Annotated in this window: 199 protein-coding genes, 2 tRNA genes and 3 pseudogenes (2 of these 204 running past the window's edge); 90 read left to right on the top strand and 114 right to left on the bottom strand. The window is 49.6% G+C overall.

All coding sequences use genetic code 11. From position 1 onward, the window contains the following. The 3 genes from prfH to pheA all read right to left on the bottom strand — a co-directional run. Nucleotides 1-124 carry the start of a peptide chain release factor H gene (gene prfH / locus ACTHRE_RS02750; RefSeq protein ID WP_377072275.1) on the bottom strand. It extends 515 nt beyond the left edge of the window, so only the first 124 of its 639 coding nucleotides appear in the window; it begins with the start codon at nucleotides 122-124; its stop codon lies beyond the left edge, outside the window. Nucleotides 125-126: 2 nt separating this feature from the next. Further along, on the bottom strand, nucleotides 127-1,260 hold the full coding sequence (locus ACTHRE_RS02755; protein ID WP_377072273.1) for an RNA ligase RtcB family protein: 1,134 nt from the start codon (nucleotides 1,258-1,260) through the stop codon (nucleotides 127-129). 396 nt (nucleotides 1,261-1,656) lie between these two features. After that, nucleotides 1,657-2,745 (bottom strand): prephenate dehydratase, encoded by a 1,089-nt coding sequence (pheA, locus tag ACTHRE_RS02760; protein WP_070843123.1) that lies wholly within the window; start codon nucleotides 2,743-2,745, stop codon nucleotides 1,657-1,659. Between the two features lie 171 nt (nucleotides 2,746-2,916). Here pheA and tsaE point away from each other — a divergent pair, with 171 nt between their 5' ends. Then, entirely contained in the window at nucleotides 2,917-3,387 is a 471-nt protein-coding gene (tsaE, locus tag ACTHRE_RS02765) for a tRNA (adenosine(37)-N6)-threonylcarbamoyltransferase complex ATPase subunit type 1 TsaE (protein WP_063076419.1), read from the top strand. Further along, nucleotides 3,375-4,622: an N-acetylmuramoyl-L-alanine amidase gene (locus tag ACTHRE_RS02770; RefSeq protein WP_377072271.1), complete on the top strand. Its 1,248-nt coding sequence runs from the start codon at nucleotides 3,375-3,377 to the stop codon at nucleotides 4,620-4,622. The genes tsaE and ACTHRE_RS02770 overlap by 13 nt, the downstream gene beginning before the upstream one ends. Nucleotides 4,623-4,687: 65 nt before the next feature. Here ACTHRE_RS02770 and ACTHRE_RS02775 read toward each other — a convergent pair whose 3' ends face one another. After that, entirely contained in the window at nucleotides 4,688-5,299 is a 612-nt protein-coding gene (locus ACTHRE_RS02775; protein ID WP_377072269.1) for a DUF4230 domain-containing protein, read from the bottom strand. Nucleotides 5,300-5,488: 189 nt separating this feature from the next. On the opposite strand from ACTHRE_RS02775, the gene ribBA reads away from it, so the two are divergent. From ribBA to ACTHRE_RS02795, 4 genes are all read left to right on the top strand, one after another. Beyond that, nucleotides 5,489-6,829 (top strand): bifunctional 3,4-dihydroxy-2-butanone-4-phosphate synthase/GTP cyclohydrolase II, encoded by a 1,341-nt coding sequence (gene ribBA, locus ACTHRE_RS02780; RefSeq protein ID WP_377072267.1) that lies wholly within the window; start codon nucleotides 5,489-5,491, stop codon nucleotides 6,827-6,829. Between the two features lie 254 nt (nucleotides 6,830-7,083). Beyond that, nucleotides 7,084-10,527, top strand: coding sequence for a TonB-dependent receptor domain-containing protein (locus tag ACTHRE_RS02785; RefSeq protein ID WP_440344812.1), 3,444 nt, complete (start codon nucleotides 7,084-7,086; stop codon nucleotides 10,525-10,527). Between the two features lie 159 nt (nucleotides 10,528-10,686). Further along, a complete protein-coding gene (locus ACTHRE_RS02790; protein ID WP_063068230.1) occupies nucleotides 10,687-11,652 on the top strand; it encodes a Slam-dependent surface lipoprotein in 966 nt (321 codons plus the stop codon). 115 nt (nucleotides 11,653-11,767) lie between these two features. Then, complete coding sequence (locus ACTHRE_RS02795) at nucleotides 11,768-13,261, top strand: surface lipoprotein assembly modifier (protein ID WP_377072263.1); 1,494 nt, start codon at nucleotides 11,768-11,770, stop codon at nucleotides 13,259-13,261. Between the two features lie 129 nt (nucleotides 13,262-13,390). Here ACTHRE_RS02795 and ACTHRE_RS02800 read toward each other — a convergent pair whose 3' ends face one another. The 4 genes from ACTHRE_RS02800 to ACTHRE_RS02815 all read right to left on the bottom strand — a co-directional run bounded on the left by ACTHRE_RS02800 (nucleotide 13,391) and on the right by ACTHRE_RS02815 (nucleotide 23,303). Beyond that, on the bottom strand, nucleotides 13,391-15,871 hold the full coding sequence (locus ACTHRE_RS02800) for a glycogen/starch/alpha-glucan phosphorylase (protein ID WP_377072261.1): 2,481 nt from the start codon (nucleotides 15,869-15,871) through the stop codon (nucleotides 13,391-13,393). Nucleotides 15,872-16,185: 314 nt separating this feature from the next. Continuing rightward, complete coding sequence (glgX, locus tag ACTHRE_RS02805; protein WP_440344813.1) at nucleotides 16,186-18,171, bottom strand: glycogen debranching protein GlgX; 1,986 nt, start codon at nucleotides 18,169-18,171, stop codon at nucleotides 16,186-16,188. Nucleotides 18,172-18,316: 145 nt separating this feature from the next. Further along, nucleotides 18,317-22,603: a 1,4-alpha-glucan branching protein GlgB gene (gene glgB / locus ACTHRE_RS02810; RefSeq protein WP_440344814.1), complete on the bottom strand. Its 4,287-nt coding sequence runs from the start codon at nucleotides 22,601-22,603 to the stop codon at nucleotides 18,317-18,319. Between the two features lie 217 nt (nucleotides 22,604-22,820). After that, complete coding sequence (locus tag ACTHRE_RS02815) at nucleotides 22,821-23,303, bottom strand: FKBP-type peptidyl-prolyl cis-trans isomerase (RefSeq protein WP_003683125.1); 483 nt, start codon at nucleotides 23,301-23,303, stop codon at nucleotides 22,821-22,823. A 508-nt stretch (nucleotides 23,304-23,811) separates the two neighbouring features. Between ACTHRE_RS02815 and ACTHRE_RS02820 the strand changes: the two genes are divergently transcribed. Then, nucleotides 23,812-24,078, top strand: a complete 267-nt coding sequence (locus ACTHRE_RS02820) for a hypothetical protein (RefSeq protein WP_285070423.1) — start codon at nucleotides 23,812-23,814, stop codon at nucleotides 24,076-24,078. 95 nt (nucleotides 24,079-24,173) lie between these two features. Further along, on the top strand, nucleotides 24,174-25,547 hold the full coding sequence (locus tag ACTHRE_RS02825) for an FAD-binding oxidoreductase (RefSeq protein WP_440344815.1): 1,374 nt from the start codon (nucleotides 24,174-24,176) through the stop codon (nucleotides 25,545-25,547). A 55-nt stretch (nucleotides 25,548-25,602) separates the two neighbouring features. On the opposite strand, the gene ACTHRE_RS02830 is transcribed toward ACTHRE_RS02825, so the two are convergent. Beyond that, on the bottom strand, nucleotides 25,603-26,433 hold the full coding sequence (locus ACTHRE_RS02830; protein ID WP_063068237.1) for a symmetrical bis(5'-nucleosyl)-tetraphosphatase: 831 nt from the start codon (nucleotides 26,431-26,433) through the stop codon (nucleotides 25,603-25,605). 70 nt (nucleotides 26,434-26,503) lie between these two features. Next, nucleotides 26,504-26,893 (bottom strand): RidA family protein, encoded by a 390-nt coding sequence (locus ACTHRE_RS02835; protein ID WP_440344816.1) that lies wholly within the window; start codon nucleotides 26,891-26,893, stop codon nucleotides 26,504-26,506. Between the two features lie 170 nt (nucleotides 26,894-27,063). Here ACTHRE_RS02835 and yaaA point away from each other — a divergent pair, with 170 nt between their 5' ends. Beyond that, nucleotides 27,064-27,843, top strand: coding sequence for a peroxide stress protein YaaA (gene yaaA / locus ACTHRE_RS02840; RefSeq protein WP_377072251.1), 780 nt, complete (start codon nucleotides 27,064-27,066; stop codon nucleotides 27,841-27,843). A 79-nt stretch (nucleotides 27,844-27,922) separates the two neighbouring features. Next, a tRNA-Ser gene (locus tag ACTHRE_RS02845) sits at nucleotides 27,923-28,013 on the top strand. A gap of 246 nt (nucleotides 28,014-28,259) precedes the next feature. Here ACTHRE_RS02845 and ACTHRE_RS02850 read toward each other — a convergent pair. Beyond that, nucleotides 28,260-28,470: pseudogene (locus ACTHRE_RS02850) on the bottom strand (IS30 family transposase); the annotation flags it as partial. A gap of 199 nt (nucleotides 28,471-28,669) precedes the next feature. Here ACTHRE_RS02850 and ACTHRE_RS02855 point away from each other — a divergent pair. Further along, nucleotides 28,670-29,947 carry an O-acetylhomoserine aminocarboxypropyltransferase/cysteine synthase family protein gene (locus tag ACTHRE_RS02855; RefSeq protein WP_440344817.1) on the top strand — a complete coding sequence of 426 codons (1,278 nt, stop codon included), beginning with the start codon at nucleotides 28,670-28,672 and terminating at the stop codon, nucleotides 29,945-29,947. Between the two features lie 78 nt (nucleotides 29,948-30,025). Here the strand turns inward: ACTHRE_RS02855 and ACTHRE_RS02860 are convergent, their stop codons facing one another. From ACTHRE_RS02860 to ACTHRE_RS02880, 5 genes are all read right to left on the bottom strand, one after another. Continuing rightward, nucleotides 30,026-31,630, bottom strand: coding sequence for an ABC transporter ATP-binding protein (locus ACTHRE_RS02860; RefSeq protein ID WP_070645000.1), 1,605 nt, complete (start codon nucleotides 31,628-31,630; stop codon nucleotides 30,026-30,028). Between the two features lie 24 nt (nucleotides 31,631-31,654). Continuing rightward, the gene (gene oppC, locus ACTHRE_RS02865; protein WP_003683112.1) at nucleotides 31,655-32,563 is read right to left on the bottom strand and encodes an oligopeptide ABC transporter permease OppC; all 909 of its coding nucleotides are present in this window, start codon (nucleotides 32,561-32,563) and stop codon (nucleotides 31,655-31,657) included. Nucleotides 32,564-32,635: 72 nt separating this feature from the next. Then, entirely contained in the window at nucleotides 32,636-33,556 is a 921-nt protein-coding gene (oppB, locus tag ACTHRE_RS02870) for an oligopeptide ABC transporter permease OppB (RefSeq protein WP_036472303.1), read from the bottom strand. A gap of 228 nt (nucleotides 33,557-33,784) precedes the next feature. Then, entirely contained in the window at nucleotides 33,785-35,581 is a 1,797-nt protein-coding gene (locus tag ACTHRE_RS02875; RefSeq protein WP_377072249.1) for an aminopeptidase P family protein, read from the bottom strand. A gap of 75 nt (nucleotides 35,582-35,656) precedes the next feature. Next, nucleotides 35,657-37,276, bottom strand: coding sequence for an ABC transporter substrate-binding protein (locus tag ACTHRE_RS02880; protein ID WP_107792427.1), 1,620 nt, complete (start codon nucleotides 37,274-37,276; stop codon nucleotides 35,657-35,659). Between the two features lie 327 nt (nucleotides 37,277-37,603). On the opposite strand from ACTHRE_RS02880, the gene ACTHRE_RS02885 reads away from it, so the two are divergent. The 6 genes from ACTHRE_RS02885 to ACTHRE_RS02910 all read left to right on the top strand — a co-directional run bounded on the left by ACTHRE_RS02885 (nucleotide 37,604) and on the right by ACTHRE_RS02910 (nucleotide 44,017). Then, entirely contained in the window at nucleotides 37,604-38,674 is a 1,071-nt protein-coding gene (locus ACTHRE_RS02885; RefSeq protein WP_440344818.1) for a porin, read from the top strand. 125 nt (nucleotides 38,675-38,799) lie between these two features. Continuing rightward, complete coding sequence (locus ACTHRE_RS02890) at nucleotides 38,800-40,317, top strand: polyamine aminopropyltransferase (protein ID WP_440344849.1); 1,518 nt, start codon at nucleotides 38,800-38,802, stop codon at nucleotides 40,315-40,317. Between the two features lie 167 nt (nucleotides 40,318-40,484). Continuing rightward, nucleotides 40,485-40,952: an FxsA family protein gene (locus ACTHRE_RS02895; RefSeq protein ID WP_199900395.1), complete on the top strand. Its 468-nt coding sequence runs from the start codon at nucleotides 40,485-40,487 to the stop codon at nucleotides 40,950-40,952. Between the two features lie 178 nt (nucleotides 40,953-41,130). Further along, nucleotides 41,131-42,978 (top strand): lytic transglycosylase domain-containing protein, encoded by a 1,848-nt coding sequence (locus ACTHRE_RS02900; RefSeq protein WP_377072247.1) that lies wholly within the window; start codon nucleotides 41,131-41,133, stop codon nucleotides 42,976-42,978. Between the two features lie 277 nt (nucleotides 42,979-43,255). After that, nucleotides 43,256-43,468: a 30S ribosomal protein S21 gene (gene rpsU, locus ACTHRE_RS02905; RefSeq protein WP_003680926.1), complete on the top strand. Its 213-nt coding sequence runs from the start codon at nucleotides 43,256-43,258 to the stop codon at nucleotides 43,466-43,468. Between the two features lie 102 nt (nucleotides 43,469-43,570). Next, entirely contained in the window at nucleotides 43,571-44,017 is a 447-nt protein-coding gene (locus tag ACTHRE_RS02910; RefSeq protein WP_377072245.1) for a GatB/YqeY domain-containing protein, read from the top strand. Nucleotides 44,018-44,080: 63 nt separating this feature from the next. Here ACTHRE_RS02910 and accD read toward each other — a convergent pair whose 3' ends face one another. The 11 genes from accD to ACTHRE_RS02965 all read right to left on the bottom strand — a co-directional run bounded on the left by accD (nucleotide 44,081) and on the right by ACTHRE_RS02965 (nucleotide 53,862). Continuing rightward, the gene (gene accD, locus ACTHRE_RS02915; protein WP_070585790.1) at nucleotides 44,081-44,947 is read right to left on the bottom strand and encodes an acetyl-CoA carboxylase, carboxyltransferase subunit beta; all 867 of its coding nucleotides are present in this window, start codon (nucleotides 44,945-44,947) and stop codon (nucleotides 44,081-44,083) included. Nucleotides 44,948-45,022: 75 nt separating this feature from the next. After that, nucleotides 45,023-45,808 carry a tryptophan synthase subunit alpha gene (gene trpA / locus ACTHRE_RS02920; RefSeq protein ID WP_377072243.1) on the bottom strand — a complete coding sequence of 262 codons (786 nt, stop codon included), beginning with the start codon at nucleotides 45,806-45,808 and terminating at the stop codon, nucleotides 45,023-45,025. A 306-nt stretch (nucleotides 45,809-46,114) separates the two neighbouring features. Beyond that, nucleotides 46,115-46,462 (bottom strand): hypothetical protein, encoded by a 348-nt coding sequence (locus tag ACTHRE_RS02925; protein ID WP_070823468.1) that lies wholly within the window; start codon nucleotides 46,460-46,462, stop codon nucleotides 46,115-46,117. Beyond that, nucleotides 46,446-46,748 (bottom strand): integration host factor subunit alpha, encoded by a 303-nt coding sequence (locus ACTHRE_RS02930; protein ID WP_003680933.1) that lies wholly within the window; start codon nucleotides 46,746-46,748, stop codon nucleotides 46,446-46,448. Before ACTHRE_RS02930 ends, ACTHRE_RS02925 begins: the two co-directional genes overlap by 17 nt. Nucleotides 46,749-46,862: 114 nt before the next feature. After that, nucleotides 46,863-49,226 (bottom strand): phenylalanine--tRNA ligase subunit beta, encoded by a 2,364-nt coding sequence (gene pheT / locus ACTHRE_RS02935; RefSeq protein WP_377072240.1) that lies wholly within the window; start codon nucleotides 49,224-49,226, stop codon nucleotides 46,863-46,865. A gap of 104 nt (nucleotides 49,227-49,330) precedes the next feature. Then, complete coding sequence (gene pheS, locus ACTHRE_RS02940; protein ID WP_003683075.1) at nucleotides 49,331-50,320, bottom strand: phenylalanine--tRNA ligase subunit alpha; 990 nt, start codon at nucleotides 50,318-50,320, stop codon at nucleotides 49,331-49,333. Nucleotides 50,321-50,568: 248 nt separating this feature from the next. Then, nucleotides 50,569-50,928 (bottom strand): 50S ribosomal protein L20, encoded by a 360-nt coding sequence (gene rplT, locus ACTHRE_RS02945; protein ID WP_003675502.1) that lies wholly within the window; start codon nucleotides 50,926-50,928, stop codon nucleotides 50,569-50,571. Nucleotides 50,929-50,940: 12 nt separating this feature from the next. Then, a complete protein-coding gene (gene rpmI / locus ACTHRE_RS02950; protein ID WP_003675505.1) occupies nucleotides 50,941-51,138 on the bottom strand; it encodes a 50S ribosomal protein L35 in 198 nt (65 codons plus the stop codon). 142 nt (nucleotides 51,139-51,280) lie between these two features. Next, nucleotides 51,281-51,802, bottom strand: coding sequence for a translation initiation factor IF-3 (infC, locus tag ACTHRE_RS02955; protein ID WP_079453677.1), 522 nt, complete (start codon nucleotides 51,800-51,802; stop codon nucleotides 51,281-51,283). A gap of 17 nt (nucleotides 51,803-51,819) precedes the next feature. Continuing rightward, a complete protein-coding gene (thrS, locus tag ACTHRE_RS02960; protein WP_285070452.1) occupies nucleotides 51,820-53,733 on the bottom strand; it encodes a threonine--tRNA ligase in 1,914 nt (637 codons plus the stop codon). Nucleotides 53,734-53,785: 52 nt separating this feature from the next. After that, nucleotides 53,786-53,862, bottom strand: a tRNA-Val gene (locus ACTHRE_RS02965). Nucleotides 53,863-54,099: 237 nt separating this feature from the next. Here ACTHRE_RS02965 and tgt point away from each other — a divergent pair. The 4 genes from tgt (at nucleotide 54,100) to ACTHRE_RS02985 (ending at nucleotide 57,526) form a co-directional block, all read left to right on the top strand. Beyond that, nucleotides 54,100-55,215: a tRNA guanosine(34) transglycosylase Tgt gene (gene tgt / locus ACTHRE_RS02970; RefSeq protein WP_003745960.1), complete on the top strand. Its 1,116-nt coding sequence runs from the start codon at nucleotides 54,100-54,102 to the stop codon at nucleotides 55,213-55,215. An 85-nt stretch (nucleotides 55,216-55,300) separates the two neighbouring features. Next, nucleotides 55,301-56,311 carry a ferrochelatase gene (hemH, locus tag ACTHRE_RS02975; RefSeq protein WP_377072237.1) on the top strand — a complete coding sequence of 337 codons (1,011 nt, stop codon included), beginning with the start codon at nucleotides 55,301-55,303 and terminating at the stop codon, nucleotides 56,309-56,311. A 120-nt stretch (nucleotides 56,312-56,431) separates the two neighbouring features. Then, the gene (locus ACTHRE_RS02980; RefSeq protein ID WP_070814419.1) at nucleotides 56,432-56,830 is read left to right on the top strand and encodes a c-type cytochrome; all 399 of its coding nucleotides are present in this window, start codon (nucleotides 56,432-56,434) and stop codon (nucleotides 56,828-56,830) included. Between the two features lie 204 nt (nucleotides 56,831-57,034). Next, nucleotides 57,035-57,526: a disulfide bond formation protein B gene (locus tag ACTHRE_RS02985; protein ID WP_039864291.1), complete on the top strand. Its 492-nt coding sequence runs from the start codon at nucleotides 57,035-57,037 to the stop codon at nucleotides 57,524-57,526. A gap of 60 nt (nucleotides 57,527-57,586) precedes the next feature. On the opposite strand, the gene ACTHRE_RS02990 is transcribed toward ACTHRE_RS02985, so the two are convergent. Continuing rightward, entirely contained in the window at nucleotides 57,587-58,315 is a 729-nt protein-coding gene (locus ACTHRE_RS02990; protein ID WP_300481257.1) for a YebC/PmpR family DNA-binding transcriptional regulator, read from the bottom strand. A 365-nt stretch (nucleotides 58,316-58,680) separates the two neighbouring features. On the opposite strand from ACTHRE_RS02990, the gene ACTHRE_RS02995 reads away from it, so the two are divergent. Next, nucleotides 58,681-60,111, top strand: a complete 1,431-nt coding sequence (locus ACTHRE_RS02995) for an alanine/glycine:cation symporter family protein (protein WP_377072235.1) — start codon at nucleotides 58,681-58,683, stop codon at nucleotides 60,109-60,111. Between the two features lie 59 nt (nucleotides 60,112-60,170). On the opposite strand, the gene trhA is transcribed toward ACTHRE_RS02995, so the two are convergent. Next, nucleotides 60,171-60,797, bottom strand: coding sequence for a PAQR family membrane homeostasis protein TrhA (gene trhA / locus ACTHRE_RS03000; RefSeq protein ID WP_003745948.1), 627 nt, complete (start codon nucleotides 60,795-60,797; stop codon nucleotides 60,171-60,173). A 132-nt stretch (nucleotides 60,798-60,929) separates the two neighbouring features. On the opposite strand from trhA, the gene cysD reads away from it, so the two are divergent. Together cysD and ACTHRE_RS03010 are read left to right on the top strand one after the other, a co-directional pair. Further along, nucleotides 60,930-61,928: a sulfate adenylyltransferase subunit CysD gene (gene cysD / locus ACTHRE_RS03005; RefSeq protein ID WP_315038700.1), complete on the top strand. Its 999-nt coding sequence runs from the start codon at nucleotides 60,930-60,932 to the stop codon at nucleotides 61,926-61,928. 232 nt (nucleotides 61,929-62,160) lie between these two features. Next, nucleotides 62,161-62,724, top strand: coding sequence for an RBBP9/YdeN family alpha/beta hydrolase (locus ACTHRE_RS03010; RefSeq protein ID WP_296185374.1), 564 nt, complete (start codon nucleotides 62,161-62,163; stop codon nucleotides 62,722-62,724). Between the two features lie 133 nt (nucleotides 62,725-62,857). On the opposite strand, the gene pyrC is transcribed toward ACTHRE_RS03010, so the two are convergent. From pyrC to ACTHRE_RS03025, 3 genes are all read right to left on the bottom strand, one after another. After that, nucleotides 62,858-63,892, bottom strand: a complete 1,035-nt coding sequence (gene pyrC / locus ACTHRE_RS03015; protein ID WP_377072232.1) for a dihydroorotase — start codon at nucleotides 63,890-63,892, stop codon at nucleotides 62,858-62,860. Between the two features lie 97 nt (nucleotides 63,893-63,989). Then, nucleotides 63,990-64,583, bottom strand: a complete 594-nt coding sequence (locus tag ACTHRE_RS03020; RefSeq protein WP_377072230.1) for an NMCC_0638 family (lipo)protein — start codon at nucleotides 64,581-64,583, stop codon at nucleotides 63,990-63,992. 12 nt (nucleotides 64,584-64,595) lie between these two features. Next, a complete protein-coding gene (locus tag ACTHRE_RS03025; protein WP_003681929.1) occupies nucleotides 64,596-64,820 on the bottom strand; it encodes a sulfurtransferase TusA family protein in 225 nt (74 codons plus the stop codon). A gap of 109 nt (nucleotides 64,821-64,929) precedes the next feature. Between ACTHRE_RS03025 and ACTHRE_RS03030 the strand changes: the two genes are divergently transcribed. Further along, nucleotides 64,930-65,541: a CNP1-like family protein gene (locus ACTHRE_RS03030; RefSeq protein ID WP_070461427.1), complete on the top strand. Its 612-nt coding sequence runs from the start codon at nucleotides 64,930-64,932 to the stop codon at nucleotides 65,539-65,541. Nucleotides 65,542-65,604: 63 nt separating this feature from the next. Here the strand turns inward: ACTHRE_RS03030 and ACTHRE_RS03035 are convergent, their stop codons facing one another. Continuing rightward, complete coding sequence (locus ACTHRE_RS03035; RefSeq protein ID WP_440344819.1) at nucleotides 65,605-66,720, bottom strand: porin; 1,116 nt, start codon at nucleotides 66,718-66,720, stop codon at nucleotides 65,605-65,607. A gap of 195 nt (nucleotides 66,721-66,915) precedes the next feature. Here ACTHRE_RS03035 and ACTHRE_RS03040 point away from each other — a divergent pair, with 195 nt between their 5' ends. Further along, nucleotides 66,916-67,050: a hypothetical protein gene (locus ACTHRE_RS03040; protein WP_440344850.1), complete on the top strand. Its 135-nt coding sequence runs from the start codon at nucleotides 66,916-66,918 to the stop codon at nucleotides 67,048-67,050. 62 nt (nucleotides 67,051-67,112) lie between these two features. On the opposite strand, the gene ACTHRE_RS03045 is transcribed toward ACTHRE_RS03040, so the two are convergent. From ACTHRE_RS03045 to hisS, 20 genes are all read right to left on the bottom strand, one after another. Beyond that, nucleotides 67,113-68,747 (bottom strand): CTP synthase, encoded by a 1,635-nt coding sequence (locus ACTHRE_RS03045; RefSeq protein WP_004519451.1) that lies wholly within the window; start codon nucleotides 68,745-68,747, stop codon nucleotides 67,113-67,115. Between the two features lie 125 nt (nucleotides 68,748-68,872). After that, complete coding sequence (locus ACTHRE_RS03050; protein WP_293203683.1) at nucleotides 68,873-70,528, bottom strand: AMP-binding protein; 1,656 nt, start codon at nucleotides 70,526-70,528, stop codon at nucleotides 68,873-68,875. A gap of 93 nt (nucleotides 70,529-70,621) precedes the next feature. Continuing rightward, nucleotides 70,622-71,725, bottom strand: coding sequence for a tRNA 2-thiouridine(34) synthase MnmA (gene mnmA / locus ACTHRE_RS03055; RefSeq protein WP_107867707.1), 1,104 nt, complete (start codon nucleotides 71,723-71,725; stop codon nucleotides 70,622-70,624). Between the two features lie 126 nt (nucleotides 71,726-71,851). Then, nucleotides 71,852-72,331, bottom strand: coding sequence for a copper chaperone PCu(A)C (locus tag ACTHRE_RS03060; RefSeq protein WP_070461423.1), 480 nt, complete (start codon nucleotides 72,329-72,331; stop codon nucleotides 71,852-71,854). A gap of 131 nt (nucleotides 72,332-72,462) precedes the next feature. Continuing rightward, nucleotides 72,463-72,846 carry a diacylglycerol kinase gene (locus ACTHRE_RS03065; protein ID WP_377072353.1) on the bottom strand — a complete coding sequence of 128 codons (384 nt, stop codon included), beginning with the start codon at nucleotides 72,844-72,846 and terminating at the stop codon, nucleotides 72,463-72,465. A gap of 68 nt (nucleotides 72,847-72,914) precedes the next feature. Further along, nucleotides 72,915-73,871 (bottom strand): glutathione synthase, encoded by a 957-nt coding sequence (gene gshB / locus ACTHRE_RS03070; protein WP_070645063.1) that lies wholly within the window; start codon nucleotides 73,869-73,871, stop codon nucleotides 72,915-72,917. Nucleotides 73,872-73,985: 114 nt separating this feature from the next. Next, nucleotides 73,986-75,647: a DNA repair protein RecN gene (gene recN / locus ACTHRE_RS03075; RefSeq protein WP_070645066.1), complete on the bottom strand. Its 1,662-nt coding sequence runs from the start codon at nucleotides 75,645-75,647 to the stop codon at nucleotides 73,986-73,988. 288 nt (nucleotides 75,648-75,935) lie between these two features. Next, the gene (gene scpB / locus ACTHRE_RS03080) at nucleotides 75,936-76,544 is read right to left on the bottom strand and encodes an SMC-Scp complex subunit ScpB (protein ID WP_070645069.1); all 609 of its coding nucleotides are present in this window, start codon (nucleotides 76,542-76,544) and stop codon (nucleotides 75,936-75,938) included. Between the two features lie 69 nt (nucleotides 76,545-76,613). Then, a complete protein-coding gene (locus tag ACTHRE_RS03085; protein ID WP_070645072.1) occupies nucleotides 76,614-76,847 on the bottom strand; it encodes a glutaredoxin family protein in 234 nt (77 codons plus the stop codon). A 130-nt stretch (nucleotides 76,848-76,977) separates the two neighbouring features. Further along, nucleotides 76,978-77,178: a (2Fe-2S)-binding protein gene (locus tag ACTHRE_RS03090; RefSeq protein ID WP_003681978.1), complete on the bottom strand. Its 201-nt coding sequence runs from the start codon at nucleotides 77,176-77,178 to the stop codon at nucleotides 76,978-76,980. A 227-nt stretch (nucleotides 77,179-77,405) separates the two neighbouring features. After that, nucleotides 77,406-78,284: a site-specific tyrosine recombinase XerD gene (gene xerD, locus ACTHRE_RS03095; RefSeq protein ID WP_053091030.1), complete on the bottom strand. Its 879-nt coding sequence runs from the start codon at nucleotides 78,282-78,284 to the stop codon at nucleotides 77,406-77,408. A 75-nt stretch (nucleotides 78,285-78,359) separates the two neighbouring features. Next, nucleotides 78,360-78,803: a peroxiredoxin gene (locus tag ACTHRE_RS03100; RefSeq protein WP_003683206.1), complete on the bottom strand. Its 444-nt coding sequence runs from the start codon at nucleotides 78,801-78,803 to the stop codon at nucleotides 78,360-78,362. 36 nt (nucleotides 78,804-78,839) lie between these two features. Beyond that, nucleotides 78,840-79,475 carry a deoxynucleoside kinase gene (locus ACTHRE_RS03105; protein WP_070823936.1) on the bottom strand — a complete coding sequence of 212 codons (636 nt, stop codon included), beginning with the start codon at nucleotides 79,473-79,475 and terminating at the stop codon, nucleotides 78,840-78,842. A gap of 97 nt (nucleotides 79,476-79,572) precedes the next feature. Continuing rightward, nucleotides 79,573-80,061, bottom strand: coding sequence for a 2-amino-4-hydroxy-6-hydroxymethyldihydropteridine diphosphokinase (gene folK / locus ACTHRE_RS03110; protein ID WP_440344820.1), 489 nt, complete (start codon nucleotides 80,059-80,061; stop codon nucleotides 79,573-79,575). Nucleotides 80,062-80,076: 15 nt separating this feature from the next. After that, nucleotides 80,077-80,451: a SirB2 family protein gene (locus ACTHRE_RS03115; RefSeq protein WP_049350659.1), complete on the bottom strand. Its 375-nt coding sequence runs from the start codon at nucleotides 80,449-80,451 to the stop codon at nucleotides 80,077-80,079. A 55-nt stretch (nucleotides 80,452-80,506) separates the two neighbouring features. Next, nucleotides 80,507-81,076 carry a class I SAM-dependent methyltransferase gene (locus tag ACTHRE_RS03120; protein ID WP_440344821.1) on the bottom strand — a complete coding sequence of 190 codons (570 nt, stop codon included), beginning with the start codon at nucleotides 81,074-81,076 and terminating at the stop codon, nucleotides 80,507-80,509. A 78-nt stretch (nucleotides 81,077-81,154) separates the two neighbouring features. Continuing rightward, nucleotides 81,155-81,451, bottom strand: coding sequence for an RNA chaperone Hfq (gene hfq, locus ACTHRE_RS03125; protein WP_036493792.1), 297 nt, complete (start codon nucleotides 81,449-81,451; stop codon nucleotides 81,155-81,157). Between the two features lie 297 nt (nucleotides 81,452-81,748). Then, nucleotides 81,749-83,206 (bottom strand): ribosome biogenesis GTPase Der, encoded by a 1,458-nt coding sequence (gene der / locus ACTHRE_RS03130; protein WP_440344822.1) that lies wholly within the window; start codon nucleotides 83,204-83,206, stop codon nucleotides 81,749-81,751. A gap of 141 nt (nucleotides 83,207-83,347) precedes the next feature. Then, the gene (locus tag ACTHRE_RS03135; protein ID WP_070461416.1) at nucleotides 83,348-83,977 is read right to left on the bottom strand and encodes a YfgM family protein; all 630 of its coding nucleotides are present in this window, start codon (nucleotides 83,975-83,977) and stop codon (nucleotides 83,348-83,350) included. Beyond that, entirely contained in the window at nucleotides 83,978-85,273 is a 1,296-nt protein-coding gene (gene hisS / locus ACTHRE_RS03140) for a histidine--tRNA ligase (RefSeq protein WP_440344823.1), read from the bottom strand. 258 nt (nucleotides 85,274-85,531) lie between these two features. Between hisS and ACTHRE_RS03145 the strand changes: the two genes are divergently transcribed. After that, nucleotides 85,532-85,930, top strand: coding sequence for a hypothetical protein (locus ACTHRE_RS03145; protein ID WP_440344824.1), 399 nt, complete (start codon nucleotides 85,532-85,534; stop codon nucleotides 85,928-85,930). Between the two features lie 162 nt (nucleotides 85,931-86,092). On the opposite strand, the gene ACTHRE_RS03150 is transcribed toward ACTHRE_RS03145, so the two are convergent. Beyond that, nucleotides 86,093-86,395 (bottom strand): hypothetical protein, encoded by a 303-nt coding sequence (locus ACTHRE_RS03150; RefSeq protein ID WP_440344825.1) that lies wholly within the window; start codon nucleotides 86,393-86,395, stop codon nucleotides 86,093-86,095. Between the two features lie 211 nt (nucleotides 86,396-86,606). Here ACTHRE_RS03150 and ACTHRE_RS03155 point away from each other — a divergent pair, with 211 nt between their 5' ends. Continuing rightward, entirely contained in the window at nucleotides 86,607-87,530 is a 924-nt protein-coding gene (locus ACTHRE_RS03155) for an RluA family pseudouridine synthase (RefSeq protein WP_440344826.1), read from the top strand. Nucleotides 87,531-87,599: 69 nt separating this feature from the next. Here ACTHRE_RS03155 and adhP read toward each other — a convergent pair whose 3' ends face one another. Next, nucleotides 87,600-88,643 (bottom strand): alcohol dehydrogenase AdhP, encoded by a 1,044-nt coding sequence (gene adhP, locus ACTHRE_RS03160; RefSeq protein WP_263341176.1) that lies wholly within the window; start codon nucleotides 88,641-88,643, stop codon nucleotides 87,600-87,602. A gap of 340 nt (nucleotides 88,644-88,983) precedes the next feature. On the opposite strand from adhP, the gene ACTHRE_RS03165 reads away from it, so the two are divergent. Next, complete coding sequence (locus tag ACTHRE_RS03165; RefSeq protein WP_049344070.1) at nucleotides 88,984-90,465, top strand: aldehyde dehydrogenase family protein; 1,482 nt, start codon at nucleotides 88,984-88,986, stop codon at nucleotides 90,463-90,465. Nucleotides 90,466-90,560: 95 nt separating this feature from the next. Here ACTHRE_RS03165 and ACTHRE_RS03170 read toward each other — a convergent pair whose 3' ends face one another. The 4 genes from ACTHRE_RS03170 to yjgA form a co-directional block, all read right to left on the bottom strand. Continuing rightward, complete coding sequence (locus tag ACTHRE_RS03170; RefSeq protein WP_377072206.1) at nucleotides 90,561-91,496, bottom strand: DMT family transporter; 936 nt, start codon at nucleotides 91,494-91,496, stop codon at nucleotides 90,561-90,563. An 18-nt stretch (nucleotides 91,497-91,514) separates the two neighbouring features. Further along, nucleotides 91,515-93,215, bottom strand: a complete 1,701-nt coding sequence (gene recJ, locus ACTHRE_RS03175; protein WP_377072205.1) for a single-stranded-DNA-specific exonuclease RecJ — start codon at nucleotides 93,213-93,215, stop codon at nucleotides 91,515-91,517. A gap of 103 nt (nucleotides 93,216-93,318) precedes the next feature. After that, entirely contained in the window at nucleotides 93,319-94,029 is a 711-nt protein-coding gene (locus ACTHRE_RS03180) for a hypothetical protein (RefSeq protein ID WP_377072203.1), read from the bottom strand. A gap of 71 nt (nucleotides 94,030-94,100) precedes the next feature. Then, nucleotides 94,101-94,634, bottom strand: coding sequence for a ribosome biogenesis factor YjgA (gene yjgA / locus ACTHRE_RS03185; RefSeq protein WP_377072201.1), 534 nt, complete (start codon nucleotides 94,632-94,634; stop codon nucleotides 94,101-94,103). A gap of 124 nt (nucleotides 94,635-94,758) precedes the next feature. Between yjgA and pmbA the strand changes: the two genes are divergently transcribed. From pmbA to ACTHRE_RS03200, 3 genes are all read left to right on the top strand, one after another. Then, complete coding sequence (gene pmbA, locus ACTHRE_RS03190; protein WP_107810258.1) at nucleotides 94,759-96,090, top strand: metalloprotease PmbA; 1,332 nt, start codon at nucleotides 94,759-94,761, stop codon at nucleotides 96,088-96,090. 87 nt (nucleotides 96,091-96,177) lie between these two features. After that, complete coding sequence (locus ACTHRE_RS03195) at nucleotides 96,178-97,347, top strand: glycosyltransferase (protein ID WP_440344827.1); 1,170 nt, start codon at nucleotides 96,178-96,180, stop codon at nucleotides 97,345-97,347. Between the two features lie 153 nt (nucleotides 97,348-97,500). Beyond that, the gene (locus ACTHRE_RS03200) at nucleotides 97,501-98,010 is read left to right on the top strand and encodes a cold-shock protein (protein WP_440344828.1); all 510 of its coding nucleotides are present in this window, start codon (nucleotides 97,501-97,503) and stop codon (nucleotides 98,008-98,010) included. 93 nt (nucleotides 98,011-98,103) lie between these two features. On the opposite strand, the gene smc is transcribed toward ACTHRE_RS03200, so the two are convergent. Continuing rightward, complete coding sequence (gene smc, locus ACTHRE_RS03205) at nucleotides 98,104-101,589, bottom strand: chromosome segregation protein SMC (protein ID WP_440344829.1); 3,486 nt, start codon at nucleotides 101,587-101,589, stop codon at nucleotides 98,104-98,106. Nucleotides 101,590-101,951: 362 nt separating this feature from the next. Here smc and ACTHRE_RS03210 point away from each other — a divergent pair, with 362 nt between their 5' ends. After that, a complete protein-coding gene (locus ACTHRE_RS03210; protein WP_440344830.1) occupies nucleotides 101,952-102,353 on the top strand; it encodes a hypothetical protein in 402 nt (133 codons plus the stop codon). A gap of 60 nt (nucleotides 102,354-102,413) precedes the next feature. Continuing rightward, on the top strand, nucleotides 102,414-103,391 hold the full coding sequence (locus ACTHRE_RS03215) for a transferrin-binding protein-like solute binding protein (RefSeq protein ID WP_440344831.1): 978 nt from the start codon (nucleotides 102,414-102,416) through the stop codon (nucleotides 103,389-103,391). A 59-nt stretch (nucleotides 103,392-103,450) separates the two neighbouring features. On the opposite strand, the gene ACTHRE_RS03220 is transcribed toward ACTHRE_RS03215, so the two are convergent. Continuing rightward, nucleotides 103,451-104,245 (bottom strand): thymidylate synthase, encoded by a 795-nt coding sequence (locus ACTHRE_RS03220; protein ID WP_070625884.1) that lies wholly within the window; start codon nucleotides 104,243-104,245, stop codon nucleotides 103,451-103,453. 415 nt (nucleotides 104,246-104,660) lie between these two features. Here ACTHRE_RS03220 and gdhA point away from each other — a divergent pair, with 415 nt between their 5' ends. Next, nucleotides 104,661-105,995, top strand: coding sequence for an NADP-specific glutamate dehydrogenase (gene gdhA, locus ACTHRE_RS03225; RefSeq protein ID WP_070645118.1), 1,335 nt, complete (start codon nucleotides 104,661-104,663; stop codon nucleotides 105,993-105,995). A gap of 68 nt (nucleotides 105,996-106,063) precedes the next feature. Here gdhA and recG read toward each other — a convergent pair whose 3' ends face one another. The 4 genes from recG to grxC form a co-directional block, all read right to left on the bottom strand. Continuing rightward, entirely contained in the window at nucleotides 106,064-108,103 is a 2,040-nt protein-coding gene (gene recG / locus ACTHRE_RS03230) for an ATP-dependent DNA helicase RecG (RefSeq protein WP_440344851.1), read from the bottom strand. Nucleotides 108,104-108,352: 249 nt separating this feature from the next. Continuing rightward, the gene (locus tag ACTHRE_RS03235; protein WP_440344852.1) at nucleotides 108,353-111,397 is read right to left on the bottom strand and encodes a TonB-dependent siderophore receptor; all 3,045 of its coding nucleotides are present in this window, start codon (nucleotides 111,395-111,397) and stop codon (nucleotides 108,353-108,355) included. Between the two features lie 260 nt (nucleotides 111,398-111,657). Next, on the bottom strand, nucleotides 111,658-112,092 hold the full coding sequence (gene secB, locus ACTHRE_RS03240) for a protein-export chaperone SecB (protein WP_003682271.1): 435 nt from the start codon (nucleotides 112,090-112,092) through the stop codon (nucleotides 111,658-111,660). Nucleotides 112,093-112,113: 21 nt separating this feature from the next. Continuing rightward, a complete protein-coding gene (gene grxC, locus ACTHRE_RS03245; protein WP_003684090.1) occupies nucleotides 112,114-112,371 on the bottom strand; it encodes a glutaredoxin 3 in 258 nt (85 codons plus the stop codon). Between the two features lie 237 nt (nucleotides 112,372-112,608). On the opposite strand from grxC, the gene ACTHRE_RS03250 reads away from it, so the two are divergent. Continuing rightward, nucleotides 112,609-114,102 (top strand): Rne/Rng family ribonuclease, encoded by a 1,494-nt coding sequence (locus tag ACTHRE_RS03250; RefSeq protein ID WP_070607916.1) that lies wholly within the window; start codon nucleotides 112,609-112,611, stop codon nucleotides 114,100-114,102. 57 nt (nucleotides 114,103-114,159) lie between these two features. On the opposite strand, the gene ACTHRE_RS03255 is transcribed toward ACTHRE_RS03250, so the two are convergent. From ACTHRE_RS03255 to ACTHRE_RS03270, 4 genes are all read right to left on the bottom strand, one after another. Then, nucleotides 114,160-114,828: a DUF3108 domain-containing protein gene (locus ACTHRE_RS03255; RefSeq protein WP_377072191.1), complete on the bottom strand. Its 669-nt coding sequence runs from the start codon at nucleotides 114,826-114,828 to the stop codon at nucleotides 114,160-114,162. A gap of 29 nt (nucleotides 114,829-114,857) precedes the next feature. Continuing rightward, on the bottom strand, nucleotides 114,858-115,484 hold the full coding sequence (purN, locus tag ACTHRE_RS03260; RefSeq protein WP_377072349.1) for a phosphoribosylglycinamide formyltransferase: 627 nt from the start codon (nucleotides 115,482-115,484) through the stop codon (nucleotides 114,858-114,860). 97 nt (nucleotides 115,485-115,581) lie between these two features. Continuing rightward, nucleotides 115,582-116,397, bottom strand: coding sequence for an FKBP-type peptidyl-prolyl cis-trans isomerase (locus tag ACTHRE_RS03265; protein WP_070607922.1), 816 nt, complete (start codon nucleotides 116,395-116,397; stop codon nucleotides 115,582-115,584). Nucleotides 116,398-116,557: 160 nt separating this feature from the next. Then, nucleotides 116,558-117,823, bottom strand: a complete 1,266-nt coding sequence (locus tag ACTHRE_RS03270; protein ID WP_377072189.1) for a Glu/Leu/Phe/Val family dehydrogenase — start codon at nucleotides 117,821-117,823, stop codon at nucleotides 116,558-116,560. A 421-nt stretch (nucleotides 117,824-118,244) separates the two neighbouring features. On the opposite strand from ACTHRE_RS03270, the gene ACTHRE_RS03275 reads away from it, so the two are divergent. From ACTHRE_RS03275 to ACTHRE_RS03285, 3 genes are all read left to right on the top strand, one after another. Beyond that, nucleotides 118,245-118,958, top strand: coding sequence for a phosphoglycolate phosphatase (locus tag ACTHRE_RS03275; RefSeq protein WP_296184732.1), 714 nt, complete (start codon nucleotides 118,245-118,247; stop codon nucleotides 118,956-118,958). A gap of 100 nt (nucleotides 118,959-119,058) precedes the next feature. Then, nucleotides 119,059-119,520 (top strand): recombination regulator RecX, encoded by a 462-nt coding sequence (recX, locus tag ACTHRE_RS03280; protein ID WP_296184729.1) that lies wholly within the window; start codon nucleotides 119,059-119,061, stop codon nucleotides 119,518-119,520. A 75-nt stretch (nucleotides 119,521-119,595) separates the two neighbouring features. Next, nucleotides 119,596-119,757 carry a hypothetical protein gene (locus ACTHRE_RS03285; protein ID WP_049344044.1) on the top strand — a complete coding sequence of 54 codons (162 nt, stop codon included), beginning with the start codon at nucleotides 119,596-119,598 and terminating at the stop codon, nucleotides 119,755-119,757. Between the two features lie 119 nt (nucleotides 119,758-119,876). Here ACTHRE_RS03285 and ACTHRE_RS03290 read toward each other — a convergent pair whose 3' ends face one another. From ACTHRE_RS03290 to gmk, 3 genes are all read right to left on the bottom strand, one after another. Beyond that, nucleotides 119,877-122,033, bottom strand: coding sequence for a RelA/SpoT family protein (locus ACTHRE_RS03290; protein WP_300481995.1), 2,157 nt, complete (start codon nucleotides 122,031-122,033; stop codon nucleotides 119,877-119,879). 106 nt (nucleotides 122,034-122,139) lie between these two features. Then, nucleotides 122,140-122,346: a DNA-directed RNA polymerase subunit omega gene (gene rpoZ / locus ACTHRE_RS03295; protein ID WP_003682294.1), complete on the bottom strand. Its 207-nt coding sequence runs from the start codon at nucleotides 122,344-122,346 to the stop codon at nucleotides 122,140-122,142. Nucleotides 122,347-122,398: 52 nt separating this feature from the next. Further along, nucleotides 122,399-123,016, bottom strand: a complete 618-nt coding sequence (gene gmk / locus ACTHRE_RS03300; RefSeq protein ID WP_004519394.1) for a guanylate kinase — start codon at nucleotides 123,014-123,016, stop codon at nucleotides 122,399-122,401. 168 nt (nucleotides 123,017-123,184) lie between these two features. Here gmk and ACTHRE_RS03305 point away from each other — a divergent pair, with 168 nt between their 5' ends. Further along, a complete protein-coding gene (locus tag ACTHRE_RS03305) occupies nucleotides 123,185-123,745 on the top strand; it encodes an adenine phosphoribosyltransferase (RefSeq protein ID WP_003682296.1) in 561 nt (186 codons plus the stop codon). Between the two features lie 49 nt (nucleotides 123,746-123,794). On the opposite strand, the gene ACTHRE_RS03310 is transcribed toward ACTHRE_RS03305, so the two are convergent. From ACTHRE_RS03310 to ACTHRE_RS03320, 3 genes are all read right to left on the bottom strand, one after another. Then, on the bottom strand, nucleotides 123,795-124,484 hold the full coding sequence (locus ACTHRE_RS03310) for a toxin-antitoxin system YwqK family antitoxin (protein WP_232502742.1): 690 nt from the start codon (nucleotides 124,482-124,484) through the stop codon (nucleotides 123,795-123,797). Nucleotides 124,485-124,758: 274 nt separating this feature from the next. Beyond that, nucleotides 124,759-125,658: a 50S ribosomal protein L3 N(5)-glutamine methyltransferase gene (gene prmB, locus ACTHRE_RS03315; protein WP_004519392.1), complete on the bottom strand. Its 900-nt coding sequence runs from the start codon at nucleotides 125,656-125,658 to the stop codon at nucleotides 124,759-124,761. Between the two features lie 95 nt (nucleotides 125,659-125,753). Next, nucleotides 125,754-128,009 carry a nitric-oxide reductase large subunit gene (locus ACTHRE_RS03320; RefSeq protein WP_070645136.1) on the bottom strand — a complete coding sequence of 752 codons (2,256 nt, stop codon included), beginning with the start codon at nucleotides 128,007-128,009 and terminating at the stop codon, nucleotides 125,754-125,756. A 399-nt stretch (nucleotides 128,010-128,408) separates the two neighbouring features. Here ACTHRE_RS03320 and nirK point away from each other — a divergent pair, with 399 nt between their 5' ends. The 4 genes from nirK to ACTHRE_RS03340 all read left to right on the top strand — a co-directional run bounded on the left by nirK (nucleotide 128,409) and on the right by ACTHRE_RS03340 (nucleotide 133,274). Then, nucleotides 128,409-129,593: a copper-containing nitrite reductase gene (gene nirK, locus ACTHRE_RS03325; RefSeq protein WP_377072184.1), complete on the top strand. Its 1,185-nt coding sequence runs from the start codon at nucleotides 128,409-128,411 to the stop codon at nucleotides 129,591-129,593. A gap of 173 nt (nucleotides 129,594-129,766) precedes the next feature. After that, nucleotides 129,767-130,522 carry a formylglycine-generating enzyme family protein gene (locus tag ACTHRE_RS03330; protein ID WP_070461388.1) on the top strand — a complete coding sequence of 252 codons (756 nt, stop codon included), beginning with the start codon at nucleotides 129,767-129,769 and terminating at the stop codon, nucleotides 130,520-130,522. A 210-nt stretch (nucleotides 130,523-130,732) separates the two neighbouring features. Beyond that, nucleotides 130,733-131,002, top strand: a complete 270-nt coding sequence (gene rpsO / locus ACTHRE_RS03335) for a 30S ribosomal protein S15 (RefSeq protein ID WP_003679932.1) — start codon at nucleotides 130,733-130,735, stop codon at nucleotides 131,000-131,002. Nucleotides 131,003-131,165: 163 nt separating this feature from the next. Then, entirely contained in the window at nucleotides 131,166-133,274 is a 2,109-nt protein-coding gene (locus tag ACTHRE_RS03340; protein ID WP_440345264.1) for an AsmA family protein, read from the top strand. Nucleotides 133,275-133,541: 267 nt separating this feature from the next. Here the strand turns inward: ACTHRE_RS03340 and ubiD are convergent, their stop codons facing one another. Beyond that, on the bottom strand, nucleotides 133,542-135,020 hold the full coding sequence (ubiD, locus tag ACTHRE_RS03345; protein ID WP_377072180.1) for a 4-hydroxy-3-polyprenylbenzoate decarboxylase: 1,479 nt from the start codon (nucleotides 135,018-135,020) through the stop codon (nucleotides 133,542-133,544). Between the two features lie 249 nt (nucleotides 135,021-135,269). Between ubiD and ACTHRE_RS03350 the strand changes: the two genes are divergently transcribed. From ACTHRE_RS03350 to trmA, 7 genes are all read left to right on the top strand, one after another. Next, complete coding sequence (locus ACTHRE_RS03350) at nucleotides 135,270-135,932, top strand: DedA family protein (RefSeq protein ID WP_036491712.1); 663 nt, start codon at nucleotides 135,270-135,272, stop codon at nucleotides 135,930-135,932. A 66-nt stretch (nucleotides 135,933-135,998) separates the two neighbouring features. Then, nucleotides 135,999-136,982, top strand: coding sequence for an asparaginase (locus tag ACTHRE_RS03355; RefSeq protein ID WP_377072178.1), 984 nt, complete (start codon nucleotides 135,999-136,001; stop codon nucleotides 136,980-136,982). Nucleotides 136,983-136,996: 14 nt separating this feature from the next. After that, the gene (locus tag ACTHRE_RS03360) at nucleotides 136,997-137,764 is read left to right on the top strand and encodes a TatD family hydrolase (protein ID WP_377072176.1); all 768 of its coding nucleotides are present in this window, start codon (nucleotides 136,997-136,999) and stop codon (nucleotides 137,762-137,764) included. A gap of 287 nt (nucleotides 137,765-138,051) precedes the next feature. Then, nucleotides 138,052-139,320: an Nramp family divalent metal transporter gene (locus ACTHRE_RS03365; protein ID WP_070584252.1), complete on the top strand. Its 1,269-nt coding sequence runs from the start codon at nucleotides 138,052-138,054 to the stop codon at nucleotides 139,318-139,320. A 155-nt stretch (nucleotides 139,321-139,475) separates the two neighbouring features. Further along, a complete protein-coding gene (gene prfA, locus ACTHRE_RS03370; RefSeq protein WP_049329850.1) occupies nucleotides 139,476-140,552 on the top strand; it encodes a peptide chain release factor 1 in 1,077 nt (358 codons plus the stop codon). A 149-nt stretch (nucleotides 140,553-140,701) separates the two neighbouring features. Next, complete coding sequence (pta, locus tag ACTHRE_RS03375) at nucleotides 140,702-142,204, top strand: phosphate acetyltransferase (RefSeq protein WP_315040335.1); 1,503 nt, start codon at nucleotides 140,702-140,704, stop codon at nucleotides 142,202-142,204. Nucleotides 142,205-142,321: 117 nt separating this feature from the next. Further along, entirely contained in the window at nucleotides 142,322-143,404 is a 1,083-nt protein-coding gene (trmA, locus tag ACTHRE_RS03380) for a tRNA (uridine(54)-C5)-methyltransferase TrmA (RefSeq protein ID WP_377072175.1), read from the top strand. A 69-nt stretch (nucleotides 143,405-143,473) separates the two neighbouring features. Here trmA and ACTHRE_RS03385 read toward each other — a convergent pair whose 3' ends face one another. Continuing rightward, the gene (locus ACTHRE_RS03385) at nucleotides 143,474-144,514 is read right to left on the bottom strand and encodes a zinc-dependent alcohol dehydrogenase family protein (RefSeq protein WP_377072173.1); all 1,041 of its coding nucleotides are present in this window, start codon (nucleotides 144,512-144,514) and stop codon (nucleotides 143,474-143,476) included. Between the two features lie 162 nt (nucleotides 144,515-144,676). On the opposite strand from ACTHRE_RS03385, the gene mutY reads away from it, so the two are divergent. Then, complete coding sequence (gene mutY, locus ACTHRE_RS03390) at nucleotides 144,677-145,711, top strand: A/G-specific adenine glycosylase (RefSeq protein ID WP_293204916.1); 1,035 nt, start codon at nucleotides 144,677-144,679, stop codon at nucleotides 145,709-145,711. Nucleotides 145,712-145,717: 6 nt separating this feature from the next. Here the strand turns inward: mutY and ACTHRE_RS03395 are convergent, their stop codons facing one another. Both ACTHRE_RS03395 and ACTHRE_RS03400 read right to left on the bottom strand, forming a co-directional pair. Then, complete coding sequence (locus ACTHRE_RS03395) at nucleotides 145,718-146,074, bottom strand: hypothetical protein (RefSeq protein WP_293204913.1); 357 nt, start codon at nucleotides 146,072-146,074, stop codon at nucleotides 145,718-145,720. A 3-nt stretch (nucleotides 146,075-146,077) separates the two neighbouring features. Further along, nucleotides 146,078-146,275 carry a zinc-finger domain-containing protein gene (locus tag ACTHRE_RS03400; protein WP_003745781.1) on the bottom strand — a complete coding sequence of 66 codons (198 nt, stop codon included), beginning with the start codon at nucleotides 146,273-146,275 and terminating at the stop codon, nucleotides 146,078-146,080. Between the two features lie 113 nt (nucleotides 146,276-146,388). On the opposite strand from ACTHRE_RS03400, the gene ACTHRE_RS03405 reads away from it, so the two are divergent. Beyond that, a complete protein-coding gene (locus tag ACTHRE_RS03405) occupies nucleotides 146,389-146,883 on the top strand; it encodes a DMP19 family protein (RefSeq protein WP_377072347.1) in 495 nt (164 codons plus the stop codon). A gap of 63 nt (nucleotides 146,884-146,946) precedes the next feature. On the opposite strand, the gene ACTHRE_RS03410 is transcribed toward ACTHRE_RS03405, so the two are convergent. Both ACTHRE_RS03410 and ACTHRE_RS03415 read right to left on the bottom strand, forming a co-directional pair. Next, nucleotides 146,947-147,720: a M48 family metallopeptidase gene (locus ACTHRE_RS03410; protein WP_308887702.1), complete on the bottom strand. Its 774-nt coding sequence runs from the start codon at nucleotides 147,718-147,720 to the stop codon at nucleotides 146,947-146,949. Nucleotides 147,721-147,828: 108 nt separating this feature from the next. Continuing rightward, nucleotides 147,829-148,737 (bottom strand): serine hydrolase, encoded by a 909-nt coding sequence (locus tag ACTHRE_RS03415; protein WP_371459479.1) that lies wholly within the window; start codon nucleotides 148,735-148,737, stop codon nucleotides 147,829-147,831. Nucleotides 148,738-149,051: 314 nt separating this feature from the next. Between ACTHRE_RS03415 and clpX the strand changes: the two genes are divergently transcribed. Next, nucleotides 149,052-150,317, top strand: coding sequence for an ATP-dependent Clp protease ATP-binding subunit ClpX (gene clpX / locus ACTHRE_RS03420; protein WP_377072170.1), 1,266 nt, complete (start codon nucleotides 149,052-149,054; stop codon nucleotides 150,315-150,317). Between the two features lie 197 nt (nucleotides 150,318-150,514). Continuing rightward, nucleotides 150,515-151,522, top strand: coding sequence for an IS5 family transposase (locus ACTHRE_RS03425; protein ID WP_377072169.1), 1,008 nt, complete (start codon nucleotides 150,515-150,517; stop codon nucleotides 151,520-151,522). A gap of 284 nt (nucleotides 151,523-151,806) precedes the next feature. Here ACTHRE_RS03425 and ACTHRE_RS03430 read toward each other — a convergent pair whose 3' ends face one another. Then, nucleotides 151,807-152,040 (bottom strand): hypothetical protein, encoded by a 234-nt coding sequence (locus tag ACTHRE_RS03430; RefSeq protein ID WP_070814360.1) that lies wholly within the window; start codon nucleotides 152,038-152,040, stop codon nucleotides 151,807-151,809. A gap of 428 nt (nucleotides 152,041-152,468) precedes the next feature. On the opposite strand from ACTHRE_RS03430, the gene ACTHRE_RS03435 reads away from it, so the two are divergent. After that, a complete protein-coding gene (locus ACTHRE_RS03435; protein ID WP_440344853.1) occupies nucleotides 152,469-153,863 on the top strand; it encodes a DEAD/DEAH box helicase in 1,395 nt (464 codons plus the stop codon). Between the two features lie 183 nt (nucleotides 153,864-154,046). On the opposite strand, the gene acnB is transcribed toward ACTHRE_RS03435, so the two are convergent. Together acnB and ACTHRE_RS03445 are read right to left on the bottom strand one after the other, a co-directional pair. Beyond that, a complete protein-coding gene (acnB, locus tag ACTHRE_RS03440; RefSeq protein WP_377072167.1) occupies nucleotides 154,047-156,632 on the bottom strand; it encodes a bifunctional aconitate hydratase 2/2-methylisocitrate dehydratase in 2,586 nt (861 codons plus the stop codon). A 200-nt stretch (nucleotides 156,633-156,832) separates the two neighbouring features. Beyond that, nucleotides 156,833-157,870 (bottom strand): sensor histidine kinase, encoded by a 1,038-nt coding sequence (locus ACTHRE_RS03445; RefSeq protein ID WP_049331614.1) that lies wholly within the window; start codon nucleotides 157,868-157,870, stop codon nucleotides 156,833-156,835. 92 nt (nucleotides 157,871-157,962) lie between these two features. Here ACTHRE_RS03445 and argH point away from each other — a divergent pair, with 92 nt between their 5' ends. Together argH and ACTHRE_RS03455 are read left to right on the top strand one after the other, a co-directional pair. Next, on the top strand, nucleotides 157,963-159,342 hold the full coding sequence (gene argH / locus ACTHRE_RS03450) for an argininosuccinate lyase (protein ID WP_377072165.1): 1,380 nt from the start codon (nucleotides 157,963-157,965) through the stop codon (nucleotides 159,340-159,342). 167 nt (nucleotides 159,343-159,509) lie between these two features. Then, on the top strand, nucleotides 159,510-160,034 hold the full coding sequence (locus ACTHRE_RS03455; RefSeq protein WP_377072163.1) for a hypothetical protein: 525 nt from the start codon (nucleotides 159,510-159,512) through the stop codon (nucleotides 160,032-160,034). Nucleotides 160,035-160,084: 50 nt separating this feature from the next. Here the strand turns inward: ACTHRE_RS03455 and fumC are convergent, their stop codons facing one another. Beyond that, complete coding sequence (gene fumC / locus ACTHRE_RS03460; protein WP_377072161.1) at nucleotides 160,085-161,473, bottom strand: class II fumarate hydratase; 1,389 nt, start codon at nucleotides 161,471-161,473, stop codon at nucleotides 160,085-160,087. Nucleotides 161,474-161,796: 323 nt separating this feature from the next. On the opposite strand from fumC, the gene ACTHRE_RS03465 reads away from it, so the two are divergent. The 7 genes from ACTHRE_RS03465 (at nucleotide 161,797) to ACTHRE_RS03495 (ending at nucleotide 170,187) form a co-directional block, all read left to right on the top strand. Next, complete coding sequence (locus ACTHRE_RS03465) at nucleotides 161,797-163,716, top strand: TonB-dependent receptor (RefSeq protein WP_377072159.1); 1,920 nt, start codon at nucleotides 161,797-161,799, stop codon at nucleotides 163,714-163,716. 57 nt (nucleotides 163,717-163,773) lie between these two features. Further along, nucleotides 163,774-164,751, top strand: coding sequence for an ABC transporter substrate-binding protein (locus ACTHRE_RS03470; protein ID WP_377072158.1), 978 nt, complete (start codon nucleotides 163,774-163,776; stop codon nucleotides 164,749-164,751). A 433-nt stretch (nucleotides 164,752-165,184) separates the two neighbouring features. Beyond that, a complete protein-coding gene (locus ACTHRE_RS03475; RefSeq protein WP_440344832.1) occupies nucleotides 165,185-166,192 on the top strand; it encodes a hypothetical protein in 1,008 nt (335 codons plus the stop codon). A 188-nt stretch (nucleotides 166,193-166,380) separates the two neighbouring features. Next, a complete protein-coding gene (locus ACTHRE_RS03480; RefSeq protein WP_003686099.1) occupies nucleotides 166,381-167,178 on the top strand; it encodes an ABC transporter permease in 798 nt (265 codons plus the stop codon). Further along, the gene (locus tag ACTHRE_RS03485; protein ID WP_009310824.1) at nucleotides 167,178-167,870 is read left to right on the top strand and encodes an ATP-binding cassette domain-containing protein; all 693 of its coding nucleotides are present in this window, start codon (nucleotides 167,178-167,180) and stop codon (nucleotides 167,868-167,870) included. The genes ACTHRE_RS03480 and ACTHRE_RS03485 overlap by 1 nt, the downstream gene beginning before the upstream one ends. A 309-nt stretch (nucleotides 167,871-168,179) precedes the next feature. After that, a complete protein-coding gene (locus ACTHRE_RS03490) occupies nucleotides 168,180-168,794 on the top strand; it encodes a CadD family cadmium resistance transporter (protein ID WP_036491903.1) in 615 nt (204 codons plus the stop codon). Between the two features lie 295 nt (nucleotides 168,795-169,089). Then, nucleotides 169,090-170,187, top strand: coding sequence for an NnrS family protein (locus ACTHRE_RS03495; RefSeq protein WP_101755314.1), 1,098 nt, complete (start codon nucleotides 169,090-169,092; stop codon nucleotides 170,185-170,187). Between the two features lie 51 nt (nucleotides 170,188-170,238). On the opposite strand, the gene pgi is transcribed toward ACTHRE_RS03495, so the two are convergent. The 5 genes from pgi to zwf form a co-directional block, all read right to left on the bottom strand. Continuing rightward, nucleotides 170,239-171,882, bottom strand: a complete 1,644-nt coding sequence (gene pgi / locus ACTHRE_RS03500) for a glucose-6-phosphate isomerase (protein WP_440344833.1) — start codon at nucleotides 171,880-171,882, stop codon at nucleotides 170,239-170,241. Between the two features lie 143 nt (nucleotides 171,883-172,025). Continuing rightward, nucleotides 172,026-172,874: a DNA-binding transcriptional regulator HexR gene (gene hexR / locus ACTHRE_RS03505; protein ID WP_003745745.1), complete on the bottom strand. Its 849-nt coding sequence runs from the start codon at nucleotides 172,872-172,874 to the stop codon at nucleotides 172,026-172,028. Between the two features lie 77 nt (nucleotides 172,875-172,951). Then, nucleotides 172,952-173,932 carry a glucokinase gene (locus tag ACTHRE_RS03510; protein WP_315038482.1) on the bottom strand — a complete coding sequence of 327 codons (981 nt, stop codon included), beginning with the start codon at nucleotides 173,930-173,932 and terminating at the stop codon, nucleotides 172,952-172,954. After that, on the bottom strand, nucleotides 173,913-174,608 hold the full coding sequence (gene pgl / locus ACTHRE_RS03515; protein ID WP_315038483.1) for a 6-phosphogluconolactonase: 696 nt from the start codon (nucleotides 174,606-174,608) through the stop codon (nucleotides 173,913-173,915). The genes ACTHRE_RS03510 and pgl overlap by 20 nt, the downstream gene beginning before the upstream one ends. A gap of 63 nt (nucleotides 174,609-174,671) precedes the next feature. Next, on the bottom strand, nucleotides 174,672-176,117 hold the full coding sequence (zwf, locus tag ACTHRE_RS03520) for a glucose-6-phosphate dehydrogenase (RefSeq protein ID WP_377072154.1): 1,446 nt from the start codon (nucleotides 176,115-176,117) through the stop codon (nucleotides 174,672-174,674). A gap of 483 nt (nucleotides 176,118-176,600) precedes the next feature. On the opposite strand from zwf, the gene edd reads away from it, so the two are divergent. Continuing rightward, complete coding sequence (gene edd / locus ACTHRE_RS03525; protein ID WP_377072152.1) at nucleotides 176,601-178,436, top strand: phosphogluconate dehydratase; 1,836 nt, start codon at nucleotides 176,601-176,603, stop codon at nucleotides 178,434-178,436. Between the two features lie 90 nt (nucleotides 178,437-178,526). Then, nucleotides 178,527-179,165: a bifunctional 4-hydroxy-2-oxoglutarate aldolase/2-dehydro-3-deoxy-phosphogluconate aldolase gene (locus ACTHRE_RS03530; protein WP_003745733.1), complete on the top strand. Its 639-nt coding sequence runs from the start codon at nucleotides 178,527-178,529 to the stop codon at nucleotides 179,163-179,165. Between the two features lie 59 nt (nucleotides 179,166-179,224). Here the strand turns inward: ACTHRE_RS03530 and ACTHRE_RS03535 are convergent, their stop codons facing one another. The 4 genes from ACTHRE_RS03535 to ACTHRE_RS03550 form a co-directional block, all read right to left on the bottom strand. Continuing rightward, nucleotides 179,225-180,829 (bottom strand): NAD(P)-binding protein, encoded by a 1,605-nt coding sequence (locus ACTHRE_RS03535; RefSeq protein ID WP_440344834.1) that lies wholly within the window; start codon nucleotides 180,827-180,829, stop codon nucleotides 179,225-179,227. A 197-nt stretch (nucleotides 180,830-181,026) separates the two neighbouring features. After that, nucleotides 181,027-181,389: an adenosylmethionine decarboxylase gene (gene speD, locus ACTHRE_RS03540; protein ID WP_440344835.1), complete on the bottom strand. Its 363-nt coding sequence runs from the start codon at nucleotides 181,387-181,389 to the stop codon at nucleotides 181,027-181,029. Next, nucleotides 181,386-183,080 carry a DUF4178 domain-containing protein gene (locus tag ACTHRE_RS03545; RefSeq protein ID WP_440344836.1) on the bottom strand — a complete coding sequence of 565 codons (1,695 nt, stop codon included), beginning with the start codon at nucleotides 183,078-183,080 and terminating at the stop codon, nucleotides 181,386-181,388. The genes speD and ACTHRE_RS03545 overlap by 4 nt, the downstream gene beginning before the upstream one ends. 202 nt (nucleotides 183,081-183,282) lie before the next feature. After that, nucleotides 183,283-184,296 (bottom strand): SPFH domain-containing protein, encoded by a 1,014-nt coding sequence (locus tag ACTHRE_RS03550; protein WP_308538378.1) that lies wholly within the window; start codon nucleotides 184,294-184,296, stop codon nucleotides 183,283-183,285. 406 nt (nucleotides 184,297-184,702) lie between these two features. Between ACTHRE_RS03550 and ACTHRE_RS03555 the strand changes: the two genes are divergently transcribed. After that, nucleotides 184,703-185,545, top strand: a complete 843-nt coding sequence (locus tag ACTHRE_RS03555; protein WP_440344837.1) for an outer membrane beta-barrel protein — start codon at nucleotides 184,703-184,705, stop codon at nucleotides 185,543-185,545. A gap of 199 nt (nucleotides 185,546-185,744) precedes the next feature. Here the strand turns inward: ACTHRE_RS03555 and ACTHRE_RS03560 are convergent, their stop codons facing one another. Beyond that, complete coding sequence (locus tag ACTHRE_RS03560; protein ID WP_440344838.1) at nucleotides 185,745-186,143, bottom strand: DUF350 domain-containing protein; 399 nt, start codon at nucleotides 186,141-186,143, stop codon at nucleotides 185,745-185,747. Between the two features lie 205 nt (nucleotides 186,144-186,348). On the opposite strand from ACTHRE_RS03560, the gene ACTHRE_RS03565 reads away from it, so the two are divergent. After that, nucleotides 186,349-187,101, top strand: a complete 753-nt coding sequence (locus ACTHRE_RS03565; protein ID WP_440344839.1) for a CPBP family glutamic-type intramembrane protease — start codon at nucleotides 186,349-186,351, stop codon at nucleotides 187,099-187,101. A 73-nt stretch (nucleotides 187,102-187,174) separates the two neighbouring features. Here ACTHRE_RS03565 and ACTHRE_RS03570 read toward each other — a convergent pair whose 3' ends face one another. Further along, complete coding sequence (locus ACTHRE_RS03570; RefSeq protein WP_377072145.1) at nucleotides 187,175-187,522, bottom strand: hypothetical protein; 348 nt, start codon at nucleotides 187,520-187,522, stop codon at nucleotides 187,175-187,177. 174 nt (nucleotides 187,523-187,696) lie between these two features. On the opposite strand from ACTHRE_RS03570, the gene ACTHRE_RS03575 reads away from it, so the two are divergent. Both ACTHRE_RS03575 and ACTHRE_RS03580 read left to right on the top strand, forming a co-directional pair. Next, nucleotides 187,697-188,587, top strand: coding sequence for a DMT family transporter (locus tag ACTHRE_RS03575; RefSeq protein ID WP_377072143.1), 891 nt, complete (start codon nucleotides 187,697-187,699; stop codon nucleotides 188,585-188,587). An 18-nt stretch (nucleotides 188,588-188,605) separates the two neighbouring features. Then, entirely contained in the window at nucleotides 188,606-188,962 is a 357-nt protein-coding gene (locus ACTHRE_RS03580) for an STAS/SEC14 domain-containing protein (protein WP_063067994.1), read from the top strand. 155 nt (nucleotides 188,963-189,117) lie between these two features. Here ACTHRE_RS03580 and argS read toward each other — a convergent pair whose 3' ends face one another. Next, nucleotides 189,118-190,836 carry an arginine--tRNA ligase gene (argS, locus tag ACTHRE_RS03585; protein ID WP_377072141.1) on the bottom strand — a complete coding sequence of 573 codons (1,719 nt, stop codon included), beginning with the start codon at nucleotides 190,834-190,836 and terminating at the stop codon, nucleotides 189,118-189,120. A 153-nt stretch (nucleotides 190,837-190,989) separates the two neighbouring features. Here argS and ACTHRE_RS03590 point away from each other — a divergent pair, with 153 nt between their 5' ends. Both ACTHRE_RS03590 and ACTHRE_RS03595 read left to right on the top strand, forming a co-directional pair. Continuing rightward, nucleotides 190,990-191,526 (top strand): isochorismatase family protein, encoded by a 537-nt coding sequence (locus ACTHRE_RS03590; protein WP_107792464.1) that lies wholly within the window; start codon nucleotides 190,990-190,992, stop codon nucleotides 191,524-191,526. 13 nt (nucleotides 191,527-191,539) lie between these two features. Next, nucleotides 191,540-192,040: a GNAT family N-acetyltransferase gene (locus ACTHRE_RS03595; protein ID WP_377072138.1), complete on the top strand. Its 501-nt coding sequence runs from the start codon at nucleotides 191,540-191,542 to the stop codon at nucleotides 192,038-192,040. 56 nt (nucleotides 192,041-192,096) lie between these two features. Here the strand turns inward: ACTHRE_RS03595 and tehB are convergent, their stop codons facing one another. Together tehB and ACTHRE_RS03605 are read right to left on the bottom strand one after the other, a co-directional pair. After that, nucleotides 192,097-192,966 (bottom strand): SAM-dependent methyltransferase TehB, encoded by an 870-nt coding sequence (tehB, locus tag ACTHRE_RS03600; protein WP_377072137.1) that lies wholly within the window; start codon nucleotides 192,964-192,966, stop codon nucleotides 192,097-192,099. A gap of 12 nt (nucleotides 192,967-192,978) precedes the next feature. Next, on the bottom strand, nucleotides 192,979-193,368 hold the full coding sequence (locus tag ACTHRE_RS03605; RefSeq protein ID WP_003678731.1) for a PH domain-containing protein: 390 nt from the start codon (nucleotides 193,366-193,368) through the stop codon (nucleotides 192,979-192,981). 141 nt (nucleotides 193,369-193,509) lie between these two features. Between ACTHRE_RS03605 and rnhA the strand changes: the two genes are divergently transcribed. The 3 genes from rnhA (at nucleotide 193,510) to ACTHRE_RS03620 (ending at nucleotide 195,935) form a co-directional block, all read left to right on the top strand. Continuing rightward, nucleotides 193,510-193,947 (top strand): ribonuclease HI, encoded by a 438-nt coding sequence (rnhA, locus tag ACTHRE_RS03610; RefSeq protein ID WP_377072135.1) that lies wholly within the window; start codon nucleotides 193,510-193,512, stop codon nucleotides 193,945-193,947. Between the two features lie 322 nt (nucleotides 193,948-194,269). Next, nucleotides 194,270-194,668 (top strand): HIT family protein, encoded by a 399-nt coding sequence (locus ACTHRE_RS03615; RefSeq protein WP_377072133.1) that lies wholly within the window; start codon nucleotides 194,270-194,272, stop codon nucleotides 194,666-194,668. Between the two features lie 73 nt (nucleotides 194,669-194,741). Further along, the gene (locus tag ACTHRE_RS03620) at nucleotides 194,742-195,935 is read left to right on the top strand and encodes an LD-carboxypeptidase (protein WP_377072131.1); all 1,194 of its coding nucleotides are present in this window, start codon (nucleotides 194,742-194,744) and stop codon (nucleotides 195,933-195,935) included. Between the two features lie 63 nt (nucleotides 195,936-195,998). Here the strand turns inward: ACTHRE_RS03620 and serC are convergent, their stop codons facing one another. Continuing rightward, complete coding sequence (serC, locus tag ACTHRE_RS03625; protein ID WP_377072129.1) at nucleotides 195,999-197,105, bottom strand: phosphoserine transaminase; 1,107 nt, start codon at nucleotides 197,103-197,105, stop codon at nucleotides 195,999-196,001. Between the two features lie 342 nt (nucleotides 197,106-197,447). Between serC and rimP the strand changes: the two genes are divergently transcribed. From rimP to ACTHRE_RS03650, 5 genes are all read left to right on the top strand, one after another. Beyond that, nucleotides 197,448-197,879, top strand: a complete 432-nt coding sequence (rimP, locus tag ACTHRE_RS03630) for a ribosome maturation factor RimP (RefSeq protein WP_003685973.1) — start codon at nucleotides 197,448-197,450, stop codon at nucleotides 197,877-197,879. 27 nt (nucleotides 197,880-197,906) lie between these two features. After that, nucleotides 197,907-199,412 (top strand): transcription termination factor NusA, encoded by a 1,506-nt coding sequence (nusA, locus tag ACTHRE_RS03635; protein WP_003678742.1) that lies wholly within the window; start codon nucleotides 197,907-197,909, stop codon nucleotides 199,410-199,412. 11 nt (nucleotides 199,413-199,423) lie between these two features. Beyond that, complete coding sequence (infB, locus tag ACTHRE_RS03640; RefSeq protein WP_377072127.1) at nucleotides 199,424-202,315, top strand: translation initiation factor IF-2; 2,892 nt, start codon at nucleotides 199,424-199,426, stop codon at nucleotides 202,313-202,315. 350 nt (nucleotides 202,316-202,665) lie between these two features. After that, nucleotides 202,666-205,395, top strand: a complete 2,730-nt coding sequence (locus tag ACTHRE_RS03645; RefSeq protein WP_440344840.1) for a calcium-binding protein — start codon at nucleotides 202,666-202,668, stop codon at nucleotides 205,393-205,395. Between the two features lie 110 nt (nucleotides 205,396-205,505). Further along, a complete protein-coding gene (locus ACTHRE_RS03650) occupies nucleotides 205,506-206,063 on the top strand; it encodes a nitroreductase family protein (RefSeq protein WP_107868077.1) in 558 nt (185 codons plus the stop codon). Nucleotides 206,064-206,142: 79 nt separating this feature from the next. On the opposite strand, the gene ACTHRE_RS03655 is transcribed toward ACTHRE_RS03650, so the two are convergent. From ACTHRE_RS03655 to yajC, 4 genes are all read right to left on the bottom strand, one after another. Beyond that, nucleotides 206,143-207,024, bottom strand: a complete 882-nt coding sequence (locus tag ACTHRE_RS03655; protein WP_107868076.1) for a carbohydrate kinase family protein — start codon at nucleotides 207,022-207,024, stop codon at nucleotides 206,143-206,145. A 324-nt stretch (nucleotides 207,025-207,348) separates the two neighbouring features. Next, nucleotides 207,349-208,284, bottom strand: a complete 936-nt coding sequence (gene secF, locus ACTHRE_RS03660; protein ID WP_003686183.1) for a protein translocase subunit SecF — start codon at nucleotides 208,282-208,284, stop codon at nucleotides 207,349-207,351. Nucleotides 208,285-208,287: 3 nt separating this feature from the next. Then, a complete protein-coding gene (secD, locus tag ACTHRE_RS03665) occupies nucleotides 208,288-210,141 on the bottom strand; it encodes a protein translocase subunit SecD (protein WP_070461343.1) in 1,854 nt (617 codons plus the stop codon). 75 nt (nucleotides 210,142-210,216) lie between these two features. Further along, nucleotides 210,217-210,483 (bottom strand): preprotein translocase subunit YajC, encoded by a 267-nt coding sequence (gene yajC, locus ACTHRE_RS03670; RefSeq protein WP_003678762.1) that lies wholly within the window; start codon nucleotides 210,481-210,483, stop codon nucleotides 210,217-210,219. 177 nt (nucleotides 210,484-210,660) lie between these two features. Between yajC and ACTHRE_RS03675 the strand changes: the two genes are divergently transcribed. From ACTHRE_RS03675 to copM, 5 genes are all read left to right on the top strand, one after another. Next, nucleotides 210,661-211,719 (top strand): histone deacetylase family protein, encoded by a 1,059-nt coding sequence (locus ACTHRE_RS03675; RefSeq protein WP_440344841.1) that lies wholly within the window; start codon nucleotides 210,661-210,663, stop codon nucleotides 211,717-211,719. A 233-nt stretch (nucleotides 211,720-211,952) separates the two neighbouring features. Next, nucleotides 211,953-213,017 (top strand): 2,3-butanediol dehydrogenase, encoded by a 1,065-nt coding sequence (locus tag ACTHRE_RS03680; protein ID WP_003745670.1) that lies wholly within the window; start codon nucleotides 211,953-211,955, stop codon nucleotides 213,015-213,017. 118 nt (nucleotides 213,018-213,135) lie between these two features. After that, nucleotides 213,136-214,278 (top strand): NADH-dependent flavin oxidoreductase, encoded by a 1,143-nt coding sequence (locus ACTHRE_RS03685; RefSeq protein WP_070645474.1) that lies wholly within the window; start codon nucleotides 213,136-213,138, stop codon nucleotides 214,276-214,278. 213 nt (nucleotides 214,279-214,491) lie between these two features. Beyond that, nucleotides 214,492-216,087: a peptide chain release factor 3 gene (locus ACTHRE_RS03690; RefSeq protein ID WP_070645472.1), complete on the top strand. Its 1,596-nt coding sequence runs from the start codon at nucleotides 214,492-214,494 to the stop codon at nucleotides 216,085-216,087. Nucleotides 216,088-216,328: 241 nt separating this feature from the next. Beyond that, nucleotides 216,329-216,712 carry a CopM family metallochaperone gene (gene copM, locus ACTHRE_RS03695; RefSeq protein WP_070504502.1) on the top strand — a complete coding sequence of 128 codons (384 nt, stop codon included), beginning with the start codon at nucleotides 216,329-216,331 and terminating at the stop codon, nucleotides 216,710-216,712. Between the two features lie 24 nt (nucleotides 216,713-216,736). On the opposite strand, the pseudogene ACTHRE_RS03700 reads toward copM, so the two are convergent. Both ACTHRE_RS03700 and ACTHRE_RS03705 read right to left on the bottom strand, forming a co-directional pair. Continuing rightward, a pseudogene (locus ACTHRE_RS03700) lies at nucleotides 216,737-216,907 on the bottom strand (IS3 family transposase); the annotation flags it as partial. After that, a pseudogene (locus ACTHRE_RS03705) lies at nucleotides 216,894-217,460 on the bottom strand (sulfite exporter TauE/SafE family protein); the annotation flags it as partial. The pseudogenes ACTHRE_RS03705 and ACTHRE_RS03700, both read right to left, overlap by 14 nt. Nucleotides 217,461-217,656: 196 nt before the next feature. On the opposite strand from ACTHRE_RS03705, the gene ACTHRE_RS03710 reads away from it, so the two are divergent. Further along, complete coding sequence (locus tag ACTHRE_RS03710) at nucleotides 217,657-218,202, top strand: TIGR00645 family protein (RefSeq protein ID WP_070504505.1); 546 nt, start codon at nucleotides 217,657-217,659, stop codon at nucleotides 218,200-218,202. A 68-nt stretch (nucleotides 218,203-218,270) separates the two neighbouring features. Here the strand turns inward: ACTHRE_RS03710 and ACTHRE_RS03715 are convergent, their stop codons facing one another. Then, a complete protein-coding gene (locus tag ACTHRE_RS03715) occupies nucleotides 218,271-219,221 on the bottom strand; it encodes a bile acid:sodium symporter family protein (protein ID WP_440344842.1) in 951 nt (316 codons plus the stop codon). Between the two features lie 205 nt (nucleotides 219,222-219,426). Then, on the bottom strand, nucleotides 219,427-220,314 hold the full coding sequence (locus ACTHRE_RS03720; RefSeq protein ID WP_377072117.1) for a YicC/YloC family endoribonuclease: 888 nt from the start codon (nucleotides 220,312-220,314) through the stop codon (nucleotides 219,427-219,429). Between the two features lie 139 nt (nucleotides 220,315-220,453). Between ACTHRE_RS03720 and rph the strand changes: the two genes are divergently transcribed. Next, nucleotides 220,454-221,182: a ribonuclease PH gene (gene rph, locus ACTHRE_RS03725; RefSeq protein WP_070504511.1), complete on the top strand. Its 729-nt coding sequence runs from the start codon at nucleotides 220,454-220,456 to the stop codon at nucleotides 221,180-221,182. Nucleotides 221,183-221,353: 171 nt separating this feature from the next. Then, complete coding sequence (locus ACTHRE_RS03730; protein ID WP_070645470.1) at nucleotides 221,354-222,574, top strand: aspartate kinase; 1,221 nt, start codon at nucleotides 221,354-221,356, stop codon at nucleotides 222,572-222,574. 78 nt (nucleotides 222,575-222,652) lie between these two features. Here the strand turns inward: ACTHRE_RS03730 and ACTHRE_RS03735 are convergent, their stop codons facing one another. Continuing rightward, nucleotides 222,653-223,093: a DNA polymerase III subunit chi gene (locus tag ACTHRE_RS03735; RefSeq protein ID WP_377072114.1), complete on the bottom strand. Its 441-nt coding sequence runs from the start codon at nucleotides 223,091-223,093 to the stop codon at nucleotides 222,653-222,655. A gap of 37 nt (nucleotides 223,094-223,130) precedes the next feature. Next, on the bottom strand, nucleotides 223,131-225,617 hold the full coding sequence (locus ACTHRE_RS03740) for a heavy metal translocating P-type ATPase (RefSeq protein WP_377072112.1): 2,487 nt from the start codon (nucleotides 225,615-225,617) through the stop codon (nucleotides 223,131-223,133). A 361-nt stretch (nucleotides 225,618-225,978) separates the two neighbouring features. On the opposite strand from ACTHRE_RS03740, the gene ACTHRE_RS03745 reads away from it, so the two are divergent. Beyond that, complete coding sequence (locus ACTHRE_RS03745) at nucleotides 225,979-226,104, top strand: hypothetical protein (RefSeq protein ID WP_003678791.1); 126 nt, start codon at nucleotides 225,979-225,981, stop codon at nucleotides 226,102-226,104. A gap of 68 nt (nucleotides 226,105-226,172) precedes the next feature. On the opposite strand, the gene hflX is transcribed toward ACTHRE_RS03745, so the two are convergent. The 4 genes from hflX to lptF form a co-directional block, all read right to left on the bottom strand. Then, nucleotides 226,173-227,333, bottom strand: a complete 1,161-nt coding sequence (gene hflX / locus ACTHRE_RS03750) for a GTPase HflX (protein WP_440344843.1) — start codon at nucleotides 227,331-227,333, stop codon at nucleotides 226,173-226,175. A 44-nt stretch (nucleotides 227,334-227,377) separates the two neighbouring features. Continuing rightward, a complete protein-coding gene (locus tag ACTHRE_RS03755; RefSeq protein WP_234395501.1) occupies nucleotides 227,378-228,598 on the bottom strand; it encodes a glycosyltransferase in 1,221 nt (406 codons plus the stop codon). 118 nt (nucleotides 228,599-228,716) lie between these two features. Further along, nucleotides 228,717-229,787, bottom strand: a complete 1,071-nt coding sequence (gene lptG / locus ACTHRE_RS03760; RefSeq protein ID WP_070583631.1) for an LPS export ABC transporter permease LptG — start codon at nucleotides 229,785-229,787, stop codon at nucleotides 228,717-228,719. Further along, nucleotides 229,784-230,686 carry the 3' portion of an LPS export ABC transporter permease LptF gene (gene lptF, locus ACTHRE_RS03765; protein WP_004519285.1) on the bottom strand. Its footprint extends 213 nt past the window's final position, so the window shows 903 of its 1,116 coding nt (coding positions 214-1,116); its start codon lies off the right edge, out of view; it ends in the stop codon at nucleotides 229,784-229,786. The genes lptG and lptF overlap by 4 nt, the downstream gene beginning before the upstream one ends.

The raw sequence follows: 230,686 nt of genomic DNA on the forward strand, positions 1-230,686 counted from the left end.
CAATGCCTTTGGCTTGAGCTTCGGCAAGCAGCTTGCCCAAGACGAAACGGGCAAATATTCGGCACTCTGCCGGCCCTTGCGCGGTGGAAATTTGCAGATAAATCAATGGTGTATTCTGTTTCATCTTTACGCTCCACACTCGCCGCCGGTTTTATAGGTCAAAACAGGTTTAAACCGCGCAACCAATTCAATCAAACCTGCATTTTTCATGGCGGCAATAACGCTGTCGATGCTTTTATAAGCCTGCGGTGCTTCTTCAAAAATCAAGGCCTTATCCTGACAAACGACCACACTGCCGAATTCGGTCTGGCGCAGGCTGTCGGCAGTATATTTGTGCGACAGCCTGCCTTTGCATTCGCCGCGCTGCCACTTCCGACCTGCGCCGTGAGCCAAGGTATTCAAAGAAATTTGGCAGTCTTCGGCAGGTCGAACCAGATAGCTGTAATCGCCGCGCGAGCCGGGTATCATGACCAAGCCTTTATCAGTGGGCGTTGCGCCTTTTCGGTGCAGCCAACCGGTTATGCCGTCAATCTCGGTTTGCTCCAAAAAATTATGGTGGACATCGAGCAGGCATGTTCCTTCTGCACGCCAACGGTCAAGCATTCTGGCCGCAATCAAACGGCGGTTAAGGCTGGCAAATTCAAGGGCTGCTTGGTGTTCGGCAAGATAGGCTGCCGCCGCTTCGCCCTCTTCCGCCAAACCTTGATGCCCAAAGGCGGCAATATGGCGTTGCAAAATCTGCTGGCCCAATCCGCGCGAACCGCTATGCACCAACAGTTGCAGATGGTTTTCATCGAAATCTGTCGGAAGCAAATCGGCGCAATAAACGTTATCAACGGTTTGCAACTCGGCAAAATGGTTGCCGCCGCCAATCGTACCTACGGCAAGGCCGTCTGAAAATTGGCGTATATCGACAGCGTCGTCTAATAAATCGACCTGTTCGTCTTTATCCAACGGCGTATCGATATTGCCCAGCTGTTTGGCGAGTTTGGCCGGTTTGAGTTTGGCTGCGCGTAAATCGGTCTGCCAAAACGCCATGCCGCAACCGATGTCGTTCCCAATCAGGGCAGGATAAAAATGACGGTCGCTGAAAAATGCCGCACCAACCGGATAACCGCGCCCTGCGTGTAAATCCGGCATTCCGGCAACGCGTAGCATATGCGGTAATCGGGCGGTGGTTTCGAGCTGTGCGACAGCGTTGCCTTCAATCCATGTATTTGAATCGGCAATAATTTGAATATGATGGGGATAATTGCCCATGTGTTTATGCTTTCTTTAAAACGGATAGAAACCGGCAACTGATGACAATAAATATCCACCGTCTGCGAAATGTTCAGACGGCCTGGTTTCTAGCCGATAATCGTAGGGAAAGCAGCCCGAAGCGGGCGACATGGAATGCGAAAGCGTTATCCGAAAGTCAGACCGACGCTTGGGCTGCAAAGAATGTGATTGAGCGGATTGAAGTATTGCATGTCATGGCTTGCTCCTTTCTTTGCATGAAAATATTAAAAACGTTCGGATTATAGAGTGTTCATTTCCAATCATGCAAACTTACTGACATCAATCTGCCAATAATGTTGCATAAATGGCAACTATTGAGAACATAATTTAGGCCGTCTGAAAACTTTTCAGACGGCCTTTGATGCCTAATAATCCTTACAAAACAACGGTCGGATAAGAGCCGACAACTTTCACGAAGGAAGCGCGTTCGCCCAAAAGCTGCAAGGCTTTTTGGACATTTTCATCGCTTTGGTGGCCTTCGATATCGATGAAGAACAGGTATTCCCACAAAACCGATTTGCTTGGGCGGCTTTCAAATTTGGTCATGGAAATGCCTAATTCGGTAAAAGGTTGCAACAACGAAGTAACGGCACCGGCACGGTTGGGTGCGGAGACGACCAAAGAGGTTTTATCGTTGCCGCTGCGGCCGGTTTCTTGATGGCCCATCACCAAGAAGCGCGTGGTGTTGTTCGCTTCGTCTTCGATACACTCGGCGGCAAAGCTCAACTGATAAATTTCCGCGGCAATACGTCCGGCAATGGCGGCCACATTCGGGCTGTCAGATTCGGCAACCAGACGCGCTGCTTCTGCATTGCTGGCTACTGCGATACGTTCCGCATTGGGCAGGTTGCGGCCGAGCCAGTCGTTACATTGCGCCAAGGCTTGGGCATGAGCGAAAACTTTGGTAATGCCGCCAATTTCGTGGCTGTCTTTACGCAGCAGATTGTGATGAATGCGGACAACCACTTCACCGCAGGCTTTCAATGCGGTTACGGCCAGCAAATCCAAAGTGCGCCCTACCGAGCCTTCGGTCGAATTTTCTACCGGCGCCACCAAATAATCGGCTTGGCGCGTTTCAACTTGTTTGAAACAGTTGTCGATGGTGGTACACGCCATGGTGTGTGCGGCGTGGCCGAAATGTTTGATGGCGGCTTGCTGGGTAAATGTCCCCTTCGGGCCCAAATAAGCAATCGTTAAAGGACGCTCTACCGCCAAACATTCGCTCATAATCTCGCGAAACAGCCGGGTGACCGATTCATCAGGCAAAGGGCCTCGGTTCAAATCCTGAATCCGGCGCAAAACGGCCACTTCCCGTTCAGGACGGTACACCGCGCCTGTCCCTTTCAATTCGCCGATAGCATGCGCATGACCGGCGCGCTCGTTGAGCAAACGGAGGATTTCCGCATCGATGCTGTCGATGGCATTGCGGTGCGGCAATAATTGTTCGTCTATGGATAAAGGCATAAGCTGTCTCGCAATTTTGTGAGGGATATTTTCATTTTAACATTAAAGGCCGTCTGAATTCCGTTTTCAGACGGCCTCAACACTATCTTTATCTAACTTTATCGTCTATCAGGTTTGCAAACGCCGCCAATTCCATCATAATTAAGCCTTTTGAACGACAAGGCCTATTCCATGCACTCAAACGGACTTTACACCCGTTTTCTGCCCGATGAAGAAGCAACCCTGAAACTGGGTGAAGAATGGAGCAAGCAGCTTTCCGCTCCGCTGACCATCTATCTTGAAGGCGGGCTGGGTGCAGGCAAAACCACGCTGACACGCGGGATTTTGCGCGGACTGGGGCATACGGGCGCAGTTAAAAGCCCGACTTACACCATTGTCGAATCTTATCCGCTGGATACATTCACCCTCCACCATTTCGACCTCTACCGCTTTACCATGCCCGAGGAATGGGAAGATGCCGGTTTGGACGAATTGTTTGCGCCCGACAGCATCTGCCTCATCGAATGGCCGCAGCAAGGCGGGGAATTCACACCTCCGGCAGACATTACCATTACATTGACGTACACCGATAAGGGCAGAACCTGCACCTTTTCCGCCCACACAAACCAAGGCCGAAAAAGTTTAGAATCATGGTCAAATTAACTAGAAGACACATTCTCCGTCAAGGCACAGGACTATTTCTCACCCTCACACCCGTTGGTGCCGCATTGGCCAAACCGGCCTCTCCTGCGCAATTCCTTGCCGTCCGCATTTGGCCGGCGAATGCCTACACACGCATTACCCTTGAGAGCAACCACTCAATGAAATACCAACATTTTATGTTGGACAACCCCAGCCGGTTGGTCGTAGATATTCAAGGAGCGGAAATCAACAGCGTCCTGCAAGGCATTTCCAGCAAAGTGCTGTCTAACGACCCTTTTATCCGCAGCATTCGTGCCGGTCAAAATACGCCCAATACCGTGCGTATCGTCATCGACCTCAAACAAAGCACCCATCCGCAAGTCTTTGCGCTCGCCCCCGTCGGCAACTTCAGAAACCGCTTGGTTATCGACCTCTATCCGCACGGCGCAGATGCCAACGACCCGATGATGGCCTTGCTCAACGGCAATATTCCCAAACAACGTACGAATACCAATATCGCATACGACACCCCTGCCCCTAAAAACAATCGCGGCAGCGGTGGCAACCGCCGTCCCGTGATTATGATCGATCCCGGTCACGGTGGCGAAGACCCTGGAGCAATAGGCCCAAGCGGACTTAAAGAAAAAAACGTCGTACTCTCCATCGCCCGCGAAACCAAAAAACGCCTTGAAGCCTTGGGTTACAACGTATTCATGACGCGCAACGAAGACATCTTTATCCCATTGGGCGTACGCGTTGCCAAAGGCCGTGCGCGCAATGCCGACGTATTCGTATCCATCCACGCCGATGCCTTTACCAGCCCGTCTGCACGCGGTACCGGCGTATATATGCTCAATACCAAAGGCGCGACCAGCTCGGCGGCAAAATTCCTTGCCCAAACCCAAAACAACGCCGACGCCATCGGCGGCGTACAAACCAGTGGCAACTCCAATGTCGACAACGCCATTTTGGACATGACCCAAACCGCGACCCTGCGCGACAGCCGCAAGCTCGGCCATTCCGTCTTGACCGAATTGGGCAAACTCAACCAACTGCACAAAGGCCGCGTTGACGAGGCTAACTTTGCTGTCCTCCGCGCGCCTGATGTTCCGTCCATTTTGGTGGAAACTGCCTTCCTCTCCAACCCTACCGAAGAGCGGCTGCTCGGCAGCGAATCCTTCCGCCAACAATGCGCCCAAGCCATTGCAACAGGCATTCAAAAATACATCAATACCGCCGTTTTACGACGCGGATAATGGTTTAATGAAACAAAGGCCGTCTGAAAATTTTTCAGACGGCCTTATCTTTTCAAGCAATCTATTTAACCGCACTTCCCTACTGCAGCCGGATAGACAGATACCTTCGTCTGCGTCAATGCAAATAAGTTTTCCAATTGCGTTTGCGCCTGACGGTTGGCATGTTCCAAAATCTCAGCCTTGCACGCGCTTTGCAATACCTGCCGTTTCGCCTCTTCCTGCACCGTCTTAAATACAGACTTATCCATAGGCAGCAAATTAAACGAGCCGGTCTGAATATCGTACACTTCGATATTTTCCAAATCCACGCTCAAGATTTCCACCGCCGGCAGGCTGATCAATACCTTGTCATCCACAATATTGACATTGTCCGAGCCTAACTTGTCCAAATCCAAACCGGCCAACACCTTACCGCGCACAATAAAAATACCGCTTTGAGAATCCTGCCAAAGCCTGCGCCAATCCCCTTTTTTCTCCGTACGGATAATCGTATCGATATAAAATGCCGTACTTTCCAAGCGGTTCATCTGCTTAATCTGCATCAAAACCCCTTCGCGGGACAAAACCTGATGTTCTTCGTTCTGACCATGCAGGGCATAAAACCAGCCGCCTGCAGCCGTCAGCACACACAACACCAGCACGACCAATCCGCGCCCAAGCATTTTCATTTCAAACATCCCCCGTTAAAATAATCATCAAAACATTCCCCATATTCTCCCAAAACCGTCAATTTCAAGCCATACCCAGGCCGTCTGAAACAATAAATTTCATTACCAAAAAGTAATAAAAAATCTCAACAAACAAAGTTTGCCTTTTGGTAAAGACAAGACTACAATCCATTACACACAATTCAATTTCATCTCATCATGAATACCACCGACCTGCGCCGCCACAATCTGCGGCAATGGATAACACAACACTACAACGGCCAGCAGACCAAGTTTGCACAAGCCATCGCCATCAACCAAGGCGAGCTGTCCGCCCTGCTGAAAAACAAATCTTTCGGCGAGAAAAAAGCCCGAAAAATCGAGCAGGCAGCCAATATGCCTGACATGTGGCTGGATCAAGACCACCAAGACCGCCACGCCCCCACCATCAGCCAAGAAAGAAATACCATGTCCCACATCTCCACCATCCCCGAAATCCTAGCAGACATCAAAGCCGGCAAAATGGTCATCATCACCGATGCCGAAGACCGCGAAAACGAAGGCGACTTGCTGATGGCCGCCCAATTCGTTACCCCAGAAGCCATCAACTTCATGATCAAAAACGCACGCGGCTTGGTCTGCCTGCCGATGGACGGCGAAATGGTCGAAAAACTCGGCCTGCCCATGATGACCCAGAAAAACGGCGCACAATACGGCACCAACTTTACCGTCTCCATCGAAGCCGCCCACGGCATTACCACCGGCATTTCCGCCGCCGACCGCGCCCTGACCATTCAAACCGCCGTTTCCCCATCCGCCAAACCAGAAGACATCGTCCAACCCGGCCACATCTTCCCACTCCGCGCCCAAAAAGGCGGCGTACTCGTCCGCGCAGGACATACCGAAGCCGGCGTCGATCTGGCACAAATGAACGGCCTGATTCCGGCCGCCGTCATCTGCGAAATCATCAACGACGACGGCACCATGGCGCGTATGCCCGAACTGATGAAATTCGCCGAAGAACACAATCTCAAAATCGGCACCATTACCGACCTCATCGAATACCGCAGCCGTACCGAAAGCCTGCTCGAAGACATGGGCAACGCACCCGTACAAACCCCGTGGGGCGAGTTCCAACAACACGTTTACGTCGACAAACTCTCCGGCGAAACCCACCTCGCCCTCGTCAAAGGCACACCAACCGCCGACGAAGAAACCCTCGTCCGCGTCCACGAACCCTTCAGCGTCATGGACTTCATCCAAGCCAATCCGCGCCATTCATGGTCGCTGCCCAAAGCCCTTGAGCGCATCCAACAAGCCGAAAGCGGCGTAGTCATCCTCCTGCACCGCACCGAAGACGGCGCCACCCTGCTCGACCGCACCCTGCCCAAAGGCGCAAACCAAGCCTACAAATGGGACAGCAAAAGTTACGGCATAGGCGCACAAATCCTCGCCGGCCTCAACGTCAAAAAACTGCGCGTCCTCGGCCAGCCATCATCCTTCACCGGCCTCACCGGCTTCGGCTTAGAAGTCGTCGGTTTTGAAGAAGCTGAAAAATAATCTTGCTTGATTGATTCTCAAAGTAAATGAAACAAAAGGCCGTCTGAACATTTTCAGACGGCCTTTTCATATTTCTATTTATCTGAATATTATCCAAATAAAATTATGATAAAAACGACTATTTATTAGATTATTTCAATAATGATAAGAATAATCAATTATGATATAAATATTAATAATATTTAAAAATTTTATATTTTTTATATAAAAGAGTATTTTAACCTCTTATATTAAGTTCTTAACAAAGAGAAACTATGTCTACTTTTACTCCCAAACCCAAAATAATTATTCTCAGCCTTGCCAGCGCATTCAGTACATTAACCGTTGCTAATGCCATCGAAACCTCAGCTCAACCCAAACAATACCAAGAATTGGATACCGTTGTTGTCAGTGGCAAACGTACCAACGACCAAAAAGGCGCGGACGACGTGTATTACAAAAACGTCTCCAACGCCTATGTTGGCAAAGAATACCTCGAACGCTACCGCGTCCAATCCGCCGGCGACGTACTCAAAGGCTTAAACGGCGTGTACAACATGAACACCCGCACCGCCGGCGGCGCGATTACGCCCAACATACGCGGCATCACCGGCAAGGGCCGCATCCCCGTTACTGTGGATGGTACAGAGCAAACCATAGACGTATGGATGAACAACTACGGAGTGGGCGACCGCAACTACCTCGACCCCGCCCTATTCCGCAGCATCGCGGTGGAAAAAAGCCCCGCCCTCACGCGCGGCGTGAAATCGGGCGTCGGCGGCGCGGTAACCATCCGCACCATCGAACCCGCCGACATCATCCCCGAAGGGAAAAAATTCGGCTTCCAACTGAAAACGGAGTTCTCCAACAACAGCAACAAACAGGCCAACAACCTCAACCAATGGCTGGGCTGGGAAGACTACCGAACCCTGCCTTTCGGCGCGACGGCCGACGGCGCGGGCGGCGGCGTCGACCCGCATACCGGCAAACAAAGCCCGCAGGCCTTGGTGGCTGACGGCCTGACCCCGCCCAAACATAAAAGCGGCCGCGACAATTGGCGTTTCGGCAATGACCGCAGCTATATGGCCGCCGCCGCCTTCAAAACCGAACTTTCAGACGGCCTGGCCGCCTACAGCTACCGCGACAAGGGCAACTACTTTGCCGGACGCAAGGATGCGGAAGGCTACCTGCACAATCCGGTATACGACCTGCAAAAATGCGGCGATGAAGGCGGCAGCGAATTCGACTGCAAAAACTCCGCCACCTTCGTGCCCAATATGGCCAAGGTCTACCACCCCGGTGTGGAAGTGTTCAACAGCAACATCAGGACCAAAACCCTGCTGCTGAAAAACAACTGGCATCTGCCTAGCAACCATAAACTTGGCTGGCAGTATATGCGCACCGACGTGCGCTTCGGCGAAATCAACCCCTTCCACGCCACCTATGTGATGAATATGGAAGAGCACAACCCCAGCAGCCGCCCCAGATCATTGTCGCCGCAGATGCAAAGTATCGATTCCAATATCCGCACCGACACCTACAAACTCGGCTGGGACTGGAAGCCCGAAAACAGCCGCTGGATAGACCTGCAGGCCAACTTGTGGCGCATCAAAACCAACTCCACCCGCCACCAGAGCGGCGGCATGGATTTGTCTGCCGCCCGCCCCGACCCCTATTACGATGCCTGGTACTGGTGTACCAAACGCGGACAACTTCCGCCAGATTATGCTGACAACTACAGCAGCTGCGGCAGCCTGCTGAACGATTACGGCATCAACGGTTTGAGCAAAGAAGAAGTGATGAAAATCCTGCCCAACGAAAACGGACAATACCGTGTGCTTTCCGGAGCAGAACAGAAAACCCGCGTCAGCCGTACGGGCTTCGACCTCAACAACCGCTTCCGCCTACACCCGCGCCTGAACATAACCCTGTCCGCCGACTATCAGAACGAGAAGCTTGAGGAAGAAGTGGATGTGGTTAACTCTCAGGATTTGTTCAATCTTGCCGGCATGGCCACCGGCATGACGAAAATCGCCGGCCCGCGCGGTGGCAAACGGCGCGAATGGGGAACAAACTTGGTATTCGACTGGCAGGCCACCGACCGTTTGAAAATCTCCGCCGGCATCCGCTACCACAACTTCAGGGGCTTCGATACCGCCCTGGCCGAAGGCCGCGCCCGCCGCGACCCACGCTATCAGGCCGGAGGTGGCGACAGCGGCACTTATTCGGACGGTGTGTACATCCCATATTTCGAGCTGGTTGGCGATCGGGAGCGGCGCGATTGGGACGCGGTATCCGAACAGAGCCGACGTGCCCACCAGTCAGGCGATGATACCGCCATCGCCGCCGCCAACCGGGCTATGCAGGCGCACGGCGCACGCTATAAACTGCCGAAAGAGTATAATAGTTCGGAATATAAGGTATACGACCAGTATCAATATATCGGCAGTGACGGGCTTGCTTATGGTGACGGTACAGGTTATTATGGTAATAATTCTCAAAATCATCCGTTGTACCGGGTGCGCCCCGTATATGTGCCATTTGTGAACGGCAAGCTGGACAGCGGTTCGCTGCCCGAACATTTCCATGATTTTGTGAAAAATTATCAGGAAAAGGTTGCCAATCCACAGGGATTGAATCAGTCACATTACCGATATTGGGCAGGGTTGGGGAATTCTGAGAACTGTATAAGAAATAGCGTAATAACCTGTCTTGATCATTACAAAGCAGGAAAACTATCCAATATGGGTGTCGGTTATCCGGAAACCGGCGGTGATACCGGATCAGAACATAAGATTATCAATAAACACTACACTGAAGAGCAATACTGGGCGCAGCCCAAACCGATACGCGCCCATGCCTGGGCGCCGACCGTCGCCGTCAGCTACGACCTGACCGACAACAACCGCTTATTCGTGCGCTACGCGCAGATGACCCGCTTCCCCAGCGTGTACGAAGTCGGCAGCTTTTACAACGACCTGGACTATGTCGGATCGCCCAAAGCGCCGAATTTCCGCTTCAAGCCGGAACGCAGCCGCAGCCTGGAAATCGGCTACAACTTTAACTTCGCACCGCACTTTGCCCGGCTGCGCCAAGGCGATATGCGCCTGACCTACTACCGCAACCGCATCCGGAACGTAATCGAGACCACCGACCATTTCCGCACCGTGCAATACGACAGCAAGGATACCGCCGGGCTGGAATGGCAGGGCCGCATCGACAGCGGCCGCTTCTTCGCCGCGCTGGGCGCGACCTACCGCCTGAAACAGCAGATGTGCGACCGCGACACGGCCTTCGATTTCGACCCCTACGGCTACAAAGGCATACCGGTCTGCATCGAAGGGGGCTACGGCAGCACGCGCGGCTACCAGGCACTGCAGCCGAAGTATTCGGTCAACCTTGATGCGGGCATGCGCGCCTTGGGCGAGAAACTCGAATTCGGCCTGCGCGGCATCTACCACAGCCGCGTCAATACCAAGCAATACGACCAACTGTTGAAGCGGGGTTTGGGGCATATCTTCAACAGCACCGGCAAGCCCTACCATTGGAACCCCTCGCTGACATGGGACGTGTACGGCCGCTATCAGGTGCACAAAAACCTCAACGTCAACTTAGGCATTACCAATCTGACCAACCGCTACTACCTTGACCCGATGTCCAACGTGCCCGCCCCCGGGCCGGGCAGGACGGTTACCTTCGGGCTGACGGCGAAATTTTAGCCGGACGGATAACGACAGGTGCGGCAAACGCGCCGGACATAGGGATACACAAACCAAACCGCCCCGCAGGGGAAGGCTTTTTGCCGTTTTTTCCGCCAGCCGGCGGCAATAAAGCGGATGTTTGTTGTTATTCACTTAATGTTTAAAAGGAGACTTATCATGTCTATCTTCAAACAAACCCTGTTGGCCGCGACGCTGTGCGGTGTTTTTGGCGCAGCCGTCGCCGCTCCGGAAGGTGGTTCAAGTCAAAAAAGAAAGGATGGCTATTGGATAACGGTCAAACCAGGTACCTCCAGTTGGCAGCCCTTCGGTGCTGGCAAGGCAGGCTTAGCATTCAGTACCGACAACGGCCATAGTTGGTCAAACTCCATCAATCTGGAAGACGGCCCGGTTAAACATATCGGTATCAAATATAAACAGGGCACACAGAAAGTTCCGATTAACGGCAACGACCCCTATGCCAATGTGGACGGCACGCGCAATCCGCATTATCTGACCTTAAAGGATGTGAAACCGGTAATCGGCTGGTTCTATAATCCGCCGTTGGGACAGGTGTGGTATGAAAACCGCCACAACAACACCGAAGTATACAGCGTGCGCCAGATGGCCAACCCGGCCATTCCCGCCGCACCCAAGTTCGGCGGCCTAGTCATCGCCAAGGTGCCGGGTATGAACGGCAGCGACGGCAACGTGTTCTTCGGCGAATGGGCACCGCGCAAAGGCAATCCGCCGCAAAACAGTACGGATTTGAATATGGCGGACGGCAAACGCACCGTTTGGTATGTAGGCGACAATCCGACCCGAAATATGCCGAAGCTCGTTAATGCTAAATACAATGTATTGGGCGTGAACAAACACACTCCCGGCCGCAACGATTTCTACACCGGTACACTTACCGCTAATTACGGGACAGGGTCAGGTTCACTGACAGGCAGTATCTCCCGTCCAGGTGACAGTGTAAACTTCGCCGGTACCAATATTCGGAGCAACGGCACATTTGACAACGGCAAGGTGAACGAACATATTACCGGCCGTTTCTACGGCAACAGTGCGGAAGCCTTGGCCGGTATCGTGGATCGCGCGGGAGCAGATAAAGATGTAGCCTTCGGCGGTCGCAAACAATAAGCCCAAATTGTCAAGAATACAACGGGATGCAGCTTGACCATAGTCTGCATCCCGCTTTGGTTTTATCGAATCTGACTTCTTTCAGACGGCCTCCCCGCCCAAAGGACCCTATCCCATGAAACACCACTTCTGCCTGCTTTTTCTACCGCTCTGTACGGTCTGCCTTGCCGCCCCGTCCGACGATGCCGCAGACGAACGCCGCCGCCTGCTGGACGAGGGCAGCCGCCAAACGCAGCAATACCGCGAAAGCGGCTGGCTGGACACGGAGCAGGCACACGGGGAAGTGGGAGAAAACGACGACTACATCATGATAGACGGTACAGTCTACCAAGTCGGCGACACGGCGGAAGAGTTGGAAAGCGCGATTTACCACACCCTCAACGCGCGGCAGTGGCACAAGGTGCGCCAGTTCGCTGCCCGCTACGCCAAACTGCCCCAGCATAAACCCGCGCTGATTCATTTGGCTGATGCGCTGCAAAAACGGGACGAAGGGGATTTCCACGCGGCGGGGAACAGTTTTCAGACGGCCTTGGAAGCCGAACCCGACAACCCCCGCCTGCTGCTCGAAGCGGGGCGGTTTTATGCCGAAGACAACCAAAACAAAGAGTCCGCCGCCGCGTTTGAGAAAGTTCTGAAAACGGATATTCCTGCTGAAACCCGCCCCATCGTGGAAAACTATCTGTCCGAACTGGGCAAACGCCGCCGCTGGCACGGCCAAATCAGCCTCGGCTACGGCTACAATAGCAATGTAAACCAAGGCAACGGCATCAACCAATGCGTGTGGGAAATCTCAGGCATGTGCCTGATGGAGCGCACCCTGCCCGCGCCAACGGATTCGACCTTCTCATCCTATAGCGCGACCGCCGAAAAAACCATCCCGCTCAAAGGGCATCACGGTGTACTGGTGCGCGGTGTACTGTACGGCAACCGCTACACGGAAAAAGACAAAGATTCGACAGCCATGCCGGATTACAGCTATCACAACAGTTCGCTGTACGCGGGATATGCCTATGCCGACACACGCTCCTCCTTTTCCCTGCTGCCCTATTTCGAATACGACTTCCGCAACCGCCACACCCACTACCGCGCATGGGGTGTGGATGCCGACTGGTCGCGCACACTCTCCCCGCGCTGGCGTGTCAATGCCCGTGCCGGAGCGAAAAAGACCGGATACAGCGGACAAAGCAAAGATTATTTTGCCGACTACAAACAATACGAACTGGGCGCGGGGACAGAATTTTCTCTCACATCGAAAAGCGGCCTGTTCGCCAACTTTGATGCAACACGCAAAGCCTATCCCGAAAAATCTTCTTCCAGCAAGGAATATACAACACGGCTGGGAGCGTATAGTTTTTTTTCAAGCGGTACTTACCTCAACGCCATCCTGCTTCACCGCCGCAGTCTTTATGATGCGGCAAGTTTTGTCAGCGACAACAAACGGCGGCGCGACAATCAATACATAATGATAGCCGCTGTGGGCTTTCCGCAGTGGAACCTTAAAGGCGTGTATCCTGAATTTCGTTTCAGACGCTCAATCTCCCATAGCAATACAGCACATTACCGCTACCGTCAGAATGAATGGTTACTAAATTTTAAATATCGATTTTAAAATTGAGTCATTTCGAAATACCCTAAAGCAACAATATAACCATACTGTTTTACTCGTTTCTATTTCATGCCGTCTGAAAAAAGCCGATACACCTTTCCGATGTATCGGCTTTCGCTATCTGCTCAACGCTTAATTTCTGCTGGGCAATTCTTTTTCGCTCAATGGTTTGATGTACCAAATATCGCGGCAGTAGTCGGCGATGGAGCGGTCGGATGAGAAGAAGCCCATGTTGGCGATGTTGATCAAGGCTGATTTGCGCCATGCGGATACGTTGCGGTAGTGCTCGTCCGCTTTGTATTGCGTGTCGATGTAGCTGCGGAAATCGGCCATCAGTTGATAGAAGTCGCCGTATGGTTGCAACACGTCGTTGTAGCGGTTTGGCTCTTCCGGAGAGAAAGTGCCTTGGCTGATTTGGTTGACGACGCGGCGCAGGTCGCTGTCTCGCTCGATATAGCTCAACGGGTCGTAACCGTTGCGGCGGATTTCTTCGACTTGTTCTACGGTGTTACCGAAGATATAGCAGTTGTCCGCGCCGACTTTTTCCAAAATCTCAACGTTCGCGCCGTCCAGTGTGCCCATACAGATTGCGCCGTTGAGGGCAAATTTCATGTTACTGGTACCGGATGCCTCTGTACCTGCCAGTGAGATTTGTTCGTGCAAATCGGCGGCCGGGATGATGATTTGGGCAAGGCTGACGCTGTAATTCGGGATGTAAACGACTTTAATCAGGTCACGGATACGGGGGTCGTTGTTGATGACTTTGGCAACGTCGTTAATCAGTCGGATGATTTTCTTCGCCATGTAATAGGCGGAAGCGGCTTTACCGGCAAAGATGAACACGCGCGGCTGCCAATCGAAATCTGGGTTTTCCAAGATTTTGTTGTAACGGTCGACGATGTGCATCACGTTCAATGCTTGACGTTTGTACTCGTGGATACGTTTGATTTGGATGTCGAAAAGTGCATCGGTGTTAACTTTGATGCCCAGCTCGGTTTCGATGTATTTGGCAAGGCGCTCTTTGGCGGCTTTTTTCACTTTGCCGAATTCTGCCTGTACGGAAGCATCGTCCACTTTGTCGTTGAGCTTGGTCAGGTTGTCCAAATGCAGACGCCAGTCTTCATCGCCCAGATGTTTGTCCAAGAATTTGGTCAAGCCCGGATTGGCGATGTTGATCCAGCGGCGCGGGGTGACGCCGTTGGTTACGTTGGTAAAGCGTTCCGGGAACACTTTGGCAAAGTCGGCAAAGATGGATGTGGTCATCAAATCGGAGTGGATTTTTGCCACGCCGTTGACTTTGTGCGAACCGATCACGGCAAGCCATGCCATACGGACACGACGGCCGTGGGTTTCGTCAATGATGGATACGCGGCGGACAAAGTCGTCGTCGAAGTTACCGATGGCACGCAAGGCATTGAGGAAGTAGGCGTTGATTTCAAAGATGATGTCCAAGTGGCGCGGCAGCAGACGGCCCATCAGGTCAACCTGCCAAGTTTCCAAGGCTTCACTCATCAATGTGTGGTTGGTATAAGAGAAAATCTTACAGCACATATTCCATGCTTCAGTCCATGCGATGCCCTCTTCGTCAATCAGGATACGCATCAATTCTGGAATAGCGAGCACCGGATGGGTGTCATTCAAGTGGATGGCGACTTCGTTCGCCAAAGTGCGGATGCTTGGGAAACGGCATTTGTGGCGGGCGACGATGTCTTGAACGGAAGCGGAAACCAAGAAGTATTCTTGCTTCAGACGCAATTCGCGGCCGGAATCGGTAGAGTCGTTCGGATACAGAACGCGTGAGATGTTTTCGTCGCTGTTTTGTGCGCGAACGGCAGAGGCATAGTCGCCTCGGTTGAAGTCGGCAAGGTCGAACAGGTTGCCTGCATGTGCAGTCCACAAGCGCAATGGGTTGGCACATTCGCCGCCATAGCCCGGAATGATTTCATCGTATGCCCAAGCGGAAATTTCTTCGCTCGGCTGCCATTCTTTTTTGTCGCCCAAGTTCAATACTTGACCGCCGAAACGGACGGAATATTGTTTGTTCGGACGGGCAAACTGCCATGCCAAATCTTGGTCGAGCCACAAATCGGGTTTTTCAACTTGTTGGCCATCCACGATTTCTTGTTTGAACATACCGTATTGGTAACGGATGCCGTAGCCCATGGCCGGAATGCGCAGGGTTGCCAAAGAGTCGAGGAAGCAGGCGGCCAGACGGCCCAAACCGCCATTACCCAAACCCGGATCTTCTTCTTGTTCGCAGACATCGGCAAATTCTTTGCCCAGTTGCTTGAAAGCTTCTTCGAATTCGGCGTAAACGCCTTCGTTAATCAGCGCGTTGACAAATGAACGGCCGAGCAGGAATTCCATAGACAGGTAATAAACCATGCGTTTGCTGTTGTCGATGTGGGCGCGGCGTGTTTTGAGGAAATCTTCCGCAATCAGGTCACGCGCGGCAAGCATGGCGGCGTTGAGCCATTGGTGTGAAGTTGCCTCCTTCGGATCTACGCCCAAGATGAAAATCAGCTTGTAAACGATGGACTTGCGGATGGTTTCGGCGTCCGGTTTAGGCATTACATAATCGTAACCGGAGATGGGGAGTTTTTTCTTAGCCATGGAAGCCTTTCTCTAGCGTGAGGCACTGGACAACGCGCCTGATGGTTTTATTAAAAACAACGAAACTCGGTTTTCAGACGGCCTGACAACAGCAACAGGCCGTCTGAAAGGAATGGTGCGTAGATTTGTTACAAACTAAGGAGATTATAGCGGAAAGATTTAAAAAAAAGATATATTTTTCTTTATAAAACATTTAATTAACAATTAAACTATTCATCATCTTATCGGCATTTTCAATTTATACCACCAAGCCAAAAATAAACAAATACCAACAAAATATCAAAGAGTTAATAATATAACGGCTTGGTTTTCATTTAATTCGTTTTATGTAAAACCCAAATCCCCATGTGTTCGACAACACATTTCCCAGCCTCTTCGTAATTAAATTTCTCAGATGGTACGCAAGAAATTTCCCAATTGCCTTGAGGCAGGTTAAATAACTGACGACTACGTTTGGCATTGACCAACAGCAGCCATTCATCGTCCAAAACAACCTGAATCGCCTTGCTGCCCCTGTTGTGCCAACAATATTCCGTCATTGGGCTGCCGTCGGCATTGAGCCATTGCACACGCTCTTTTTCCCACCAGCAATCATCTGTCAGCAGCTTGATTCGGCTGCGTACGCGTATCAGCGCTTGAGTGTAATCTTGCAACTCATGAGGCTCATTTTGCCAATCCAACCATGTAATCGGATTATCTTGGCAGTAGCTGTTGTTGTTGCCTTGCTGACTGTTGCCAAACTCATCGCCGGCCAAAAGCATGGGCGTACCGTTGGATAAAAATAAGGAGGCAAGCAGCGCTTTAGAAGTGTATTCACGGTTGAGCAAAACCTCTTCATCATCGGTTTTGCCTTCTACGCCGTGGTTGTAGCTGATGTTTTCATTATGCCCGTCGCGGTTGTTTTCACCGTTGGCTTCGTTGTGTTTTTCGTTGTAGCTGACCAAATCGTGCAGAGTGAAGCCGTCATGCGCGGTGATAAAGTTAATGCTGGCAGACGGACGGCGGCCGCTGTGGTTGAAAATATCGGACGACCCCGCCAAGCGTTCGGCAAATGCACCCAAATTGCCGCTTTCCCATGACCAAAACGCGCGCATATCATCGCGGAAACGGCCGTTCCATTCGGCAAAAGGTTGCGGGAAATTGCCCAAGTGATAGCCACCCTCGCCGATGTCCCATGCTTCAACAATCAGCTTCAAACCAGCCAAAACCGGGTCTTGATACAGGACTTGGAAAAAACGGCCGTACGATTGGAAATCAGGCTCGCGTCCCAATACGGTTCCCAAATCGAAACGGAAGCCGTCGATATGAAACTCTTCCGCCCAATAGCGCAGGCTGTCTGCCGCCCAACGGGTAACGTCGCGCCGGACAATATTGAGCGTATTGCCGCAACCCGACCAGTTTTCATAGCTGCCGTAAGAGGTGTGCCAATACCATAAGGTGTTGTCGATACCGCGCTGACACAGCATCGGGCCTTTATCATCCTGCTCTGCCGTGTGGTTGTACACGACATCCAAAATCACTTCCAAACCAGCCTGATGCAAGGCTTTGACCGCTTGTTTAAACTCCGCCGCCGCACACTCGGGATTGTCGGCATAAGACGGCTCGACGGCAAAATGAGAATAAGTGTTGTAGCCCCAATAATTGCTCAAGCCCATCTGCTGAAGATGGTATTCGTCCAGATGATAATGAATCGGCAGCAGCTCGACCGTCGTTACCCCCAACTCTTGAAGATAGGCCAAAACCCGTTTATCACTCAAGGCTTTATAAGTGCCTGCATATTTCAAATCGGGGAACTGCTTGGTCAACCCTTTGACATGGGCTTCATAAATAACGGTTTTGCCCCACGGTATTTCCGGACGGCAATCTTTGGCCCAATTAAATCGGCTGCGTCCGACCACGACGCTTTTCGGCGCAACGGCGGCATTGTCGCGTTCATCTTCCGGCCTGAACCATGCCATTTCTTCAGCGGTACGGTAGCTTGGTTTGCCGTCAATTTTTTTGGAATACGGGTCAATCAGCAATTTGTTGGGATTAAAACATGAGCCGTATTCTGCGTTTTCACGTCCATACACGCGAAAACCGTATCGCTGCCCTGCCTTAACGTCTGGCACAAATCCGTAAAATACCGAACCGCGCCGCGAAGGCATCTCCAAACGGGTTTCTTTATCCTTATCAAACAGACACAATTCGACCTTTTCGGCATTGATGGAAAACAAGGTGAAATTCGCGCCCTTGCTCGTCAGGGTCGCGCCCATGGGATAAGGCTTGCCTTCCTCGATATGCCATGATTTGGCAGTCATAGAATGATTCCTTGGTATGTATTTGGTTTCGTGTCCAATATAAGGCCGTCTGAAAATCTTTCAGACGGCCTTGAATCATATTGATATCACTATCTTTTAATTTTCAGCTGATTAGGCAGACATGATGCCCACCCTCAAAGTTGATTTACGCTTCGTCTTTGACTGCCGCCTGATACAGGTACACGGTTGCCAACGGCGGTACGGTAACAGACAGGGAGTTTGGTTTGCCATGCGACCAAACTTCTTCTGTCTCCACCATTGCGCCGGCAGAAACGCCGCTGCCTTTGTAATGCAGGTCGTCTGAATTGAGGATTTCGCGGTATTCGCCGGCAGAATTCACACCAAAACGGTAGCCTTCGCGCACTACAGGCGTGAAGTTGCTGATGACGATAACGCGGTTGCCTTCACGGTCGCGGCGCTCGAAAACGAATACGGAATTGTCGCCGTCATCGGCAACCAGCCACTCAAAGCCTTCAGGCCATTGGTCTAATTGGTAAAGCGGCGCGTTGTCTTTATAGACATGGTTCAATTCGCGCACGAAGTCTTGTACGCCTTTGTGCCAGCCGCCCTCTTGCTCCAGCAAGAACCAATCCAGTCCTTCGTTGTAGTTCCACTCGCGGCCTTGCGCAAACTCGCTGCCCATAAACAAGAGTTTTTTGCCGGGGAAGCCGTACATAAAGCCGTAGTAGGCGCGCAGGTTGGCAAATTGTTGCCAGCAGTCGCCGGGCATACGTCCGAGTAGCGAGCGTTTGCCATGTACGACTTCGTCATGAGAAAGCGGCAGGACGAAGTTCTCGCTGTACTGGTACATCATGCCGAAAGTCATTTTGTTGTGGTGATATTTGCGGTTGATGGGGTCTTCCATCATGTAACGCAAGGTATCGTTCATCCAGCCCATATTCCATTTGAAGCTGAAATTCAAACCTTCTTGACGGGTGACGTTGGCGAACGAAGTAGATTCTTCGGCGATTTCAGTCGCAGCCGGAACTTCCTCTTTCAACATGGTGTTGGTATCACGCAGGAAAGCGATGGCTTCGAGGTTTTCATGGCCGCCGTATTGGTTCGGAATCCACTCGCCGTCTTTACGCGAGTAGTTGCGGTAAATCATGGAAGCAACCGCGTCAACGCGGATACCGTCAAAGCCGAAACGTTCTATCCAATACAGGGCGTTGCCTTGCAGGAAGTTTTTCACTTCGTTTCTGCCAAAGTTGTAAATTAGGGTGTTCCAGTCTTGGTGGTAGCCTTCGCGCGGGTCGGCGTGTTCGTACAGCGCAGTGCCGTCAAACTTGGCCAGGCCGTGGTCGTCGGTTGGGAAATGGCCGACTACCCAGTCGAGGATAACGCTGATACCCTCGTCGTGTGCGGCTTTAATCAATGCGCGCAATTCTTCCGGCGAACCGAAACGGCTGGTCGGCGCATACAAACCGGTTGCCTGATAGCCCCATGAGCCGTCAAACGGATATTCGGAAACAGGCAAAAACTCGATATGGGTAAAGCCCATGTCTTTGACGTATGCCACCAGTTCTTTGGCCAGCTCTTCATAAGTCAGCCAGAAATTGTTTTCCGGATTGCGTTTCCACGAACCCAAATGCACTTCATAAATGCTGATGGGCGCATCAATGGCATTGGCGCGAGCGCGGAAAGCCGGTTCTTCCACTTCGTCAGGCAAACCGCGCACGATAGATGCCGTGGTCGGGCGCAGTTCCGCACCGAAGGCATACGGGTCGGCTTTTTCGCGCACATCGCCGTTGGCATCGCGGATTTCAAATTTGTAGAGGGCATTGAGTTTGACGGCAGGAATAAAGATGGCCCAAATGCCGTTGTCGCGGTGGAAACGCATCACATGGCGGCGGCCATCCCAGTTATTAAATTCGCCGATAACGGAAACGCGTTGCGCATTTGGCGCCCATACGGCAAAACGTACGCCCTTCACGCCGTCCAACTCGGCAAAATGCGCGCCTAAAGCCTCATAAGGACGCAGGTGCTTGCCTTCGGCCAACAGCCAAGAATCCATGTCTTGCAACGCAGAGCTGAAATGATAAGGGTCTTCTTCAATCACTGGCTCGGAATCTTCGGTATAACGGATACGCAAAGCGTAATCGGGCGCATCATCGGGCAAAACGGCCACAAAGAAACCGCGTTCATCAATTTTTTCAGACGGCACGATGAGTTCGCCGCTGCGGCGGTTCACGATATCCACGCTTACTGCGCCGGGAATCAAAACGCGTACCACTTCATCGCCCTCTGCAAGGCGGTGTCGTCCCAAATAAGCGAACACATCGCTATGGGTGGCAAGAAACAGGCTTTCGACCGTATCGCGCTCGATTTGGTCAAGTTCATGATAAGTCTTGATTTGGCTGTTTGTTTTCATGCGTACCTCGTCAATAATGGCAAGTTGGCCGCCCATAAGGCGGTGTTGTAGGAAATCTTCCAAAGAAACCGGCATTTTTTGCGCCCAGTTCGGATAGCCTTCGGTTACACCCGGGACATTCAGATTGTCAATGACGCCCAGCAGGTTTTCCAGTTGTACGGCGTAAAGCTTGCTGCGGCTCAATGCGCCGTATTTGTGCAAAGCCGCCAGCAAGGTTTCATCGGCCTTTGCCGGCATTTGTACGTCTGCACCCAGACAGCCGGTATATTTCAATTTATCCAGCAAATCGGCTTTATCGTGTTCGCGCTCATCCAAGGCCGTCTGAAAAGCGGCTGCATCTGGCAAAGTACCGAGTTTGAACATCGTATCCAAATCTTTGCCTGTCCAATAACCTGCCAAGGGCGCGACATCGTGGGTACTGATGACCGTAATCGCCTGCTCGGGGTATTCTTCAGGTAATTGAAAACCGTTCCAGCCCTTGCTGAAATACATCACTTTGTAGGAGAACACATGATAGCGGTTGAGCAGATAACGCGCTTGATCGGGTACCGTACCCAAATCTTCGCCGATGATGACGCAACGGTTGCGCTGGCTTTCCAATGCCAAAATGGCAAAAGTCACTTCGGCATCGTAATGCACATACGCGCCGAAATCTGCTGTTTTATCGTTTAAAACCCACCACAAACGACACAATGCCATCACATGGTCAATCCGCAACACGCCATACAGGCGCATGTTTTCGCGCAACAGATGGGCAAACTTTTCATAGCCCGTATGCTTCAACATCGACGGATTAAGCGGCGGCAAATTCCAATTCTGCCCGGTCGGCCCCAAAGGATCGGGCGGCGCACCGACCGATACGTCCATGCAATAATCTTGGCGGTTTAACCAAGTATCCACACTGCCGCGCGCCACGCCGACCGCCAAATCGCCGTAAATACCAAGTTTGACACCGTATTCGGCAGCGGCTTGGTTGACTTCGCGCAACTGCTCCGCGCAAAGCCATTGCAGCCACATATAAAAACGGATTTCACGTTCATGGCTGCACGCGAATTTTTCTACTGCTTCACCATCAGGCTGATGAAATTCAGACGGCCATGACTGCCAACCCACTTGTCCGGGACGGCTGTAATACTGGTCCAAAGCCTCAAACAAACCGAAGCCCTGCAAAGACTTGCCTTTTTCCGTAACAAATGCTTCAAATGCAACGCGTTCATTTGCCGCAGCTTCACAAGCATCTTGTTCAAACGCGTTAAACGCCATATGCAGCGCATCACGCTTGCATGCCCAAACCGCCGTATAAGTCACCGTTTCCGTAACACGCAAAGCGGCGATGCGCTGACGGATTTTCGGTTGTGCCAGCCAGTTTTTCAGTTGCTCGTTATAAGTAAACGCACCGACTTTTTCGATATCCAAGTAAATCGGATTGAGCCATTCGCGCGAAGAAGGGCTATACGGGCTGGCAAAGGCAGGCTTGCTGGTAAACAAGGCGTGCAAAGGGTTGATACCGACAAAATCCAGCTTTTTCTCCGCCGCATATTTCATCAGGTTCAGCAAATCGGTAAAGTCGCCTATGCCCCAGTTACGCTCGGAACGCAGGCTGTACAAATGCATGGTCAAACCATTCATCCGACCGCCATTGGCAAGCAGTTTGGGTTGGTAAACCGATTCAGGCGCAACAATCAGGCGTACAAGGCAACATTTGCCGCCGGTCTCGGCCGACAAAGTGTAATAACCGCAAGCCAATCGGGGCAGCTTAATCCAAAGCGTATCGTTGTCGCCCGGATATAAAGTCAAGGTCTGGCACTCATCCGCTTCATCAATCAATACGACCGTTTCCACACCATAAAATTCAGACGGCATCTGTAAAGATTCTTCGCCGTTTTCATGCACGATCATCGTATTCAGATAAAGGCCGTCTGAATCCGGTTTGCTTTTGTCCAAAACAGCAACGATCGATTCCAAAACTTCAGGTTTGGTCGCATGATATATACCGTTGATGTCGTGGTAGCCTAAATCAATACCGGCCTCTACGGCCTGCTGCTCCAATGTCTCACTCATTGCACTCTGCCTGTTTTACCAATATCTGAATCTTAATACAGATCTTGTTGCACCGTTACATGTAGTTTATTGTAGTCTCTAACAAAATCCATATTTCCCTGTTTGATTTGACCTGCGCCAAAATTTCCTATTTATCTGTCTTGTAAAAACTTAAAGGCCGTCTGAAAAGGAAGGTTTCATTCCTTTTCAGACGGCCTTTATCATGCTTCAAGCCTGATTAGTGGTGGTGATGACCGTGCGGGCCATGTACGTGACCATGGGCAATTTCTTCCTCGGTCGCATCGCGCACACCTTCAACGGTCGCCTTGAACAATACTTTCATACCGGCCAAAGGATGGTTGCCATCCACTACGGCTTTACCGTCGGCAACATCGGTTACACGATAAATCAATACATCGCCGGTTTCCGGATCATCGGCTTCAAACATCATGCCGACTTCAACTTCAACAGGAAATACGCTTACATCTTCAATGCGTACCAGTTCAGGATCTTGCTCGCCGAAGGCATCATCAGGCGACAAAGCCACTTCAACGGTATCGCCTACATTTTTGCCGTGCAACGCTTCTTCCACTAAAGGGAAAATACCGTCATAACCGCCATGCAGGTAAGCAATCGGCTCTTCGGTTTTGTCCAACAACTGGTTGTTTGCATCGTACATTTCATAATGCAGGGAAACTACGGAATTTTTAACAATAGACATCATGTCATCCTTAATCAATATTTAAAAGTCAAGTTCAGGCTATTTTATCACAGCTGTAACTAAACAATCGGTTTACCTTAAACAAATACTTTTGGTGAACACAACAAAACCGAAAAAGTCCATATAAAAAACAAAATTGAATGATTCCAATCCATAAAAGTTGCTTTTTCACAACACAAAGTTGCTAAATTACAAAAAAATCCCCAAACGCAAAAACATTCCAAACCCTTAAATCCAACAACAGTTAAAAATAATCAAGCTATTGAATACAAATGATTTTTAAAATTTTCATTAATTATGAATATTTTTAGATTATTTTTTACCTACTCCCCTGATTTACATTATTTTCGCTAATTTTGTATTGATTTTAGTATGCAAACGGTTAAGCAACGTTGCATTGACCAATCCCGTGGGGCATAATAACGAAAAATTCAGCAATGAATTTCTACTGTACAAGCCGTTTGACGGCTATTTTTAGTTTAAATCGATTTAAAAAAGGTCCTCAAAAATGAAAAAATCTCTGTTCGCTGCTGCTTTGTTGTCTTTAGCTTTGGCCGCTTGTGGCGGTGCTGATAAAGCTGCTGAAACTGCTGCTTCTGCTGCTTCTGAAGCCGCTGCTTCTGCTACTGAAGCTGCTGCATCTGCTGCTGAAGCTACCGAAGCTGCTGCTACTGAAGCTGCTGCATCTGCTTCTGAAGCCGCTGCTTCTGCTACTGAAGCTGCTGCTTCTGCTGCTGAAGCCGCTGCGTCTGCCGCTTCTGAAGCTGCTAAATAATATTCTTTTGAATATAAGAAAGGCAGGATACCATTGCGTATCCTGCTTTTTTACATTCTTCACACTCCACTTCCCAACTTTTCCGCCTGACTGCCATGCACCTTCACGACCGTTTTGCTGAGTTTCTTTCCGCCTCTGAAATCATCGAAGCCACTCCGGCCTTGTTAAACGACCAACGCCGTCGTTTTGTTTCTTCGCCGGATATTGTCTTACAGCCGAACTCTGTCGAAAGTGTGCAGAAAATCATGCGTTTCTGTTTTGAAAACCGCATCCGCGTAACCCCGCAAGGCGGCAATACCGGATTATGCGGCGCAACGGTAACCAGCGAAGGCGTACTGCTCAATCTCTCCAAGCTCAACCGTATCCGCGATATCAACCTTGCCGACAACAGCATGACGGTTGAAGCAGGCGTGATTTTGCAAAATGCTCAAAAGGCGGCAGCCGAAGTCGGACGACTGTTTCCGCTCAGCCTGGCCAGCGAAGGCTCTTGCCAAATCGGCGGCAATATCGCCTGTAATGCCGGCGGTTTGAATGTCTTGCGTTATGGCAGCATGCGTGATTTGGTATTGGGTTTGGAAGTCGTTTTACCAAACGGCGAACTGGTTTCCCACCTTCAGCCCCTGCACAAAAACACGACCGGCTACGACTTGCGCCATCTTTTTATCGGCAGCGAAGGAACATTGGGCATCATTACCGCCGCCACACTCAAACTCTTTGCCCTGCCCAAAACCAAAGCGACCGCATGGGTAGGTTTAGACGATATTGAATCCGCCGTCTCACTTTTGACTGCGGTGCAAGGCCATTTTGCCGAGCACTTGACCAGCTTCGAGCTGATCAGCCGCTTTGCTCTCGATTTATCTTCGGAATTCAGCCAACTCAAAAAGCCTGCTGATGCGGAATGGCATATTTTGATTGAACTTGCAGACTCTGTTCCCGATGCCGGACTGGATGAAAAGCTTGCCGAATTTCTCTATCAAAACGGATGGGAAAACAGCATTTTGGCGCAATCCGAGCAAGAGCGCTCCGACTTATGGACCTTGCGTGAAAATATTTCCGCTTCCCAACGCAAACTCGGCACCAGTATTAAACACGATATCGCCGTCCCTATCGCCCAAGTGGCCACCTTTGTCCGCCAATGCGCCCCTGCCTTGGAAACCCGCTTTCCCGGCATACAGATTGTCTGCTTCGGACATTTAGGCGACGGCAGCCTGCATTACAATACATTCCTGCCCAACGTATTGAGCAACGAAGCCTACCAATACGAAGACGCCGTCAATACCATTGTTTATGAAAACATTCTTGCCTGCCATGGTACGATTGCCGCAGAACACGGCGTAGGCATCATCAAAAAACATTGGCTGCCCCGTGTGCGTACGCAGGCCGAACTTGTTCTGATGCATTCCATCAAAAATCAGCTTGACCCTTATGGCATTATGAATCCGGACAAACTTCTGCCTTCTGTGGATTAACAAAATACAAAAAGGCCGTCTGAAACATTTCAGACGGCCTTTTATCTTATCCAAACTATTTCAATGCCGTTTTCCAATCCAATCCGCCCAAGGAAGGTACCTGTATCACTTCATTGGTATCCAAATTGACCGCCGTCAGCTCTCCGCCCCACAACGCGCCGGTATCCAAAGCGATAACCTGATCGGTATTAACGTAACCCAATGATGACCAATGTCCGAACACGGTAATATAATCCAAATTCTGCCTATCGGGCGCTTTAAACCAAGGGCGCAGGTAAAGCGGCATTTTTTTCAAAGTGGATTTATATTCGTAATCCAATTCGCCTTTGTATGTCAGCGCACGCATACGGGTAAAGACGTTGATAATCATGCGTAGGCGCTCATAGCCTGTCAAATCGTCCGTCCACTCAGTCGGCTTGTTGCCGTACATTTTGCCAAAAAATTTCCTGTATTTTTTACCTTGCAATTCATCCTCAGCTTCTCTGGCAAGGCTTTCGGCCTTATCAACCGACCATTGCGGCAAAATACCGGCATGCACCATCACATGCCTGTCGCCGCGCACCAAAAGCGGCTGATGACGCAGCCAGTCCAGCATGGCATGACTATCGGGATGGGTCAAAATCGGCTCAACCGTATCACTGCGCTTAAGCGTTCCTTCACCGCAACCGACTGCCAAAAGATGTAAATCATGATTGCCCAAAACCATTTGCACACTGCTGTCATGTTCTTTGGCAAATTTCAGGGTTTCCAAAGACTTCGGGCCGCGATTGACAATATCGCCGACCAGCCAAAGGGTGTCCGTACCATGATTAAAGCCGATTTTGGCAAGCAACAAAGTCAGCTCGTCAAAACAGCCTTGAATATCTCCGATTGCGTAATGTGCCATTATTATTGTTTTCCGTTGTTATTCTTTTCAGACGGCCTTAAGCCCAGCCCAGGCCGTCTGAAAACATCAATTATGCATTTAAAACCAATACAGCCTCTGCTTCAACCTGAACGCCTTTAGGCAGGCTGGCCACGCCAACCGCCGCGCGCGCAGGGAAAGGTTGTTCGATAAATTCAGCCATCACTTCATTGAACACGGCAAAGTTGGCCAAATCGGTCAAATAAGCATTGAGTTTGACGATATTGTTTAAAGAACCGCCGGCCGCTTCGGCTACGGCTTGCAGGTTTTTAAATACTTGCACTGCTTCGGCGCGGAAGTCGCCATCGCCGACCACAGTCATCGTAGCCGGATCCAAAGGAATCTGACCGCTCATATAAACCGTATCGCCTGCACACACTGCTTGGCTGTATGCCCCAATCGCGGCAGGGGCTTTGTCGGTATGGATAATGGTTTTAGACATGATATTCTCCTCAAATAGAAATGTCAGAATCAGGTGGAAGCTTCGAATTTTACTTTCAACAGAAATACGTTTCAATAAAAGCATTCAATTAATGCGTTTATCCCGTCTTGTTCTTCCCCGATTTTAAACCTACAATCCCACATATTATTCATTTCAAAGCCGAAATTATTATGTTTTTTGTCTTATCCCCAGCCAAAAACCTCAACGAAAAAGACCCCTCCCCCGTCAGCAGCTTTACCCAGCCCGACCTTCTACCCGAAGCAGAAATCCTGATGCAGGAGTTGCGTCAGCTTGCCCCCCAACAAATCGCCGAGCTGATGCATGTTTCCGACAAAATCGCCCTGCTCAATGCCGAACGCAATGTCGCATGGCACACGCCGTTTACGCCTGAAAACGCCAAACAAGCCGTATTTATGTTCAACGGCGACGTCTATGAAGGCATCGCCGCCGATACGCTCAAACCGGAACAAATCGACTACCTGCAACAACACGTCCGCCTGCTCTCCGGCTTATATGGCGTACTGCGCCCGCTCGACTTGATGCAACCCTACCGCTTGGAAATGGGCACGGTCTTTGCCAACTCGCGCGGTAAAAACCTCTACGAATTTTGGGGCGATAAAATTACCGACCTGCTCAACCAAACACTGGAGCAGGCCGATAGCGACGTTTTAATCAACCTCGCCTCACAAGAATATTTCAAATCCATCAACACCAAAAAACTCAACGCACGCCTGATTACGCCGATTTTTAAAGACGAGAAAAACGGCAAATACAAAATCATCAGCTTCTACGCCAAACGTGCGCGCGGTTTGATGGTGCGCTACGCGGCAGAACACGGCATTACCGAGCCTGAAATGCTGAAAAATTTCGATTACGAGGGCTATTCATTCAATGAGGCAGCTTCAAACGAAGCCGAATGGATATTCATGCGTGAAGAACAATCCAAATAAAAACAGAATCCTAGATATTTTTTCTAAAATACCTCTTGGCAAAGACCGTAAGTTCCATTAATATTACGACTTCAAGAATGGAAGCGTGGCAGAGCGGTTTAATGCAACGGTCTTGAAAACCGTCGAGGGTTGATAGCCCTCCGTGAGTTCGAATCTCACCGCTTCCGCCATTTTTGATATTTTTTTATCTAGTGAAAATGAAATGCGAGACTTGATGATTCAAGTCTTTTTTTATTTTCGAATCCAAAGAATCCCGTAAAGGCCGTCTGAAACTTTCTATGACGCAGTTTCAGACGGCCTAATACCTTTAAAAATTCCCCCAAATTCCTAAAGTCCTACCCAGACATTTAGAGATTTGGGGGATTTTTGCAAATGTCCCTGCTTTTCTGATCATTGCCGTCAAGGGTATCAGCCTACCTATCACCAATGCGGAATTTTTGCTCAACCATGCGTGGCTTTTCCTATGCCGACGCGATCGTGCATTTTGCCTCAGAGCCGTGTGCCACCGTATCGTTTGCGGTAGGGTTTGCTGCATATTCTGAGCTGTTGCCACAAAGTACCGCCCTTGCTTTTATCTTGGAGGAGGTTGCGGCAAACGGTGTCGTGATGGAGTGTCATTCGATGATGGTGTGGTGGTAGGACAGGTCTTGAATGTGGTATCGTTCTTCTTGGGTCAGTTGCGTGTAGTAGTTCATGGTAATCTTTCTTGTAGGAAAGGCAGTATGCTGCTGCATCTAGGACTTTTTCCGTTATGTAAAGTTTGCCCTTCAAATCCGAATCTGCTGGCCTCTATTTATCATTATTTAATCGCTACAAGGATATTTAAATGAAACGGGAAACCATTGCCCTGCATGCAGGCTATCAATCCGAACCGACTACCAAATCCGCTGCTGTCCCCATTTACCAAACCACTTCCTACACTTTCGACAACACGCAACACGGCGCAGACTTGTTCAATCTTGATGTAGCGGGCAATATCTACACCCGTATGATGAATCCGACCACTGCCGTTTTGGAAGAACGCGTTGCCCGTTTGGAAGGCGGTATCGCCGCATTGGCTGTCGCCAGCGGTATGGCGGCAATTACCTATGCCGTTCAAACCTTGGTTGAAGCAGGCGACAACATCATCGCAACCAAAACGCTCTACGGCGGCACTTACAATTTCTTTGCCCACAGCCTGCCGCGCCAAGGTATAGAAGTACGCTTTATCGATCCGGCCAAACCCGAAGAAATTGCTGCCAATACCGACAGCCGCACCAAACTGGTGTATTGCGAATCTATCGGCAATCCCGCCATCAATGTCGTTGATATTCCAGCATTCGCACAAGCCGCGCACGCTCAAGGGCTGCCACTGATGGTGGACAACACCGTTGCTACGCCCACATTGTTCCGCCCGATCGAGCACGGTGCCGACATCGTTATCCAATCCTTGACCAAATACATCGGCGGTCACGGTACAACGATTGGCGGTGCCATTATCGACGGCGGCAAATTCCAATGGGCAGGCAATCCGCGCTTTGAAAAAACTTTCAATCAGCCTGATCCGTCTTACCACGGCATAAACTACTGCGAACATTTTGGTGCAGCCGCCTACATTGCCCGCGCTCGCGTCGTCCCATTGCGTAATACCGGTGCCGCCCTGTCTCCGCACAGCGCATTTTTACTGCTTCAAGGTTTGGAAACCCTCGCCCTGCGTATGGAACGTCATTGCGAAAACGCCCTAAAAGTAGCCGAATTCTTAAAGAAACATCCGCGGGTCGAATGGGTGAACTATCCTGCCCTGCCCGACAGTCCGTATAAAGCCTTGATTGACCGCGACTACGGCGGAAAAGCCTCAGGTTTGCTGAGTTTCGGTATTAAAGGCGGTCGTGAAGGCGGCGCGAAGTTCATTGACGCACTGCAACTCTTCCTGCGTTTGGTGAATATCGGTGATGCCAAATCGCTGGCTACCCATCCTGCCACAACGACCCACCGTCAGCTTGACGATGCAGAACTCGCCGCAGCAGGCGTCAGCCCCGACATGGTACGCCTGAGCGTGGGTATCGAGCATATCGACGATTTGCTTGCCGACTTGGCGCAGGCATTAGATGCCGTACAGGCATAAGCAATCGCTCATTAGATGAAAAAAGCCTCCGCTTAAAAAGGCCGTCTGAAAATTTCTTTTCAGACGGCCTTTCCTTTTCTACAAATCAAATGCGGCGTTAATCAAACGTTTGGTGTAATCGTTTTGCGGATGGTGGAAAATCTGATCCGCGCTGCCGTACTCAACCATTTCGCCCTGCTTCATCACGATCACATTATCGCTGACAGCGCGCACGACAGACAAATCATGACTGATGAACATATAAGTCAGGCCGTATTTCTTCTGCAAATCGCGCAAAAGTTCGACCACTTTGGATTGTACGGAGCGGTCAAGTGCAGAGGTTGGCTCGTCCAAAAGGATAAATTTCGGGCGCAGGATAACGGCGCGTGCAATAGCGATACGCTGACGCTGGCCGCCGGAGAATTCATGCGGATAACGGTTGAGCGCGTCAAGCGGCAGGGACACTTCCTTCATGACTTCCAAAACGCGTTGGATACGTTCTTTTTTGGTCATTTCAGGATGATGAACCGTCAAACCTTCGCCAATAATCTCACCAACGGTCAGGCGTGGGGAAAGCGAACCGAACGGATCTTGGAACACAATTTGCCGTTGCGATTTCAGACGGCGTGCTTCTTCGGCGGTATAGTTTTTCAGGTCTTTGCCTTCAAAGGAGATATGGCCGGTATAAGGCAGCATCTGCATGACGGCTTTGCCCAGCGTGGATTTGCCGGAACCGGACTCGCCGACGACGCCCAATGTTTCGCCTTCTTTAATTTTGAAGCTGATGCCTTTGACGGCGTCAAAAGTTTTGAGCGGCTTGCCGAAAAAGTTTTGCTTCAATACGAAAGAAACATTGACATTATCGGCATCGATTAACACTCCGGCGCTGGTTTCTTCCGGCTCTTTCATGCCCTTGGGAATGGCATTGATGAGTTCGGCGGTATATTCGTGTTTCGGATGGGCAAATACTTCTTTGATTTTGCCGCGCTCGACAATTTCGCCGTTACGCATGACGCAGACGGTTTTGGAATAGTGTTCCGCCAAACCCAAATCGTGGGTAATGAAGATAATCGCCATGCCCATTTGCTGTTGCAAATCATGGAGCAAATCGAGAATCTCGGCTTGAATGGTCACATCCAAAGCTGTGGTCGGTTCGTCGGCAATCAGCAGGTCAGGTTCATTAATAAGCGCCATGGCAATCATAATGCGTTGCAACTGACCGCCGGAAAACTCGTGAGGATATTGTTTCATGCGGCGCTCGGCTTCTTTGATGCCCACACGTTCCAGTAATGCCAATGCTTTTTGTCCTGCTTCTTTTTTGCCGAGCTTTTTATTGTGCACACGCGCCGCTTCAATCAGTTGCGCACCGATACGCATAAACGGATTGAGCGAGGTCATCGGCTCTTGGAAAATCACGCTGATGCGGTTGCCGCGCAAATCACGCAGGGTTTTCTCATCGGCATCCAAAATGGAAATGCCGTCAAAAGTAATGCGCGAATCTTTGCTGTATCGGGCAAATTTCTCAGGCAGCAGGCGCATAACGGACATGGAGGTTACGGACTTGCCCGAGCCGGATTCGCCGACCAAAGCCAATGTTTCGCCCTCTGCCACTTTAAAGCTGACATTACGCACGGCGTGCACGTTTTTTTCATGCAATTCAAAATTGATGTCCAGATTTTCTACAACCAGTAACTGTTTTGTCATTTTGATTATCCTTTTGGTTGCGGTTTAGCGGTCTTTCGGGTCGAGCGCATCGCGCAGACCGTCGCCGATAAAGTTGAAACAGAACAAAGTGGTTACCAAGAAGAAACTCGGCACGAGCAGCTGCCATGGTGCGGCTTCCATCGAAATCGCGCCTTCTTGCAGCATCGAACCCCAACTGGTCATCGGCTCTTGTACGCCCAAGCCCAAGAAGCTCAAGAAAGATTCAAACATAATCATGCCCGGCACCAGCAAAGAGGCATACACCATCACCACGCCCAAAACATTCGGAATAATGTGGCGCGTCACGATTTTACGTTTTGCCACGCCGCTCACACGCGCCGCTTCGACAAACTCTTTATGCTTCAAGCTCAAGGTTTGACCGCGCACGATACGCGCCACGTCCAACCAAGACACCAAACCCACGGCGGCAAAAATCAAAAGCAAGTTGCGGCCAAAGAACGTGGTCAGCAGAATCACGAAAAACATAAACGGAAACGCGTTCAAAATTTCCAAAAAGCGCATCATCAGCGAATCGAGCTTACCGCCGATAAAGCCGGCAATCGCACCATAAAGCGTACCGATGACAACAGCCACCAATGCGCCGGCCACACCGACCAGCAAGGAAATACGTCCGCCGGTTGCCGCACGCGACAACAAATCGCGGCCGAGCAAGTCCGTACCCAGATAGTGATGGGTAGAAAAGGACGGCGGAATCTGCATATTGTCCCAGTCGGTGAAGTCGTAGGTGTAGCGGACAATCCATGGCGCCACAATCACAAAAATGCTGATCAGCAACAGGATGATAATGCTGTACACCGCCGCTTTGTTTTGTTTAAAACGCCGCCATGCGTCACTCCACAGGCTTTTGCCGTGTACTTGGGCGTATTCTGCTGCCTCTGCGAGGGCCTGAGTCTGCTTCTTTTTAAATAACATAATGTTCTCTCTCGCTTTTTATTCTTTCTTCAGGCCGTCTGAACATTTCAGACGGCCTTTGCGCAAATGGGATTAATAACGGATTTTCGGGTCAATAATGGCATACAGAATATCGAGGATGGCGTTGAACAAAATGGTCATGATGCCGACCAAAATCGTCAAACCCAAAATCATGCCGTAGTCACGGTTGAGCGCGCCGTTGACAAATAATTGTCCGACGCCGGGAATACCGAACACGTTTTCAATCACAATGGAGCCGGTGATGATGCCGACGAATGCCGGGCCTAAGAAAGAAACAATCGGCAGCATGGCGGGACGCAGCGCATGGCGCAGGATGATGCGGCTCATGGGCAGGCCTTTGGCGCGTGCTGTGCGGATAAAGGGACTGTTCAATACTTCAATCATCGCGCCGCGCGTAATCCGCGCGATACTGGACACATAACCGATGGACAAAGTAACGACGGGCAGAATCAAGTTCATCAGTGCGCCATCATTCCAGCCGCCTGCAGGCAGCCATTGCAGTCTGACGGCAAACACCAGCACCAATACCGGCGCCATCACAAAACTGGGAACGACAATACCGGTCATCGCGCCGCTCATCAGCGAATAATCCAGCCAACTGTTTTGTTTTAAGGCGGCGATGATGCCGATAAACATACCGAAGATGGCGGCAATCAAAAAGGCGTAGAAGCCAAGTTCTGCCGACACCGGCAGGGATTGGGCAAGCAACTCATTAACGCTGAAATCTTTATATTTGAACGACGGCCCCAAATCTCCCTGTGCCAACTGCTTGAGGTAGTGGAAATATTGGAGGTACATCGGATCATTGAGGTGGTATTTGGCTTCGATGTTGGCCATGACCGCAGGCGGCAAATTGCGTTCACCTGTGAACGGGCTGCCCGGTGCAAGCCGCATCAGGAAAAAAGATACGGTAATCAACACCAGCATGGTCGGGATGGAAGCACATATCCGTTTGATGATGAATTTCAACATAATCAGGCTGTCCTGTCTGAACATACCGGACTCGTGAAAACAAGCTGACCTGAAGCGGAAATCGGATGAATGGCAGCAGGCATCTGTAACGTCGCCGCGCCGGTTTCTCTCTCTATTCCGACCGGGTTATTGTTTTTATTCGGAGTCGGGTAAGGTTTTTTAGTTTTTAGATAGTTGTTATAAGGCCGTCTGAAACTTTGTATCCGCCGTTTCAGACGGCCTTTCACGTTAACGCGCCAAAGGTTCGGTGCGTTCAATCAGCCATGCTTTGGCCGCGCCTTCTGTCAAAGGCTCGAGACGGCGGCGCACTTCGGCGTGATATTGGTTCAGCCATTCGATTTCGCTGCCGGTCATCAGTTTGGTATCGATGAGGCGCGTATCGATTGGGCAAAGGGTAACGGTTTCAAAATACAGGAATTTGCCGAACTCGGTTTCCTCAGGGTTTTCAACCGGACGGTTGATTACCAGGCTTTCGATACGGATACCCCATTTGCCCGGACGGTAAAGACCCGGCTCGTTGGAAGTCAGCATGCCTGATTTCATCGCGTGATGCGGTTGCGGTACGGCGGCAACGGCAATGCTTTGCGGGCCTTCATGCACATTGAGGAAATAGCCTACGCCATGACCTGTACCGTGACCGTAATCGCATTGCGCCTGCCAGAGCGATTTGCGGCAGATGGCATCAATCATCGGGCCTTTGATGTTTTCAGGGAAAATGGTTTCCGCCAGAGAAATATGCGCTTTCAACACCAAAGTGTAATCGCGCTTCATGGCCGCACTCGGATTGCCGACAGGCACCACGCGTGTGATGTCGGTCGTACCGCCCCAGTATTGGCCGCCGGAGTCAATCAGCAGCATACCGTCGCCTTTGATTTTGCTGTTGTTTTCCGGTGTCGCACTGTAATGAGGCAAGGCGGCATTGGCATTGTAGCCGGCGATGGTGTCGAAACTTGGCGAAATAAAGCCGGGACGTTGGCTGCGGTGTTTGTAGAGCATACCGTCGATATCCAGCTCGCTCAATTCGCCACCGTCTGCCAAGATTTGTTCAAACTCGGCAAAGAAACCGCACAATGCCGCGCCGTCTTCCGCCATGGTATTGCGGATATGGGCGATGTCGGCATCGGATTTAACCGATTTGAAGAATGTGCTTGGGTGGATGGCTTCAATCAAACGGACGTCTTCAGACAGGCGGCGCAAAGTGCCTACAGCAGTTTTGTTCGGATCAATCAGCAATGCGCCCTTAACGCCTGCCAAGTAGTCCGCCGCTTGCGCATAAGGCAATACTTCAAAGCCTGCCGCTTTCAAGGCTTCGGCAGATTCGGCTTTCAGACGGCCTGCATCGGTAAACAATACGGCTTTGTCTTGGCTGATAAACAAATGGGACAAGAACACGGGGTTGAACGGTACATCATCGCCGCGCAGATTGGTAATCCAAGCGATGTCGTCCAAAGAAGAAACCAAATGCGCATCTGCGCCCTGCTCCTTCATGGCCGCACGGATACGGGCCAGTTTTTCGGCCGCAGTTTCGGAAACATAGTCGTGATGGTGAACGTAGATTTCCGGAGTCGGCAATGCAGGACGGTCGTCCCACACTTCGTCCAACAAGGTTTCAGGATATTCGAGGCGGATGTTTTTGGCTGCAAGTGCCTGTTTCAAACCGCGCTCGCCGCTGAGCGCAAACATATCGGCAGGTGCGCCGACCACTGCTCCTTCGGGCAGATTTTGTGCCAACCACTCGGTATAAGGCGCATCAACGCCCATTTTTTGCAGCTCAATGCCGTTTGGCGCAAGCTGTTGACCTGCCTGCTCCCAATAGCGGCTGTCCGTCCACACGCCTGCTTTATCGGCGGTTACCACCAAAGTGCCGGCCGAACCGGTAAAACCGGAAAAATCGCGGCGTGCCTGCCAATGCTCGGGCAGGTATTCGGAAAGGTGCGGATCGGCGGAAGGGATGACAAACGCGTCCACGCCATGTTTTTTCATAGCTTCGCGTAAAGCGGACAAACGTTGTTGTACAGATTTCATGTGTTATGTCTCCTGTTGTTTCAGACGGCCTCTGTCATCAAGGCCGTCTGAAAACTTGTGCTGTCTATAATCAATCTATTTTTTCGGTGCGAACGACCAGTTCTTGACTGTGTAGTTCCGTAAAGGGTCTTTGTCGGAATAGCCGATAATATCGGGTTTGACCATACGCACTTCAACCTGATGATACAACGGAATCAGTGTAGCGTCTTCTTGAAGCTGCTTCTCCGCATCGGCATAGAGCTGGCTGCGCGCTTCCTTGCTGACACCATCTTTCAGCGTATTGTTCATAAATGTATCAAACGCCGCGCTTTTGTAGCGGAATGCATTGTTTGAGTTGTTAGATTTCAAGATATTGAGCATACCCGCCGGATCGTTGAAATCGGAACACCAGCCGCTGAACGAAACCTTGAAATTGCCTTGCGCGCGCGTATCCAAATAAGTTTTCCATTCCTCGTTGGACAAAGTCGGACGGATAAACGGAATGGCGGCTTTCCACACCGACTGCACGGCAGTAATTTGTTTTTTAGACGCTTCGCTGGTGCTGTACAAGATATCGAACTCAAGCGGATGGTCATCGTTGTAGCCTGCTTCGTTCAACAGTTTACGCGCGGTTTCGATGCGTTTTTCAGGCGTCCACTCTTTCCACTCCGGATAAACAGGAATCACGCCCTGCATTTGCGGCGGCGTCAATTGGAACGCAGGCGTATCGCCACGGCCGCCCACTTTGACGACGATATCGCGGCGCGTCAGCATATTGAGCGCCTTGCGGACACGCGGATCATTAAACGGCGCCGCTTCGTGGTTCGGCTCCAAATACCAGCTGCACAAAGAAGTCGTGCGTTTCACTTGGCCCGGAAACTCAATATCCGCCACTTTGACCTGATCGCTGGGAATGCCGTAAGTCACATCAATTTCATTGGCGCGATAACGGTTGTACTCGCCACTGCCTGATAAGAAAACCGCCTTCGGAATGGCTACTTTGTCTTTATCGTAATAATTGGGATTACGTTCCATATTGATGTGGCTGTTAACTTTCCAATCCGTTAACAGATAAGCGCCACTGGAAACATACTGACCGGGCTGCGTCCACTTATTGCCATATTTTTCAACAGTGGCGCGGTGAACCGGAAATGTGAATTGCTGAATCAGCATATCGGGGAAATAAGGCACGGGCGCAATCAGCGTAAATTGCAGGGTCTTCGCGTCCAATGCCTTGACGCCCAATGTCTCAGGCTTGGCTTTGCCGTTTAATATATCTTCCGCATTTTCCACTTGGGCATCGACCAAATAGCTGCCGAAAGGTGCGCCGGTAGCTGGATCGGCAAGACGGCGGAAGCTGTATACAAAATCTTCGGCAGTAATTGGATCTCCATTGCTCCATTTGGCATCACGCAGATGGAAGGTCCAAATACGCTCGCCCTCGCTCTCCCATTTTTCCGCCAAAGCAGGAATGGTTTTACCTTCGGCATCCGTACCGACCAAACCATCCATCAACTGACGGATAATCGCACCAGCCGCCATATCGCCGCTCATCTGAGGATCCAGCGTACCCGGCTCAACGCCGTTGCTGACCACCACGCGCTCATAATCGGTACGTTTAAACTCAGGAGCAGGCTTAACATCGCGGTTGCACGCCGACAGCGCGAATACGGCAGCCAATGATGCAGCCAACAGCGGATAGGTTTTTCCAGCCATATTTCATTCCTTCTTTTGGGTATTCTTCTTTTTCAGACGGCCTAATTATTCAAGCTACACTAAACTACATTTATTTAGAACTTTTCCAGCATAGTTAAATCATCTATTTCAAACCATGAAAATAGTGTTATAAACCACATATTCCACCAGAATAATAGTGAGCCATCCAAGATTGTTGGCAAATTAACACAAAAATACGTAACTGAAAACTATTTTTCAATTTATCCTACGATAAGTTACAAATGTATTGATTTTTTATAATTTGTCAAATAAGATTATCCAAATTCCCCAATCCCCAATTAATAAAAGACATAAAAGGAGAACAAAATGAACAAGTTATCTTGTTTTGTTGCCATTACCCTCATCGGCTCTTCCATGAGCATCGCCCACGCCGAACCTAAAATGAACGGTACCATATACATTATGACCGAGGTCGAACACAACAATAAAACCGGCGTAACCAATACAACCATTTCCGATAAAAGTTCCAGTCTTTATCTCTCCGATGAAGTACGACTCAACAACGACTTATGGCTGAAATGGCAACTTGGCTCCTTTATTTACTTCGATTCCGACCGCTGGGGTGGCTGGGGTACTGCCGACTCATACGTCGCGCTCAACAGCTACAAAAACCTTGGCACCGTCAAAATGGGTTACATCAGTACGCCCATGAACAGCATTTATCTGAACCCGTTCGACACCAACAGCTCGATTTTGGAATTCGGCAAAATTTCCCGCTTCGGCCAACGCCGCGTTTCCATGGCTTATGAGTCTCCTTGGAAAAACGGTTTCCAATTCAAATTCAACGTTTCCCCCGGTTCCAATGCCGCGCGCAACAACAATGACTGGAATCCGGACAAAAAACGTGACGGCGACTGGGTCTTTGGCTGGGGTGTAGACTACTACCACCCAAACAACGGCTTTAACGCGCACTACGCTGCCGAATACGCACCCAACGACTCTCCGACCGAAACCAAAGACTTCCAAGCCCATGCATTCATGGCCGGATACAGCAAAGACAAAATCTCCGTCGATGCCGCGTTCCAATACGCCAAAAATACTTGCGACGGCTTCAGCTGCTGGGGCGTATGGAAAGATGCGGCAGGCAACGTAGCCGGTTCTTACGACAAAGAAATCAACAACACCAAAGAATTTATGGTGTCCGGCTCATACAAAGTGGGCAATTTCAAACCTCAAATCGGCTTTGCCTACGGTAAAAGCTCTGTCGGCGAAGACTACAAACACGTCGCCGTCAGCACCGATTACAGCTTCTCCAAACGGACAACCGCCACACTCGGTGCCGGCTGGTTGAAAGAAAACGTCAATCCGAAATACGATGAAGATTTGCCGAAAAAATCTTCTTACGCAGTGGGCATGGTATTCAAACACCGCTATTAATGCCTGACAGATTAAAGGCCGTCTGAAACAATTTGTTCAGACGGCCTTTTCTACATCCTATAATTTAAACTTGCAGCCCACCTTAAAAATCATTACATTGCCCACACTCAAGCAACAAAAACGTCATCATGAACGCCCACCGCACCCTCATCATCTCCGTTTTTATCGTCGCCAGCTGCGGCCTCGCTTACGAGCTCATCATCGCCGCGCTCGCAAGCTATCTTTTGGGCGACAGTATTTTGCAATTTTCCTCCGTCATCGGGCTTTATCTGTTTTCAATGGGTATCGGCGCCCACCTGACCCAATACATCAAAGATAAAGACGTATTGCACCGCTTTATCGAAATCGAACTTCTGGTCGGCATCATCGGCGGCATTTCCGCGCTGGCATTATTTGTGGCCTTCGGTTTATCCGCCGCCCCATTCCGCACCCTGCTCTACGCTTTTGTACTGATTGTCGGCATGGTTGTCGGTATGGAAATTCCTTTGGTCATGCGCGTGTTAAACCAAAAAGGTGCGGAATTTAAAGAACTCGTATCCAAAGTATTGACCTTCGACTACTTGGGCGCACTTGCCGTCTCGTTATTATTTCCACTTCTGCTCGCCCCAAAACTCGGTATGGCGCGTTCTGCCTTGTTGTTTGGCATCTTCAACGCCGCCGTCGCCTATCTGACCGCCCGCGTGTTTAAAGCCGAACTGCCACGCTACCGCGCCATCCGCCTGCGTGCGCTGATTGTCTTGTCCATCCTCGCCATCATCTTCGCCTACGCCGACCGCATTTCCTTCAAAGCCGAACAAAGCTATTTCGGCGATCCCGTCGTCTATCAAAGTCATTCTCCCTACCAACGGCTTGTCGTGACACGCTGGAAAGACGACACCCGTCTCTACATCAACGGCAACCTGCAATTCTCCTCACGCGACGAAGCCCGTTACCATGAAGCACTTGTCCTGCCCGCCATGCAGATGGCGCCGAATGCCGAACGCGTGCTGATTCTCGGCGGCGGCGACGGATTGGCGGCACGCGAAGTCTTGAAATATCCGCAGGTCAAAAATGTTACTTTGGTCGATCTCGACCCCGACATGACCGCCACTTTTAGAACCTCCGCCACCTTAAGCGCGCTTAATCAAGGCTCGCTGTCCCATCCCAAAATGCACGTCGTCAACGACGATGCCGCCAAATGGCTGGAAGGGTCGTCTGAAAAATTCGACGTTATCATCATCGACCTGCCCGACCCGTCCAATTTCTCGCTGGGCAAACTTTACTCCGTCCCCATGTACCGCCTCGTTGCCCGCCATCTTGAGCCGCAGGGCAAGATTGTTGTGCAATCGACTTCGCCTTATTTCGCCCCTAACGCCTACTGGTCGGTCGTCGCCACCCTAGAAGCGGCCAAGTTGAATACCGCGCCCTATCATGTTTACGTCCCTTCCTTTGGAGAATGGGGATTTGTGTTGGCAGGGTTTGACCAAAACTTCCCCATTCCGCAAAAATTCAACGTCCCCACCCGCTATCTGAATGCCCAGACCGTTGCCGAAATGTTCCGTTTTCCGCCCGATATGGCAAGGCGCAAGGTGGAAGCAAATTATTTGAACAACCAAATTCTCGTCAGTTATTTTGAAAGCGATTGGAACAATGTGATGCGATAAAATATCTAAAGGCCGTCTGAAACATCTGTCTTCTTTTTATCCCCGTTCAGACGGCCTCATTACCCGTTTACCCTTTTTCACACAGCATTTGCTTGAAAAAATAAGGTTTATCTTTATCTAGATAGAAGACAATCGACACTATCCGTTGAATGAAGGAACAAACACTTATGCAGTATTTTGGAATCGGTTTTTTGGTTTTAATCTTTTTGGAAATCATGTCCATCGTCTGGGTTGCCGACTGGCTTGGCGGTGGTTGGACGCTGTTTGTGATGGCTCTCAGCTTTATCAGCGGTATCTTTATGCTGCGCCATACCGGCATCTCCGGCCTTTTGCTCGCAGGCGCAGCCGTCCGTAGCGGACAAAACATTTCCCTCTATCAGATGCTGTGGCCGATTCGCTATACTACCGCCGCGGTTTTCCTGCTCAGCCCGGGTTTTATTTCAACCGCCTTTGCCCTGCTCTTGCTGATTCCGTTTAAAGGCAACGCGGCCGTTTCTTCTACGCAGTCTTTCCAAAACCGCCAAACTTACAGCTCCGCCAAAGATGATGAAGACATTATCGAAGGCGAATACACGGTTACGCGCACCAGCAAAGCCGACAAACCGCAAGACTATATCGAACATAAACCCGATTGACGACTGCCTTCATAACAGGCCGTCTGAATTAGGAATACCTCAAAAGTGTTTCATATTTCAGACGGCCTTAGTCTTTTCCGGGCTTTGAAAATGTAAATATCAGTTTGTAATTCGGTTATTCCGCATAAATCATTTAAAATAAGCAACTATTTTGATTCTAAAAACGACACGGTATCCAATGAACGTTCAACGTCTTTTCCCTCTTTCCCTCAGCTTGATTACCGCCGCTGTTTTATCGGCGTGCGCCACCCAAAACACACCGACTGCTTCTAAAACCGAAACCGTCGTTCAGCCTAAATCTACTTCTATTCCTTCACGCCGCGCCGACAGCGAATCCAAAGTCCTGTCCGATTACAGCCAATACCAAAGCGCCATCGATGCCGCCAAACGCGGTGACGATGCTTGGGTACAACAATTTTTATCCCAAGCCAGCGACAGCGCAATGGCTGAAAACGTCCGCAACGAATGGCTGAAAACCTTGGGCGCACGCGGCCAATGGGATTTGTTCCGTCAAGAATTCAGCAAATTGAACGCCGCCGGCGTCGCACAAGAAGTGCAATGTTATGCCGATTTGAGCAGCAGCAATTACAGCAAAGCCGCCGAGCTGGTTCGCGTTACCGGCAAACTGCCTGCCGGCTGTACCCGCTTGGTTGAAAGCGCGGCAGCTTCAGGCCGTCTGAACGCCAACGATGCATGGCGTCGCGTACGCGGCTTATTGAGCAACAGCCAAACCACAGATGCACGCAACCTCGCCGCCGCATTGGGCAGCCCCTTTGAAGGTGGCGCGCAAGGCGCAACCGAATACAGCCTGTTGAGCGTAATCGGCAAAGATGCACGCAAATCCGCTTCTGCCGCCGCTACCCTGTCCGACATGGAATCAGGCCTCAGCCGCGAACAACGCAGCTTCGCATGGGGCGTATTGGGCCACTACCATGCACAAAGCCAAAATATGCCGACCGCTTTGAGCTACTACGGCCGCGTTTCCGACCGCAAACAACTGACCGACGAACAATTGGAATGGTACGCACGCGCCGCTTTGCGTCTGCAACGTTGGGACGAATTGGCAAGCGTAATTCAGCATATGCCTGAAAAACTGCAAAAAGACCCGACATGGCAATATTGGCTGGGCCGCAGCTTTTCCACACAAGGCAAAAGCGGCCAAGCCAAAGAAATGTACGAAAAAGCCGCCGCTTCCGGCCGCAATTTCTACGCCGTAATGGCAGGTGAAGAACTGGGCCGCCGCATCAATACGCGCAACAACGTTTCCGATGCCGATGCCAGAGACGTCCGCCGCATGAGCGAAGACGGTGCCATCAAACGCGCATTGGTTCTGTTTAAAAACAGCCAAAGCAACGGCGATTCAAAAATGCGCCGTCAGGCACAGGCGGAATGGCGTTTTGCCACCCGCGACTTCAACGAAGACAACCTGCTGACTGCCGCACAAGTTGCTTTTGACAACCAGTTCTACGACATGGCAATCAACAGTGCAGACCGTACCGACCACAAACTCAACTACAAACTGCGCTACCTCTCTCCGTTTAAAGACCTAACCGTCCGCTATGCCGCACAGGCAGGCGTTGACCCGGCATGGGTTTACGGTTTGATTCGCCAAGAAAGCCGCTTTGTCATGGGCGCGCAATCCAGCGTCGGCGCACAAGGTCTGATGCAGGTCATGCCTGCGACTGCCCGCGAAATCGCCGGCAAGATCGGCATGAGCAGCAGTGAACTCTACACCATGGACGGCAACATCCGCATGGGTACTTGGTACATGGCAGATGCCAAACGCCGCCTGCAAAATAACGAAGTGATGGCCACCGCAGGCTACAATGCCGGCCCCGGCCGCGCCCGCAACTGGCAGGCTTCTTCGCCTTTGGAAGGCGCCATCTACGCCGAGACCATCCCATTCACCGAAACCCGTGATTACGTGAAAAAAGTCATGACCAACGCGACTTATTACGCGTCATTGTTCAACGAACCGCAAACTTCGTTGAAACAACGTATGGGTACGGTTCCCGGCCGTTATTAATACCCGATAGGCCGTCTGAAAAGTGAGACAGAATCAAACGTTCAGACGGCCTGCAACCTTGACAGACTATCGGGTTTATAAGATAATCGCCCGATTGTTTCTGACCGAAAAGGTCACTTGCACGGCAAAAGCCGACTTGTTAGGAGGTGATGTTTACATCACGGCGCGTATCCCGCCCTGCCCTAGGCAAACCAGCGATACAACAACTCCCCCATTATGACAAACCGTCCTCTATTTCTTAAAACGGTTTGATTGAACAAAATTTAAAGGAAATAAAATGCCTGCTATTCGTGTTAAAGAGAATGAACCATTTGAAGTTGCCATGCGTCGTTTCAAACGTGCCGTAGAAAAAACCGGTCTGTTGACCGAACTGCGCGCCCGTGAAGCGTACGAAAAACCAACTACCGAACGCAAACGCAAAAAAGCTGCTGCAGCCAAACGTCTGCAAAAACGCCTGCGCAGCCAACAACTGCCTCCTAAAATGTACTAATTACAGGCCTGCCCTGTGATAAACGACACACCGCAAGGGCAGCTTTGCGGTGTGTTTTGTTTTTCAGACGGCACCTTTTTATTGATATAAAGTGAGAACATTATGAGCCTAAAAACACAATTAACCGAAGACATGAAAACCGCCATGCGTGCCAAAGACCAAGTGTCTTTAAGCACCATCCGCCTGATTAATGCCGCCATCAAACAATTTGAAGTAGATGAGCGCACTGAAGCCGATGACGCAAAAGTCATCTCTATCCTGACCAAAATGGTAAAACAGCGCAAAGACAGCGCCAAAATTTATACCGAAGCCGGCCGTCAAGATTTGGCTGACAAAGAAAACGCGGAAATTGAAATCCTCAACCGCTATCTGCCGCAAATGATGTTTGCAGAAGAAATCAAGACTGTCGTTGAAGCAGCCATTGTAGAAACCAGTGCATCAGGCATGGCAGATATGGGCAAGGTCATGGGCGTATTGAAAACCCGTCTGGCCGGCAAAGCCGACATGGGCGAAGTCAACAAGGTTTTAAAAGCCGCATTGACTGCTTAATCATCAATAATTAAAAAGGCCGTCTGAAATATTATTTTCAGACGGCCTTTCTTATTGTGCCAATCAAGCAGCAGTTACTTTGCTCTCATGACGCAACAAAGTAATCAAATCGCTGATACGTTTTTTCATGGAACGGCGATCGACGATTTGGTCGATTGCGCCCTTCTCCAACAAGAATTCTGCACGTTGGAAACCTTCCGGCAAGGTTTCACGTACAGTCTGCTCAATAACGCGTGGACCTGCAAAACCAATCAGAGCATTCGGTTCTGCCAAAACCACATCGCCCAAGAAGGCAAAGCTGGCAGATACGCCGCCCATGGTCGGGTCGGTCAATACGGAAATAAACGGCAGACGTTTTTCAGTCAGCAAATGCAAAGCCGCGCTGGTTTTCGTCATCTGCATCAAAGAGTTCAAACCTTCCTGCATACGCGCACCACCGGAAGCCGCCACGCAAATAAACGAACAATTATCTGCAACAGCACGGCGCACACCCTGCACGAAACGCTCACCCACGACCGAACCCATGGAGCCGCCGATAAAGCGGAATTCAAATGCAGCCACCACGACAGGCAGGCCGTTCATGGTGCCTTTCATAACAACCAAAGCATCGTCCTCGCCGGTTGCTTTACGCGCAGCAGTAAGGCGGTCCGGATATTTTTTGCTGTCTTTAAATTTCAGCGGGTCTGTCGGTTTAATATTGGCTGCAATCTCTTCACGGCCTTCTTCATCCAAAAGCAGGTCCAAACGTTCGCGCGCAGAAAGCGGATTGTGATGATTACATTTTGGGCAGACTTCGCTGTTTTGTTTCAACTCGGTTGAGTAAACCGTTGCCGAACAAGACGGACATTTGTGCCACAGACCTTCAGGAACGCTGGACGAACTGCTTCGGTTTTTAATTTTCGGAGGAAGAATTTTATCTAGCCAGCTCATGAATGACTCCTTAGGATTCAGAATTCAGTCAGCCAGTTGAACGTAAGGCCGTCTGAAACAATGGAATGGAAAAATTTAGCGAATTGCGTCTTTCAACTCTTTAACTAACGCGCCTACTGCCTCAGCCTCGCTACCCGCGTGACTTTCAATCTCTTTGACGATACGGCTGCCGACAATAACGGCATCCGCCACCGCTCCAATCTTACGCGCGCTCTCCGCATTATTGATGCCGAAGCCGACACCAATCGGAATATCAATGTATTTGCGCAAAAGCTCTATTTTACGCGAAACTTCTTCAGTATCCAAACTTGCTGCACCGGTCACGCCTTTGAGCGATACATAATACACAAAACCGCCGGCTACTTTGGCAATCGTTTGAATACGCTCTTCAGTTGTCGTTGGCGCAATAAGGAAAATACAATCAATACCTTGCGCTTTCAACGATTCATGCAAAGGCGCAATGGTTTCTACCGGAGAATCCACGGTCAACACACCATCTACGCCTGCTTCGGCAGCCGCTTGTGCAAACGCTTGATAACCCATTTTATGTACTGGGTTCAAATAGCCCATCAAGACAACCGGCGTTTTATCATTGGTTTTGCGGAACAAGCGTACTGTTTCCAATACGTCGTGCAAAGAAACATGATTTGCCAACGCCCTTTCGGCCGCACGCTGAATGGTCGGACCATCCGCCATCGGGTCAGAAAACGGCACACCCAGTTCCAAAATATCGGCACCGTTAGCCACCAGGCTGTGCATCAATGCCAAGGTCGTCTCAAGGTTGGGATCACCCACCGTAATATAAGGAATCAGTGCTTTTGCGCCATTGAGCGCTGAAAAAGTTTGTTGGATTCTGCTCATTTTCTGCTATCCATTTCATCGATTTGAATGTTGTCCGACAGCCTAATCTATTCTGCCGTTACATTTATTGTAAAAAATTTAGTCTGCCGCAAAAAACAAATGGCCGCTTTTCCCAATCGGCAAACAAGAGGCTAAGTATAACATTTACGGCTATTTCATAGAATCATTTGCAATCAAGATTCTGATATTTTGAAAGCAATATAAAACAATAAAGGCCGTCTGAAAACAATTCAAACAGCCTTTACAATAATCAATCATGCAAATCTTTGTATGCCTTCGCACTTTTGATCACAATTTCCTTATCGATTACGGCTCGACATGGTGGTTTTGTTGTTCAGAACCCAGATGACGCTCCAAATCAGACAAAATCTGCACCAGACCATGACGGACTTCTTCTGCATTGGCGGCAGGATTGCCGTTTGCATCCAAAGCGCCACGGCTGAATGTATCGATATACGGTTCAAACGTATCTTTCAGTTTCAACAACTTAACGACATCTGAGCGCGTATATCGATCGCCACCGTATCCAATCACAACATTATTTTCATGTTGCCATTGGGCAAACTGAGCCGGACTGATTTGCACCAATTGGCACATCTCATCCAACGTAAAATAACGCTTGGCAGGAATAACCGGGTTATTGTTGTTTGTCATAGTAATGCTCCACCATGCCTTTAAGTTTTTGGCTGGCATGGAAAGTTACCACACGGCGTGCGGTAATCGGCACTTCTTCGCCGGTTTTAGGGTTACGGCCCGGGCGTTGAGGTTTGTCGCGCAATTGGAAATTGCCGAAACCGGAAATTTTAATTTCTTCACCACGCGCCAAAGTGCTGCGGATTTCTTCAAAAAAGAGCTCGACGATTTCTTTGGCATCATTTTTGGTGACGTTGCTGACTTTGTCGACCAAAATATCGGCCAATTCTGCTTTAGTTAGTGTCATGTGTTTACCTTCATTCAAACTGGTGCAATTATTACCAAAATTCTTTTAAAAATCAAGTCCTCACCAAAAAATCAAATATGATTGGCGATTTTTGGCGACAACTTTTATCTTGTTTTAAGCACGAAGTTGCGCATCTTTTTCGGCCGCGGCTTTAATCATTTTCGCAACCAAAGGCTCGATGACTTCATCTGTCAGCGTGCTTTCCATATCCTGCAAAATAATTTTGACGGCAACGCTCTTCATGCCTTCAGACACGCCTGTACCGCGGTAAACGTCAAATACACTGATTTCTTGAACCAGCTTGTTCGCTGCCGCTTTCAGGGCATTTAACAAATCATCATGCGTTACAGCTTCAGGCATTACAAATGCCAAATCTCGGCGTGCAGGCTGGAATTTGGATACGGTCTGATAACGGGTTTTCTCACGACCCAATACCGCATCCATATCGATTTCAAACACCAGCGGCGCTTGTGGCAAATCATATTTTTGCAGCCATTTCGGATGCAACTCACCAACAAAACCAACTACTTTGCCGTCTGAAACAATATTGGCGGCACGTCCAGGATGCAATGCCGGATGTTCGGTCTTCACAAAGGATACTTCTTTGTTTTTCAAAAGGCTCTCAACATCGGCTTTCATATCGTAGAAATCTACGTTGCGAGTTTTCTCGCCCCATTGCTCAGGCAACACGGAGCCATACCACAAACCGCCGATACGTTCGTTTTGAACAAATTGATCAGCTGAATCTTTGCGGAACACGCGGGCAATTTCAAATACGCGTACACGGTTTTGCTTACGGTTCAAATTGTTTTGCAAAACTTCCACCAAACCGCCGATAAGCGTAGAACGCATGACGGCATACTGCGCCGCCAACGGATTTTGCAGGCGGATAGGATGGATATTGGCAGCAAAGTCTTGCTCCCATTGCTCATCCACAAACGCATAGCTGACCACTTCGCGGTAACCGCGTGCCGCCATTTCGTTATAAACCGCAAAACGCGGGCGTTTGGTTTCAGGCAGAGCCAACATTTTCAGACGGCCTGAAGTATAGTCGTCAGGAATATTTTCATAACCGTAAACGCGGCCGATTTCTTCAATCAAATCGGCTTCGATTTCGATATCGAAACGGAAGCTAGGAGAAATAACACGGAAGCCTTCTGCAATTTTATCAGGCTGCAAACCCAAGTGTTGCAAGATAATTTCGACTTGCTCGGCAGGGATTTCAACGCCCAATACCGTTTTCAGACGGCCTAAACGCAATTCGACCTGTTTTGTCTCAGGCAATTTACCTTGTGCTTCAACCATTTCACCGGCTGCGCCACCACAAATCTGCAACACCAATTCGGTAGCACGCTCAATGGCATCAGCTTGCAAGCAGTAATCCACACCACGCTCAAAACGGAAAGAAGAATCCGAACCAAAACCGTATTGACGGGATTTACCCGCAATAATCTCCGGAGCAAACCAAGCCGCTTCCAATACAATATTTTGCGTCTCATCAGAAACCGCACTTGCCTCGCCGCCCATCAGACCGGCCAAGCTCAACACACCTTTTTCATCAGCGACCACCAGTGTATTGTCAGCCAAAGTAACGGTCTTCTCGTTCAGACACGCCAAAGTCTCGCCATTTTGAGCACGGCGGACAATCAAACTGCCTGACAGCTTGTCAGCATCGAAAACATGCATCGGCTGACCGATTTCCAGCATCACATAGTTGCCGATGTCCACCAATGCGGAAATGCTGCGGATACCGCTGCGTTCCAAACGTTGTTTCATCCAATCGGGAGTAGCCGCTTTCGCATTGACATTTTCAATAACGCGACTGATAAAACGGCCGCAGTCGGCCGGTGCGTCAATACGGACAGCCTGTTTTTTCTCACTGCCGATAGAGGCCGTCTGAATTTCAACAGGCCTAAACGCACATTGAGTCAACGCAGAAACCTCACGCGCAATACCCTTAACGCTCAAGCAATCAGCGCGGTTAGGCGTAATTTTCAACGTAAACAGCGTATCGTCCAAATCCAAGTATTCGCGGATGTTGGTACCGACAGGCGCATCTTCGGGCAGAATGTGCAGACCATCTACACCATCATCAGGCAAACCCAATTCATTGGTCGAACACAGCATACCGTTTGATGGTACGCCGCGCATTTTAGTCGGCTTAATTTTGAAATTGCCCGGCAAAACGGCACCCGGCAACGAACACGGCACTTTAATACCCGGCTTGACATTCGGTGCACCACAAACAATCTGAACCAACTCGCCCGTACCGGCATCAACTTGGGTAACGTTCAAACGGTCTGCATCAGGATGCTTTTCAACAGATTTTACTTCGGCAACAACCACGCCACTGAAAGCAGGGGCGGCAGTATCGATTTCTTCCACTTCCAAACCGGCCATGGTCAAAAGATGTTCCAGTTTATCGGCAGAAAGATCAGGATTGGCTTGGGTTTTCAGCCATGAATAAGGAAATTGCATATTATTTTCTCTACTATCAAGCCGTCTGAAACAAATTTTTATCAGACGAAATCAGTAATATCTATTCACTTTTTCAGACGGCCTATCAAAAGACCATCTGAAATTTATTTGAACTGCTTCAAGAAGTTCAAATCGTTATCGAAGAACAAGCGCAGGTCATTGACGTTGTAGCGTAACATGGCAAAGCGGTCGAGACCGATACCGAAAGCGAAACCGGTATATTTTTCAGGGTCGATATTCACATTTTTCAACACGTTAGGATGTACCATACCGCAGCCGCCGACTTCCAACCATTTACCGTTTTCGCCCATAATGTCGATTTCGGCAGAAGGCTCGGTGAACGGGAAGAAAGACGGACGGAAACGCACTTGCAGGTCATCGCGTTCAAAGAAGCGACGGATAAAGTCAGTGAACACTGCTTTCAAATCGGCAAAAGTGACACCCTCTTCCACCCACAAACCTTCGGCCTGATGAAACATAGGAGAGTGAGTGGCATCACTGTCCACGCGGTAAACGCGGCCGGGGGCAATAATGCGGATAGGCGGCTCTTTTTTGTCGAGCATATAGCGGATTTGAATAGGCGAAGTGTGTGTACGCAAAACGTCGCCGTTTTCAACATAGAAGGTATCTTGCATCGCACGCGCTGGGTGATTTGCAGGAATATTCAAGGCTTGGAAATTGTGGAAATCGTCTTCGATTTCAGGGCCGTCCGCCACTTCGAAACCCATACCGTGAAACAGCTCAACCACACGTTGCAAAGTCAAAGTAACTGGATGCAAACCTCCATGCTCTTGTGCACGGCCCGGCAAAGTAATATCCAAGGCTTCTGCAGCCAATTGGGCTTGCAGCTTGGCTTCATTCAGGGCATCGCGTTTGGCATTAAAGGCTGTCTGAAACTGATTTTTGCATTCGTTGATGTGCGCGCCTATGGTTTTACGCTCTTCAGGAGACATTTGACCCAAAGTTTTCAAAAGACCGGTCAATTCGCCGGTTTTACCAAGATAGCGTGCTTTAATTTGTTCTAAGGCATTGAAGTCTTGCGCGGCTTCAATAGCGGCAATACCTTCTGCAACGATACGGTTTACATTTTCCATAGTAGTTTATCGTCTGTTTGTTGATGGCAGGCCGTCTGAAACAACAAAGCCGTCTGTTGGATTTGATTTCAAACCCGTTCAGACGGCCCTTTGTCTTACTGCGGCCAATCCGTTTGATAAGAGAGGCTTATTTTATCGCAAATTAGTATAAAAAAATAGAGTTTAAAGAAAGAAAATCAACTACATAGGATTTCTTTAAGAAAAGAAAAAAGGAAGCACAAGCTTCCTTTTTAAATAATCTTATCGAATTAAGCAGCCAAAGCAGCTTTAGCTTTTTCAACCAATTGTGCAAATGCAGCTTTGTCGAATACAGCCAAATCAGCCAATACTTTACGGTCGATTTCGATAGCAGCGCGTTTCAGGCCGTTCATGAATTTGCTGTAAGACAGACCATTTTCACGAGCACCTGCGTTGATACGAACGATCCACAGTTGACGGAATTGACGTTTGCGTTGGCGACGGTCACGGTATGCGTATTGACCGGCTTTCATTACCGCTTGTTTGGCAACACGGTAAACGTTTTTACGACGACCGCGGTAGCCTTTGGCTAACGCGAAGACTTTTTGGTGACGAGCACGAGCGGTAACACCGCGTTTTACGCGTGGCATATTTTAAACTCCTTAAGCGTAGGGCAACATTTTAGCAACAGAAGCCAAATCGCGTGAATCCACCATAGCGGTGCCGCGCAATTGACGTTTAGTTTTAGTGGTTTTTTTGGTCAGGATGTGACTTTTGAACGCATGACCGCGTTTTACACCACCGTTACCCAGTACTTTAAAGCGTTTTTTCGCGCTAGACTTGGTTTTCATTTTAGGCATTGGAAAACTCCATTCGTTATTAGATAAGGTATAAGGGGTTTTGAAATAAATTTCAAACACTTGGAACCCAAAATACCACGGTTTTTGCCGCTAATTAAACCTTATTCCGAGCGGCAATCGAAATAAGCCTTGCATTATAGCTTTATTTTTTCTTAGGCGCAATCATCATCACCATTTGGCGGCCTTCCATTTTAGGGAAGGACTCGATTTGCGCCACTTCAGCCAACTCTTCTTTTACGCGTTCAAGCAGTTGGGCGCCCAATTGTTGGTGGGCCATCTCGCGACCGCGGAAACGCAATGTCACTTTGACTTTGTCACCATCGGCAAGGAAGCGGTTGATGTTGCGCATCTTGATTTGATAGTCGCCTTCATCAGTACCCGGACGGAATTTAATTTCCTTGATTTGTACCTGCTTTTGGTTTTTCTTAGCTTCGTCGCGCTTTTTGGCTTGTTGGTATTTGTATTTACCGTAATCCATCAGTTTGCATACGGGCGGTTTGGCAGTCGGGGAAATTTCTACCAAATCGACATCTTGCTCTTCGGCCATAGCCAAAGCTTCACGAACTGAAACGACACCAAGCTGATCGCCTGACTCACTGATTAATCGCACTTCTTTGGCGGTAATTTCACCATTGATTCGTGCTTCGCGTTCTTGAGCGATGATGAATACTCCTATAAAAATTAATGATTGACGAGGGCGTCAGTGATTTCTTGCTGCAATTGTGCAATAAAATCATCTACATTCAAAGAACCCAAGTCTTCTGCTTTGCGGCGTACCGCAACTTTGTTTTCTTGTTTCTCTTTATCGCCGACAACGATTTGATAAGGGAAACGGTATTGGCTGTTGTCACGGATTTTGTAACCGATTTTTTCGTTACGCAAATCCAATTCGACACGGAAGCCTGCTGCCTGTAACTTGGCAGCCACTTCGCGACAATAATCTGCTTGGTTCTCGGTGATATTCATAATCACCATTTGAACCGGCGCAAGCCACAATGGGAATGAGCCTGCATGGTTTTCAATCAAAATACCGATGAAGCGCTCCAATGAACCCAAAATAGCACGGTGCAACATTACAGGACGCGCACGGTCGTTGTTTTCTGTTACATATTCTGCATTCAAGCGTTCTGGCAATACAAAGTCCAACTGCAGGGTACCGCACTGCCAAGAGCGACCCAAGGCATCTTTAACATGGTATTCAATCTTAGGACCATAGAATGCGCCCTCGCCAGGCAGCTCTTCCCACTCTACGCCGCAAGCGGTCAATGCATCACGCAGACCTTGTTCGGCTTTATCCCAAACTTCATCAGAACCTGCACGTTGTTCAGGGCGGAGGGACAGCTTCACAGCAACATCATGGAAGCCGAATTGTTTGTAAATGCGAACCAGCAATTCATTGAATGCGCGTGCTTCATCAACGATTTGATCTTCAGTACAGAAAATATGCGCATCATCTTGCACAAAACCGCGAACACGCATCAGACCATGCAATGCACCGCTTGGTTCATTGCGGTGGCAAGAACCGAACTCGGCCAAACGCATTGGCAAATCGCGATATGAGCGCAAACCGTTATTGAAAATTTGCACATGACCCGGACAGTTCATCGGTTTAACCGCGTATTCGCGTTTTTCAGAACTGGTCACGAACATATTGTCTTTATAGTTTTCCCAGTGGCCGGATTTTTCCCAGAAGGTTTTATCCATAATCTGAGGCGTTTTCACCTCTTTATAACCGGCAGCATTCAGCTCTTTGCGCATATGCTGCTCAATCACTTGCCACAAAGCCCAGCCTTTAGGATGCCAGAACACCATACCCGGCGCTTCATCTTGCAGGTGGAACAAATCCAATTGTTTACCCAGCTTACGGTGGTCGCGTTTTTCTGCTTCCTCGATGCGTTGGATATAGGCTTTCAATTCGTCTTTACTCGCCCAAGCCGTACCGTAAACACGTTGCAACATTTCATTATTGCTGTCGCCGCGCCAGTATGCGCCTGCCAGTTTGGTCAGCTTAAAGTTTTTCAAGAAACGGGTATTGGGAACGTGAGGACCCCGGCACATATCGACGTATTCTTGATGATGATACATACCCATTGCTTCTACTTCAGGCATGTCTTCAATCAGACGCAATTTGTATTCTTCGCCGCGATCTTGGAAAATTTTGATGGTTTCTGCACGGGGCGTCATCACTTTAATGACGTCATAGTCTTGTGCAATCAACTCTTTCATGCGCGCTTCGATAGCGGCCACATCATCAGGCGTAAATGGTTTTTCAGTTGCGATATCATAATAAAACCCGTCTTCAATAACCGGGCCGATAACCATTTTGGCATCAGGGTAGAGCTGCTTGACCGCATGACCGACCAAGTGCGCGCAGGAGTGGCGGATAATTTCCACGCCCTCTTTGTCTTTAGGCGTAATGATTTGAACATGAGCATCTTCGGTAATCGGATCGCAAGCATCCACCAATTTACCGTTAACCTTGCCCGCTACCGTTGCCTTTGCCAAACCTGCACCGATAGACGCTGCAATTTGCGCCACGGTAACGGGTGATTCATATTGGCGGACCGAACCGTCCGGCAAGGTAATGTTCAACATCAGAAAGCTCCAAAACATTAAAAAATAACGGCATAAAGCCGTTATGGAAATTTGGTAGGCACAATTGGACTCGAACCAACGACCCCCACCATGTCAAGGTGGTGCTCTAACCAACTGAGCTATGTGCCTTCATCTAAGTCGCTTATTGTAACGAAGCGTGTTCCCTTTTGCAAGCATCTGTAAATACTTTTCAGACGGCCTGAATATTTTTGTTTGATTTATACCTCATTTTTTATTTCCTCCGTCATTCAGGCCGTCTGAAGCATTGTTTTGACAAAGATAAAATCCAGCCGTCAACCAACGAAAAATCCTTTATAATCTGCCCTTTCATTTCGCACACACGCGAACGTCCAATCTATTATTACTATGCTCAAATTTACCTTACACAAAAAAGACGGTCATGCCCGACGCGGCACTTTGGAACTGAACCACGGCAAAATTGAAACGCCGGTATTTATGCCGGTCGGTACTTACGGTTCGGTCAAAGCGATGAACCCGCAAAACCTGCATGACATCAAAGCACAAATCATCTTAGGCAACACTTACCATCTATGGCTGCGCCCCGGTTTGGAAGTCATCGAACAATTCGGCGGCCTGCACGAATTTATCGGTTGGGATAAGCCGATTTTGACCGACTCGGGCGGTTTCCAAGTATTTTCGTTGTCCGATATGCGCAAGCTGACTGAAGAAGGCTGTACATTCCAAAGCCCGATCAATGGCGACAAACTGTTCCTCTCGCCCGAAGTGTCGATGAAAATCCAAACCGTATTGAATTCCGACATTGTGATGCAGTTGGACGAATGCACCCCTGGCGAAGCAACGCACAGCCAAGCGCAAAAATCGCTGCAAATGAGCCTGCGCTGGGCGGAACGAAGCAAAAAGGCTTTTGAAGACCTGAAAAACCCGAATGCGCTGTTTGGCATTGTACAAGGCGCGATGTATGAAGATTTGCGCGAAGAATCGCTGAAAGGCTTGGAAGAACTCGACTTCCCCGGCTTGGCCATCGGCGGCTTGTCCGTTGGCGAACCCAAGCCCGAAATGTACCGCATGTTGCGCGCTGTCGGCCCTATCCTGCCGGAACACAAACCTCATTATTTGATGGGCGTCGGCACTCCTGAAGATTTGGTATACGGCGTAGCACACGGCGTGGATATGTTCGACTGCGTTATGCCTACCCGCAATGCGCGTAACGGCTGGCTGTTTACCCGTTTTGGCGATTTGAAAATCAAAAACGCCAAACACAAACTCGACAAGCGTCCGATTGACGAAAGCTGCACCTGCTACGCCTGTCAGAATTTCAGCCGCTCCTACCTGCACCATCTACACCGTGTCGGCGAAATCTTGGGCGCACAGCTCAACACCATCCACAATCTGCACTTCTACCAGGTCATCATGGCCGAAATGCGCGAAGCCATCGAACAAGGCAAATTTGCCGATTGGCAGGCGCAATTCCATGAAAACCGCGCCCGCGGTGTGGATTAATCCTTTTAAAGGCCGTCTGAAATCAGGTTTTAATTCAAACTGCTTTTCAGACGGCCTCAATATTCTTAATTAATAAAGCAAAATCATGTCCCGTTTCCATACCGAACCTCCCTTAGCCTACACCGCACAAAACCGTACCGCCATCCTGCTGCTCAACCTCGGCACGCCTGACTCGCCCACTGCTGCCGCAGTCAAGCCTTACTTGAAAGAATTCCTGTCCGATCAACGCGTTGTCGAACTGCCCAAGCTCCTATGGCAACCGATATTGCGCGGCTTGGTATTGACTTTTCGCCCGAAAAAAAGCGCGCATGCCTATGAAAAAGTTTGGTTTAAAGAAGGTTCGCCGCTTGAGGTTTACACACACCGCCAAGCAGAAGCCCTGGCCAAACATTTGCCTGATGTCACCGTCCGTCATGCCATGACTTACGGCAACCCAAGCGTTGCCGATGTTTTGGCGGAACTCAAAGCCCAAGGCGTGGGCAAATTGCTGGTCATTCCTCTCTATCCGCAATATGCCGGCTCTTCTACTGGCGCGGCTTTGGACAAAGTGTTTCAAGAGTTATTGCTGCAACGCAACCAAATGAGCGTCCGCACCGTCTCCCGTTATTACGACGATGCCGCCTATATTCAAGCCATGAAGCAGCATATTGAAGCCTATTGGGCCCAAAACGGACGCGGTGAAAAACTGATGTTGAGCTTCCACGGCATTCCGCAAAAGCATCACGACGACGGAGACCCCTATCCTGACGAGTGCCACCATACTGCCAAGCTGTTGGCACAGGCATTAGGCTTGTCCGAACAAGAATACATCGTTTCTTTCCAAAGCCAGTTTGGTAAATCCCAATGGGTCAAGCCCAGCACGCAAGCCCTGTTTGATCAGCTGCCAAAACAAGGCACGACCAAACTCGACGTATTCTGCCCCGGCTTCTTGGCCGACTGCCTCGAAACCATGGAAGAAATCGCCATTATGGGACGCGAACAATTCTACGCCGCAGGAGGCAAAGAATACCGTTACATCCCATGCCTCAACGATTCCGCTGACTGGATTGCCGCACTTGCACAATTAAGTCGGGCCAATCTGCAAGGCTGGATTTGACCTAAACCAAAGGCCGTCTGAAAAATTCACTTTCAGACGGCCTTTAGCGTTATCATCAAGCTATTAAAACGCAAACCAAGCGTGTGGCCATCAAAAACACTACTCAAAAAGGAACACATCATGACTGCACTCCGCCCTATCCTGCTCCTTCTGACCGCACTCAGCATCCCAACCGCTTTTGCCGCTGATGCCGCGCTGATGAACAAAGGACAAAAAATTTACGAAACCAACTGCGCCGCCTGCCACGGTAAAAAAGGCGAAGGCCGGGGTGCCATGTTCCCGCCTTTATTCCAGTCCGACTATATCAATAAAAAACCGCAAGTGCTGTTGCAAAGCATGACCAAAGGCATCAACGGCCCAATTAAAGTAAACGGCAAATCCTACAACGGCTTTATGCCTGCTACCGCCATCAATGATGCCGATGTTGCCGCCGTTGCCACTTACATCATGAACGCCTTCAACAATGGCGGCGGTACGATTACTGAAGCAGATGTCAAAAAATCTCACGGGAAAAAATAAAACGTCTCTCCCCTAAAGGCCGTCTGAATATTTCAGACGGCCTTTTCGATATGGAACACATTTTTGTTTCCATATTTATGGTTACGCAACATCAACAAACATACGCAAAAAACCGTCAAACCAAAAAAGCATATGCGTTTTGTGTTAAAGTAAACATTATTGATCGGCTGTTTTGCGTCCAGGCCGTCTGAAAGGTTTTCTGTTATGAACTTTTTCCGCAAGACTGTTTTATTTTTAGTCGTCCTCTCCATATTTGCCGCCTGCGGCTCCTTTATTTCACAATACGTTTTGGGTATGAACCCGTGCGTATTGTGCATCCTGCAACGCTTGTGCGTATTGGCTGTCGGGCTGTTGGCCATTGTTACGGCATTCAGTTCTCAATCTTCCAAATTTGCCCGCTCGCTCTCGGCATTGTTGATTGCCGCTCCGGCCGTTTACGGAGCAGGTGTCGCCGCCTATCAAATTTGGCTGCAAAGCCTGCCGCCCGGCACCGCCCCTTCTTGCGGCGCACCTTGGACTTTCCGCCTACGCGACTGGCCTTTGTTCGATTGGTTTGAACCCATCGTTCGCGGCTTTGGCAACTGCGCCGAGCCGGACTATCTATTCGGCGTTGCCCTGCCGGTATGGAGTATTTTGTATTTCAGCTTCGTGGTATTGCTGCTGCTTTGGGCTTGGTTGAAAACCAGAAAAATCTGATTGGTTTCGATATAAAAAGGCCGTCTGAAATTTCAGACGGCCTTTTGTTCTTTAAACTGTTTAGTCCAGATTCAACACGGCAGAAGTGTAAACGTCTTGTACGTCATCCAAATCTTCCAATGCGTCAATCAGTTTTTGCATTTTAACCGCATCTTCGCCGCTTAACTCGGTTTCGTTTTGGGCGCGCATGGTAACGTCGCCGTCAACAGATTTGTAACCTGCCGCTTCCAAAGCCGATTTCACACCGGCCCAGTCGTTCGGCGCGGTAACCACTTCGATGGAACCGTCGTCGTTGGTGATGACGTCTTCCGCACCGGCTTCCAAAGCCGCTTCCATCAGCGCATCTTCGTCAACGCCCGGTTCAAACACCAAATAGCCTTGATGAACGAAGTTGAACGCTACGCAACCGTCGGTACCCAAGTTACCGCCGTTTTTAGTGAACGCATGGCGCACATCGGCAACGGTACGGGTTTTGTTGTCGGTCAGACAGTCCACCATCAAAGCCGCGCCGCCAATGCCGTAGCCTTCGTAACGCAACTCGATGTATTCCACGCCTTCCAGATTGCCCGTACCTTTGTCGATGGCACGTTGCACGTTGTCTTTAGGCATATTGTTTTCAGCGGCTTTTTCCAAAGCCAGGCGCAGGCGCGGATTTGCGCCGGGATCGCCGCCACCCATGCGGGCAGCAACGGTAATTTCTTTAATCAGACGGGTGAAGATTTTGCCGCGTTTGGCATCTTGTCGGGCTTTTTTGTGTTGGATATTTGCCCACTTACTATGGCCTGCCATATTGATTCCTTTCGTTTTTTCACGCGTTGAGGCGGAATTTGCTTCATTTGTAAGGCGTGCATTTTATCATAAGTTGCCTTTAGCCAAAATATTCAGACGGCCCAAACATTTGCAAAAACAGGCCGTCTGAAAACAAAAAAACCTTTTTTAAATAAAGAAGCACATTTGCGGCAAACCTTTGTCAGTTTTTCGTTTTAATTCACGAAGGTTTACGGTATGATGACAAAATCGGTCAAAATTGTTAACAACTTAACCGGTATCGAATGGCAAAACGGCCTGCTCGCCGATATTGCCAACTGCGAAAAATGAGTGGGAGTAGTTACCCGTATCATTTTATTTTTATTGTTTTTATTAAAGGTTTTATTATGGAAGAAATATTGTCTGCTCTGGTGGGTGCAGTCAATCAGGTTCTTTGGGACTACCTGCTGATTTATGCCTTAATCGGTATCGGCCTGTTCTTTACCCTGTACTTGGGCGCGCCGCAAGTGACCAAATTGGGGACGGGTTTCAAATCCGTTTTCGGCGGCTTGTTCAGCAAAAAAGACAAAGACCATGAAGGCAAATCCCTGTCTCAATTTCAAGCGCTTGCCGTAGCGATTTCTGCGCAAATCGGTACCGGTAACGTTGCCGGTGTCGCCACTGCGATTACTGCCGGTGGCCCGGGTGCCATCTTTTGGATGTGGTTGTCTGCTATTTTGGGCATGTCCACCATTTTTGCAGAAGCCGTTTTGGCGCAAAAATACCGCGTGGTCAGCCACGGAAAATACATCGGCGGCCCTGCGTTTTACATCACGCACGGCCTGACCCCGAAAATCGGCCGTGGCGCGGCGCGTTTCCTGTCCGGCTTTTTCTCCATCGCCTTGATTATCGCGCTGGGTTTCATCGGCAACGCAACCCAATCCAATTCCATCGCCTCGGCCATGAATTTGGCTTTCGATATTCCTCCGATGGCTGTCGGCATTGCTTTGGCGGTATTCGCCGGCCTGATCATCATCGGCGGTATCAACCGCATTGCCGGTATCGCGCAATTTGTCGTGCCGTTTATGGCGGTGATTTACATCTTGTGTGCCGTAATTATTTTGTTCAAATTCTCCGACCACATCATCCCGATGTTCCACAGCATCTTTGTCGCCGCCTTCAATCCTGAAGCGGTATTGGGTGGTGCGGCCGGTATCGGCATGCGCGAGGCCGTCCGCTTTGGTGTGGCACGCGGCCTGTTTTCCAATGAAGCCGGTATGGGTTCAACCCCGCACGCTCATGCGACCGCCAACGTCAAACACCCTGTACAACAAGGTATGGCCGCGTTTATCGGTATTTTTATCGATACACTGATGGTTTGCACGGCAACCGCGCTGATTATCCTGCTGACCGATGCCAACCTTTCCGGCGAAACCGGCGCGGCGGTTACCCAACTGGCTTTTAACAAAGCCTTCCCGGGTTTTGGTTCGCAACTGCTCGCCGTCTGTCTGACCTTCTTCGCCTTTACCACCATCATCGGCTGGTACTACTTCGGCGAATCCAATATCCGCTTCCTGTTCCGCGGCAAACACTTGGGCATCTACCGCGCACTGGTTTTGGTGGCCATCGTATTAGGTACCTTGGGCAAAGTGGATTTGGTTTGGAGTATGTCCGATATGTTCAACGGCTTTATGGTCTTACCGAACTTAATCGCCCTCTTCCTGCTGCGTAAGGAAATCCGTGCGGTTTACGACGATTATCTGGCGCAAACCAAAGCCGGCAAAGAGCTGACCTACAACTACGAATTCCACGAATTCCACGACAAAAACCCTGATTAACGACAAACAAAAACCTCTCAGTCAAACTGAGAGGTTTTTTTATTTCAGGCCGTCTGAAACTACAACACATAAAAATAAATGCTGATAAATTGCGTCAAACTGCCTGCCAAGACAAACAAGTGCCAGATACCGTGGCCGTGGCGGATTTTCGTATCGTTGATAAACCAATAAATCCCCACGCTGTACAATACGCCGCCCAACACCAGCCAAAATAATCCACCGGCCGAAAGCGACTGTATCAGCGGCCATACCGCCACCACAATCAACCAGCCCATCAACACATAAATCACCATCGACAGCAGCCGCTTCTCGCTTTTGCGCCCGATCGTCAGCTCCTGAACAATGCCCAGCAAAGCCAACCCCCACGACACGCCGAAAAGCGACCAGCCCCAGCCACCGTGAAGGGTAATCAGCGTAAACGGCGTATAGCTGCCTGCAATCAAAAGATAAATCATACAATGATCGACCTTTTGCAAAATCGCCTTGGCCTTCGGCTGCGGAATACTGTGGTATAAGGTTGAGCCCAAATACAAAAGCAGCAGGCAGATTCCGTAAGTCAGTGCACCGGCAATCCGATAGCCGTCCGCCGATTCCACCGCTTTCACCAGCATCAGCACCAAGGCCGCCACTGCCAACAAGAAACCGGCCAAATGGCTGTACGCATTAAATCTCTCGCCGTGATACATAAACCATTCTCATTTATAAAAGACCAAAGTGTACGCCAAGACAGGCGCTTCGTCAGAGAAATCGGTTTAAAAATAAGTTAAAGCGCAAAGGCCGTCTGAAAAACACGGCCTTGCAATATAACAAAAACATCTTTGCAACAAACAAACCATTCTTTCCCTTTTTCAGACGGCCTCACTAAAGTATCGACTGTCGCCAAGGTTGCAAAGAGAGAAAAAATGTCCATCCAAAACCACCACCTCGACTGGCTCGAGGCCGAATCCATCTACATTATCCGCGAAGTGATTGCCAATGCCCAAAATCCGGCCTTGCTGTTTTCCGGCGGTAAAGACTCCGTCGTATTGCTGGCGCTGGCTGTCAAAGCCTTCCAAATCGAAGGCCGCCCGCTGAAGTTGCCGTTCAAACTCCTGCACGTCGATACCGGCCACAACTACCCCGAAGTCATCCGGTTCCGCGACGACACAGTCGCGCGTACCGGCGTACAACTTGTGGTCGGCAGCGTAGAAGAATCCATCCGCAAAGGCAGCGTCGTCTTGCGCCGCGAAACCGATTCGCGCAACGCCGCCCAAGCCGTTACACTGGTTGAAACCATCGAAGAACAAGGCTTTGATGCGCTGATGGGCGGCGCGCGCCGCGATGAAGAAAAAGCGCGTGCCAAAGAACGCATCTTCTCTTTCCGCGACGAGTTCGGCCAATGGGATCCTAAAAACCAACGTCCTGAATTATGGTCGCTCTACAATACACGCCTGTTCCAAGGCGAAAACATGCGCGTGTTCCCGATTTCCAACTGGACGGAATTGGACATCTGGCAATACATCGCACGCGAAAAACTCGCCCTGCCGCCGATTTATTACACCCACAAACGCGAAGTTGTCGAACGAAACGGCCTGCTCGTTCCCGTTACCCCGTTGACCCCAAAACGCGAAGGAGAAGTTGCCCAAATCCGCGATGTCCGTTTCCGCACCGTCGGCGATATTTCCTGCACCTGCCCGGTTGCCAGTACTGCCGCCACGCCCGAAGACATCATTGCCGAAACCGCCGCCGCAACCATTTCCGAACGCAGCGCCACGCGCATGGACGACCGCGTATCGGAAGCGGCAATGGAAGAGCGCAAAAAGCAAGGCTATTTCTAAACCGTTTTTTCAGACGGCCCCTATATATTTCAAACCCGAACAACACGGCAACGCCATCCGCCCCTGCCGTGTTGTTTGCTTTACTATTCTTGCAAATATCATTTAACAACAAAAGCTTAATCAACCATCCTTACCAAACGGCAAACAATAAAACATAAACAAACATGGTATAATAAACGCTTATAGGCAGAGATTTAGACAAAAGTCTCAGGCCGTCTGAAGGAGGAAAAACATGAATCGACGCGTTTATATCGTACATGGCTTTGAAGGCAATCCGCACGGCAACTGGTTTGACTGGCTTTGCGCCCAAGTCAAAAGCACCGGCGCACAAGCAATCTCCCTCGCCATGCCCAATCCCGACAAACCAAGCACGACCGCGTGGCAGTTTACCCTTGACCAGCACATCGGCAAGCCCGATGCCCATACCTTCCTAGTCGGCCACAGCCTCGGTTGCATTACCCTCCTTCACTTCCTCAGCCGACAACAGCCGCAAAAAATCGGCGGTCTGCTGCTTGCCGCGGGTTTTGCCGATACGCTGCCGCCCCTGCCTGCGCTTGATGCCTACATTAAAGCAGCGTCCCCTGATTTCGACATCCTGCGCAAAATCGACATGCCCAAACACTGCCTGGTTTCCGACAACGACACCCATGTTCCGCCCGAACTGACTTTGGACATGGCAGCTAAACTCAAAAGCCCTGTTACCCATATTCCCGAAGGCGGCCATTTAATGGCTTCGGACGGCTTTACCCAGCTGCCGCAGGCTTGGGAAGTGCTGAAACCCATGTTGACTGAATAAACACACACTCTAATCCGGTTTTCAGACGGCCTAGTGTGCTTCCCCTCTCCATAACAGGCCGTCTGAACGACAATAAAAAACAACCTGCCCTTTCAAGCAGGTTGTTTCTTTTTATGCCTCATTGACGGCAAATTTAATATTGCACCGTCCATTCGATCTCGCCGCCGGCCCTCATCGGTACAAGCTCGCCATCGCCGTAAGGTACGCTGGCAGGAACGGTTTGCGTTTGTTTGAGCAATGTGATGGTATCGGAATTTTCAGGCAGGCCGTAGAAACGCGGGCCGTTTTTAGAAGCAAAGGCTTCCAGTTTGTCCAACGCGCCTGCTTTCTCAAACACTTCGGCATAAAGCTCAATGGCAGTCATCGCGCTGAACATACCGGCGCAACCGCAAGCATTTTCTTTGGCAGTTTTGGCATGTGGCGCAGAGTCCGTGCCGAGGAAGAATTTGTGCGCCTTATCGCCGGTAACGGCAGCAACCAAAGCCTGACGGTGGGTTTCACGTTTAAGTACAGGCAGGCAGAAATGATGAGGGCGCACGCCGCCGACCAAAAGGTCGTTGCGGTTGAGCAGCAAGTGTTGCGGCGTCACGGACGCGGCCACATTATCGCCTGCTTCCAATACCAGTCGGGCTGCTTCGGCAGTAGTGATGTGTTCAAACACGACTTTAAGATTCGGCACTTGTGCCAAAACCGGCTTCATCACGCGCTCGATAAAGGCAGCCTCGCGGTCGAAAATATCGATTTCAGGATCGGTGACTTCGCCGTGAACCAAGAACAAAATGCCCTGTTTCGCCATTTCTTCCAACACAGGAATCAGCTGAAACAAGTCGGTCACGCCGGAATCAGAATTGGTGGTCGCGCCTGCCGGATAAAGTTTGAAAGCCACAATACCGGTAGCCTTAGCTTCACGCACGAGTTCGGGAGTGGCATTGTCGGTCAAATAAAGCGTCATCAACGGCTGGAAGGTGCTGCCTTCTGGCAGGGCGGCCATAATGCGCGCTTTGTATGCTTGGGCATCGGCAACGCTGACGACAGGCGGCTTCAGGTTGGGCATGATAACCGCGCGGCCCATTTGTCGAGCGGTGTACGGAGCAACGGCTTTGAGCGCGTCGCCGTCGCGCAGGTGTAAGTGCATATCGTCGGGGCGGATGATGGTCAGGGTTTGCATAGCTTACTTTCGAGTGGTTTGGTTTGATAATATTTCAGACGGCCTTTATTCGGCGGTAACGGTTTCTATTAATTTGATGTTTCAATTGTCAACCGGCCTAAGGCAAAACGGCGGCCTTATTGTCGTAAGAATGATGGGTCAAATAAAAAACAGCCTGTACCGGAAAATGCTCGGACGACGTTGTTTTGACAGTCAACAAGGTTTCTTTCGGACTGCCGGACGCGCGCCATGCGTAGGAAATCTGACGCATAGGCAACGGGGCTTTCGACAAATTATCGGCACGCAACTCAGCGTTCAAACCTTGCGGCGGATTTTCTGCCAAAGCCAAAAATTGTTTAAAAATCAGATGGTCGTCGGCTTTAGCCGTGCGTACACTACAACTGTCTTCAGTCAGGCTCAAATAATAATCTGCGCCGTTTTCCGTTTTCTTCCAAATGCTTAATGCCTCCAAATCCATCATTCCGGCAGGCAAATCGGCAATATCTTTTTTCGACAATAAAACCAGTTTATTAGCATTGGCAAACTCGCCGACAAGGGCGGCATCGCCGTCTGCGGCCACGCAGCTTTGGCGGAACAAGTCGGTTACATTTTGGGCATAATCGACAGCGTTCTGCGGCGAAACGCCTTCATTGCCGCATGCACTCAGGCAGACAGCCAATACGGCGGCAGACAACGCAACGGCTTTAGACATTTCAGACGGCCTTTATTTGTGCTTCAACACCAGCTTGAACACGCCGTCGGCTTCGCTCGATTCCAACAAAACATGTCCGGTCTGACGGCAAAACGCTTCAAAATCGCCGGGCGCGCCGCCATCGGTGGCCAATACGGTCAGCACTTCACCTTCCTGCATTTGCGCCAAAGCTTTTTTGGCACGCAAAATCGGCAGCGGGCATTTCAAACCGATGACATCCAGAGTTTGTGTATTCATGATAAAAACTCGTCATATTAATCAGAATTAACGTCAATTATACCGCACTTACTTGCACCCCACCCTGCAAGCCCATAAAATAAAGCCATTTTTCACTTTGGAGCTGTCTATGCGCCGTTTTGCCCTTCTCGCTCTCAGCCTTGCCGCGACTCAAGCATTTGCTTTGGGTTTCAGCCAAAAGGATACGCTGACCAACACGCGTTATCAGGAAAGCCCTGAAGAAGTTGCCGCACGCGAATTTAAAGAACACAAAGCCGAGTTGCCACCCCTGCCCGATACCCAATCGGGCGATTGGTTCAACCTCTACGTTAACGAAACCTACGGCAAGCAGCCCAAAATCCTGCTCAGCAGCCTGCAAATCATGCCTGCGCCTGACAACAGCATCCGCTACGTCTTGAACGTGCGCTCCGACAAAGGCTACGACAACCTCTCCGTCGAAGGCCTCTATTGCGCCCGTACGTCCTTTACTTACAGCAACGACAAGCGTTCGTCTTACAAAGTATTCGCTTACGGCGACACAGTAAACCACCGCTGGATCGAGCCGCGTAAAGGCGATTGGAAGCTGATCGGCAATGCGTTCAGCCGCAACGACGCCCTACACACCGCACTGTATCAGGCATTCTGTATCGACGGCATGCCGACAACGGTCGAAGGCTTGGTACAACGTTTGAAAGAACGCGGCGGCCGTCACGGTACAACGCTGACCAACCACGACAAATAAACCGCTTTAATCAAGAAAAAGGCCGTCTGAAATTTTTCAGACGGCCTTATCTTTCAAGACGACTTAGAATTTGTGATACAGGCCCACAGAAGCGGCTTTTTGTTCAACGCCGCCTTTGTTGGCTGCAGTCAGACGGGTTTTGTTGCCGACTTTCAGATACGCCAGTTGGGCAACTACGCCGGTGCGTTTGCTGAAGGTGTATTGGCCGCCGACAACGACTTGGTCGAATTTATCCACCAATTTTTCGCCACTGTTCACGCCCTTGGCAGGCCAGCCGTGCGCGTAAGTAATGCGTGGGGTGACATTGCCCAATTTGTAGCCGACAGTTACCGCTGCATCAACTACTTTCACGGCTTCAGATTTGCCTGAATCGACAGTAATGTCACTACCCTTGTACTCATTAAAACCATCGGTGAAATAACCTAAATATTCGTTGCCTGTCTCATGGCCTTTGGCATAGTGTACGCCGCCGCCGACAAAGAGATTGTCTTTATCATAATAAGTTTCGACTTTGGCGATTTGCGCCGCTTTGACTTTGCCTGATTTGTCGGTGTACGCGCCATTGTAGTGGCCGTAAGCCGCATTGGCGGTAAAGCCGTTTTTAGAGAAGCTCACGCCGCCGGTGTATTGGTCTTTGGCCGGTTTGCTGTGCGTGTATTTGTCTGAAGGATTGCGGTTGTCGCGCGGTGCGTAAGACACGTTGAATTTGAATCCGCCGAAATCCGGGCTGTCGTAGCGTACAGCGGCGTTGCGGTTGCCGGTACGGGTAAAGATGCCCAAGCCTGCGGCATTGGTTTTGTACATCCATGGATCGATGGTATCCATTTCGTTCAGCATATTGCTGAGTTTACCGGCGCGAATCTTACCGAATTTACCTTGCAAACCGATGAAGGAATCACGAGTGGCAAAACCTTGGGAACCGCCCGTGATTGCTGTTTTTTGTTCAACTTGCCAAATGGCTTTCAAATTGCCGCCCAAGTTCTCGCTGCCTTTGAAACCGATACGGGAAGTATTGTCATTGATGCTGGTTGCGGTAGAGCTGGTTTCAGAACCTGCATCACCTTTGATTTTTACTTGACCGACGGTCATGCTGCTTTTGATTTGACCATACAGAATCACTTCTGCAGAGGCAGCCAGTGGCAAACCGGCAATAACCAAAGCGATAATCGATTTTTTCATTATTCTCTCCAAAACAAAGTTAAAATCTCGTGAAAACACGTTTGGCAATATTAATGTTTTCCAACGCTACAAACAACTACTTTCATCTTGATAGACACTTTTATTCATTAGAGTTTAGACTTTTTACAACATTTTCAAATAAAACAGGCCGTCTGAAAGCAATTTCAGACGGCCTTTCCTATTTGCAGCGAAAACATTACTTGGGTTGTCTTAAAAACCCCGGTTCAGGCAGATGCGGCGCAGTTTAAAGCCATGCGCGACATTATCGGCGGCGAAAATAACCGTCTCGTACAACCTTTGAACGAGCGCGAAGTCAATGAAGACAAATAACTTCTAAGGCCGTCTGAAAACAAAAAAGCACCCGGAAACGGGTGCTTTTTCAATCACATCAATCAGGCTTTCTTATTACCCAAAGCGGCTTTTACAAATGCGCTGAACAAAGGATGGCCTTTGCGCGGATTGGAAGTAAATTCCGGATGGAACTGACACGCGAAGAACCAAGGATGATTTGGCAATTCGATGGTTTCAACCAAACGCTCGCGGCCTGCGGATACGCCGCCGATGACCAAACCGGCTTTTTCCAACTGAGGAACATAGTTATTATTGACCTCGTAGCGGTGGCGATGACGTTCGCGGATATGTTCGCTGCCGTAGATTTTGGCGGCGAGGCTGCCTGGTTTGAGGTCAACTTCTTGCGCACCCAAACGCATGGTGCCGCCCAAATCGGCAGATTCATCGCGGGTTTCTACGCTGCCGTCTGCAGTTTGCCATTCGTCAATCAGGGCTACGACAGGCGCGGCACATTTCAAGTCAAACTCGGTAGAGTTCGCACCCTTCAAGCCTGCAACATCGCGGGCGTATTCGATCAGGGCGATTTGCATGCCCAAGCAGATACCCAAGTATGGCACGTTGTTTTCACGCGCATAGCGTACGGCGGCAATTTTGCCTTCCACGCCGCGTGAACCGAAGCCGCCCGGCACCAAAATCGCGTCCATGTCTTTGAGCATGGAAACGTCGCCATTGCCCTTCTCGATGCTTTCGCTGTCGACGAAGGTAATTTGTACGTCGGTTTCAGTGTGAATACCCGCGTGTTTCAGGGCTTCGATCAATGATTTGTAGGACTCGGTCAAATCAACGTATTTGCCGACCATCGCGATTTTGACGGTATGTTTCGGATTTTGAATCGCGTGAACGATTTTCTTCCACTCAGTCAAATCGGCTTGTTTGACATTCAGCTGCAACTGCTCGGTAATAATGCTGTCGATGCCTTGGTTGTGCAGCATTTCAGGGCATTCGTAGATGCTGTCCACATCGTAGCTGCCCACGATGGCACGTTCTTCAACGTTACAGAACAAAGCAATCTTACGGCGCTCGTCCGCAGGCATTTCTCTGTCCATACGGCAGATCAGGATGTCAGGTTGCAAACCGATGCTCAACATTTCTTTAACGGTATGCTGGGTCGGTTTGGTTTTGATTTCGCCGGCGGCGGCAATGTAAGGAACATAGCTCAGGTGGGCAAACAATGTATTGTTGCGGCCGAGCTGGCTGCGCATTTGGCGGATGGCTTCCAAAAAAGGCAACGATTCGATATCGCCGACTGTACCACCGATTTCGACAATCGCCACATCATAACCGGCCGCGCCTTCATGGATACGGCGTTTAATTTCATCGGTAATGTGCGGAATCACTTGTACGGTACCGCCCAAATAGTCGCCGCGACGCTCTTTGGCAATCACGTTTTCATAGACTTGGCCGGTACTGAAGCTGTTGCGGCGGGTCATGGTGGCGTTGATGAAACGCTCATAGTGACCGAGGTCGAGGTCGGTTTCCGCGCCGTCATCGGTTACGAATACTTCGCCGTGTTGAAACGGGCTCATGGTACCCGGGTCAACGTTGATATACGGGTCGAGCTTAAGCATGGTCACGTTCAAGCCACGCGACTCGAGAATAGTAGCAATAGAAGCGGCGGCGATACCTTTACCCAAAGAAGATACAACGCCGCCAGTTACGAAAATAAATTTAGTCATGATGTGATACCCATGTTGGAATGTGTGATTTTAACTTGAAGCAGCATATTCTGGCAAACGGCAAAAGCTTCAGGCCGTCTGAAAACAGCGTTTTCAGACGGCCTTATCATACTGATTCTATATAATCAGCGCAGCTCGCGGCGCAGGATTTTGCCAACGTTGGATTTTGGCAACTCGTCGCGGAATTCGATGTCTTTCGGCACTTTATAAGCAGTCAGTTCTTTACGGCAGAAATCGATCAGCTCTTCCTTAGTCAAAGACGGATCTTTACGTACGACGAAAACCTTAATCGCTTCGCCGGTTTTCTCACTTTTCACGCCGATACAGGCGACTTCCAAGACTTTGTCGTTGCTGGCCACCACTTCTTCGATTTCGTTCGGATACACATTGAAACCGGATACCACAATCAAATCTTTTTTGCGGTCCACCAGCTTCAACCAGCCTTTTTCATCCATGACAGCAATGTCGCCGGTCTCCAAAAAGCCGCGCGCATCGATTGCTTTGGCGGTTTCTTCCGGACGGTTCCAATAGCCTTTCATCACTTGCGGGCCGCGCACCCACAATTCGCCCGGTTGTCCGATAGGCACTTCTTTGCCGTCTGCATCACGCAATTCGACCTCGGTTGAAGAAACAGGCAAGCCGATACCGCCGCTGTAAGCTTCGATATTCAAAGGATTACAACATACGCCCGGGCTGGCTTCGGTCAAGCCGTAAGCTTCCACAATCGGCGTACCAGTAATTTTTTTCCATTTATCCGCCACGGCTCTTTGCGTTGCCATACCGCCGCCAACCGTCAGTTTCAAAGAAGAAAAATCGATTTCGGCAAAATCAGGACGGTTGACCATCGCATTAAACAAAGTGTTGACGCCGACAAATACGCTGATGCGCTCTTTTTTCAATTCAGCAATAAAGCCTTTCATGTCGCGCGGGTTGGTAATCAGGATGATTTTTGAACCTGTATTCGCAAAAATCATCAGGTTTATCGTCAACGCAAAAATATGGTACAGCGGCAAAGCGGCGATCACATTTTCTTTGCCTTCGCTCAGGCTGTTTTTAATCCATTCTTTTGCCTGCAACATATTGGCGCAGATATTGCCGTGACTGAGGACGGCGCCTTTTGCCAAACCGGTCGTGCCGCCTGTATATTGCAGCAAGGCAGTATCGTCGCGTGTCAACTCGACTGGTTTGAACGTATTTGCCGCACCTTGCTTCAAGGCCGTCTGAAAAGTCACGGTATTGGGAATGCGGTATTCCGGCACCATTTTTTTCACTTTGCGGATGACGAAGTTCATCAACGCGCCTTTAATCATGCCGAACATCTCGCCGACCGACGCGACAATCACATGTTTGATTTGCGTACGCGGCAACACCAACTCCAACGTATTGGCAAAGTTCTCCAACACGACAATCGTTGTCGCGCCGCTGTCTTTCAACTGATGCTCCAACTCGCGCGGCGTATAAAGCGGATTCGTATTCACTGCCACCAAACCTGCCTGCAAAATACCGAAAAGCGCAATCGGATATTGCAAAACGTTCGGCATCATAATCGCCACACGCTCGCCGCGCGGCAGTTTCAATACGTTTTGCAGGTAAGACGCAAAATCGGTCGCCAACTTACCCACTTCGGCATAAGTCAGCGTTTTGCCCATGTTTTGAAAAGCAGGTTTATCCGAGAATTTCTCAACACTTTGACGGAATACGTCGCTGATGGAGCTGTATTGAGAAATATCGATTTCAGGGTTTACGCCTTGTTCGTAGCTTTTGAGCCAGAGTTTTTCCATATTGATCAGTCTTTTATTTAGTCGTTTTTTGAAATCGAGGCCGTCTGAACGGCTTTATTCAATCTGCCGCTTTGTTTTCAGACGGCCCTTTTATTAAGCAGTAATAATGACAGGCTTGTCGGTGGACATGATGATACCGCCGCCCAAGCACACATCGCCGTCGTACAGTACCGCAGATTGTCCGGGGGTTACTGCCCATTGCGGCTCGTCAAAGACAAGCTCGATGGTTTCATCATCCAAGTAACGCAACGTACAAGGCGCGTCAGCCATGCGGTAGCGCGTTTTGCAGGTATAGCGGCCTTCTTTCGGACGTTCCGGCAATGTGAAACTCAAATCGTTCATAATCAGGCTTTTCGTATAAAGCAAAGGATGGTCATGACCTTGGACGACAATCAGTTCGTTTTTGGTCAAATCCTTGGCCGCGACAAACCATGGTTCGCCTGCGCCGCCGATACCCAAGCCTTTGCGTTGGCCCAGCGTGTAAAACATCAAGCCGACGTGTTCGCCGACTACTTTGCCTTCAGGGGTCACCATTTTGCCATTATTGGTCGGCAGGTATTTTTGCAGAAATTCGCGAAACGGGCGTTCGCCGATGAAGCAAATACCGGTACTGTCTTTTTTGGTTGCAGTGGGTAATTTGAATTCTTCGGCAAGACGGCGGACTTCAGGTTTTTCCAACTCGCCCAATGGGAAAATCGCGCGCTCAAGTTGGAAAGGCTTGAGGCGGTACAGGAAATAACTTTGGTCTTTGTTTTGATCCAAGCCTTTGAGCAGGTAATGCACGCCGTTGCGAACTTCTTTGCGGGCATAGTGTCCGGTGGCAATGGTATCGGCGCCCTGCTCGATGGCGTAGTCTAAAAAGCATTTGAATTTGATTTCGGCATTGCACAAGACATCCGGATTCGGCGTGCGGCCCGCGCTGTATTCTTTGAGGAAATAGGCAAATACATTGTCTTTATATTGCGCGGCAAAATTGACGATGTCGATATCGATACCGATGATATCGGCAACGGCAATGGCATCAAAGGAGTCTTGTTTAATGCTGCAATATTCGTCGTTGTCGTCATCTTCCCAGTTCTGCATGAACACGCCGCTGATTTGATGGCCTTGCTGTTTGAGCAGGGCCGCGGTAACGGAGGAATCGACGCCGCCGGAGAGGCCGACGATGATGTTTGCTGGTGTGTTAGTAGTATTCATGGGGGGAATGTGGGTTTCAAATGCATTTTTTAAAGCATAATTTTAGCACATTTTGATTTAACGACAGAAAAGGCCGTCTGAAAGCCCAATGACTTTCAGACGGCCTTTATATTAAAATTCAATCAATTAGTGCTGATGCGCGCCACCATGACCATGGCCGTGACCGTGATCCATGCCTGATTGCGGTGCAGTTTTCACTTCCAGCTCAACAGTTTGAGATTTCGCGTTTTTGAATTTCAGGGTTACAGGTACTTTTTCGCCTTCTTTCAGCGGTTTTTTCAGACCCATGAACATCACGTGGTAGCTGCCCGGTTTCAGCTCAGTTACGCCTTTTGCCGCCAAAGGCACGCCGCCTTTAACTTCGCGCATACGCATAACGCCGTTGTCGTTAATATGGGTGTGTACTTCAACGCGTTCTGCAACAGGGCTGCTGCCGCCTACCAAGAAGTCTTGTTTGGCTTCATCGTTTTGGATTTTCATGAATGCGCCACCCATTTTCATACCTTCAACGGTAGCACGGGCCCAACCGTCTTCAATATGGATACCGGCTGCAGATACGGAAGTTGCCAAGCCTGCCAGAATCAGGGTTGCCATTAATTTTTTCATCTTTTGCTCCTTATGTTTACCAAATGGCTGGGATATACGGCCTTCATCTTACAACCGAAGGCCGTCTGAAAACTTTGATATAGATTAACTAATACTATCTAATCCTAATGAATTACCATATTACCACATTTCTAAGCAGTTAATGCAACAATCCAAACAATAAATAACATGAACAAAGCCATTAATTGCGCGGCTGAGCCGGCATCTTTGGCACGCTTGGCCAACTCGTGTTTTTCAGTAGAAGTATGGTCAACGGCTGCCTCGACAGCGGTATTAAACAATTCGGTAATCAGTGAAATAAACGATGCGACAATAAGCACCATTTTGGTGGCCGGGCCGAAATCAAGGAACAAAGCCAAAAAAATTAAAATCAGGTTCAACCAAAAAACTTGGCGAAATGCACTTTCATAACGATACGCGGCAGCCAGTCCGTCTTTAGAATAACCAAACGCATTGATAATGCGCTTGATGCCGTTTTTGCCTTTTTTCTCGGAAGCGTAGGAAGATGGTTTCATCATATACTCAACATTAGAATGCCGTCTGAAAAGAAACGGTCAGGTCAATTTTCAGACGGCCTTTGGGTTTATTGTTTCGCCCAAGATGCCACGGCATCTGCGAACATGGCGGCAACGTTGAAATCTTTTTGCTTCATAATTTCTTGGAAGCCGGTCGGGCTGGTTACGTTAACTTCGGTCAGATTGCTGCCGATGACATCCAAACCGGCAAGCAAAATACCGCGGCGCTTCAATTCCGGCGCAAGGGTTTCTGCAATCTCACGGTCGCGCTCGCTCAACTCCTGCGCCACGCCGCGGCCGCCGGCAGCCAAGTTGCCGCGCGTTTCGCCGTTTTGCGGAATACGCGCCAAAGCATACGGAACAACTTCCCCGCCGATAATCAGAATGCGCTTGTCGCCATGTACGATTTCAGGAATATAACGTTGCGCCATGATGGTGCGTGAATCAAGCTGCATCAGGGTTTCCAAAATACTGCCGATATTGGGGTCGGATTCGGTCAGGCGGAAAATGCCCATACCGCCCATGCCGTCCAAAGGTTTGATGATGATGTCGCCGTGTTCTTTCAAAAAGGCACGGACATCGGCGGAACGTGTTGTAACCAAAGTGGGCGCGGTAAACTGGCTGAAGTTCAAAATCGCCAATTTCTCATTGAAATCGCGCATTGCTTGTCCGCTGTTAAATACTTTTGCGCCCTGCTGCTGTGCCAACGTCAAAAACTGGGTCGCATACAGATATTGCATATCAAACGGCGGATCAGTGCGCATAATGACCGCATCAAAATCTTTTAAGGCCGTCTGAACTTTTGCCTCTGCTTTAAACCATTCGTGATCGTCATCGTTCTTCGCACCGACAAACTCAAATGCCGCTGCCTGAGCCACTACCCAGCCTTCACGGACGGATAATTCTCCGCTCAAGGTATGAAAAAGCTGCCAACCGCGTTTTGCCATTTCACGCATCATGGCGTAAGTAGTGTCTTTATAGGTTTTAAAACTTGCCATCGGATCGGCGATAAACAGGACTTTCATCAAAATTTCCTTGTAAACAGACGCTATAATCATACCTTGTATTCTGCTTGTCTGAAAGGGCGCAAAATACGGAAAAGGCCGTCTGAATTTCATTTTCAGACGGCCTTAAGGCTTTTAGGCGGCGGCCAGATGCAAGAGTTCGGCAGCATGGCTGCGTGTAGTGTCGGTAATGATTTCGCCGCCCAACATACGCGCGATTTCCTCAATGCGCTGATGATGATCCAATACGCTGATTTCGCTGACGGTTTGTTCGCCTTCGCTATGTTTGCGCACCTGCCAATGGTTTTCACCGCAAGAGGCGACTTGGGGAAGATGGGTTACCGCCAAAACTTGATGTTTTTTACCCAAGGCACGCAAAGCTTTACCGACCATTTCGGCGACGCCGCCACCGATACCGGTATCTACTTCATCAAAAATCAATGTCGGCACTTGCGTGTATTGGCTGGCAACCACTTGCAAAGCCAAGCTGATACGCGCCAATTCGCCGCCGGAAGCCACTTTGTTCAAAGGACGGGACGGATTGCCTTTATTTGCCGCCACTTGGAATTGCACCTGCTCCAGACCATGCGCGGTCGGCGAAGACGGCAACAAGACGATGTCAAAACGTGCGCCCTTCATGGCCAAATGTTGCATATGCTCGGTGGTCTCTTCGCCCAAACGGCCGGCCGCCTGATGGCGCATGGCGGAGAGAACGTGAGCGGCTTCGTGGTATTCGGCAAGATTGCGTGCGACTGTATTTTCCAAGGCTTCCAAATCGGCAGCCGCGTGCAGGTTTTGCAGTCGTTCGTCGATTTCTGCCAGCTTTTGCGGCAACTCTTCCGGCTCAATGCGGTATTTGCGCGCCATACTCATCAATTCGCCCATACGGCTTTCTTGTGCGGCCAATTCATTCGGATCGATATCGCTGCGACCGGCCACATCGCGCATATTGGCACTGATTTCCCCCAACTCGGCTTCAATACTTGCCAACATATTCAGGCTCTCGGCAAAGCGCGGCTCAATGTTTTGCAGATTGCCAAGCAGTTTTTGGCATTGGTAGATTTGACGTTGGATGCCGTTGTCTCCGTCTATGCTGCTGCCCACCTGCTCGGCGGTTTGCAGCAACTCGGCCGAATGCGCCAGGCTGTCGTGGCTTTGGCTTAAGGTTTCCCATTCGTTGGGTTTGAGCTCCAATTGGTTCAATTCATTAAACTGCCATTCCAAACGCTCGCGTTCGATGGCCATGGTTTCTGCCTGCTCTTGCGCTTCTTGCAGGGCTTTTTTCGCATTGACCCAATTTTGATAAAGCTGCTTGACTGTTTCTGCCTGCTCTTTGCTGCCGGCGAACGCATCCAACAACTCACGTTGCGCAGATTCTTGATTCAACGAATGATGGGCATTTTGGCCGTGAATATCGATTAACTGCTCGCCGATGGCTTTCAGTTGCGCCAGTGTTGCTGCCTGATTATTGATATAACTGCGGCTTTTACCCTTGGCATCGATAATACGGCGGATGCTGAGCTCTTCCGCATCCTCTTCCAAAAGGCCTTGCTCCTGCAGCTGTGCTTTCAGCTCAGGCAAACCGCTGATGTCGAACAAAGCCGACAACTGCGCTTCTTTAGCGCCGCTGCGCACTTGGCTGTAATCGGCTTTATCGCCTAACAACAGACCAATCGCATCCAGAGTAATCGATTTACCTGCGCCGGTCTCGCCCGTCAATACGGTAAAGCCGTTTTGAAAATCAAGATTCAGGTTTTCAACAATGACAAAATCACGCAAAGAAAGTGCCAACAGCATTGCAGTATTCCTTAGTAAATTACCCGCAACCATGCGGAATAGCTTTAGATAAGCTGATTATAACTAAGATTTTTTATAGTTTAAATCAGATTTTTCTTATGATTTATCTAAGATATTTATTTTAAACAAATTATTTTTTAAGAAACTGCTAAACGCACCACGCTATATTGTTACCCTGGCTGGCTTATTCAATGATATAAAGCGTTCATTTAATGCTATAAAACGCTAGAATAACTAACATAAAGGCCGTCTGAAACACGATTGTTTCAGATGGCCTTTACATTCAAATCAGTTAATCAGTCTGTTTCCTGATTCAACTGCTTCTTCAGCCTCCTCATCGCCTGTCGGCGGCGTTTCCATCAAATCAGGCAACACCAGCTCGCCCAATTCAGTCAGCGGTGGTAATTCTTCCAAACTTTCCAAACGCAAATCGCTTAAGAATGTTGCCGTTGTTGCCCACAAAGCCGGACGGCCGACAGAATCACGGTGACCGATGACTTCAATCCAGCCCCTATCCTGCAAGGTTTGCATCACATTTTGCGACACTGCCACGCCGCGTATGCCTTCGATATCGCCACGCGTTACCGGTTGCTGATAGGCAATAATCGCCAGCGTCTCCATCACGGCACGGGAATAACGCGGCGCGCGCTGCTCTTGCAGGCTGCCCAGCCGTTCAAATGCGGCTTGGGCAATTTGAAAACGCCAGCCCTCATGGGTATACACCAGTTGCAAAGCCCTGTCCTGCCAGCGGGCCTTCAGTTGCGCCAACACGTCAATCAGCTTGTCTTGAGACAACGGCGGCACGCACAATTCGCGCATGGCTTTTTCGTTTAAGGGTTCGACTTGCGTCAACAGCGCCGCTTCAATCAGCGCATCGGGAGAAAGTTTTTCAGTCATAATAAAATCAATGTTCAGACGGCATAAACAGCCAAAGGCCGTCTGAAAGATAATATGGTCAACGGTTTGTTACGCGCTCAAATGCGCTTTCAGTTTTTCTTCGTCCAAAAACCAATGGCAGATTTCGGTATCGCCATCCAGCAAAACAGGCACCAGCTCATTGTACTTTTCTTCTAAAACCGGATCAGCATCGACATCGACAATATCCAGCCCAAATCCAAACTGCTCCTGATAAGGCTTTAATTGTTCGCGCATTTTGTGGCACAGGCTGCAATATTCCCGAAACATCAAGGTCAGTTTCATGGCAGTTACTCTCGGAGGGACAAAAGCGGCCATTGTATAGCAAAATGCCGCCAAACCATACAGGCATGACAAAGGCCGTCTGAACAGGCGCGAGATAACGCCTTCAGACGGCCTTTATGTGTATTCTGAATTAAGACTGAACGTTAATACCGGCAGTCACGGTATTTTGGGCGCTGCTTGCAGTCAAAAACGATGCAGCTAATTCGCCGCAGCAACCGCAACAAGTCGCCACGCCCAATTGAGCCTGCAAATCGCTCATGGTGGTTGCACCGGCGGCGATGGTCTCTTTGATGTCGTGGTCAGTAATGGCGTTGCAGATGCAGACAAACATGATGTGCTCCAATAATTTTGTTACCCTCTGTAATTGAGAGTAGGATTTATTCTTGAACGTAAATATAAATAAAAACGGTTTGCATTGCAATATTGGCACCATCCTTTTGTTTTGAAATTTTTCTATGTAAATTTGTATTTTGATTGTTATTTTATAAATAGTAAACTTTATAACCGTTCAGACGGCCACGATAACAAAAGGCGGCATCTTCGAGATGCCGCCTTTATTTATGAACGGGAATGGTGTTCATCAACCATGTTTTTCAAACGGATATTGGCCACATGGGTATAAATCTGCGTGGTATTGATGTCAGAATGTCCCAACATCATCTGGACCGAGCGCAAATCAACGCCGTGATTGACCAAATGTGTGGCAAAAGCATGGCGCAAACCATGCGGACTGAGCGAAGCAATACCGGCCGCTTCGGCATATTCTTTGACTATCATCCATGCAAGCTGACGACTGATGCCGCTGCGTTTCTGGCTGACAAACACTTCGTCGCAAATTTTGTTTTTTAGCAACAACGGGCGCGATTCGTTGCAATAGCGTTCCACCCAATACGCCGCTTCCTGCCCCAGCGGAACCAAACGCAATTTATCGCCCTTGCCTATGGTGCGGATACTGCCGCGATGTAAATCGATATCGCTGAGCGTCAATTTGACGGCTTCGGTCACGCGCAAACCTGTGGCATACATGACTTCGAGCAAGGCTTTGTCGCGCAGTCCGTGCGGCGTTTCCACATCCGGCGCAGCCAGCAGCGCGTCGATTTGGGCTTCGGTAATCAGCGTGGGCAGTTTGCGTTCCGATTTCGGTGCTTTGAGAAAACGGGTGGGATTGTCTGCCCTTTGTCCCGTTTCTTCCAACCAGCCGTACATGCGCTTGCAAGCCGACAATGCCCGCGCTTGGGACGTGTTTTTTTCCCCCTCCGCATACACGGCATCAGACAGGGCAAACTCATCGGCACTCAACCAATCCTGCCCGCCCTCGGCCAAACGCGCCGCAACTTTGACCAAATCACGGCGGTAACTTTGCAGCGTATTGTGGCTGAGCCTGTCTTGCAGCCAAAGGGATTCAAGCAGCTTGTCTATTAAATCGTCCATATTCATCAAACTGTATTGAAAGGCCGTCTGAACGGCATGACTTTACATCCGTTCAGACGGCCTTAGGTTTTCAAGGTTCTATTAAGAAGCTTGAGAGATTGTATCCAGCACTTCCTGCGCGTGTCCGGCTACTTTGACTTTGCGCCATTCATGGGCAATTTCGCCGTTTTCGTCCAACACAAACGTGCTGCGCTCGATACCGAGGGATTCTTTGCCGTAAAGCTTTTTCAGCTTGATCACGTCAAACAGTTTGCAGACGGTTTCTTCTTTGTCGCTCAATAATTCAAACTGAAAGCCTTGTTTGGCGCAGAAATTCTGATGCGATTTGACACCGTCGCGCGAAATGCCGACAACGGTATAGCCCAATGCTTTGAATTGCTCCAATCGGGCATTGAAATCCAAGCCTTCGGTGGTACAGCCGGGCGTGCTGTCTTTAGGATAAAAATAGACAACCAACGGCAAATGTTCGGCGGAGTTAAAATCGCTGCCGGAAGAAGATGGGAGTGTGAATTGATATTTTGACATATTATTCCTTTCAGACGGCCTAAACCTAGCCTGCGTTTATTTTTCGCTTAAATTCAAATAACTGCGCGTACCTTGAAAATCTTCCAATGCACGCAACAAAAGCTGGAAGTGGTCGTCATTGCCGGCCAAATCCAACTCATCGGCATTGACGGTCAGTAAAGGCGCGCTTTGATACAAATGAAAAAAATGGCTGTATTCGTCATGCACCCGTCCCAAATAGCCTTCAGGAAACAAGCTGATGATGCCTTCGTGACGTTTTTGCAGGCGTTTACGGTTGTTTTCGACGGCGGTTTGCAGATAAATTACCACATCGGGCTCTGCGTATTGCGGCAGAATGCGTTGCTTTATATCGGCAAAAAGCTGCTGCTCGTCATCATTCAAAACGATAGGCGTAAAAATACGGTCTTTTTCCGGCAGAAAATCAGCCACAACCATTCCACCTTGCGCGCATTGGTCTTCAATAATATTCACGCTTTCAGCGCGGCGCGTCAGGAAGAAAAGTTCGGCGGCCAGGCCATTATTGGAAACATTGCTGTAAAACTTCATGAGAAACGGATTGTGATCCGGATTTTCCGACAACAGCAACGCACTGAAATGCTCTGCCAAGCGGCGGCTCAAAGCAGTCTTGCCGCTACCGATGGCGCCTTCGACAACAATATAACGAGGATTCATAGTAACTCTTTGTAATGTGTTTCCCAACAATATTTTATAGCAAAAAAGGCGTGTCCAACACGCCCTTTCTTGTTTCAGCCTGTTTTTCAGACGGCCTTTATTCTTTCAACAGGCGAATACCCTGCCCGCCCAAAGCCTGAGCCAAATCAGCCGCACGGCCATGCTCGCCCAACTCGAAATCCGGAAGGATTTCTGCCAGCGGCAACATCACAAAACTGCGCTCATGCGCGCGCGGATGCGGCAAGGTCAGATGCGGATCATCGCTGCGGATACCGTCAAAATCGATGATGTCCAAATCCAAGGTGCGCGGCGCATTACGGAAGCTACGCTCTCGCCCAAATTCCGCCTCGATGCGGTTTAACTCTGCCAACAGCGCCACGCCGTCCAATGAAGTTTTCACGGCACACACGGCGTTCACAAAATCGGGCTGATTGTCATAGCCGACCGGCGCAGTCAGATACAGGGAAGATGTTTTTTCGAGCCGGATATGCGGATGCGCGGCCAATTCAGCCAAAGCGGCGCGAACCTGTTCGGCAGGATTGGCAAGATTGCTGCCCAAAGCGACAACGGCAAAATGCGGATACATTTCAGACGGCCTCTTTTAAAACGGCAGCGTTTTGGTTTTGGCAAGGAAAACAATCGTGGCAACACACGACATGGACAAAACGTAGACGATATAGAATTTCGGCGAACGCGGACGCGAACGCATCATAATCATGCCCAACACAATATAAACCAGCAACAGCAGGATTTTCATGCCGAGCCACGGCGCATTGAACGGCGAAAAATGGGTAATCTTCATCAGCCACAAGCCGGTAAACAGCAACATAGTGTCGTTCAAATGCGGCATGGCCTTCCAAATGCCTGCCAACGGTTTCTCAGGATGACGCCAGAGCAGGAAAAAACGGATGTTGAACAACAGGATGGTAATGGCAACGAAAATCTGATGGCTGTATTTTACAAACAGATATTGCATGGCAGTTTCTTATATTAAGGGTTGAAAAACAAAGCAGCTATTTTACCGCAAACATCTATTTCTGACGCAACTTTTCAATCGCCAGCAGATAGGGAGGCGCATTGCGGCGGTTGACAAAGCCATAGCGTAACACGGCAAAGGCTTCCTGCGGCAAAGTTTCCGCCCATTGCACAATCGCTTCAGCCTCTATTCGGCCGGCTTCATGCCCCGGATACAATACCGCTACGGCCAACCCGCCCTCTTTCAGCAAACCCAAAGTATCCGTCAGCGCACGGATGCTGCTTGCCGCTTCAGTCGTACAGCTTTTATCGCCACCCGGCAGCCAACCGAAATTAAATACTGCGGCATCTAAAGACTCGTCGATATAAGATAAAACGTTTTCATGACCGTCATGTATCAGGGCTACCCAACCATCTACGCCATTTTCTTTCAGACGGCCTTGAGTCTGCTCCAGTGCTTTGGATTGCACATCAAACGCCCACACCCTACCCGTCTCTCCAACCGACTGCGCCAACAGCAAAGTATCATGCCCGTTTCCGGCCGTCGCATCCAAAGCGCGGCCGCCTGCTTTTAAGGCTTGTCGTAACAAGGAGTGGGCAAAGGGAAGAATGTTTTCAAGCAGCATGATAAAGGTCGTCTGAAAATAAAAATACCCTACCGCAAAAGCGGTAAGGTATTGAAAAACAGGAATGCGTTACATCATTTATTCGGCAGGTTGTTGCACAGTCTCAACTTGAACCGGAGCAGCTGCGGCAGCGGCTTGAGGTTGTTTGTTTTCGTGTTGCAAGCTGACTGCGCGTGCAGGAACGATTGTTGAGATAGCGTGTTTGTAAACCATTTGAGTGACGGAAGTATTACGCAGCAGAACAACGTACTGGTCGAATGATTCCACTTGGCCTTGCAGCTTGATGCCGTTTACCAAGTAGATCGAAACCGGAACGTGCTCTTTACGCAACGCATTCAAAAAAGGATCTTGTAACATTTGTCCTTTAGCTGTCATATTCTTGAGCTCCATTATTATGATTGTAAAGACGCCAAAATTGGCGTTTGATGGGATTGTAGCCCCGAATAGGATAAATTACCAACTATTTTTTTCTATCACACCGTTTAGAAATCCAGCAATAAGGGAACTTCCCGTCAAACCGACTGTTTCATTTCCATATTCACAACAATCCCAAATCCAAATTGGATGTTTTTTTAAATTCAGAAAATCCAATCAAAAATATGCCATGAAGCTCTAATGAGCTGTTTTTCATTATAAAAAGGCCGTCTAAAATTGTTCAGACGGCCTTTGTGCTTATTTGCTGAATTGTTTTTTCACGCTGACTTTGGTTTTCTTCTTGAAGCGGTTTTTCTCTTCCTTGCGGCCTTCGCGTTTCTCAATACGGTTGCTCAGGCTGACACGGCGCAGCGGTTTTTTCTTCGGTTTATCTTCCGCGTTTTCATACGGGTTTTCCGAAACATTGTATTGAATTCTGAGCGGCGTACCTTGCAGATTGAAGGCTTTGCGGAACGTTTGGGTCAAATAGCGCGTATAGCTATCAGAAATGGCGTGCAGCGAATTGCCGTGTACCACAATCACCGGCGGATTCATGCCGCCTTGGTGAGCATAACGCATTTTCGGACGCACCAAACCTGCGCGCGGCGGCTGTTGGCGCTCGATAGCGCTTTGCAATACGCGCGTGATTTTCGGCGTCGGCATCTTAATCATTGCCGCGTTGTAGGCAGCCTGAATGCTTTCAAACAAACCGTCTATACCGCGCTCTTTCAATGCAGAAATAAAGTGAAACTTAGCAAAATCAATGAAATACAGTTTGCGGTTGATATTGCGTTTCACTTGCTCGCGGCGCTCTTCACTGATGCCGTCCCATTTATTGACTGCCACCACCAAAGCACGGCCTGCTTCCAAAGCAAAACCTGCAATCGTCGCATCTTGGTCGGCGATATCTTGTTGCGCGTCCAATACCAAAACTGCAACGTTTGCCGCTTCAACCGCCTGCATGGCTTTGATAACAGAGAACTTTTCCACCGCTTCATCCACTTTGCCACGACGGCGCACACCTGCGGTATCGATGATGGTAAACGGCTTGCCTTCACGTTCAAAATCAATATGGATACTGTCGCGCGTCGTGCCCGCCATATCGAAAGCAATCACGCGTTCCTCGCCGAGAATAGCATTTACCAAGGTCGATTTACCGACATTTGGACGGCCGATTACAGCAAAAACAGGATGTTTCGCTTCTTCCTCTTCCTTTTCAGGCTCAGGGAAGGTTTCCAAAATATCTTCAATCAGATAATACACACCATCGCCATGCGCACCTGAAATAACATAAGGGTCGCCCAGGGCAAGTTCGTAGAACTCGGCAGCAAGTACGGCCCTATTGCCGCCTTCGCCTTTATTCACTGCCAAATAAACGGGACGCGGGCTTTGGCGCAAACGGTCGGCAATGATTTTGTCTTGCGGGGTCAAACCAGTGCGGCCGTCCACCAAAAATACAACCGCATCGGCTTCATCGACAGCCTGCAAGGTTTGTTTTGCCATTTCGTGCAAAATGCCGCTGTCCACAACTGGCTCAAAACCGCCGGTATCGATGACCAAATAAGGTTTGCTGCCAACTTTGCCATGACCGTAATGTCGGTCACGCGTCAGGCCGGGCAGGTCATGCACGAGCGCATCTTTGGTGCGCGTCAAACGGTTGAATAAAGTAGATTTGCCGACATTGGGGCGGCCGACAAGCGCGATGGTTGGTTTCATGATGGAGTCTTTCTGTGTCAAGTGCCGCCTAAAAACGGGAGCGGAACACAAGCAGGTGTTTTAAAAACACGGTTGATAAGGATAAGTGTAGGCCGTCTGAAAAGTCATTGCAACTTCAGACGGCCTTGATTTCAAACAAACTTATTTCAAGCTGTCGATTTTCATTTGCAGCAATTCGCGGCCTACTGCGGTTTGCGGCATTTTGCTCAAAGCAGCTTCGTAACTTTGTACGGCTTCTTTGGTTTTATTTTGGGCAACGTAAACATCGCCTTTGGTTTCCAGCATCAAAGGCTCGAAATCAGCCTCAACCTGAGTATTCAGGGCATTGATGGCGGCATCGTATTTTTTCTGCTGCAACAGGACAACGCCCAAACGCTGCGCCGCCAAAGCTTGAACCAGCGGTGCGTTTTGGTTTTTCAGTACCCAATTCAAATGACCTTCCGCCACATCATAACGGCCGGCATCAAACTCGGTTGCTGCTACCATCAACGTAGCTTGGGCTGTCGAAATAGAATCAGGATAGTTTTTTTGCAATTCGGCCAAATCGGCGTTGATGGCTTTTTGGTCGGTTTTTTGCTGCGCCTTTTCCACCATTTGCGCCAATACGGCGGCGGCTTCCTGATCTTTTGAAGCTTTTTGGCCTTGGTAAATGGTGTAACCCAAATACCCCAAAGCCGCCACGATCAGCAAGGCAAAGATCCAACGGCCGGTTTTTTTCCAAAAATATTTAAAGTTGTCTAACTCTTGTTGTTCTTCCAAATGGGCTGCCATTTATGCGTTCTTCCATTGTTGTAAAATGTCTGTCAAATCAGCGGCAGCAACGGTTTGTTGTTCGTGTTTGCCCTGCATATCTTTCAGGGTAACCGTACCGTTTACCAGCTCATCCTGAGCCACAATCAGGGCAAAGCGTGCGCCACTGTTGTCTGCTTTTTTCATTTGCGCCTTCAGGCTTTGGTAGCCGGAATGCTGCATCACATTGAAGCCTTGAGCGCGCAAGGCTTGCGCGTATTTCATTACCTGCAAGTCCGCACCTTCGCCTTGGTGCATTGCATAGACATCAGGCGCAGCGTTCACTTCCAACGAACCGTATTCGCTCACCAAAAGCAGCAGGCGCTCAATACCCATTGCAAAGCCGATAGACGGCGCAGGTTTGCCGCCAAGCTCTTCAATCAAACCATCGTAACGGCCGCCGCCGCACACAGTCGCCTGCGCACCGAGTTTGTCGGTCGTCCACTCAAAAACCGTCTGATTGTAATAATCCAAACCGCGGACCAAGCGCGGATTTTCAACATATTGAATACCCAAACCGTCCAACATCGCCTTGAAGCGTGCATAGTGGTTTTGCGAAGCCTCACCCAAGTAATCCACCAAACGCGGCGCCGCGTTGCAGATTTCCTGCAAATCAGGGTTTTTCGTATCCAAAACGCGCAAAGGATTGGTTTTCAGACGGCGTTTGCTGTCTTCGTCCAGTTGCGCCTCATAGCGGGTCAGATATTCAACCAATGCCGCACGGTGTGCCGCGCGTTCCTCACGGTTGCCCAAGCTGTTGATTTCCAAAGTCAGGTATTCGCGAATACCCAATTTTTCCCACAAGCCGGCAGACATCGCGATGATTTCCGCATCAATATCCGGACCTTCAAAACCCAAAGCCTCGATACCGACCTGATGGAACTGACGATAACGGCCTTTTTGCGGACGCTCACGGCGGAACATCGGCCCCATATACCACAGCTTTTGTGGGCTGTTGTAGAGAAGGTTGTGTTCGACCACCGCACGCAGACAAGAAGCCGTACCTTCAGGGCGCAGGCTCAAACTCAAAGAATCGTTTGAATCGGAGAAGGTGTACATTTCCTTGCCGACCACATCGGTTTCCTCGCCGATGGAGCGGACAAACAAACCGGTTTGCTCGACAATCGGCGTACGGATTTGCTGATAGCCGTAAGCGCGTGTCCAACGGCCGACCGTATCTTCAAACGCCTGCCAAAACGCAGCCGTCAGTTTGAAATCTTTTTGTTCGACAGGTAAAAGGTCGTTCATACCTTTTACAGATTGAATTTTTTGTGCCATTTCAATATGGGATAAGCGAAAATCAAATAGTTGGGCATTATAGCTGATTTTTAAGGGTTTGTGAGGTTGGGAACAAATCAAAAGGCCGTCTGAAAATCGGTTTTCGCATTCAGACGGCCTGTAAAGCAGATTGCAGAATCACATTCAATGACTCCAATTCCTCCCCCTGCTTTGCAACTTAAATTTCTTAGAGACATATTCAATATAGATTCAAGGCCGTTATACTTGGATTCTTTTCATCCCATCCCTATGCACATCATGAAAACACTGCACTCCCTTTTTGTTATCGGCTTGTTAACCGCCAGTTTCCCCTCCCAAGCGATGGCTGCAAATAGCGCCACAAATAATCAAGCCAAAATAGATTTAGTCAAAAAGGTTTATCTATCTAAAGTGGATTTAGGCTCTGAACATAATCGTGTTACTACGCTTGAATTGCAAAAAATCATCCGACAATTCAATAAATTCGACACAAATATCCGTAAGCAACCCGATATGGAGATGGGATGTGACATGCCGATACATTACTACTTGGGCTTTGGTCAGGATCATCCTGATAACTTCCATAAAACTTTGCAAGTCAAGGTCACTTCTCCCTATACCGTCCGGCAACATTTAAACAATTTGACGGCCATAGGGTCGGTGCAGATTTCACGTTGAAATGTACGAAAAACCGTTGTTTAATAGATGATTTTAAGATGATTGGCGATCAAACCAGCATCAAAACCGATTACAAACTTGTTTTGCGCAAACAAAAATGTGAGTGAGCCGACAAAACAAAAGGGCTGCCGAAACAAATGAAGCAACCCTTTGATTTTGAAATCAAGGTCGTGAAGGATGCGGATTTAAGCGGACAGGCGGCAAATTAGGTTTTCCGTATTGGGAAACAGCTTGTCTGCCTGAAGCCGCTTTTCCTGACTGCATGACGCCGCTATCGTTGCGTATTGGATGTGCGGCATACTCGTCTTGATTTAATTGTGAACCTTCTTCATTGACTTCATGCTCTGCCACAAGTTCATACTCATTATCGTATGCCTTACTCTTGCCAAGCTGAACTTCCCCTCCCGCCATAGCGGATACGGAAAATACGGATAACATGATGATTATGCCGATTTTTCTCTGCATAATATTCTCCTTTTCTCAAAAATTGCTTCTTTATCATTTCTTTAATTCATGCCATAAAAGCAAGCTCAAACAAAACCAGTTTATCTGGTTCCATTTATAGAGGCTATTTAAACACAAAACCTGCATCAATACATATCTATTATTAGAAGTTTATTTTCCATATAAACAAGGCCGTCTGAAAAAATCCTAAAAACCGAGTACAATCCGCCGCATGAAAAAACGTACCAATCCCCTCCCCCTTTTAGACGGTGTCAAACCCAGCTACTTGGTTTTACCGCATGAAAAGCAGTTTTACGGCTTGCCGCTGCTGCATTTTCTATGCGCTCATTTTCCCTTTGTCGGCGAAGAAAACTGGCGGCGGCGGCTGAACAGCGGTTTTGTGGTGGGCGCGGATGGCGTGCCGTTTGATGAGAATACCTTGTTCGAACCCGGCAAGACGATGTTTTATTACCGTGAAACCAGCCGTGAGAGCGAGCCGCGTATTCCGTTTGAAGAAAAGATTTTGCATATTGACGAGCATTTGATTGTAGTGGACAAACCGCATTTTCTGCCCGTCATCCCCAGCGGCAGGTTTTTGCGGGAAACCTTGCTCACGCGCCTGCGTCTGCGGCCGGAATTGCAGCATTTGAATGTTGAAGACATTACGCCGATTCATCGCTTGGACAAAGATACGGCAGGCGTTATGCTGCTTTCGCTCAACCCTGCCACGCGTCGTGGTTATCAGACCATGTTCCAAGAAAAAACCGTCCGAAAAACCTATGAAGCGGTGGCGCCGACGCGGACGGATTTGGACTATCCGCTGGATATTTCATCCCGAATGGAACGCGGCGAAAAATTCTTTCTCACGCGTGAAACGGAAGGCGAACCCAACGCCCACACAACCATCGAACTTATCGAAAACCGCGGCGCATTCAGCCTCTACCGCCTCACGCCGCATACCGGAAAGAAACACCAGCTCCGCGTGCATATGATGAGTTTGAACATGCCGCTGATGAATGATGCGCTTTACCCTACCCCATTGGCGGCCGGCGAGGAAGACTACGACAAACCTTTAAAACTTCTGGCCAAAAGAATAGAGTTCACCGATCCTGTCAGCGGAGAAATCCGCGTATTTGAAAGCGGCTTTACGCTTTAATTTATCCAGTCCAATAAAAAAGGCCGTCTGAAGTTTTTCAGACGGCCTTTTTGTCACTGAATCATTTGATTAGTGATGAATGCAGCTGCACTCTTTATTCATATCAATCACCATACGACCGGTAATTTTACCTTCGCGCATTTCTTGGAAGATGGCAGGCGCCTCATCCAAAGCACGCAACTCGACTTTAGGCACAACCAAGCCTTCTGCGCCGAATTGGAATGCTTCTTCCAAATCTTTGCGGGTACCTACCAAAGAGCCGACCACTTCGATGCCGTCCAATACCAAGCGTGGGATAGACAAGTCCATAGACTCAGGTGGCAAGCCAACTGCAACGACACGGCCGCCTGCGCGGACGCAGTTAACACCTGAGTTGAAGGCAGCAGCTGATACGGCTGTTACAACAGCTGCGTGTGCGCCACCGGTTTTCTCTTGGATAACTTGAGCCGCATCTTCTTTAGCAGCATTGATTACCAAATCTGCGCCGCTTTCTTTAGCGAATGCCAGTTTTTCATCGTTGATGTCGATGGCGACGACGTGTGCGCCAAATACTTTTTTCGCGTATTGAACCGCCAAGTTACCCAAACCGCCTGCACCGTAAATCGCAATCCATTGACCCGGACGAACACCGGAAACTTTAATCGCTTTATAAGTGGTCACACCGGCACAAGTAATGCTCGAAGCTTGCGCAGGATCCAAGCCATCAGGGACTTTGACCGCGTAATCGGCACTCACGATACAGTGGGTCGCCATGCCGCCGTCGGCAGTATAGCCTGCGTTCAATACAGAGCGGCACAAGGTTTCGCGGCCGGTATTACAGTATTCGCAAGAACCGCAGCTTTGGAACAGCCATGCGATGCTGACACGGTCGCCAACTTTCAGATTTTTCACACCGTCAGCAACTTCTTTAACCAAACCGATGCCTTCGTGTCCCAACACGCGACCCGGTTTGTCGCCGTAATCGCCTGCCGCAACGTGCAAGTCGGTGTGGCACACGCCGCAATACTCGACTTCCACCAACGCCTCGCCGTATTCCAGCGGACGCAGTTCGCGTTCAACAACTTCTACATCACCTGCTACATCTTTATTTACTACCACAGCATGCATTTTCATGAGAGAGTCTCCTAGAGTGTTGAAAAACTGTTTAGCTATGAATGAGAATACTCCCCATATCCGAAGCCGTCAACCCATAATCTTTTTTAAAACAATGAGTTATGATGTTATATCATAACAAAATCTATTTAAACCGTATAAATCTTTAAATATATTAACAAATACACTTTTATTTCAATTAAATCCTTTATTTTTCAGACGGCCTGCTACATGAAACAACATTGCAAATGTAAATTTTGAGAATATTCTCATTTTTAGTACTTGAACTTAAAAAGAAAAAAGCATAAGCTGTTTTCATGGTGTGAAAACACCTATTCCCATTCATTAAGGAGACAGCATTATGGCAAAAGATTTAAATGTGTTTGATAAAGAATATGGTCTTTTAATCAACGGCGAATGGACAAAAGGTAGCGAAGGCAAACTTTTATCCTCTTACAACCCTGCCAATGGCGATGAGTTGGCCAAGTTCACAGACGCAACCGATGCCGATGTCGATGCTGCCGTAGCCGCTGCGCAAGAAGCGTTCAAAACATGGCGCAAAACCACTACTGCCGAACGCGCGGCCATTTTGAACAAAATCGCCGATGTAATCGATGAAAACGCCGAATTGTTCGCCCTGCAAGAAACCTTGGACAACGGCAAACCGATCCGCGAAACCCGCGCCGCCGACGTGCCTTTGGCTTCCGACCATTTCCGCTATTTCGCCAGCGTGATCCGCGGTGAAGAAGGCACTGCGACCCAGCTTGACGCCGAAGACCTGTCCATCGTTCTGCGCGAACCGATCGGCGTTGTCGGCCAAATCATTCCTTGGAACTTTCCATTCTTGATGGCTGCATGGAAAATCGCTCCGGCATTGGCCGCAGGTTGTACCATCGTCATCCACCCTTCTTCCAGCACTTCATTGAGCCTGTTGTCCCTCGCTCAAAAAATCAACCACTTGCTGCCTAAAGGCGTGTTGAACGTGATTACCGGCCGCGGTTCTAAATCCGGCGAATACATGCTGCACCACAAAGGCTTCAACAAACTGGCCTTTACCGGCTCAACCGAAGTCGGCCGCCGCGTCGGCATCGCCGCCGCCGAATTGCTGATTCCGTCCACTTTGGAATTGGGCGGCAAATCTGCCAACATCTTCTTCGACGATATGCCTTTCGACAAAGCCCTCGAAGGCGCGCAAAAAGGTATTTTGTTCAACCAAGGCCAAGTGTGCTGCGCCGGTTCGCGCATTTTTGTACAAGAAGGCATTTACGACAAATTCGTCAATGCTTTGGCTGAAGAATTCAAAAAAATCAAAGTCGGCCTGCCTTGGGAAGATGACACTCAAATGGGTTCGCAAGTCAATGCCGGACAACTCGAGACCATTTTGAAATACGTCAAAATCGGCGAACAAGAAGGCTGCCGCATCATTACCGGCGGTAAAAAAATCGAAGGTGAATTGGGCAAAGGCGAATTTGTCGAACCGACTTTGATTGAAGCCAGCAGCAACGAAGCCCGTGTTGCCCAAGAAGAAATCTTCGGCCCTGTTGCCACCGTGATTAAATTTAAAACCGAAGAAGAAGTCATCAAAATGGCCAACGACAGCGAATACGGCTTAGGCGGCGCAGTGTGGAGTACCGACATCAACCGCTGCCTGCGCGTTTCCAACGCATTGGAAACCGGCCGCGTTTGGGTAAACTGCTACAACCGCCTGCCTGCCGGTGCGCCGTTTGGCGGCTACAAAACTTCAGGTATCGGGCGCGAAACCCACAAAATGATGCTCGCCGCCTACACCCAAGTGAAAAACATCTACATTAGTACCCGTGAAGAACGCGAAGGCTTTTATTGATTCGGCGATTCACATTAATCTGATTTAGAAAATATAAAGGCCGTCTGAAACCTGTTTCAGACGGCCTTGCTTTATTCTGTTTCGCAATAAATGCTTCATATCTTTCTCAAAAAAAGCCCCATCACTTTTTCTCCGGCCACAGCCAGCAACGCGCCGGCCACAACCACCATAGCACCCACATAGCTGACGATATTCATATCCGAAGCGGCAAAATAATCGGGGGCGAGATGATGGCCAATGGTGGAAAATATCATGGTAAATACAGGTATCAGCGTGGTGACAATGCTGACTTTGGAAGCGTCCCAATGGTTGAGCGCTTCGCCGAATGAACCGTAGCCGATCAGCGTGTTCAAACAGCAATAGATAAAGCAGCCCCATAAAAACGGATTGCCGATATGGACGATTTGCGACGGTTCGGCAAACGGCAGGAAAACAAAGCTACTGCAAAAATAAATCATGAGCAGGATTTGTTGCGAATTGAAATGTTTGGACAGAAGTTTTTGCGCCACACCGTAGCACACCCAAATCATGCTACCCGAAGCCGCCATTATCACGCCGACCGCGTAGCTGCCCAAGCTGAAAAGTTCGCCAAATTTGTCGTTGAAAAACATGACCAAACCCGTCAGCAAAAGCATCAAGCCGATTTTTTGCCAATGCGTAAAGGCTTCTTTAAACACGCCTACGCCGACCAAAATCATGGTAAAGGGCGAGAGCTGCCACAACACCTGCGTGGTTGTTGGCGAAATATAGTGCAAACCCATGGCAACAAGAACGAAGTTGGCGGAAATGCCGATAATGCCCAGCAACAATAGAAATAAGGTTTGCTTGGAAAATTCAGACGGCCTCGGCAGCTTGCCGGTCAGTCCCAACAGCACAAACAACACCAGCGAAGCCACTAAAAAGCGTATCCATACCAGCGTGGGCGCATCGACGGCTTTTAAGGCCTGTTGGGCAATGACCGGCAGCGAGCCCCAAGTCATGGTGGCAAGCAGCGCCAATGAAAAGCCGAGCCAAGGTTTTTGTTTCTTCATTTTTCAGACGGCCTTTACTTACGCGGCTTCCCAGTAGTCGATATAAAGCTGCAATTCGAGATTGTTCCGCCATTCGTTGGCAACGGGGCGGTACACCGTACGGATGTATTCGGGAATGTCTTCGCTGCAACGCCAAAACATGGCTTCAAATTCGTAGCCGTCTTTTTGCAGCCAGACTTTTTTGTGTTTACCTTCCGCGCCCAAAGGTTGCTGGCGGACAACATGAAATTCATCGGTAAAACTCGGCGGCGCGAAGCCCTGTCCCCAAACATGTCGGGCAAGGTTCTGCGCCTGTTCCAGCGTAATATCGCGGGCAGGCAGGCTGCCGTCGGTGATGAAGGTTTGCGACAAATCGTCTTCGCACACCATCTCGCGCACTGCTTCTTCAAAGGCCGTCTGAAACGCGGGAATATTATGTTCAAGTATGCTCAAACCCGCCGCCATCGCGTGTCCGCCGAATTTCAAAATCAAATCGGGATGGCGTTTGGACACCAAATCCAAAGCATCGCGCAGGTGCAGATTGGGAATAGAGCGTCCCGAACCGCGCACTTCGCCGTTGTCGGCAGGCGCAAACACGATGGTCGGACGATAAAAGCGGTCTTTGAGGCGGCTGGCAACGATGCCGACCACGCCTTGATGAAAGTCGTCGCGATACGCCACCAACGTCGTCTGACCTGAAGGCAGGGTTTCAGGAAAAGCATTCAGCGCGTCTTGCAACATAGACTGCTCGATTTCGCGACGCTCAATATTGAGGTTGTTTAACTGCGCCGCCAGTTCCTGCGCTTCGACATCATCTCGCGCCAACAGACAGGCAATGCCGACCGACATATCATCCAGCCGTCCGGCGGCATTAATGCGCGGCCCCAACGCAAAGCCCATATCAAACGGCTGAGCCTTGCGCCAATCGCGCCGCGCCACTTCAAACAAGGCGCGGATACCGGGGCGCATTTTGCCCAAACGCATCCGTTTCAACCCTTGCGACACGAGGATACGGTTGTTGTGGTCTAGAGTGACGACGTCGGCGACGGTACCGAGTGCGACCAAATCCAAAAGGTCGCCCAGATTCGGCTCTTTCAGGCCGTCTGAAAAATAATTGCGGCGGCGCAATTCGGCACGCAAAGCCATCAATACATAAAAAATTACGCCCACGCCCGCCAAGCTTTTGCTTTGGAAACCGCAGCCTTTTTGGTTTGGATTGACGATGATGCAGTCGGGCACGGTCTCGGCAGGCAGATGGTGGTCGGTCACAATCACATCCAAACCTAACTCCTGCGCACGCGCCACGCCTGCAATGCTGGCGATACCGTTATCCACCGTTACCAATAAATCCACACCTTGCTCTGCCGCGATTTCAGCCAGCTCGGACGTTAAGCCGTAGCCGTGTTCAAAGCGGTTGGGCACAAGGAAATCCACTTTCGCCCCCATCGCTGCCAAACCGCTCATACCGACGGAACACGCCGTCGCACCGTCGGCATCGTAGTCGGCGACAATCAGGATTTTTTCCTGACGCTCAATCGCATCCGCCAAACGTCCGGCAGCGGCTTCGCAGTTTGTCAGCGTTTGATACGGCAAAAGCGCAGCAAGCTTGTCATCCAACTCGGCCGGACTTTGCACATCACGCGCAGCACACAGCCGCGCAATCAAAGGATCGGTACCGGCAGTGAGCAAGTCGTTAAAAACAGACGGATTAATGGAACGTGTTTGGATTTTGACAGACATGGTATGTGGGATTAAATAGAGAGAAAATTAATCTTTTTGAAGCGTTTATTTTAAGGAGGAGGCCGTCTGCAACCTGCAATCCGTTTTCAGACGGCCTTGGATATTATTTGCGTGAATCATCGACAATTTCACCGATCACGGCATATGAGCCTGCTATCACTGCGCCGACTGCGTCCAAAGCCAATGTAAATGGCGTTTTCAGGATATTCCCCGTCAACTTCCAAACATCGGTGCTTTTTTTGGTTTCCGTATAATAAATTCTGACCGGGACGGCAGTGTCAAAACGGCGGTCTTCGGCAACATTTTTCGGCGTCGCATAATAATGACCTTCGGTAGAAATACACCGTGTGTAGACAGTTTTACCATCGAGTTCAACCGGCTTGAACGCCAGCTGTTTCAACTTGGCAATCTCGGCAACTTTTTGAGTATCGTAACGCAGGCAGAAATTCGAGCGGAAAGTTTGCGCTTCAGGGGATTTCAATTCGACCGGCAAAGCCTCATACACCTGTTTTGGATTTTGCCGAACCATTTGAAACCGTTTGCTCAGCTTAGCATCCAAAACCGCCTTCAACTTGGCCGAATCTTTAGGATTAACGACAAACCAATATTTTCCACCCATCATGACCAAGCTGCCTGTTTCCAATTGCGTATTGTCTTTGGCAACCACGCCAAATGCTTGAATATTGTCTTTGGCAACGGTTTTTTCGGTTGTGGTTTGCTGGAACGGGCTATTTCTTTCCCAAAGATCGGTAGTACATCCATTGAGGGTCAGCGCACTAATCAGCAAGGCGGTTGCAGAGTGGCGAAATTTCATGGTCATCCTCCTTCGGTATTACGATACAGGCCGTCTGAAAACCGCAATCCGTTTTCAGACGGCCTTAAGGTTTATTCTTCCCAATCCTGCCCTTCTTCTGAAACGTCGGATTGACCTGTCTCCATCACTGCTTTAATTTCTTGGAACAGCGCGCGGAAGTTTTTCGGCGGTTTGTTTTGTTCCTGCTCTTTTTTAGTGTTGCGGATCAAGGTGCGCAATTTGCCGGCGTCGGCTTGCGGAAAATCGGCCATAAATTGGGTAATCGCGCCATCGTCTGCCAACAGTCGTGTACGCGCCTGCTCGACGCGTTGCAAAAAGGCATTGTGCGCCGTATTGTCGCCGCGCAGTTTGGCCAAATAGGCTTCGATGGGTGCAGGGTCGGTATCGCGCATCAGGCGGCCGATAAATTGGGCTTGGCGTTTGAGCGCGCTGTTGGACGTGATTTTTTTATAGGTGGCAATGGCCTCGAACAGCTCTTCGTCCAAGCCGATTTTTTTCAGCGTATCGCTGGAGAGCTTGGTCAATTCCATACCCAAAGCCTGCAAATCGTTCATCTGCTTTTTCATTTGGGTTTTGCTGACCCATTCGTCTTCTTGTTCAAACATTGTGTTTCCCTGATTTTCTGAATCTGCCTATTTTATCAGTTTTCAGACGGCCTTTCCGTGCGATTTTTGCAGAGGCCGTCTGAAACGGTTAAAATGCCGCAAAACCCTGTCAGGAAACCTTTTTATGCTGTTTAACCACACACCGGACGAGCTGTTGCGCTTGTGCGGACACACGCTGGATTTGGCCAAACAATCCGGCGCCACCGCGGCCGAAGCCGATTTCAGCGAGTCGCTCGGTCAAAGCGTCAGCGTGCGCTTGGGCGAAATCGAACAAATCGAGTTCCAACAAGACAAATCTTTAGACATTACGGTCTATGTCGGCCAACGCAAAGGCCGAGCCAGCACTGCCGACTTTTCCGAACGCGCCCTGCAAGATACGGTCAAAGCCGCCATCGATATTGCACGCTATACCGCCGAAGACGATTGCGCCGGCCTTGCCGACGCTGCCTTGATGGCAACCCATATCGGCGACCTCGACCGCTACCACGAATGGGATTTGAGTACCGAATCCGCCATTGATTTGGCCAAGCAATGCGAACAGGCCGCTCTGTCAACGGACAAACGCATTGAAAATTCCGAAGGCGCATCGGTTCATACCGGCCATTACCAATATGTTTACGGCAACACCCACGGCTTTGCCGCACACCAGCAAAGCACGCACCACAGCATTTCTTGCAGCGTGGTCGCCAGCGACGAACACGGCATGCAGCGCGACTATTGGTATGATTCTTCCTGCCGTCACGAAGACATGGACGCGCCCGAACTCATCGGCCAAACTGCAGCCGAACGGACTTTACGCCGTCTGAACAGCCGCAGCGTTCCGACCGGCAGCTATCCCGTACTGTTCGACACCACCGTCGCAGTCGGTTTAATCGGCCACCTTATCGGCGCACTCAGCGGCGGCGCGCTCTACCGCCAAAGCAGCTTCCTGATTGACAGTATCGGCAAACAGGTGCTTCCCGAATTTCTCAGCCTTCGCGAAGAACCGCATATCCTGCGCTCGTTCCGCAGCACTTATTTCGATGCCGAGGGCGTGTCCACGCAGCCGCGTTTTGTGGTGAAAGACGGTATCGTCGAAGGCTATTTCCTCAGCAGTTACAGCGCGAAAAAACTCGGTATGCAGACAACGGGCAACGCCGGCGGTGCGCACAATCTGTATCTGAACCACACCCACGCCACGCAGGCCGACCTGTTGAAAGAAATGGGAACAGGTTTGCTGGTTACCGAATTGATGGGACAAGGCGTCAACGGCATTACCGGCGACTACTCGCGCGGCGCGGCCGGTTTTTGGGTGGAAAACGGCGTCATTGCCTATCCGGTTCAGGAAATCACCATTGCCGGACGTTTGCAGGATATGTACCGCGACATCACCGGCGTGGCAGACGACGCATTACGCCGTTCATCCAATCAAATCGGCTCCATCTTGGTTTCTAAAATGACGGTTGCCGGCAACTGATTGAACTAAATATACAAAAGGCCGTCTGAAAGATATCTTTTCTTTTCAGACGGCCTCGCCGTTATCTACTTCCATAAAAAACACATCATGCATATTGTCGTTATCCCCTCTTGGTATCCTTCTTCCGAAACTGACGTGGACGGAATCTTTTTCCGCCTCCAAGCCCAAGCCCTGCAACGCGAAGGCATGAAAATCGGCATGGTCGTGCCCATGTTCCGCTACTTGAGAAGCCAGCCGAAAACCATCTTCTCGCGCTTCTACGGCCTGCGCCGCCATCAGCAAGGCGGACTCAACACTTACGCCTATGACAGCATGTATTTCTTCCCGCGCTGTCCGGTTGTCGACATCGACCGCATCCGCTGGGTCAACGCAGGCATGAAAGCTTTTGAAGCCTATATCGCCGACAACGGCAAACCCGACGTAATTCACGCCCACTGCGTCAACTACGCCGGCATTTTGGCCTGCGCCATCTTCAAAAAATACGGCATTCCCTATGTGATTACCGAACACAGCAGCGCCATTTCACGCGGCCTTGTCCGCAAAAACCAATGGCCGTCCATGCACGAAGCCGTGCGCCACAGCGCGGCACGGTTCGCCGTCAGCCGTGATTTCTGCCGCATTCTCGAAAAAACCTACGCCGGTACAGACTGGCAATACCTGCCCAATATGCTGGGCGGCAATTTTGAACAGGATTTCGAGTTCCCCGAAAAAAACAATCAAGACTTTACCTTCTGCAGCGTCTCCCATCTGCGCCACCTCAAAGGCCACGACCTGCTCCTGCCTGCTTTTGCCGAAGCACTCAAAACTTATCCACAGCTCAAACTCAAAATCGGCGGCGGCGGCGTAGAAGAAGGCCGTCTGAAACAGCTGGCAAGCGACTTGGGCATCAATCACGCCGTTACCTTTACCGGCGCATTAACCACCGACCAAACCCTAGACCTCATGCGCCACAGCAACGCATTCGTCCTCGCCAGCCGTACCGAGACCTTCGGCGTCGTCTATATCGAAGCACTGTCGCAAGGTTTGCCCGTTATCGCCACACGCTGCGGCGGCCCCGAATCCATCGTCACTTCCGACAACGGCCTACTGGTGCCAATCGAAAACATACCGGAACTGACCAAAGCATTGCTCACCCTCTACGAAAACCATGCACACTACGATCCCATCCATTTGCGCCAAGATTGCCTGCAACAATTCGGCAGCCGTGCCATTGCGCAACACCTGATCGACACCTTCCAAAAAGTGCTTAATAAGTAGGCATAAACCATACAGGCCGTCTGAAATCCTTCAGACGGCCTGCCTGCTTCCAACAAGATAAATCTAGTGTAAAATTAAGACAATAACTAAACTTTTTGATTTAAAATCAGTCCAAGGAAAAATTGTTACCTACAATAATATCCCACATATATTATGCGCTATTACGGAACGATTACTCGCTGGAACAGCAAGCGTGGCTTCGGCGCCGCTACCATAGAAGACACAGGCCAAGAAATCTTTCTTGCCCTTGCCGCCTTCACCGCCCTTACTCGCCTTCCGGCCGAAGGGCAACACATCTCCTTCAACATCACAGAAGGCCGACGCGGCCGCAAAGAAGCCGAAAACGTCTGCTTCGCCCTCGATTGCGCCGACTGCTTTGATGTCCTCGTCCCTCCCCCCGAAAAACCCCTTGCCGGCAAACAAGCCATCATCGGCCTGATCGCTGTTATCTTCGTCTGCAGCATTTTCGCCGCCTTATGGTACGGCCTCCACTTTTCCGACAACACTCCGGAAGAGCCGGCCGTCAAAAAACAAGAAACCATGGTTCACGAAGTAGCCGCCAAAATCGAAGCCGAACGCAAAGCATGGCGCGATGCCGTCAATGGCAGCAACCAGCGCTCGGGGCAGCCTCAACGAGCCAAAGATAATACGTCGAAACAATAACGCTTTATCCAATACAAAAAGGCCGTCTGAAAAAATGGGAAGATGAAATTATAGATTTCTTCCTCATTCTTTCAGACGGCCTTCATTCTTACCTCAATTCGGCTCAGCCATTTCCAACGCCTGTTTAATGTCTACGGCTACAACGCGCGATACGCCTTTTTCCTGCATGGTTACGCCAACGAGCTGCTCTGCCATTTCCATGGTCAGGCGGTTGTGGGAGATGTAGAGGAACTGGGTTTGTGCCGACATTTCTTTGACCAGGTTGCAGAAACGCGAGGTGTTGGCGTCGTCCAGCGGGGCGTCGACTTCGTCCAGAAGGCAGAAGGGGGCGGGGTTGAGGCTGAACAGGGCGAACACGAGGCTCATGGCGGTGAGGGCTTTTTCGCCGCCGGAGAGGAGATGGATGGTGCTGTTTTTCTTGCCGGGTGGGCGCGCCATGATGGACACGCCGGCGGTCAGGAGGTCGTCGCCTATCATTTTGAGGGTGGCTTCGCCGCCGCCGAACAGGGTCGGGAAGAAGGTTTGGACTTTGCCGTTGACGGCGTCGAAGGTTTCTTTGAAGCGCGCTTTGGTTTTGTCGTCGATTTGGGCGATGGCTTCTTCCAAAAGCGCGATGGCAGCCTGCACGTCTTCACTCTGGCTGCGGTAGTAGCCGTCGCGTTCGCGCGCTTCTTCGAGTTCTTGCAGGGCGGCGAGGTTGACGGCGCCGAGGGCTTCGATTTGTTGCGAGAGGCTGCCGATACTGCTGTTCAATACTTTCGGCGATTCTTTCGCCAACACTTCGAGCGCATCCAAATCGGCGGCGCGTTCGGTCAGGTTTTGATGGTAGCGTTTGGCGTTGATCAGGGCTTCCTGCTGCTGCAACAGGGCAGTTTGGGTGGCTGCCTGAAGCTGCGGCAGCTTGGTTTGCAGGGTTTGTACGCGGGTGTATTGCTCCCTGCCCTGCTCCTGAATCTGCGCGAGTTTTTCCTGCACGGCGATGTATTCTTCGTCCAGCGTGTGCACGGCTTCGGTCAGCTCGTCGAGCTTGATGTGCTGCTCGTCGTTTTGAAACTCGGTTTCATAGGCGAGGGCAAGCTCTTGCTGGCGTTCCTGCCAGTCTAGGGTTTGCTGTTCGAGTCGGGCGATTTGCTGCTGGTAGTTTTGTTTTTGCTGGTTGAGCTTGTGAACGGCAACTTCGGCCAATCCATACTGGCGGTTTGCTTCCAACAGGGCAAGCTGCGCCTGTTTCAGACGGCCTTGCTGCTCTTGGCGGCGGTGCGCGGCGGTTTGCTGTTGGTGTTCAAGTTCGGCGGCGGCTTCCTGTAAAGTAACAATGTCGTCTGCAAGGCCGTCTGAAGTATGTTGCAACACAGTCTGCTCTTCCGCCAACTGCGCCAGTTCGCGCTCGATGTGTTCGCGGCGGATTTGCCCTTGGTTGGTGCGCGCCAGAAGTTCGGCGGCGCGTTGCTGCGCTTGGCTGTATTGGCGCGTGTGCTGCTGTTGCTGCTGCATCAGGTTTTTATGTTGCACTTCAGACGAGCGCACGGCGGCTTCCGCCTGTTTGAACACGGCTTCGGCGGCGGAGAGTTCGGGGGCGAGGTTTTCCAGTTCGGACGCGATGCCGTCGAGGCGCGCTTTTTGGGCAATCAGGCTTTCCTGCGCGGGTTTGGCATAGAGCAGGACGCTGACTTTGTCGACCTGATGGCCTTCAGGCGTGAGCCAGATTTGGTGTGCGCCCAAATCGCTTTGATGCGCGAGGGCGTAGCTCAAATCGGGCGCGCACAATACGCCGTCGAGCCAGTGGTGCAACGCCGTCTGAAACGGCGGCTGCGCTTGGATTTGGTTCAGCAATGCCTGTACGGGCAGGGATTTTTTGATGCCGCCGGAGAGGTCGTCTGGAAGCCATGCCGCCTGCCCTTGTGGCAATGGCGTGGGCGGAACGAAGCCGTGCGGCACGCTACGGGCGTGCAGACGTTCAGCAAGGATGACGGACAAGGCGTGTTGCCACTCGGCGGGGGCGGTGATGTGTTGCCATAGCTGCGGCGCGGCGGCGTGGTCGGTTGCCTGCCAGAAGTCGGCGGCTTCCTGCTGTTGCGACAGGATTTGCGACAACGCCTGCTGCTGCGCCTGCAAGGTGATGTGTTGCTGCTTCAGGCTTTGGAAGCGGTTTGAGGTCGTCTGAAACGCCTCGCGTGCGGCGTGTAAGACTTCCTCGGCGGCAATGATTTGTTCTTCGTAATGCTCTTGCTGGCTTTGCAATAGGGCGGCGGCTTCCTGAGCGGCGGCGGTTTCGGCTTCGTCGGGCAGGTTCAGGGCTTGGTTTTCCTGTTTCAGACGACCCTTGCGCTCTTCGTGCTTGGCAATCGTTTGTTCGGCATGGGCAAGCTGCTGCTGCTTTAACGCCAGTTCGCGGCGGATGCGGTTTGCCTCGTCCTGCTGGGTTTGGAAGGCGGCGTTGAGCGTGGCTTGGGCTTCTTCCAATTCGGGCAGACGCTCTTCGTGTTCGGCAACCTGCATCGCCCATTCCGCCAATTCGGTTTGCTTTTCTTCGGCCTGCAACTCGTTTTCTTCAAGCTGCACGCGGATTTGCTGCTGCTCCTGATGGATGCGCTGCATCTGCGCCTGCGCCGCCTGCTTGTCGCGTTCGATGCGTTGGTGCAGGTTTTGCTGATGGCGGATTTGTTCTTCCAAACGGGCAATCTGCTCGCGCAACACGCCGCGTTTGTTGCTCAATTCATGCACCGCCTGCTGCTGCGACTGCTCGGCAGTCTGCAAGGCGTGTACTTCGTCGTTTAACGCCTGAACCTGCGCGGCGGTTTCGTCCTGCTGCGCCTGCAAAGACTGATGCTGCGCGGTTGCCTTGTCGGCGGCGGCAAGCGATTGCTGCCATTGGGCGTAATCGAGCAAATCTTGTTGTTGGTTCAACTGCGCGGTCAGGGATTTGTAGCGTTCGGCGGTTTCCGCCTGTTTCTCCAGCTTTTCCACCTGACGCGCCAACTCGTTCTGCAAATCGCCCAAACGCTGCAAATGCTCGCGCGTGTCTTTCAGACGACCTTCCGTCTCTTTGCGGCGTTCCTTATATTTGGACACGCCCGCCGCCTCCTCGATATAAGCGCGCAACTCCTCCGGCCGCGCTTCGATGATGCGTGAAATCATCCCCTGCTCGATAACGGCATAACCGCGTGCGCCCACGCCCGTGCCCAAGAATAAATCGGTAATGTCGCGGCGGCGCACGGTTTGATTGTTGATGAAATATGTCGATTCGCCCTGACGCGTCAGCTGCCGCTTGATGCTCACCTCGGCATACTGCCCCCACGCCCCCTGCAAACTGTGGTCGCTGTTGTCAAACACCAGCTCCACCGAAGCCCTCGGCGCAGGACGGCGCATTGCCGCACCGTTAAAAATCACGTCCTGCATACTCTCGCCGCGAAGCTGCTTCGCCGAAGCCTCGCCCAACACCCAGCGCACCGCGTCAATCACATTCGACTTGCCGCAGCCGTTCGGCCCGATAACCGCAACAAGCTGCCCCGGAACATGAATCGTGGTCGGGTCGGTAAAAGATTTGAAGCCGGAGAGTTTGATGTGGGTAAGACGCATGGCAATGTTTCGAATCGGAAAAGAAGGCGTATTTTAACGGAAATACGCTTATCCGTTGAGAGAAAAGCATCCATAAAGTCCGACTGCTTTTTTATCTTCAAAAGGCCGTCTGAAAAGTTTGTTAAAAAGAAACAGACTAGCTATAGAACTCACTAAAATATTTAAAATAAATCCATATAAAACAATTAACTAAAAAAATATCTACCTAATCACCTTCCCTTTGATTAATTTTTGTACAGAAATGCAAACAAACTGTTTATTTTTTTATGATTTATGGTTATTATCGGGCATTAAAGGTTTAAAAATCAGATAAACGATCTCTCCGACCTTTTCATCAAGCGAATAACTATACAGGGAATCTCATGTCAAACATCCAAACCAAACTTAAAACCATCGTTTTTACAGCCATCAGCGCGGCCATCTTGTCCGCATGCGGTGGTGGCGGAGGCGGCGGTTCATCTGCTTTAAGCACCGGCGCAACTCCTACCAATAATACCGGCAACTCTGCTGGCAACAATGGCAATCCTACCAACAATAACAGCAATGCCAACACTCCGAAAGCTCCGTCTACTACGCTTACTAACAGTGCCGACAACCTCGCCAAACTGACCGATGAAGCTCCAATCGATCCGGCCAATGTTAGCCAGCCTTTGCACACACATTTCATCTCCTCCAAAGGTGCACAGCAATCCAACCCTAACGTACAAATCCGCAAAGATGCCGCAGGCAAAATGTTCCAAACAGACAATCAAGACCGTAACTAAAATGGTCTGATCAGTTCTATTGACTTTAACAGCAATGATGAAGTCAAAATGGACGGCGTTGTGTTATTTAACAAGACCACTGATGGCAACGCAACCCAACCTACATGGACAAGCTACGCTTCTGTTATTGCCAAAGTATATTCAAAAGGCAATACTCAAACTGATGTCAGCGAACAAACGGGCAAAGAGAAAAATACCGAATTCGCATACGGCAAATCAACTTTGGATGAACGTATTGTTGAACTTCATAAAAAGTTAAAAGCTGAAGAAGAAAATCTAAAAAAAGAACAAAACTCAGAGTCTGGTCAAGTTGATCATGACAAAATAAAGGAAATTAAAGCTAAAATCGAAGAATTAGACTCTTTATACAAAAACAGCCTGCAACATCGCAATAATCTGGCAACCTTTAATAAAATTGACAGCGATAATTTAGCCTACTTCCGCACCGATAAAAACGGCTTAGTTTTTGATAAACAATTCGACGGTGTTTATGTCATCAATTTTGATGACGGCACCAAAATTGTGTTGCATGATCCTTCGGCGGCCGGCTGGACATATCAAACCTTCGCGCATTACACCGACCCTAAAGGGCATGTATACCAAGGCTACCAAAGCCTGGGCGATGAAACTGTCTTCACGACCCTGCCTGCTAAAGGTACAGCCACCTACAAAGGTATTTCCACTGCCTATGTGGTTACCGACAAGAACAATCGTCAGTTGACTTCCAATGTCATGGCTATCGTTGATTTCGGCCTCAAAGGTGTCCGTTTTGAAACATCAAACTCGCACTTCCACACTTTGGAAAATGGTAAGCGCGTATCCAAAGCAGATAAAAACTACGATTTCAAAGGTACGGCAAGCTGGAAAGACGGCAACCTCTTCTCCGGCAAAGTCAGCACGGCCGATGACAAGTTAAGCGGCAACCTGAACGGCAAATTCTACGGCCCCAATGCTGCAGAAATTGGCGGCACTTACGGCTTGAAAAACAAAGATGCGACCGAACACTTAATCGGTGGCTATGGCGCGAAACGTCAATAAACCTGCCTAAACAAAAGGCCGTCTGAAGTTTCAGACGGCCTTTTTATTTTCAACTTAGATTACACCGATACGGCTGCTTTGATATGCGGATGCGGATCGTAGCCTTCCAATTCAAAGTCTTCAAATTTAAATTCAAACAAGTCTTTGACTTCAGGGTTGATTTTCATGGTCGGCAGGTTTCGGAAATCGCGGCTTAATTGTAGCTGGGCCTGCTCGATATGGTTGCTGTACAAATGCGCATCGCCAAACGTATGGATAAACTCACCTGCTTCCAGTCCGCATACTTGGGCCATCATCATGGTCAACAATGCGTAGCTGGCGATATTGAACGGTACGCCAAGGAAAATATCGGCGCTGCGTTGGTAAAGCTGGCAAGACAATTTGCCGTTGGCAACGTAAAACTGAAACAGCGCGTGGCAAGGCGGCAAGGCCATTTCGTCGACCAAAGCCGGATTCCATGCCGATACAATCAGACGGCGCGAGTCGGGATTTTTCTTGATTTGTTCAACCACATTGGCAATTTGGTCGATATGGCGGCCGTCGGGTGCGGGCCAGCTGCGCCATTGGTAGCCGTAAACCGGGCCTAAATCGCCGTTTTCGTCCGCCCATTCGTCCCAAATGGAAACGTTGTTGTCTTTCAGGTATTTGATGTTGGTATCGCCTTTAAGAAACCAAAGCAGCTCATGAATAATCGAGCGAAGATGCAATTTTTTGGTAGTCAACAACGGAAAGCCTTCACTCAAATCAAAACGCATTTGGTAACCAAACACGGAACGCGTGCCGGTGCCGGTACGGTCGGATTTGTCGATACCATTGTCGAGAACATGGCGCATAAGGTCGTGATAGGCTTTCATGTGTTTCCTTAATGTATGTGTTGTGGGAATTTCGTGTGTATTGTACCGAATTTTCAGACGGCCTGCCTCTCTGTCTGCAATAGGCCAGCCTTCCCCATATTCGCGTAGTACACTCATTAACAATGTTTACAATTTAGTACTAATTTGCACAAATTTTTGAGCTTAATTAAATTTTTACAAAAAAAATTTTCAACATTTTCTAGTTTAATTACTAAGCATTTTATTTTTATTAAAATATATTTTATGAAATATTTTTAGATATTTTTAATTAAATTTAAAATATAATTCCATTTTTACAAATTGGTAAAAAAATAATGTCAACAATCTAGGTAAAATTTTTCTTGGCAAGTAAAATTTTTACAGCTATATTTCAAAACATAAATATTGAAATATCTCACTCAATAGGAGTAGAAAAATGACCGACCTGAACACTCTATTTACCAATCTCAAACAACGCAACCCCAACCAAGAACCCTTCCATCAAGCTGTTGAAGAAGTGTTCATGAGTTTGGATCCGTTTTTGGCAAAAAACCCGAAATACACCCAACAAAGCCTACTTGAGCGTATTGTTGAACCGGAGCGCGTGATTATGTTCCGCGTTACTTGGATGGACGACAAAGGCCAAGTCCAAGTCAACCGCGGCTACCGCATTCAAATGAGCTCCGCCATCGGCCCTTACAAAGGCGGCTTGCGCTTCCACCCTACCGTCGATTTGGGCGTGTTGAAATTCCTTGCTTTTGAACAAGTCTTCAAAAACGCGCTGACCACCCTGCCTATGGGCGGCGGCAAAGGCGGTTCCGACTTTGATCCTAAAGGCAAATCCGATGCCGAAGTAATGCGCTTCTGCCAAGCCTTTATGACCGAACTCTACCGTCACATCGGCGCCGACACCGACGTCCCTGCCGGCGATATCGGCGTAGGCGGCCGCGAAATCGGCTATCTGTTCGGCCAATACAAAAAAATCCGCAACGAATTTGCTTCCGTCCTGACCGGCAAAGGCCTCGAATGGGGCGGCAGCCTGATTCGCCCTGAAGCCACCGGCTACGGCTGCGTATATTTTGCCCAAGCCATGTTGGAAACCCGCAACGACAGCATCGAAGGCAAACGCGTGTTGATTTCCGGCTCCGGCAACGTAGCGCAATACGCTGCCGAAAAAGCCATCCAACTGGGTGCAAAAGTATTGACCGTTTCCGACTCCAACGGCTTTGTCCTCTTCCCTGACAGCGGTATGACCGAAGCGCAACTGGCCGCTTTGATCGAGCTGAAAGAAGTACGCCGCGAACGCGTGGCCACTTACGCCAAAGAACAAGGCCTGCAATACTTTGAAAACCAAAAACCGTGGAACATCGCGGCCGAAGTCGCCCTGCCTTGCGCCACCCAAAACGAATTGGACGCAGACGCTGCCAAAATCCTGCTGGCAAACGGTTGCTATGTGGTTGCCGAAGGTGCGAACATGCCGTCAACTTTGGGCGCAGTCGAACAATTTATCAAAGCCGGCATCCTCTACGCTCCGGGCAAAGCCTCCAACGCCGGTGGCGTAGCAACTTCAGGTTTGGAAATGAGTCAAAACGCCATCCGCCTGTCTTGGACACGCGAAGAAGTGGACAGCCGCCTGTTTGACATCATGCACAACATCCACGAATCCTGCCTGAAATACGGCAAAGTCGGCGACACAGTGAACTACGTCAATGGTGCGAACATTGCCGGTTTCGTCAAAGTTGCCGATGCCATGTTGGCGCAAGGTTTCTAAACCACTATCCAGCCAAATCAAAGGCCGTCTGAAATATTTCAGACGGCCTTTTTCTTTTAAAGCAAACCTTATACGCCCCAATAGCCTTCCCTGCTGGAAAGCCATCTTGCCAAATGCGCTTCGACGATTTCGGGGTTTTGTTCAATCAGCATCGGGGCGATTTCGCGCGCTTGTTCTAAAAGGTGTAAGTCTTCTTCAAGATTGGCAAAACGCAGCATGGGAACGCCGCTTTGACGCGCGCCGAGAAATTCGCCGGGGCCACGGATGTTGAGGTCTTGTCGGGCGATTTCAAAGCCGTCGGTGTGTTCGTAGATGACTTTCAACCGCGCTTTGGCGAGTTCGCTCAAGGGTTCAGCAAACAGGAGGACGCACACGCTTTCTGCCGCACCGCGCCCTACCCGTCCGCGTAATTGGTGCAGCTGCGCCAAGCCCATGCGCTCAGCGTGTTCAATGACCATCAGGGCGGCGTTGGGCACATCTACGCCGACTTCGATGACGGTAGTGGCGACCAAGACGTTCAGACGGCCTGCGGCAAATTCCGCCATGACTTCGGCTTTTTCGGCGGCTTTCATGCGCCCGTGTACCAAGCCGATGCTGAGTTCGGGCAAGGCTACCTGAAGCTGCTCTAGGGTTTCGGTGGCGGTTTGCAGTTGCAAGGTTTCGCTCTCTTCAATTAGCGGGCAGACCCAGTATGCCTGCTGCCCTTTGCGACAGATGTTGAGGACGAAGCCTTCGACTTCGGCGCGGCGGACGTTGTTGACGAGGCGGGTTTTAATCGGGGTGCGCCCGGGCGGGAGTTCGTCAATGACGGACACGTCCAAGTCGGCGAAAAAACTCATGGCGAGCGTGCGCGGGATAGGCGTGGCGGACATCATCAACTGGTGGACGTCGCGCCCTTTGTTTTTGAGGGCGAGGCGTTGGGCGACGCCGAAGCGGTGTTGTTCGTCCACAATCACCAAGCCTAAATTTTGAAACTCGACGTCGTCTGAAAACAGGGCGTGCGTGCCGACAGCAATTTTGACAGAGCCGTCAGCCAGTTTGGCTTTGGCTTCGTCTTTGGCTTTTTTGCGCTGGCTACCGGAAAGCCAAACGACTTCAAGCCCTAAAGGCTCAAGCCATTGTTTGAACTTGATGAAGTGCTGTTCGGCAAGGATTTCGGTCGGCGCCATTACAGCCACCTGCGCGCCGGATTCAATGGCGGTCAAAGCAGACAAAGCAGCCACAATGGTTTTGCCGCTGCCGACATCGCCTTGCAGCAGGCGGTGCATGGGGTGGGTTTGCGCCATATCGCGGCGGATTTCGGACACGACCCTTTCTTGCGCATCGGTCAGGGCAAACGGCAAAGCGTGGCGCAGGGCTTGGGTCAATGTGCCATCGCCGCCCAATGCCGCCGCCGTGCCGCTGACGCGCTTCTGCCGCGCCAGCCTCATGGAAAGCTGTTGTGCCAAAAGTTCGTCGAATTTGAGCCTTTGCCATGCAGGCAGCGTGCCGTCTGAAAGTTGATGAATGGTGAAACTCGGCGGCGGAGAATGCAAAAGGCGCAGACTTTCGGCGAGGTGTGGCAGTTTCAGACGGCCTAATAAAGCATCAGGCAAGGTGTCGTGCAACGGCGTAACGTCCAAGGCCGTCTGAATAATACGGCGCAGAGTAGGTTGGTTTAAACCATTTATGGTCGGATAAATCGGCGTGAGGCTTTCCGCCAAACCGCTGCTCTCTGCATCGCGGATTTTAGGGTGAATCATCTCGTCGCCATGAAACCCGTGCTTGATTTCGCCCACGGCGCGGATGCGCTTGCCGACCGCCATCTGTTTCTGGTTGCTGGCATAAAAGTGGATAAAGCGCAGAAAAAGGACGCTGCCGGAACCGTCGGCGATTTGGACAATCAGCTGCTTGCGCGGCTTAAATGTCACTTCCTGATGAATGACTTCGCCCTCAACCTGACACGGCACGCCGATTGGTGCATCCTTAATCGGCATGATGTGCGTCTCATCCTCATAACGCAACGGCAGGTGCAACACCAAATCCCATGCGGTATGGAGGTTGAGTTTCTCGAGCTTCTTAGCGGAAACATCGGTAATTTTGAGCTGTTTTTGGGTTTCGGGCGTCATCTTAAAAGGCAGCTGATTTAAAGTTTGCTGTATTTTATCCGAAAACAAAAAGGCCGTCTGAACGCAATGTTTCAGACGGCCTTCAAAGCTGAATACTTGAAACAAATGAATATTTGAAAATACGCCGGCTATCGAATCAACTTCAGCCATTGTTAGAAAACAGCTTTCAAAAAAGAAGGATGTTCAATCCATACTTTTATCAGGAATTTGGCCAATAATGTTCACATACCAAATAATGATCCATTCGCTCTAGAAATGCCAATCCAATTTCAATTTGACTGTCCGCGGTTCGCCATAGAAATTGTTTTGACCTCGCGTACGGTTGTAGTTGTTTTCAAAATACGTCCTGTCAGCCAGGTTCGTTCCGATCAGGCTGATTCTGCCGTGTTTGTGAAAGTCATATTGAACAAAGCCATCTATAAGTCCGTAGCCTCCTTGGCGAATATTGTAAAGGCTACTTGTGCGACTTTGCGCGGATATTCCACCACCCAAGGTCAACTTAGTTTGAGGCAAGCGGTAGCTTGTACCGAGGCGGAACATATGTACCGGCGTGAAGTTACTGAAGTTATATGGGTCGGCAGTCGTGTTTTTCTCCAACCGCTCCGCATTGACTTCTGCAGCATTTTTATACTTACTTTTGTTATATGTGTAGCCAACAAAAATACGCCAGTTTTCCGACAATTCGCCAGCCAATTCAAGTTCTGCACCGCTGCTCTTAACCTTACCCACAGGTTTGGCGATGGTTTGGAATGAACCTCCGTTACGACTAGTATCGGGAACAAATCCGAAATCGACAACGGTTCGGTTTTTCTGCTGTAAAACAAATAAGGCAAGCGAAGCATTCAGACGGCCTTGCAAGAACGACCCTTTCCAACCTATTTCATAGTTAGTCCCGATGAGTGGTGGAAGAACGGATTTGCTGGTTACATCAACGTTATCCTGTTGTTTAAAAATCTTAGTATAGCTGGCATACAAGCTTTGTTGCGGTGTCAGGTCGTAGGTAATGCCTGCATATGGCGTGAACCTATGACTTTGCATTTTTGAGGTGTAGTGTTCTTTGTCGATTTTGTTACTGCTCTCAGTTTGAAATGCCGTAGCAGGCTGGCCATAGCGTACAGGCATTTCTTTGGCTTGTGTGGTTTCATAGCGCGTATAGTGCATACCGCCCAAGAGATGCAGACGGTTGGTTGCATTAAAGCGGGTACTGACAGTCAAAGAATGTGTTTTATTCGTGTTAAGGTATTTCGAATAATTGTATAACGCCGGAACATGATCATCTGCAACCTGAACAGTTTTCCACAGCGGCGTTTTCAGATATTGGTTTGCCCATTTCAAATTTCCCTCTTCATCCCGCTCCTGTATTTTGTTTCCATTTGCATCCAATTCGTAAACAGGATCTTGCACCATTACGCGCTCACCATTGTCGTTGACTGTCCAGACAGGCTTACCCTCTGCATCCAAACGAGGAGTATATTTGGTCACATGCGCGCCACTGCATTCCGGCACATAGATCTTGTTATTACCTTTTTCGTTATAAATATGCCAATCTGGTTCGACAATACCTTTTTCTAAAGGATTACGCTCCGGACCATCGGGATGAATGCCGCAACTGCCTGCACCTGCATAACCTTGAGGACGGACAAAATAACGGTTTTGATATATTTCCGTATAAGCAGAACGAATTTTTTCATTGTTATACGCATAACCGACAAAGAAATCATGTTCACGCCCAAGCAGGCGGTAATTACCTGTCAGATCCAGCTTAAAGCCCCATTGCACATCGTGTTTGGTATAGTGCAACGGCATGAAGTTGTAACGGCGGTTGTATGTGTGGCGAAGATTGTATGCTGAGTCGTATAGACGGTTGGGAAACAGGCCTTCTGCATTGTTAATAATTCCTTGCTTTGCAAGCTCCTTATCAATAAACTCTTTTTTATCTACTTCTACACCCGGATCCTGCCAGTCGTTGCATAGGAAATCCAAACCAATGTCCTGCATACATTGATCGAAACCTGCCCGACGTGCTGCCGCCCTTTGGGAGCGATATTGTTCAAAAGCAGATGAATCGAAATGATGGGCAACATAATCTGCTTTTTTCTCTTCATATGTTTTCGTGACGCCATCACGATATTCTTTTAATTTTGCCAACGCCTTGTCTTTAGGCTCAAAAGGAATAACCTCTCCCTTTTCGGTTAAGAAACCCGTTGCCTCAGATGCTGAAATACCTGCCGCGTGTTCGTTTTTCAGAAAAAATTGTCCGACTTTGGCATCTGAATCGTTACGCGTATAAGAAATTTCGGCATTAAGTTGCCATCCATTGTCAAAGACATGTTTGAAACCGGAAAAAATATTGTATTTATCAGCATTCAGGCGTGACCATGAGGTTTCACCCAAATAAGTTTTACGTGGCAATTTCAAAGGATTGTTACAGGCAGGACTGGAGCTGAAGGCCGCAGTTTTTTGATCCTCACAAGGTAAAATCACGCCGGCAAAATCGGGAATATCTTTATTCTTCTGATAAGTACCACCCAAAGTCAGCATACTGTTATCACTCAAATCAGTATCGATCACGCCATAAACCATGTCTTTCTTGTTCCATACACCCTCTTTAAAAGAGCGGTGGTCCTCATGAACACCAACCAGCCTACCGCGTACCGTATGTTCATTATTCAAGCTTCCAGATACATCCAAAGCCAAACGCTTGCTGCCCCTATGGTCAGTACTGATTTCACCTGTATGCTTAAACAGAGCTGTTGGCCGCTTACGGATTAAATTAATGGTTCCACCCGGTTCGGAATTAGACTGAGTAAGACCGGTTGCACCTCTGACAACCTCAATGTGATCATAAACAGCCAGGTCTGTACTGGGTGAGACATCGATTTTTGCCGTATAGCCCGAACGTCCAGACACATTAGTAGTAATACCGTCTTCACCAATCTGATCAACATAGAAACCACGAGACAAAAAACGAGTTTGTAGGCCCGAATCACGAACCACGTTGATTCCCGTAGTGTTTTTCATTGCATCTTCTAAAGAATATATTGCTTTATCATCTAGCTGCCGACGCGTCATTACGCTCACCGACTGCGGCGTATCCTTGCCTGAAATACGCAACCCAGTCGCCGTTGCCATCGTTCCGATTGTATAAGACTGACTGCGCTCGGTATTCCTTTGTGCCTGCCGTTTGCCACTGACCTTGACCGTATCCATATCTACATGTTCCACTTCTTGATGTCCCGTATCTGCAAAAACAGTTTGGCAAGGCAGCACCAATAACAAACAAATTGTTTTCATTTGAAAATCAGGTTTCACAACTATTTCCTTAATTAATAGAATCTACTTACTGGATAAAATTCTAATTCATTGATTTTAAATGGTATACAAACCTATAAAATTAAAAATATTATCGTAATGATAAGCGATATCATTATATACTTATTACATTAATATATGAACTTTTTTTATTATAGATTTTTCTTATATCCTAATTTTCAAATAAAAAAAGGCCGTCTGAACACAATGTTTCAGACGGCCTTAATTTAGGTATAACGCGATTAAGCGTTAGCTCCCTGTTGCTCTTGGTAGATTGCTTCGAAGTTGATCGGAGCAAGCAGTACAGGTGGGAAGCCGGCGCGGGTTACGCTGTTGGAAATGGCTTCGCGTGCATAAGGGAACAGGATGTTCGGACAAGCAACGCCCAACAGCAGTTGTACGTCTTCTTCAGGAATGTTTTCCAGACGGAAGATGCCGCTTTGGGTAACTTCGTTCAAGAACATGGTGCGCTCTTCGTTCAGTTTGGCAGTCACGGTCACGGTAACGTCAACGCTGTAGAAACCGTCTTCCAGTTTGGTGTTGCCGGTAGAAACGCGCATATCCACTTCAGGCTCGCCTTGTTCCAAGAAGATTTGTGGTGCGTGAGGCACTTCCAAAGACAAGTCTTTTACATACAGACGCTCAACGCTGAATACGGGTTGCAATTCTTCGCTCATTTTATTTTCCTAAGTTAAGGGTTAAGGATTCAGTAATTCGTCCAACTTGCCTTCCTGCTGCAAGCGGTACAAATCGGTAAAGCCACCGACATGGGTGTCGCCGATAAAAATCTGCGGCACGCTGCGCTGGCCGGAAAGCTGCTGCATTTCGGCAAAAACTTCCGGATTGCCATCGATGCGGATTTCGTTGATTTCTTTCACACCCACCGCCTGCAACAGCCTTTTCGCCATGGTGCAGTACGGGCAATATGGACCGGTATAAACAGTAACGGTTTGCATGATTTCTTCCAAAATACCAATGTTCATGACTATATGGGCATAGGTGCTATTTTACAAGTGTTCCCGCCGTACGGTTGTAAAAAACATTCGGACGGCCTCTTGGCCATAAACATTTGTGCAGATGCGGAAAAACCATAATTAAAGTATGATAAGCGCTTTCGCAGAATGACTTTTGCCATTTGTTTTTTGGAGAAGAACACATCGCAAAAATTTTTCTATTCAAAATCAGGTATCCCCATGCTTTCAGGAATCCCCATCCCCAAGGACGCCGTGCGTCCGCCCGAAACTGTCCTCGTCAACATCACGCCGCAAGAAACGCGTGTGGCCGTTTTGGAAGAGAACAATATCTGCGAGCTGCACATCGAGCGCAACAGCGGCCATAGCTTGGTCGGCAATATTTATTTAGGCGTCGTCAAACGCGTCCTTCCCGGCATGCAAAGCGCGTTCATCGATATCGGCTTGGAGCGCGCCGCGTTTTTGCATATCGTCGACGTCCTCGAACAACGCCGCAATCCGGATGAAACCCAACGCATCGAACATATGCTCTTTGAAGGCCAGTCTGTCTTGGTTCAGGTCATCAAAGACCCCATCAATACCAAAGGCGCGCGCCTGTCCACCCAAATCTCACTGGCCGGCCGTTTCCTCGTCCATCTTCCGCAAGAAGACCATATCGGCATTTCTCAACGCATTGAAGACGATGCCGAACGCAGCAGTTTGAGGGAGCGCCTCAACAACCTGCTGCCCGAAAACGCCTGCCACGGCTACATCATTCGCACCAACGCTGAAAACGCCTCCGATGACCAACTGCAATCAGACATCAACTACCTGACTAAAGTGTGGGAACACATTCAAAAACAGGCAAAAATCCAGCCGCCCGAAACCCTGCTCTATCAAGATTTGCCTTTGAGCCTGCGCGTTTTGCGCGATATGTTCAGCCTCGATACACATAAAATCCTGGTTGACTCCACGGAAAACCACCGCCGCATGACCCAGTTTGCCGAACAATACGTTCAAGGCGCGTTGGGCAGGATCGAGCTGTTCAAAGGTGAACGCCCCCTATTTGAAACCCACAACATCGAGCAGGAAATCGCCCGCGCCCTGCAACCGCGCGTCAACCTCAACTTCGGCAGCTACCTCATCATCGAGTCCACCGAAGCCATGACCACCATCGATGTCAACACCGGCGGCTTTGTCGGCGCACGCAATTTTGATGAAACCATCTTCCGCACCAACCTCGAAGCCTGCCACACCATCGCCCGCGAACTTCGCCTGCGCAATCTCGGCGGCATCATCATCATCGACTTCATCGATATGGCGCAGGAAATCCACCGCGAAGCCGTCCTGCAAGAGCTTGCCAAAGCCCTGAGTTTCGACCGCACCCGCGTCACCCTCAACGGCTTTACCAGTCTGGGCCTTGTCGAACTGACCCGCAAACGTTCGCGTGAAAACTTAAGCCAAATCCTCTGCGAACCCTGCCCTTCCTGCCAAGGCCGAGGCCGTCTGAAAACGCCGCAAACCGTGTGCTACGAAATCCAACGCGAAATCGTCCGCGAAGCGCGCCGCTACGATGTCCAAGCCTTCCGCATTTTGGCCGCTCCGAATGTCATCGACTTGTTCCTAGACGAAGAATCACAATCGCTGGCGATGTTGATAGACTTTATCGGCAAGCCGATTTCTCTGGCAGTCGAAACCGCCTACACGCAGGAACAATACGATATTGTGTTGCTGTAAAGATAAAAGGCCGTCTGAAAACTTTTCAGACGGCCTTCTTGTTTGAGTAAATAAAGATTACGGTTTCACTACTTTACCGTTGATTTTGACGGAAGTCAGTTTCAGGTTGTAGGTTTTGCCGTCATCGGTATAGCTGATTTGCGCAGGGATATTGTCGATATCGGAAGCAAAAGAGTAAGTAACGGTATCGTCGCCGCGGCGGACGCGATATTTGCTCACAGGCGTTGTACCGCCGTTCAGTTTATAGCTTTCGCTGCCGATTTTGTTCATGCTGCCGACGGTGTACAGTTTTTTACCGTTGGTAATTTTCAAACCTGACGGCAGGCGCACGTCATTGGCGGCCAGTTGCCATGCCAAAGTAAACAAGTCCATGGCTGGGCCGGATTTTTCGGTTTTCAAATCACCTGCTTTGCCGTAAGTGATGTTGCCGCCGGAGAATTTGGCCTCGGCATACAATTTACCGCCGCGTACATCTTTGTAGTAAGACGGATTCAAGGTCGTGCCGTTGATGCTGCCGCCAGATTCAAAGCGGATATTGTAAAGCGGTACTTTGATGGTAGAGACGATTTTGTATTGGTTGCCGCTGCGTGTAAAGGTCATGGTCGCAGGAATACCGTAGCTGCCTGAGTATTGCAAAACGGCAGATTGCGGCAATTCAGCGGCTTGTGCGCCGATGGAGACAGTGAGCAGGGAAAGTGTCAGCAGGGTTGTTTTAATCGGATTCATGATGTTTTCCTTGTGTGTATCGTGTTTTATTAAGCCAACAGGCTTTGACCGGCGGCATTGCGTTGTGCATTCAAAACGCGGTTGCCTTCGATTTTCAGACGACCTACAACGAAATCAGCAACGGCTTGCGGAAACAGCTGGTGTTCAACCGTCAGCACGCGTGCAGCAACGTCGGCGGCGGTATCGCCGTCCAAAATCGGCACAATGCCTTGTGAAATAATCGGGCCGCAATCCAGCTCGGGGGTCACGAAATGGATGGTGCAGCCAGCTACTCGGCAACCTGCTTCCAATGCGCGTTCGTGGGTATGCAAACCGGTGAAAGAAGGCAGGATGGACGGATGGATGTTGATCAGGCGGTTTTCATAATGCGCGCAGAATTCGGGGGTCAAAATGCGCATGAAGCCCGCCAATACAACCAAATCCGGCTGATAGGCATCGATTTTTTCCATCATGGCCTGATCAAATGCCAAACGCGAGTCGAAGTTTTTATGGTTCAAACTGTCGGTGGCAATACCGCGCTCTGCCGCCCATGCCAATCCGGCTGCGGTCTCGCTGTTACTCAATACGGCTGCAATGTTGGCATCGGAAATATTGGCATTCACAATCGCCTGCATATTGCTGCCACGTCCGGAAATAAGGATGACGATATTTTTCATCATAATTCCTTGTTTGTTTGGAACAAAGGCCGTCTGAAACGGAATTTTTTCAGACGGCCTTTTATCCGTTGTTTAAGGGCGTAAGCCTTGATTCGGATTATTGAACTTTTTGTACGTCAACTTGTACTGGTTGTTGTGCGGCAGCATCAGGCGCGCCGACTTTAACCAGTTTCACGTCGAATACCAAAGTAGCGTTCGGGCCGATTTTATCGCCGGCGCCAACTTCGCGGTAAGCCAGTTTGGCCGGGATGTAGAATGTTGCTTCGCCGCCTTCTTTCAAGAGTTGGATACCTTCAGTCCAACCTGGAATCACTTGGCTTACAGGGAAGCTTACTGGGCCACCGTTGGCTTTGCTGCTGTCAAATACGGTACCATCAATCAGACGGCCTTCATATTCAACGGTAACCATATCGTCTTTAGTCGGTTTTTTACCTTCGCCTTCTTTGGTAATTTTGTATTGCAGACCGGAAGCGCTAGTTTTCACGCCTTCTTTAGTCGCGTTTTCTTTCAAGAACGCTTCGCCTTTTTCCAAGTTTACTTTGGCATCTTCAGCACGTTTGGCAGTAGCTTTTTCTTGTTGCTCTTGCAGGAATTTCATCATCACTTCCTGAGCTTGGGCTTCAGTCATTTTGACTTCTTTGCCTTCAAACATGGCTTCCATGGCTTCGGTGAAGACTTTCAAATCGATTTCTGTGCCTTGGTCTTTCATTTGTTTCAATGAACGGCCGATGTCCACACCCATTGCGTAGCTGGCTTGTTGGGCAGTAGAACCGATGGCAGAAGCATCTGCAGTCGCATTTGAAGCTGCGGAAGCAGCAGGAGCGTCTTTAGCGGCAGTGTCTTTTTGGTTGCAAGCAGTCAGTGCTAACAAAGCAGACAAAGCCAATGCGCTGAATTTGAAAGTTTTGTTCATGATTATGTCTTTTCCGGAAAGGTCAAAAAAGGGGATTATAGCTGAGTTTGATTGAAATGGAATCAAGGTGGATTAAAATTTGTAAAGGCTCTTATCAAAAACATCAAGGCCGTCTGAAAACAGGTTTCAGACGGCCTACTCTTAGCTATTGGTCAAACGATTAATACCAGCCGCGCAGTTTCATTGCCTTTTCAACACGACGGATACTCATCATGTAAGAAGCGGTACGCAGGTCGACATCGTATTCTTGAGCCAAGTTCCAAATATCGCGGAACGCACGGCGCAGGACAACGGTTTCTTTCTCTTGAACTTCGTCAAACTCCCAGTAGTAGCCTTGCAGGTTTTGTACCCATTCAAAATAGGATACCACCACGCCACCGCAGTTTGCCAAAATATCAGGAACAACCAATACGCCATTTTGACGCAGGATAATGTCTGCTTCAGGAGTAGTCGGACCGTTTGCACCTTCAACCACGATTTTCGCACGGACTTTACCGGCGTTTTCAGAAGTCAGTTGGTTTTCCAGCGCGCAAGGGGCGAGTACGTCCACTTCCAAAGCCAAAAGTTCGGCATTGCTGATTTCTTTGCCGTAGCCGGCTTCGTTGGTGATGAAACCTTTGGTTTGGAATTCTTTGATGATTGCTTCCATATCTAAGCCGTTTTCGTTGTAAATGGCAACGTCAACAGTAGATACGGCAACGATTTTCGCACCGGCTTTGTGTGCATAGTAACCGGTGTGGTAGCCCACATTACCGAAACCTTGAATGGCGTAAGTGGCACCCTTCACGTCTTTGCCCAGTTTTTCCAAAGCTTGGACGGCGGCGAAGTTTACGCCGTAACCAGTGGCCTCAGTACGCGCCAAGGAACCGCCAAACTCAACCGGTTTGCCGGTAAATACGCCCGGTGCGGAATGTTTCACCACGTTTTCATAGGCATCAACCATCCAAGACATGATTTTGCCGTTGGTGTTCACATCGGGGGCGGGAATATCGATTTTCTCGCCGATCAACGGAGAAATAGCTTCGGAATAAGCGCGGGCTATGCGTTCCAACTCCGCTTCAGAATAATTGCGCGGATCCAAAGTAATACCGCCTTTACCACCGCCGTAAGGAATGCCGGCCACGCAGCATTTGATGGTCATCCAGATAGACAGGGCTTTAACCTCGTCCATATTCACATGAGGATGGAAACGCACGCCGCCTTTGTAAGGGCCGACGGCATTATTGTGTTGTGAACGGTAGCCGGTGAAGTTTTCTACTGTACCGTTGTCGAGTTTGACAGGGAAGTTTACTTCCAAAACACGTTGTGGCTTTTTCAAGATTTCAAATACTGCCGGGTCGGCATTCAGGCGATCGCAGGCAATTTTTACTTGTTTTTGTGCAATTTCAAACGGATTCAGCGTTTCTTTTACAGCAGATGCGGACATGTATTTTTCCTTTTCATACATATGATTAGACGAGAGCCATACACGTTACTATATACAAAAACGGACAAAAATGTAATAGCGTGTAGTCGATAAAAAGCAAATCTATTCATTTATATATAAATTTAGTTTGAGGCCGTCTGAAAATATCGGCACACTAGCCGGAAATTTTTCAGACGGCCTAGTATAGATGCTCATCAAATCATTCAAAAAAACACACAAACCCTTTGTTTTTTAATGCCTACCAAACCACCCTTTTTGTTGACAAAAATCCCTTCCACATTCCCAATAGACTGACAGCCTTACGCCAGCAAAATTGTTAACAATTTAAACAAATATCCTTTTAAAGAATCAGCAAAACATCGGCAAATCAAGCAAACAATGTTAAAATAACCGCTTAAATAATATGACAGAAAGCTACTCAATGACCACTGCTGCTTTAGAACACGTTCAAGCCGTTGCCTTTGATTTGGACGGTACCTTATGTGATTCCGTTCCCGATTTGGCCGCAGCAGCCCAAGCCATGTGTGCGCACTTGGGTTTACCTGTTTTACCCACCCAAACGGTTGAAAGTTATGTCGGCGACGGCATTAGCAAGTTGGTTCATCGCGTCATTACCCATGATCGTGAAAAAGAAGCCGATCCTGAAATCTGGGAAAAAGGCTTTGTGTTCTTTATGAAATATTATCGTGAGCACTTGAGCGACTTTACCCGCCCCTACCCTGAAACCGAAGCCGGTCTCGGCCTGCTCAAGTCCTTGGGTATTCCATTGGTTGTCATTACCAACAAAAATGAAATTCTGGCAGCCGAGCTGCTGAAACAGCTTAATCTCGACGGCTACTTCAGCCTGGTTCTCGGCGGCGACAGCCTGACTGAGAAAAAACCCAGCCCATTGCCGCTTCAACATGCGGCCGAAGTTTTGGGCATCGACGTTGCCAATATGCTGATGGTGGGCGATTCTAAAAATGACATTCTTGCCGCCAAAGCGGCCGCTTGCTTCAGCGTCGGTGTAACATTCGGCTATGGCGACATGACCTTGCTCTCTCAAGACAAAGCGACCAAACCTGATTTGTTGATTCGCGCCCTGCCTGAAATCTACGAAAATCTGCAACCGCAAAAAAACAAAGACGAAGAATGATTCGGCTTTATTTTCAGACGGCCTTTTCGGTGCTTTCACCTAATCAGGCCGTCTGAAATGTAATTCAATGTAGTTAAAATCCCTCCCCCTCCATATCCCCATGAAACCTCCCAAAACCTTACGCGCCCGCGCCTTGGATATTCTTTCCCGTCAGGAAGTCAGCCGTGTCGGCTTGAAACGCAAACTGGCCCCACACGCTGAAAGCGAAGAAGAATTGGAAAAGGTTTTAGACGAATTTGCCGAACGAAATTGGCAATCCGACCAACGTTACGCAGAAGCCTATATTTACAGCAAAAGCAACCGTTACGGCACGCTCCGCCTCAAGCAAGCTTTGGCACAACAAGGTATCGATGCAGACGACTGTCGGGAGTTCCTACCCGATAGGGAGGACGAGCTGCAAACCGCCATTTCCGTCTTGCGTAAAAAATTCAAGCAAGAAGCTCAAGATTTGAAAGAAAAACAAAAACAGGCGCGTTTTCTTGCCTATCGCGGCTTTGGTGCCGACACCATTCAGACGGCCTTAAAAACCGCGTGGAATGAAGACGAAGACTTCTATCAATAATCATTCCCACTTGAATCTTTGCTTCTATCGGCGTACCCTTACGTTTTTATTCAATAATTCAATCAGAGCTTCATCATGTCCGACAAACCGCACGATACACCAAATCCCCTACTCGAAGACGAACGCAAAAATCCTGTTTACCGCTTGGGTCAGGCAGTAGCCGGATTCATGTTGCTGGTTTGGGCCGGCGTTTTGGCCTTGGTCTTCTTCTTGGTTTTCCGTTTTTGGTTGAATTAAACCCAATCCAATTACAAAAAAGCCATAAACCCTCTTAAAAAGAAGCCAACAGCTTTTATTTGCAAACATCAAAAAGGCCGTCTGAAAACACTTTCAGACGGCCTTTGCTTATAACGAGATTATCCTCGAATCACTTTGCGGATATTCGGATTGGCATGCATTGCATGAATAATCTGATTAACCTGATCCAAGTCTTTGACTTTAATTGTGAATTTAAATTCCACAAAACCTTCCGTTCCTGCTTGCGCTTTGGTTGGCGTATCGACAGATTCGATATCTGCACCGGAATTGGAAATCGCTTGCGCCATTGAGGCCAACAAACCATGCGCATCTTCGGATTTAACGTTGAGGATAGTGCGGTACGTTTGATTGCGCAAACTGTCCCAACCCGCATCCAGTTGCTCTTCCGGATCGGCTTTGACCAAAGTTTGACAGGTATCTCGGTGGATAATCATACCCTTGTCTTTGACCAATAATGCGCGGATCGCATCGCCTGGAATCGGATGGCAACATTCGGCAAAATGAATCCGGCCGGTTTCCTGATCGTTGACTTTGATCGGGCTGAGTTTGACCGCGCTGCCAAAATGTTGGCCTGCCAACTCGGCAATGTGCATGGCAACGTGTACCGGCAAAGTATGCCCCATACCGACATTGTAGAGGACCTCTTCAAACGAGGTTTGTTTGGTATTCAAATCGGCAAGGTATTTTTCTTTGAGGTCGTCTGAAAGCAGGATATCTTTAGGCAACAGGCTGGATAAAGCTTTTTGCAGCAAGTTTTCACCCAAAACAACGGCATCGTGACGATTCAGATTTTTAATGTATTGGCGGATGGCGCTGCGCGCACGGCTGGAAACGGCAAAATTCAACCATGCCACATTGGGCTTGGCATGTTCGGAAGTAATGATTTCGACCGTATCACCGGTTTTCAGCTTAGTGCGCAACGGCATCATGACATTATTAATGCGCGCGGCAACGGTTTTATGGCCGATATTGGTGTGAACAGCATAGGCAAAGTCAATCGGCGTTGCCCCTTTAGGCAAGGTAAGGATATCGCCTTTCGGGGTAACGATATAGACTTCGTTGGGGAACAAATCGACTTTGACATGCTCCAGAAACTCGATGGCATTTGAGCTGCTGGCTTGCAGGTCAAGAATATTTTTCATCCACCGGTTCATATGGAGGACGGCTTGGTCCGGAGTGTTTTCACCGGATTTATAAATCCAATGACCGGCAATACCACCCTCAGCCACAGCGTCCATTTCACGCGTACGGATTTGCACTTCGATCGGCAAACCGTAAGGGCCGACCAAGGTCGTGTGTAGGCTTTGGTAGCCGTTGCTTTTCGGAATGGCGATATAGTCTTTAAAACGACCGGGCTTTGGGTGGTATAAATTATGCAATGCACCCAACGCGGCATAACAGGCAGGAATATTGTTTACAATGACCCGAAAGCCGTAGATATCCATTACTTCGGCAAAACGCAGCTTTTTAGCCAGCATTTTTTGATGGATGCTGTATAAGTTTTTCTCGCGGCCTTTGATTTTGGCTTCAATATTGACACCAACCAAACGCTGACCAAATGCACGCAACACTTTGCCGACAACATCGCGGCGATTTTTGCGGCTGTTGTCCATGGCTTTTTTCAGGGTTTCGTAGCGTCTTGGGTGGAGGTTTTGGAACGATAGGTCTTGAAGCTCTTGATACGCATTGTTCAGACCAATGCGGTTGGCGATTTGAGCATAGATTTCGAGGGTTTCTTTGGCGATGCGGCGGCGTTTTTCCGGACGCATAGAGCCAAGGGTACGCATATTGTGCAATCGGTCGGCAAGTTTGACGACGATGACGCGCACGTCTTTAGTCATGGCTAGGATAAGCTTACGGAAACTTTCCGCCTGATGCTCAGCATGATCTTCAAATTTGAGTTTTTCCAGTTTGGAGAGGCCGTCTACCATTTCGGCAATGGTATCGCCGAATTCTGCCGCCATTTCGACTTTGGTTACGCCCGTATCTTCCAATACATCATGCATAACGCCCGCGCAGAGGCCTTGAACATCCATGTGCCAAATCGCAAGCTGCGTGGCAACGGCAAGGGGATGGGTAATGTAGGGCTCGCCGCTTTTACGGGTTTGTCCGTCATGGGCGTGGAAAGCGTAGGCAACGGCTCTTTCAAGCTCGGCCTGCTCATTGGTATTGAGATAGGATGCGGTGCGAAACAGAAGCTCGCGCGCTTCTGCTGTCAACGGGTCATAGGGAGCGGTAGGCAGTGGGGCTGGCATTTTCAGACGGCCTTTTATGGCTATTTTTTTAAGCCGTCAGACTGTATCGGTTGTGATATCGCACCGATACAGTCCGCGCGGCGGTTTTATCGGTTTGCCGGTTGGTTTATTTATTGCGGGTCAGCAGCTCGGTTCCGATTTGTCCGGCTGCGATTTCGCGCAGGGCGGTTACGGTTGGTTTGTTGTTGCGGATGTCGTCAACCAAAGGCGTGTTGCCGTTTTCCAGTTGACGTGCGCGACGGGCGGCAACGAGGGTAAGGTCGAAGTGGTTAGGGATTTTACCTGTGCAGTCTTCAGTAGTAATACGGGCCATGTTTGCTTGCTTTCTTTCTATGTTTCAAATAAACGGTTATTTTCGCTGTTTTTTACGAATTTTCCAACAGGTTTGAGATAAATCCCTGCTGGGCGGATTTTTTCAGACGGCCTGCTTTAATAATGTGGAACAAATCGGCTTCGGCACGATCCAAATCGTCATTCACGACAACGTAATCGAACAAAACGGATTGCTCAATCTCATGACGGGCTTTTGAAAGGCGTGTTTGAATAACTTCTTCGCTATCTGTACCACGGCCGATCAAACGTTGTGCCAATACTTCAAAGGAAGGCGGCAGGATAAAAATGCTGCTGGCTTCAGGCAACGATTTACGCACTTGCGCCGCACCTTGCACATCGATTTCCAAAATTACGTCATAGCCCTCTTCGCTCAGCGAATTTACGCCGGCAATGCTGGTGCCGTAGTAGTTGCCGAACACATTGGCGTGTTCCAAAAAGGCTCTTTGCTCAATCAGTGATTCAAACTCTTCTTTGGGAACAAAGTGGTAATGCACACCATGTTCCTCACCCTCTCGCGGCTGGCGCGTGGTATGAGAAATGGAAACACGGATGTCGTCATGATTTTTCAACAGGCGTGACACCAAGGTCGTTTTACCTGTGCCGGAAGCGGCAGAAATGATGTAAATATTACCTTTTTTATGATTTTGCATGGTGGTTCAGCCGATGGTATGTATCTGTAAATTATAACACAACACAATGTTTCTCGGAATTTCAGACGGCATGTTGCAAAATTTGGCTATTGTATCGATTAATTTGGCAAGTCCGCATATGACCGCTACAATATCGTGTTAAAAACTTTTTGATTTCGGAATGTCGAGATGTTGATTCATCCTGAAGTAATGGGCGTAGAGGCTTTGGCGGACAAAATCCGTAAAATTGAAAACTGGCCTCAAAAAGGGATTTTGTTTCATGACATTACTCCCGTTTTGCAAAGCGCAGAATATTTCCGCCTGCTGGTCGATTTACTGGTTTACCGCTATATGGGGCAAAAAGTTGATGTCGTTGCGGGCTTGGATGCGCGCGGCTTCATCATTGGCGCGGCTTTGGCCTATCAGCTGAACGTCGGCTTTGTCCCCATCCGCAAAAAAGGCAAACTACCGTTTGATACGGTTTCTCAAAGTTACGCTTTAGAATATGGCGAAGCAACGGTAGAAATCCATACCGACGCCATCAAGCCGGGTGCACGCGTTTTGTTGGTAGATGATTTAGTGGCAACCGGCGGCACAATGCTGGCAGGTGTCGAACTGATCCGCAAACTGGGCGGTGAAGTAATCGAAGCGGCTGCCATTTTGGAATTTACCGATTTGGACGGCGGCAAAAAAATCCGTGAAAGCGGCGCGCCGTTATTTACCCTGTGCCAAAACAAAGGCTGTATGTAACACACAAAAAACCGCAAGCTGATCAGCCTGCGGTTTTTTATGATCAAAACTATTCGAGAACGTATCCGTCTGTATCCCAAAAGGTTTTTTTCACCAACTGGTCGTCTTTATAAACCAACTCGGATTTCTTCGCACCATCATCATACCAATCCAAAATAATGCCGCTGCGTTTGCCGTTGCGAATACTCAATTCAGACACAACGCGGCCATTTTCATCCCAACTAATGATCTCCGTCGGTTTGTCATTGCTCATCATCATTTCGGTTTTCGGGCTGCCGTCTGAATACCATTGTTTCCAATGACCATTGGCTTTATCATGCTTAAACTGAATTTCGCTTTCTTTCACACCATTTCGGTAATAGCGAGAACCCACGCCCTCACTCAGGCCATTTTGATAAGGCATCACCGCAGATTTTTTGCCGTTTGGATACCAGTTGACCCATTCGCCATGCGGTTTTCCGTTGCGATAGCTGCCAACCATCTTTTTCTGACCGTTGAAATGCCACAGGGTCAGCGTACCATTATCCAACGCCGGCACAAAAACCTTAATCTGACCGGCAGGTACTTCATAAGGATCAGAATATTTTTTCATCGATGGATAGTAAAAATCCTGTACCTGAGCCTTGCCTGCCTCAATCTTGTATTGTCGGACATAAGCAACCGAAGGCATGGTCGCCGTCAGTTTACCGTTTTGATTGAAATAAACGGTATGTTGCTGGGCAAAGGCAGAAACGGGCATACTGAACAAAGCAGCAGCCACCAGGCCTGATTTTAAATAATTATTCATAATATGGAGTTTGGCAGTATATGTTCTACAAAAAGTCAGTAATAAAAATCCACTGACATTAGAAACTATGACGAATATTATAAGCTATAGTTTCAAAGCCTGCTTGGATTTCATATTCGGCATACCATAGGTATTTGTATTTTCTTAAAACATTAAAGATTATACAGAATAAAGGCCGTCTGAAACTTTTTTCAGACAGCCTTTGTTTTATTCATATCAAAATAAACTACTCTTCACCCAATAATTGCTCACGGGTCAATAAGAATACAAACCCATCGCCACCGCTGGTTTCCAACCAAGTAAACGGCAATTCGGGATAAGCCGCTTCCAATACTTCACGGTTATGACCGATTTCAACCAACAATACACCTTTCGGATTCAAATATTTCGCAGCCTGCAAAATGATTTGGCGTGTAGCATCCAAACCATCTTCTCCGCTACCCAAAGCCAATTCCGGCTCATGTAGGTATTCATCAGGCAGCGCTTCTACAGATTCCGCATCGACATAAGGCGGATTGGAAACAATCAAGTCGTAGGTTTCATCCAGACCTTCAAACAAATCGGTATGCACCAAGCTGATACGGTCTTCCAAACCATAATCTTCGATATTGATGGCGGCTACTTCCAGCGCATCCAAGCTTAAATCAACGGCATCAATTTGTGCATCGGGATAGTGATGCGCCATTTGAATGGCCAAACAGCCGCTACCGGTACACAAATCCAAAGCTCGATGCACCAACTCATCATGTTCAATCCAAGGACGGATACCGTCGCCCAGCAATTCATAAATGAAAGAACGAGGCACGATAACACGCTCATCGACATAAAAATCAAACTCACCCTGCCATGCCTGATGCGTCAGATACGCGGCAGGAATATGCTCAACTGCGCGACGTTCGATAATCGACAGCACTTCCTCCTTCTCACTTTGCAACAATTTGGCATCCAAATAAGGCTCCAACATATCCAAAGGCAGGTTCAAAGTATGCAAAATCAGATAGGCTGCCTCGTCATGGGCATTATCACTTCCGTGTCCGAAAAACAGTCCGGCATCATTAAAACGGCTGACGGCGAAACGCAATAAATCGCGAACAGTGGTCAGCTCTTGAGCAGCTTGGTTGAACATAATGTTTTGTCTTGTCGATTTAAGAATGTTGAAATTATAACAGAAAGGCCGTCTGAAAACTTTTCAGACGGCCTTCGATTTAATTCAGCTTAAGATTATTTATCGCGGCTGAATACGATTTTGGTAGCTTGGATAGCAACGCAGACAGCACCACCGATGAAGATCAAGTCAGCAGCGGTACGAACCCAACGCAGGGTATCCAGGATTTCCATTTGCAGGAATTCTTCGCTACGTGCATACCACAGACCATGAGTGATAGAAGCGTAAGCTTGGATCACGCCGACCGGCAACAGGCTGATGGCAATCATACCGACCAGACCGCCGTTCAGCAGCCAGAAGCCCCAAGTCATCAGTTTGTCATCAAATTGAGCATTAGGTTTCAGGTAGCGTGCAACCAGCAATACAAAACCCAGAGCCAAGAAACCATACACACCGAACAGAGCCGCGTGAGCGTGAACTGCAGTAGTGTTCAGACCTTGGATGTAGAACAGGGAAATCGGCGGGTTAATCAGGAAGCCGAATACGCCAGCACCGATCATGTTCCAGAAGGCAACTGCTACGAAGCACATCAGAGGCCAACGCAGACGTTTCGCCCAGTCAGACAGGTGTTGGTAAGACCAGTGTTCGTAAGCTTCACGACCCAGCAGAATCAAAGGTACAACTTCCAAAGCGGAGAAACATGCACCGATTGCCATAGAGGCAGAGGTAGAGCCGGAGAAGTACAAGTGGTGCAATGTACCTGGAATACCGCCCAACATAAAGATGGCAGCAGCAGCCAAAGTAGAAGCAGTGGCAGTACTACGGCGGACAAAGCCCATGTTGTAGAAGATGAATGCGAAGGCAGCAGTAGCGAACACTTCGAAGAAGCCTTCTACCCACAGGTGAACCACCCACCAACGCCAGTATTCCATCACAGCGATTGGAGATTTCTCACCGTAGAACAGACCAGGAGCGTAGAACACACCCACACCGACCATAGAAGCTACGAAGATAGCCAACAGGTTTTTGTCTGTACCTTTTTCTTTAAAGGCAGAGATGGTGCAACGCAACATCAGGAACAGCCACAACAGCAAGCCGACCATCAGCAGAAGTTGCCAGAAGCGACCCAAATCCAAGTATTCGTAACCTTGGTGACCAAACCAGAAGTTCAGCTCAGGTGGAATGATGTGAGTCAAAGCAAAGAAGTTACCTGCGTAAGAACCGCCGACTACGATGAACAGGGCGATGTACAGGAAGTTCACACCGGCACGTTGGAATTTAGGATCTTTACCGCCGTTCACAATCGGAGCCAAGAACAGACCTGCTGTCAGGAAGCCGGTTGCAATCCAGAAAATAGCGGATTGGATGTGCCAAGTACGGGTCAGCGCATATGGGAACCAATCGGCCATTTCAAAGCCCAAGGCGGTATCGATACCGTAGAAGCCTTGACCTTCGACAGTATAGTGAGCGGTCAAACCACCCAACAGTACTTGTACGACAAACAACGCAACAGTCAGGAATACATATTTGCCCAACGCTTTTTGAGAAGGAGTCAGTTGTACTTTGGAAATAGGATCCTCAGTAGGTACTTCAACCTCTTCGTGTTTGGTCAAGAAAGAGTAACCCCACATCAGCAAGCCGATACCCATCAGCAACAATACCACGCTGGTGAAAGACCACATGTAGTTTTCAGTAGTCGGTACGTTGTTGATCAGAGGCTCATGCGGCCAGTTGTTGGTGTAGGTGAAAGTTTCGTCAGGACGGTTGGTCGAAGCAGACCAAGAAGTCCAGAAGAAGAAATTGAACAGTTTTTCACGCGCTTCTGTGCTTGGCAATGTATTGTTTTTCATTGCAAAGTGTTCGCGAGTGGTTTGGAACTTAGGATCGTCGCTGTACACACCGTGGTAGTAAGGCAGGATGCTTTCGATCGCTTTCACGCGGGTTTCGCTGACAACGACAGAACCATCTTCCTTAACACGGCTTTGATTGCGGTATTCGTCAGCCAAACGTGTTTTCAGAACAGCTTGTTCTTCAGGAGAAACTTCGTCAAATTTTTTGCCGTAAGTTTCTTGCGCAGTCAGATCCAACCATGCAACCAGCTCGCGGTGCAGCCAGTCGGCAGTCCAGTCCGGAGCTTGGTATGCACCGTGACCCAATACAGAGCCGACTTCCATACCGCCGGTAGTTTGCCATGCAGATTGACCTGCCAAAATATCGTCTTTGGTCATCAGGACTTTGCCGGATGCGGAAACGACTTGTTCAGGGTATGGCGGAGCCTTTTTATAGACTTCGCTACCCATATAACCAAGAATGGTAAAGCATACTGCCAGTACGGCAAACAGCAAGTACCAAAGCTTCTTGTACTGTCCCATTTTAAGTACTCCTTGATTTTGGTAAAAAGTGGTTGGGTATTAATTCATCAAATATGAATGTTAAAGATTGTATCACGGTTTAATAAGTAAAGAAATATTTTGTCAATAATATTCCTTTAAAACCATTAACTTATATGATATTGATTCCCATTTGCCTATACAGACCCTCCTTTATCGTATTTTGTGTTAAGTTTTCGCTAACATTTTCACACAAAAATAAACTTTTCGATGTATTTTTTTATACTTCTAAAGGAGTATTTAGGGATTAAAAGATTCATATTCCCTGAACAATTTGATTTACATCAAAATATGACCAAACAAGCGCCTACATAATCATACAAAACTTCGAACCATCCTATCAGGATTCTTAACTTTTCTTACTATAAGGAAACTTTAAACATGAAACGCCAAACCTTAGCCGCACTTATCGCTTCTGTATTTGCATTGGCCGCATGCGGCGAGCAAGCTGCTAAACCTGCTGAAACTCCAGCTGCTACCGCTTCTGCTGAAACTCCAGCTGCTACCGCTTCTGCTGAAGCTCCTGCCGCTTCCAACTCACAAGCTGCTGCAGAGACTCCTTCTTCAGAACTGCCTGTAATCGATGCTATCGTAACTCACGCTCCGGAAGTTCCACCTCCAACTGATCGCGATCATCCGGCTAAAGTACGCGTTAAAATGGAAACCGTCGAAAAAACCATGACCATGGAAGACGGTGTTGAATACCATTACTGGACATTCAACGGCGACGTTCCGGGCCAAATGATCCGTGTACGCGAAGGCGATACCGTAGAAGTAGAATTCTCTAACAATCCTTCTTCTACCGTTCCTCATAACGTTGACTTCCACGCTGCAACCGGTCAAGGCGGTGGTGCAGAAGCTACCTTTACTGCCCCAGGCCACACTTCTACCTTCAGCTTCAAAGCACTGCAAGCCGGTTTGTACATCTACCACTGTGCCGTTGCTCCTGTAGGTATGCACATCGCCAACGGTATGTACGGTTTGATCTTGGTTGAACCTAAAGAAGGTCTGCCTAAAGTGGACAAAGAGTTCTACATTGTACAAGGTGACTTCTATACTAAAGGTAAAAAAGGTGCTCAAGGCCTGCAACCTTTCGATATGGATAAAGCGATTGCTGAACAACCTGAATACGTTGTATTTAACGGTCACGTAGGTTCTATCGCCGGCGACAACGCCCTGAAAGCTAAAGCTGGTGAAACTGTTCGTATGTACGTTGGTAACGGTGGTCCTAACTTGGTATCTTCTTTCCACGTTATCGGCGAAATCTTTGACAAAGTATATGTTGAAGGTGGTAAACTGATTAACGAAAACGTACAAAGTACAATTGTTCCTGCCGGTGGTGCCGCTATCGTTGAATTCAAAGTCGACATTCCAGGCAGCTACACTTTGGTTGACCACTCTATCTTCCGTGCGTTCAACAAAGGTGCTTTGGGTCAATTGAAAGTTGAGGGTGATGAAAACCCTGAAATCATGACCAAAAAACTGAGCGACACCGTTTACCAACCTGCCGGTGCTGCCGCTTCTGCTCCAGCAGCTGCGTCTGGTGCTTCTGAAGCCGCTAAATAATCTCTCGGTTTAATACGCCAAGCCACTGCTGCCCTACTCTTTAGAGCCGCAGTGGCTTCCATCACGATTAATCTTCCTGTTCAATCAGACAGATTGATTTTTCAGACGGCCTTGTTATGATTAGGCTATCTGAAAAATAAATTTCCTGTTTCAATCGATAATAAGGGCGTACCATGAAACTCATACGACTCCTCCTCTTAGGCAGTGCCTTAATCTGCGGCAATACATTTGCTGCCGAAATGGTAAAAATCGAAGGAGGCAGCTACCGTCCTCTCTATCTCAAAAAAGAAACTTCCCTTATTAAAGTCAAACCTTTCCAGCTTGACAAATATCCGGTAACCAATGCCGAATTTGCCGAATTTGTGAACACACATCCGCAATGGCAAAAAGGAAAAATCAATTCCAAACATGCTGAAAAAGCTTACCTGAAACATTGGGTAAAAAATGGCAGCAACAGTTTTGCGCCTAAAGCCAGCGAACTCAAACATCCGGTAACCAATGTTTCGTGGTTTGCCGCAAATGCTTACTGCGTCTCCAAAGGCAAACGTCTGCCGACTATTGACGAGTGGGAATTTGCAGGCTTGGCTTCTGCCACTCAAAAAGACGGCTCTGCCGAGCCTGGCTACAACCGCACCATCTTGGATTGGTATGCAGACGGCGGCCGCAACGGCCTGCACGACATCGGTAAAAACAAACCCAACTACTGGGGCGTATATGATATGCACGGCCTGATTTGGGAATGGACTGAAGACTTCAACAGCAGCCAACTCTCTGCCGGCTCATCCAACACACAAATGTTCTGTAGCGGCGCATCCGTAGGTTCAAGCGATCCGTCCAACTATGCGGCATTCTTACGCTACGGCATCCGCACCAGCCTGCAGTCCAAATATGTTTTAAATAACTTGGGCTTCCGCTGTGCGAGCAAATAAAGTTTAGTTTTTATCACCAAAGCAGCTTTGGCGGTACTGAAAGGTATCGCCGCTTTTTTTGGCCGTCTGAAAAGATATGGCGCAAAAAGACAAATTGTGGCATAATCCGCTCGTCTTTATAAAAAGACACTTAGGAGTTTGCTTAGGTCGTTCGGCTTGGCAAACTTGTCCGAACCTGAAAAGGTTCTTTTATTTTCGGAGTTATCCATCATGGCATTGACCGTAGAACAAAAAGCACAAATTGTTAAAGATTTCCAACGCAAAGAAGGCGATACCGGCTCTTCTGAAGTACAAGTCGCTCTGTTGACTTTCCGCATCAACGACCTGACTCCTCACTTCAAAGCCAACCCTAAAGACCACCACAGCCGTCGCGGCCTGTTGAAAATGGTTAGCCAACGTCGTCGCCTGTTGTCTTACCTGCGTCGTACTCAGCCTGATACTTACCGTACACTGATTACCCGCCTGGGTCTGCGTAAATAATTTATGCTTAAATCAACACCGCCTTCTGGCGGTGTTTTTTATTAACATACCGATGCCGTCTGAAACACAGGCCCACGCTCTGTGTTATACTTCCACACGCTTAAGCAGCAAGGCTTAAACTTCCAATTACTTCTAAAAGCTCCCATCAAAGCGAGAATCTGAATTGTCTGTTCATTCCATGTTGCACTCAGGAAAATTTTGGCTGAAAACCCTGGTTTTCAGCATTACCGCGCTTTTATGCCTCGCGGCGGTATTGAGTGCCTTAATGTTCCGCATATTCAACACAGAAAACATCGACGCATTTATACAAAAAAACTTTTCCTCCCATGGCTGCCAAATCAAATACAACGCCACTATCGGCAGAAAATGGCTGCCGCGCCCCACGCTAATTTTAAAAGACCTCAGCCTTTCCTCTTCCGAACCTGATACGCCGACGCTGAATATTGCTGAGTCTAAAATGGGCTTTGGCTGGAGCAGCCTATGGTCAGACGCCCCCGTTCTTGAAAAATGGATTCTTTCCAATCCTTCTCTGACGCTGGGTCCCAAAAACCACCTGCCTGCCTGCCTGCAACAAAACCATACATCAAAAGAAAGCTTCCAGCTCAACCGCGTCATCATCAATAGCGGCAGCATCCGCTATCACAATAAAGAGCAAGATATTGCCTTAAACGATCTGCAATTTTCTCTGCGAAGAGCCAATTCAGACGGTCGTCCATTCGATATCAGCGGCACACTGCAAAACATCGGCAACCCCATCAGTTGGCAAGGCGCCGGCCATCTTGTACAAGATGATGCCGGCTGGAGCGTCCCCGCCCTCAAATTGAACCTGCAAACCGTATTACTCAAAAACAAGCTTGATGCCCAAATCGCAGGCAGCCTTAATTGGCAAAATCAAACCGCCCTTTTCCGCGACTTCAATCTGCAAGCCGAAAGCGGCTACCAAAACTTGCATATCAACGCACGTTCTCCCCTCTTGCAATTTAAAAATGGCTATTTGCACCTCAACACACTCAACGGCGCATTGACCGCCGGCAGTGAAAACAACCAATGGGACGGTTCATTCAAACTGGACAAAGCCAACCTCTACGCAACCGTTTTGACCGCCGCCAATTTTGAACTCAAAGGCAGCCATAAAAACGACCGCCTCCAAACCAACTTTACCTTTTCCAGCCCGTTGGTTTGGCAAAAAGGCAAAGGCATTGATGCACCCAAACTGCACCTCAGCACCCTGCAAGACACCATCAACCGCCTTCCCCGCCCCCGATTCATCAGCACCCTCGAAGGACAGGCCAATTTCAGCCTCAATACATGGGAAGGCCGTCTGAAAGGCGCATTTGACAGACAAGCCCTCGCCTTGGCCTTTAAATACCAACGCGATGCCCAACCGCGTCCGCACCTTGACGCCGGTATCGCCTTACAAAAACTGAATCTGACCCCTTACTTGGAAGACCTGAAAACCCAGCCATCACTGAACCTTCCTTCCCTGCTGGCCAAATCCTGGTTGCCCGACATTGAGGCCAACCTCCAAATCGGCAGCATTCAAACTGCCGGCCTGCAATTAGAAAACGTCGAATCCCTGCTCACCGCCGATAAAGAACATATCGCCCTGCACCGTTTCAAAGCCGGGCTTTATGGCGGCAAAACCGAGGGCGGCCTGAGTATTGCGGCAACCCAACCTGCTTCCTACCACCTTCAGCAAAACGCAAAAGGCATACAAATTCAGCCGCTGTTACAAGACCTGTTCGGTTTCCACAGCTTCAGCGGCAGCGGCGACGCCGTTATCGATATTCAAACTTCCGGCAACGACCGCGCTCAAATGATACAAGCCCTAAACGGCAGCCTGCTCCTCGATATTACCAACGGCGCATGGCACGGTATCGATATGGACAGCATTCTGAAAAACGGCATCTCTTCGGAAAAAATCGACAACAGCAACCTCAAAACCCCTTTCCATCATTTCATCCTCAATAGCGAAATCGAGAAAGGCATCAGCCATCATATCAACACCGAACTGTTTTCCGACAGTCTGCACGTTGTCAGCAGCGGCTATACCGATTTGAATACCCAAAAGCTGTCCGAGAATCTGCTTATCAGCAACGTACTACAACCTAAAAACAAACCGATTCCCCTAAAAATCGGCGGAACCGTACAAAACCCGTCCATTACCCTCGACTACAGCCGCTTGACCAATGGCATGAACACGTCTGCAGAAAAACAAAAAGCCCTGCAAGAAACCATACAAGAACAATGGAAGTGGCTCAAACCGCGCTAGGTTTTCAAATCAAAGGCCGTCTGAAACCCAAAAAGTTTCAGACGGCCTTTTAACAGATACCTTGTCAGAATAAGATGTTCACTTAGGAATGACCATATACGCAATCAGTGCAACAATGATGACAAACCATATGGCCAACATTATCAAGCCTTTTTTGGAGAGTTTTCTTTTTCTCCAATCGAGCCTCAATATTTCTATCGTACCCTCAAATATAGACCCAATTATTTCCATCAATATTTACAGTAGAAATTCCAATAAATCCGACATCTACAAACCCAAACTCTCCCAAATCTCATCGATTTTAGCCGTAACGGCAGGGTCTTTTTTGATTACTCGTCCCCATTCGCGGTCGGTTTCGCCCGGCCACTTGTTGGTCGCATCCAAACCCATTTTGCCGCCGAGTCCGCTGACGGGGCTGGCGAAGTCGAGGTAGTCGATGGGCGTGTTTTCCATCAAAACAGTGTCGCGTACGGGGTCCATACGCGTGGTGACCGCCCAGATAACTTCTTTCCAGTCGCGCACGTCCACATCGTCATCAACCACGATGATGAATTTGGTGTACATAAACTGGCGCAGGAACGACCAGCAACCCATCATCACGCGCTTGGCATGTCCGGCGTACTGTTTTTTCATGCTGACCACCGCCATGCGGTAGGAACAGCCTTCGGGCGGCAGGTAGAAATCGGTGATTTCGGGGAACTGCTTTTGCAAAAGCGGTACGAACACTTCGTTCAACGCTACACCCAAAACGGCAGGCTCATCGGGTGGTTTGCCCGTGTAGGTCGAATGGTAAATCGGGTTTTCACGCATGGTAATGCGTTCGACCGTAAACACAGGGAAATGATCCTGCTCGTTGTAATAGCCGGTGTGGTCGCCGTATGGGCCTTCCAACGCGGTTTCGTTTGGATGAATCACGCCTTCCAATACGATTTCGGCACGGGCAGGCACTTGCAAATCATTGCCGATACATTTCACCAGCTCCGTCCGCGAACCGCGCAGCAGTCCGGCAAACTGGTATTCGCTCAAAGTATCGGGAACAGGCGTTACAGCGCCCAAAATGGTGGCAGGGTCGCAACCGAGTACGACGGCGACGGGATACGGCGTCTCGGGATTGAGTTTGCGAAACTCCTGATAATCCAGCGCGCCGCCGCGATGCGACAACCAGCGCATAATCAGCTTGTTTTTGCCGATTAATTGCTGGCGGTAAATGCCTAAATTCTGGCGTTTTTTGTGCGGTCCGCGCGTGACGGTCAAGCCCCACGTTACCAGCGGCGCAACGTCTTCCGGCCAGCAATGTTGAATCGGAAGTTTATACAAATCAACGTCTTCGCCTTCCCACACGATTTCCTGACACGGCGCGTTTTTCACCACGTTCGGCGCCATGCTCCAAATATCTTTCAGCAACGGCAGTTTGGAAAACGCGTCTTTGATGCCTTTGGGCGGTTCGGGTTCTTTCAGATACGCCAACGTCTGCCCGATTTCGCGCAGCTTGGATACGCTGTCCGCACCCATGCCCAGCGCCACACGCTCAGGCGTGCCGAACAGGTTCGCCAACACAGGATAATCATAACGCGTACCGTCAGGCTTAATCGGATTCTCAAACAACAACGCCGGCCCTTCGGCGCGCAGTACGCGGTCGGCGATTTCGGTCATTTCCAAATGCGGCGACACCGGATGCTGAATGCGCTTGAGTTTGCCATCGGCTTCCAATCCGGCGATAAATTCTCGCAAATCTCTGTATTTCATGATTTCATTTTCCTGAACAGGCCGTCTGAAAACAGACTGCCATTTCGGGTTTGAAAGATAAACCAGCGGCTATTGTACCTGCCAAATCTGTTCAAATCCCAACTTTCCACGCCCGAATTTTGAGATTTTTTGCAAACTACCGTCAAATTTGAACAATATCTGCTTGTGATTGCTTTCAGACGGCCTTATCTTTGGTAAAATTCCAACTTAATCCAGTCATCAATCAATATCTATCGTGGGACGGCGGCCATGTTTGCATTTTTAGAATCTTTTTTCGTTGAATACGGCTATGCGGCCGTGTTTTTCGTTTTGGTTATTTGCGGCTTCGGCGTACCGATTCCTGAGGATTTGACGCTGGTAACCGGCGGTGTGATTTCCGGCCTGGGTTATACCAACTCGCATATTATGTTTGCCGTCGGCATGCTCGGCGTATTGGTAGGCGACGGCTTTATGTTTGCGGCCGGCCGGATTTGGGGACAAAAAATCCTTAAATTCAAACCGATTGCCCGCGTGATGACACCCAAACGCTACGCCCAAGTACAGGAAAAATTCGACAAATACGGCAACTGGGTTTTATTCGTCGCCCGCTTCCTGCCCGGCCTGCGTACCGCCGTTTTCGTGACCGCAGGCATCAGCCGCAAAGTTTCCTACCTGCGCTTTATCCTGATGGACGGTTTGGCCGCGCTGATTTCCGTGCCGGTTTGGATTTATTTGGGCGAATACGGCGCACGCAATACCGACTGGCTGATGAAAAAAATGCACAGCCTGCAATCAGGTATCTTTATCGTACTGGGCATCGGCGCAGTCATTGTCGGCTGGATTTGGTGGAAAAAACACCGCCGCCACACCTTCTTCCGCGAGAAACTGCACGAAAAACGCGCGGCAAAAGCCAAAAAACAAACCAATCAATAAACCATTCCAGGCCGTCTGAAACATTTCTCCACTTTCAGACGGCCTCAATCATTCATCAGAAACACCATGAAACAAAAAATCTTCGTCCTCTACACCGGCGGCACCATCGGCATGACCCAAAGCAGCGCCGGCCTGCGCCCCGACACCGCCCTCGTCGATAAAGCCCTTGCCCCCTTTTCAGACGGCCTTGATTTCGAATGGCACGTTTGCCAGCCGCTCATCGACTCTTCCGCAGTAACGCTGCAAAACCAACGCGACTGGCTGGAGCTTATTATCGCCAAACTGCCTGACTATGACGGCATTTTGGTGCTACACGGTACGGATACCATGGCATATACCGCCAACCTCTTCACCCTTTCGCTGCAAGGCTTGGACAAACCTATTATCCTGACCGGCTCGCAATGGCCTTACGATGCTGCCAACAGCGATGCGCCGCGCAACCTTGCTACCGCCGTTTCCGCCTTCTCGCTCAAGCTCAAACAAGTGGCGATTGCCTTTGACGGCAAACTCTTCCCCGCCGTCGGCAGCAGCAAGGTCAGCACCGAAACTGCCGCAGGTTTTGACAACCTGCATTTTGGCGCACTCGCAGAATGGGATGAAAACAAAGGTTGGCACAATATTCGTACCGCCCCGACCCAACATTCAGACGGCCTCAAACCGCGTCTTCCAAATCCTGAAGCCAAAGTTTCCGTCCGCACGCTGATTCCCGGTTATGCCGCACAAGAACTTTCAGACGGCCTGCCCTATCTTTCCGCCCAAGCCCTAATCCTGCAAAGCTACGGCCACGGAAATGCGCCAAGCAACGATGCGTTTGTCCGATCCGTCCAAGCCTTTACGCAACAAGGAAAATTGCTGCTCAACATCAGCCAAGTGCCGCAAGGTTGCGCCGCCGCCGTCTATGCCCAAGGCGATGCTTTGCGTCAGGCAGGTATTATCAACGGCGGCAAATGCAACCTTGAAACCGCCACTGCGCTGATGACCCTTGCCGTATCCCATGACTGGAATGCGGATATGATGCAACAAGAATTGCGACAATTAAATCTGCTGTAAACCCGCCATTAAACATGACTTTCACCGACACCCACTGCCATCTTGCCGACCCCAAACTTGCCGATACGCTGCCTGCAGTGCTTGCCGATGCACAAGCCGTCGGCGTGGCTCGTTTTATCGTACCGGCTACATCTCCAAATGATTGGCAGGCAGTTGCGCAGTTGGAGAGGCCGTCTGAAAACATCCATATCGCTTTGGGTATCCATCCGTGGTTTTCAGACGGCATTGATGAAACAGCGTTTCAACAATTAGAAACCGAACTGATCCAACATCCGCAGGCATGGGTTGGCGAAATCGGCTTGGATTTTTATGGCAAAGAGCAAACCCAAGCACAACGCGACACGCAAACCGACGTCTTTATCCGCCAACTCATCCTCGCCCAACACCTCAACCGCCGCGTCATCATCCATAATCTGAAAGCCACCGCCGCCATTGCCGCCGCCGTCAAAACCGCCGGTTTCACACGAGGCGGTATCGTTCACGCCTTCTCCGGCAGCGTAGAAGAAGCGCGGATTTTGGTGAAACTCGGCTTCAAAATCGGCATAGGCTCGCTATTGCTCAATCCCAATGCCAAAAAAGTCCGCATTGCCTTACAAGCTTTAAACGACACGGATTTCGTTCTCGAAACCGACAGTCCTTTCATGCTCGGCCAAGAAACCAACACACCAGCCAACATCCGACGTATCGCCGAAATTGCCGCAGAACTGCGTGGCGTACCGCTGGCGCAACTGGCTGAAATCACCGAGCAAAACGTGGATTCCCTGCTCCATACTTCCCCTTGATATGCCGACCTCAAGGCATCAAAAAGCCTCGCCCTACCATTTCGTTTCCAAACCGACACACTCTGCCCTCCCTACCCCATATTCATGAATAAAAAGCGATACAAGGCCGTCTGAAAAAATGTTTTTGGCACAAAATATCGTTCATTGCACCATTTCAGCTTTTTCAAGCCGCATTTTCCCCTTGATTGATAAAAAGTATTACGCATATTATTGGGCAAACTTTTTATTTACGTTAAAATATGCTTTTTTTTGATAATAAGGCCGTCTGAAAAAGGCGGAAACTAATTATGGCTGAACAACATACACACGCTTCCACCTGGAAGAGCAAAATCAATGCTCTCGGCCCGGGTATCATGATGGCTTCGGCGGCAGTCGGCGGCTCGCACCTGATTGCCTCCACGCAGGCAGGCGCACTTTACGGCTGGCAGCTTGCGCTGATTATCATTCTGACCAACCTGTTCAAATACCCGTTTTTCCGCTTCAGCGCACATTACACGCTGGATACGGGCAAAAGCCTGATTGAGGGCTATGCCGAAAAAAGCCGCGTTTATTTGTGGGTATTTTTGATTTTGTGTATTGCATCGGCAACGATTAATGCCGGTGCGGTCGCCATCGTTACCGCCGCCATCGTCAAAATGGCGATCCCGTCGCTGACTTTCGATGCCGGCATGGTGTCCGTCATGATTATGGTTTCCTGCCTGCTGATTTTGGCAAGCGGCCGCTATAAAGCATTGGACAACGTTTCCAAAATCATCATCGTCAGTCTGACGATTGCCACCGTCGCCGCGGCAGCCGTGGCCATGTCTCGCGGCATGCAGATGAAACCCGACTTTATCGAGCCTACCCCATGGACGCTGGCCGGCTTGGGCTTCTTAATCGCACTGATGGGCTGGATGCCTGCGCCGATTGAAATTTCCGCTATCAACTCTTTGTGGGTAACCGAAAAACAACGCATCAACCCTTCCAGCTACCGAGACGGCATTTTCGACTTCAACGTCGGCTACATTACCAGCGCAGTGTTGGCGGTCGTCTTCTTAGCCTTGGGCGCATATGTACAATACGGCAACGGCGAGGAAGTGCAAATGGCGGGCGGCAAATATGTTGGCCAACTGATTAATATGTACGCCGTTACCATCGGCGACTGGTCGCGTCCCTTAGTAGCGTTTATCGCCTTTGCCTGTATGTACGGCACCACCATTACCGTAGTGGACGGCTACGCCCGCGCGATTGCCGAACCGGTACGCCTGTTGCGCAGTAAAGACAAAACCGGCAACGTCGAACTGTTTGCTTGGAACGTCTGGGTTGCAGGCTCAGGCTTGGCCGTAATTTTCTGGTTCAACAGCGCAATGGCCGAGTTGCTCAAATTCGCTATGATTACCGCTTTCGTTGCCGCCCCTGTGTTCGCTTGGCTGAACTACCGCCTCGTCAAAGGCGACAAACGCCACAAACTGACCATGGGCATGAACTTCCTTGCCATTATCGGTTTGATTTATTTGACCGGCTTTACCGTTTTGTTCCTGCTGAACCAAACAGGCATCTTGGCTGCACCTAAGTAAACCCATATAAAAAAGGCCGTCTGAAACTTAAAAACAGGTTTCAGACGGCCTTTCTAATCAATCATATCTTTTTGAATTTTCATTCAAACCCATTATAATGACTCCTTATTTCGCCGTTGCAGACCACTCGACGGCATCCGTATTCTGGAAAATTTATGAAGCCGTCTATCTTAGAAAAACTACAACAACTCAGCGACCGACTGGAAGAAGTCACGCACTTGCTCGGTCAGCCTGAAGCCACGTCCGACATGGACAACTACCGCAAACTCACGCGCGAACACGCCGAACTGACCCCCGTCGTCGAAGTCTTCCAAAACTACCAGTTGGCGCAAAGCGACTTGGCAGATGCCGAAGAAATGCTGTCCGATCCCGAAATGAAAGACTTTGCCGCCGAAGAAATCGAAGCAGCCAAAGCCAAAATCGACGAACTCGATACCGAATTGCAAAAACTGCTGCTGCCAAAAGATGCCGACGACGATAAAAATATCTTTATCGAGGTACGCGCCGGTACCGGTGGCGACGAAGCCGCGCTGTTTGCAGGCGATTTGCTGCGTATGTACAGCCGCTACGCTGAGCGCAACCGCTGGCAGGTTGAAATCGTTTCCGCCAACGAAAGCGAATTGGGCGGCTATAAAGAAGTCATCGCCCGCATTATCGGCTTGGGCGCGTACAGCCGTCTGAAATTTGAATCGGGCGGCCACCGCGTACAACGCGTTCCTGCAACCGAAAGCCAAGGCCGTATCCACACTTCAGCCTGTACCGTCGCCGTCATGCCTGAAGCGGACGAACTCGAAGACATCGAATTGAACCCCGCCGACCTGCGCATCGACACCTTCCGCGCATCCGGCGCAGGCGGTCAGCACATCAACAAAACCGACTCCGCCGTCCGCATTACCCACTTACCGACAGGCATGGTAGTCGAATGCCAAGACGGCCGCAGCCAACACGCCAACAAGGCGCAGGCGATGAAAGTCCTCGCCGCCCGCTTAAACGATGCACAAAAACGCGAAGCCCAAGCCAAAGAAGCCGCCGAACGCAAATCCCTGATCGGCAGCGGCGACCGCAGCGAACGCATCCGCACCTACAACTACCCACAAGGCCGCGTGACCGACCACCGCATCAACCTTACCCTGCACAAACTGGATTTTGTGATGGACGGCGATTTAGAAGAAATCACCAATGCCCTGATTGCCGAGCATCAAGCCGAGCTTTTGGCGGCAATGGGGGATTGATGGATTTGGTCCATTGCGTTTATACTTTTCAGACGGCCTGATGACATATGTCAATATGACCGTGTATATGTTATCCCAAAGTGATAAAATGCAGCACCAGCTGCACAACAGCAACACCCTTCTACAATCACCGAAAGAGAGGACACAAAATGGCAAAAATCCTGATCGCACCGGTATCTACCGGCCTGAGCGCCGATGCAGCGGCAAAAGCATTTGCAGCGGCATTGAATGCGCAAGTTTTCCAAGCCGTTGACTCCACTACAGAAACCCTTTTGGCTCAAGGCAAGAGCGACGACTGGTTTGACGCGCTTGTCGGTAAAGTTGCAGCATTGAATGCAGACAATCTCGTTATCGAAGGCATCACTCCTGATGCAGACAAATTGTTCTTGGCAGGCAAAAACGTCGAATTGGCGCTGTCTTTAGACGCTGGCGTTGTATTGGCGCTGAAATCCGACAATACCGACGCGGCCGCCATCGCCCAACAATTAAACCTCGCCAAACAGCTCTACACTAACTCCCCAGGCTTATTGGAAGGCTTTATCATTGACGGCGCAGCAGCCGCTTTAGGCGCACAAGTTGCCGAGCAAACCGGCCTGACTTTCTTCGGCTCCAGCGACAAACTGCAAGACGTATCCGCTTTGGCCAAACGCGAAGCTAAACGCCTGTCTCCAGCCCAATTCCGTTACAACCTGATCGATTTCGCACGCAAAGCCGATATGCGCATCGTTCTGCCTGAAGGCGCAGAACCGCGTACCGTCGCCGCTGCCGCTATCTGTCACGAAAAAGGCATCGCCCGTTGCGTACTGTTGGCGACCCGCGAAGAAGTTGAAGCCGTAGCGAAAGAACGCGGCATCTCCCTGCCCGATTCTTTGGAAATCATCGATCCTGCTTCTTTGGTTGAGCAATACGTTGAACCAATGTGCGAATTGCGCAAATCCAAAGGCCTGACTCCTGAAGATGCACGCAAACAGCTGCAAGACACCGTCGTACTGGGTACCATGATGATGGCTCAAAACGACGTGGATGGTTTGGTTTCTGGTGCAGTCCACACTACTGCCAACACCATCCGCCCTGCCCTGCAACTGATTAAAACCGCTCCGGGTGCAAGCCTTGTATCCAGCGTATTCTTCATGTTGCTGCCTAACCAAGTTTTGGCATTCGGCGACTGCGCGGTTAACCCGAACCCAACTCCGGAACAACTGGCCGACATCGCCATTCAATCTGCCGACAGCGCCAAAGCTTTCGGTATCGATCCAAAAGTGGCCATGATTTCCTACTCTACCATCAACTCAGGCAGCGGCCCTGATGTCGATGCAGTGATAGAAGCAACCAAACTGGCTAATGAAAAACGCCCTGATTTGGCCATCGAAGGCCCGTTGCAATACGATGCGGCTACCGTTCCATCTATCGGCCAATCCAAAGCTCCGGGCAGCGCTGTTGCCGGTCAAGCAACCGTTTTAGTTTTCCCAGACCTCAATACCGGCAACTGTACTTACAAAGCCGTACAACGCAGCGCCAACGTCCTGAGCGTAGGCCCGTTATTGCAAGGTTTGCGTAAACCGGTTAACGACTTGTCCCGCGGCGCATTGATTGAAGACATCGTCTTCACCATCGCCCTGACTGCCGTTCAAGCCAAACAAATGCAAGGCTGATTGACAAGCTGATGCGTTAAAATCAAAGGCCGTCTGAAACCGATGTTTCAGACGGCCTTTCGTATCTTTGCGCCAACTATATTATAATTCGCCATTATTTTCCGAAAGACTGCCCCAATGACTGCCTACCAGCAACAACTAGCCGACAAAAAGCAATATCTTCAGCAACTTTTCCAAGGACTGGATTTCCCTGAAATCGAAGTCTTTGAATCTCCGGAACAGCATTACAGGATGCGTGCCGAGTTCCGCATCTGGCATGAAGGCGGCGAAATGTTTTACGCTATGTTTGAGCGTGGACAAAAGGCAAGCGGGGCAAGCCTGATCCGTTGCGACCAATTTCCTGCCGCGTCCGAATCCATCAATGCCTTGATGCCGAAATTGATTGAAGCCGCATCCAATCATCCCGAGCTGAAAAACCGCTGGTACGCCGTCGAATTTTTGTCCACTTTAAGCGGCGAAATGCTGGTTACCATGATTTACCACAAGAAGCTGAACGAAGCATGGCAACAAGCTGCGCAAGAGCTGGCGCACAATTTGGGCATCCACATTATCGGCCGCAGCCGCGGACAAAAAATCGTATTGAGCCAAGATTTTGTAACCGAAGCGTTGAAAGTCAACGGCAAGACCTTCCGCTATCGTCAAATCGAGGGCAGCTTTACCCAACCCAATGCCCAAGTGTGCCAAAAAATGCTGACGTGGGCGTGTGATGCTGTGCAGAACTTAGGCAAAGACATGCTTGAGCTGTACTGCGGCAACGGCAATTTCACCCTGCCGCTTTCGCAACATTTCAATCAAGTGTTGGCGACCGAAGTCTCCAAAACTTCCGTCAACGCCGCTCAATGGAACATTGAAGCTAACCAAATTACCAACCTCAAAATCGCCCGCCTGTCTGCGGAAGAATTTACCGAGGCCTACACGCAAAACCGTGAATTCCGCCGCCTGCAAGAACAAGGCATTGACTTGAAAAATTATGATTTTTCAACCATTTTCGTTGATCCTCCACGCGCCGGTGTTGATGATGAGACGCTCAAATTGGTTGCCCGATTCGACAACATCCTCTATATTTCCTGCAATCCTGAGACCCTGCGCGCCAACCTCGATACGCTCTGTCAAACCCATACTATCGAACGCGCCGCCCTGTTCGATCAATTCCCATTGACCCACCATATCGAAAGCGGCGTTTGGTTGAAGAAAAAATAAAATCATATAAAAAGGCCGTCTGAATGTTCAGACGGCCTTTAATTAACGGCATATTAAGCGATTTTCAAATCAATCCGCTTCCAAAACCACTTTCATGGCTTGGTTTTCAGCAGCGTGTTTGAACACATCGTAAGCTTTTTCCAATTCGCTGAATTTGAAATGGTGGGTCATCATTTTGGTGTAATCCACTGAACTGCTGGAAATGGCTTTCATCAGCATTTCGGTGGTATTGGCGTTAACCAGGCCGGTAGTAATGGCAAGGTTTTTAATCCACAGTTTTTCCAGTTTGAAATCAACGGATTGACCATGCACACCAACCACAGCAATATGGCCGCCAGGTTTCACGATATCTTGGCACATATTCCAAGTTGCAGGGATACCGACCGCTTCGATGGCACAATCTACGCCGTCTTCGCCGACGATGTCGGCAACTTGCTTGCTTACATCGCCGGAAGCAGGGTTAATGGTATGGGTCGCGCCCAATTCTTTCGCCAGTTTCAAACGATTTTCGTCCATATCGCAAACGATGATGGTGGCAGGGCTATACAGTTGCGCAGTCAGCAATGCAGACATACCGACAGGGCCGGCACCGGCGATGAATACGGTATCGCCAGGTTTCACATCGCCATATTGCACGCCGATTTCGTGGGCGGTCGGCAAGGCATCGCTCAACAGCAGGGCAACTTCTTCGTTGACGTTGTCAGGCAGCGGAACCAAGCTGTTGTCGGCATAAGGCGTACGGACATATTCGGCCTGAGTACCGTCGATCATATAGCCCAAGATCCAACCGCCGTTGCGGCAGTGTGAATAAAGTTGGATTTTACAGTTGTCGCAAGTACAGCATTTGCTGACACATGAAATAATGACTTTATCACCGACTTTGATGTTTTTTACAGCATCGCCGACTTCTTCTACAATACCGATACCCTCATGACCGAGAATACGACCGTCGGCAACTTCAGGGTTTTTACCCTTCCAAATACCCAAGTCAGTACCGCAAATCGTGGTTTTAACGATTTTGACGACTGCATCGGTCGGATCGATAATTTGAGGACGGGGTTTTTCTTCGAAACGGATGTCGTTGGCACCGTGATAAACCATTGCTTTCATGTGAATCTCCTTGAGCGGTTAATAAACTTTAACAATACAGCGTAAATCCACATTAACTATATTTATATACCCCTCCACCTGATAAGTCAATCCTGATTATTATTTTGTATGTTATAGTGTAACATACTGTTTTAAAAATAAATAATTAAAAAGTAAATATTAATGAACACACCCTCATCCTTCGCACGACGACTCATCAATTGGCAACGGCAGCATGGCCGTCACGACTTGCCTTGGCAGGTCAAAGACCCTTATTGCGTCTGGCTTTCAGAAATCATGCTCCAACAAACACAGGTTGCTACCGTATTGGACTACTATCCGCGTTTCTTAGCCAAATTCCCAACTGTGCAATCGCTTGCCGCCGCGCCGCAAGACGAGGTTTTATCCTTGTGGGCAGGCTTGGGCTATTACAGCCGCGCACGCAACCTGCATAAAGCTGCGCAACAAGTCGTCGGACAATTCGGCGGTATCTTTCCTTCCGAGCGCAAAGACTTGGAAACGCTCTGCGGCGTAGGCAGAAGTACCGCCGCCGCCATTTCTGCCTTTGCTTTCAACCGACGCGAAACCATCTTGGACGGCAACGTCAAACGCGTTCTCTGCCGCGTCTTTGCCCAAGACGGCAATCCGCAAGACAAAAAATTTGAAAACGTGCTTTGGACGCTTGCCGAAAGCCTGCTGCCGTCTGAAAACGCCGATATGCCTGCCTATACACAAGGGCTGATGGATTTGGGCGCAACCGTCTGCAAACGGACAAAACCTTTGTGCCATCAATGCCCGATGGCAGACATCTGCGAAGCAAGAAAACAAAACCGCATTGACGAACTGCCCCGTAAAAAAACTGCTCCCGAAGTGCAAACCCTACCGCTTTATTGGCTGATTATTCATAACACTGACGGCGCATTATTGCTTGAAAAACGCCCTGCCAAAGGCATTTGGGGCGGTCTGTATTGCGTACCCTGTTTTGAAAAATTAGACGATTTGTATGCTTACGCCGAACGCTTCGGTATTATTTCAGACGGCCTTGAAGAACAAACCACGTTTACCCACCGCCTGACCCACCGCTTATTGATGATTACCCCTTTTCAGACGCAACAAAGGCCGTCTGAACATCTTTCAGACGGCCTTTGGGTATCATTGGAACATTTGGCGGATTATGGTTTGCCCAAACCTTTAATCAAGTATTTGGCAAAAGGCTAAACCGCCCTATTCCACAATCTCTTTAAATACAACTTCTTTCCCACCGCGAATCAATACGGCAAAACCATCGCCAATTTGCCAACGTGAGCTTGGATTGGCGTACTCGACACCCTGACTCTGCAAGCGGACTTGCGCCAGTTTCTCAACCGTATTGCCTTCACGCAGCTCAACCATCATCGGGCTGTGGCTGTTGATATAAATTGCAGTAATCGTCCGACCTTGTGCAGATTGATAACGGACAGAATACGTCTGCGCCTGTGCAATAACCGGTAACGGCGCATCAGGGCGCACGGCCTTATACGAGCCGCACGCAGCGCACAAACTCAGGCACAAAGCGCAGATGATTTTGTTCAACATAGGCATAGATTAATAATGGTGATGCGGAATCTCGCCATCAAGCCGGTAATAAGTGCCGCAATACGGGCATTCAATCTCGCTGTTGGACTGAATCGGCAGGAATACACGCGGATGGCCGTTCCATGTTTCATGATTAGGGCCGGAGCAATGCAGCGGCAAATCCTGCGGCTTGATGACTACAACGTTTTTTTCAGACTGTGTACTCATGGTTTGGTTCCTCACTATGTTTTCTTATCTTCCAATATTGTAAAGCAAAACGGCCGATAGGTTCAGACTGAAAACATTATATAATCACTTTTTTCAGACGGCCTTTGATGATGATGACTACCCTGCTCCGCCTTCAAGATTTCGATACTTCCGATTCCGCTTCATTTCTTTATACACTCAGCGCAGCCTATTTGGACCACACCGAACAGGCAGGAGATGAGAAAATGTCCGGCCTTAACGACGAACAGCATACATTGACCGCCCTTTGCTATCTCGACAGCCAGGTTCAAGAAGGCGGCTTCGTACAGCTTATCGCTTCAGGATACGGAGAATACATCTTCGGCAATCCGGTTACCGACAGCCTGCGCCGCTGGCGCATCAAACCGATACCGAAAATCTTAGACAAAGCCAAAACCTTGTACGAAAAACACGGCGAAGCCATTGAAAAAATGGCAGATGAGCAAAGGGATTTCGACGAAATCCGCAAAGCTTTTCCCGATTTTGAAGAGCTTGACGGCGATTATTATGACGTTGCCGACGAAGACTTGGAAACCGCAGCAGCCTACGTTCAAGCAAATTGGGATAAATTTGCCAAACTGTCAGACTGAAACCATAAAACTTTGCCGGTTTGAATCATCTGTTCAAACCGGCAAAATTATAAGTACATCAAATTAACGTTTGTTTTTCTGATAAATCGGCATTACTTCAGGCAACATTTTGCGGATTGCATTGATACGCGCCTGATTGGTTGGGTGGGTCGACAAAATAGACAATGAGCTACCGCCCTGTACTTTGTTCATTTTTTCCCACACGCTTACCGCAGCCTCAGGGTTGTAGCCTGCTTCAGCCATCAAACGTACACCGCCTGCATCCGCTTCGCTTTCCTGATGGCGTGAGAACGGTTTGGTTGCCAACAAATCTGCACCCAAGCCGACCAAATCGCCATCCACACCGGTTGAGCTGGCCAAAATCGAACCGCCCAAGCCGGTCAATACTTGTCCGCCCAAAGCTTTTTTGCTGTGTTCCAACAGAGCATGGGTCATTTCATGGCCGACAACAGCGGCAATTTCATCATCAGTCAGCTTCAATTTCTCTACTATACCGGTGTACACGGCCATTTTACCGCCTGGCATTGCCCATGCGTTCATTTCATCACTGCGGATAACGTTCATCTGCCAGTTGAAAGGCACGCCGGTTTTGTTGGCGCGCTCAGCATGAGGACGCAAACGTGCAAACACGCGTTGAACGCGTTGAGCAGTTGGAGATGAAACATCCAAAGCTTTTTGACCACGTGCTTTTTGAATGACTTGTGTGTAACTTTTAGCCGCGTCTTCATTTAAAGTCGCAGTATCGTAGCCAACCATATCTGCTACAGAAGTACAGCCGGTCAATGCCAAAATCACGCCCATGCCGGCCCAATATTTTTTATTCCATTTTTTCAACATGTTTTCTCTCTGTGTTTTAAAATTAATGTAACAACATTGTACCCAAATTTAATACTCTTTACACAAAAGGCCGTCTGAACGGTTTCAGACGGCCTTTAAGCGTAATATTTAAGAGCGACGCTGCAACATCCAAGACTCAATCTTACGCGCATCATTTACGCGGGTTGTGGAAGACGGAGAGTTGAGCAACACAATGGTAATCGGCTGATTCTGTACATTGGCCTTAACCACCATAGAACGTCCTGCCTCGCGGATATAGCCGGTTTTCTGCAATTCAATATTCCAGCTGCCTTCACGCACCAAGGCATTGGAGTTTTTGTAGTTTTGACGACCATTTGCCGTCCAAACCGAGCCGTAATTTGAAGTAGAATTTTTACGGATCAGCGGATATTTGCTTGCTGCCGCAACCATGCGATTCAAATCGCGTGCAGTGGAAACGTTTTGGAAATTCAAACCGGTAGGCTCATAGAAACGACTGCTGGTCATACCCAGGCTTTGCGCTTTGGCATTCATAGCCGCAACAAATGCGCTCATACCGCCCGGATACGTACGGCCCAATGCATGAGTAGCACGGTTTTCACTGCTCATCAGGCTCAGGTGCAACAGTTCGCCGCGTGTCAGCGTCGTGCCGATGCTCAAACGGCTGCCCGTACCTTTCAAACGGTCGATTTCAGCCTCGGTAATCGTAATAGGCTCGTTCATATCCAGATGCGCATCCAAAACCACCATCGCGCTCATCAATTTGGAAATAGAGGCAATCGGCATGACACGATCAGGGTTTTTCTGATACAGCACTTCACCGGTTTTATTATTGAAAATCAAAGCAGATTGCGAAGACAGCAGAGGACCTGCCAAAGCGGCTTGAGCTTCGACTTGGTCGGCATGACTCAATGCAAAAGCTTCCAGCGGGTCATTTTGCACTGGGAAATTTTGCTCCAAAAATTGTCCCAATACATCCATATCATTGGCAACGGCAGGCGCAGAAGCAAAGGCCAATGCCACACCTGTCCATACCATTCCTAAAGTTTTATAGAATTTCATATCTGCCAATTCAAAAAAAATACATTTAATTCAACATTCTGTTAAATTTTTCGCTAATTGTAAAGCGAGTTGAGAAAACTTTGCGTTTGTTTGCGAGATATTCAAATCCAACGTCCGCATCTGTTTCTTAGACGATACGGCGCAATGCCTGCTCTGATTTGAAAAAACACAAGATAGTCATTATACTTAGGCTCCTTTGTCAGAGGCATTCCCCCAATCCGGCAATACGCCCGAAATATCTGTTCCCCCTTTACAACACAGCCTCCATACAACCATACGAAGAAATTATTATGTCTGAAGAAAAACGCACCTGTTCATTCTGCGGGAAGTCCGAAAACGACGTTAAAAACCTGATCGAAGGCGAACACGCCTTCATCTGCAACGAATGTGTAGAAACTTGCGGCATAATGCTGCAAGACAACGAGTTCGGCGAAATTGAAAACGAGCTTGTCAAAGCGAAAGAAGAAAACGCCGAGAAAAAACTGCCTACCCCGGCCGAAATCGTTGCCAACCTCAACGACCACGTTATCGGTCAGGAACACTCAAAAAAAGCGTTGGCAGTATCGGTTTACAACCACTACAAACGCCTGCGCCACCCGAAAGCGGAGGGCAAAGTCGAGTTGTCCAAATCCAATATCCTGCTCATCGGCCCTACCGGCTCAGGTAAAACCCTGTTGGCGCAATCTTTGGCGCGCAAACTGGATGTACCTTTTGTCATGGCGGATGCCACAACTTTGACCGAAGCCGGTTATGTCGGTGAAGATGTCGAACAAATCATCACCAAACTTTTGGGCAAATGTGATTTTGACGTTGAAAAAGCCCAGCGTGGCATCGTTTATATCGATGAAATCGATAAAATTTCACGCAAAAGCGACAATCCGTCGATCACGCGCGACGTATCCGGCGAAGGCGTGCAACAAGCCCTGCTGAAACTGATTGAAGGCACGGTAGCCAGCGTTCCCCCTCAAGGCGGCCGCAAACATCCGAACCAAGAATTCATCAACGTTGATACTACCAACATCCTCTTTATCTGCGGCGGTGCATTTGCCGGCTTGGAAAAAGTCATCCGTCAACGTACTGAAAAAGGCGGTATCGGCTTTGGTGCGGCAGTACACAGTAAAGATGAAAACGCTGATATTTCAGCCCTGTTTGAAACAGTCGAGCCTGAAGACTTGATTAAATTCGGTTTGATTCCCGAGCTTATCGGCCGTCTGCCCGTGATTGCCACATTGGCAGAATTGGATGAAGATGCTTTGGTCAACATTTTGACCGAGCCGAAAAATGCCTTGGTCAAACAATATCAAACCTTGTTTGAAATGGAAAATGTCGGCCTTGAGTTTGAAGAAGACGCCTTGCGCAGCATCGCCAAACTGGCGATGGAACGCAAAACCGGTGCGCGCGGCCTGCGCTCTATCGTTGAACGTTGCCTCTTGGACACCATGTACACCCTGCCAGATTTGAAAGACGTAGCAAAAGTCATCATCAATAAAGAAGTGGTGGAAAAAGGCGATCAGCCAAAACTTTTCCGTGAAGACGGCAGCGAATATAAGCAATAAGGCTCATTCTCCAAAAAAAGACGTGTACCCGTTACACGTCTTTTTTATTTTCTTAATAAAACCAAAAGCATATCTTTGAATAATGGTCTTATACATGAAAAATAAAGGCCGTCTGAAACATATTCAGACGGCCTGAGACCTTTGCAAAACTCCCCAAAATCCCCTAAATTCCTACCAAGACATTTAGGGGATTTCTCATGAGCACCTTCTTCCAGCAAACCGCACAAGCCATGATTGCCAAACACATTGACCGCTTCCCACTATTGAAGTTGGATCAGGTGATTGATTGGCAGCCGATCGAACAATACCTGAATCGTCAAAAAACCCGTTACCTTAGAGATCACCGCGGCCGTCCCGCCTATCCCCTGTTGTCCATGTTCAAAGCCGTCCTGCTCGGACAATGGCACAGCCTCTCCGATCCCGAACTCGAACACAGCCTCATCACCCGCATCGATTTCAACCTGTTTTGCCGTTTTGACGAACTGAGCATCCCCGATTACAGCACCTTATGCCGCTACCGCAATTGGCTGGCGCAAGACGACACCCTGTCCGAATTGCTGGAACTGATTAACCGACAACTGACCGAAAAAGGCCTAAAAGTAGAGAAAGCATCTGCTGCCGTCGTTGACGCCACCATTATTCAGACTGCCGGCAGCAAACAGCGTCAGGCTATAGAAGTCGATAACAAAGGACAAGTCAGCGGCCAAACCACACCGAGTAAAGACAGCGATGCCCGTTGGATAAAGAAAAACGGCCTCTACAAACTCGGTTACAAACAACATACCCGTACCGATGCGGAAGGCTATATCGAGAAACTGCACATTACCCCCGCCAATACCCATGAGTGCAACCACCTGTTGCCTTTGCTGGAAGGGATAGCCGAAGGTACGACCGTCTATGCCGACAAAGGCTACGACAGTGCGGAAAACCGACAACACCTGGAACAGCATCGGCTGCAGGACGGTATTATGCGCAAAGCCCACCGCAAACATCCGCTGTCGGAAGTGCAAACCAAACGCAACCGATATTTGTCGAAGACCCGTTATGTGGTCGAACAAAGCTTCGGTACGCTGCACCGTAAGTTCCGCTATGCCCGGACAGCCTACTTCGGACTGAGCAAAGTGAGTGCACAAAGCCACCTGAAGGCGATGTGTTTGAACCTTTTGAAAGCCGCCAACAGGCTAAGTGCGCCTGTTATCGCCTAAAAGGCGGCCCGGATGCCTGATTATCGGGTATCCGGGGAGGATTAAGGGGATATTTGGGTAAAATCAGGAGTAATTAGGAGCGGAAATAGACGAAAACCTGTGTTTGGATTTCGGCTGTCGGAGGAAAAGGAATTTTGCAAAGGTCTCGGCCTTTGTTTTCAAGTTGCTCTAAGTCTGCCTTCATCCGGAGTATTGATGATGGTGACTTCCTTGAATTTTATGACGCTTATTTTTTTGCTTTCTTAACGCTGCTTTTTTAGCAGGAACAGCAGTTTCAGAATCAGCTACAGGCTCGCAGCAGGATCGGAAGCAACTGATTCAGCTGTACGTTGATAGCCTTTGCCTTTCATGCAAGCATCAAATACAGCACGATCAGCATTTTCACCAGATGCTTGTTGACATTGAGTCATCGCTTCTTCAACAGTGATGCGTGGCGCTGCCGCTTCTTCAGGTTTGGAAGAAGAACAAGCTGCCAACATCAGGCTACCGGTGGCAAGAGCGATTAATAAAGTTTTCATAATTATATATTCCTAAATTTTGATTTTATGGTTTACCGTTAAACGGGAGATACAGGCTACAAAACAAGCTCTGTACCTCAATATTGAGTACATGAGTGCAATTTAGTTTCATTTCAACCTGTAAGTTTTTGATAAATTAATTCTATTGAAGTTAAGACAAATGCTTAATCCTCAATAAACTCAAAATCTTGCAGACCAGTCATTTTTTCTGTTTTTTCACTGTAAAAATATCAAAACGTGGCTGTTGCTAATCGCAACCATCATTTGGGGAGTCCCTCTTTTTATGGCATAATGGACTACTTGACGGATTATTCCGCTCCCCATTTTTTCAAACCGCAGAATCAACATCATACTGCGGTTTGTCCATTTCAGAATCAGATTTTTCAGACGGCCTATCATTCAAAAGGCCGTCTGAACAGAAAGCCACCATCATGAATCCTTTCTCTTCACTCGGTTTAGGCAGCGAATTAGTCTCTGCCCTCACCGATCAAGGGTATGAAAACCCGACACCTATCCAAGCCGCAGCGATTCCTAAAGCCTTGGCAGGACACGACCTTTTGGCCGCAGCACAAACCGGCACAGGTAAAACCGCCGCCTTTATGTTGCCCAGCCTCGAACGCCTGAAACGCTACGCCACATCCAGCACCTCCCCTGCCATGCACCCTGTCCGCATGTTGGTATTGACCCCAACCCGCGAACTGGCCGATCAAATCGATCAAAACGTGCAGGCATACATTAAAAATCTTCCTTTGTGCCATACCGTCCTCTTCGGCGGCGTCAATATGGACAAACAAACTGCCGACTTGCGCGCCGGTTGCGAAATTGTTGTCGCTACGGTTGGCCGACTGCTTGACCACGTCAAACAAAAAAACATTAATTTAAACAAAGTTGAAATCGTTGTACTCGATGAAGCCGACCGTATGCTTGATATGGGTTTCATCGACGATATCCGCAAAATCATGCAGATGTTGCCCAAACAGCGACAAACCCTGCTTTTTTCCGCCACTTTCTCACCGCCTATCCGCAAACTTGCGCAAGATTTTATGCACACGCCTGAAATGGTTGAAGTGGCTGCGCAAAACACCACCAACGCCAATGTCGAGCAACACATCATTGCCGTTGATGCACTCAAAAAACGCAACCTGCTCGAACGTCTGATTGTTGATTTGCATATGAATCAAGTCATTGTATTCTGCAAAACCAAACAAAGCGTCGATCAAGTTACCCGCGACCTCGTCCGCCGTAACATTGCCGCCCAATCCATCCACGGCGACAAATCCCAACAAAGCCGACTGGAAACCCTCAATGCCTTTAAAGAAGGTACATTACGCGTTTTGGTTGCCACTGACGTTGCTGCACGCGGTTTGGATATTGCCGAGTTGCCTTTCGTCATCAACTACGAGCTGCCAACCCAACCTGAAGACTACGTCCACCGCATCGGACGCACCGGACGGGCCGGTGCTGACGGCGTTGCCATTTCCTTGATGGATAAAACCGAACAGAAAATGTTTGAAGCCATTAAAGAACTGACCGGTAGCGATTTGAATGTGGAACGCATCGAAGGCTTTGAGCCGCATTGGTGGGGCAACGACAATAAAGATGAAGCCGAAGCGCAACCGGTTCAGCACAACGACAGCCGCTCTCGCCGCGAAGATAGAAACAAACGCAACGAATACGCGAATAAATCAGATAAAAATTCGAAAAAAGCAGAAGAGAAAAACGATCCGAGTATTGTCTGCGGCAAAATTGCCGGCAGAACACGCCGCAGCCGTCACGAGCGTCAGCCTTGCGCCCTGCTCCAACCTGGTTTTGGCGTAAAGTAAACAACGCTGATTAATCGGTTTTCTGATTATTTATCCTAAGCAAAGGCCGTCTGAAACTTATCTTTCAGACGGCCTTTTATTAAACTAAAAATAAAAAGGACGTGATGAACACGCCCTTTATTTTTCCGTTTCAGACGGCCTTTATTATTTAAGGCCGTCTGAAAATCGGTTTACCTTGCTATATTAAACATTCACTTTCTCGGCTACTTCGTTGTAGCTGTCGATTTCGTTGAAGTTCATGTAGCGGTAGATTTGGTCGCCCTGCTCGTTGATGATACCGATATTGGCTTGGTATTCTTCAACAGTCGGGATTTTACCCAGTTTGGAGCAGATTGCCGCCAACTCAGCCGAGCCGAGGTAAACAAAGGTGTTTTTACCCAAGCGGTTCGGGAAGTTACGGGTAGAAGTGGACATTACAGTTGCGCCTTCGTGTACTTGTGCTTGGTTACCCATACACAATGAGCAACCCGGCATTTCCATACGCGCGCCTGCACGGCCGAGTACACCGTAGTGACCTTCGTCAGACAACTCTTTCGCATCCATTTTGGTTGGAGGCGCCATCCACAGACGTACCGGGATGTCGCTCTTGCCTTCCAAGAGTTTGGAGGCGGCACGGAAGTGACCGATATTGGTCATACAAGAACCGATGAACACTTCGTCAATTTTGGTGCCGGAGCGTTCAGACATGAAGCACACGTCGTCAGGGTCGTTCGGGCAAGCAATAATCGGCTCTTTAATGTCGTCCATGTTGATTTCAATCACGGCGGCGTATTCGGCATCTTTATCCGCTTCGAGCAATTCAGGATTTGCCAACCATGCTTCCATGGCTTTGATACGGCGTTCCAAAGTGCGCGAATCTTGATAGCCGTTAGCAATCATGTTTTTCATCAACACAATATTGGATTTCATGTACTCGATAATCGGCTCTTTGTTGAGCTTCACAGTACAGCCAGCAGCGGAGCGTTCGGCAGACGCGTCAGTCAATTCAAAGGCTTGTTCCACTTTCAAATCAGGCAGGCCTTCGATTTCGAGGATGCGGCCGGAGAAGATGTTTTTCTTACCGGCTTTGGCAACAGTAAGCAAGCCTTGTTTAATCGCGTACAGCGGAATGGCGTTCACCAAGTCACGCAGGGTCACACCCGGTTGCAGTTTGCCGCTGAAGCGTACCAATACGGACTCAGGCATATCGAGCGGCATTACGCCGGTAGCTGCTGCGAAAGCAACCAAGCCCGAACCTGCAGGGAAAGAAATACCGATAGGGAAACGGGTGTGGCTATCGCCGCCTGTACCGACTGTATCAGGCAGCAGCAGACGGTTGAGCCATGAGTGAATCACGCCGTCGCCCGGACGCAGAGATACACCGCCACGGGTCGAGATGAAGGCAGGCAGTTCTTTATGGGTTCTCACATCGACAGGTTTTGGATAAGCCGCGGTGTGACAGAAAGACTGCATCACCATATCTGCTGAGAAGCCCAAGCAAGCCAAGTCTTTCAATTCGTCGCGAGTCATCGGGCCGGTAGTATCTTGCGAGCCGACAGTAGTCATGCGTGGTTCGCAGTAAGTACCCGGACGCACGCCTTTGCCTTCCGGCAAACCGCAGGCGCGGCCAACCATTTTTTGAGCCAAGGTAAAACCGGCTTTGCTTTCAGCTGGCGCTTGAGGCAGACGGAATTCGGCAGAAGCAGGCAGTTTCAATGCTTCACGCGCTTTGGCAGTCAGGCCACGACCGATAATCAGGTTGATACGGCCACCGGCTTGTACTTCGTCCAGCAATACTTGCGATTTCAGGCTGAACTCGGCAACAGTTTCGCCGTTTTTCACAATTTTGCCTTCATAAGGCAGGATATCGACGACATCACCCATTTTCAGAGCAGACACATCGACTTCAATCGGCAATGCGCCGGAGTCTTCTTGAGTATTGAAGAAGATAGGGGCAATTTTGCCACCCAGGCATACGCCGCCGAAACGTTTGTTCGGTACGAACGGAATATCTTCGCCTGTATGCCAAATGACAGAGTTGGTAGCAGATTTGCGTGAAGAACCGGTACCGACCACGTCGCCAACGTAAGCAACCGGATGGCCTTTGGCTTTGAGTTCTTCCAACAATTTAATCGGACCGACTTCTCCTGGTTTGTCAGGCGTGATGCCGTCGCGCGGGTTTTTCAACATCGCCAGCGCGTGCAGCGGAATATCAGGACGGCTCCATGCGTCAGGTGCAGGAGAGAGGTCGTCTGTATTGGTTTCACCGTCAACTTTGAATACGGTAATAGTGATTTTTTCTGGAACTTTGGCACGAGAAGTGAACCATTCGGCATCTGCCCAAGATTGCAATACTTCTTGCGCGTATTTATTGCCTTTTTCGGCTTTTTCTTGAACATCGTGGAAAGAGTCAAACATCAACAGAGTGTGTTTCAGACCATTTGCAGCGATAGGCGCAAGTTTGTCGTTGTCCAAGAGTTCGATGAGTGCATGAATGTTGTAACCGCCAAGCATGGTGCCCAACAGCTCGGTAGCATACTCAGGGGAAATCAGCGGACTGGATGCGCTTCCTTCGGCAACGGCTGCCAAAAATGAGGCTTTAACTTTGGCGGCATCGTCCACACCGGGTGGTACGCGGTAAGCCAACAGCTCAACCAAGAATTCACCTTCACCGGCAGGTGGATTTTTCAGCAGCTCAACCAAATCAGCAGTCTGCTGAGCAGTCAGAGGAAGGGCGGGAATACCAAGGGCAGCGCGCTCGGCGGCGGCTTTACGATAGGCTTCTAACATCTCTTTGTTCCTTTTTCTGTTTTTTCTTCTGGACAATTGCAAATGATTTGCAATTAAGGATTGTAAACAATCCTTTTAAGTATCATAGACCAGTTTTCAAAAAATGGGAACAGTTATGTTACTGAGTGTAATAAATTTAAACTATTTTGTTTAATGTATTAATAGTCCAATCTATCCAAAGCCGCCCTCTTCTAAGCGTTTTAGCCAAACAGGCGGGAAACTTCGGCTGATTTTTTACGGTACGGCAAGATGATTTCAACGCGGAACAGGCCGTCTGATTGGATGTTTCTGATTTTCGCGTCGGTGTCATACATCAAAGTCAAGCGCTCTTTCAAATTGCGCAAAGCCATAGAATTTCCTTTATGCGGCTTGGTATTTTCGTTAGGTTCCGTTCCGCACGGATTTTCGATACTGATGAAAATAGATGATTTTTCCAATTTTGTTAATACCGTAATTATCCCTGGACGGTGGATAGATTCGACACCATGAAATACGGCATTTTCTAAAAGCGGTTGCAACAACAGATGTGGCGTTTCGGCATCATCGGGCGCATGGTGTTGCCACATAACCTGTACGCGCATATGTCCCATACGGATTTGCTCGATGGCAATATATTCCTGCGCCCACTCGATTTCCTGCCCTAAGGTGCTGTTTTGACTACCGTCGCGCAGTTGCGCACGGAACAAGTTGGCCAGATTTTCCAGCAAAGTTTCCGCATCATACGGACGCAGACGGATTAAGCTGATGGCGGCATTCAAGCTGTTAAACAAGAAATGCGGACGGATACGCGCTGTCAACGCGCTCAGTCTGGCTTCGGAAATGGAAGGCGCGAGGCTGTTGCGGCGGGCCGCTTCGATGTACATGAAACTGAAACAAAAAAAGGTCAGCAAGAAGAAGTGTTGAATCAGCGGCCAAATTTCTGTCTTCAAAATCACTAAATCGACAAACAAGAAAATCAGCAGGTTGGAAACGTAGGAAACCACAACGCTATACTGTGAGCGAAGCAGGGACGGCGCAAATGCCTGTAAGAAATAGACCTTGAGTAAAATTAAGAGGATGACGGGGCAAGCCCATGAAAAATGTTGGAAAATCTGTTCCGGATAAGGCACACCCGATACCGTCATCAACGGAAAGATAAACAAACTGATTAACAAAACAATGAGCAGGCGCACCAGAGTTGCGGAATTGCGCAAATCCGGCACTGCGAAATTCTGGTTTATTTGACGTATAATAGACATGATTTCAACCGTTTTCTTTCATAATGTATAGACGGGTCTGCTATATTGAAGACGTAGACCCTGTTTTTTATTTATATTTTAAGGATGCTGATATGAGCAAGGACAAAACCTGGTCAGGCCGTTTTAACGAACCTGTTTCCGAGCTGGTCAAAAAATATACCGGCTCGATTGATTTTGACAAACGACTGGCAGAATGGGACATCCAAGGCTCGCTAGCACACGCGCAAATGCTGACACAGTCGGGCGTTTTGAGCGAAGACGACCTCTCCGCCATCCGTCAGGGCATGGCCGAGATTATAGCAGAAATCAAAGAAGGAACGATTTCCTGGTCGCTGGATTTGGAAGATGTCCACATGAACATCGAACGCCGCCTTACCGACAAAATCGGCGACGCCGGCAAACGCCTGCACACTGGCCGCAGCCGCAACGACCAAGTCGCTACCGACATCCGCCTGTGGCTGCGCGATCAAATTACCGTTATTCAAAGCCTGATTCAAAATCTTCAGACGGCCTTGGTTGATTTGGCGGAACAAAACGCAGAAACCGTTATGCCCGGTTTTACCCATCTGCAAGTTGCCCAGCCGGTCAGCTTCGGGCATCACATGCTCGCCTACGTTGAAATGCTCGGCCGCGATTTCGAGCGCATGGCCGACTGCCGCAAACGCGTCAACCGTATGCCGCTCGGCGCCGCAGCCCTTGCCGGTACCACCTACCCGATTCAACGCGAAATTACCGCCGAGCTGTTGGGCTTTGAGCAAATCTGCCAAAACTCGCTCGATGCCGTATCTGACCGCGATTTTGCCATTGAGTTCACGGCTGCCGCTTCTCTGATTATGGTTCATCTGAGCCGCCTTTCCGAAGAATTGATTTTGTGGATGAGCCCGAGTTTCGGCTTCATCGATATTGCCGACCGTTTCTGCACCGGCTCGTCCATCATGCCGCAAAAGAAAAACCCCGACGTACCCGAACTCGTGCGCGGCAAATCCGGTCGCGTGATTGGCCATCTGATCGGCCTGGTTACCCTGATGAAATCGCAACCTTTGGCATACAACAAAGACAATCAGGAAGACAAAGAGCCTTTGTTTGATACTGCCGACACACTTATCGACACCCTGCGCATTTACGCCGACATGATGCGCGGCGTGACCGTCAAACCCGACAATATGCGCGCCGCCGTAATGCAGGGTTTTGCAACGGCTACCGACTTGGCGGATTACTTGGTGAAAAAAGGCATGCCTTTCCGCGACAGCCACGAAGTCGTCGCCCAAGCCGTGCGCCATGCCGATGAAGCAGGCGTTGATTTGAGCGAATTGCCGCTTGAAGTCTTGCAAGGTTTCAGCGGTTTGATTACCGACGATGTGTACACTGTGCTGACACCCGAAGGCAGCTTAAACGCGCGCAACCACTTGGGCGGCACCGCGCCTGAACAAGTCCGTTTCCAAGTCAAACGCTGGCATGAATTATTGGCTTAAACCCATCTAAACACATAATAAAAGGCCGTCTGAAAATTTTCAGACGGCCTTTTGATTACCTGTGTTACACTCAACCGCACAATAAAAACAGATAAACCTAAACTTACCTTCAAACGAGAAAACACGCCTCCTGACTTTGCCGCCATCTTCATACTAAAGGAGCAAGGATGAAAAACATTGTCTTAAAATTGATCATGATCTGCCTATGCTGCGGATGCTATGCCGTATTCGTCGCCTGGGAAAATGGCGGATTCAGCCAGCTCCATGATTTTCAAGCAATAGAGAGCAACGGCATGAGCGTATACCTTCATCAAACCTCCTCCGCAGCCATGCAGGCTGAAAAAAACGAGCTGTCGATTTTGCAAAACAACCAAAACAGCTTAGCCTCTTGCGTCGGCATTGAATCTTTATGCGAACACGCCAAGCCAGGCATCTGGGTTGAACATGCCAAATTCTTACAACACAAGGACACGGGCAAATTATTGGTACTTTCGTTGGACTATTTGGAAAACAATGACACCGCAAAAACCCTACACAACCGCTATTCTGCATCGCTCCTCCCCCAAGCAGATAGAACGGAAGCGTGGCATTACGCCTGGCGTACATTTTTGAGCTCAATAATGTTTCTAATGGTCGTCAATCTGACGCCAATGATTTTTGCCCTATTCGAAGAAAAGACAAGCGCAGCATAAAAACATGCCGTCTGAACACATTTTCAGACGGCATGTTTCATTATTAAAGCTTAACGCGGATGAACCATATCTACAGGAACGACCAATTCATCAAACTCTTCGCCTGTCAACAAGCCCAATTCGATGGCGGTTTCGCGCAACGATTTGTCGTTTTTATAGGCGGTTTTGGCGACTTTGGCGGCATTTTCGTAGCCGATTTTACGGTTTAACGCAGTAACGAGCATCAGGGAATGGTGCAGGAAATAGTCGATTTTTTCCGGCACGGGCTCGATGCCGACGGCGCAGTTTTCGTTGAAGCTGTTGCACGCGTCGCCCAAGAGGCGGATGGATTGCAAGAGGTTGTAGGCGATAACGGGCATATAGACGTTCAGCTCGAAATTGCCCGACGCGCCCGCCATGCTGATGGTAACGTCGTTGCCGAACACTTGGCAGCACACCATGGTCATCGCTTCGCATTGGGTCGGGTTGACTTTGCCCGGCATGATGGACGAACCCGGCTCGTTTTCAGGGATTTTGATTTCACCCAAACCGCAGCGCGGGCCACTTGCCAGCCAGCGGATGTCGTTGGCAATTTTGTTCAGGCTTGCCGCCAGCGTTTTCAATGCGCCCGAAGCGGCAACGGCGGCATCGCGTCCGCCCAGGGCTTCAAATTTGTTCGGCGCGCTGACAAACGGCAGGCCGGACAATTCGGCGAGTTTGGCAGCGGCTTTTTCGGCGTATTCGGGATGACTGTTCAAGCCCGTACCGACCGCCGTGCCGCCCAAAGCGAGTTCATACAAGTCTTTAAGCACATCGTTCAGACGGCCTAAACCGTGATCGAGCTGGGAAACGTAGCCGGAAAACTCTTGTCCCAAAGTCAGCGGCGTCGCGTCTTGCAAATGGGTGCGGCCGATTTTGACGATAGGGGCGAAAGCTTGGGCTTTTTTATCCAATGTATCGCGCAAGGCTTGGACGGCAGGGATGAGATGGCGGTTGATTTCAATCGCGGCGGCGACGTGGATGGCGGTCGGGAACGCGTCGTTGGTCGATTGCGCATGGTTTACATGGTCGTTAGGATGGACGGGCTGATACGCCGCCAAGCCTGTACCGGCGATTTCGTTGGCACGGTTTGCCAGCACTTCGTTCATGTTCATATTGGATTGCGTGCCGGAGCCGGTCTGCCACACTACCAATGGGAACTGCCCGTCAAGCTTGCCGTTCAACACATCATCCGCCGCCTGCGTAATCAAATCCGCCTGTTCGGGCTTAATCCTGCCGAGGGAAACATTGGTGGCGACTGCGGCTTTTTTCACCAGCGCCAAAGCGTAAATCAACGGCTGTGGCAGGGTTTCGCCGCCGATTTTGAAATTGTTGCGGCTGCGCTGGGTCTGCGCGCCCCAATAGGCTTCGGATGGGACTTCGACATTGCCCATGGTGTCGTGTTCGGTACGGGTACTCATGCGTTTCTCCTATATTAAAATAGAAATAATAATGATTCGTAAAATTATTATAACCAGCAATAGGCCGTCTGAAAAGAGAGATATTTTTTCAGACGGCCTATCTGCTTTATAAACGGAAAACACAAACACAAGATGAAACTTAAATATAAACCTCGCTAACACTCCCCTCTTCTAAAAGTTTTTAGCCCGTATCGGCTTGTGTTCAAGACTAAAGCTTTCCTTACCGACAATAAAGTTTTATCGGCTTCAGACACTTTATCGTTTCTTTACTTTGTTTCTCTCTAAGAGCATAATAAATAAAAATGATTATCAGGATATGAATCATGAAACAAAACCATTTGATTTGCTTGTTAATGAGCAGTTTTGCCGCCGCAAACAGCTTTGCCGAGACCTTGGCAGACCCTGATGAAATCCAGCCTGTCAAAACCTTCTCCCCTCCCAAACCGATTGCACCGACCTCAGCACAAGGCTATTTCCCCGAAAACCAATTCGATCGCACCGACCGCAGCGATCATTACTTTGTTACCGAAAACATAGACCAAGCCTTCCGTCCGTTGAAAGCAAACAGCGGCTTTTACGGCAAAAGCTTTTACAACTCCGTTACCGCGCAAGCGCGTGGGGCAAAAGTGTACGGCGTGGCCAACCTCAATCACACCAAGGCCAACGGCTACAAAGACGGCGACGGCAATCAGACCGATTGGAAATACAGCCGTTTCAATCAAGCTTTGATACTCGGTTTCGTGCCGTCTGAAAACCAGGAATACCGCCTCACCTACCTACACGACGACATCAACAACGACCGCCAGCCGCAGTTCGTCAACGACGCATTGGATACCGAACGCCACATCGCCAAACTCAACGCGCGTTGGGGCAATGCCGATTTGAGCAATACGGTCAGCGCGGAAGCAGGTGTCATCAAACTCAAACGCCATGCCGACAATTACTCCCTGCGCCCAAACAACACTCCGCAGCAAGTGTTCGTAGAGCTTGACCGCAAAGTGTACGACTTCTCGCTCAAACACGACGCAGATTTCGGCAAATTCCACAACACCGCCGCCGTCAGCTACCGCAACGACAGCCAAAACGGCGAGCGCAACGCCCACACCGCCATGCGCGACTTCCTCAACGGCTACCGTTTCGCCGATGTGCACATCGACCGCTGGCGCATTGCCGATACCCTGTCTTACAAGTTTGACGACCAACACAAACTGGGCTTGGGCTTAAGCTACGAAATCAACGAAGCGGACGTTCGCAAAAATACGGCGCAACCCGCCCATCCGATGAACCGCAACCTTGCCTTCGCCTCATCACAACAAATCTGGAAAACCCATTACGGCTACGACTTCAACGGCAAAGTGCGCCGTCATGCCTTCTCAGGCGAACTCAAATACGATTTCACGCCGTCTGAAACGCAAAAATACAGCGTTTCCCTCGCACATTTGGAACGCATCGGCGACAACACCGAACGCTTCAACTCGCTTGCCGCCATCGTGCAAAACCGCATGAACGGCGCGTTGATGAACCAAAACCCAGCCGCTGCCATCGCAGGCAATCCCCTGCTGAAAACCGAAAAACACAACCGAATCAAGCTCACCGCCGACAGCCGCAACGACTACTACAACGGCTACATGAACTCGTTGGCAGGCTCAGGCTGGAACGTAGGCGGCACACTTGTAGCAGACAAAGTCAAAGACCTGATTATTTTTGACCGCGCACGAGGACAAAGCGGTATCTCATCCAAAGGCGGCGGCATCATCACACGCAACGTGGACGCGCGATTGTTTACCGCGCAGGCCTACGCACGTTACAACTTCAATCCGCATTGGGCGGCAGGCATCAAAGCCACCTACAACTACGGACACAACGAAACCGACAGCAGGCCGCTCTATCAAATCCGTCCGTTTGAAGCCGCCGTCCAAGCCGACTACAAAAACTACTTTGCCCACGGCAGCTACAACATCGGCGCCGCAACACGCTTTGTCGCCAAACAAACGCGCGGCGATTTTGACACGGCAAGCGGTCTGGGCATAGACAAACGCGAAGCCGCCAAAGGCTTTACCGTTGCCGACGTGTATGCAGGCGTAAACATCAAAGACAAATACGGCTTACGCTTGGGCGTGAACAACGTGTTCAACAAAAAATACGCCGAACACATCAGCGGTGACCACGTCCTCGCCCTGTCGCCCAGTGTGGTGTATGCACCGGGCAGGACATATTGGTTGAGTTTGCATGCGGCTTTTTAAAATCAGGCCGTCTGAAAGAATGCCTACACTGGCTTATTAAGAATTAGGAGATAAAAAATGGACATGAAAAGACGCGATTTCTTAAAAATGACCGCCGCGCTGGCAGCCGCAGGCGTTTCGCCTTCATTGTTGGCAGCTGGTAAAGAACAATTTACCGTATACGGCGCACCGGCAATGCCCAGCGTTACCATTGCAGTAGCGGCGTTGCAAGGCAAGCTGGCGAAGCAGGCGGATGTATCGCTGAAAATTTGGCGTTCGCCCGACCAACTGCGCGCAGGCGTAGCAAGCGGACAATTTAAAGTCATGATGAGCCCGAGCAATGTCGGCGTGAACCTGCGCAACCAAGGGCAGAAAGTCGGCATGGTCAATATTTTGACCAACGGCATCACACAGCTGATGTGCAAAGGCAGCGCGATTGCCTCGCCGCAGGATTTGGTCGGCAAAAAAATCCTTGTGCCGTTTAAAAACGACATGCCCGACATCGTGCTGCAAGCCTTGTTGAAAAAACTGAAAATCGACGCGCACAAAGTCGGCATCACCTACACCGCCACGCCGCCCGAAGCAGTCGGACTGTTTTTGAGCAAGGACTACCACGCCGCCATCCTGCCCGAACCAATGGCAACAGCCAGCCTACTTAAAGGCAAAACCATGGGCGTAAACGTCGTGCGCGGCTTTGATTTGGTGAAAGCATGGGGGCAGGCGTTTGACACCAAACCGCTGATTCCGATGGCGGGTATCATCGCCAACGAAGAATATTTCCACGCGCACAAGGCGCAGTTCGACATCTTCCATCAGGATTTGAAAAACGCGCTTAACTGGATACTCGCCAACCGTCAGAGTGCCGCGAAAATCGGCAAAAACTACCTCCCCGCCCCCGAACCCGCCCTAGTCATGGGCTTGGACGGCGCGCGGCTGACGGTAACCAAAGGCAGCGAAGTGAAGAACGAGATTTTGAAGTTTTACGAAATCCTGATGCAGTTCAACCCGAAACTTTTGGGCGGCAAGCTGCCGGATAACGGGTTCTTATTGGCTTAAAGGGAAAGAGGTCGTCTGAAAAGGGAGAAGTAGTATTAGGGAATCCAATATACCCTTTTCAGACGACCTATCAGATAATAGTTAGAACAGTACACAAAAAGCCGTCATTCCCACGCAGGTGGGAATCCAGTCTTAGATATTGCAGTAATGTTTTAAAATTGCAGCGACGTCAAACCTCTGGATTCCCGCCTACGCGGGAATGACGGCGGGTGGGTTTCTATTTGCACCAAGAGCTTTGTTTGAAAAAATAACGGATAAACTATCCGCAAGGACGCGTCGTGGTTGTAGAAAACAGTTGTCGCATTCCCATTGTATTTTCAAACGGCTTGTGAGCCAAAACGTTCACCTCCATTGTTGCCATCCGCGAACTTTTAAGCAGCGGCTTAACCCATCGCTCGATTAAGACAAACATTACCATTTACTGGAGTAAAATATGAACTCAATTAATATTCAAGTAGAACAACAACAAGGACGTGTTGCAGATGAAGTAAGTGCATTGATTGCGGTTATTCGTCCAATTCTTCACGGATTATTATTTGCAATAAAAAATGATGTTGTAAATGAAACAGGCGGTATACATAATTTAAAACTGTTTATGCTACCTCGTGTTTATAGGCCTGGGTCTGGTGATTGCGGCATTTGCTTCGAATATGCTGTCCATGATGCAATTCAACGAAAAGACCCTATGATCATTGAACGGGTGCATGATAGTTTGACCCGTTTTTGTCGTGTACCAGGTAACGATACTGCATCTATTTTATTTGGGGTAGAAAAAACCGGAGCTTTGCAGCTTATTGGTAATGCAGATGATTTACTCACTGATAATTCTAGGATTTTAACAGGAGCGCAGGCACAACCACCAAAATTAAAACAATATATTCAAGACTTAATGCAGGCATTTCGTAGGCAGAATTATAGAGATCAACTGCCTAGCAGTATTTCTGGACTTTGGAAGGCTGATTTATTTCTAGGAAATAGGGATACTGATAGATGGGTGGGAACGACCGTTAAAATAAACAAATCTCAGTTAGAAGGAGCTCAAGGGTTAAGAATAGGTATAGTTCCTTCAACATTTGGAAAGGGTGATCAAATAGTCTTTGATTCAAACCGTAACCTTGTAGTGTGCCCTTTGCCATATGACGGTTCTTTTATGGAGATTTTTTACTCTGCATGGCAGATTATTCAATCCTTTATTTATTGGGATGCAAAAATGCCCAAACCAGAATATCTTTCCGTTGGTTCTCACAGAATAGTTGCACAGCGCTTGGAAGAAAGACGAGAATTAACCGTTTTAGAAGCCATTGATTCTCTTGCTCCTATTGCTCAACCGGGGCTCTTGATTACTGACTCTCACCAAGTATCAATTAGTACAAATTCCAATCAAGTAGAAAGCATAAAAAATGTAATTGCTCCGCAGCCTTTACAGTTTTCTTTAAATTAAGAACGAACGTAGGTCGTGTTAGCCACAGTCGTAACCCAACCATGAATCCCAAACCAAGGTCGTCTGAAAAACAATATTTGAGAACACCAAACCGTTTCGTTGGGTTAAGGCATTCTATCTAACCCAATCAACCATTTTTCAGACGGCCTATTATCTCCAAACCATCACTATGAACCAACACCTAAACCATGATTAAAACCGACAAAATCCGCAAACCGCAGCCTGCGGTGTTTTACATCATCGACTACCTTTGGAGCGGCTTTGCCGGTCTGAGTGTGGCGATGGTGGTGGTGGCGTTGTGGGCGTGGGGAAGTGCCGTGTTCGGCGAGTTTATGCTGCCTGCGCCGGTGGAGGTGTTTCAAAAGTCTTTGGATTTATTGAAACATTTTCAGGAAAACGAAATCGGGATTTCGCTGTGGCGGTCGGTGGTGGGGATTTCTGTTGCGCTGGCGGCGGGATTGGCGGCGGGGCTGGTGGCAGGCAGTTTTAAGACGGCGATGGCGTTGCTTAAGCCTGTGATTACGATTTTGTTGGCAATGCCGCCGATTATTTGGGTGGTGATGGCTCTGTTTTGGTTCGGATTTGGCAATCCGAGCGTGTTGTTTACCATCATTGTGTTGGTTGCGCCGCTGACGTTTGCGAGTGCGGCGGTCGGGATGGCGAGCGTGAACAAGCAGCATGAGGAGTTGTTTGACGCTTATAAATTAGGCCGTCTGAAAAAAATCCGTTATCTGTATATCCCGCATCTGACGGGCTATGTGATTTCCAGTATTGGTGTTGCGGTGGCAATGGGAGTGAAGGTGGTGATTATGGCGGAACTTTTGGGCGCGAGCGAAGGCGTGGGCGCGCGGATTGCGGACGCGAGGGCGATGCTGGAGACTTCGACGGTGATGGCTTATGTGGTGTTGGTTATCGTGTTTGTGTCGCTGTTTGAATACCTGATTACCAAGCCTTTGGAAATTTTGTTTATGCCGTGGAGGAGATGATGCTCTGTCTTGAAAACGTGCGTTTTGAAATTCTCCGCGACCCCATCGTGCGCGATTTCAGTTTGAACCTGCAACACGGCGAAGTGAAAGCCTTGTTCGGGCCGAGCGGCTGCGGTAAGACGACGGTTTTGCGGCTGATTGCGGGCTTGGAAACGCCGAAATCGGGCACAATACGCAATACTTTCCGCAAAACGGGTTTTCTGTTTCAGGAAAACCGCCTGCCGGGAAACTTGACCGCGATGCAGAATATCGCTATTTTTATGGACAAACCCGATGAAGGCGAAATCATCGCGCTGGCGGCGAAAGTCGGGCTGACTGCGGGCGATTTGAACAAATATCCGACCGAATTGTCCGGCGGCATGGCGAAACGGGTAGCATTTTTGCGCCTGCTGCTGTGCGGCTGCGACCTTGCCTTGCTGGACGAGCCGTTCGTCGGTTTGGACCGCGATTTGCGCGATATTTTGGTCGCCATGCTGGTGGAAAAAATCGAGCGGCAGGGCATGGCGTGTATGCTGGTAACGCACGACCGCTTCGAAGCCGCACGCCTGAGCCATGAAATCATGCTGCTTTCCACTAAGGGCATGAACGTGCAAAACGTGATTACCCTGCCTACGCCGCTGTCCGAACGCGATTCGGCTTTTGAAGAAGCCGTGGTGGCAAGAGAGTTTCAGGGGATTCATTATTATGAGTGATAGGAATTTAAATTTCTGACAAACCTTGCGGTTCGTTGCCCTCTCCCTAACCCTCTCCCACGGGGAAAGGGGATCAGGTTTCTCAAAATCAGAGAGCCGTAGAATTGGGAATCAGATGTCAGGTAAACCTGAAAATGTTCAGGCTCGACAGCCCAATTCCCTCTCCCCGTGGGAGATGGCTAGGGAGAGGGTAAGCAAGCCGCAGGCTTGCCTCTTTAGCGAAAGATACGAATCTGTTATCCGAACGCGATTCGGTTTTTGAAAAAGCCGTGGTGCCAAGGGGGCAGGGGATTCATTATGAGGTGCTTTATGTTTTCGACTGTGATTACTGCTGCTGTTTTATATATTGCTACAGCAGTAGATTTGTTGGTAATACTATTAATATTTTTTGCTAGAGCAAATACTAGAAAAGAATATCGAGATATTTATATCGGACAATATTTAGGTTCTGTAATTTTAATATTAGTTAGTTTATTTCTAGCTTTTGTTTTGCATTATGTTCCGGAAAAATGGGTGTTGGGTTTATTAGGTTTAATACCGATTTACTTAGGTATTAAAGTTGCTATTTACGACGATTGTGAGGGCGAAAAAAGAGCTAAAAAAGAATTGGATGAAAAAGGGTTGTCAAAATTAGTCGGTATTGTTGCTTTGGTTACAGTTGCTAGTTGTGGTGCAGATAATATTGGACTTTTTGTTCCTTACTTTGTGACTTTAGATCTTGTCGACTTATTAGTTACTCTTCTTGTATTTTTAATATTGATTTTTGTTTTAGTATATACAGCACAAAGATTGGCTAATATTTCAGGTGTTGGTGAAATTGTAGAGAAGTTTAGTCGTTGGATAATGGCTGTTATTTATATTGGTTTAGGATTATTTATTATTATTGAAAATAATACAATTCAAACAATAATATCAATAATATGAATGATACGGGCATTTGAGTATCTGACAAACCTTGTGGTTCGTTGCCCTCTCCCTAACCCTCTCTCACGGGGAGAGGGAATCAAGTTGCTGAAAATCAAAGAATGCAGGATTGGGAATTAGATGGCAGGTAAACCTGAAAATGTTCAGGCTCGACAGCCTAATTCCCTCTCCCTGTGGGAGAGGGCTATGGAGAGGGCAAAAAAGCCGAAGGTTTGCTTCTTCAATACAAGATACAACCCTGTCCTCCCAATAAATCTATATCCGAAAGCATCTTCATGCAGAATCAAGCCAAACCATGAATAAGTTTTTCACCCACCCCATGCGGCCGTTTTTCGTCGGTGCGGCGGTGCTTGCCATACTCGGCGCGTTGGTGTTTTTCATCAGCCCCGGTGCCGTCATTTTGCACCGCCAAATCTTCTTAGAACTCATGCTGCCTGCGGCATACGGCGGCTTCCTGACTGCAGCCATGCTCGAATGGACGGGTTATAAAGGCCGTCTGAAACCTGTCGCTACTTTGATGGCGGCATTGCTGCTCGCTGCATCTGCCATACTGCCCTTTTCGCCGCAAACTGCCTCGTTTTTTGTCGCCGCCTATTGGCTGGTATTGTTGCTGTTCTGCTCTTGGCTGATTTGGCTCGACCGAAACACTGACAACTTTGCCCTGCTAATGCTGCTCGCCGCATTTACTGCTTTTCAGACGGCCTATGCCACGAATGGCGATTTGAACTTACTTCGCGCGCAAGTACATCTGAACATGGCAGCTGTCATGTTTGTATCCGTCCGCGTCAGCATTCTTTTGGGCGCGGAAGCCCTTAAAGAATGCCGTCTGAAAGACCCTGTTTTTATTCCAAATATCGTTTATAAAAACATCGCCATTACTTTCCTGCTCTTGCACGCCGCCGCCGAACTTTGGCTGCCCGCGCAAACCGCCGGTTTTACCGCGCTTGCCGTCGGATTCATCCTGCTCGCCAAGCTGCGTGAGCTCCACCATCACGAACTCCTGCGCAAACACTACGTCTGCACTTATTACCTGCTCCAGCTCTTTGCCGCCGCAGGCTATCTGTGGACAGGCGCGGCAAAACTGCAAAATCTGCCCTCCTCCGCCCCATTACACCTGATTACCCTCGGCGGCATGATAGGTGGCGTGATAATGGTGTGGCTGACCGCCGGACTGTGGCATAGCGGCTTTACCAAACTCGACTACCCAAAACTCTGCCGCATTGCCGTCCCCCTGCTCTTTATGGCCGCCATCTCACGCGCTTTCTTGATGAACGTGAACCTGATATTTTTCATCACCGTTCCTGCGATTCTGACCATCGCCGTGTTCGTACTGTATCTTTTCACGTTTGTACCGATATTTCAGGATAATGCGTTTACGGATGATCCGGAATAAAACAAAAGGCCGTCTGAAACTTTCAGACGGCCTTAGCTTTAAATAAATGCTTTATTTGTTGGCGTTTAAATAAAGATTAATCAGACGTGTAGTGGAGCTGTCGTGTTTTTGCACTTCGGTCTCGCCGGTCAATTCGGCAAGAATGGTTTTGGCCAGTTGTTTGCCGAGTTCTACGCCCCATTGGTCAAAGCTGTTGATGCCCCAAATAATGCCTTGAACGAAAGTTTTGTGTTCGTACATGGCAATCAGGCTGCCCATATTGCGCGGGTTGATTTTATCCATGAGGATAAGGTTGGTCGGGCGGTTGCCGGAGAAGGTTTTGTGCGGAACAAGCTCTTCGATACGCGCTTCGTCCATGCCTTGTGCTTGAAGCTCGGCACGTACTTCGTCCGGCGTTTTGCCGCGCATAAAGGCTTCGGCTTGGGCAAAGACGTTCGCCAACAGGATTTCGTGGTGGCCTTGCAAATTGCTGCGTTTTTCAAGAGAGGCGATGAGGTCAATCGGTGTGATGTGCGTACCTTGGTGCAGCAGTTGGAAGAAGGCGTGCTGGCCGTTGATACCGGTTTCACCCCAAATAATCGGGGAAGTTTCGTAACCGACCGGTTTACCGTCAAGGGTCACTTGTTTGCCGTTGCTCTCCATATCGAGCTGCTGGATGAATTTGGGCAGACGGTGGAGATGTTGGTCGTAAGGCGCGATAACGTGGCTGCCGCCACCGTAGTAGTTGATGTACCAAATGCCGATAAGGGCAAGGATAACCGGCAGGTTGCGCTCCAGCGGCGTGTTGATGAAGTGTTGGTCCATCAAGTGCGCGCCGTTGAGCATTTCGATGAAGTTTTCTTCGCCGAGATACAGCATAATCGGCAGGCCGATGGCCGACCACAGGCTGTACCGTCCGCCGACCCAATCCCAGAATTCAAACATATTGGCGGTATCGATACCGAATTCGGCAACGGCTTTTTGGTTGGTCGATACGGCAACGAAGTGTTTGGCCACGGCGCTTTCATCGCCTGCATGATCCAAGAACCATTTACGCGCGGTCAGGGCGTTGGTCAGGGTTTCTTGGGTGGTAAAGGTTTTGGACGCAATAATGAACAGCGTAGTTTCAGGGTGGACTTTGGACAATACGTCGCGCAGTTGGGAGCCGTCCACGTTGGAGACGAAGTGCATCTTCAGGCGCGGATGACCGAAAGGCTTGAGCGCGGTACACATCATCAGGGGGCCGAGGTCGGAGCCGCCGATACCTATGTTGACGACGTCGGTAATGACTTGATTGGTATAGCCCAACCAGCTGCCGCTGCGGACTTCATGCGCGAACTCGCCCATGCGTTGCAGGACATGGTTGACCTTAGGCATGACATCCTCGCCATCCACGACGATGGGGGCGTTGGTGCGGTTGCGCAGGGCAACGTGGAGTACGGCGCGGTTTTCTGTCGTATTGATTTTTTCGCCGTGGAACATTTGCTGCATCCGCTCAGGCACGCCTGCTTCACGCGCCAACTCGAACAAAAGCGACATGGTTTCGTCGTTGATACGGTTTTTAGAATAATCCAAAGTCAGGCCGCCAACCTGCAGCCAGTAGCGCTCGGCACGTTCGGGATCTTGCTCGAACATTTCGCGCATATGTTGTTCTTTGGTTTCGTCAAAATGTATCCATAATTTTGACCAAGCTGGTAAATCGTGAAGGTGTTTCATCGGATGCTCTCCTGGATAGTGGACAGTTTTGTTGAGAAAACGGCCGTGAGGTCGTCTGAAACGGGAACGGGGTGGTTTCCGTTTTTTGAGGTTTCAGACGGCCTTGATGTGGGTTGGGGCCGTCTGAAGATATCAGTGAAGAATCAATCTTTATCGTATTCGATGTGTTTGTTATGTATGCTTTTTTTACTTTTTTGCAGTTGCGTGCTGGCAGTGTCGCCCAAGCGTAAGGCCAAGCCGATGGCAAGAATGTCGATAACGGCCAATTGCAGAAGACGGGACACCATAGGCGTATAAAGCTCGGCATTTTCTTGAGTGGCGATGCTCAATACGCAGTCGGCCATTTGGGCCAACGGCGAATCATTGCGGGTCAGCGCGATAACGGATGCGCCATTTTCTTTGGCGATACTGGCCGCGTCCAGCAATTCGATAGACGAGCCGGTATTGGAAATCGCCACCAGCACATCCTGCTCAGTCAATACGGAAGCCGCCATCAGCTGGGTATGCGTATCAACATAAGCAACAGTGGACATGCCGAAGCGGAAAAATTTGTGTTGCGCGTCTTGGGCTACGATGCCGGAGTTGCCGACACCATAAAACTCAACGCGTCGCGCGTGCATCAGAATGGCAATCGCGTTTTCCAGTTCGGATTCTTTCAGGAAACGGCGCTCGCCCAAGAGGGAGGCTGCGGCATTGCCCAATACTTTTTCGACCACGCTGCCCATGTTGTCATCGGCGTTTAATTCTTCATGAACGTAAGGCATGCCTTCGTGGCCGATGCTGGCAGACAAAGCGAGTTTGAACTCAGGCAAGCCTTTGTAACCCAAGCTGCGGCAGAAACGGATTACAGTCGGCTGACTGACGGACGCACGCTCGGCGATTTCCGCCACAGCGGCATGAACGAACCATTTCGGCTCGGCCAGCGCAGATTCGGCAACTTTGCGTTCTGCGCCGGAGAGATTGGACAATGATTCGCTAATTTTGCTTAACATATACTCTACCCTTTGTTTCTTTGACGTTCAGGACAAGGTTTTTTTCCACCCCCTGCCCTGCACCGCCGTTTGTGTGTTTAAACGTTATTTAAATGATTGTCTAATGCGGCCGCCGCGCCGACGATGCCCGGAAATTCGCTTAATACGACATACACGGGAATGGCGGCAAGATAAGCTTCAAAGCGGCCTTTATTTTCAAAGCGACTGCGGAATGGAGACGTTTTAAAGTAATCCAACACGCGCGGGATAATCCCACCGCACAAATACACGCCGCCGCGCGCACCCAATGACAAAGCCAAATTGGAAGCAACCGTACCCAGCATGGCGCAGAAAATATCCAAAGTCTGACGGCAAATCGGCGATGTTCCGCTCAATGCCTTATCGGTGATTTCAGAGGGTTTCAGACGGCATTGTTTGATGTTGTCGCGTTTGGCCAATGCCTCGTAAATCAGGCTCAAACCTGCGCCGCTCAAGAAACGCTCGGCAGAAACATGGCCGTATTTGTTTTTAGCGTATTGCCAAATCAACACTTCCATATCGTCAAACGGCGGAAAGCTGGTATGGCCGCCCTCGCCTGCCAACGCCACCCAGCCGGCAGCGCTGTGCACCAAACCGCTGACACCCAAACCTGTACCCGGGCCGATAACGGCTTTAGGCGCAAATTCGATTGGTTTTTGACCTCCGATTTGTATCAAGTCTTTCTTATCGGTTTTGGTCACTGCCAAAGCCTGGGCGGTAAAGTCGTTCAACAGAATCAACGTTTCAAAACCCAAAGCCTGACGGGTGGTCTCGATGGAAAATGCCCAGTGGTGGTTGGTCATCTGCACCCAATCGCCCAAAATCGGATTGGCAATCGCAAAGGCGGCGTGCAAAACTTTCGGGCTGCCTGCGCGTTCCAAATAAGTTTTGGCGGCATCAACGACGGTATCGTAATCTTTACAAGGTAAAACTTCAGCCTTCTCAATCACTTGTGGTGCAGTTTCAAGCGCAAAACGGGCATTCGTACCGCCGATATCGGCGACCAAACGAGGATAAGCTTCAGTGTGCATAGTAGACATGGCAGTTAATTCCTTGGTGATTGAGAATCAGACTGGTCGGATATTCGGTGTCGGCCCTTGCGGCAGCTTTATCAAATACTGCTTTTTTCTCTGCGCCTTGAATAGCCAAAAACACATTCGGCGTTTTGGCAATCGCACCCAAAGTCATACTCACACGCTCATGCGGCGCGGTAACCGGCGTAGTATGAATCAATGTCGGGTCATTGGCTTCATTGATTGCTGCCTGTAATTGAGGCGCTTGAGGGAACAACGACGCCGTATGTCCGTCTGAACCCATGCCCAACACCAGCACGTCAGGTTGCTTGTAATGTTTCAATGCATAAGCAACGACAACTTCAGGTTGTAATTCAGTTTCAGACTTTCCGTCTTCAATAACAGGAATCCATGTGGCAACGGCCGCGTTATTTTTGAGCAGATATTCGCGTACCAAGCCTGTATTGCTGTCGGTATGCGTGGTCGGGACAATACGTTCGTCCACCAAAGTAATGCCGACGTTTTGCCAATTTAAATCTTTTTGCGACAAAGCCTCGAAAAACGCAATCGGCGAACGGCCGCCGGAAACGGCCAAAACCGCATGGCCTTTCTCATTCAATGCGGCTTGCAATGCCGCGGCAACGGCATCAGCCAAAGCTTGCGCGGCAGTTGCAGCGTTTTCTTGTTCGTGCCAAACAAACATGTTTCGTCCTTTCATGGTTTCAGACGGCCTTTTGTTGGAAAACAAGGCCGTCTGAAAGAAATATTATTGCTCTTCGTGCCACTTGTTGCCGTCACGGGCCAACAGCGCGCGCGCAGCTTCAGGGCCCCAAGAATGGGCTTCGTAAGCATGTGGAGGCGTTGTATTGTTCGCCCAGTTTTCCAAAATCGGCATCACATATTCCCAAGCAGCTTCGAGTTCGTCACGACGGTTGAACAAAGCGAGTTTGCCGTTAATCACATCCAGCAGCAGGCGCTCATAAGCCTCGGCGCGGCGGCCCTCTACGGCTGTGCCCAAGTCTACGCCAATCGGTGTAACTTCGACTTTGTTGCCTGCACCCGGGGTTTTTACTTGAGTGTAAAGGCGGACGGATTCGGTCGGTTGTAGTTCAATAACCAAACGATTCGGCGCAGGTTGGCTGTTGTCAAAAATATGGTTTTGCAGCGGACGGAAATTCAACACGATTTCCGCTACTTTGCCTGCCATGCGTTTGCCGGTACGCAGGTAGAAAGGTACGCCTTTCCAACGTTCGTTTTCGATTTTGGCCTTGATGGCGACATAGGTTTCAGTGAAACTGTCTTTCGGTACATCGACTTCTTCCAAATAGCCGTTCATGCCGTTTGCTGCAACATATTGGCCGCGAATAACATTTTCGTTGACGGATTCGATGGTCAGCGGTTTCAGCGATTTGATGACTTTCACTTTCTCGTCGCGTACGGCATCCGCATCCAAGCTCGCCGGTGCTTCCATCGCAGTCATACAAAGCATTTGCATCAAGTGGTTTTGCACCATATCGCGCAACGCGCCGGTAATGTCGTAAAACTCGCCGCGTTCTTCCACGCCCAACTGCTCGGCGATGGTCAGCTGTACACTTTCAATATATTTGTTGTTCCACAAAGGCTCGAACATCACATTGGCAAAACGCAAGGCCAGCAGGTTTTGCAGGCTTTCTTTACCTAAATAATGGTCAATACGGTAGATTTGCTCTTCTTTGAAATAACGGGCCACATCGGTATTGATTTGTTGGGAAGAGGCCAAGTCCGTACCCAACGGTTTTTCCAAAACCACGCGCACGTTATCGGCATTCAAACCGATTTCAGCAAGGTTTTCACAGGCTTGCGCAAAAAATTTCGGTGCAGTTGAGAGGTAGATCACGACATTTTCAGTATTCTTGCGCGCTTTTACCAAGTCGCCCAAAGCAATGAAGTCCTCTTTCTTTGTCACATCGACTTTCAAATACTCGAGACGTTGGATAAACGATGCCCACGCTTCTTCTGAGAAGTTTTGTTTGACATGGATTTTAGAATTCGTTTCCACTTTGGCCAAAAAGCCGGCGGTATCCAATTCGCTGCGGCTTACGCCCAAAATACGACCTTCGGGATGAAGCAAACCGGCTACATGCGCCTGATACAGGCAAGGCAAAAGTTTACGCATTGCCAAATCGCCGGTCGCGCCAAACAACACCAAATCAAAATTTGTCTGTGTACTCATTGTTTCATCTCTCGTTGAGGAAGCTTGCTTCAAAACTTTTGGACTGTCGTCATCTATAAAAATCGATTAAAATCAAAAGCCTTTAAGCAATAAGCAGTAAAAAACCAATCGCCTGCACCAAAATTTCAAACAAGCGGGCTAATGAGTAGTAATACTACACATGGCTACACATTTTGTCTATTCTCATTTTTACAAATTGTTTGATTTAACATAAAAGTTTGATGACTTTTGCAGCCCATCGTTTTACGAATTGACCATACCTCGATTTAAATCAAATTTCTTCCACTTAGTAAATTATTTTGTAACAAAATTACATATTTTGTACTATAATACGCAGACGCTTCGAAGAGAAATCTTCAACATTTCAGACGGCACTCATTATTTATTCCCACAGCTCAAGGCCGTCTGAAGAAAACACCCAATACAAAAATCAGAAACGCGCAAACAAAATCCCTATCATATCGTTTAGCCAGGAGACCGCACATGAACCCCACTCCTATTCACCCGAAACTCGCCGAAATTACCGAGCGCATCATCGAGCGCAGCCGCCCGACGCGTGAAAAGTATCTGGCGAAAATCCGCAGCGCCAAACAGATGGGACGCTTAGAGCGCAACCAGCTCGGCTGCAGCAACTTGGCACACGGCTATGCCTCCATGCCTAAGAGCATCAAAATCGAAATGCTTCAGGAAACCGTCCCCAACTTAGGCATCATCACTGCCTACAATGACATGGTTTCCGCACACCAGCCGTTTAAAGACTTCCCTGACCAAATAAAAGACGAAGCACAGAAAAACGGCGCGACCGCCCAAGTCGCCGGCGGCACACCCGCCATGTGCGACGGCATCACGCAAGGTTATGCCGGTATGGAATTGTCGCTGTTCTCCCGCGACGTGATTGCCATGAGTACCGCCATCGGTCTGTCGCATCAAATGTTTGACGGCGGCCTGTTTATGGGCGTATGCGACAAAATCGTACCGGGTTTGATGATCGGCGCTTTGTCTTTCGGCCATATTCCGGGCATCTTCGTTCCGGCAGGCCCGATGTCCAGCGGTATCGGCAATAAAGAAAAAGCCCGTACCCGCCAGCTTTTCGCCGAAGGTAAAGTCGGCCGCGACGCCTTGCTTGAAAGCGAAATGGGCTCTTACCACAGCCCGGGTACTTGTACCTTCTACGGTACCGCCAACTCCAACCAGATGATGATGGAAATGATGGGCGTGCACCTGCCTGCCGCCGCCTTTGTCCACCCATATACCGACCTGCGCGAAGCCCTGACCCGCTACGCTGCCGGACACCTCGCACGCGGCATTAAAAACGGCACCATCAAACCATTGGGCGAAATGTTGACCGAAAAATCCTTCATCAACGCCCTGATCGGTTTGATGGCAACCGGCGGCTCGACCAACCACACCATGCACCTCGTTGCTATGGCGCGTGCCGCAGGTGTGATTTTGAACTGGGACGACTTCGACGAAATTTCTTCCATCATCCCATTGCTGATCCGTGTGTATCCAAACGGCAAAGCCGATGTAAACCACTTTACCGCTGCCGGCGGCCTGCCTTTCGTTATCCGCGAATTGCTGGATGCAGGCTTATTGCACGACAATGTCGATACCGTCGTCGGACACGGTATGCGCCACTACACTAAAGAGCCTTTCCTCATCGACGGCAAACTCGAATGGCGCGAAGCCCCTGAAACCAGCGGCAACGACGACATCCTGCGCAAAGCCGACAATCCGTTCTCCCCGGACGGCGGTTTGCGCCTGATGAAAGGCAACATCGGTCGCGGCGTGATTAAAGTATCCGCCGTGCGCGAAGGCTGCCGCATTATCGAAGCACCTGCCATCGTATTCAACGACCAACGCGAAGTGTTGGCCGCATTTGAACGCGGCGAGTTGGAACGCGATTTCGTCTGCGTCGTCCGCTACCAAGGCCCGCGCGCCAACGGTATGCCCGAATTGCACAAACTGACCCCGCCTTTGGGCATCCTGCAAGACCGCGGCTTCAAAGTGGCGTTGCTGACTGACGGTCGTATGTCCGGCGCATCCGGCAAAGTTCCGGCCTCCATCCACATGACGCCCGAAGCCCTGATGGGCGGCAACATCGCCAAAATCCGTACCGGCGACCTGATCCGCTTCGACTCCGTTACCGGCGAACTCAACGTCCTGATTAACGAAGCCGAATGGAACGCCCGCGAAGTCGAACGTATCGACTTGAGCGCGAACCAACAAGGTTGCGGCCGCGAACTCTTCGCCAACTTCCGCAGCATGACCAGCAGCGCAGAAACCGGTGCCATGAGCTTCGGCGGCGAATTTGCCTAAACCCTTTTCAGACGGCCTCTTAAAACAATCAGGTCGTCTGAAACCATGTTAACGACCCTATTACGATACAGTCCCCAACGGAGACCTAAAATGTCTAAACTGACCCCTCGTGAAATTCTGACTGCCGGCGCAGTTGTGCCGGTAATGGCGATTGACGACTTGAGTACTGCCGTCGATTTGTCCCACGCCCTTGTCGAAGGCGGCATCCCTACCCTCGAAATCACCCTGCGCACCCCCGTCGGCCTCGACGCCATCCGCCTGATTGCCAAAGAAGTGCCCAACGCCATCGTCGGCGCGGGTACGGTTACCAACCCTGAACAGCTCAAAGCCGTCGAAGACGCAGGCGCGGTTTTCGCCATCAGCCCGGGTTTGCACGAATCCCTCGCCAAAGCCAGCCACAACAGCGGCATCCCCCTGATTCCCGGCGTTGCCACTCCTGGCGAAGTCCAACTGGCTTTGGAACACGGCATCGACACCCTTAAACTCTTCCCTGCAGAAGTCGTTGGCGGCAAAGCCATGCTCAAAGCCCTCTACGGCCCTTACGCCGACGTGCGCTTCTGCCCGACCGGCGGCATCAGCCTGGCAACTGCACCCGAGTACTTGGCACTGCCTAATGTCTTGTGCGTCGGCGGCTCATGGCTGACTCCAAAAGAAGCCATCAAAAACAAAGACTGGGATACCATCACCCGTCTGGCTCGCGAAGCTGCCGCTTTGAAACCCAAAGCCTAATCAGGATAAAAGAGCAAAGGCCATCTGAATATAATTTCAGACGGCCTTTTTTATATCAATTAAGCCAACACTTTCCGTGCCGCTTCCACACCCCAATACAAAGCCTCTTCAAATACCGAATAGCTGCTTAAGTCACTGTGTGCGAACAACAATCCGCCATTTCGGTTTCTGATTTTTAATAAAGCCTCATCGCTTAAATAGCCGGGCTTCGGCACGCTCATGCCATGCCCGCGAACAGTAATGTCAACATGGGAAACGTGCCGCCAAAAGCCTTCGCCGTAAGCGGTAAGCAGATCTTGGGCGGCAAGCTGGAGCAGCTCTTCGTCGCTTGCTTCAAGTAGCTGGCGGCGGACGGCTTGTGGCGTATCGTGATTGAGCGCGGCGTAGGCGGTAAAAATCGTGCGTTCAGGACGGGCAACCCGAATAAGCTGGTTGGTCGCAACAACGTAGCCCAGCCCTTGGCTGCCGTAAACCACATTGTCCCACGCAAGTTCGCTGTTGTTTTTTTCTTTTGGGAAACTGTGCAGTTCGAAATTGGAAACCAGCCATGGCGCGTATTCGGGAATATCCAGACCAAATTGTTCTGGATGTTCAATAATGCGTGCGGCAACCATCAGCGGCATGGCAGAGATTACGTGTTGCGCGGTAACGGCAACGGTTTCCCCTTTTACATTATCACGCAACCACACTTCAATCCGGCCGTCTGAAAGCGGTTTGATTTTGACGGAGGAAGCATTAACCGAAGCAGGTTTCTCCAAACGGATACTGTTTTCAGACGGCCATTGCCAGCCTTCCTGCAAACCGGCATGACGGCGTAGGTTTTCAGAAAGATGCGCCAAACCTTCGGGCCAAGTGAGGACGGTTTCTGCATTGTTGCGGGCGGCAAAATAATGCAGTCCGGCAAAGGCAGACACTTGCCCGATACCTTGTCCATAATCGTCGCGGCAACAATAATCGAGATACCACAAAAGCTCGGGCGAGTTATAACCTTCTTGCTCAAGCCATTGTTTGAACGTCAGATTATCGAGTTTGCGCCATGTCTCATCTGCCGATGACAGCGCAATCGGAATAGCAAAAATTTTCTTACCGTCATCGCCGTAAGCCTGTTTCAGACGGCCTATCAAATCAAAAAACCGTTTGGAATCCGCATCTTCTCTCGGCAATAAATGTTCCACCCATTTATCCTGATACAAAAGGCGCGATTCGGGCGCATAAACCAAATCGGTTTCCCTAAAGCTGCCGTCCGACTGCAAGATACCGAAATCCGCCAACATCTCGCGCACATACACGCTTTCTTTCGACGGCAAAGCCAAATAATGCGCGCCACTCGGCGCTTTCAGGCCGTCTGAAGACGTATAGGCAGCATTGTTGCCATTGCGTTCAAACCCTTCTGCCAACAATACATCGCAGTGATTATGCTTCGCCAAATACCACAACGCCCCCAAACCCGCCACACCGCCGCCAAGTATCAACGTATTGCATTCATAACGACGGGTCGGCTGATTGAGCAATTCCCCGTCACGCAACAAATGCCCCAACGGTAAGCCGACACGGTTAATAGAAACCGGCGGTTTATGGTTGAGGTATTTGTAAGTCTGCCAAGAAAAAGCAGAAGCAGCGCCAAGCGCGGCGGTATAGCTGAGAAATTGACGGCGGGTTAGCATAATAAATTATTGCTTTTCAGTATTTTTTAGGAAAGCAAGTCATACACCCTTTTCTCTGTAAGATACCCATTATTTCCAAATGCCTTCATGTTATAGAACCGATAACACTTAACCAGCAATACATTAACATCTCCTAAAATATCAAATGGCGTATGCTTGGCGTTGAACTTTTGCCCCTCTTGCCAATATTGATAAAACTAAAATAAAGTCAAATCACTGCCTCTATTTACAACCGTCCAATCCACCCGTTCCGCCGCCAACTCACTGCACAAGATTTCCTTCACTTTTTCCAATTTCATACCGCCGCAAATAAATGCGTCTATAGCAGCAAAACGGTGTTCCGGCCAAGTATGGATACTGATATGGGACTCGGCAAGCAGCAAAACGCCGGTTACGCCGCCTGCGCCGCTGAAGGTGTGGAAATGTTCGGTTAATATAGTCGCTTCTGTTGCCTGTGCAGCTGCTACCAAAGCGGTTTTCAGACGGCCTTCATCTTTTAAGATGGCTTCATCGCAGCCATATAAGTCCAATAGGCCATGGTTACCGGGGGCATGGGTCATTTATGGCCTCCGGAATAGCCGCTTGAATAACCGCCGTAGCTTCCTCCTGAATGAACTCGGCTACTGTCATCATCCAAATCGGACAAATCTGCATAATTCATCATCGTAACAAAAACAATCAAAGCCATTGCACAAATAACATATCCCACTCGGGAAATACTCTGTTCGCCATTTTCATCTCTCTTCCGTCCAACTATAAAAAGAGCATAGACACCCCAACCGATAAGAAATATATCGAACAGTGCATCGAAGCCATCCATAAACAATGACGGAATATTGACGATAACCAAAATAGCAATCATCAGAAGTCGTAATTTTTCATCGATATCATCTGCACTCATTTTCACGGTATAAGATGATATTTTATTGGTTAAATTAAACGCATCTGCAATTTCCCGATAAGCAATGGGTGTACTTCTACTCCATGCCATTTCGTGACTGTTTAGTTCGGAACCAAGCTTACGGCTTTGTCCGTCTCGGTAATCGCTGTAATAGTTCAAATCACCGTTTCGGACACGCCAATAAAACGCTCCGCTGGCAATCCTGACCCGTCCGCCATAGTCATAAAGTTTGCCATAGCCTTGCGGTTGGTGGTTGCGGTCGAGGCGTGGCCAATCGTTCAAGGTTTCGGAAATATTCCAACCTTCATCAGCTTCAACCAGCCATAAGAAACCCTGTATAGGGTTGTAAAGCAGATACTCTGTCCACTGCCCTTCTGGTGCCAATGTATGATTGGCACCTTTGAACAAGTTATCAAATGTTTCCTGCGCATCTGTTTCTAAATATCTAATTGCGCCGATAACATGAAACTCTTTATTTTTCAGACGGCCTGTCGAGCCGACAGGCAAAGTAAACATCGTATTTTGGGACAAACGCAGATTGTTGGCGGTAATAAGCTCCGCTTTATCTTTGCCGACTGCCAATTCGCTGCCGCAGCTTTGACAGTTCAGATGAGAAGTCAGCCCGTTTACCCAATGAATGGATGAGCCGCAGTTAGGACAGTTTTCTGAAGTAATACTGCCTTTCAGACGGCCTGCGCTTTCTTTAATTTCATCTTCGTGGCGCGTGTTTTCCAGCTTCAAATCATCTAGGTTTACCATCCGACCGAAGAAGGCTTCGGGTGTTTTGTTGCTGTAATCGAGCGTGATGAAAAGGTTTTCGCAACGCCAGTCGGAAACCCGATTTTCTGTATCCTCTTTCAAAACAAACGGCAATTCGCCCTGCGCGGCGGCGCGTTTCAAGCTGATTTTGCGGACATCGGAGGCAATATAGTGCTTATCTTGAAAAGTCAGCTCACTAAATCCGGCTTGCGTGTCTTCAAATTTCGGCGGATTATCGATTTCGACCGGCATGGTCATCACATACAAATCGCCCGCCTCAGAAAGCCAACCTGCCCTGCCGTCGTCAAACAGCGCATACCATTCATTCCACGCACCATCGTCGTATTGCACCTGAAGCCGTCCGACCAAGGTAAAGCGTTGTGCGACAAATGTGCCGCTAGTTCCGATTTGCAGCGGACTAAAATCTTCCAGCAATGCGGAGTCGCGGCCGGAGTCGACAACGCCGTTATCTTTACGCACCAGCATGCTGTTGCAATAGCCGCACACCAGCGTCACGGCAGAAGCAGAATGCGCTTCGACAGGTGCGCCGCAGCTTGGGCAGTCGGTTTTGAAGAAAGGAGTTTGAGACATGGATTTGCTTTTCAGAATGGGTTGGAGTGTTTCAGACGGCCTTAGTGTTTATATCAACTGGTTTTATCAATGATTTCAGATTAGAAACACACCAAATCGCCGAACAGACTCAATCAAATGATTCAAAAGGCCGTCTGAAACCTTTTCACAGAAGCAGCTCAACGCTTCTTTGAATGATATTTTTCAGACGGCCTTCAATTGATTAACCAATCAACTGCTTCAACACTTCAGCCTTGGCCTTATCAAAATCTTCTTGCGAAATCAAACCGCCATCCAGCAAAGATTTGAGTTTCACCAATTTTGCCTGCGGATCTTCGGCAGCCGGCTGAGCATTCTGCTGAGCCTGTTGCACATTCGGCTGCATCATGCCTGACATGGCACCCGCCATTGCCTGACCAATACCGGCACCTACGCCCAAACCTGCACCAATTCCGGCAAGTCCGCCTTCATTTTGTGCCGCAAGTGGGATAGATTCGGCGGTTTGATATTGGGTGTAGCGTCCCAAATCGCCGATAACGCCCATCGAAATTTTCTTATCCAACGCAGCCTGAATAGACGCGGGCAAGGTAATACTTTCAACAGTGAAGTTTTCCAGCGCCAAACCCAGCTTGGCAAATTCCGCGCCAAGCAATTCGCCGATTTTTTGCGACAACAAAACTTGGTTCGCCGCCATATCCAAGAATGGGATACCGGAGCTGCCAAACGCAGCCGCCAACTGGGTGACTGCAATATTGCGCAGTTGATTTTCCAAATCTACGCCGCTGTATTGCGCCGCCACGCCGCTAACTTCTTTGAAGAATTTTGCCGGATCGCTGATACGGTAAGAATACATACCGAACGAACGCAGTTGCACCGCGCCAAACTCGGCATCGCGCACGGTAACAGGTTGGGATGTGCCCCATTTTCGTGCAAGCTGTTGTTTGGTATTGAAAAAGTAAACATCCGATTTAAACGGAGACTCAAAAAGCTTGTCCCAGTTTTTCAAGTTGGTCAGCACTGGCAGCGTTTGCGTATTGAGCGTGTAACGCCCCGGCCCAAACACGTCGGCGGTTACGCCTTCATCGACAAACATCGCCATCTGCGCCTCACGCACAGTCAGGCTCGCACCGTTTTGGATCTCCTCATCGGCAATCGGAAAACGCCACATCAGCAGGCTGTCATCGGGATTCGGCCATTGAATGACGTCGATAAACTGTTTCTTGATAAAGTTGAACATCGCAGTTCCTTATTTGAAGAAGAAGGGATAACTTATGGGCAGTCAGATCAATTTGCCTAGTCGGTCATATCGCTTATTTTATATAACTATAATGTCATACGATATTAACATTCAAAATGTCTTTATGCATGGGAATAGAGTGGGTTACTGTATCTATTTTTAGTGTTAAACCCACTAGCTGACCCAGAAACATTAACATATCATTAAAATTCATACAGACTCTGTTTTACACTATTTTTCTGCTTTTACCTGCGCTATATCATAAAAAAGACAAATACAGGTAGAAAATCATTAAACACCATACCAAGCGTTCACTACACCTGTTAATATTTACCAAATCCTAGAAATTCATCATGCTGTATTGTCAAATTATCACATTGGCTTTCATAAAGTAAAAGGAATTTATATGAAAAATTCTGCTCATTTCTGTTTTGCAGTGTTAGCACTCTCTGCTGCCGTAAGTACACAGGCTGCCCGCCCTGTTGAATTTACCGTTGGTAGCGAATATTACAACGAGACCTATCGCGAATACGAAAAAGATGGTAGTCGCTTAATGCAGCAAAAAGGCAACTTATGGTCTATTAATGCCGGCGTAAAATACCGTTTCAACGATCGCCATGCGGCAAAATTAGAAGGCCGTTATTCGCGCGGTAAAACAGATTACACGGGAAGCGTACAATATATAACTGAGGATTATATCGATGATTCAGCAAGTTATGGCTCAGCCACACTCAAAAATGCACCACGCCACGCATACGATATCCGTGCCTTATACGAATATACACTCCCGATTAACGATCGCTTTAGCATTACTGCCGGAGCCGGCTTGGGACACCGTGTTCTGAGAGACTTAAGTAGCCGCATTGATCCTAATGATTATGACCGCAAAAACCGAACCACATATGCGCAAATCAATACCGGAGTAAATATCGCCCTTCCTGCAAACTTTGAGATATCTCCCCGCATTGCCTACAATCGTGCCGTGAAAGGCCGCCAATATTCTTACGAACCCGACCAGGTAGAAACCCGAATGAAACAAGGCGGCGGACAAGGTATTGAGGTTGAAGTGCCTATATCTAAAAAATTCGCTAACGGCTCCAAAATCAGCCTCGCTCCATTCTATCGCGGCTGGAAAGTTAAAGAATCGAACCTTACCGTTACGGAAGAGTATGACTCATATGGATTGGGATCTATAGAACCTAAAAACCACACCCACGAAGCGGGCGTAAGATTGCAATACTCTTTCTAATTTGATGAACTTAAGTAGTTAAAATGTTTCAGACGGCCTTGTATATAACAGGCCGTCTGAATTTTTTGATGCTTTCAGAATTTCACTATAACGCCAATACCATCAGACATAAGACATTATCAGTCAAAAAATCTACCGATAATTTCTCCAGGTAGGAGTTAGGATCAACACATCTTTGCTATCCAACCGACCATCAAAATCAAGTCAAGCAAGCCGCATTCAAAATGCCGATCGAGATGGACACTGCACCAAACAGCGCGCCGACGGCGACATTGTTGCCGATAAGTTCTGGGGTAGCGTCTTTAATCATCATTGTTGCAGCGAAATAGACAAAAATCTGAATCACTGCTGCGGCAAGTCCCCACAGGATAAAATCGATGAAGCTGACGCTGTGGGCAATGCTTGAGGCAAGCGTCAGACAGAAACCGACCAATGCGCCGCCAAACGACAAGGCGCAGGCAAGGTTGCCGTTTTTAATCAACCGCAACTCTTCGGCAGGGGTAATCCGCAAATATATGGCACCGAAAACGACAGTCATGGCAACACCTACCAACATATATTGCAGGTAAAGCAGATATTGGGACAGAGAAATACTCACGATAAGATTCCTTAGTTTGCAATAAAGTGATTATGCCATATTTTTGAAGATCAACCCTTCGGAAATACAGCATTTTAGAAGCGCTTCAGGCCGTCTGAAACAGACTAATTTTTAATTCATGTTTTATTACGATAATTGTTGACGATTTTTGTATGTTTATGTAACTATTGCGCACTGCCATTTAATTAGAGTAAAGAGGAGAATTATGAGCATGCTCGCCGCTATCCGCCCTAAAGAGCCTTTGCGCCATCTGCGCTGGTTTGACATGCTGATTGTAACCGCCATCCTGTTCGGTCAATTTGCCTACCGTTCTACCCAACTTTATATCGCCAGCCTGATGCCGCAAGTAGAAACGGCCGCTGCGACTGAGGAAGTGCGAGATACTGCCGTCACCGGCGTGGCTTATTCTGAAAACATGAGCCTGCAGTTGACGCTACTTGCTATTGCTCTGATTTACCTCGTTATCCGCCGTTTCGACTTCAAACAGTTGCCGATTCGCTTTAATTTAGGCGTATTGTTTTGGACGCCTGTGATTTTTATCCTGATGGGTCTGACCGCCGATGCGGTAACTTCGTTAAGCGGCGGCTACAATTACTTTACCACTGAAATCTTCCAATACATCAAACCATTATCCATCTTCGATAAATTCGCTGCCCTTGCGCCGATGGCCATCCTCTACGGCCTTTTAAACGGCTTTTATGAGGAATTCTGCTTCCTCGGCCTTTTGACCTGCGTGGAAGACAAATACAAATGGCAGGCATTGGCCTACTCGACCTTGGTGCGTATCTCCTTCCATACTTATCAAGGTATGCTTTGGGCAACCGTTATTGGCGTTGTTTTCGGCTTGATGTACTACTTTTTCTACAAATACAAAGTCAAAAACCTGCTGCCGTTTTTCCTGATTCACGCCTTAGCAGATATCTTCGGCTCCGGCTTCATCTATTTGATTTGCGCTTAATGGCAATGGTTGACTGAATAAACAAGGCCGTCTGAAACATCATTTTTCAGACGGCCTTTTATTATCTATCGGTTTACTTAATCAAAGTAATTGCCACATCAGCATCTTCGGTTGCAACTGCCTCAATCACTGCATCGCCGCCAAAACGCAACACCGAGCCTGCGCCGACCGTATGTTTTTCCTTCTGATTCAAGGTTACGTCAAAGCTTCCTTTTCCAACGGCAAAAATCAGTGTTTTAAAACCCGGATGATCGTGCGGCTTAATCTGTTCCCCTTTTTTCATATCTTTCTTAACGACCATGTAATTTTCGCCGCTGAAAATCTTACCGTTTTCGGAAGAAACCTCTCCCAAAGGCGCGGCAGAAACGGCAACGGAAAACAAAGCAGACAGCAATACAGCAGAAATATTAGATACTTTCATGGCAAGCCTTTCTTAAAATAGGGCTTCCATTCTATAAAAACCCACCTCATTACTCAATAATAATTCTTATTTTCTAATAAAAAGGCCGTCTGAAACCCAACGATATTTTTCAGACGGCCTGATTGACCTGTATAATATTTTCTTATTAATAAAACCGCTTTACACACCCATCAAATGGAAACCGTCAGAAAAGATCCGCTCGGCTCGGCATGGATGGTTATTGCCGCGCTCGGCTTTACCGTCATGAACCTCTCCGTCAAAGCCACCTCTACACATTTCGGCTTTTCCAGCGGCGAGCTGGTCTTCTGGCGCATGCTGGTCTCCACCCTGTTCTTAGGCATCATAGCCAAAGCGCAAGGCAACACATTTTCCACGCCGCATTGGAAAACCCATCTCAACCGCAGCGTCATCGGCACGCTTGCCATGATGTGCACGTTTTATTCCGTCATGCATCTGCCGCTGGCAACAGGCGTCACACTCAACTACACCTCCTCCATCTGGCTGGCCATTTTTTCATTTTTCATTTTAAAAGAACGAATTACGCTTTATACCCAAGCCATCTTGGTTATGGGCTTTATCGGCGTTATCCTCTTGCTCAACCCATCTTTTCAAGGCGGGCAGGAATTTGCCGCGCTGGTCAGTTTGGCAGGTGGCGCCATGTCGGGCTGGGCGTATTTGCAAGTGCGCGAACTCTCGCTTTTAGGCGAGCCGGGCTGGCGCGTGGTGTTTTATCTGTCGCTTACCGGCCTGATTATGGGCGCAGTCTGGAGTACCATCACAGGCTGGCATCCACTAACTATCTCTTCCCTGCCCTATCTGGCCGGCATCGGCATCTCCGCCATGATTGCCCAACTGGCCATGACCCGCGCCTATAAGGTCGGCAAGAAATTTACCGTTGCCTCGCTTTCCTACCTGACCGTCGTTTTCTCCGCCCTATCCGGCGTACTGCTTTTCGGCGATAAAATCACTTGGCAGGAAGCCGCCGGCATGGTTATCATTGTTGCAGGCGGCGTGTTCAGCAGCTTTACTCCGGCCTCAATCAAAAAATTTCTGATGAAGCAATAATTTAACAAGGAGAACACCATGATTTCCATCCGCGAACAATCTTACGGCTTAAACGTAGCGCTGTACAACGAGTTCACTTTGGACGATTTCCGCCAATTGGAAGAAGCCTTGTTAGCCGCGAAACAAAAAATCCATCTGCCCGACATCCTGTTGGACTTGTCCATGCTGAAAGACTTCACCATCGATATGGCGGTCGAGCAAATCAAATTTCTCAACCAACACGAAACCGACTTCGGCCGCGTTGCCGTCATTACCGACGACATTTGGATTAAACTCGGCGCGCGCCTTTCCAGCCTCCTGACCAACCAACATCCCAAATATTTCAGCGACGCTGCCGAAGCACAGGCTTGGTTGTTGGCAAGCAATTTGAAATAAAGATAAGGCCGTCTGAACGTATTATCTGAGCAAATTCAAAACCGCTTAGACTCAAACAACGGCATGACGACATCTGTCAAAGCATAAAAAAGGCCGTCTGAAACCTTGCAACCTGCAACGTTTCAGACGGCCTTTCATCGTTTTTATTCAAAAACTTACATCACATCCAATACATCAATGCCCAACAACTCCAAGCCTTGTTTCAGCGTGTCGCCGGTCAGCTTCGCCAGTTGCAGGCGGCTGTTTCGGGTTGCGCCTTCTGATTTCAGGATTGGGCAGGCTTCGTAGAAGCGGCTGAACAGAGTGGCGATTTGATAGAGGTAGGCGGCGAGGTAGTGCGGATACGCAGTATCTGCCACACTTTGCAGTACGTCTTCAAATTTCAGCAGCTCGGCGGCCAGTTGTTTTTCCAAAGGTTCGGTCAAAACGGTTGGCGCAGTTGCGTCCCATTCGCCTGCTTTGCGGAATACGCTTTGTACGCGTGTGTAGGCGTATTGCAGATAGGGGGCGGTGTTGCCCTCAAACGAAAGCATGGCGTCCCAGTCGAACACATAATCGCTGGTGCGGTTTTTGCTCAAATCGGCGTATTTGACCGCGCCGATGCCGACGGTTTTACCGATTTTTCCTGCTTCGTCTGTGCCCAATTCAGGATTTTTCTCTTTTACCAAAGCAGTGGCGCGCTCGACAGCTTCGGTCAGCAGGTCAACCAGTTTTACGGTGTCGCCGCTGCGTGTTTTGAACGGTTTGCCGTCTTTGCCCATCATGGTACCGAAGCCGATAAACTCGGCTTTTACATCTTCCGGCAGATAGCCTGCTTTGCGGGAAGTGGTAAAGAGTTGCTCAAAGTGCAGGGCTTGGCGGTGGTCGACGACGTACAGCAGGCGGTCTGCATGAAGCGTGCCGACACGGTAACGCAAACACGCCAAGTCGGTGGAAGCATAAAGGAAGCCGCCGCCTTGTTTTTGCACGATAAATGCGGCAGGTTCGCCCTCTTTGTTTTTGAACTCGTCCAAGAACACGACTTTCGCGCCGTCGTCTTCGACTGCCAAACCTTTTTCGACCAAATCATCGACCACAGGCTGCAAATCGTCGTTGTATTTAGATTCGCCCGCCACGTCTTCAGGGCGCAGTTTCAAGCCCAGCGTGTCATAAACGGCTTGGGCGTGCGAGAGCGAAATATCGACAAACTGTTTCCACAACGTCAATACGGTTTCATCGCCGCCTTGCAGTTTCACAACGTATTCGCGCGCGGTGTCAGCAAAGGCAGGATCTTCGTCAAAGCGCACTTTGGCGGCGCGGTAAAACTGCTCCAAATCCGCCAGTTCAAATGCAGCATTGTCTTTTTGCTGCTCAACCAAATAAGCAACCAACATGCCAAACTGCGTACCCCAGTCGCCGACGTGGTTTTGGCGGATAACGGTGTTGCCCATAAATTCCAACACGCGCGAAATGCTGTCGCCGATAATGCTGGAACGTAGATGGCCGACGTGCATTTCTTTGGCCAGATTAGGCGAAGAATAGTCGATAACGACGGTTTGCGGTTTATCGGTTTTTGCTACGCCGAAACGCGCGTCGTTCAAGGCCGTCTGAATGTTTTGAGCGAGAAATTCAGGACGTAGGCGCAGGTTGATAAAGCCCGGGCCGGCTACTTCCGCGCTTTCAATCACGGCATTATCTGCCAATGCTTCGGCCACTTTTTGCGCCAACTCGCGCGGATTTTGTTTGGTTTTTTTCGCCGCACCCATTACGCCGTTGATTTGGAAATCGCCGTGTTCGGCATTCTTGGTCGGCTGCAAAACAACGGGGCTGTCGGCAATGCCTGCAGCGGCAAAGGCGGCGGCGGCTTCGCGTTCGACGGTTTGGTATAAATTCATGTTGTCGGTCTCTATCAATTCAAATCAGGCGGTATTTTAAAAGAATTTCGGGCTTTAAAACAGGGCAAGCTGCAATACTTTTCCAGCGGCTTGTTATATGATTGCATTCTGATTCAACGATTTTGCTGTAAAGGCCGTCTGAAAGGAAAAGCCATGAACCCGAAAAATACGCTTTGTCTGATTGTCGATATTCAAGAACGCCTGCTGCCCGCCCTTTCCGGCACGGACGAAATGTTGGAACGCTGCCGCCTGCTGATTCAAGGTTTGACGGCTTTGGACGTACCCTTTGCCGTAACCGAACAATATCCGAAAGGTTTGGGCAACACCGTATCCGCCGTATCGCTGCTGTTGCCCGAAGGCACGCCGGTTGTCGAGAAAACCCGATTTTCAGCGTTTTTACCCGAAATTCAAGAAATATTACGCAAAAACGACATCAAAAACGTTATTTTAGTTGGAGCAGAAGCGCATATCTGTATGCTTCAGACGGCCTTGGATTTGAAAGCGCAAGGTTACGCCGTATCCCTGCCTTTCGAATGCACCGCCTCGCGCACAACGGCCAACCGCGACAATAGTTTGGCGCAAATGAGCCGTCAAGGCATTATCGTTTCCAATGTCGAAAGTATTTTGTTCCAACTGCTCGGCGATGCCAAACATCCGGCCTTTAAGACTATCTCCAAACTGATTCAATAACAGGCCGTCTGAAATGCAATACACCATCCGCCCTGCCCTGCGCCAAGACTTGCCCGCCATCGTCGATATTTACAACAGCACCGTGGCCACGCGCCAATCCACCGCCGATTTGTCGCCGACCACGGTTGCCGAGCGTGAAATATGGTTTGCCGCGCACACGGACAAACGCCCGATCTACGCCCTTTACGATGCCGACGGCACCGTATTGGCATGGGGCAGTTTCAGTGACTACCATCCGCGCTACGCCTACCACATCAGCGCGGAAGTCAGCATTTATGTCCGCCACGATATGCGCGGCGCAGGCGTGGGCAAAATCCTGTTGCGGCACATGCTCGAACGCGCATCGTCCTTAGACATCCGCAACGTCATCGCGCTTGTGTTCGGCCACAACTATCCGAGCCTAAACCTGTTTCACCGTTTCGGATTTGAAGAGTGGGGGCGGCTGCCGCAAGTCTGCGATTTGGAAACCATGTTGGCAGACGTGGTGATTTTGGGTAAAAAGATTGTGGATTGATTACGACAAAGGCCGTCTGAAAACTGAATTCAGACAGCCTTTTTACGGTAAAACCTTTATTCCGGTTTCTTCGCCAGCATGGTGACGAATTTAAACTGAATCGGATTGCCGAATTCGTCTTTCGCGTGCATCGAGCCCAGCTCTTCCTTGTATTCCACCAATTCCCAATCTTTATAGTATTCGCGCAGTTCTCCCTCGCCAAACTTGAACGGGAACGGCATCGGGCAAGGGAAATCTTCCGTATCCATCGCAGACACGATCAGGTTGTAGCCACCGGGGTTAGTGTGTTCCTTCATATTGGCAATCACGTCAGGAACGTAACGCGGCATCAAGAACATAAACACCACGGTCGCCACCATATAATCGAAGTTTTCCTGAATATTGGCGGCGTTGAGGTCGTATTCAAACGCGCGGACATTCAGTTCTTCAATACGAGCTAGCTCTTCCACGTTTTGAACCGCGTTCGGATTATTATCGACAGCGGTAACGTCAAAACCTTTCAAACCCAAATACAGCGCATTGCGGCCCTGACCGCAGCCCATATCCAAAACTTTGCCGACAGGCACAATGCCTTCGGTGGCGCAGACGGCCGAATGTGTAGCGCTCATGCCGTATTTCTTATTGAAATAATCCGCCGCCTCGCAGTAAAACGACAGTTGAATTTCCGTATCTTGCGTTTGCGGCGCGATAAAGTGCCATGCTTGCGGATGGATAATCCAATCGCCGCTTTCAGGCGTCAACTCGTGAGTAGCCGTAATATTGCCCGCTTCGTCCACTTCGTTGAAGTTCAGACGGCCTTGGAGGACATTGAGGCAGCCCCAAGTACCGGCGGCAGTATTGTGTTTGGACAACAAGGCTTCGGGAATCTCGTCCGCCGTCCACACCGGCATCTGTTTGTAACAAAACAATTCTTGCTGTTCGCTCATCATGTTTCCTTTCTATTTTGACGGTTTCAACACGGCTTCTGCCAAGGCTTTTTGAATGGCAATCACGCTCTTGTCGCTTTTAAACTGCAAGGTTTCAGTCGGCGCTTCGCCGGAAGAAACCCAAATCTTCAGCTCGGCATCCAAATCGAAATGACCCGAGGTTTCTACCGAAAAGCGCGATACTGAACGGTACGGAATCGAACGGTAAGACACTTTCTTGCCGGTCAAACCCTGCTTGTCCACCAACACCAGCCGATATTCGGTAAACACAATCAAATCGCGCACCAGGCTGAATGCCATTTTTACCTGTTCGCCATCAATCAGGATATTCGCCAAATCGCGTTCCACCGCATCGGCGTCTTTTTGCGAAGCATTGCCCAAAAGGCCGCTGAACAATCCCATATCTGCCTGCTTTCTATACGAGTGATAAGTGCAGGGTATTTTACACGCGCAAACCGTATTTGCCGATATTTCAGACGGCATTTGCCGATATTTCAGACGGCCTTATGTTATGATACCGCCTTATTCGACAAAGACATGCCCATGGATAAACCCGTTTACCTCTACACAGACGGCGCATGCAAAGGCAACCCCGGCGCAGGCGGCTGGGGGGTATTTATGCGCTACGGCACACACGAAAAAGAATTGTTCGGCGGCGAAGCCGAAACCACCAACAACCGCATGGAGCTGACCGCCGTCATCGAAGGACTGAAATCCTTAAAACGCCGCTGCCAAGTCGTCATCTGCACCGACTCGCAATACGTCAAAAACGGCATGGAAAGCTGGATACACGGCTGGAAAAAAAACGGCTGGAAAACCACCGCCAAAAAACCGGTCAAAAACGACGATTTATGGAAAGAGCTGGATAGTTTGGTTCAACAGCACGATGTCCGCTGGACGTGGGTAAAAGGCCACGCCGGACACCCTGAAAACGAAAAAGCCGACGAGCTTGCCAATCAAGGGGCGGCAAAATTTTTATAACACTTCATCCATGACTGCACTCAAACATCTCAAGCCGTTGTTTTGGATTGCCGTCATTGCATTGGTTTGTGTGACGCCAATGGCACTTAATGTTCGCCTATTCGCCGTTTCATGATGTCAATGATTTTTTTCGCTTTGGCTTGTGTGATCACGTTAAAAGTGCCGAAGAATGTGCCGACTGAATCACGCCCTCCTATTTATTTTGGTGGTTTATACCTGAACCGTGGCTTTTCGCATTCATATCTCTGACTGCTATTTACCTCATTCTAAAAATCCTGATGGCAATCATCCGATTCCTATTCAGACTGAGAAAGAAAAACCCATGACCTGCCCCATCTGCACTGCCGACAACGAAGACATTTTGCTGCAAACGCCAAACCTGCGCGTCATCGCCGTCCACAACGAAGCCGGCGCACCCGCATTCTGCCGCGTTATTTGGAATGACCATGTTTCCGAGATGACCGACCTTTCCTCTGCCGAACGCAACGAAATCATGGAAATGGTGTATCAGGTTGAAGCCGCAATGCGCCAAGTCTTCCACCCGGCCAAAATCAATTTGGCCAGCCTCGGCAATGTTGTGCCCCACCTGCATTGGCACGTCATCGCCCGCTTTGAAAACGACGCCAACTTCCCCGCGCCGATTTGGGCCGCGCCCGTACGCGAACACGGTATGTCCTTGCCCGAAAATTGGCCGCAACAAATCAAAAACTTAATCGCTTAAACTTTCAGACGGCCTGTAAGGTCCGACACGCCAAGTTCAGGCCGTCTGAACATATAACGAAAGGAAAACCTCAATGAACTCCACCACGCGCCGCCATTTCCTGCGTACCTGCTCTGCCGCGGCAGGCGCAGGGTTGTTGCAGGCCTGCGGCACAGGCACGACCACCACGCCGCAAACCAAAACCACTTCCACCACCGCGAAAGCCAAAACCGTGCAACCTAAGCAATCCCATCCGCCACGTTCCGGCGACAACCTCCTGCGCGTTGTTGCGCCGTCAGGCTTCGCCGAAGACCCCAACCGCGTGACCACCGGCCTGACCCGCCTCTACAACGCAGGCTTTACTGTGACCAACCAACAGGCAGGCAGCCGCCGTTACCAACGCTTTGCCGGCAGCGACGCCCAACGCTCTGCCGACTTCCAAGACGTTGCCAGCGGCCGCGTCGAAACGCCTAAAGTCTTGATGGGCCTGCGCGGTGGCTACGGCGCGGCACGCATCCTGCCGCAAATTGACTTTGCCTCACTCGGCGCCAGAATGCGCGAACGCGGCACATTGTTCTTCGGTTTCAGCGACGTGTGCGCCGTCCAACTCGCCCTGTTGGCCAAAGGCAATATGATGAGCTTTGCAGGCCCGATGGTGTATAGCGAATTCGGCAAAGCTGACCCCAGCGTCTTTACCATGGATTCCTTTATCCGCGGCACGACCAACAACGTCAACATCGTTGATGTCCCAACCATCCAACGCGCCGATGTCAACGTCGAAGGCACATTGTGGGGCGGCAACCTCAGCGTTCTCGCCTCCCTCGCCGGCACGCCCTACATGCCCGATATTCAAGGCGGCATCCTCTTTATCGAAGACGTCAGCGAGCAACCCTACCGCATCGAGCGTATGCTCAATACGCTTTATCTGTCAGGTGTTTTGCAAAAACAACGCGCCATCATCTTCGGCGATTTCCGCATGGGCACCATCCGCGACGTGTACGACTCCAGCTACGATTTCTCCGCCGTAGTCAATCACATTTCGCGCACCGCCAAGATTCCTGTGTTGACCGGCTTCCCATTCGGCCACATCACCAACAAAACCACTTTCCCGTTGGGCGCGCATGCTAAAGTCCGCAGTACCGGCAACGGCGGTTATTCCGTCACCTTCAGCGGCTATCCTACACTGAACCCTTCCGCGCTGACACTCGACAACCTGCTGCCGCCTCCTGTTCCGACTTACGACAGTACTATCTACCGCGACAGCATTACTGAAGAAGTCACCGAATAAGGCTTGTTCAAATCAAAAGGCCGTCTGAAACCCAGTTTCAGACGGCCTTTTTATATCTTCATCTTAACCGTAACGCCGTTGAAAATCTTTCATAAAGTCGGCCAACGCGTTTACACCTTCAAGCGGCATCGCATTGTAAATGCTGGCACGCATACCGCCGACGGTTTTATAGCCTTTGAGCAGGCACAAGCCCTGCAACTCGGCTTCCAACACAAAGCGACGATCCAAGTCTTCGCTTGCGGTTTTGAAGACCACATTCATTTTGGAGCGCGCATCAGGATGAATATCGTTGATGTAAAAACCGCCGCTGCCGTCTATCGTCTCATACAAGGTTTGCGCCTTTATTCGATTGACCGCTTCAATTTTTTTCACACCACCCTGCGTTTGCAGCCAGCGGAACACCAAACCCGACATATAAATCGCATAGGTGGACGGCGTGTTGTACATACCGTCGCGGTTGATGTGAGAGCGGTAGTTGAACACATCGGGAATATCGTTTGGACAACGCTCCAGCAAATCCTCGCGGATAATGACCACGGTCGCACCGGCAGGGCCGATATTTTTTTGTGCGCCTGCATAAATCAAGCCGTAATCGGATACATTAAACTCACGCGACAAAATCTCGCTCGACATATCGCACACCAGCGGCGGCAGGCCGTCTGAAAGTTTGGGGACGTTTTGATACTGCAAGCCGTTTACGGTTTCATTAATCGCAAAATGAACAAACGCAGAATTCGGATTGACATCCCAATCCTCTACCGCAGGCAGGTTTTTATAGGCATATTGCTCGCCGCCATGCGCGGCCAAACGGATTTCGGCATTGCTCAAACGGCTCATCTGTTCATAGGCAATACGGCTCCAGTTGCCCGTTACCACCGAGTCGGCAGTCGCAAAACCGTGCGCCAAATTCATGGCTACCATATTAAATTGCGTGGTCGCACCGCCCTGTAAAAACAGGATTTTATAGTTGGACGGAATATTCAAAAGTTGGCGCAAGTCTTGTTCGGCATGATGCAGAATACTCAAAAACATATCCGAACGGTGGCTCATCGCCATCACGGGAAAACCCGTACCGTTGTAGTCGAGCATTTCCTGTTGCGCGGTACGCAATACGGCTTCCGGCAATACGGCAGGACCTGCGGAAAAATTGTAAATCGGGTGTGCGGACATGGCGGCCTTCTTTCTTATTCGGTGGGTATGAAGAAATTGTAGAACCGCCTTGCACATTGTGCAAGCACGAAAAATCTGGAAATACAAGGCCGTCTGAAAATAAAGCAATACCAATTATTTGTTTTTCAAAACAATTTCATAAGTACTATATCAAAACTTGTCAACAATTTCCTTTTCAGACGGTCTCACCCCTATCCTTCCATTTACGCAATCACTTCAAAAAATCCACGCCAAATCAACACTTTTCTTTTATCTTGAAAACAGTTATAATAGGCCAATTTTTCAAATCACACGAAAAATGGCCGCGCGGCCATTTTTTTGTTTATGTACTTCTGGAGAAGCATGGATATTCAAAGCATTCTTGATAAAACCCTGCCCGGCTTGGGCTACGAGCTGGTCGATTTCGAACTGACCGCACAAGGCGATTTACGCGTTTTCATCGATAAAGAAGGCGGCATCACCGTCGAAGACTGCGCCACTGTCAGCAACCATCTGAGCCGCGTGTTTATGGTTGAAGACATCGACTACAAACGTTTGGAAATCTCCAGCCCTGGCCTTGACCGTCCGCTGAAAAAAGCCGCCGACTTCGTGCGCTTTGCCGGCCAGAACGCCAAAATCAAAACACGCCTGCCGATTGATGGTCAGAAAAACTTCATCGGCCGCATCGAATCTTGCGAAAACGACATCGTTACCGTCTCTTTCGACGGCAAAACTGCCCAAATCGAATTGAGCAACATCGACAAAGCCCGTTTGCGCCCCGAATTTAAATTTTAAAAACCGATTACTTGGAGATTCTAGAAAATGAGTCGCGAAATGTTACAGCTAGCCGAAGCGCTGGCAAGTGAAAAAAATGTTGAAACGGAAGTCGTATTCAAAGCCCTTGAATTCGCCCTCTCTACTGCCGCCAAGAAAAAAGCTGACCGCGAGCACATGGACGTGCGCGTCGAAATCGACCGCGACACCGGCGAATACCAAACCTTCCGCCGCTGGCTGATTGTTGCCGATGAAGACTACACCTACCCCGACGTAGAAAAAACCATCGAGGAAATCCAAGAAGAAATTCCCGGCACTACCATCCAAATCGGCGAATACTACGAAGAGCAGCTGCCAAACGAAGGTTTCGGCCGCCAAGCCGCACAAACTGCCAAACAAATCATCCTGCAACGCATCCGTGATGCGGAGCGCGAGCAAAACCTGAACGAGTTCCTCGCTTCTAAAGAAGACATCGTTTCCGGTACGGTAAAACGTGTCGAGCGCCACGGCATCATCGTTGAAGTCGTCGCGGGCAAACTTGACGCCCTGATTCCGCGCGAGGAAATGATTCCGCGCGAAAACTTCCGCAGCGGCGACCGCATCCGCGCCCTCTTCCTGCGTGTGGACGAAATCGGCAATACCGGCCGCAAACAAGTCATTTTGAGCCGTACCAGCGGCGACTTCTTGGCCAAACTCTACGCCAACGAAGTGCCTGAAATTGCAGACGGCCTGTTGGAAATCCGCGAAGTAGCACGCGACCCCGGCCAACGCGCCAAAGTTGCCGTTAAAGCCAACGACCAACGCATCGACCCGCAAGGTACTTGTATCGGCGTGCGCGGTTCCCGTGTTAACGCCGTGAGCAATGAATTGTCCGGCGAACGCATCGACATCGTATTGTGGTCTCCTGAGCCAGCCCAATTCGTGATGAATGCGCTGTCTCCTGCCGAAGTGAGCCGCATCGTAATTGACGAAGACAAACACGCGGTTGATGTAATCGTTGACGAAAACCAACTGGCGCTGGCCATCGGCCGCGGCGGTCAAAACGTCCGTCTGGCTTCCATCCTGACAGGCTGGCAGCTGAACATCATGACCGTTGAAGAAGCTGACGAGCGCAATGCCGCCGAAGACGCGGTTATCCGCAACCTCTTCACCACCCACTTGAACATCGACGACGAAACCGCCGATATCTTGGTGGAAGAAGGTTTTGCCACTTTGGAAGAAGTTGCTTACGTTCCAGCGGCAGAATTGCTCTCGATTGACGGTTTTGACGAAGAAATCGTTGAAACCCTGCGCAACCGCGCACGCGATGCGATCCTGACCATTACCATCGCCGCAGAAGAAAAACTGGGTGAAGTGTCTGAAGATATGCGCAATTTGGACGGCGTAGATTCCGATATGTTGCGCAAACTGGCCGAAGCCGGCGTTACCCAACGCGATGATCTGGCCGAATTGTCTGTTGACGAATTGGTCGAAATTACCGGTGTTGACGAAGAAGAAGCCAAAAAAGTGATTTTGGCTGCACGCGAACACTGGTTTACTGAAGAAAATAACTAAGGGGGTACTGAATGAGTAATACAACCGTAGCGCAATTTGCCGCCGAACTAAACCGCCCCGTCGATGATTTGCTTAAACAATTGAAAGAAGCCGGGGTCAACAAAAACAGCGGCAATGACAGCATAACCACTGACGACAAACAACTGTTGACTGCTTACCTGCAAAAGAAAAACGGCAGCAACAGCGGCACCATCAGCATCCGCCGCAAAAAAACCGAAGTCAGCACCGTTGACGGCGTAAAAGTGGAAACACGCCGCCGCAGCCGTGCCGTTACCATTCCTTCTTCCGAAGAATTGGCAGCGGAAGCCAAAGCCAAAGTAGCAGCAGAAAACCAAAAAGCCGAAGCAGAAAAAGCAGCCGCTCAAGCTGCTGAAGAAAAAGCCAAAGCTGAAGCAGAAGCTGCTGCAAAAGCCGAAGCTCGTGCCAAAGCAGAGGCCGAAGCAGCCAGACTGAAAGCAGCCAAAGCCGCAACAAAAGCGGAAGGCAAACCTGCCGAAGCCAAAAAAGAAGAAGCCAAACCGGTTGAAGCCGTAGAAGCTAAGACCGAAGCAAAAGTTGAAGCTAAAGCAGACAACAAGCCGTCTGAAAAATCCGTTGAAGCTGAGAAACCAGCAGAAGCCAAAAAACCTGCCAAAGCCAAACAAGACAAAGGCGGCAAAGGCAAAGAAGCGAAAAAGGCAGCCAAACCTGCCGCTCCTGCCGTACCGCAACCTGTCGTCAGCGTGGAAGAACAGGCTCAACGCGATGAAGAAGCCCGTCGTGCCGCCGCCCTGCGTGCGCATCAAGAAGCCTTGTTGAAAGAAAAACAAGAGCGTCAAGCACGCCGTGAAGCCATAAAACAACAGGCCGAGAAAGACTCAAAACCTACTAAAGAAGCCAAATCAGGCGAGCGCAACAAACCTGCCGAGAAAGCCAAAGCAGCATCCGGCGAAGGCAAATCCGAACACAACGCGCGCGGTAAAAAAGAAGACCGTCGTGAGCGTGATGAAGATACTCAAGGCCGCAATGCTAAAGGCAAAGGCGGCAAAGGCGGACGTGACCGCAATGCACGCAACGGCGACGACGAACGCGTACGCGGCGGCAAAAAAGGCAAAAAACTCAAACTTGAGCCAAACCAACACGCCTTCCAAGCGCCGACCGAACCTGTCGTACACGAAGTTTTGGTGCCTGAAACCATTACCGTTGCCGACTTGGCACACAAAATGGCCGTTAAAGGCGTTGAAGTGGTTAAAGCCCTGATGAAAATGGGCATGATGGTAACCATCAACCAATCCATCGACCAAGACACTGCCCTGATTGTGGTGGAAGAACTCGGCCACATCGGCAAACCTGCTGCAGCCGACGACCCTGAAGCATTCCTGGATGAAGGCGTTGAAGCTGTTGAAGCCGAAGCATTGCCGCGTCCTCCGGTTGTTACCGTGATGGGTCACGTTGACCACGGTAAAACTTCCCTGCTGGACTACATCCGCCGCGCCAAAGTGGTACAAGGCGAAGCGGGTGGCATTACCCAACACATCGGTGCATACCACGTTGAAACCCCTCGCGGCGTGATTACTTTCTTGGATACTCCGGGTCACGAAGCGTTTACCGCCATGCGTGCGCGCGGTGCGAAAGCAACCGATATCGTGATTCTTGTGGTTGCAGCCGACGACGGCGTGATGCCGCAAACCATCGAGGCGATTGCTCACGCCAAAGCCGCGGGCGTACCGATGGTGGTTGCCGTCAACAAAATCGATAAAGAAGCCGCCAACCCTGAGCGTATCCGCCAAGAGCTGACCGCACACGAAGTCGTGCCTGACGAATGGGGCGGCGATGTACAGTTCATCGACGTTTCTGCTAAAAAAGGTCTGAACATCGATGCATTGCTCGAAGCCGTCTTGCTCGAAGCTGAAGTTTTGGAACTGACTGCCCAAGTCGATGCACCTGCCAAAGGTATCATCGTTGAGGCACGTTTGGACAAAGGTCGTGGCGCGGTTGCCACCCTCTTGGTACAAAGCGGTACGCTGAAAAAAGGCGATATGCTGCTGGCTGGTACTGCATTCGGTAAAATCCGTGCGATGGTTGACGAAAACGGCAAAGCCATTAATGAAGCCGGCCCGTCTATCCCTGTCGAAATCCTCGGCTTGTCCGACGTACCGAACGCAGGCGAAGATGCAATGGTATTGGCCGACGAGAAAAAAGCGCGCGAAATCGCCCTCTTCCGTCAAGGCAAATACCGTGATGTACGCTTGGCCAAACAACAGGCCGCGAAACTGGAAAACATGTTCAACAACATGGGCGAAAACCAAGCCCAATCCTTGTCTGTCATCATCAAGGCAGACGTACAAGGTTCTTACGAAGCTTTGGCGGGCAGCCTGAAAAAACTGTCCACCGACGAAGTGAAAGTGAACGTGTTGCACAGCGGCGTTGGCGGCATTACCGAATCTGATGTCAACTTGGCCATTGCTTCCGGCGCATTCATCATCGGCTTTAACGTCCGTGCAGATGCTTCCGCACGCAAACTGGCTGAGAATGAAAACGTGGAAATCCGTTACTACAACATCATTTACGATGCCATCGACGATGTGAAAGCCGCCATGAGCGGTATGCTCTCTCCGGAAGAGAAAGAGCAAGTAACCGGCACGGTCGAAATCCGTCAGGTTATCTCCGTTTCCAAAGTCGGCAATATTGCAGGCTGTATGGTTACCGACGGTGTGGTCAAACGCGATTCCCATGTCCGCCTCATCCGCAACAACGTGGTTATCCATACCGGCGAGCTGTCTTCTTTGAAACGCTACAAAGACGACGTCAAAGAAGTCCGCATGGGCTTCGAGTGTGGTCTGATGCTCAAAGGCTACAACGAAATTATGGAAGGCGACCAACTCGAATGTTTCGACATCGTCGAAGTTGCCCGTACTCTGTAATCAGACAGGCCGTCTGAAAAATCAGAAGCAGGTTTTGCAATGCGAAACCTGCTTCTTTTTTTCAGACGGCCTTTTTACAACCATTCATAGTTTGAAACTATGAAAATTGATGTGTGGTATATAAGAAACAAAACAGACATACAAGGCAAAGCCATTTAGCAAAGGAATAGACGACAAACTAAGCCTGATAACGCTCTCTATATATTGTCATATCTTAACGTTTCTGTTGTTTTTATCAAATTTCAGCACTAGTATATACAGCCTAAACACAATACAAATTAAGCAATACCGGCCATATGCCAGATACGTTTACTTCCTTGTTACTCTCATCAATATCTAAAGAAAATATCATGACAATCGAAAAAGCAATGCGCCCCCCCAATGCGCAATTTGAATTACGACATTTAGAGCAATTACAACCTTCCGTCCTTGAACAAGTAACGATAGGAACGTCGGAAGATGACGTTTATTATGTAACCCTCAGTGACGATACAATCATTGAAAACCCAAATGGCGGCGATGATACGGTTTGCAGCAACGTCAGCTATACCCTTCCAAACCACGTTAAAAACCTTGTTTTGACTGGTACAGCCAACATTTTCGGTGCTGGCAACAACAGCAACAACATCCTCATCGGCAATGAAGGCCGCAACCGCCTCAACAGCGGGCGCGGTGACGACATCGTTTACGGCGGCGGTGGCAACGATGTCATCAATGGTGGCGAAGGCAACGACCTTCTTTTCGGCGAAACAGGCAATGACATCCTCAACGGCGAAGCAGGCAACGATGTGCTTGAAGGTGGCGAAGGCGATGATACCTACCTTTTCTCTGCCAAAAGCGAGCAAGACACCATCATCGACAATCAAGGCCACAACAGCATCCGCTTTCATACTGATCTGAGCCTTAACGATTTAACCGTTGAAGTCCAAAACAACGAAACCGGTGGTAAAGACTGGGTGATTGCCGTAAAAAACAGCAATGCCGTTTTAACCATCAAAAACCAATACACTCAAAACGGTACAACACCGGCAGTCTCCCACTTCATCATTGGCACACAAAAACTGGATGTAAACAACTTTGCCAAATATTTCGATATTTCCCTGACTGAGCATACCGAAAGCGGTCAGACCATCGATGGCAACGACGGCAATGACTACCTGATCGGCACATCCGGCGATGATATTATCGACGGCAAAGCCGATGCCGACATTATGGAAGGTGGTGACGGCAATGACACTTACTACGTTGATGATGTAAAAGACGTGGTGATTGAACAGGCTGGCGGCGGCGAAGACACCGTATTCAGCAGCATTTCCCATACTGCCGCTACCCACGTCGAAAATGTTACCTTGACCGGCTCGGCCAATATTTTTGCCGCCGGCAACAACAGCAATAACATCCTGACCGGTAACGAAGGCCGCAACCGCCTCAACAGCGGACGCGGTGATGATACTGTTTACGGCATGGGTGGCAACGACAACCTCAATGGCGGCGAGGGCAATGATTATCTGGATGGCGGCAACGGCAACGATGTCATCAACGGTGATACAGGCGACGACATTTTGGTGGGCGGCAACGGTAAAGACGTTCTGAAAGGCGGAGCCGGAAACGATACCTATATCTACGGCAACAACGATACCATTATCGACAACCAAGGAATCAATACCCTCAAGTTTTCAGACGGCCTGAGCAATGCCAAGCTCCACCTGAAGACCATTCATAACGATGATGGCAGCCAAAGCTGGGAAATTACTTCCGAACAAGGTTCTGCCCTGATTCAAAACCAAATCGGTGCGGATGGCAGCATTTCCATCGACCGCTTCCAGTTTAACGACCAAACCTACACTGCCGCACAGTTCCAACAAGCCTTCCAACCAGTGAAAGCCGAAACCATTAAATTTGTCGGCACAAACGTCGACGATACCTTGCATGGCAATGCAGGCAACAATGAAATCGACGGCGGCAATGACACCCTCTATGGCCACGACGGCGATGACATCTTGCGCGAACACAGTGCAACCTATTACGGCAACGAACCTGCTTCCGACGATAAACTCTACGGCGGCAACGGTAACGACAAACTCTATGCCCATGTAGGCGCAGACTTACTCGACGGCGGCGCAGGCAATGATTATCTGGAAGGCGGCGAACACAACGATACCTATGTTTTCGGAAAAGGTTACGGTCACGACACCATTTTCGACTACAACTTCGGTTTTGATAGCGAAGCAAGCCTACACAGACTCAACGCTAATGTCGTTAAATTTACCGGCGGCATTACCCTTGACGACCTCGAAATTACCGTTGAAAAAGGTTACGACAAAACCGGGATTGCCGACATACCCGACAGCACTCAATTTGTATCCAATCCCCTGTTGGATGGCGACACATGGCATATCCGCATTAAAGGCACAGACGATGTTTTAACCATCAAAAACCAAAGCGGTATTTATGGTGCAATTTCCGAGTTTCAGTTTGACGGCAATACCTCATACAGCACGGGCGAGCTGATCAACCACTTCAAACTGTCTATCCCGCACATGATCGGCAACACAAACATCGTCCAATACACCGGCCAACCCGTTGATGAACTCAACCGTGATGTGTACAACAACTTCAACCACACCATCCATGCCGATAGCGACAACAGCGATTTAGATTTGTCGCGTTACGCTTCTGTTGTCGAATACAGGGGCAACCGCAGCGATGAAACCATTACTTTGGGCAGAGGCATCAACATCGTCGATACAGCCGACGGCAACGATACCATTACCGACCTGGGTGCCGACAACACCGTTATCATGTTTGGCAGAAACAGCGGCAACGACACCTTCAATCCGTATGGTGGCAGCGATACCCAAGTCCTTTTCAAAGAAGGGATTACGCTGAAAGATTTACAGTTGAAAACCGGCGATGATTGGGTCTTAACCATCAAAGATACAGGCGACACCCTGACCATCCATGACATTGCCAACAATAATGTCGACAGCTTTGTATTCGGAAACGGTAAGAGCTACACCGCCGACGAAATCAGCAAAGCACTGATGACTGAAAATACACAAAACAACGGTATCCTGTAAAACTCAAAGGCCGTCTGAAACCTTAATTCAGACGGCCTTAGTCCTTTGCTGATTTATTTATCGTTCTGCTATATAATTATTCTCATTCGAATTCACAAGAAAGAATAAAAATGGATGCCTTAAATCTCCTAACCACACGTCGCTCTTCCAAAAAACTGACTGCTCCGGCGCCCAATGCCGAGCAACTGGAACAAATGCTGCAAGCGGCAACACAAGTTCCTGATCACGGCAATATGCGCCCTTTCCGCTTTACTGTGATTCAAAGCGAGGCCGGCTTGCAACGTTTCCGCGAGCTGTTGAGCAAGACCGTTACCGAACTCAACTTCGGCGACGATGCCATGAAAAAGGCCGAACGCGTCGGCAACATGGCGCCTATGATTATCGCCGTTACATTCGTACCAAACCGTGAAGTAGCAAAACCCAAACCTGAATGGGAACAAATGTTGACTGCCGGCTGCGCCGCCTATGCTTTACAACTGGCTGCTTCTGCTCAAGGCTTCGACAATGTTTGGATTACGGGCATGTGGGTCAACAGCCCATTGTTGCGCGAAGCATTTGAGTGTGCCGACAAAGACAAAATCATTGGCCTGATGATGATTGGTTCGCCGACCGAAGAAGGAAGCGGCCCGAAAAATACCAACTTAGAATGTTTTACAACTTATTGGTAAAGCCTGAAAATACTAAGGCCGTCTGAAAAACCTGATTTAATGGTTTTCAGACGGCCTTTTTATGTCTCTTGTCAAAATATCAAGCAGGATTCATAAACGCTTCAACTTCTTCCAAAGAAATATCCGCCGTCGCGCCATGACGTGAAGCCACCAATGCACCCAGCGCACAAGCAAAAGCAATGGCTTCTTGAGGAGGCGCATTATTGAGCAGCTTGTAAGTCAAACCGCCAAGGAAGCTGTCGCCGGAGCCAACAGTATCCACCACTTTGACGCGGAAACCGCAATGGCGGTATAACTCGCCGTCCTTATACAAAACTGCGCCATGGCTACCCAAAGTCACACAAAGAATTTTGACGCCGGTCAGCTCAACGAGGTAGCTGATATTTTGCTCGATACTGTGATAAGGAGAGCCGTAAGCCGCAGCCAATTCATACAACTCATCATCGTTGAGTTTGACCATATCGGACTGTTTCATAGTCTCCAACAAGCGGTCAATATCGTAATGAGGCTTACGCAGATTAACGTCAAAAATTTTGAATTTGGCTTCTTTCAGCAAAACAGCCAAACTTTTACGCGAAACTTCATCGCGGGTTGCCAAGCTGCCAAAAACGAAAGCATCGGATTCTGCCACACGTTTAATTGCCGCATCATCAACCGCAATCCTGTCCCACGCGCAAGGGTAAACAATCTCATAAGACGCGCTGCCAGACTTGTCCAAGTGTACTTTCACCAAACTGGTCGCACATTCGTGACAAACCTGCAAATAATCAGTATTGACGTTTTTACTTTGAATTTGACGTAGTAATTCCTCACCATCGGCATCATCGCCGCGACGGCTGATGATGGCAGCATCGATACCCAAAGACTGCAAACGGACAGCAACATTCAAGGGGGCGCCACCCAATACTTTTCCGTTTGGAAAATCGTCCCACAGCACTTCGCCGAAACTGGTTACTTTCATTCTTAACCTTCCTTATTTGAGGTTGATTGGCAGGGTCTGCACTCCCGACAGATTTTTTGCAAATCATGTACTTGTAGTAAAACTCCAGCATCGGGGGCAAAAGTATTATGTTTTAAAATATTGGGACTGACAAGCAATTAAGGGGATATCAGACAATAAACTTGATTCATCACAAAATTATATTGTTCCTATTTTTTCTTTTTCTTTCACATTTGTCCCCTCCTATTTCATTAAAACAAAACATTCTGAAATTTAAATACAAAAGGCCGTCTGAAAACTGATTCAATCAATTTTCAGACGGCCTTTATTGAAGTATTACAGCGATTAAACTACCACTTCTTCTTTTTTCTTCACTTCTTTGGCAATGTTCTCACGACTCAAGCCAAACATCAGCAAGAGCGGACTGGCAACCAATACGGAAGAGTAAATACCGAACACAATACCGATGGTCAGCGCCATAGAGAAACCGTGCAAGGCTGCACCGCCGAACACCAGCATAGAAACAACCATTGCCTCGGTCGAACCGTGGGTAATGATGGTACGGCTCATGGTTGCAGTAATCGCGTTGTCGATAACTTCTGGCACAGTGTGGCCGCGCATATGCGGCTTACGGAAGTTTTCACGAATACGGTCAAACACAACCACAGATTCGTTCACGGAATAACCCAAAACTGCCAAAATACCTGCCAAGACAGTCAGAGAGAATTCCCATTGGAAGAAGGCAAAACAGCCGAGAATAATCACGATATCGTGCATATTCGCAATAATCGCGGACACTGCAAAACGCCACTCAAAACGCATGGACAAGTAAATAATGATACCTGCCACTACGAAGCCTAATGCCATCAACCCATTGGTAACCAATTCTTCACCAACCTGAGGGCCGATGAATTCAACTTGGCGCAAGGTAACGTCAGGATTGTCTTTTTTCAGCAAATCCATTACTTGGTTGGACAGCTGGGCAGACGTTACGCCTTCTTTGTTCGGCAGGCGAATCATGATGTGCTTGTTCGTACCCAATGCCTGAACCTGTACATCACCCATTTTCAGCGTATCGAGGCGTTCGCGCGTTTTATTCACATCCACGCCCTGCTGATATTGGACTTCCATTACCGTACCGCCGGTAAATTCGACGGAGAAATTCAGGCCTTTGGTTACCAAAAAGAACACGGCGGCGATAAACGTAACCAACGAAATAAAGGTCGTCAGTTTGCCGTAGCTCATAAACGGAATATCGCGTTTGATTTTAAATAATTCCATGTTTTACTCCTTGCCTTCTGCCATTTCAGCTTTCGGCTTCCATACCGCACCAATGGAAATATTCCGCAATTTGCGACGGCGACCGTACCACAGGTTGACCAAAGCACGGAACACGACCACAGACGAGTACATCGAGGTCAGAATACCGATACAGTGTACAACGGCGAAACCGCGTACAGGACCGGAACCGAATACCAACAAAGCAATACCAGCAATCAGAGAGGTCAAGTTAGAGTCGACAATGGTTGCCCAAGCATGTTGGAAACCGAGGTTGATGGCCTGTTGAGGTGGTATGCCTCCGCGTAATTCTTCACGGATACGCTCGTTAATCAATACGTTAGAGTCAATCGCCATACCCAATGTCAATGCCAACGCGGCAATACCCGGCAGGGTCAGCGTTGCCTGCATGGCAGACAAAATACCTACCAAGAACAAGATATTGGTACTCAAAGCGATGGTAGAGAAGAAACCCATCAGGCGGTAGTAAACCACCATAAACGCAGCAACAGCGGCAAAGCCCCACAAAGTGGAATTGAAACCTTTTTCAATGTTTTCTTTACCCAAAGACGGACCGATGGTACGTTCTTCAACAATTTGCATAGGCGCAGCCAGCGAGCCGGCACGCAGCAACAATGAAGTATCGTTGGCTTCGGCAGTTGTCATGCTGCCGGAAATTTCTACACGACCACCGGTAATGGCGGAGCGGATGACAGGCGCGGTCACGACTTCGGATTTACCTTGGTCAATCAACACCATAGCCATACGTTTACCCACATTGGCCGAAGTCAATTCGCCAAAAATGCTGCCACCTGCGCTGTCCAAGCTCAGGCTCACAGCAGGCGCGCCCATTTGGTCAAAGCTAGGTTGCGCGTCGTTGATGTTGTCGCCGGTCAGTTCAACTTGTTTGTTGACCAAAATAGTTTCCGGATGATCGCCACCGCTTGACAGTAACTCATAACCAGTCGGTACATTACCGTTTAAGGCTTCTTGAAGTTTAATCGGATCGTCTTCCACCATGCGTACTTCCAAAGTCGCGGTACGACCGATAATGTCTTTGGCTTTGGCAGTATCTTGCACGCCCGGCAGCTGTACAACAATGCGGTCAAGACCGGATTGTTGGATAACCGGTTCTGCCACACCCAATTCGTTCACACGGTTGTGCAAAGTGTTGATGTTTTGTTTCACTGCATCAGAGCGTACTTTATTGATCGCCTCTTCAGACAGAGTCAGCACGATATTGTTGCCGTCCGCAAGCAAAGTGGCTTCAGGAAACATCTTTTGCAACTGAGGCAAGGCCTTTTGTACATCGGCGGCATCTTGCAGAGGCACAGTCAGACCATTTTCAGCCTGATGCACCGTACCGGTACGGATTTTTTCGCGGCGCAATTCGCGGCGGATGTCGCCGGCGTAACGTTCAAACGTTTTCTGCATCGCGGCTTTCATGTCCACCTGCATGGTGAAATGCACGCCGCCACGCAAGTCCAAACCCAAGAACATCGGATTGGCTTTAATTTTCGCCATCCACTCAGGACTGTCCGCCAAAAGGTTGAGCGCGGTAATATAGCCTTCGCCCAAAGTGTTTTCAATGACATCACGCGCTTTCAGTTGCGTTTCAGTATCTTTAAAACGCACTTTCAGCGAGTTATCGACAATGAACATACCGTCAGTCTGAATACCTGCGCTTTGCAACGCAGAAGACACTTTAGACTGGGTTTGCTCATTGATAACGATGGCTTGTCGGTTGGTCGATACCTGTACCGCAGGCGTTTCACCGAAAAGGTTGGGCAGCGAATAAACAGCCGCAACCACAATCGTGAACGCAATCAGCAGGTATTTCCATAAAGGATAACGGTTCATGGTAAACCTTTGCTTTATTTATAAAGGCAAACAGCCGCACTCGGAAAATGAGGCGGCTTTTCGCAAAAAAACGGATTATTCGGCTTTCGCGGCAATCGCGTTGCGTTCCACTTCTACTTCGATTCTCGCACCTTGGCCGATGTCGACAGTGTAGAATTGCTCGCCGACTTTGGTCACGCGGCCTTTGAAACCTGCAGCCAAAACGACTTTATCGCCTACTTTCAAAGCAGCCAGCATAGCTTGATGTGCTTTGAATTTCTTTTGTTGAGGACGCATAATCAGGAAGTAAAACACCACCATAATCAACAGTAAAGGGGCAAATTGAGCCACAGCTTGATTCATAATATATCCGTTCTTTTGAGTTTTAAGATAAAGTAAAAAACTGCATACAGTCCAAAACGCAGTTGGTCGGACTGTAAAATTGAGCTATTCTAAAGGCCGTCTGAAAAATTTCCAAGCATTTCCGTATTTATTAACCATATTTAGCAGTCCGTGCGACTCGTTCGATACACACTTTCCATGCTTAAAAAAATCATTTGGCGCGTGCGTACCCTGCTGCGTCGACTACTCGGCAAAAATGCCCGCACCGTATGGATTTCCCATCCGATATTTCTGCAGCACCAGCCGGGACCCAACCATCCCGACAGGCCCGAACGCATCAGCGCCATTCAAACCGCCTTAAAACAAGAAGGCATTTGGCGTCGCCTGCAAACCACCGAAGCACCGGAAATCAAAGATGCGCAGCTGGCATTGGTCCACTCGCGCAACTATCTGCACGAGTTGGAAGCCGCCCAGCCGCTCCCCGGTAAAATCCACCGTATCGACGACGATACCGTCATCTGCCACGACTCCCTCCAAGCCGCCCGTTTTGCGGCCGGAGCCGTTGTCAAGGCAGTCGATATGGTGATGAACAAAAAGGCCTGGCATGCTTTTTGCGCCATCCGCCCACCCGGCCACCATGCCCACAGCAACAGCGCCGGCGGATTTTGCCTGATCAACAACGTTGCCGCCGGCGTGATGCACGCCATTGCCCAATACCGCTTGCAACGCATCGCCGTCATCGATTTCGACGTCCACTTCGGCGATGGAACGGCGGAGATTCTCCAAGACGATCCGCGCGTGATGTTTTTCAACCTGTTTGAAACCGACATCTTCCCCTTCCCTCAGGCGGAACAATACGCCGGCAATAAGAATATGCTGCATACGCCCCTCAAACCGGGCACAGGCAGCCGTATCTTCCGCACGACCATCCGCGAACAATGGCTGCCCAAGCTCACGGCCTTCCGCCCCGAGTTGGTGTTGCTTTCAGCCGGTTTTGACGGGCACAAACAAGACGAAACAGGCCGTCTGAACCTGCATGAAGCCGATTTTGCCTGGTTGACGCACAAAATCGTCCAAGCAACGGCAAGCTGTCAAGGACGTGTCGTTTCCGTACTGGAGGGCGGATATACCTTGGAATCCATGTCTAAATCCGCCGCCGCCCACATCCGCGTATTGGCGGGCTTAAGCAAGGCCGACTACGTCATCGCCTACCAAAAGCATCTAAAGCGCGGCAAAAGTAATAATCCTACACTATAACGCATTCAAACTATTGCCCCAGGCCGTTTGAAAACAGATTATCCATTTCAGACGGCCTTTTTTTTCATTTACAAACTTTAATTTGAGCAAAGACAAACCATTTCCATATTATCAGTAGTAAAATAACAAACATAAAACATATCAATAAAAACATTTCACACGCCACACTGCTTCCCTTTCCCTAATTGACCGTCTTTTTCAGACGGCCTCCACTTAAAAAAAGGAGCGTTACAATGAAAGCAGCACGTTTTTATAACAAAGGCGACATCCGCATCGAAGACATTCCCGAGCCAACCGTAGCTCCGGGTACTGTCGGCATCAATGTTGCTTGGTGCGGTATCTGCGGTACAGACCTGCATGAATTCATGGAAGGCCCGATTTTCATTCCGCCTTGCGGCCACCCACACCCAATCTCTGGCGAGTCTGCGCCAGTTACCATGGGTCACGAGTTCTCCGGCGTGGTTTATGCCGTAGGCGAAGGCGTGGACGACATCAAAGTCGGCCAACACGTTGTTGTCGAACCCTACATCATCCGCGACGACGTACCGACCGGCGAAGGCAGCAACTACCACCTCTCCAAAGACATGAACTTCATCGGCTTGGGCGGCTGCGGTGGCGGCTTGTCTGAAAAAATTGCCGTTAAACGCCGTTGGGTACACCCTATTTCCGACAAAATCCCATTGGACCAAGCTGCTTTGATTGAGCCTCTGTCTGTCGGCCACCATGCTTATGTACGCAGTGGCGCGAAAGAAGGCGATGTGGCATTGGTTGGCGGCGCAGGCCCAATCGGTTTGCTGTTGGCTGCCGTATTGAAAGCCAAAGGTATCAAAGTCATCATCACCGAATTGAGCAAAGCACGTAAAGACAAAGCACGCGAAGCCGGCGTTGCCGACTACATCCTCGACCCATCTGAAGTCGATGTCGTTGAAGAAGTGAAAAAACTGACCAACGGCGAAGGCGTAGACGTTGCATTCGAATGCACCAGCGTCAACAAAGTGCTGGACACCATGGTCGAAGCATGCCGTCCGACTGCGAAAGTCGTCATCGTATCCATTTGGAGCCACCCCGCTACCATCAACGTCCACAGCGTTGTGATGAAAGAGCTGGACGTGCGCGGCACCATCGCCTACTGCAACGACCACGCCGAAACCATCAAATTGGTTGAAGAAGGCAAAATCAACCTTGAGCCTTTCATCACCCAACGCATCAAACTGGACGAATTGATTTCCGAAGGCTTCGAGCGCTTGATCCACAACAACGAATCCGCGGTAAAAATCATTGTCAATCCTAATCTTTAATCCTAAGGTTTAAAGAATAAACAGGCCGTCTGAAACTTTTCAGACGGCCTGTGTACTTGATAAATTCCCGAATGGCCCAATCCTCTGCCAACCATTCACTTATCAAGAGCAAAATCTCATGAACCCAAAATACGCCCCACTCTTCCAAACATACACCCTCAATAACGGCGTAACTATCAAAAACCGCCTTGTCGTCGCCCCCATGACCCATTTCGGCTCACAAGCCGACGGTTTGATCAGCGACCAAGAGCGTACCTTCCTCAGCAACCGCGCAGGCGATATGGGCTTGTTTATCACTGCCGCCACTTTGGTTCAAAAAGACGGCAAAGCCTTTCACGGCCAACCTGAAGCCACAGGCGAACACTGCCTCGACAGCCTGAAAGAAACTGCACAAATCCTGCAACAACAAGGCGCAAAAGCGATTTTGCAAATCCATCACGGCGGTGCCAAAGCCATTGATGACCTTTTGGACGGTCTCGACAAAATCAGCGCTTCCGCCAGCGAAGCTGAACACGCACGCGAAGCGACCGCAGAAGAAGTTGAAGCACTCATCGCCTCTTATGCGCAAGCCGCCGATTTGGCACTTCGTGCCGGTTTTGACGGCGTGGAAATCCACGGTGCGAACGGCTATCTGATCCAACAGTTTTACTCTGCCCAAAGCAACCGCCGCAACGACCAATGGGGCGGCAGCTTGGAAAACAGAATGCGCTTCCCTCTGGCCGTGATCGATGCCGTGGTTGCCGTCCGTGAAAAACACCAGCGCAACGACTTCATCATCGGCTACCGCTTCTCCCCCGAAGAGCCGGGCGACGACGGCTTAACCATGACCGAAACCGGCGCACTGATTGACGCATTGGTACAAAAACCGCTGCAATATCTGCACGTTTCCTTGTGGGAATTTGATAAAAAAATCCGTCGCGGCGGCGATGCCGCCCAAACCCGTATGCAGTTTATCCACGAACGCATCAACGGCAAACTGCCGCTTATCGGCGTGGGCAACCTGTTTACCGCCGACCAAATTTTGGCCGCCTATGAAACCGGCTGGGCAGAATTTATCGCATTGGGCAAAACCGTAATGATTAATCCGCACATCGCCACGCAAATCCGTGAAGGCCGCGAAGATGAAATCGAAACGCAACTCGATCCGACGCGCGCCGACCATTACGGCCTCCCAGACACCTTGTGGGGATTTGCCTCCAGCGGTACGCAATCATGGCTGCCGCCGGTAAAAGGCGCAGAATGGAAACCGATGGATATTTAATCATCGATTCATAAACAAAGGCCGTCTGAAACTTTTCAGACGGCCTTTGTTTGGGTACAAACATTGAATTATCAAGCATTTTTTTGTACAATTCCGCATCTTTCAATCTATTGCAGGGCGTGTTGCACACGCCCTTATTTTAGCCTGTTTTCCAACACCCATATCCTTCAGGCCGTCTGAAAAAGCGGCCTGAAACTTTTTGCAAAGAAAACCATGTCCCAAGAAATCCTCGACCAAGTGCGCCGCCGCCGCACGTTTGCCATCATCTCCCACCCCGACGCGGGTAAAACCACGCTGACTGAAAAACTCTTGCTGTTTTCAGGTGCGATTCAGAGCGCGGGTACGGTAAAAGGCAAGAAAACCGGCAAATTCGCCACCTCAGACTGGATGGACATCGAGAAGCAGCGCGGCATTTCCGTGGCCTCGTCTGTAATGCAGTTCGACTACAAAGACCATACTGTCAACCTCTTGGACACGCCGGGACACCAAGACTTCTCCGAAGATACCTACCGCGTATTGACCGCCGTCGACAGCGCCTTGATGGTCATCGACGCGGCAAAAGGCGTGGAAGCGCAAACCATCAAACTCTTGAACGTCTGCCGCCTACGTAATACGCCGATTGTAACGTTCATGAACAAATACGACCGCGAAGTGCGCGATTCGCTGGAACTCTTGGACGAAGTAGAAAACATCCTGCAAATCCGCTGCGCGCCCGTTACTTGGCCGATCGGCATGGGCAAGAACTTCAAAGGCGTGTACCACATCCTGAACGATGAAATCTATCTCTTCGACGCCGGCGGCGAACGTCTGCCACACGAGTTCGACATCATCAAAGGCATCGACAATCCCGAATTGGAACAACGCTTTCCATTGGAAATCCAGCAGTTGCGCGACGAAATCGAATTGGTACAGGCGGCTTCCAACGAGTTTAATCTCGACGAATTCCTCGCCGGCGAACTCACGCCCGTGTTCTTCGGCTCGGCGATTAACAACTTCGGTATTCAGGAAATCCTCAATTCATTGATTGAATGGGCGCCTGCGCCGAAACCGCGCGACGCGACCGTACGCATGGTCGAACCGGACGAGCCGAAGTTCTCCGGATTTATCTTCAAAATCCAAGCCAATATGGACCCGAAACACCGCGACCGCATCGCCTTCTTGCGCGTCTGCTCCGGCAAATTCGAGCGCGGCATGAAAATGAAACACCTGCGCATCAACCGCGAAATCGCCGCCTCCAGCGTGGTAACCTTCATGTCGCACGACCGTGAGCTGGTGGAAGAAGCCTACGCCGGCGACATCATCGGTATCCCGAACCACGGCAACATCCAAATCGGTGACAGCTTCTCCGAAGGCGAACAACTGGCGTTCACCGGCATCCCATTCTTCGCGCCGGAACTGTTCCGCAGTGTGCGTATCAAAAACCCGCTGAAAATCAAGCAACTGCAAAAAGGTTTGCAACAGCTTGGCGAAGAAGGCGCGGTACAGGTTTTCAAACCGATGAGCGGCGCGGATTTGATTTTGGGCGCGGTCGGCGTATTGCAGTTTGAAGTCGTTACCTCGCGCCTCGCCAATGAATACGGCGTAGAAGCCGTGTTCGACAGCGCATCCATCTGGTCGGCGCGCTGGGTATCGTGCGAAGACAAGAAAAAGCTGGCAGAATTTGAAAAAGCCAATGCAGGCAATTTGTCGATAGACGCAGGCGGCAACCTCGCCTACCTCGCGCCTAACCGTGTCAACCTGAATCTGACACAAGAACGCTGGCCGGACATCGTGTTCCACGAAACACGCGAGCATTCGGTTAAACTGTAAAACGCAAAGGCCGTCTGAAACATTCAGACGGCCTTTTTTTCATTCGATATCAACCCAATAAATCCCAAGCAAACTTCCCAATGGTCAGGCACAGCAGCAACATAAATCCGTAACGCAGCTCAAATATTGTCTTATTTTAGCTTTTAGTACCTCACCAAACATTTTCGGAATAAATGTTTACTTTAACCTTAGGTCAAAGTTTATAATTTGTGCTCCTTCAGTTATCACATAGGCGAAAAACATGAAAAAACTTATGACTTTTATCACACTTAGCGCTGTTGCAATTTCAAATTATGCCCAAGCTAATGAACAATCGCATCAAGCACACATGAATATGCCAATGTCGACAGATTCTGCAATGCAACAAGAATTAATGCAAGGTATGAATCAAATGAATCAAGACATGATGGCAGCTGCGCAATATAAAGATCCTGATGTTGCTTTTGCAGCAGGTATGTTGCCACACCATATTGGCGCAGTAAAAATGGCGGAAGTTGAATTAAAATACGGAAAGGATCCTGAGATGCGTAAGCTTGCTGAGGATATTATTAACGCACAACAAGCGGAAATTGAACAAATGCAAAAATGGCTTAAAGCACACAACAAAAAAAGCTCCGTAAAATGATCTGACCCCAAAAGTTAGACTGATTTAGTTCAAGGACTGAGTTCTGTAATTCACAGAGCTCAGTCCTTTTAGTTTCCCCTGAATGCGCTCATGGTTGTAATAATGAATGTACTCATGAATCGTTTTTTCCAGTTGTTAGAACGTCTCAAATCATTTACCGTAATAACATTCCATTTTTAATCGTCCAATTGATGACCTTTGCCGAAGCGTTGGCCGCTAAAAAATCATAGCCGTAAAAGCGGACGAACACAAAAGCCAGCAGGCTGCCCGTCCCCGGCCCGAACACGCCGTCGTAAAACCCGATTAATGCGCCGAAAAACAAGCCCCATAAGGTTTCACGGCGCGTCAGCTTTTCAGTGCGCGCCGTCTGCCCCAAGTCTTTTTTCAAAAAAGTGTACAGGCACATGGCAATCATGGTGACCAACATTGCCGGTTTCATGTATTGCACAGGAAAATACACCACCGTTTTCGCGCCCAAATATGAAGCGGCAAATGCCAACGCCGCGGCAGGCAGCAGCATTTTCCACGGCACGGGGATTCGGCGCAGATATTGCCCCGTCGCGGTCAACGTGCCGCAGCAGGAAGCAAATTTATTGACACCCATCACCGAGGCCACAGGCATGGTATTTGGCAATAGGTTGAACAATCCGGGAATCTGCAACAGCCCGCCGCCGCCAACCGCCGCATCCATCAGCCCTGCGGCAAAGCCGACCAACACCAGATAATAAAAAAACGAATCTGCAAACATAATGTCCATCTCTAAAAAGCAAAGCGATTTTGCGCGTGTTTACCTGTTCTGACAACCTACAAGGCCGTCTGAAAAACAAGGAACGATATTCTGTTTTCAGACGGCCTTTCTTTTTAAATTCAGCCACTCAAATTGCAGCTTAAAAACTTTTCCATTAAAATGCCGCCCCTTATCTTTCCTACACACAACACATTTTATGGAACATTCCACTCCAACCAAACGCACAGCCCACGATCGAATGGACATCTTCGCGCATTTCATTTTCGCCAGCCGCTGGCTGCAACTGCCGATTTATATAGGCTTGATTATCGCCCAAGTCATTTATGCCTGTAAGTTCCTCAAATCCTTGTGGCACTTGGTATCCAATTTCAGCATCATGGATGAAAACACCATCATGATCGCCGTATTGAACCTGATTGATGTCGTGATGATTGCCAACCTGCTGACCATGGTCATTGTCGGCGGCTACGAGACCTTCGTTTCCCGCCTCCGAGTTGACGAGCATCCCGACCAGCCCGAATGGCTCAGCCATGTCAATGCTTCGGTTTTGAAGGTTAAGCTATCGATGTCCATCATCAGCATTTCCTCCATCCATCTGCTGCAAACCTTCCTCAACGCCGCCAATCTGTCGGAAAAACAAATCATGTGGCAATGTATTACCCACATCTGTTTCCTGATTTCCGCGCTTGCCATGGCTTTAACGGACAAAATCGTGTACAGCACGACGCATAAAGCGCATTGATAAAAAGCAATCAAAAGGCCGTCTGAAATGTTTCAGACGGCCTTTTATTATTTGGCAATGTTTACAGCTTATTGCTTACGCTTGTCCCACCAAGCAAACAAGTTACCCAAAACCGTTCCCGATACGGAGTGCCAAACGCAGGCAACGGCGGCGGCAACGGCAGACTCGGCATTACCGGGGAAGAATTTGGCGCTCAAACCAGTCGCAAGTCCGGCGTTTTGTACGCCGACTTCGATGGCAAGGGTGCGTTTTTTAGCGGTGTTCATGCCGGTCAGCGCGCCACTGTAATAGCCGAGGATGTAGCCACCGATGTTGTGGGCAGCGATGGCAAGTACCATCACGAAGGCGGATTCGGCGAAACGGTGACCGTGAACGGCAGCAACGCCGCCGACGATGCAAGCAAACGCGACAACGGCAACGGCAGGCATAATCGCTCGCACGTCTTCAAACCAATATTTTTTATGCAGTAATATATTGGCGGCAGAGCCGATAACAACGGGCAACAGGGTAACGAGCAACATAAATTTGAACATGCCCCAGCCGTCCATTTCGACGGTTTGACCGACCAAATAAGTCATCCACAGCGGCGTCATCACAGGAGCGAGGACGGTGGAAACCGTGGTCATGCCGACCGAAAAGGCGACATCGCCTTTAGCCAAAAAACTCATGATATTGGACGAAACGCCGCCCGGGCAGGTGCCGACCAAAACCAAACCCAGCGTCAATCCGGGCGAGAGGTCAAAGGCTCTGGCAATACCGATAGCGAGCAGGGGCATAATCGTGTATTGGGCGATTGCGCCGATAAAAATATCGAGCGGACGTTGTGCCAGAATTTGATAATCTTCTTTACCCAAAGTCATGCCCATGCCGAGCATGATGATGCCGAGTACGACGACTTGCGTATCGCCTTTTACCCACGAAAAAGTGGCAGGTTCGATAAAGGCGATAATGGAGGCAAGGACGATAATCAAGGCGGTGAAGCGGGTCATTTGCCGACTGATAGCGGTCAGAAAGTTCATGTTTTTACTCCTTTGTATGTTTTTATCATGACAATAATTACCATAATTTAACACATGTTAACCCTTATGCGCAATTACAGTAACGAAACAGGAAATCCATCATCCAATAATGTTTAAAAACAAACCACACTGACTCCACCCAATATCAACACAAAGGCCGTCTGAAACTTTTCAGACGGCCTTGTTTTATCCGTTCGTTATCGATTTATTCGATATTTTGAACCTGTTCGCGCATTTGTTCGATTAAGACTTTCAGTTCAACCGAAGCTTGCGTGCATTCGGCAGCGATGGCCTTACTGCCCAAAGTGTTGGCTTCACGGTTCAACTCTTGCATCAAGAAATCCAAACGTTTGCCTGCGCTGCCCTTGCCTTCGGTAACGATGCGACGCACTTCGGCGATATGGGTGCGCAAACGGCTGAATTCCTCATCCACATCGGATTTTTGGATGAATAAAGCAAATTCCTGTTGCAAACGGTCGTTGTCGATATTGCCGACGGCTTCTGCCAAACGGGCTTTGACTTTGTCCATATGCGCCTGCAGCAGGCTTGGGAACAGTTCGTTCAAAGCATCCACAATCTCTTCCATGCCGTCCAGACGTTGCAGCAGGTGTTCGCCCAGTTTTTTGCCTTCGCGTTTGCGGGCGGCTGTAAACTCTTTCAACGCGCCGGTCAATAAATCTTTGACACCTTTCGCCAAGGCCTCGGAGTCTTCGCTCTGGCCTGCCAAAACGCCGGGAAAACGCAAAACATCGGCCACGCTCAATTTGGCAAAATCATGTTCCTTGCGCCAAGTTTTGTTCAAATGCGCCAGTTGGGCAACCAAATCCTGATTGACTTCCAAAGTCTGGCCGCCCAAAGCCACATCTTGCAGCTGAACACGGCATTCCAGTTTACCGCGCGCCACAGCCGAGGCAATCTGTTCGCGCAATGCGCCTTCCAAATAGCGCAACTCTTCCGGCATACGGAATTGGACATCCAAATAACGATGGTTGACCGCGCGGATTTCCAAATTAATCCGTTTGCCTCCGCATTCGCCTGCGGCATTGGCAAAGCCGGTCATGCTGTGGATTTGAATAGTTCGTCTTGTAGCCATGGTTTTACTCCGTTTCCAAATACGAGTGAAAGTATGGACACTATAACACACCCGACCGACGATTTTCAGACGGCCTTTGATGCCAAATTCCTCTATAATTCAAGGCAACCTATTTTTCATTCCGCCCCAAAGGATCATCATGAGCGACTACACCCGCACCGGCCGCACCGCCGACAGCCTGCGCGACATCAAAATTACCCCCAATTTCCTCCCCCACGCTGACGGCTCCTGCCTTATCGAGTGTGGCAACACCAAAGTGATTTGCACCGCCTCCATCGACGAAAATGTCCCACCGTTCCTGCGCGGTAAAGAACAAGGCTGGGTGACGGCCGAATACGGCATGTTGCCTGCTTCCACCGCCTCCCGTATGCGCCGCGAGGCCGCCGCGGGCAAACAGTCCGGTCGCACACAAGAAATCCAACGCCTGATCGGCCGCTCGCTGCGTGCCGTCGTCGATATGGAAAAACTCGGCGAACGCCAAATCCTGATTGACTGCGACGTCATCCAAGCCGACGGCGGCACGCGTACCGCCTCCATTACCGGTGCCTACGTTGCCCTGCAAATCGCCGTGGACAAACTCCTTTCAGACGGCCTTATCAGCGAAAATCCGATCCGTGAAGCCGTTGCCGCCGTTTCTGCCGGTGTGGTGGGTGGTGTACCGCTTTTAGACTTGGACTATCCCGAAGATTCAGGATGTGACAGCGACGTTAACATCATCATGACCGCATCCGGCAAAATCATCGAAATCCAAGGCACAGCCGAAGGCGCACCGTTTAGCATCGAAGAATTGGGCAAGCTGATTGCCTTGGCGCATAAAGGCATTGCCGAATTGGTTCAACACCAGCAGGCCGCCCTTTTGGCCCGATAATCAGCAAGGCCGTCTGAAAACTTTCAGACGGCCTTTTTTAACCAAACCCCTTTATGCGTATTTACTCAAAAAAGCGCGTCCCATCCTTGAATTTCATGTAAAAAATAGTAATAATAACCCTTTTTCCAGCAAACCAAGCTGCCCGACAACCCCCACAAGAAAGCACGAAACATGGCGTTAATCGTACATAAATACGGCGGCACATCAGTAGGCTCGCCCGAACGCATCAAAAACGTAGCCAAACGTGTCGCCAAAGCCCGCGCCGAAGGACACGACATCGTAGTCGTCGTATCCGCCATGAGCGGCGAAACCAACCGACTGGTCGCACTGGCGCACGAAATGCAAGAACATCCCGATCCGCGCGAACTTGACGTCGTTCTCGCTACCGGCGAACAAGTAACCATCGGCCTGCTGGCCATGGCCCTGAAAGACATCGGTGTTGACGCCAAGAGCTACACCGGCTGGCAAGTCGCCCTCCAAACTGACACTTCCCACACCAAAGCCCGCATCGAAAACATCGACGGCGAAAAAATGCGTGCCGATTTGGCCGCCGGTAAAGTCGTTATCGTAGCCGGCTTCCAAGGCATCAGCAGCGAAGGCAATATCTCAACCCTAGGCCGCGGCGGTTCGGATACCTCCGCCGTTGCCATCGCCGCAGCCCTCAAAGCCGACGAATGCCAAATTTACACCGACGTGGACGGCGTTTACACCACCGACCCGCGCGTCGTACCCGAAGCGCGCCGCATGGACACGATCACTTTTGAAGAAATGATCGAACTGGCCAGCCTCGGTTCAAAAATCTTACAAATCCGCTCCGTAGAATTCGCCGGAAAATACAAAGTGCGCCTGCGCGTACTCAGCAGCCTGCAAGATGGCGGCAACGGCACCCTGATTACCTTTGAAGAGGACGACAACATGGAAAGAGCAGCCGTAACTGGTATCGCATTCGACAAAAACCAAGCACGCATCAACGTACGCGGCGTACCTGACAAACCCGGCGTTGCCTACCAAATCCTCGGCGCAGTTGCCGATGCCAACATCGAAGTCGACATGATCATCCAAAATGTCGGCAGTGAAGGCACAACCGACTTCTCCTTCACCGTTCCACGCGGCGACTACAAACAAACCATCGAACTGCTGCAACAACGCCAAGACAGCATCGGCGCCGCTTACATCGACGGCGACGACACCGTATGCAAAGTCTCCGCAGTCGGCTTGGGCATGCGTTCACACGTCGGCGTAGCTGCCAAAATCTTCCGCACCCTCGCAGAAGAAGGCATCAACATCCAAATGATTTCAACTTCCGAAATCAAAGTATCCGTCCTGATTGACGAAAAATACATGGAACTGGCCACCCGCGTTCTGCATAAAGCATTCGACTTAGGCAACTAATTCCAGCCAATCAAAAGGCCGTCTGAAACTTTATTGTTTCAGACGGCCTTTTTTATTAAAACCTTGCTGTTTCAACACTCAATCCTTCCCTTCTCTCGAAAAATGCTCAATCTCAAATCCGCTCTGACGATAAGCTCGGAAACGGTCTCGGGCTTCGGCCAAATCTTCTAAGCTATTTCCCACAATTTCAAGGATACGGTTTGGAATGGCCGGGGCTTGACTCCAGAAATCAGCAGACAGGTTCAAAACCGTGCAATCTTGCGAAATATTCGGCAATGCGTTTCCAAACGCAAGCAATACCGGCGTTTCAGACGGCATGGGGTCGGTAGACAGCCAGATTTCATGCGGAATAAAGCTTTCGGGAATCTGCTGCCACAAATCAATGTCGAGTTGCTGTACTGCCGCGGCAGAATCCGACCACACCAAAATCTGCCCGCCATCGCGTATGGCGCGCGAAATCAGGCGACAGGCAAAGACGGCCGGCTGTGCGACGTGTGTATAAAAAGTGGCTTTAGGCATGGCGTATTCTTTCGTTTAGGCAATGGATTGACCGGTTTCAGACAGCCTTTTTGGTTTTCAACAATCTCAAGGCATTGCCCAACACCAGCAGCGAGCTGAAACTCATGCCGAGCGCGGCGATCCATGGGGTAACATAACCAAACACGGCCAACGGAACGGCAACCAGATTGTATGCGCTCGCCCAAGTCAGGTTTTGGCGGATGATTTGATGGGTGCGGCGTGCTTGTTCCATCATCACGGGCAAAACGTTCAAATCATCATTGAGCAAAACCACATCCGCACCATCTCGCGCCACATCGGCACTCGTGGCCACGGCTGCCGATACGTCTGCTTGGGCAAGGACGGGGGCATCGTTGATCCCGTCGCCGATCATCATGACTTTACGTCCTTGTTTTTGCAGATTTTCCACATAAGCCAGCTTGTCTTCCGGCGTGGCTTCGGCACAATAGGCATCCAATCCCAGCTCTTGCGCGACTTGGGCTACGGCAGCTTGACGGTCGCCGCTTAAAAGGTGCAGACGGATGCCGTGTTGTTTCAGGTTTTGCAACATTTCAACGGCGCTGTCTTTGATTTGGTCTTCCAATAAAAAGGCCGTCTGAAAACCGCTTTGATTGCCCAAAAAAATAATGCCGCCGGTGTGGTCGATATGGGCAAATGCTTCGGGAAGATTACCGGCAATTTCCGAGACAAACGCTGCTTTGCCCAAAGCCCAAACTTGGGTTTCACCATCAAATTCGATTTGCGCGCTGACACCGTACCCAATACGGTTGACCCGTTGCTGCACTTTCACATCAAGCGCTGATACAGGGCCGTCTGAAAGCGTATGGTTCAAAATGGCACGGGCGATGGGGTGTTCGGATTGCTGTTCCAATGCTTGGGCGATAGCAAGGGCTTGGGCTTCGTTCAGACGGCCAGCGGACAACATACGGCTGACGGAGAGCTGCCCTTTGGTCAGCGTACCGGTTTTATCGAACACGACATCATCAATTTGGGCAAGGGTTTCCAGGCTTTGTTTGCCGCTAATGAGAATGCCGTCTTTGGCAAGTGCGCCAGTCGAAGCAGCCAGCGCGGTCGGCGTGGCAAGCGACAAGGCACACGGGCAGGTAATGACCAGCAGGGCAACGGTAATCCACAAGGCGGTGTGTGCGTCTGCATACCAAGCCCAACCGATAAAAACAGGAATCGCAAGCAAGAGTTCGCCAAACACAAAACTGGACGCGTATTTTTCGGCCAACTCGGCGGCACGCGGTTTTTGCGCCAGCGCGCGGTCGAGCAGTTTGACGATATGGGACAGGCGCGTGTTGCCGCCGGTATGGTCGGTGCGGATGATTAAAGGGCTGCTGGTGTTAAGCGTGCCGGCGGTTACTTTTTCAGACGGCCTTTTGACAATCGGCAAACTTTCGCCGGTCAACATGGCTTCGTTAACTTCGCTCTCACCGGATAAAACCGTACCATCCACCGGAATGACTTCGCCGGGTTTCACAACAATCGTATCGCCGATATTGAGGCGGACGACTGCGGCTTCTTCGATGGCTTCACTTTCCGGATAAGATGGCAAACGGTGGCAGAATGCCGGAACCAGTTTGACCAACCGCTCCGCCGCATCGCCTGCTTTGCGTCGGGCAATCTGTTCCATAAAACGCCCGCCCAACAGGAAAAACAACAGCATGGCGATGGATTCAAAATACATACCCTGCCCTGCGTTGGTGGCCAAGCTGTAAATACCGGCGATAAAGGTCATTACAATGGCAATGGCAATCGGCGTATCCATGCCGACACGGCGGTTTTTCCAGTCGCGCCAGGCGCCGCGGTAAAACGGCAACGCGCTGTAAAACACAACGGGCAACACCATCAAAAAGCCGCCCCAATGCAGGATTTCCAAATAAAGCGGCTCGATGTCGCCGCCGTAAAAATAAGTCGGCAGGGCAAACATCATCGTCTGCATCATACCCAGACCGGCCACTGCCAATCTGACGATAAACTGTTTGCGTTCCTTCTGCGCCTGCACTTCGATTTTTTGCGCATCATAAGGCGCGGCGGTATAACCGGTTTGGCGGATTTTCAGCAGAATGTCTGACAATTCGATGTGGGCGCTGTCCCACACCACGCGGCAGCGATGGGTACTGTAATTCAAATCCACGCGCACTACGCCCTTCATGCGCAACAACTGCTGTTCAATCAGCCACACACACGCGGCGCAGGTAATGCCGCCCAGCATCAACACCGCCTCGCGCTCATCCCCTGCGCCAACCTCGACAAAATCAGCCTGCACTTCGGGCAAATCGTACAGCTTTAATTGCGACAACACTTCCGGTGGCGGCAATTCGGATTTTTCCGCGTCTGCGGTACGCTGTTTGTAATAATTGCCCAAACCAGCATCGATAATACTCTGCGCCACCGCTTGGCAGCCGGCACAACAGGTTTCGTGTTCTTCGTCTTCAAAACGAACCGTCAGATGCAGATGCTCCGGGACTTCAAGTCCGCAATGGAAACAGTTTTTTTGGGGATGTGTGGAAGATGTCATAATGTGTTCGATTTATTTTTCAGACGGCCTGAAACAACCGTCCCAGGGTGTTACATTTTAGCAAAAAGCGTTTTTCCGCCTCTTTTCATTCAATTTTGAATTAACAGGCTGTTGGACTTTGTAAAAAATATGGAAAACAAAGTATTGACCGTTCATCAAACGATGAACGGTAACATATAAATACCGTTTATCTTTAAAAACTTCCGATTATTTTAATGTAAAAATGGAACTTTTTTAAAAATTCCGATACATTCTTTGTTGACCTCAGCCCATTTAAGCAGCATACTTTAGCCATTCCGCGAAGACGGAAATCAAAAAACACACATTTACTTATAAAACTAACTTATTGGGAAACCTCACCATGATTGATCGCCTTATGCCTATCTTCGCCGTTATCGGCATTTTGTCCAGCACCGTATACCTGAGCCTCGCCGCTTGGATGCTTTACGAAAGCGTGTTCAAAAAGAAAAGCCCTCTATCGGCATAATCCTCAGATTTAGAATTTTACGGTAAGGCCGTCTGAACATTCAGACGGCCTTGTTTCATTCCATACTATCAAGCACTTGGCTGTACGGCCAATTCAATCATCGCTTCGCGCAAACCGTCCAAGCCCAAACTTTCGGCAACAGAAACATTCACGCCGACGGCCTGCCCGGAATTGTCGCGCAAAATGCCTGCTTCACGCACACCCGACGGCAGCAAATCGATTTTGTTGTACACCACCAATTGCGGAATTTCATGCGCGCCGATTTCTTCCAAGACTTCGTTGACATCGTCCATCTGCCGTTCAAAATCGGTATTGGACGCATCAACAACGTGCAGTAGCACATCCGCCATTGCCGTCTCTTCCAAAGTAGCGGAAAACGCAGACACCAGCTTGTGCGGCAAATCGCGAACGAAACCAACGGTATCGGTCAAAATCACGCTCGCCTCATGCGACAGGAAAAGCCGACGCGCGGTGGTATCCAAAGTGGCGAACAACTGGTCTTTCGCCAATACGTCCGCTTTGGTCAACCGGTTGAACAGGCTGGATTTTCCGGCGTTGGTATAGCCGACAATGGCAAAGGTTTTCAGACGGCCGCTCATGCGCGATTTGCGGCGTGTGGCGCGTTGTTTGCGGACATCGGCAAGCTGCTTTTTCAATGCCGTAATTTTCTGTCCGATTAAGCGGCGGTCAGTTTCCAGCTGGGTTTCACCCGGCCCTTTCAAGCCAATGCCGCCCTTCTGACTTTGCAAATGTCCATAACCGCGTATCAGCCGTCCGCTCAAATGGTTCAACTGAGCCAGCTCCACCTGCAGCTTACCTTCCTGCGACTGGGCGCGTTTGGCAAAAATCGCCAAAATCAAACCCACTCTGTCGAGGACGCGACATTGAAGCTCTTTTTCCAGATTACGCTCTTGTGTCGGCGTGAGTTCGTGGTTGAACACGACCAGCCCGACATCATGCTGCTTGACCACTGCCGCCAACTCTTCCGCCTTGCCCGTACCGACAAACAAAGCCGGATGCGGTTTGTCGCGGCGTGAAGTTTCGATAGAAACCAAATCACCGCCGGCCGCGCTCACCAATTCTGCCGCTTCGGTCAAAGCCGTCTGAAAGCCGCGCTCGCGCGTTTCGTTTGCGCCGGAATAGTCCGCCGTCAGCATCACGCCGACCAAGAGAACGCGTTCGGGCTGTTCCAAAGATTTATCGACGGAAAACAGATTGCGTTTGCTCAAAAAATTTCCTTTCAGCCGGCATTATTGCCGGGGCAAAGTCCTGATTAACGGTTTTTCAAAATATCGGCAAAATATTCGGTCACTTCCGCCAAACGTCCGCCCTGCTCGGCATAAGGCTGCATGACGGCCACCAGCTGCTCCAACACTTCGCGCGTTTCGGTTTGCGCGTGTTCGCGGTAGAGCCACATATTTTGCATGGTCACCGTGGTCAATGCCTCGCGTACATTAAGCAAGAGTAAGTGGCGGCAAGACTCATAGCCTTGGCGCAAATCGCCGGCCGCATATGCGGTAACCGACAATTCATAATCAATGTCCAACTGATAAACATTGCTTTGGACAAAAAGAATATCGTCGTTCGGGAACGGGATGCGTTTCGCCATCAGGCCGATTGCATGGGAAATGCGGTATTTTCCTTCCTGACGCAGCATGGTTTGCGCAAGGTAGAGACACTCGGCACGGCGCGGGTTGTAATCGTAGCCTGCCAACCAAGTCGCCAAGGCTTCATCGCGTTTGCCCATTAATTTGTAGCACTCGCCCAACTGTTGGTAAGAAACCGACACTTCCTCGATCCAACCGCCCAACTCGATGCGTTTTTTAAACCATTCGCTCGCACGCTCGGGCATATCAGAATCCCAATAAGAACGTGCCGCATAAAAGGCGTAACGCGGTTTCAGGTCTTCATCTTCAGGGCTGTAAAACGCTTTTTCCAAAGAAACGGCGTCAAGCAGGTATTTGTTCGCCATATTGCTGCGTGCGCCGAAACGGCCGCTGAGAACCGTATAGTCGCCATGAAGCGTGGCTTCACTGGTATCTTGTTTGTCGGTCTCGATAAATTCGTGCAACACGCCGCGCCAGTAGAATGTTCCGTCATTACGCAACAACAGCGGACGATAATAAACCACGCTGCCCATGGCATTTCTCATGCGGAGGCGGTAGCGGTCGGCTGTCAGCTCGGGCAATTCTAATTTGCCTTCAAAGCGGTCGTCCGCATCAAAAATCAACACGTAATCGGTTTTGTCTTTTGCGTGTTTCAAAGCCTGATTGCGGTTGTATGCAAAATTTTGCCAACCATCATGATGAATCTCACCTGCGATGCCCTTTGCATCGAAAAAGCGACGGATCACGCCGACGGTATCATCGGTCGAGCCGGTGTCGCTGATGATATAGTAGTCAAGTTTGATGTGGTCGGTGATGTTGGCCAGTGTTTCTTCGATGATTGCCGCTTCGTTTTTGACAATCATATTCAAGCAGATGGTTTGGGACATTTTCAATAGCCGCATTGGTTTGGAAAGGTATTATTTTACTTTAGCATTTTGTTTTTTGCACACAAAATACTCAGGCCGTCTGAAGATTGTCTTTCAGACGGCCTGAAGTTTATTTTGCTTATCTTTTTTCCTGACGACGTATCAGATACACCGCCAACAGTGCAAATAAAACCGTCGGCAAGGCACCGGCCAAAAACGGCGGCACGCCGTACAACTGGCTGGTAAAGCCGAAGAGCCGTCCGGCAAAGTGGAACAGCAAACCGAGGCAAATACCGCCAAAAAGTTTCAAGCCCATATTGCCGTGGCGCGTGGTTTGCGGCGTAAAGGCGAAGGCAACAAGCGCCATCACCCATGCGGCAACGGGATACACCAGCTTGCGCCACCATGCGATGGCATAGACTTGGGTATTTTGGTTGTTTTTTTCCAGATGGTCGATGTAGGTGGTCAACTCGCCGACAGACATTTGGTCGGGCTTGACGAGCAATACGTCCAGCAGGTTGCGTTTGACAGAAATCGGCCAGTTTTCTTCAGCCGCAGTAGAGACCTCGACTTTATCTTCGCCCAATATGCTGCGGCGGATATTTTTCAGCTGCCAGCTGCCGTCTGGATTCAAAACGGCTGATTCTGCTTCTGCCGCTTGGGTCAATTCGTTTTTATCGTTGCGCTGCCAAATTTTGATGCCTAAAAGCGTATGGTCAGGCAACATTTCGCGCACGTTGATAATGCTGTTTTTTTCTTTCAGCCAAAGGCCGGTATTGCCGGTACTGATTTTGCCGTTGATGGCGGCGGCTTTGATGTTTTCGGCTTTTTGGCTCAGCGTGGGGGCGACCCATTCGCCAAGAGCGACGGTGGCAATGGCGAAAATCAGTCCGAACTGCGACAGAATCAACAGCAGCTTTTTGGTACTCATGCCGCTGGCTTTGATAACGGTCAGCTCACTGCCGGAAGCCAGTTGGCTGAGGGAAATCAGGCCGCCGATCAAAACGGCGAGCGGCATCAGTTCATATGCGCGCGCAGGCATCTGCATTAAAACATACTGCCCCAACTTTGCGCCGTTATAGCTGCCTTTTCCAAGATCGCCGACTTCGTTAATGATTTCAAAAAAGCTGTACAAAGCAAGGAAGGCAAGGAGGGCGTAAACCGCCATAACCGCCATTTGACGGATGATGTAACGTGAAATCAAGTTCATTTTCCGCCTTTCAATGTCAGACTTTTGGCAACCGCCTGCCAGAAGGGTTGGCTGGGCATACTGCGCACACGCAGCAGGACGACGGCAATCACAAACATGATGATGTGCATAGGCAGCAGTCCGAGCCAGAAATGGATTTTGCCGTCCTCCACAGCATTGCGCAGGAAGGTCAGCCCGTTTTGGTAAACCAAAAATAAACCGATAGCAATCAGGATATTGTAGGTGTGGCCGCTGCGCGGATTGAAATAGGAAAGCGGCACGGCAAGCAGGCACAACAACAAAACGCTGACGGTCAAGGAAATACGCCACATCAATTCCGCTTGGTGTTGGGGATTGCTGCTGCCAATCAGTTGGGCAGTCGGAATGGTACGGCGGTGTGAAACAGGGTCGATGAGTTTGGGCGTGGTGCTGATAATCAGGCTGAGGTGTTGGAAAGAAACGCGGTTGTAATCGGCTTTGCCGGGCGTACCGCTGTAACGGTAACCGTCGCGCAATTCAAGCGTACGTTTGTTGTCGGTCAGCGAAAAATTGCCCTCTTTGGCAAAAACGATGTTGTCGTTGCCGTTTTTATCCTGCTCACGCAGAAACAGGTTTTTCATGATGCCGGATTCGGTATCGAAGGTCTCGACAAAATAAACCCTGCCGTTGCGCTTGCCCAAGCTATTGAACTCGCCGGCTTCCACCAAAGACAATTCCTGCTTCTGCTTCAAAATTTCGGCATATTCGCGGCTGCGCAACTCTGCCCACGGCATCACCCAAAGCTGCATGACGGCAATCAAAATGGCAAACGGCACGGCAAACTGCATGACCGGGCGTATCCATTGTTTCAATGCCAATCCGCAGGAAAGCCAAACCGACATCTCGCTGTCGCGCCAGTAGCGGGTCAATACGGTCAACGT

The organism is Neisseria sp. P0001.S007, from assembly GCF_051963655.1.
GTDB classification, from domain to species: Bacteria; Pseudomonadota; Gammaproteobacteria; order Burkholderiales; family Neisseriaceae; genus Neisseria; species Neisseria subflava_A.

What these genes read in the sequence shown, in the direction of transcription:
- ACTHRE_RS02755 (WP_377072273.1), bottom strand. Translation starts at nt 1,260, where the DNA reads ATGGGCAATTATCCCCATCATATTCAAATTATTGCCGATTCAAATACA.
- pheA (WP_070843123.1), bottom strand. Translation starts at nt 2,745, where the DNA reads ATGCCTTTATCCATAGACGAACAATTATTGCCGCACCGCAATGCCATC.
- tsaE (WP_063076419.1), top strand. Translation starts at nt 2,917, where the DNA reads ATGCACTCAAACGGACTTTACACCCGTTTTCTGCCCGATGAAGAAGCA.
- ACTHRE_RS02770 (WP_377072271.1), top strand. Translation starts at nt 3,375, where the DNA reads ATGGTCAAATTAACTAGAAGACACATTCTCCGTCAAGGCACAGGACTA.
- ACTHRE_RS02775 (WP_377072269.1), bottom strand. Translation starts at nt 5,299, where the DNA reads ATGTTTGAAATGAAAATGCTTGGGCGCGGATTGGTCGTGCTGGTGTTG.
- ribBA (WP_377072267.1), top strand. Translation starts at nt 5,489, where the DNA reads ATGAATACCACCGACCTGCGCCGCCACAATCTGCGGCAATGGATAACA.
- ACTHRE_RS02785 (WP_440344812.1), top strand. Translation starts at nt 7,084, where the DNA reads ATGTCTACTTTTACTCCCAAACCCAAAATAATTATTCTCAGCCTTGCC.
- ACTHRE_RS02790 (WP_063068230.1), top strand. Translation starts at nt 10,687, where the DNA reads ATGTCTATCTTCAAACAAACCCTGTTGGCCGCGACGCTGTGCGGTGTT.
- ACTHRE_RS02795 (WP_377072263.1), top strand. Translation starts at nt 11,768, where the DNA reads ATGAAACACCACTTCTGCCTGCTTTTTCTACCGCTCTGTACGGTCTGC.
- ACTHRE_RS02800 (WP_377072261.1), bottom strand. Translation starts at nt 15,871, where the DNA reads ATGGCTAAGAAAAAACTCCCCATCTCCGGTTACGATTATGTAATGCCT.
- glgX (WP_440344813.1), bottom strand. Translation starts at nt 18,171, where the DNA reads ATGACTGCCAAATCATGGCATATCGAGGAAGGCAAGCCTTATCCCATG.
- glgB (WP_440344814.1), bottom strand. Translation starts at nt 22,603, where the DNA reads ATGAGTGAGACATTGGAGCAGCAGGCCGTAGAGGCCGGTATTGATTTA.
- ACTHRE_RS02815 (WP_003683125.1), bottom strand. Translation starts at nt 23,303, where the DNA reads ATGTCTATTGTTAAAAATTCCGTAGTTTCCCTGCATTATGAAATGTAC.
- ACTHRE_RS02820 (WP_285070423.1), top strand. Translation starts at nt 23,812, where the DNA reads ATGAAAAAATCTCTGTTCGCTGCTGCTTTGTTGTCTTTAGCTTTGGCC.
- ACTHRE_RS02825 (WP_440344815.1), top strand. Translation starts at nt 24,174, where the DNA reads ATGCACCTTCACGACCGTTTTGCTGAGTTTCTTTCCGCCTCTGAAATC.
- ACTHRE_RS02830 (WP_063068237.1), bottom strand. Translation starts at nt 26,433, where the DNA reads ATGGCACATTACGCAATCGGAGATATTCAAGGCTGTTTTGACGAGCTG.
- ACTHRE_RS02835 (WP_440344816.1), bottom strand. Translation starts at nt 26,893, where the DNA reads ATGTCTAAAACCATTATCCATACCGACAAAGCCCCTGCCGCGATTGGG.
- yaaA (WP_377072251.1), top strand. Translation starts at nt 27,064, where the DNA reads ATGTTTTTTGTCTTATCCCCAGCCAAAAACCTCAACGAAAAAGACCCC.
- ACTHRE_RS02855 (WP_440344817.1), top strand. Translation starts at nt 28,670, where the DNA reads ATGAAACGGGAAACCATTGCCCTGCATGCAGGCTATCAATCCGAACCG.
- ACTHRE_RS02860 (WP_070645000.1), bottom strand. Translation starts at nt 31,630, where the DNA reads ATGACAAAACAGTTACTGGTTGTAGAAAATCTGGACATCAATTTTGAA.
- oppC (WP_003683112.1), bottom strand. Translation starts at nt 32,563, where the DNA reads ATGTTATTTAAAAAGAAGCAGACTCAGGCCCTCGCAGAGGCAGCAGAA.
- oppB (WP_036472303.1), bottom strand. Translation starts at nt 33,556, where the DNA reads ATGTTGAAATTCATCATCAAACGGATATGTGCTTCCATCCCGACCATG.
- ACTHRE_RS02875 (WP_377072249.1), bottom strand. Translation starts at nt 35,581, where the DNA reads ATGAAATCTGTACAACAACGTTTGTCCGCTTTACGCGAAGCTATGAAA.
- ACTHRE_RS02880 (WP_107792427.1), bottom strand. Translation starts at nt 37,276, where the DNA reads ATGGCTGGAAAAACCTATCCGCTGTTGGCTGCATCATTGGCTGCCGTA.
- ACTHRE_RS02885 (WP_440344818.1), top strand. Translation starts at nt 37,604, where the DNA reads ATGAACAAGTTATCTTGTTTTGTTGCCATTACCCTCATCGGCTCTTCC.
- ACTHRE_RS02895 (WP_199900395.1), top strand. Translation starts at nt 40,485, where the DNA reads ATGCAGTATTTTGGAATCGGTTTTTTGGTTTTAATCTTTTTGGAAATC.
- ACTHRE_RS02900 (WP_377072247.1), top strand. Translation starts at nt 41,131, where the DNA reads ATGAACGTTCAACGTCTTTTCCCTCTTTCCCTCAGCTTGATTACCGCC.
- rpsU (WP_003680926.1), top strand. Translation starts at nt 43,256, where the DNA reads ATGCCTGCTATTCGTGTTAAAGAGAATGAACCATTTGAAGTTGCCATG.
- ACTHRE_RS02910 (WP_377072245.1), top strand. Translation starts at nt 43,571, where the DNA reads ATGAGCCTAAAAACACAATTAACCGAAGACATGAAAACCGCCATGCGT.
- accD (WP_070585790.1), bottom strand. Translation starts at nt 44,947, where the DNA reads ATGAGCTGGCTAGATAAAATTCTTCCTCCGAAAATTAAAAACCGAAGC.
- trpA (WP_377072243.1), bottom strand. Translation starts at nt 45,808, where the DNA reads ATGAGCAGAATCCAACAAACTTTTTCAGCGCTCAATGGCGCAAAAGCA.
- ACTHRE_RS02925 (WP_070823468.1), bottom strand. Translation starts at nt 46,462, where the DNA reads ATGACAAACAACAATAACCCGGTTATTCCTGCCAAGCGTTATTTTACG.
- ACTHRE_RS02930 (WP_003680933.1), bottom strand. Translation starts at nt 46,748, where the DNA reads ATGACACTAACTAAAGCAGAATTGGCCGATATTTTGGTCGACAAAGTC.
- pheT (WP_377072240.1), bottom strand. Translation starts at nt 49,226, where the DNA reads ATGCAATTTCCTTATTCATGGCTGAAAACCCAAGCCAATCCTGATCTT.
- pheS (WP_003683075.1), bottom strand. Translation starts at nt 50,320, where the DNA reads ATGGAAAATGTAAACCGTATCGTTGCAGAAGGTATTGCCGCTATTGAA.
- rplT (WP_003675502.1), bottom strand. Translation starts at nt 50,928, where the DNA reads ATGCCACGCGTAAAACGCGGTGTTACCGCTCGTGCTCGTCACCAAAAA.
- rpmI (WP_003675505.1), bottom strand. Translation starts at nt 51,138, where the DNA reads ATGCCTAAAATGAAAACCAAGTCTAGCGCGAAAAAACGCTTTAAAGTA.
- thrS (WP_285070452.1), bottom strand. Translation starts at nt 53,733, where the DNA reads ATGTTGAACATTACCTTGCCGGACGGTTCGGTCCGCCAATATGAATCA.
- tgt (WP_003745960.1), top strand. Translation starts at nt 54,100, where the DNA reads ATGCTCAAATTTACCTTACACAAAAAAGACGGTCATGCCCGACGCGGC.
- hemH (WP_377072237.1), top strand. Translation starts at nt 55,301, where the DNA reads ATGTCCCGTTTCCATACCGAACCTCCCTTAGCCTACACCGCACAAAAC.
- ACTHRE_RS02980 (WP_070814419.1), top strand. Translation starts at nt 56,432, where the DNA reads ATGACTGCACTCCGCCCTATCCTGCTCCTTCTGACCGCACTCAGCATC.
- ACTHRE_RS02985 (WP_039864291.1), top strand. Translation starts at nt 57,035, where the DNA reads ATGAACTTTTTCCGCAAGACTGTTTTATTTTTAGTCGTCCTCTCCATA.
- ACTHRE_RS02990 (WP_300481257.1), bottom strand. Translation starts at nt 58,315, where the DNA reads ATGGCAGGCCATAGTAAGTGGGCAAATATCCAACACAAAAAAGCCCGA.
- ACTHRE_RS02995 (WP_377072235.1), top strand. Translation starts at nt 58,681, where the DNA reads ATGGAAGAAATATTGTCTGCTCTGGTGGGTGCAGTCAATCAGGTTCTT.
- trhA (WP_003745948.1), bottom strand. Translation starts at nt 60,797, where the DNA reads ATGTATCACGGCGAGAGATTTAATGCGTACAGCCATTTGGCCGGTTTC.
- ACTHRE_RS03010 (WP_296185374.1), top strand. Translation starts at nt 62,161, where the DNA reads ATGAATCGACGCGTTTATATCGTACATGGCTTTGAAGGCAATCCGCAC.
- pyrC (WP_377072232.1), bottom strand. Translation starts at nt 63,892, where the DNA reads ATGCAAACCCTGACCATCATCCGCCCCGACGATATGCACTTACACCTG.
- ACTHRE_RS03020 (WP_377072230.1), bottom strand. Translation starts at nt 64,583, where the DNA reads ATGTCTAAAGCCGTTGCGTTGTCTGCCGCCGTATTGGCTGTCTGCCTG.
- ACTHRE_RS03025 (WP_003681929.1), bottom strand. Translation starts at nt 64,820, where the DNA reads ATGAATACACAAACTCTGGATGTCATCGGTTTGAAATGCCCGCTGCCG.
- ACTHRE_RS03030 (WP_070461427.1), top strand. Translation starts at nt 64,930, where the DNA reads ATGCGCCGTTTTGCCCTTCTCGCTCTCAGCCTTGCCGCGACTCAAGCA.
- ACTHRE_RS03035 (WP_440344819.1), bottom strand. Translation starts at nt 66,720, where the DNA reads ATGAAAAAATCGATTATCGCTTTGGTTATTGCCGGTTTGCCACTGGCT.
- ACTHRE_RS03045 (WP_004519451.1), bottom strand. Translation starts at nt 68,747, where the DNA reads ATGACTAAATTTATTTTCGTAACTGGCGGCGTTGTATCTTCTTTGGGT.
- ACTHRE_RS03050 (WP_293203683.1), bottom strand. Translation starts at nt 70,528, where the DNA reads ATGGAAAAACTCTGGCTCAAAAGCTACGAACAAGGCGTAAACCCTGAA.
- mnmA (WP_107867707.1), bottom strand. Translation starts at nt 71,725, where the DNA reads ATGAATACTACTAACACACCAGCAAACATCATCGTCGGCCTCTCCGGC.
- ACTHRE_RS03060 (WP_070461423.1), bottom strand. Translation starts at nt 72,331, where the DNA reads ATGAAAAAATTAATGGCAACCCTGATTCTGGCAGGCTTGGCAACTTCC.
- ACTHRE_RS03065 (WP_377072353.1), bottom strand. Translation starts at nt 72,846, where the DNA reads ATGAAACCATCTTCCTACGCTTCCGAGAAAAAAGGCAAAAACGGCATC.
- gshB (WP_070645063.1), bottom strand. Translation starts at nt 73,871, where the DNA reads ATGAAAGTCCTGTTTATCGCCGATCCGATGGCAAGTTTTAAAACCTAT.
- recN (WP_070645066.1), bottom strand. Translation starts at nt 75,647, where the DNA reads ATGCTGTTGGCACTTTCTTTGCGTGATTTTGTCATTGTTGAAAACCTG.
- scpB (WP_070645069.1), bottom strand. Translation starts at nt 76,544, where the DNA reads ATGACTGAAAAACTTTCTCCCGATGCGCTGATTGAAGCGGCGCTGTTG.
- ACTHRE_RS03085 (WP_070645072.1), bottom strand. Translation starts at nt 76,847, where the DNA reads ATGAAACTGACCTTGATGTTTCGGGAATATTGCAGCCTGTGCCACAAA.
- ACTHRE_RS03090 (WP_003681978.1), bottom strand. Translation starts at nt 77,178, where the DNA reads ATGTTTGTCTGCATCTGCAACGCCATTACTGACCACGACATCAAAGAG.
- xerD (WP_053091030.1), bottom strand. Translation starts at nt 78,284, where the DNA reads ATGAATATGGACGATTTAATAGACAAGCTGCTTGAATCCCTTTGGCTG.
- ACTHRE_RS03100 (WP_003683206.1), bottom strand. Translation starts at nt 78,803, where the DNA reads ATGTCAAAATATCAATTCACACTCCCATCTTCTTCCGGCAGCGATTTT.
- ACTHRE_RS03105 (WP_070823936.1), bottom strand. Translation starts at nt 79,475, where the DNA reads ATGAATCCTCGTTATATTGTTGTCGAAGGCGCCATCGGTAGCGGCAAG.
- folK (WP_440344820.1), bottom strand. Translation starts at nt 80,061, where the DNA reads ATGTATCCGCATTTTGCCGTTGTCGCTTTGGGCAGCAATCTTGCCAAT.
- ACTHRE_RS03115 (WP_049350659.1), bottom strand. Translation starts at nt 80,451, where the DNA reads ATGCAATATCTGTTTGTAAAATACAGCCATCAGATTTTCGTTGCCATT.
- ACTHRE_RS03120 (WP_440344821.1), bottom strand. Translation starts at nt 81,076, where the DNA reads ATGCTGCTTGAAAACATTCTTCCCTTTGCCCACTCCTTGTTACGACAA.
- hfq (WP_036493792.1), bottom strand. Translation starts at nt 81,451, where the DNA reads ATGACAGCTAAAGGACAAATGTTACAAGATCCTTTTTTGAATGCGTTG.
- der (WP_440344822.1), bottom strand. Translation starts at nt 83,206, where the DNA reads ATGAAACCAACCATCGCGCTTGTCGGCCGCCCCAATGTCGGCAAATCT.
- ACTHRE_RS03135 (WP_070461416.1), bottom strand. Translation starts at nt 83,977, where the DNA reads ATGGCAGCCCATTTGGAAGAACAACAAGAGTTAGACAACTTTAAATAT.
- hisS (WP_440344823.1), bottom strand. Translation starts at nt 85,273, where the DNA reads ATGGCACAAAAAATTCAATCTGTAAAAGGTATGAACGACCTTTTACCT.
- ACTHRE_RS03145 (WP_440344824.1), top strand. Translation starts at nt 85,532, where the DNA reads ATGAAAACACTGCACTCCCTTTTTGTTATCGGCTTGTTAACCGCCAGT.
- ACTHRE_RS03150 (WP_440344825.1), bottom strand. Translation starts at nt 86,395, where the DNA reads ATGCAGAGAAAAATCGGCATAATCATCATGTTATCCGTATTTTCCGTA.
- ACTHRE_RS03155 (WP_440344826.1), top strand. Translation starts at nt 86,607, where the DNA reads ATGAAAAAACGTACCAATCCCCTCCCCCTTTTAGACGGTGTCAAACCC.
- adhP (WP_263341176.1), bottom strand. Translation starts at nt 88,643, where the DNA reads ATGAAAATGCATGCTGTGGTAGTAAATAAAGATGTAGCAGGTGATGTA.
- ACTHRE_RS03165 (WP_049344070.1), top strand. Translation starts at nt 88,984, where the DNA reads ATGGCAAAAGATTTAAATGTGTTTGATAAAGAATATGGTCTTTTAATC.
- ACTHRE_RS03170 (WP_377072206.1), bottom strand. Translation starts at nt 91,496, where the DNA reads ATGAAGAAACAAAAACCTTGGCTCGGCTTTTCATTGGCGCTGCTTGCC.
- recJ (WP_377072205.1), bottom strand. Translation starts at nt 93,215, where the DNA reads ATGTCTGTCAAAATCCAAACACGTTCCATTAATCCGTCTGTTTTTAAC.
- ACTHRE_RS03180 (WP_377072203.1), bottom strand. Translation starts at nt 94,029, where the DNA reads ATGAAATTTCGCCACTCTGCAACCGCCTTGCTGATTAGTGCGCTGACC.
- yjgA (WP_377072201.1), bottom strand. Translation starts at nt 94,634, where the DNA reads ATGTTTGAACAAGAAGACGAATGGGTCAGCAAAACCCAAATGAAAAAG.
- pmbA (WP_107810258.1), top strand. Translation starts at nt 94,759, where the DNA reads ATGCTGTTTAACCACACACCGGACGAGCTGTTGCGCTTGTGCGGACAC.
- ACTHRE_RS03195 (WP_440344827.1), top strand. Translation starts at nt 96,178, where the DNA reads ATGCATATTGTCGTTATCCCCTCTTGGTATCCTTCTTCCGAAACTGAC.
- ACTHRE_RS03200 (WP_440344828.1), top strand. Translation starts at nt 97,501, where the DNA reads ATGCGCTATTACGGAACGATTACTCGCTGGAACAGCAAGCGTGGCTTC.
- smc (WP_440344829.1), bottom strand. Translation starts at nt 101,589, where the DNA reads ATGCGTCTTACCCACATCAAACTCTCCGGCTTCAAATCTTTTACCGAC.
- ACTHRE_RS03210 (WP_440344830.1), top strand. Translation starts at nt 101,952, where the DNA reads ATGTCAAACATCCAAACCAAACTTAAAACCATCGTTTTTACAGCCATC.
- ACTHRE_RS03220 (WP_070625884.1), bottom strand. Translation starts at nt 104,245, where the DNA reads ATGAAAGCCTATCACGACCTTATGCGCCATGTTCTCGACAATGGTATC.
- gdhA (WP_070645118.1), top strand. Translation starts at nt 104,661, where the DNA reads ATGACCGACCTGAACACTCTATTTACCAATCTCAAACAACGCAACCCC.
- recG (WP_440344851.1), bottom strand. Translation starts at nt 108,103, where the DNA reads ATGACGCCCGAAACCCAAAAACAGCTCAAAATTACCGATGTTTCCGCT.
- ACTHRE_RS03235 (WP_440344852.1), bottom strand. Translation starts at nt 111,397, where the DNA reads ATGAAAACAATTTGTTTGTTATTGGTGCTGCCTTGCCAAACTGTTTTT.
- secB (WP_003682271.1), bottom strand. Translation starts at nt 112,092, where the DNA reads ATGAGCGAAGAATTGCAACCCGTATTCAGCGTTGAGCGTCTGTATGTA.
- grxC (WP_003684090.1), bottom strand. Translation starts at nt 112,371, where the DNA reads ATGCAAACCGTTACTGTTTATACCGGTCCATATTGCCCGTACTGCACC.
- ACTHRE_RS03250 (WP_070607916.1), top strand. Translation starts at nt 112,609, where the DNA reads ATGCTTTCAGGAATCCCCATCCCCAAGGACGCCGTGCGTCCGCCCGAA.
- ACTHRE_RS03255 (WP_377072191.1), bottom strand. Translation starts at nt 114,828, where the DNA reads ATGAATCCGATTAAAACAACCCTGCTGACACTTTCCCTGCTCACTGTC.
- purN (WP_377072349.1), bottom strand. Translation starts at nt 115,484, where the DNA reads ATGAAAAATATCGTCATCCTTATTTCCGGACGTGGCAGCAATATGCAG.
- ACTHRE_RS03265 (WP_070607922.1), bottom strand. Translation starts at nt 116,397, where the DNA reads ATGAACAAAACTTTCAAATTCAGCGCATTGGCTTTGTCTGCTTTGTTA.
- ACTHRE_RS03270 (WP_377072189.1), bottom strand. Translation starts at nt 117,823, where the DNA reads ATGTCCGCATCTGCTGTAAAAGAAACGCTGAATCCGTTTGAAATTGCA.
- ACTHRE_RS03275 (WP_296184732.1), top strand. Translation starts at nt 118,245, where the DNA reads ATGACCACTGCTGCTTTAGAACACGTTCAAGCCGTTGCCTTTGATTTG.
- recX (WP_296184729.1), top strand. Translation starts at nt 119,059, where the DNA reads ATGAAACCTCCCAAAACCTTACGCGCCCGCGCCTTGGATATTCTTTCC.
- ACTHRE_RS03285 (WP_049344044.1), top strand. Translation starts at nt 119,596, where the DNA reads ATGTCCGACAAACCGCACGATACACCAAATCCCCTACTCGAAGACGAA.
- ACTHRE_RS03290 (WP_300481995.1), bottom strand. Translation starts at nt 122,033, where the DNA reads ATGCCAGCCCCACTGCCTACCGCTCCCTATGACCCGTTGACAGCAGAA.
- rpoZ (WP_003682294.1), bottom strand. Translation starts at nt 122,346, where the DNA reads ATGGCCCGTATTACTACTGAAGACTGCACAGGTAAAATCCCTAACCAC.
- gmk (WP_004519394.1), bottom strand. Translation starts at nt 123,016, where the DNA reads ATGCAAAATCATAAAAAAGGTAATATTTACATCATTTCTGCCGCTTCC.
- ACTHRE_RS03305 (WP_003682296.1), top strand. Translation starts at nt 123,185, where the DNA reads ATGTTGATTCATCCTGAAGTAATGGGCGTAGAGGCTTTGGCGGACAAA.
- ACTHRE_RS03310 (WP_232502742.1), bottom strand. Translation starts at nt 124,484, where the DNA reads ATGCCCGTTTCTGCCTTTGCCCAGCAACATACCGTTTATTTCAATCAA.
- prmB (WP_004519392.1), bottom strand. Translation starts at nt 125,658, where the DNA reads ATGTTCAACCAAGCTGCTCAAGAGCTGACCACTGTTCGCGATTTATTG.
- ACTHRE_RS03320 (WP_070645136.1), bottom strand. Translation starts at nt 128,009, where the DNA reads ATGGGACAGTACAAGAAGCTTTGGTACTTGCTGTTTGCCGTACTGGCA.
- nirK (WP_377072184.1), top strand. Translation starts at nt 128,409, where the DNA reads ATGAAACGCCAAACCTTAGCCGCACTTATCGCTTCTGTATTTGCATTG.
- ACTHRE_RS03330 (WP_070461388.1), top strand. Translation starts at nt 129,767, where the DNA reads ATGAAACTCATACGACTCCTCCTCTTAGGCAGTGCCTTAATCTGCGGC.
- rpsO (WP_003679932.1), top strand. Translation starts at nt 130,733, where the DNA reads ATGGCATTGACCGTAGAACAAAAAGCACAAATTGTTAAAGATTTCCAA.
- ubiD (WP_377072180.1), bottom strand. Translation starts at nt 135,020, where the DNA reads ATGAAATACAGAGATTTGCGAGAATTTATCGCCGGATTGGAAGCCGAT.
- ACTHRE_RS03350 (WP_036491712.1), top strand. Translation starts at nt 135,270, where the DNA reads ATGTTTGCATTTTTAGAATCTTTTTTCGTTGAATACGGCTATGCGGCC.
- ACTHRE_RS03355 (WP_377072178.1), top strand. Translation starts at nt 135,999, where the DNA reads ATGAAACAAAAAATCTTCGTCCTCTACACCGGCGGCACCATCGGCATG.
- ACTHRE_RS03360 (WP_377072176.1), top strand. Translation starts at nt 136,997, where the DNA reads ATGACTTTCACCGACACCCACTGCCATCTTGCCGACCCCAAACTTGCC.
- ACTHRE_RS03365 (WP_070584252.1), top strand. Translation starts at nt 138,052, where the DNA reads ATGGCTGAACAACATACACACGCTTCCACCTGGAAGAGCAAAATCAAT.
- prfA (WP_049329850.1), top strand. Translation starts at nt 139,476, where the DNA reads ATGAAGCCGTCTATCTTAGAAAAACTACAACAACTCAGCGACCGACTG.
- pta (WP_315040335.1), top strand. Translation starts at nt 140,702, where the DNA reads ATGGCAAAAATCCTGATCGCACCGGTATCTACCGGCCTGAGCGCCGAT.
- trmA (WP_377072175.1), top strand. Translation starts at nt 142,322, where the DNA reads ATGACTGCCTACCAGCAACAACTAGCCGACAAAAAGCAATATCTTCAG.
- ACTHRE_RS03385 (WP_377072173.1), bottom strand. Translation starts at nt 144,514, where the DNA reads ATGAAAGCAATGGTTTATCACGGTGCCAACGACATCCGTTTCGAAGAA.
- mutY (WP_293204916.1), top strand. Translation starts at nt 144,677, where the DNA reads ATGAACACACCCTCATCCTTCGCACGACGACTCATCAATTGGCAACGG.
- ACTHRE_RS03395 (WP_293204913.1), bottom strand. Translation starts at nt 146,074, where the DNA reads ATGCCTATGTTGAACAAAATCATCTGCGCTTTGTGCCTGAGTTTGTGC.
- ACTHRE_RS03400 (WP_003745781.1), bottom strand. Translation starts at nt 146,275, where the DNA reads ATGAGTACACAGTCTGAAAAAAACGTTGTAGTCATCAAGCCGCAGGAT.
- ACTHRE_RS03405 (WP_377072347.1), top strand. Translation starts at nt 146,389, where the DNA reads ATGACTACCCTGCTCCGCCTTCAAGATTTCGATACTTCCGATTCCGCT.
- ACTHRE_RS03410 (WP_308887702.1), bottom strand. Translation starts at nt 147,720, where the DNA reads ATGTTGAAAAAATGGAATAAAAAATATTGGGCCGGCATGGGCGTGATT.
- ACTHRE_RS03415 (WP_371459479.1), bottom strand. Translation starts at nt 148,737, where the DNA reads ATGGTATGGACAGGTGTGGCATTGGCCTTTGCTTCTGCGCCTGCCGTT.
- clpX (WP_377072170.1), top strand. Translation starts at nt 149,052, where the DNA reads ATGTCTGAAGAAAAACGCACCTGTTCATTCTGCGGGAAGTCCGAAAAC.
- ACTHRE_RS03425 (WP_377072169.1), top strand. Translation starts at nt 150,515, where the DNA reads ATGAGCACCTTCTTCCAGCAAACCGCACAAGCCATGATTGCCAAACAC.
- ACTHRE_RS03430 (WP_070814360.1), bottom strand. Translation starts at nt 152,040, where the DNA reads ATGAAAACTTTATTAATCGCTCTTGCCACCGGTAGCCTGATGTTGGCA.
- acnB (WP_377072167.1), bottom strand. Translation starts at nt 156,632, where the DNA reads ATGTTAGAAGCCTATCGTAAAGCCGCCGCCGAGCGCGCTGCCCTTGGT.
- ACTHRE_RS03445 (WP_049331614.1), bottom strand. Translation starts at nt 157,870, where the DNA reads ATGTCTATTATACGTCAAATAAACCAGAATTTCGCAGTGCCGGATTTG.
- argH (WP_377072165.1), top strand. Translation starts at nt 157,963, where the DNA reads ATGAGCAAGGACAAAACCTGGTCAGGCCGTTTTAACGAACCTGTTTCC.
- ACTHRE_RS03455 (WP_377072163.1), top strand. Translation starts at nt 159,510, where the DNA reads ATGAAAAACATTGTCTTAAAATTGATCATGATCTGCCTATGCTGCGGA.
- fumC (WP_377072161.1), bottom strand. Translation starts at nt 161,473, where the DNA reads ATGAGTACCCGTACCGAACACGACACCATGGGCAATGTCGAAGTCCCA.
- ACTHRE_RS03465 (WP_377072159.1), top strand. Translation starts at nt 161,797, where the DNA reads ATGAAACAAAACCATTTGATTTGCTTGTTAATGAGCAGTTTTGCCGCC.
- ACTHRE_RS03470 (WP_377072158.1), top strand. Translation starts at nt 163,774, where the DNA reads ATGGACATGAAAAGACGCGATTTCTTAAAAATGACCGCCGCGCTGGCA.
- ACTHRE_RS03475 (WP_440344832.1), top strand. Translation starts at nt 165,185, where the DNA reads ATGAACTCAATTAATATTCAAGTAGAACAACAACAAGGACGTGTTGCA.
- ACTHRE_RS03480 (WP_003686099.1), top strand. Translation starts at nt 166,381, where the DNA reads ATGATTAAAACCGACAAAATCCGCAAACCGCAGCCTGCGGTGTTTTAC.
- ACTHRE_RS03485 (WP_009310824.1), top strand. Translation starts at nt 167,178, where the DNA reads ATGCTCTGTCTTGAAAACGTGCGTTTTGAAATTCTCCGCGACCCCATC.
- ACTHRE_RS03490 (WP_036491903.1), top strand. Translation starts at nt 168,180, where the DNA reads ATGTTTTCGACTGTGATTACTGCTGCTGTTTTATATATTGCTACAGCA.
- ACTHRE_RS03495 (WP_101755314.1), top strand. Translation starts at nt 169,090, where the DNA reads ATGAATAAGTTTTTCACCCACCCCATGCGGCCGTTTTTCGTCGGTGCG.
- pgi (WP_440344833.1), bottom strand. Translation starts at nt 171,882, where the DNA reads ATGAAACACCTTCACGATTTACCAGCTTGGTCAAAATTATGGATACAT.
- hexR (WP_003745745.1), bottom strand. Translation starts at nt 172,874, where the DNA reads ATGTTAAGCAAAATTAGCGAATCATTGTCCAATCTCTCCGGCGCAGAA.
- ACTHRE_RS03510 (WP_315038482.1), bottom strand. Translation starts at nt 173,932, where the DNA reads ATGTCTACTATGCACACTGAAGCTTATCCTCGTTTGGTCGCCGATATC.
- pgl (WP_315038483.1), bottom strand. Translation starts at nt 174,608, where the DNA reads ATGTTTGTTTGGCACGAACAAGAAAACGCTGCAACTGCCGCGCAAGCT.
- zwf (WP_377072154.1), bottom strand. Translation starts at nt 176,117, where the DNA reads ATGAGTACACAGACAAATTTTGATTTGGTGTTGTTTGGCGCGACCGGC.
- edd (WP_377072152.1), top strand. Translation starts at nt 176,601, where the DNA reads ATGAACCCCACTCCTATTCACCCGAAACTCGCCGAAATTACCGAGCGC.
- ACTHRE_RS03530 (WP_003745733.1), top strand. Translation starts at nt 178,527, where the DNA reads ATGTCTAAACTGACCCCTCGTGAAATTCTGACTGCCGGCGCAGTTGTG.
- ACTHRE_RS03535 (WP_440344834.1), bottom strand. Translation starts at nt 180,829, where the DNA reads ATGCTAACCCGCCGTCAATTTCTCAGCTATACCGCCGCGCTTGGCGCT.
- speD (WP_440344835.1), bottom strand. Translation starts at nt 181,389, where the DNA reads ATGACCCATGCCCCCGGTAACCATGGCCTATTGGACTTATATGGCTGC.
- ACTHRE_RS03545 (WP_440344836.1), bottom strand. Translation starts at nt 183,080, where the DNA reads ATGTCTCAAACTCCTTTCTTCAAAACCGACTGCCCAAGCTGCGGCGCA.
- ACTHRE_RS03550 (WP_308538378.1), bottom strand. Translation starts at nt 184,296, where the DNA reads ATGTTCAACTTTATCAAGAAACAGTTTATCGACGTCATTCAATGGCCG.
- ACTHRE_RS03555 (WP_440344837.1), top strand. Translation starts at nt 184,703, where the DNA reads ATGAAAAATTCTGCTCATTTCTGTTTTGCAGTGTTAGCACTCTCTGCT.
- ACTHRE_RS03565 (WP_440344839.1), top strand. Translation starts at nt 186,349, where the DNA reads ATGAGCATGCTCGCCGCTATCCGCCCTAAAGAGCCTTTGCGCCATCTG.
- ACTHRE_RS03570 (WP_377072145.1), bottom strand. Translation starts at nt 187,522, where the DNA reads ATGAAAGTATCTAATATTTCTGCTGTATTGCTGTCTGCTTTGTTTTCC.
- ACTHRE_RS03575 (WP_377072143.1), top strand. Translation starts at nt 187,697, where the DNA reads ATGGAAACCGTCAGAAAAGATCCGCTCGGCTCGGCATGGATGGTTATT.
- ACTHRE_RS03580 (WP_063067994.1), top strand. Translation starts at nt 188,606, where the DNA reads ATGATTTCCATCCGCGAACAATCTTACGGCTTAAACGTAGCGCTGTAC.
- argS (WP_377072141.1), bottom strand. Translation starts at nt 190,836, where the DNA reads ATGAATTTATACCAAACCGTCGAACGCGAAGCCGCCGCCGCCTTTGCC.
- ACTHRE_RS03590 (WP_107792464.1), top strand. Translation starts at nt 190,990, where the DNA reads ATGAACCCGAAAAATACGCTTTGTCTGATTGTCGATATTCAAGAACGC.
- ACTHRE_RS03595 (WP_377072138.1), top strand. Translation starts at nt 191,540, where the DNA reads ATGCAATACACCATCCGCCCTGCCCTGCGCCAAGACTTGCCCGCCATC.
- tehB (WP_377072137.1), bottom strand. Translation starts at nt 192,966, where the DNA reads ATGAGCGAACAGCAAGAATTGTTTTGTTACAAACAGATGCCGGTGTGG.
- ACTHRE_RS03605 (WP_003678731.1), bottom strand. Translation starts at nt 193,368, where the DNA reads ATGGGATTGTTCAGCGGCCTTTTGGGCAATGCTTCGCAAAAAGACGCC.
- rnhA (WP_377072135.1), top strand. Translation starts at nt 193,510, where the DNA reads ATGGATAAACCCGTTTACCTCTACACAGACGGCGCATGCAAAGGCAAC.
- ACTHRE_RS03615 (WP_377072133.1), top strand. Translation starts at nt 194,270, where the DNA reads ATGACCTGCCCCATCTGCACTGCCGACAACGAAGACATTTTGCTGCAA.
- ACTHRE_RS03620 (WP_377072131.1), top strand. Translation starts at nt 194,742, where the DNA reads ATGAACTCCACCACGCGCCGCCATTTCCTGCGTACCTGCTCTGCCGCG.
- serC (WP_377072129.1), bottom strand. Translation starts at nt 197,105, where the DNA reads ATGTCCGCACACCCGATTTACAATTTTTCCGCAGGTCCTGCCGTATTG.
- rimP (WP_003685973.1), top strand. Translation starts at nt 197,448, where the DNA reads ATGGATATTCAAAGCATTCTTGATAAAACCCTGCCCGGCTTGGGCTAC.
- nusA (WP_003678742.1), top strand. Translation starts at nt 197,907, where the DNA reads ATGAGTCGCGAAATGTTACAGCTAGCCGAAGCGCTGGCAAGTGAAAAA.
- infB (WP_377072127.1), top strand. Translation starts at nt 199,424, where the DNA reads ATGAGTAATACAACCGTAGCGCAATTTGCCGCCGAACTAAACCGCCCC.
- ACTHRE_RS03645 (WP_440344840.1), top strand. Translation starts at nt 202,666, where the DNA reads ATGACAATCGAAAAAGCAATGCGCCCCCCCAATGCGCAATTTGAATTA.
- ACTHRE_RS03650 (WP_107868077.1), top strand. Translation starts at nt 205,506, where the DNA reads ATGGATGCCTTAAATCTCCTAACCACACGTCGCTCTTCCAAAAAACTG.
- ACTHRE_RS03655 (WP_107868076.1), bottom strand. Translation starts at nt 207,024, where the DNA reads ATGAAAGTAACCAGTTTCGGCGAAGTGCTGTGGGACGATTTTCCAAAC.
- secF (WP_003686183.1), bottom strand. Translation starts at nt 208,284, where the DNA reads ATGGAATTATTTAAAATCAAACGCGATATTCCGTTTATGAGCTACGGC.
- secD (WP_070461343.1), bottom strand. Translation starts at nt 210,141, where the DNA reads ATGAACCGTTATCCTTTATGGAAATACCTGCTGATTGCGTTCACGATT.
- yajC (WP_003678762.1), bottom strand. Translation starts at nt 210,483, where the DNA reads ATGAATCAAGCTGTGGCTCAATTTGCCCCTTTACTGTTGATTATGGTG.
- ACTHRE_RS03675 (WP_440344841.1), top strand. Translation starts at nt 210,661, where the DNA reads ATGCTTAAAAAAATCATTTGGCGCGTGCGTACCCTGCTGCGTCGACTA.
- ACTHRE_RS03680 (WP_003745670.1), top strand. Translation starts at nt 211,953, where the DNA reads ATGAAAGCAGCACGTTTTTATAACAAAGGCGACATCCGCATCGAAGAC.
- ACTHRE_RS03685 (WP_070645474.1), top strand. Translation starts at nt 213,136, where the DNA reads ATGAACCCAAAATACGCCCCACTCTTCCAAACATACACCCTCAATAAC.
- ACTHRE_RS03690 (WP_070645472.1), top strand. Translation starts at nt 214,492, where the DNA reads ATGTCCCAAGAAATCCTCGACCAAGTGCGCCGCCGCCGCACGTTTGCC.
- copM (WP_070504502.1), top strand. Translation starts at nt 216,329, where the DNA reads ATGAAAAAACTTATGACTTTTATCACACTTAGCGCTGTTGCAATTTCA.
- ACTHRE_RS03710 (WP_070504505.1), top strand. Translation starts at nt 217,657, where the DNA reads ATGGAACATTCCACTCCAACCAAACGCACAGCCCACGATCGAATGGAC.
- ACTHRE_RS03715 (WP_440344842.1), bottom strand. Translation starts at nt 219,221, where the DNA reads ATGAACTTTCTGACCGCTATCAGTCGGCAAATGACCCGCTTCACCGCC.
- ACTHRE_RS03720 (WP_377072117.1), bottom strand. Translation starts at nt 220,314, where the DNA reads ATGGCTACAAGACGAACTATTCAAATCCACAGCATGACCGGCTTTGCC.
- rph (WP_070504511.1), top strand. Translation starts at nt 220,454, where the DNA reads ATGAGCGACTACACCCGCACCGGCCGCACCGCCGACAGCCTGCGCGAC.
- ACTHRE_RS03730 (WP_070645470.1), top strand. Translation starts at nt 221,354, where the DNA reads ATGGCGTTAATCGTACATAAATACGGCGGCACATCAGTAGGCTCGCCC.
- ACTHRE_RS03735 (WP_377072114.1), bottom strand. Translation starts at nt 223,093, where the DNA reads ATGCCTAAAGCCACTTTTTATACACACGTCGCACAGCCGGCCGTCTTT.
- ACTHRE_RS03740 (WP_377072112.1), bottom strand. Translation starts at nt 225,617, where the DNA reads ATGACATCTTCCACACATCCCCAAAAAAACTGTTTCCATTGCGGACTT.
- ACTHRE_RS03745 (WP_003678791.1), top strand. Translation starts at nt 225,979, where the DNA reads ATGATTGATCGCCTTATGCCTATCTTCGCCGTTATCGGCATTTTGTCC.
- ACTHRE_RS03755 (WP_234395501.1), bottom strand. Translation starts at nt 228,598, where the DNA reads ATGTCCCAAACCATCTGCTTGAATATGATTGTCAAAAACGAAGCGGCA.
- lptG (WP_070583631.1), bottom strand. Translation starts at nt 229,787, where the DNA reads ATGAACTTGATTTCACGTTACATCATCCGTCAAATGGCGGTTATGGCG.